Here is a 220,178-nt window from a genome sequence, read left to right on the forward strand (position 1 = left end):
CGGTACGGCGCCGACCCGAGAGAGATGGATTGATACGCCGGGGCGACCTACCGGCGGGCAATGGCCGACGAGGACGGCGACGACGGGACCGGGGCGGTCGAGGGGCCGCTGTGGACGGAGACGCACGCGCCGGCGCTTTCCGACCTGCCCCAGCCGGCGGTCCGCGACCACCTCGAGAGCGTCGTCTCCGAGCCGATGAACCTGCTGGTCCACGGGCCGAAAGGCGCCGGCAAGACCGCCGCGGTCCGCGCGCTGGCCGACGAACTCCACGACAACCCCGACGCCGACCTCGTGGAGATCAACGTCGCGGACTTCTTCGACATGACGAAAAAGGAGGTCAGCGAGGACGACCGCTTCTCGCAGTTCATCGACAGCAAACGCCGCCGGGAGTCCTCGAAGGCGGATCTGATCAACCACGTCCTCAAGGAGTCTGCGAGCTACCAGCCGGTGTCGGGCAACTACAAGACGGTCCTGCTGGACAACGCCGAGGGCGTCCGCGAGGACTTCCAGCAGGCGCTCCGTCGGGTGATGGAGCAGTACTACGAAGCGACGCAGTTCGTCATCGCGACGCGCCAGCCCTCCGCGCTGATCCCGCCGATCCGCTCGCGGTGTTTCCCCGTCGCCGTCCGCAAACCCACCCACGACGAGACCGTGGCCGTGCTGGAGGACATCGTCGAGAGCGAGGACGCCGACTACGACGACGAGGGCATCGAGTACGTCGCGGGGTACGCCGACGGTGACCTCCGGGAGGCGATCCTGGCCGCCCAGACCACCTACGAGCAGGAGGGCGAGATCACGATGAACACCGCCTACGAGGTGCTGGGGTCGCTCGGCGCCGACGAGCGCGTCCAAGAGATGATCACCGCCGCCGAGGCCGGCGAGTTCACCGACGCCCGGTCGACGCTGGACGACCTGCTCGTCGACGAGGGCCACAGCGGCGAGGAGGTGCTGGAGGACGTGCTCACGGTCGCCCGGTCGCGATATTCGGGCGCGGATCTGGCCCGAGTCCACAAACTGGCCGGCGAGATCGACGTGGACCTCCACGAGGGCACGAGCGACCGCATCCACATCTCGCACCTGCTCGCCGAACTCGGCGAGATGCGCACGTAGTCGCGCCGGCCCCGTGGCCGAGGCGGCTCACTCCGTCTCGACCTCGAAGCGCGCCCCGCCGTCGTCGCTCTCGATCACCGCGACCCCGGCTGGCCCCGCACGAGGTAGCTCCGTCCGTCGATCAGCCCGCCCTCGAGGCCGTCTGCCACGGTTTCCACGCGTGTGAGTGAGCCGCCGTCGGCAGTCATAGAAGCGACTTCGGTGAGATACGTATCAACGTACCGCGCACATTTCGGATCGTGATAGCGATCGCGGGCCGCGGTCGCGGCGCCGGCGGGCGGTCGCCACGGCCGACGGCCGTGCGAGCGGTCCTGACCGGTTCGAAATCCTTTTACGCGCTTCGGGGGGAGTATTGGGCAACGAACCATGGACATCGACATCATCGAGGAAGACGAGAACCCGATGTTGCATCGGACGGACGTGCGCTTCGAGATGACCCACGACGAGGCGACGCCCTCGCGGCTCTCCGTGCGCGACTCCCTCGCTGCGAAGCTCAACAAGGACGCCGAGGAAGTCGTCGTCCACGAGCTCGACACAAAGTTCGGCATGCGCAAGACCGTCGGCTACGCGAAGGTCTACGACGACGCCGAGTACGCCCGCGACGTCGAGCAGGACCACATGCTCGAGCGCAACAAGATCGTCGCCGACGACGGCGAGGGCGAACAGGCGGAGGAAGCGTAGATGCCCCGCCACGAGTTCTACGACGAGGACGGCTCGACCGACCGCGAGCAGTGCCCGCGCTGCGGCGACACCTTCCTCGCCGACCACGGCGACCGCCAGCACTGCGGGAAGTGCGGCTATACCGAGTGGGAGTAAGGCGCCCGTTCTCCGCGGCTTTCGCCGCTTCGCAGCGACTCGAACCCGTCGGGAAGCGGCTCGTGTCCCGACCGGTGGCCTCGCTATAGGACCCCTCTGGGGGCGATGCCGCTCCGCGTCCGTTGTCCTGAGTGACACATTCATACCGCCGCCGCTCGAACGTCGAACGGGGGAGACCCACTCATGCCAGAGTTCGACGACAAGACAGCGATCGTGACCGGAGCGAGCGGCGGTATCGGCGAGGCGGCGGCGAAACGGTTCGCCGCGGAAGGCGCCTCGGTGGTCGTCGCCGACCTGAAAGTAGAGGAGGGGGAGGCGACCGTCGCCGACATCGAGGACGCGGGCGGCGAGGCGACGTTCGTCGAGACGGACGTGAGCGACCCCGCCGACGCCGGTGCGATGGTCGACGTGGCCGTCGACACCTACGGCGGCCTCGACTTCGCGTTCAACAACGCCGGGATCGAGGGCGAACGCGCGGCGACGAGCGACCAGCCGGTCGACAACTTCGAGCGGGTGATCGGCGTGAACCTGAAGGGCGTGTTCCTCGGGATGCGCGCGGAGATCCCGGTGATGCTCGACGACGGCGGCGGCGCGGTCGTCAACACCTCGTCGATCGCCGGCCGGCTCGGGTTCCCGGAGATCAGCCCCTACGTCGCCAGCAAGTTCGGCGTGATCGGCCTGACGAAGACCGCGGCGCTGGAGTACAGCGGCGAGGGCGTCCGCGTCAACGCGGTGTGTCCCGGCGTCATCGACACGCCGATGGTCCAGCGCTCGCAGGACGACGACCCAGAGATGATGGAGCAGACCGCCGCCGCGACGCCGATCGGCCGGATCGGCGAGCCGGCGGAGATCGGCGACGCCGCCGTCTGGCTCTGCTCCGAGGACGCCTCGTTCGTCACCGGCGAGGCGATGACGATCGACGGGGGGTACACGAGTCAGTAAGTCGACGCGGCGGTTCGCCCGCTCGAACCGGCCGGCCGCGGCGGTTGGGCGGAGCCGCCCCAGACCGAAGTCGTCTTTTCGCTGGCCGGCCGACGCGGTAGCAAGCGAATGGCTCCGACCTCGTCACCGACCGACGCGTCCGACGATATCCGCCGAGTCCTCGGGATCGAGGGGACGGCGTGGGCGGCCAGCGCCGCCGTCTACGAGGTCGAGACCGACGGGGTCACGATCGAGAGCGACCCGTACCAACCGGAGAGCGGCGGCATCCACCCCCGCGAGGCCGCCGAACACATGAGCGAGGCCGTCCCGAGCGTCGTCGAGACGATGCTCGCCGAGGCCCGAGCACAGGCGGCCGACGACGTGGGTCGCGCCCCCGAGGAGCCGCCGATCGACGCCGTCGCGTTCTCGCGCGGCCCCGGCCTGGGTCCCTGCCTGCGGATCGTCGGGACGGCGGCCCGCGCGGTCGCCCAGCGGTTCGACGTGCCGCTGGTCGGCGTCAACCACATGGTCGCCCACCTGGAGGTCGGGCGCCACTACTCGGGCTTCGACGCGCCCGTCTGTCTCAACGCCAGCGGCGCCAACGCACACGTCCTCGCGTTCCGAAACGGCCGCTATCGCGTCCTCGGGGAGACGATGGACACCGGCGTCGGCAACGCGCTGGACAAGTTCACCCGCCACGTCGGCTGGTCCCACCCCGGCGGGCCGAAGGTCGAGGCCCACGCGAAGGAGGGAGAGTACGTCGACCTGCCCTACGTCGTCAAGGGGATGGACTTCTCGTTCTCGGGGATCATGAGCGCCGCCAAAGACGAGTACGACGCCGGGACGCCCGTCGAGGACGTCTGTCGCGGCCTGGAGGAGACGGTCTTCGCGATGCTGACGGAGGTCAGCGAGCGGGCGCTGTCGCTGACCGGCCGCGAGGAACTCGTCCTCGGCGGGGGCGTCGGGCAGAACGAGCGCCTCCAGGGGATGCTCCGGGAGATGTGCGAGCAGCGCGGCGCCGAGTTGCACGTCCCCGAGAACCGGTTCCTGCGGGACAACGCGGGGATGATCGCGGTGCTGGGCGCGAAGATGGCCGCGGCGGGCGACACGCTCGCTATCGAGGCGTCGGCCATCGACTCCGACTTCCGACCCGACGAGGTGGCGGTGAGCTGGCGGGCCGGCGATTCCGAGGCCGATCCGGCGCCGGCGGCGTCGACGCGCGTCGACGCGGGCGAGACGGCCGCACAGCAGGGCGCGGAGGCGACCGTCTCGGTCGAGGGCGACCGCGTCGTCAAGCGGCGGGTCCCCCGCTCCTATCGACACCCCGCGCTGGACGAGCGACTGCGCCGCGAGCGGACGCGCGTCGAGGCGCGACTCACCAGCGAGGCGCGCCGCTGTGGCGTCCCGACGCCGCTCGTGCTCGACGTGGACACCGCCGAGTCGACGATCGTCTTCCAGCGGGTCGGCGACCGCGACCTCGACGCCGGGCTGACCGCCGAGCGGGCGCGAGCGGTCGGGCGACATCTCGCGACGATCCACGACGCCGGCTTCGTCCACGGCGACCCGACGACGCGGAACGTTCGCGTGGGGTCGGCCGGCGGCGGAGCCGCGGGGGAGTCGTCCGCGGACGGGGACGACCGCGTCTTCCTCATCGACTTCGGGCTGGGCTATCACACCGGTCACGAGGAGGATCACGCGATGGATCTGCACGTCTTCGCCCAGAGCCTCGCCGGGACGGCCGACGACGCCGACCGACTGCAGGCCGCCGCCGAGGACGCCTACCGCGCGACCAGCGAGCGGGGCGAGACCGTCCTCGACCGCCTCCGGGCGGTCGAGGGGCGGGGCCGCTACCAGTGACCGACGGCGACCGACCCGGGTTCCGGGATCACGGCCGGTCCCGCGACCGCCGCGACCGCCCGGTCGACCCCGTTCCTGTCGGTCGTCACCAATGAGTTTTAAATAGCAGTCGGCGAACATACGAACACTATGGACCGACCGCTTGTGGTCTACGACGACGAGAACACGGAACTGCTCGAAGAGGCGGGGGAGATCGCCGCCGGCATCGACGCGGAGCTGATCGTCCTCTCGCTGATGACCGCCGACGAGTTCAGGGAGGCCCGCGAGGCGCTCGACGTGGTCGCCCAGGAGGAACACACCGCCTACGACGACAGCGTCGTCATCGACGCGGCGAAGAAACAGGCCCGCGAGGCGGCCAAAGACCTGTTCGACGACGACATCGACTACCGCGTCGTCGGTGCTCGGATCGGCGACGGCGAGAGCGAGGCCGACCGCATCCTCGAGGTCGCCGACGACAACGACGTCGACCACGTGTTCATCACCGGGCAGAAGCGCTCGCCGACGGGCAAAGCCGTCTTCGGCGACCGCGTCCAGTCGATCATCCTCAACTTCGACGGACCGGTGACGAGCCTGCTCGGCTGACGGACGGGAGCCCGCCCGGGTAACGGAAGACTTACTCCGTCCGGCCCGCTGGCCGGACACGATGGACGACCAGCAGCCCTGGCGACGACGAACCCTCCTCCGGCGCGCCGGGACGAGCGGACTCGCCCTGGCGACGCTCGGTGCCGCCGGGCCCGGTGCCGCATCGACAGTCCCCGAGAACGACGACGCCGGCGACCGGTCGGACCCCTCGGCCGCGCTCGACCTGCAGTCGACCGCTTCGGCGGGGCCGACGCGGTGGCCGCAGTTCCAGGCGGACGCGGTCAACAGCGGACTCACGGACGTTCCGGGGCCCGCAGAGGCGTCGACCGCCTGGACGTTCGACACCGGTTCGACCGGGCGGGCGACGGTCACGGCGACGGCGGCGGCGACCGGGACGCCCGCCGACGGCACCGCCGACGACCCGACCGACAACGTCGTCTCCTCGCCGGCCGTCGCCGACGGCACCGTCTACGTCGGCACCAACAGCGGGAGCCTCTACGCCGTCGACGCCGAGAGCGGCGGCGAGCAGTGGGCCTACGGGACCGGTTCGGGCCCCGACTCCAGGGAGGAAGTGATGTCCTCGCCGGCCGTCGTCGACGGCACCGTCTACGTCGGGAGTCACGACGGGCGACTCCACGCGGTCGACGCCGAGAGCGGCGACGGGCGGTGGACGTTCGAGACCGACGGCACCGTCTTCGCGTCGCCGACCTATCACGACGGGACGCTCTACGTCGGCAGCCAGGCCGGGACGATGTACGCGGTCGACATCGACGGCGAGGAGGTGTGGAGCACGTCGGTCGCCGACCGCGTCGACTCGACGGCCGCCGTCGTCGACGATACGGTGTACGTCGGCCGCTGGAACGACGACCGCACCGGCAGCGTGGTCGCGCTCGACGCCGCGAGCGGCGAGGAGACCCAGACGTACGCGGCCCGCGGCGAGGTCGCCTGCTCGCCGACCGTGACCGGCAGCGTCGTCTACTTCGGCGACTACACGGGCGTGATCTACGCCATCGACGCCGGCAGGGCCGAACTCGTCTGGGGCCGCCAGCTCGGCGGGCCGGTGCTCTCCTCGCCGGTCGTCGTCGACGGCACCGTCTACGTCGGGAGCTTCGGCAACAGCCTGTGGGCGCTCGACGCCGCCAACGGCGACATCGAGTGGTCGTACGAGACCGACGACCAGATCTTCAGCTCCCCCGCCGTCACCGGCGACACCGTCTACGTCGGGAGCGGGGACGCGAACCTCTACGCGATCGACCGCGCGACCGGCGACGAGCGGTTCAGCGTCGAGACGGACGGGCCGGTCCTCTCCTCGCCCGCCGTCACCGCGGGCGCGGTCTTCGTCGGCAGCAGCGACAGCTTCGTCTACGCCGTCGGCGACCCGACCGGCGGCGAGTCCGTGAGCGCGACGCCGCCCGGCGAGACGGACGAGTCGCCGACGGGGACATCCGACTCGGACGAACCGGGGGAGACCACCACCGGCGACGGCCCCGGCTTCGGCGCCGTCGGCGCGCTCGCCGGCCTCGGCCTCGGTGCCTGGCACCGGGCGCGGACCGCCGGGACCGGCGGACGCGATTCGGCGGGCGACGGCACCGGCGACGACGACTGACGGCCCGGTGACGGCCGGGATCCAAGCGCGGGCTGACAGGAACGGGGCGCGGTCGCGGCCGACCGCGCCGCGTTCCCGCCGATCGCGGTGGAAAACGACTTAACGGGCCCGCCCGTATCCTGGCACATGGTCGACAAGCCCACTTCGGGGTCGCTGTTCGGCATTCCGTACAACTTCGAGCAGCCGAGTCTCAAGCGGATGCTCTCGACGTACTGGCAGCCCGGCGAGGGGATGCTCGTCGAGAAACCGTTCGGCGTCGGCTACACGCTCAACCTCGCCTCCTGGCGCTCGTGGGTCGTCCTCGCGGTCGCCGGCGCCCTCTGGTGGCAGGGGAACCAGAGCGCCGGCGAGGCCGAGTTCGACGAGGACGAGGACGAACCCGTCGAAGTCGTCGTCGAGGACTGAGCGGAGCCGGCCGTTTTTTCGCGCGCAGCACCGAGGGACAGTGCCGCGACCCGATCGACGCGACTTTGGCCGCCCGAGCGCAGCCCTCGGGTATGACCGTCACGTTCGTCACCACGAATCCGGGAAAGGTCAACGAGGCCCGGGAGTACCTCGCCGAGCCCGTCGAACAGCTCGACTTCGACACGCCGGAGATCCAGAGCGCCGACCTGGGCGCCATCGCCGCCCACAAGGCCAGAGCGGCCTACGAGCACGCGGGCGAGCCGGTGTTCGTCGACGACGCCGGCCTGTTCGTCGAGGCCTTCGACGGCTTCCCCGGCCCGTTCTCCTCGTACGTCCACGACACCGTCGGCGTCGAGCGCGTCTGGCGGCTGACCGGCGAGGAGGACGACCGCGCCGCCAGCTTCCGCGGCGTCGTCGCCTACTGCGACGGCGACGACTTCGAAGCGACGCCCGAACCCGTCGACCGCGAGGACCGACGCGGGCAGGACCGCTCGGCCGACGAGCGCGCCGCGGCGACGACCGACGAGCGGGTCCGCACCGACGACGGCGACCTGTCGGTGAAGCTGTTCTACGGCGTGGTGCCGGGCGAGATCGTCGCACCCCGCGGCGACGGCGGGTTCGGCTACGACCCCATCTTCGAGTATGACGACCGCACGTTCGCCGAGATGGACCCCGACGAGAAGAACGCCGTCTCCCACCGCGGGCGCGCGCTGGCGAAGTTCGCCGACTGGCTCGCCGAGCGCGACACCGCCGAGTGAGTCCGCTGCGGCCGCGGCCGTTTTCACGCCGCGCGGCGAACGGGCGGCCGTGACGCTCGTCCGCCCCGCTCGCGAGGGGGATACGGCCCCGCTCCGCGAGACCCACGTCGCCGCGATCGAGGCGTTCGGTCCCGAGGCCTACGACGAACGCGCCGTCGCGGCCTGGGCCGACCGCGGAGACGACCCCTCGCTGGAGGGGCTCGACGACCCCGACACCTACTGGGTCGTCGCCGAGCGCGGCGAGGGGCCGCCGGTCGCCGGCTTCGGCCGACTCGACGCGGCCGCCGGCGAGGTGGTCGCCGTCTACGTCCACCCGGACTGCGCGCGGTCCGGCGTCGGCTCCGCGGTGCTGGCGAGCCTGGAGGGGTACGCTCGCGGCGCTGGGTTGAACGAACTCGCGCTCACCGCGTCGCTGAACGCCGTCGGGTTCTACGAACGCCACGGCTACCGAGCCGGCGAGGACGTGACGCTATCGATCGGCGACGGCGTCGAGATCGACTGCGTCGAGATGCGGAAATCGCTGTGAGCGCCGGCGCACCCGTCCACGGTCGCCGGCGAGGAGCCGTCCAGCGGTCACGCCCGCGGGTCCCGGTCGGGGCCCGGATACTCGCCGCCCTCGACGGCCTCGTACAGCGACTCGGCGTCGAAGACGGCCGCGAAGGCCCGCGGGGACCTGACGCTCGTCTCGACGCGCCCGCGGATCGCCGCGCCCGCGGCAGCCGACCCCAGGGACTCGTCGAAGCTGAGGACGTGCATCGCGCCGCCGTGCAGCGCCGAGGCCAGCGCCGGGTGGTCGCCCGGGGGGTGCTCGACCGGCGTCCGCAGCGCCTCGGCTCGCTCGCGCCAGTCGGCGGCCAGCTCGGCGTCGGCGAGGTCTGCGATCACCGCCTCGGCGTCGTCGAGCAGCGCGCCGCTGGCGACGAGGGTCACCCACGAGTGAGCGCGGACGTGGTCGAGCGCGTCGCGGGCGTCGCCGCCGACGAGGAGGTCGGCCGCCAGCACGTCGGCGTCCGCGACGATCCGAGCGGGACTCGGGTCCGGTCCGGTGCCGTCGCTCACGGTTCGGCGCTCCCGTCCCCGTCGTCGCGGTCGCGGCGCTCGGTCAGCGCCGCCCGCACCTCGTCGACGGTCGCACCGGCGTCGGCCGTCCGGTCGAACAGGTCGCCCCAGGACATGCGCGATTCGACGGGCCTCGGCCGGGTAAAACGTGCGGGTCGCCGCGCTCGGCGACCGTCGGCGAACGCGCCGGAACCGGTCGGATACGGCGTCAGCCGTCCGTCTGACGGGGATTTACCTCGGTCGGGGGCGGAGGGTCGCGTGGGCGCGCAGCGACGGCCTCATTTCCCATCCTCCCCACGGCGCGCCCCCTATCCACTCCAAGACGCCCGGCGACCGCGGACACGCGGTCGCATCGTTTCCGCGACGACGAGCCGCGGCGCTATCGAGCCGCGGCCGCGCCGCGTCTCGCGGCCGGCGGGGACGACCCTCAGGCGGCGGCCGCCTCGTCGCCGCGGAGGAACGCCCGGATCTCGGGCAAGTCGGCGGGCGCGGCCATCAGCGCCACGTCGTCGCCGGCCTCGATCTCCGTCTGGGGCAGCGGGATCTCCATCGAGGCGTCGCTCCGTCCGTGGGCGTAGATGTGGGCGTCGCCCTGCAGGTCGACTTCGACGACGCGGCGGCCGATAAGCGGCGACCCCTCCGGGATGGAGACCGTCGCGACCGAGAGCTCCTCGGTGAGGTCGGCGAGGACGTTGAAGTCGCCACCCAGCAGCGCGGTCTTCGCGCCGGCGGCGCCCAGCCGCTCGGGGTAGATGATCTCGTCGACGTCCTCGGCGTACTTCTCGTAGATCTCCTGACGGTAGTCCTCGTCGATGCGCAGAGCCGTCCGCAGCCCGTGGTGTTTGCCGAGCATACACGCCGAGAAGTTGGTGTTGAGATCGCCCGTCAACGCGCCGACGGCGTCGGCGTCGGCGATGCCGGCCGCCATCAGCGTGGACTCGTCGGCGCCGTCCCCCTCGACGACGGTGAACCCCTCCTCGCGGGCGCGTTCGACCTTGTCCGGGTCGTTGTCGACGATCACGAGGTCGTGGCCCTCGCTCTGGAGGATGCGAGCCGTTCGCATCCCGACGCGGCCGAAACCGACGATGACGAACTTCATGGGACACCGTACCACGCCCGCCCACAAAACTGTGTTCCCGATCGGCGACGGGCGGCGGGGGACGGCAAACGGGCACCGTCGGAGCGTGATCCCCGCGTTCGCGTGTCAGCGGGGGTCTGCGTCGTGGTCGACGGCGGTCGCGTCGGCACCGTCCCGACCCGTCGCGCCGGTACCGTCCCGGCCGACCGCACCCCGCCCATCGCCTTCGAAGCGCGCGACGCCGACGCCCGCGACCGCTGCCAGCGTCGCGACCGCGACCGTCGAGAGGAGCGAGGCCGGCACGGCGAGTAAGTAGGTCCCGAGGGTCGTCCCGACCCCGTCCACCACGACGATTGCCGTCGTCGGCAGCCAGGCGAGCCAGAAGCCGGCGAAGCCGCCGACGGCGACGACGGCGACGAACTGCCGGGAGAGCGTCTCGACGCCGAGGCGACGGACCGCGAGGTATCCCAGCGCGAGCCCGCCGCCGAGGAGGGCGAGATCCGAGGCGAGGCGCGTGAGCTGGATGTAGGTCACGAACGTCGATCCCAGCGACCAGGACCGCGGCAGGAACGCCGGGAGCCCGTCGACGCCGGTCACGGAGACCAGCACGGAGAAGGCGGACTCCAGCGCGACGCCGAGCCCGCACACCAGCGCCGCGGCCGCGCCGAGCGGGAGCAGCGTCCGGATCGAAGGGGCGTCCGCGGGGCCGGGACGAGGGAGCGACGCCAGAGCCACACCCGCGAGTGCGCTCACGGCGAAGACGCCCGGGACCGCGACCAGTTCCACCGCGATGGGCAGCACCAGCCCGAACGGGCCCGTGCCCATCGTCTCGCCGGCCGCGATCAGGGTCACGACCGTCAGGACGAGCGCCCCGGCGCCGCCGAGCAGGACCGCGCCCGCGTAGCGGCGGTACACTCCGGTCACGTCGCGGTGGCGAGCCTCCCGATAGCCGAGCGCGAGCGCGCCGGCCAGCACCGCGGCCGTTCCGAGGACGGTTCCGATCTGCAGGTAGAGCGTGAGGGTGAACTCGTGCGGTCCGACGCTGGGGAGCCAGTCGGGGACCTCGTCGCCGACCACGGTCGACGGCGCGTACAGCACGGCGAACGCGAGCGCCGTCAGGCCGGCGGGGAGGCCGACAGTGCGGAGGGTCTGTCGCATGGCCGCGCTTCGAGCGCGCGACGCAAAAAAGTAGCGTGCCCGACAGTTCCGGCCCGGCTCCGTGGCATCCAAGGGCGTCGCGGCCCGATAGTCGAGTATGGGACAACAGATCACCGTCACCGGGATGAGTTGCGGCGGCTGCGAACAGTCCGTCGAAGAAGCGCTCGAGGGCGTCGAGGGCGTCACCCATGCGACGGCCGACCGGGAAGCCGAGACGGCGACCGTCGAGGGCGACGCCGCCACCGACGCGCTCGTGGCCGCGGTCGAAGACGCCGGCTACGAGGCGTCGGCCTGAGGAGAGACGGGCTTTTTGCGACCGCTCAGTCGTCCAGTGCGACCGACGCGAGCAGCGCCTCCAGCTGGATGCGCTCGTTGGCGCCGGTCGTGATCCGGTATTCGGTCTCGCCGATGCGGTCGAGCAGGCGGACGGCCGCCTCGTCCTCCAGGTCGAACTCCCACACCGACCGGTGGAGCTGGTCTATCACGTCGCCGCCGGCGATGCCCTCCTCGGTCAGCAGTCGGTCGAGCGTCGACCGCGCGGCGGTGAAATCGCCCGCCAGCGCCTCGTCGACCATCCCCTTGATCTCCTCGGGCTTGGCGGTCGAGGTCAGCGCGTAGACGGCCTCCTCGTCGACCACGTCGCCCGTCACGGAGGCCGCCTGCAGGGCGTTGATCGCCTTGCGCATGTCGCCGTCGGCCGCGTAGACCAGGGCGTCGAGGCCGTCGTCGGTGAACTCGATCCCCTCCTCGCCCGCGATGTGGCGCATCTCCTCGGCGACCGCCTCGTCGGAAAGCGGCGCGAAGCGGAACACGGCACAGCGGGACTGGATCGGGTCGATGATCTGGCTGGAGTAGTTACACGAGAGGATGAAGCGGACGTTGTTCGAGAACTGCTCCATCGTCCGGCGGAGCGCTGACTGTGCGTCGGACGTGTTGTGAGTGAGAATCCCGTTGGCGAGCATGAAGTTCGGAGTGTCCTCCATGCTGATGTTGTACGCCTTCCCGCGGTGGCTGTACTCGATACTGCGCACTGTCGCGGTCTGAACCGACGCTCGTCCGCCGTCAGAGACCACTGCGGCGTCGAATTCGTCCCGGTCGTAGTGTTCGTGATGTGGGAGTTCGCCGTCACCGACGACGATAAATCTGTACTCGTCGCCGTACGTCTCGAGGAACTCCTTGACCTTCTCGGTCTGGCCCCACAGTTCGGCCACTCCTTTGACTTCGATGACCGTGTCGTCGACCAGGAAATCGGGATGGAACAGCGAGTCGGACAATTCGAACTCGGGTTCGTATTCGTACTCGATACCCGCATCCTGAAGCGTTTTCGCGACTTCGTACTCCCAGTTCGACCGGACGAGGTGGCCGAGCTCGTCGCTGTATCGAGTGTTACTTCCGCCCGTCGGCTTATGACCCTGGAGTGCTTCCGAAACTTTCTGCGCGACTTCCGGGTCGCGCATGGGGTTGTTGTCCCCGGTAATATCACAGACCGGGTAGTCGCAGTTCTCCGTGGCCCTCTGGATGGCTTCCTCCCTCCGATCTTCGTCTACGTTGGCCCACCACTCCGCCGAACTCTCTCCGATCCGTGCTTTGACCGCTTCCGCGTCGGCATCGACGACCCACTCGTCCCACGGGGTTCCGGAGCGCTGTTCGCTGATTCGCTCACAGAACTGCTCGATAGATTCTTCGTCCATCTCCCAGACGGACACACCGTGGAAATCACCGCCGTGGTTGGGATTGTTCTCGCCTTCGAGTCGCCCATCGGAGAGTGTCTCGACGATCTTCTCGCGACGTTCCGCTGACCACTCCGAGCCGTGCATCGGGTTTCCTTCGCCCTGCATATCGCGGCTGTGTCCCTCGTCCTTGCAGTCGACCGAACAGAACCGTCCGGCTGTCCAGTCCCCGCAGGCCTCGCACCGAGAGACGCCCATATCGTCTTTGAAATCGGCGATCTCGTCACCCGGTTCCAGTTCTCGTAGTTCCTTCTCGACGAGTTCGCCGTCATCGCCGACCACGAAGAACGGATGGCTGAGACTCGCGAGAACCGTCCGGTCGTCGTCCAGTTCGAGTTCGAAGAAGTCCGCCACACCGGAGTCGACGAGTTTCCCCTTGTCGGACTGGATCTCGTTCGTTTCGAAGTCGACGGACGGGATCGGTTCTCCCTGTTCGGCGACATCCTCTATCTGTTTCACCTCTGGTGACGAGGGATAGCCGGTGACAACTTCTGTACCCGGTGGGACACAGAGCGCGTCGGCCTCGTCGAGGAAGATGATTCGGTAGTTGTACCCGCCGAAGGAAGTCCGCGCGAAGTTCTTGATGCGGTCGCGCACCACGTCGATCCCGCGCTCGTCCGAGGCGTTGAGTTCGAGGAAGTTCTCCCCCCAGTCGTCGCCGTAGAGTTCGCGCGCGATGGCCGTCGCACTCGTCGTTTTTCCGATACCGGCCGGGCCTGAAAACAACATGTGGCTGAGGTCGTCGCGGTCGACGTAGCTCTGGAGGCGCTCGACGATGTCCTCCTGCCCGACGATCTCGTCGAGGGTCTGGGGGCGGTACTTCTCGATCCAGACCTCCTCCCGTCCCGCCCGCGACCCGGAGTCCTGATCGGCCTCGCTCATGCCCGGAGGGAGGCGACGACCGCCCGTAAACCTACCGAGTGGCCCCCGACCGGCGACCGCGCGAAACCGTCCAGCAATTACCTGGATGACACGTTTATCGGTGCGTCCGTCGTAGGTACGGGCGATGAGACGGATAGCAACGGTGTTGGTGGTACTGATCGTCGTCCTGTCGGTGTTGCCCGGGGTGGCGGCCGCGGCGACGCGAACGGGCGGGACCGTCGTCGTCGGGGCGGACGAGACCGTCGACGAGGACCTGGAGGCGTTCGGCGGGACCGTCGTCGTCCGCGGGACGGTGAACGGGGATCTCCAGGCGTTCGGCGGCTCCGTGGTCGTCGAGGGGACCGTGACCGGCGACGTGGAAGCCACCGCCGGGAGCGTCCAGATCCTCGGCGCCGTCGGCGGGGACCTGACCGCGGCGGGCGGTGCCGTCGACGTGGGCGACGGCGCGCAGATCGACGGGACCCTCGAAGCCGGCGCCGGCAGCGTCGCCGTCGCGGGGACCGTCCTCGGTGACGCCCGGATCGGCGCCGACAGCATCAGACTCGGCGAGGGCGCACAGATCGGCGGCGACCTCGTCTACGACGGCGACCTCGCGCGCGCCGACGGCGCCGTCGTCGACGGGGCGGTCACCCGCGACGAGGGGCTGAACGCCGGCGGCCAGACGGACTTCGCGATCCCCGGAGCGGTGTTCACCGTCTACGGCGTGTTCGTCGCGCTGCTGGTCGGCGCGCTGCTGTTGCTCGTGTTCCCCGGGACCGCCGCCGCGGTCGCCGACCGCGCGACGGGCGACCCGCTTCGGACCGGCGGGCTCGGTCTCCTGACGGCCGTCGCCGTCCCGGTCGTCCTCGCGGTGGTCGCGATCACCATCGTCGGCATCCCGCTGGCGCTGGCCGGGGGCCTCGCGTTCGGCCTGCTGGTCTGGTTGGGCACGATCTACGGCCGGTTCGTCCTCGGGACGTGGCTGCTCTCGCTGGCCGACGCCGAGAACCGCTGGGCCGCCCTGCTCGTCGGCGTCCTCGCGGTCGCGATCCTGCGGCTGGTCCCGGTCGTCGGCGCGCTCACCCGACTGGCCGTCTTCCTGCTGGGGTTCGGCGCGCTGGTGGCCGTCCTCGTCGACGGGTACCGCGACCGCCGCGACCGTCGCGAGCGGGCACCCCGCGCCAGCGACGTGGACGACACCGGCGCCGAACCCGCGGACTGACCCCGAGTTCGGGGTATCCCCCGTCGGAACGCGCCCGGCGGACGACACGCTCAAGCCCGCGGGGACGGATCTCCGGGTATGCGCGTCACCGTCGCCGTCGCCGGCGAGGACACCCACGAGGTCGAAGTCGACGCGGACGCGACCTACGGAGACCTGCTCGACCCGCTGCCCTACGGCGCACACGAGGTGTCCGTCCTCGTCGACGGCCGCCCCGTCCCCGAGGACGCCCCCGTCGAAGCCGAGACCGTGGAGGTGCTGCGGCTCGTCAAAGGGGGGTGATCGCGAGAGCGACGGGTGCGGCCCGCCGTCGTCCGCTTACGCAGTGTTCTTGAGGAAGCGGGGAGTATCGAGGTCCGATGAGTGGCACAGAGCCCGCACCGGCGTTCGAGCTACCCAACGTCGGGGCCGGCCCCGACCCGTGTTCGCTGGCGACGCTGGCGGGCACCGAGTCGTTCGTCGTCCTCCTCTTGCACCACGACGACGCTTGTCACGACTGCCGCGCCCAGGCGAAGAAGGCCGCCGACCGCTACGCCGCCCTGCGCGCCCGCGACGCCGTCGCCGTCTCCGTCCTTCCGCGGGGTCGCGAGCGGGCCGAGGACTGGCAGGACCGCTTCGACCTTCCCCACCCGCTGCTGGTCGACCCCGACGGGTCCACAGGAGCCGACTACGGCCAGCCCGTCCGTCTCCCGGTCTTCGCCGAACTCCCGATATTCGGACGCTTGCCGGCCGTCGTCGTCGTCGACACGCGCGGCGCCGAACCCGAGGTCGCCTGGACCTACCGCGGCAAGTCCACGTGGGACCACCCCTCGATGACGACCGTCCTCGACGGCCTCGACAGCGTCCGGAAGTGAGTCGCGATGCGGCCCCAGTTCTACCGATGCCCCGCGACGTGACCGTCCGCCCGGCGACGGCCGACGACCTGACCGGCGTCCTCGGCGTCCTCGATTCCGCCGCACTGGAAACCGAGGCCGACCGCGTCCGGGCGAGCGTCGACCGCGGCGACGCGTTCGTCGCCGTTCGGGAGGAAACGGAGACGTCCGCCGAGGGGGCGGTCCTCGGCGCGATCGTGCTGGTCCGGCCGGCCGATACGGACGGATCCGACGCCGCACACGTCGACGCCGTCGCGGTCCGGCGGCGCCGCCGCGGCCAGGGGATCGGCCGGGCGCTCGTCTCGGCGGCCGCCGGGCGGTACGACCGGCTGGTCGCCGAGTTCGGCGCGGGCGTCCGACCGTTCTACGAGTCGCTGGGGTTCGAGATCGAACCGCTCGACGGCGAGCGCGACCGCTACCGGGGCGTGTCGGACGGGCCAATCTCGCTGGACGACGACTGAAGGCGGGTCCGCGACTCAGACCAGCGGTTCGACCAGGTCGCGACCCGCCGCGAGCAGTTCGTCGACCCGTCCCTGAGAACTCCCCTCTGCGTAGACCCGTAGCTTCGGCTCCGTACCGCTGGGACGCATCAGCAGCCAGGTGCCGTCGGCGAGGAAGACTTTGAACCCGTCGACGGTCGAGACATCCTCGACCGCCGAACCGGCGAGTTCGTCGGGCAGGGCGTCCTCGAGGTCGGCAAGGACGGGCGCCTTGCGGTCGTCGGGGCAGTCGACGCTGACTCGGTCCTGGACGATGTCGCCGTGGCGCTCCAGCAGGGCGTCGACGCGGTCGTCGTAGGACTCCGCGGCGGCGACGGCGGCGGCGAGGACGGCGACGGCGACGCCGTCCTTGTTGCGGACGTGGGTCGTGATACCGAACCCGCCGCTCTCCTCGCCGCCCATCAGGGCGTCGCCCTCGGCCATCGCCTGCGCGACCCACTTGAACCCGACCGCCGTCTCGTGGACGGACTGGCCGTGGGCCTCGGCGACGCGGTCGACGATGCTGCTGGTCGAGACGGTTCGCACCACGTCGCCGCTGGTCTCCGTCTCGCTCGCCCAGAACTCGCCGTCGAGCAGCGCCCCGTAGGTCGCGGCGAAGAAGCAGTTCGGGTCGAGGACGCCCCGCTCGGGCGTGACGACGGCGATCCGGTCGGCGTCGCCGTCGTTGGCGACCCCGAGGTCGGCGCCCGATTCGGCCACGCGGTCGGCCAGCTCGCCGAGGTGGTCGGCGGTGGGTTCGGGCGAGTCGCCGCCGAACTCGGGGTCCCGGTCGCAGCGTAGCCGATCCACGTCGGCGCCGGCGCGTTCGAGGAGCAGGTCGGTGACGCCGCGGCCGCTGCCGTGCATCGCGTCGTACACCACGGAGAGGCCCGACAGGTCCGCGTCGACGGCGTCGAGCACGCGGTCGGTGTACGGGCCGACGAGGTCGGCCTCCGCGACGCTCCCCCACTCCGATTCGGGGAGCGGGTCGGGCTCGGCGAGGCGGTCGGCGAGCGCGTCCGTGACTTCGGGGAGCGCTGGCGCGCCGCCCGCGGGGAGGAACTTCACGCCGTTGTACTCCGGCGGGTTGTGCGAGGCGGTGACCATCAGGCCGCCAGCGAGCTCGCGCTCGCGGACGGTCCAAGCGACGGCGGGCGTCGGCAGGTCGCGGGGCGGGACCAGCACGTCGAAGCCGTTGGCGGCGAGCACGCGGGCGAGTTCCTCGGCGAAGCCTCGCGAGGTCTCGCGGGCGTCGTAGCCGACGGCGACGGTAGCGTTCCCGTCGTCGGTATCGGCGGCCGCGTCGGCCCCGTCGCTCTCCTCGCGGAGGTACGTCGCGACTGCCTGGCCGACCATGCGGACGCGCGGCTCGGTGAACTCGTCGAGCGTCGCGCGCCAGCCGTCGGTGCCGAACTCGATGGCGTCGGCGTCTGCGTCTGCGGTCATGCCCGTAGGCACCGCTCCCGGGCGGAAAAAGGTGTGTACGTGGCGTGCTACCACACTCACCGCGCCGGGGCGTCCGCTCCCGGTCACCGCCGCTCTCCGGCCCGCCGGAGCCGCTCACCGCCCGTCGTCGGCCAGCAGGGCGACCGGCAGGTCGACGAACTCGGGCACGCCGCCCCCGGCGACGATGCGTTCCTTCGCGGCCCGAGTACCGTCCTTGATCTCGTACTCGCGGGACATCGCGGCGGACTTCGAGTCGAAGCCCTCGACGTGGAGGAGTTCGACCGGCGTCCGGCCGCGGGTGTACTTGGCGCCCGCGCCCTCGTCGTGTTCGCGGACGCGGCGCTCCACGTCGGTGGTGTAACCCGTGTAGAAAGTGTCGTCGGCGCACCGCAGAAGGTAGACGAAGTGGTCGGGATCGGTGGTCCGCGGGTCGGTCATGAGGCTATGCGGGGACTACGCTTCGGGGGCGCGCTCTCTCGCGACCTCGGCGATACCCGCGTTCGCCGAGCAGCTCGGACAGGCGTGGACCGAACCGGTCTCGTCGGCGAAGACGCGGGCGAACTGGTCGGAGACGTGCGCACCGCAGTGATTACACGTTGGCATGCGTTTGGCCCGGCTGTCAACCGGTACCAGACCCTTGACGCGCCCCGGATATAACGGGTGTACCAACGCTGTTTGGTGTCGTCGGTGTAACCGGGTGAGAGCCGCCAGACCGACCGTCTCCGGCTCACCGGTCGGTCCGCGCGGCGTCGATCCGGCGGGCGATCAGCCCGGCCTGCGCGCCCGCCGTGAAGCCGGCGTCGACGTTGACGACCGAGAGGGCGGTACAGGACTGGATCATCCCCGAGAGCGCCGCTTCGCCCTCGCCCGCGTGGCCGTACCCCGTGGAGACGGGGAGGCCGATTATCGGTACGTCGACCAGCCCCGCCAGCACCGTCGGGAGCGCCCCCTCGCGGCCGGCGGCGACGACGAGCACGTCCTGTTCGCGCAGGACTTCGAGCGAGTCCACCACGCGCGCGAGCGACGCGACACCCACGTCGTCGACCCGCTCGACGGTCGCGCCCATCTCGCGGGCGATGGCGGCGGCCTCCCCCGCGGGGACCGCGTCGGACGTCCCGGCCGTCACGACCCCGACGGCGGCGTCCAGGTCCGACCGCTCGAAATCGGGCGTCGCGGCGACGACGACGCCCGAGCGGCCGTCGGCGTCGACGGTCGCCTCCGGATGGTCGGCGGCCAACACGTCGCGGACGGCGTCCTCGACGGCCTCGTCGGCCCGCGTCACGACCGCTCGGCCGGTCGTCTCGACGGACGTGGAGGCCAGCGCCGCGACCTCCGCCGGTGTCTTGCCCGCAGCCAGCACCGCCTCCGGGACGCCGCTCCGGGTCGCCCGGGCCGCGTCGAACCGCCCGGCGTCGCCGGTGGCGTAGCCCGCGAGTTCCGCCTCGGCCTCGGCAGGCGAAACGTCGCCCGCCGCGACCGCTTCGAGTAGTTCGCGCATACCCCCCATGAGCGTTCGATCCACTTGACCGTCCCTCTTTTCGGCCGTCACTCTCCCCCGCTTCGACCGGCGACGACATCCGGCCCTCAGCCGCGCCGGAGCGCGCGCGAGCGGCCCCACACCTCCGAACGGACCGATTTCCGCGCGCTCTGACATCGCCGTTCCCAAAAGATACTTAAACTCCCGTCGCTCGCAGGCCCCGACCACGCCGGAGCGGCGCTCAGACCCCCGACAAAGCCGGCGAGACTGCGCATATTTGGGAAAGTTTATAAACCATCCATTTGTTCACGTGACTTGTATGGCAGACCTCATTGTCAAGAACTCGGTCAAGGAAGCGCTCGAAGACATGAACGTCTCCCGCGACTTTTACGACGCCCTCGACGAGGAAGTCGAGGAGCTCCTCGACGAGGCGCAGCGACGCGCCGAGGCCAACGACCGGAAGACGGTTCAGCCGCGCGACCTGTAAGGTCGACTCGACAACGAATTTTTTCGAGGTGTGGCGTCAGGGCTCGAAGACGGTCACGTCAGTCTCCGTCCCGACGTACACCTCGTCGGCGAAGCCGACGAACAGCCCGTGCTCCACGACGCCCGGCAGCGCTGACAGGTCCGCCGCCAGCCCGACGGGGTCGGGCATCGCGCCGAAGTCGCAGTCGAGGATCAGGTTGCCGTTGTCCGAGACGACGGGGCCGCTCTTGCGGTCCGCCCGTCTGAGCTCGGGTCGGCCGCCGAGTCGCCCGACGGCGTCGGCGACGGGCGTCCGGGCGTCCGGCAGCACCTCGACCGGGACCGGGTCGTCGAGCACGTCGACCTCCTTGGTGGGGTCGACGACGACGAGCAACCGGTCGGCGGCGGCGTCGACGATCTTCTCGCGAGCGTGGGCGCCGCCGCCGCCCTTCACGAGGTCCGTCCCGGCGATCTGGTCGGCGCCGTCGATCGCCAGATCCACGTCGGCCTCGTCGAGCGTGGTCAGCGGGATCCCCTCGTCGACGGCGATCTCGCGGGCCTGGAAGGACGTGGGGACGCCCTGGACATCGAGCCCCGCATCGACCTCGCGGCCGAGTGCCCGGATGGCGTGGGCCGCCGTGCTCCCGCTCCCGAGACCGACGACGGTCCCGCCCTCGACCGCTTCGGCCGCGCGCTCGGCCGCGCGGCGCTTCGCCGCCTCGCGCTCGCTCTGGTTCATACCCGACCCATCGCCCGTGGCCCGCAAAAACGCTACCGACCGCGGACCGTCGCTCCCGGCGACGGATCGCCGCCGGTCGCGAAACGCCCGATGCGTCCGGCCCGCCGACCGCGGTCAGCCGCTCCAGCCGCCGCGCACGTCGCCGCCGATCCGGTCGCGCCAGGTCTCGAACTTCGCCTCGCAGTCCGGGTTCTCCGCCGTGTGGTCGACGAACCCCGCGCCCGGCGACGCGAGCGCCTCGCCGCAGAACGGACACCGCTCGGGGTCGTTCCAGGAGTCTGTCGCTGCCATACCTCGATCGACCGGCAGGATCGATATAAAGATTGTCGGCAAACAATATAGGCTACCAGTGTGTAAATAATACACCCTTATATTTATCGAGCCAGAACGATTATCTCGGATTCGAGTTCCAGAACTGCGCCAACAGTTCACAAAGACGTGATAGAGACACACAAGACGTTCGAACTACGACCTTATATTCTCAATTCAGAATAATAGGAAGGTTTATACCGGAGAAAAATCTGTAGTTCGGTAATGGCAACGCAGCAGCACACAGCCGTCGGGACCTATCGATGCCCCGACTGCGACGGTCGGATCACGTTCGAACACCAGTCCTGGGAGTGCGGCGACTGCGGTCACGCGCCGCGCCACGGCGCCGACTGACGCCCGGGACGACCGCGGACGCACAGCCACCCGCCCGCGCGGCGAGTCACCGGACGCTGTCAGGCATCCACCCATTTTCCCGTCGGCCGTCTCGCACCGACGGCCGAGTTTTTTGGTCCGACCCTGCGACGCGTCGAGTATGTTCGGTACCAGCGGCATCCGAGGACCGGTCGGCGAAGACGTGACGGCGGCGCTCGCCCTCTCGGTGGGGAGGGCCGTCGGCGTCGACGCCGACCGCGTCGTCGTGGGTCGCGACGCGCGCGAGAGCGGGCGGCTCCTGACCGACGCGCTGACCGCGGGTCTCCGCGAGTCGGGCGTCGACGTGGTCGACCTGGGACTGGCCGCGACGCCCACGGTCGGCCGGAGCGTCGCCCGCGAGGACGCCGACGCCGGCGTCGCGATCACCGCCTCGCACAACCCCGCGCCCGACAACGGTATCAAGCTCTGGCAGCCCTCCGGGCAGGCCTACGACGCCGACCTGCGCGCCGAGATCGAGGGGCGCCTCCGCGAGGACGCGACCGGCCTGAGAGCGTGGGACGAACTCGGCGACCGCGTCGACCGCGACACCGCGGACGAACGCCACGTCGACGCGCTCGTCGACGCCGTCGACGTCACCGAGCCCCTCTCGGTCGTCGTCGACGTGGGTAACGGCGCGGGGGGTGTGACGGTCGACGCCCTCCAGCGGCTGGGGTGCGCGGTCGAGACGCTCAACGCCCAGCCCGACGGGTCGTTCCCCGGTCGCCCGAGCGAGCCGACCGCCGAGAACTGCGAATCGCTGGCCGCGCTCGTCGCCGAGAGCGACGCCGACCTGGGGATCGCTCACGACGGCGACGCCGACCGGATGCGCTGTGTGGCCGCCGACGGGACCTACCTCTCGGGGGACGTGACCCTCGCGCTGCTGGCCCACGAAGCCGCGAGTCCCGGCGACCGCGTCGCCGCCCCCGTCGACACGAGCCTCGCCGTCGACGACCACCTCGCCGATATCGACGTGTCCGTCGAGCGCACGCGGGTCGGCGACGTGTACGTCGCCGAGCGGGCCAGCGAATCGGGCGTCGCCTTCGGCGGCGAGCCCAGCGGCGCCTGGATCTGGCCCGAGGAGACGCTCTGTCCCGACGGCCCCCTCGCGGCCTGCAAGGTGGCGGCGCTGGCCGCCGAGCGCCCGCTCGCCGAGCGGCTGGCCGAGGTCGAGACCTACCCGATCCGCCGGGACTCCGTCGAGACCGACCAGAAGGCGGCCGTGATGGAGCGGGTCGGCGACCGCGTCCGCGCCGAGTACGACGACGTGACCACGCTGGACGGCGTCCGCGTCGACCTGGGCGACGCGTGGTTCCTCCTGCGGGCCAGCGGCACGCAACCGCTCGTTCGGATCACCGCCGAGGCCCGCGACGCCGACCGCGCCGAGGCCGTCTTCGCCGAGGCGCGAGACCTGCTGGTCGACGCCGTCGAGGCGTGAGCGTCGCTAGACGGAACGCGGAACAGGAGAAGCGTCCTGGCAGCGTCCCGGGCGGGTCCCCCCGAACCCGCCAGGCCGCCTCCCCCCGATAGTTCACGACGATACAGGACCCTATCCGCGGCGGGTCGAGCGCGCCTCGCGGACGTCGGCCCCGTCGCGGATCTTGTCCTCGCACTGAGGACAGACGCGCGGCGACTCGACCCCGTTGGGCGTGAACACCCGTGCGTAGTCTGCCGTAACGAAGGAACCGCAGTTCTGGCATTCCGGCATACGGTATACCTCTTCGAGTACTGGACCTTAATGGTTGGTGATTTGGTAGTAGCACACACACCCCGCCGAATCCCGGTGTGACGGCGTCAGAATCGGATCCGTGCGGCGAGCCTTGCGGGATTTTCGATCGAGACATGCAGAACACATTACCCGGATACAGAACGGTGTCGTCGGTTCCGAGAACGCGCTTCACCGTCGCAACGCACCGTCGGACCTATCCGGACGCCGTCGACCCCCGCGACCGCACCAGAGCGGTACGGTTATTACCGAGAGACGGCTGGAATTCGACAACCGGACGGCATCTCCGGGGGTCGTCGTATGGATCTGGATTCACTCGAACTCACGCGCCCGCTGGTCGCCCGTCTCTGCGTAGTCGCCCTCGTCGCGGTACTGCTGATCCCGTCGGGGGTCTCCGCGCTCACGCACGAACCGGTCGAACTGCAGGCGGGGAACATCGACGAGCCCGCGAACGGGACCACGGTCATCGCCGTTCAGGGGTTCAAGGGACGCGGACAGAACAGCTCGAAGAAACCCGCCCGGCTCGTCGGCGTCGGCCCCGAGGGCGATCTGGAGTGGAACTACGAGCCCAAAGAGGACGTGACGTGGTTCTACGACGTGGACCCGCTCGACGACGGCACCTTGCTGGTGACCGGCGTCACCCGCGACGGGACGACGGTCTTCAAGTACGACCCCGCGACCAACAGCCGCGTCTGGACCGAACGGCTCGACGCCGACGACACCCACGACGTGGACCTGATCAACGGCGACGAGCTGCTCGTCGCCAACATGCGCAACTACAACGAGACGACCGAGACCAACGACGACCGCATCTTCGTCTACAACCGGACGACCGGCGAGACGGTCTGGGAGTACCGCTTCGAGCGGATCTACGACCGCGGCGACACCAGCGGCGGCAGCGGGAGCTACACCGGCGACTGGACCCACGTCAACGACATCGACAAAATCGACGACGGCCGGTACATGGCGTCGCCACGCAACATGGACGAGGTCGTCGTCATCAACCGCTCGACGAAGGAGGTCGACCTGTCGCTGGGCACACCCGGCAACCACAGCGTCATCTACGAGCAGCACAACCCCAACTACCTCGACAGCGAGGACGGCGCCCCGACGATCCTCGTCGCCGACAGCGAGAACGACCGCGTCGTCGAGTACGAGTACGCCGGCGGCGAGGGCCGTAACGCCTCCTGGGAGCGCATCTGGAACCTCGGCGTCGACGGCAACCTCAACTGGCCGCGCGACGCCGACCGGCTCCCGTCGGGCAACACCCTCGTCACCGACTCGCTCAACCACCGCGTCATGGAGGTCACCCCCGAGGGCGAGGTCGTCTGGGAGTACTACGCCCCGTGGGGCACCTACGAGGCCGAGCGCGTCCAGCTGGGCGACGAGCCCGGCGGTCCGACCATCGCCGACCAGAACGCCAGCGGCGCCTACGGCCTGAACGGCAGCGCCGCGCTCACCCCCGGCGCGACCGAACGGGCGACCTTCGCCTCGTGGCTCCACACCACGTTCGCCGGCACCCCCATCTCGGGCCAGGTCGACTGGGTCGCCGAGCGGTGGGCGCACATCGCGCCCTGGGTTCGTCCCGTCTGGATGAACCCCTGGGCGTTCGTCGCCTTCCTCGGCGCCGCGGCCGTCACCCTCGGCTGGGCCGGCGGCGAGGCGGTGTATCACCGCCGCTGGATCGGCGGCCGCCTCCGCGCCGGCTACGACCGCGTGCGCCCCTCGGGCGGCGGGTCCTCACGGCCGGACGACTGACGGCCCCGCGGCTCTCCGTTTTTCGAACGTGCCGACCGAACAGCGGCGCCGGCCTCAGAAGTCGGCGTCGACGGAGCCGTCCTCGGAGAGGTCGACGACGCCGTCGAACCGGGCGCGGAAGTCCGCCAGTTCGTCGTCGTCGTGGACCCCCTTCGCCAGGTGGAACAGCCCGACCGCGTCGTGTTCTTCGAGCAGTTCGAGGATGGCGTCGACGGCCTCGGCGGCCCGCTCGGCGTCGGAGTAGTACACCATCTCCGTCACCGAGTCGAGGCTGACCCGCCGCTTGCCCTCGGTCGATTCGAGGAACACCCGCGTCTCGTCGACGATCCCGTCCAGGTCGTCGGGTGCGGAGACGTACTTGACGTTCTCGGACTGACGGCGGGTGTAGCCCCGCTCGACCGACAGCGCGTCGAGGATCGTCGCCCGCTCCTCGTCGACCTCGTAGTGTTCGAGCTTCTGGCGCACTTCCCGAGCGGTCGTCCGCGTCGAGATGACCAGCATCTCGTCGGTGTCCGTGCTCAAGAAGTCCGTGTCGATCCGGTCTGTCTCACCCGTGCTCGGGTGGAGGAGGAGGACGCCCGTCCCACCGGGCACCGTGTCCGGCGTGTTCTCGATGGCGAGCTGGTAATCCATGTACAGGGGAGCGGCTGGAATCGCCTTAAGCGTGGCCTTCCGCCGCATCTTTGCTCGTCTCCCCGGCCGTCGGTCCCGTTACTATCCCCTTCGGGGAATCCTCGCCCGTTAGCGCGGGGAGGATGTCAAACGCCGAACTGGCACGCCCCAATCTCGAGGGGAGACGCGGAGACGGACTCCGCGTCGGTGAAATCGAAGAAGCGCCCGAGGCGGGACCGAGCGAGCGCGGCGCGTTCGCGAGGATCGAGAGACGCCGCCGGCGCCTCTCGGGATTTGAACCACGCCCGAGAACCTGCGCCGGAGGCGCAGAACCTCGGTCTATTTCGAATCCCGCGTGAGGTCGTTTCGTCGCTCACGGTGGCGAGCACACGCTAGGCGGTGCTCGCCGAGTTGTTCGCAACAGAAAGCGCCCGAGGCGGGATTTGAACCCGCGTCACGACCGTGACAGGGTCGTATGATGGGCCACTACACCACCCGGGCACGCATTCACTGGTTTGCCGGAGGTGAATTTAAGACTTTCCAAACGAACCCTCCGTGCCACGACAAGCCACGACGAGACCGACCCGCGACCGTTCTCACTGCTATCGACTCGGTTCCGGATCGGCGATACCGAGATCTGGCGCCTGGGAGCGGCGAAAAGTCAACTGTCGTGAACTACACAGACAGACGACATCTCAATACTGATAACACCAACGGAACTTACTTGCGTACCGAACACAGCTAGATCAGGTAGCGGAGTTACGTGGATGGCAACTCCGGGGATACCGCCATGAGTACGAATCCGGACGACAGTGGGAGTACAGAGACGCCGTTGAACGTGTTGCTGTTGGCGCCGTCGGTCGGCGGCCACGAGGACGAAGTGTGCAGGGAGTTGCTGCACGGCCCCGGCGAACCCGAGCGCGCGCTGCTGGTCACCTGTATGGAGTCGCCCGCCGAGCGGCTCGACGTCTGGACCGACCACGAGGACGGCCGACCCGAGAGCGCGACGGTCGTCGACGTGGAGGCGTCCGCCCGGTCGACGGCGGCGACCGCGGCGGGAGCCGACGGCGCGCCCAACACGCTCGTCGAGTCGGTCGGTCCGGGGACCGATCTCGCGGGGCTGGGCGACGTGATCGACCGCCACCTCGCCGAACTCGCATCGGAAGGCGAAGTGACCGTCTGCGTCCACTCGGTGTCGGACCTGCTCCAGCGCGCCGAGGAGCGAGCCGTGTTCAAGTTCCTCGAAGTGCTGACGAGCACGGTCGAGCGCACCGGTGCGGTGGCTCACTACCACATGAATCCGGACGTACACGACCGCGAGACGATCGAGACGTTCGAAGTGTTGTTCGACAGCGTCGTCGACCTCCGGACGGCCAATGTCGCCGGCGAGTGACCGGCCCACCCAGGTAGAATCGATGAATCCAGACGAAACGGCCGACTCCGAGCCCGTGAAGCGGGAGCGCTCGCGGGACGGTGGCCTCCAGAGGCGGGTAGTCCTCGTCGCCGACCGCGACCCGGCCGTCACCGACGAGCTGGCCGCCGTGCTCAGGGAGCGGTTCACCGTTCGGTCGGCCTACGACAGCGCCGACGCGCTGGCGAGTCTCGACCCCGACGTGAGCGTCGCCCTGCTCGACCCGTCGATCCCGGGGCTGTCGGCTCAGCGGGTCGTCGACCGGGTCCGGACCGACGACGCCGACTGTCAGGTCGCCGCGCTGGCCGACGAACCCCTCGATATCGGGTCGACTGCGTTCGACGACTACCTCGTCAAACCCGTCGACGACGACCACCTCACGGAGACCGTCGAGCAGCTCAGCCGGCGGGCGACCTACCGGACGACCCTCGAAGCGTTCTACCGGGTCGCCCGCGAACGCGCCGACGCGAGCGACGAGAGACGCGAGCGCCTGGACCGGCGACTCGCCGAGCTCGACGACTCCCTCGACGACATCTTCGGCTCGCTCGACGGCCCCGAGGCCTACGACGCCGCGCTCCGCGAACTCGACGCCGACCCCTGACGCTCCCGTCTCCGCGTCGCGTCCGACTCCCGATGGACCCGTACTCCGGGTCGCCTCCGACCGCGCTGGGCCATCGCGCCGCCCCTTCCATCGCAAGCCCGGCCGCTATGCGCCGTCCGCGCCTACCGCGAGCACGGTGCGACCGGCGCCGCTCGACCCATGAGCGTCCTACAACTCACAGAGGAGACGTGGCTCGATCTGACTGTCAACTTCATCCCCATCGGGATCCTGGCGGTCCTCGACATCATGTTCTGGGTCTACAACCCGTGGGGCTGGGACCTGTGGTTCGTCTTCTGGGGGCACGTACTCACGGTCGTCCCGCTGGTCCTCCTGACGGCCCTGACCTACGTCAGCGGTCGCGTCATCCAGCGCGACGAACGCGCCGGACCGCCCGAGGAGGAAGCCGACGCGGGCACGGAGGCCGCCGATGGCTGAGCGGCCGCGGTCGCCCGGTCGTCGACCGTTCGCACGGAGACTCAAATCCCGGTTTGAGCGTTCGCCGACTTTTGGGTGTCGGCCGTCGAAGGGGGAGTACGGATGAGCGCACCGCCCGCTACCCTCGCCCTCCGCCGCCTGGCCGCCGACGCCGCCGCTATCGGCGAGCGCCTGGCCTTCTGGGTCGGCGTCGCCCTCCCCTGTGTCCACCTCCCGCTCCTCGCGGTCTACGGCGTCACGGCCGAGACCGCTCCCGTCCTCCTCGCCTTCTGGACGGTCCACGCCGCGGCCCTGCTCGTCGGTCGACGCCACAGCCCCGGCGACGACCGCCACGAGCGCGACCGCCGCGAACGGACCCGACTGGACGCCGCGGACGACCACCGCGACCGTCGCGACCGCCCGACCGACTCGTAGACCGGAGTCGCCGCTCGAGCGAGAGCGGCGTCGCGGAGCGGTCGATTTATCCCACCACCCGGCCCACGTTCAGGTATGGACGTGAAGTCGCGCCACCACCTCCGCGCGGACGCGATCGCCGACATCGAGGACGCCGTCGCGGCCACCCTCGGCGTCGAGATCGACGCCGACAGCTACGAGAAAGTCGAGTTCGAGGACAGCGACTGGAACGTCGTCCTCGTCGACGGCGACCCGCTCGTCCTCTACGTCCAGGACGCGGACGGCGAGGACGAACCGTTCCTCACCGTGCAGGGAGCCAACGCCTTCCCGCCCCAGCGCAACGTCGTCACCGTCGACGCCGGCGCCGTCTCGTTCGTCTCCGACGGCGCCGACGTGATGCGCCCCGGCATCGTCGAGGCCGACGACTCCATCGAGAGCGGCGATCTCGTCGCCATCGCCGAGGAGAGCCACGGCAAGTTCCTCGCCGTCGGTCGCGCGAAGACCAGCGGCGACGACATGGTCGGCGACTCCGGCAAGGTCGTCGAGTCGATCCACCACGTGGGCGACGACCTGTTCGAGTTCACCGTCTGAGTGCGCGAGCGGAGCGAGCGCTTTTGGCCCAGGTTTTGCGCCCGGGGTGTGCGGTTTCCACCCCGGGCGCAAAAAGTGGTCGCGCGACGACCTGTTCGAGTTCACCGTCTGAGTGCGCGAGCGGAGCGAGCGCTTTTGGTCCAGGTTTTGCGCCCGGGGTGTGCGGTTTCCACCCCGGGCGCAAAAAGTGGTCGCGCGACGACCTGTTCGAGTTCACCGTCTGAGTACGCGGGCAGTCGTCGTCTGTTGTCGCGGTCCGCGGTTCACTCGCCGGCGTCCTCGTCGTCCTCGTACTCGTCTTCGTAGCGCTCCATCGCCATCTCGTAGCCCTCGGCGGCGAGTTCGTAGGTCTCGCGCAGGTCCTCGACGGGCGTCTCGGTCGCGTCGACGCGCAGGTCGTCGTAGTGTGGCGCCATCTCGCGGTCCTCGGTCGAGCGGACCAGTAGCGCCGCGCTCTGGACGTGCAACTCCTCGCGTTTGTCCCCGCCGAGTTCGTGCCCGGCGGCCAGCGCCTCGATCAGTCGCTTGGCCAGCGGCGTCTCGGGGTCGCTCTCGGGGTCGTCGGGCGCGCCGGCGGTAGTCTCCTCGTAGGTGTCGGCGACCGCCTCCACGACATCGCCGCCGGTCAGCAGGTTTCCGGCGACGGTGTAGTTGTCGCCGACGCGGTCGCCGTACCAGGGCCGACACTCCTCGCCGGAGAAAGCGAACTCGCCGTCGGCACCGACGCCGTGGAGCTGGCGCCCCGCGCGGCCGTCGTCGGCGTTGAGCAGGGCTTCCAGCGCGTCCTCGACCGCGAGTCCGTCGTCGAGGTACTCGATCCCTTTCCGTCCCAGGTCGACGTTGACCAGGCTCTGGGTGGCGACGGCGCCGTGCTCGCTCGCGAACGGACACAGCGTCCCCACGCCGGCCAGTCGCGTCGTCACCGCGACCCCGTAGCGGGTCCGTTCCCGGCCCGACCCGTCCGTGTAGGACTCCCGAACGCAGATGCTGAACGTCACGACCTCCACGTCGGTGGCGGCGACCGTCAGTGTTGGGTCGGTCGCCGCGTACCTGTAGTCCAATTGTTTCGAAGTCGTGACAAGTGATCGACTTGACCGGTACGTTTTAGTGGCTGGTTCCGGAACAACCGGGCGCCGCTGGGGGCCACCGGGGCCGGCGACGAGCCTGAACGGGGGAATCGTTCGACCGCTCGTCGCTCACGACGAACAGTCGAATCGCCCGGTTCGGACGTTTTGAACGACGGCTTTCGAAACGGGATCCCGGCGTTCGTCGAGACTGGACGTTCGAAAAACACAAACAGTTAATAGGTGCCGCCGTATCGACTCGTGTGGCTGCACGGGGGTTTACGCTTGAGGGAACGAACGGAGCGTCAACGGAGTGGTATCGACGCCCGAGCGGACGCGGACGCCGGCTCGGTGTGTACGGAGTGTGGTGGGCGAGTCCGAGAGGGCGAGACGGAGACGGTCTGCGAGGACTGCGGGCTGGTCGCGGCGGAGGACGCCGTCGAGCGGGGACCGGAGTGGCGGTCGCTCGACGGGGACACCGACCGTCGCCGGACCGGGGCGCCGCTGACGGAGTCCCGGCACGACCGCGGGCTCTCGACGGAGATCGGCTACGGGACCGGCTCGGAGGTCTCCGGCACGCGCCAGCGGCAGCTGGTGCGGATGCGCCGCCAGCACAACCGCGCCCGGGTCGACTCGAAGGCCGAGCGCAACAAGCTCTACGCCTACACGGAGATCAGACGGCTGGTCTCCGCGATGTCGCTACCCACGTCGGTGCGCGACCAGTCGTGTTCGCTGTTCTCTTCGGCCCAGTCCGAGGAGTTGCTCTGCGGGCGGTCGCTGGAGGGGTTCGCCGCCGCGGTCGTCTACGCCACCTGTCGGACCCAGTCCATCGCGCGGACGATAGACGAGGTCGTCGACGTGGCCCGCGCCGAGCGGAACGAACTCAAGGCGGCCTACGACGCGCTCAACCGGGAACTCGGCCTCCCGGTCGGGCCGGTCAGTCCGACGGAGTACCTGCCGCGGTACGCCTCGGAGCTCGACGTGGCGACCGACGTCGAGCGGCGGGCCCGCGAGTACGCCGTCGTGCTCGTCGAATCGGGCCGGATGGGCGGGAAGAACCCCAGCGGCGTCGCCGCGGCCTGTCTCTACAAGGCCGCCACCGAGGCCGGCGTCGACGTCAAACAGACCGAGGCCGCCGAGCTGGCCGACGTGTCGCGGATGACCATCGGCTCGACCGTCGGCGACCTCGACGACCTGGCGTAGGCGCGGTCGACGGACGCCACCGATCCGCGACCCGCGAGCCCGCCGCCTCGATCTGGCCGCTCGGTTTTCGGCAGGCCGCTCGGTTTTCGGCAGGCCGCTCGGTTTTCGGCAGGCCGCTCGGTTTTCGGCAGGCCGCTCGGTTTTCGGCAGACCGACCGGCGATCGCCCCCGGCGCGAAACGGGGGCGGTCGTGTGTACATTCAAAACGGAAGACGCGACCACTAGGGGCATGATAGCGATCGCGGGCGCGAAAGGAGGCTGTGGCAAGACGACGACGACGCTCGGGCTCGCGGCGGCCTTCGCCCGCTCGGGCGTCCAGACGCTGGCCGTCGACGCCGACCGCCAGCTACCGGATCTGCACGTCGTGGCGGGCGTCGAACGCGAGCCGACCGTCGCCGGGCTGGACCGCCAGACCGGCTGGCACGCCCTCGCGCAGGCGGCGCCCGAGGCCGACGGCGCACACGTACTGCCGGGACAGAAGCCGACGGAGAACGCCGAACTCGACGCCGCGCTGGAGTGGCTCGACGCCGGCGCGACCGAGGTCCTGCTGGACTGCCCCTCGGGGGCCGGCCCGGACGTGGTGGAGGCGCTCGCGGTCGCCGACGGCGTCGTCGTCGTCACGACCGGCAGCGACCAGAGCCTCGACGCCGCCGGGACGACCATCGACATCGCGCGCCGGCTCGACGTGCCCGTCGCCGGCGCGGTGTTCACCCACTGTTCGGCCGTCCCCGAGGCGTTCCACGCCCGCTTCGAGGTGCCGGTCCTCGCGGTCGTCCCCGAGTCGGCGTCGCCGCTGACCGACGACGAGGCCCGCGCCGAGTACGAGCGCGCCGCCGACGAACTCGCGGCCATGACCGCCGTCGCGCCCGCGGATGCCGGCGAACCGGACGATGCCGAGGTCGCTCCGGACCGCCCGCGCGGGGACGCCGCGACCGATCGACACGACGGTACCCGGGCGGACGACGGCGAGGGCCGACCGGATCGGCCGGCGGAGGAACCCTCGCGGTCGTCGACAGACGACCGCGAGGCGGGTGACGACGGTCAGCGAGTCGACGAGCGCGACCGAGCGACCGACGACACCGGTGGTGACGGGGACACGAGCCCGCCGGTGCGGGACGGGCCGGCAGGCGGGAACGGAGTGGCTACCGACGGGACCGGTGGGGCCGTCGAGGGGACCGCGACCGCCGAAGGGGCCGGAACGGGGTCGGCCACCGGTGGCGCGCCGGACGGCTGCGCCGGGCTGACCACCCGACGGGCGGATCTGAGCGGGCTGGCACCGGGGAGCGTCGCGGTCGTCGAGGCCGACCCCGCGAGCCAGTCCGAGCAGTTGCTGTACGGGCTGACCGCCGACCGCGGGACGCTGTACGTCTCGACCGAGCGCGGCGAGCGCGCGGTCCGCGACGCCCTCGACGCGACGGCGGTCCCCGTCGGCAGCCCGACCGTCCGGTACCTGACCGACGACGCCGTCGCCGAGACCGAGCGGCTGGTCGGCGAGCTGCCCAACGGGTCGAACGTCGTCGTCGACGCGACGGCCGCGCTCGAACGCGCCGACCGCGACACCTACCGCGAGTTCCTCAACGATCTGAAGGCGCGGATGCTGGAGACGAACAGCGTCGCCGTCCTGCACTGTCTGCGCCGTCCGGACACGCCCGAGAACCGCGCGACGACCGAACACGTCGCCGACGCGGTGTTCGACGTCGAGTCGACCGGCGCGGGCGCGGACCCCGTCACCGTGCGGAAGTTCCGCGGCGCCGGTGGTCGGGAAGCGCCCGCCGAAGCACTCGTCGCCGGCGAGTCGGGTGACGCGTCCGCCGGCGACGCCGGCCGCGGTGGTCGGGGCGACCGCGGTGTCGGTCGCCGACAGGACGGCGACGCGTCGCCGGTCGACCGGCGGGCCGCGCTCGACGCGGACGGGTCCGACGACGACTGAGCACGTCCGGTCGCGCTTCGGCGAGGGTCGTCTCCGGAGGCGGCCGCCCGCCGAAGAACCGCACTCCCGGTTCGCGGTGTCGGGCGTCTCGATATCGACGGGGACGAGAAGCGTCGGTCGTCGGGGGTCGCGGCTCAGACAGGTTCGGCGTCCCCGGCGATCTGTCGCTCGCTCTCCTCGATGCGCTCGGTCAGCGTCTCGAAGGCGGTCAGCGCGCCGGAGTCCGGATCGAAGTCCCGGAGGGGCGTCCCCGCCTGGAACGACTCGGCCAGCGGCTCGCGCCGCGGGACGAGCGTCGTCGGCGCGCCGAGTTCGTCCTCGGCGCGGGCGGCGATCGCGCGGTCCTCGTCGGCGGTCGCCCTGTTGACGACGACGCTCGCGACCGGCGTGTCGAGTTCGCCGGCGAGGTGGCGCGTGCGGAAGGCGTTGAGCAGCGCCGGTCGGTCGGGCGTCGTCACGAGGACGACCGCGTCGGCGCCGTGGATCTGATAGCCCACGTCGCGGGCCAGCCCCGCGGGGCAGTCGACGACCACGCGACCGAACTGGCGGTCGACCAGCTCCAGCGCCTTCGGGAGCTCCGTCAGGTCCGCCGCTCGCGCCCCGGCCAGCGTCCGGCCGCAGGGGAGTAGGTCGATCTCGTCGACCGCCTCGACGGCCTCCAGCGGCGCCGCGCGCCCGGCGAGCACGTCGTGGAGGTCGGGACCGCGCCCGCGGGGCAGGTCCGGCGTCGCCAGGTCGGCGTCGACGGCGACCGCGTCGAGTTCGCGGGCGAGGTTCAGCGAGACGGTGGACTTGCCGACGCCGCCCTTCCCGCCGCAGACCGCGAGGATCATCGGTCCAACGCGTCGCTCGGCGGCGACCAGTCGTCGAGCGACGCGAGCACCGCCTCGGGGTCGGCGCCGTCGGTCTCGCCCGCGCGGGTCACCGAGACGACCGACAGCGGCGCGCCGTCCTCGCGCGGCGGCGCCGGCGTCGCGTAGCCGACCCCCAGCGCCTGGTCGGGCCCGACGCGTGCCTCCCACGTCCCGTCGGTCCACGCCGGCGCCGTCTGGTCGCCGAGCCGCGGCGGCCACACCGGCCCGTCCAGCCGGTTTTCCAGCCGGACGACCTGCGCCGTCCCCCGGTCGTGGGACACGGTCGCCGTGACGAACGTCACCCCGTTTCGCTCGACCGTCTCTCCGATCGCCTCCGCTTCCTGCATACCGTCTTTGGCCGCCCGTTCCCGTATAAAGTTCAACACGAGGGGTCCCGAAGTCGGGCGGTGAAACGTCTCAACGGCCGGTTTTCACCGATCGAGCGGGCCGACCGGGGTCGACCCGTTCGGGGTGGACCGACGGAAGCGACCGGGGCCCGACTCAGTCGTCGGAGAACATCGACGCGAGGCCCCCGTCGTCGCCGCCCGCCTCCGCGGCCGCGTCGTCGCCGTCGGCCGCAGGTCGCTCCGCGTCGTCGGCGTCCGCGGGTCGGTCGCCCGGTTCGCGTTCGGGTTCGTACTCGGCGAGGCGGTGCAGGCCGGCCGGCGTCCCGAGGACGTAGACGGTGTCGCCGACGGCCAGCGTCTCGTTGTCGGCCGGGAAGGGGATCGGCTCGCCGTCGCGGACGACGGTGAGCACGGAGACGGGCAGCCAGTCGACGAACTCCCCCTGGAGGGGGTCGCCCTCGTCGACGGTGACGGCGGTGACGGTCTCGTCGGCCTCCCAGACGGTCGCGACGAGTTCGTTCACGTCCTCGGCGGTGTCCGGTCGCGTGACCAGCCGGTAGGAGTCGTCGGGGTCGAACGCGTCGGCGTCGTCGGCGCCGACCGCGACCGTCGCCACGTCGCCGACGCTGGCCCGGAACTTGCCCGTCGCGACGAGGTCCCCGCCGTCCTCGCCGCCGGTCCAGACCTCCACCGGGTCGCCCGTGCTGGCGTCGGGCGCGGGGTCGCCGGAGACGGCGACGGCGACGGTCCCCGGGGGGAGCGACGGCCCGATCCCCGACGGGCGGCGCCCGACCGCCAGCGACGAGACCGTCAGGTCCGGCTCGATCGCGGCGTGGACGTGACCCACGTCGAAGTCCCGCTCCAGTCGCGCCGCCAGCCGCGACTCCAGTTTCGACTCGGAGAGCCGCCGCGGGAACCGCATCCGTCGGCCGGCCAGCGCGCGCTCGGTCTCCTCGTCGACCGGCGGGTAGCCGTCGATGTCGTCGACGGTCTCCGGGAGTTCGAGTTCGACGACCAGCCCGGCCGACTGGACGAGCCGCGCCACCTGCCCGCCGGCGTCGACGCGGGTCACGTCGAACACGTTCGCGGCGAGGTGGTCGCCGATGCGGCGACCCGCGTCGGCGCCGACGGCGCCGACGGCGAACACGCCCAGCAGGTACGACGCGGTGGCGTAGTGAAGCTTCGCCGTGTCGCCGATGATCGACGCCCGCGCGACGGCGTCGATGTTCAGCGACATCGTGACGAAAGAGAGGCCGACGACGACGCCGACGCCGACCGGGAGCGGGCGCGTGCTGTAGCCGCGATAGAGGAAGGAGACGCCCATCGCGACCACGCTCGCGTACAGCGCGAACCCGAGGATCCGCAGCAGCGCCGTAGTCGTCCACTCGGAGGCCAACTGCAGCGGGACGGCGACGCTCACGGCTCCACCCCCGCCCCGGCCGCCCACTCGCTGGCGGCTCCGGTCGGTGGCGCCTCGTCCTCCGAGAGCGCCCGGATGCGTTCGCTCCCGTCGGCACCGACGACGAACGCCTCGTCGGCGTCCTCGACGGCCACCTCGTCGGGGTCGAACCGCCAGCCGCGGCCGTCTTCGCCGGCCCGCCGGACGCCGACGGCCGACAGGTCGGGGTCGTCGGTCAGCGCCTCCCGGTCCGCCTCGCTCAACCGGACGCGCCGGACGGCCTGGCCCGCGCGTTCGAGCTGCGAGAACGCCTCGAAGACGTGGCTCGTCCCCTGGGAGGTGACGCGGACCGCGGCCTCGTCCTCGCCGAGGACCGTCCGCGCGTCGCTCGTGCGTACCGCGACGGTCACGCGACCGCGACCGCCGGCCGTCTCCGAGCGCGCCCGCTTGCGCGTCGTCGCCTCGCCCGCCCCCTCGACCGTCGCCGTCGCGTCCGACGCGTCGGTGTCGGCGTCGGCGCTCCCGCGGTCGGTATCGGTGCGCACGCTGAGTACGTGCCCGTCGACGGCGGCGTCGCCCGCGTCGACGACGGCTTCGTCGCCTGGCGACAGCCCCGTGGGCAACAGCGCCGAGAACGACACCGCGCGCCAGCCGTCGGGGACTCGCTCGGCCAGGTTCCGGGCGGGCGGCGCGGCGGCGACCGAAGCCCGGCCGCGCGCGTCGATCGACACCGCCGCGTCGGCCAGGTCGTGGTCGCTCCGGAGCCGGTCCTCCAGACGGGTCTCCAGTTCCGCGAGCGGCAGGTCCGCCGGCAGCCGCCAGGCACCCGTCTCCAGGGTCGTTCGCAGCGCCGGCGACAGCGACGGGTACCCCTCGATGTCGCGGATCTCGCCGCTGGCGCGGACGGTCACCTGCCCCGACCCGTCGACGTCCTCAATCGCCGCGGCGGAGAGCGTCCGCCGAGCGCGCGTCGCCTGCGAGAGGTCCCGCGGCAGTTCGGCGGCGAGGGAACTCCCCTGGCTGTTGGCGTACAGCGCGAGCAGCAGCGCCACGAGCGCGGCGATCAGCAGCCGCGGCACCTGTTCGACCGTCGTCCCGACGAGGCCGACGGCGTAGCCGTTCGCACCGGCCAGCGGCAGGGCGACCAGCACGGCCGCCGCCCCCGGCGCGGTGTACCCACCGTAGTACTCGACCAGGAAACTCCCCAGCCCCACCGCGAACGCCGGGACGAGCCCGACGAGCAGACCGAAGGAGATCCCCAGTAGCACTTCAACTGGTAGCGAAGCCATCCGTATCTGTCATGTATCGTGTGTCCGTCGTGTTCGTTCGTGCGTGACTCCTCACGGCCGTCGCACCGCCAGCACCGCCAGCGCCGCGACGGCCACCAGGACGGCGACCGGGCCGAACCCGGGACCGACGGCGAACGCCCCGCCCGAGGACGTCGGCGTCGGCGAGGGCGTCGGCGCCGCGGTCGGCGTCTGCGTCGGCGTGGGCGGCGCCGCCGTCGGCGTCGGCACCTGCCACTGGTCGAGCGGGTCGACGGCCGGTCGCTCCCACTGGTGGACCGGGTACTCCTCGGTCGTCGTCCAGATGTTCGCCGCGTCGAAACCGTCGAGGCTCGACAGCGCGCCCTCGCCCGTCAGTTCGGCCGTCGACAGCGCCGTCCCGATGCCGGCGCCGTCGCCGGCGGAGTCGTTCACCTCGGCGACGCCCTCGTCCCAGTAGGTCTGGCCGACGATGCTGTTGCCGTTCGTCCCGGCGATGCCGCCGACGGTGGCGTTGCCGTCGACCTCGCTCGCCGCGAAGGAGGTCCGGATCGTCCCGGAGTTCGTCCCGACGAGGCCGCCGGCAACCTGGTCGACGTCGACCGTCGCGGTCGCGTAGGAGGCCGTCACGGCGTTGCTGTTGGCGCCGACGAGACCGCCGGCCGTCCGGGTCGCGCCGACGGTCCCCGTGGCGTACGAACCGCGGATCGGGCCGTTGCTCGCGCCGGCGAGCCCGCCGACGACCTCCGACCCCGCGACCGACGCGTCCGCGTACGAAGCGACGATCTGGCCGTCGTTGACGCCGACGAGGCCGCCGACGTTCGATCCCGTCGCCCGCAGGGTGCCGGTGGCCGACGACCCCGTGATCGACCCCGAGTTGACGCCGGCCAGTGCGCCGATGTTCTGGTTGCCGTTGACGGTCACGTCGCGCAAGGAGACGTTCTGAACCGTGCCCGTGGTCAGACCGAACAGCCCGACGTTGGCCGCCTGCGGCCGGACGATCGTCAGCTCCGAGAGCGCCCGTCCGTTGCCGTCGAACGAGCCGCGGAACGCGCCGTTCTCGCCACCGACCGGGTCGAACCCGTTCCCGGCGTTCCACGTCTCGGTCACGCTCGCGTCGATGTCGCTCCCGAGCGCGTAGTGGGCGGTCAGGTCCTCGTTCATCGCCTGTAGCTGTTCGACCGTCGTGATCACGTACGGGTCCCGGGGCGTCCCGCTTCCCTCCATCTCCGAGAGCGGCGACGACGTGGTCCGTTGCTGTTCGTTCGCGGCCGCGAGCCCGACCGTCGGGCCGACCACCGAGACGACCACCAGCGCGACGAGCGCGAGGCCCCGCGCCGCGCGCGTCCGATTCATCCGTTCCCACCGAACCCAGTTCGTGTCATCTGTGTCTGTGTCCGTGTCCTCGAGTCGCGTCACCGCGAGCGTCGTCGATACCGCGTCGCCGCGACGAGCGCGAGCAGTGCGACCACCGCGGCGCCGGCGCCGAAGCCGGGGCCGTCGCCGCTGGTCGCCGTGGCGTCGCCGCCGTCGTTCGAGCCACCGTCTGCGGCCTCGCCGTCACCGCCGTCACCGTTCGACCCCGCGGTCGCGGTCGGCGTGGGCGTCTCGACATCGACCGCGGACGAGCCGGTCCACTCGGCGTCGCCAGCGGTCACGCTGTGGTCGATCGATCCGCTGTCTTCCGGTGCGGTCGCCTCGAAGGAGACCGTCGCGCCGTCGGCGGGCACCTCGACGGCCTCGGTGCCGACCGCACTGCCGCCGACGCTGTAGGCCACGTCCGACGAGAGCGCCAGGCCGCCGGAGTTTGCCACCGTCACCGTCACCTCGTAGGACGCGCCGGCTTCGACCGAGTCGGGGACGGAGACGCTCTCGACCGAGACCGACCCCAGCTCGGCGACGGTCAGCGTCCCGGCGCTCGTGCCGCCGACGGCGAGGTCGTACTCGCCGACCGAGTCGCCGGTGTAGTTGAACCGCACCGTGGCGCCGTCGGCCGGGACGACGACGGTCTTCGTCGCGACCGTCTCGCCGTCAGCGGTCAGTTCGACCGTGTGACCGGCCGCGGCGTCGCCAGCGTTGTCGATGGTCGCCTCGACGGTCGTACTGTTCCCGACCGCCAGCGGGCTCTCCGAGACGGAGGCCGACGCGACGCTCGTCTCGGGTTCCTCGACGACGGTGAGGTCGCCCAGCGAACTCCCGTTGACCGCGACCGGGTGGGCCCCCATCGCGGGCGCGGAGTAGTTGAGCTGGACCGTCGTCGTCGAGTGCCCCGGAACCGTCACAGTTCGGGTCTCCTCGACGGTGCCGTTGATCGACAGCACCACGTCGAAGGTGCCGTCGGCGCCGCCGTCGTTGGTGAGCGTCACGTCGACCGGCGCCGCCGTCTCCGATCCGACGCGGTCGTAGCGCAGCGAGCGGCTCTCGACGGAGATGTCCGGCGGCGTGACCACGGAGACGACCGCGCTGTCGGAGTGATCCGCGACCGCGGCGGTCAGTTCGGCCGTCCCCGTGCCGGACGTTTCCAGAACGCCACGGCCGACCGAGAGGAACGACTGGTTGGTATCGTAGTCCGCCGTCTCGGTCGCGGTGACGGTTCGACCGGCGGCGAGCGAGACGCGGACGGTCGCGGTCGTCGTTCGGTCGGTGATCACCTGGTTCGGAACGGAGAGGTCGACGCTATCGACTTCCGTTCCGAGTATCGGATAGCCGTCGGTCGCGGTCCAGACCAGTCCGAACGCCAGTGAATCCGCGTTCGAGCGGGCGTCCACACCGCTCATCCGGTCCGTCGACAACCCGGTTCCCGAGCCGCTCCCCTCTCCGACCGCGACACTTGTTCCGGACGTGTCCCGGTCCCAGTACAGGTCGGCCGTCGTCGCCTCGCTGTAGCCGATCAGACCACCGACGGGTCCGTCACCGTCGACGGCGCCGGTTGCGAAGGACCTCGACAGCTCTCCGCCAGCGGCCGTCCCGACCAGTCCGCCGACGGTCGCATCGCCGCTGACGGATCCGGTCGCGTACGAGCGCTCCACCGTGTTCCCTTCGCCGTTGGTACCGACCAGGCCACCGACCTTCCGTGTCCCCGTGACGGGGCCACTGGCGGACGAGAGGCCGATCGACCCTTCAGCGCTGAAACCGACGAGACCCGCTACGAGTTCCGTCCCGCGCACTTCGACGTCGGCGTGGGACCGGCGGATCGCGGTCGATTCCGCCGCCCCGAGGAGTCCCCCGCTGGCCCGCGCCTCGGCGGAGACGGAGCCGCTGGCGCTGACGCCGGAGACGTCGGTCGCAAGCGCGCGACCGGCGAGCACTCCGACGGCCCGCCGACCGTTGCTGGTCGCCCCCTCGAATCGAACGTCCTCGACCGTCGCCTCGTCGGTGGTGGCGAAGAGCCCGACACCGTTGGTCGACGGTCTGTCGATCGTGAGACCGGTTATCGTGTGATTCCGTCCGTCGAACGTGCCTGTGAACGCGTTCCGTTCGTCGACCGTTCCGATCGGATCGAAGCCGTCGCCGAGATTCCAGTCGGCGGTCGCGCTCGCGTCGACGTCTTCGACGAGGACGTAATGCGCGCCCCGGTCTTCGTTCATCGCCTGTAGTTCCGTCGCGTTCGTGATCTGGTAGGGGTCGTCCTGCGTGCCGCTGCCGGCCATCTCGTCGAGGGCGCCCGTCGTAGACCCGGGGGCCAGCGCTGTCACCGGCCCGACGAAGCCGACGCAGACGGACACTGCGACGATGACGGCGATAGATCCCCCCGTGAGATGGTCCCGTATTCGGTTCGATCCCGTAGTCTGAATGTCTGACAACATGTATCTGAGAAGTTTTCGAGAGTCCCCCGTCGCTACGTCCCCGGTCCGGAGGAGTCGACGCTACGGACCTCCCGTTCGGAGTGGTCCGAGAGGCACGACGACGCGGACGGTGGGGAGTCGCTCATCTGGTTCGCTACTGCGTGATGACGACGGTCGGGTTGTCTTTCTTGTCCTTGTAGTTGCCGTCGCCCTGCGTGACGATGTCGAACTTGATCGTCCCCTTGTCCTGGTCGGAACGGAAGTCGACCTGGGTCCCGGAGCTGCAACTGCTCACCGCGCACGGGACCTCGTGTTCGAGCTCCCCGTCTTCACCGGTCGTCGCCGCGCCGCTCGACCCGTCGTTCATTGGAACGGGGTTGTCCTCCAGAGTCAGCGTGCCGGAGGTCATCAACACCTGAGCGTTCGGAACCGGATCGCCGTCCTCGGTGACGACCGTGACCTCGATGTCGCTCGGACTACTACTCCCGGCTTCGACCAGCGACCCCGTCCGGATCTCCAGGGTCACTTCCTGCTGGGCGTTGAACCCGAGCCCCCCGATCATCTGCATCATGATGGCGAGACTCGCCACACCCACCACGAGGGCGATGACGAGCCTGATGGGTAATCCTTCGATGGCCCGTTCGTCCTGCGACAGCGTCGTTGTGCGCCGCATGCCGGTCTTGGTCCCGTCCTGGTATTTAAACCTTGAAGCGAAGATACAAGTGGGCCCGCGAGACTATCCACTGGCGTGACTGGTTCACCGACGGCCGAGGCGGAGTTCGTCATCGGGCGCGGAAAGGTGGTGCAGGCCGACGACGACGCCCCGGCGGGCCGTCTGGGCACCTACCGGGCGCGGGACGGCTCCAGCGGCGCGCCGCTGCACGTCGATCTGGACGGCCCGCACGCGACGCTGATCGTCGGGAAGCGCGGCTACGGGAAGTCCTACACGCTGGGCGTCCTCGCCGAGGCGCTCGCGCGGGCCGACGGGGTCGCGCCCGTCGTCGCCGACCCGATGGGCGTGTTCCCGACGCTGGGCGAGCCCGCCGAGGGCGAGCCCGTCCCCGCCGAGGTGATCGACGACCCGCAGATCACGGCGACGACGCTCGACCCCCGGTCGTGGTGCGCACTGTTAGATCTCTCCCCCGAGAGCGGCGCGGGCGGGCTCGTCTGGCGGGCCGCCCAGGACGAGGCGACGCTCGCGGACATGCGTGCGGCGATCGAGGAGAGCGACGCTCCAGGCGTCGACAAGCGCGCGGCGGTCAACCACCTCGAGCTCGCCGACTCGTGGGGCATCTTCGACCCCGAGGGGATGGACGCCCGAGAGCTGGGCAGCGGCGCGGTGACGGTCGTCGACGTGTCGGGGCTGGACTCGGCGCCGATGAACGCCGTCGTCCGCGGTATCGGCGAGGCGCTGTACCGCGCCCGGGTGAACGAGGCGATCCCGCGGCTGCCGTGGTTCATGATCGACGAGGCCCACACCTTCTTCCAGGGGGTCGGCGAGGCCGCGCTCGAGACGATCCTCACGCGCGGGCGCGCACCCGGCGTGAGCCTCGTGCTCGCGACCCAGCGACCCAGCGCCGTCTCGGAGGTCGCGGTCTCCCAGTCCGACATCGTGGTCTCTCACCGGCTCACTTCCGAGGCGGACCTGGCGGCGCTGGAGGCCGCCCAGCCGACGTACATGCAGACCTCGCTGGCCGAGCGACTCCCCACGAGCCCCGGCGAGGTGATCGTGATCGACGACGCGACCGAGACGGTCCACTCGGCGAACGTCCGCCGCCGCGAGACGCCACACGGCGGGGACAGCCCCAACGCCAGCGACGTGGAGATCGACGAGGAACGGCCCGCCGACGCCGACCGACCCGCCGCCGACGACGACTGAGCGGCCCCGCCGACGACTGAGCGGCCCCGCACCGTCGACCACACCGTCCGGTTCGGGCCTCGCCCGGACCCGCCGACGAGAGGCACCGAGACCGCCGAGAGCGGCGTTGTGGTTTAAATACGATGAGGCGGGCAAGGGGAGTATGACCGACATCGAGCGCCTGGACGAGCGGCTGACGGCGGTCGAGCGGGCGGTCGTCGACGGCGACTACGAGCTGGACGAACTCGCCGATCTGGCGACTCTCGCGGACGATTTCGAGCGGCTCGAATCCCGTATCGACGAGATCGAGCAGCGGCTCGCCGACGTGGAGGCGCGCTCGGAGTCCGTCGAGGGGTTCGTCGGGCGGGTCCGCTCGGTCAACGAGGACGTGGAGCAACAGGCCGACGCCGCCATCGCGGCCGTCGACCGGCTCGAACGCCGCGTCGGCGACCTCGAAGCGATCACCGAGGGGGCGGCCGCGGGCGGGGGCGGTCGGGGCCGCGGCGCGGCCGGGAGCGAGAGCGGTCGCGCCCGCGCGGCCCCCGACGACCCCGAACGGTCCGTCGACCGAGTGGTGAGCGGTCGCGACCGGGCCGGCGGTGCGGCGGGCGGTCGTGGCGGCCGGAACGCTCGCGGCGCGTCCGCGGGCGCAGGTGGTGGCGCGGACGCCGCCGCCGGTTCGAAGGGCAACGCGGGCACCGGTGCGAGCGGAGCGGCCGCGGCCGGGCGCGCGGACGACGACGGTGCCGACCTCGACCTGGGGTCGAGCGACGACGCCGACGACGGGACGCTCGCCGACACGTTCGACCGGACCGACGGCGACGACGAGGACGACCTCCTGACGAGGATCCGCTCGAAGCTCCCGTGATCCGCGTCGTCCTGGCGGTCATCTTGACCGTCGTCCTGGTCGGTATCGCGATGCCGGCCATCGACCACGCCGCCGGCGTCAACAGCGACCGGCGGGTCGGGAGTATCGCCGAGCAGTTCGAGCAGACCGCCGTCGCGCTCAACGAGACGGAGGACCTCCCGCCGAAGGGCGTGCGCGGTCCCCAGCGGGTCCTCGAAGTCACGTTCCCGACGCCGTCGCTGACGGCCACCTCCGTGTTGCTGTTTCAGATCGAACGCGAGGGGACGCGCGGTCACAGCGTCCTCACCTACCGGGTCGGGGGACGACCGAACCGCACCGTCCACATCGACGCTCCGGTCGTCAGCGCCGATGGCACCGATCTGGAACTGGGCCGAGTCTCCGGCCATCGGACCTACATCTTCCGACTGGGACGGGTGTCGTCGACGCGCGACCCGATCGTCCGGGTCCACCGCGTCGGCGGGTGAGCGGCTCCCGAAGCGTCGCCGTCACGGGATCGGCCGGCGTGTAGAAGTTTAAGACCGAACACGCGGCCACTCCCGGCATGGCAACGGGACGGTCGGGGCTGTCGCTGGCGTCGGTCCTCGACGCGGTGGGCCTGGACGGGCTCGTCGAGGACGACGGGGACGAAGACGCCCCGTGTACGTGCGATCTGACCATCGACGAGGGGGTGTTGCTGGTCGACGCGTCGGGGTGTGACAACAGTGGCGACCTGCGGGCCTCGCCCCACTGCCGGGCGGCCGTCGTTCGGGAGCTCGCCGACCACACGGTCGACGGGCTGGTCGTCCGGGCCAGCGGGCTGGAGTACCGCTACGGCGACCGGGCGCTGGACCTGCTCGGCACCGCCGGCCGGTTCGTCGATCTGCTGGGCGACCGCGACGAGCGCCTCGCCCGCGCGGCCGCGACGGACCCGCTCTCGGTCGTCGACGAGGTCGACGAGCGCGTCGGGCCGGTCGCCGACATCGCGACCCAGTCCGGGCTGGTCGGGGCGGCCGCCGGGGTGGAGACGTACGACGACGCGCTCGCGCCGACGGTCGGGCTCACGGTCGGTCACTACTTCGTCGACCGCGCCGTCGACGACGGCGCGCGCCTGCGGGACGTGACCGAGCTCTCGACGGGGTCGACCGCGCGGGTCTACGGCCGCGAGGACTCCATCCCGCTGTACTCGCTGGACGTGGTGGACGTGTCGCTGTCGGTCGCCCAGCGCGAGCTCCTGCTGGAGGGGTACGAGGCCATCGCGAAGGGGCTGGTCGAGGGCGACCGCCGCGCTTCGCGAGCGATCGAGTACGTCAGCGACGGCGAGGTCGACCCGATCCTGACGGCGATCCTCGGCAAACACACCCAGGGCTACGGCGTGCTGGAGGACCTGTTCGCGGACCCGCGGGTGACGGACGTGTACGCCACGTCGCCGGTCGGTTCGAACCCGATCCGCGTCGAGGTCGACGGCCAGTCGATGTCGACGAACGTCCACCTCACCGCCGAGGGCGGCGGGGCGCTGGCCTCGCGCATCCGGCGGACGAGCGGGCGGGCGTTCTCGCGGGCGGCACCGACCGTCGACGCGACCGCCGACCTGGAGAACGGGACCGGCCTGCGCGTGGCCGGCGTCACCGACCCGGTCGCCGAGGGCGTGGCCTTCGCCTTCCGCGAGCAGGCCGAGGACACCTTCACGCTCCCGGAGCTGGTCCGCAACGGGACGATGCCCGCCGAGGCGGCGGGCTTTCTGTCGGTCGCCATCGAGCGCAACGCCGCGGCGCTCATCGCGGGCACCCGCGGCGCCGGGAAGACGACGCTGCTGGGCACGCTGCTGTACGAGGTCACGCCCGACACCCGGACGGTCGTCATCGAGGACACCCCGGAGCTCCCCGTCAACCGGCTCCAGCAGTGCGACCGGGACGTGCAGCCGCTCCGGACGGGCACCGGCGGCGGACCGGAGATCTCCGCCGCCGACGCGCTTCGGACGGCGCTGCGGCTGGGCGACGGGGCGCTCGTGGTCGGGGAGATCCGCGGCGAAGAGGCCAAGGTCCTCTACGAGGCGATGCGCGTCGGCGCCAACGCCAACGCGGTGCTGGGGACCATCCACGGCGACGGCGCCGACGAGGTGTTCGAGCGGGTCGTCTCGGACCTGGGCGTGCCGCCGTCGTCGTTCGGCGCGACCGATCTGGTCGTGACGGTCCAGGCTTACCGCACGCCCACGGGCCGCAAGCGCCGGCTGTCGGCCATCGAGGAGGTGATCGTCGGCGACGACGAGATCCGCTTCGCGCCGCTGTACGAGATCGAGGGCGACATCGCTCGCTCGACCGACCGGATCGACCGCGGTGAGAGCCGCTTTCTCGACCGGCTGACCGGGCCCGCCGAGTCCTACGCCGACGTGCGGGAGGCGGTCATCGAGCGGGGGGATCGACTGGAGACCATCGCCGGGGACGGGCGGACCTCGCCGACGGAGGTGGCCGCGGCCTACGCCGGTCGCGGCGTCGAGTGAGCATGGGCTGGAAAGTCGGGGCCGTCCGCGGACTCGCGCGGATCTACCCCTACGAGGTCGAGACCAGCGACGACCTCGTCGAGGCGGTCGCGTTCGTCGAGTCGCCGGTCACCCCCGAGACGGTCGTCCGGGCGGGGTTCGGCGCCGGCGTCGTCGCGGCGCTGCTGGTCGCTCTCGTCCTCCTCGCCGTCGGGAAGCTCCCCTATCTCGTCCTCTCGCTCCCGGTCGGGGTCGCGGTGATCCACGGCGTCCACACCGCGCCGACCGTGCTGGCGGGGTTCCGTCGGACGGAGGCGCTGGGCGACACGCCGAACCTGATCGGCCGGGCGGTCCTGCGGATGCAGATCCAGCCGGCGACCGAGACGGCCGTCGAGTTCGCCGCCCGGACGGGCCGCGGCCCGCTCGCCGCGAGCCTGGAGAGCCACATCGACCGCTCGATCGGCTCGCCCCAGACCGGACTGATCTCCTTCGCGGAGGACTGGGCCGAGGAGTTCCCGGCGCTACAGCGGGCGGCGCACCTGCTCGCCACGGCGGAGAACGCGCCGCCCGAGGAGCGCGAGCGGACGCTCGAACGCTCGCTGCGGGCGATCCTCGACGGCACCCGCGAGGAGATGGCCCAGTTCACCAGCGAGATCCGCGGCCCGACGACGGGGCTGTACGCCTTCGGCGTGATGCTCCCGCTCGCGCTGGTGGCGCTGGTGCCGGCGATCGGGCTCGCCGGCGGGGCCGACGGCGGGTTCTCCCTCCCCATCGAGTTCTTCGTCCTGATCTACGACGTGGCGCTGCCGGCGGGACTGGTCGCGGCGAGCGTCTGGCTGCTCCAGCGGCGGCCCGTCGCCTTCCCGCCGCCCCGGGTGACGACCGCTCACCCCGACGTGGACGACCAGCGGCTGGTGGGGATCGGCGGCGGTCTCGCGGTCGGGCTCGCCGCCGCCGGCGTGACGGCACTGCTCGGGTTCGGCTTCCTCGCCCCGATCGCCGGGCTCGGGCTCGGGCTGGGGACCGCTCTCCTCGCGATATTCGGCCCGATCAAGGCCGTTCGCGACCACGTCCGGGACATCGAGGAGGACCTCACCGACGCGCTGTATCTCGTCGGGCGGCAGGTCTCGGAGGGCCAGGCCGTCGAATCCGCCATCGCTCACGCCGGCGAGCGCGTCCCCGGCGAGACCGGCGCGGTGTTCGAGCGGGCCGCCGGCCTCCAGGAGCGCCTGCACGTCACCGTCGACGAGGCCTTCTTCGGCGAGTACGGCTCGCTGAGCGACGTGCCGAGCCCGCGCGCCCACGGCATGGCGTCGCTGCTGTCGATCGCCGCCCGCGAGGGGCGACCGGCGGGGAGCGCCGTCGTCGCCATGGCCGACCACCTCGAGGAGCTCCAGGAGGTCGAGGCCGAGGCCAGGCGGGAGCTGTCGTCGGTCACCGGGACGCTGGACTCGACGGCGGCGTACTTCGGGCCGCTGGTCGCCGGTGCGACGGTCGCGCTCGCGAAGCGGATCTCCGACAGCGAGGGCACACGGGCCGCCAGCGACCAGGTCGGACAGGCGCTGTCGGCCGACCAACTCGGCCTCGTCGTCGGCGTCTACGTCCTCCTGATGTCGGTGATCCTCACGACGCTCTCGATCGGGCTGCGCAACGGGCTCGACCGCTCGCTCGTGGGGTATCACGTCGGCCGTTCGCTCGTCTCGGCGACGCCGATCTACGTACTTGCGGTCATGGGAACCGTCTTCGTCGTCAACCTGTGACCGCCCCGGTCGGAGCCGGCCGCACCTCCCCGTGGGACCGGTCCGGGCCCAACCCCTCGCGTTGCTATTTAAATGCGATGACGGGACCAAACCGGGTATGGAGCTGGAGTCGCCGGCCGACGCGTGGTACGTGTGGTTCGGCGTCGCGCTGGTGAGCCTGGCGTTCGTCGGGGTGGTCGCGTCGTTCCCGTCGGAGCCGCCGCCGGACACCGCCGAGGCGGCCGACGCTATCGACCGCGTGACCGCCAGCGGCTACAACGCGACGGCCGAGTACGAGCACAACGCCGACCGCTGGTACGTCGCCAACAAGACGATCGTCATGAAAAACGACGGCGGCACCACGCGGGCCAGCCTCTCGTACGCTCGGGTGGTTCCCGTGTGGGCCGACCGGGGGAGCGAAGAGCTCAGGGCGGTCCTGGAGGGGGAGTCGGTCGCCAGTCAGTACCACGGGGAGCCCCCGTCCTCGTCGTCGGGTCCGCTGACGCCCAGAGAGGAGTTCAGGCGCGACGTCGCCAACGCCTCGGAGTTCGCCGAGCGGAGCGTCGACGACCCGTCGGTCCCGAAGTGGCGTATCGCGGACGGGCGGCTCGTCGTCAGACACGTCAAATGGGGTGAGTACCGTGCGACGCTGGTCGCGGCGTGACTCGGGCCAGACAGAGCCGCTGGGGGCGCTGATCGCCGTCGCCGCGATGGCGATCGCGCTCAGCCTCTACGCCGGGTACGCCACCGACGTGCTGCCGGGCAGTCAGGACCGCGAGGTGGCCGAGTCGGCCATCGACGACGTGTGGAACAAGCTCCAGGACTCGGGCGTCTATCCGTCGGAAAAGGAGCTGGAGACGCTGTACGGCCCCTCGTCGTCGCCCGGGCCCGGCCCGTCCGGGCTCCCGGAGGGGTACTACGTCTACATCAATATCACCAGGACCGAGGTCGGTGACGGGGAGAGACAGGCGCTGTTCGTCTACGACAACCCCGATCCGTCGGTCCCGCACGAGGAGAACGTCCGGCACATCGTCTACGGGCCCCAGGGCGACCACGACCACGAGGACGTTCGCAGCGAAGTCAGGGATTCAGGCATGGGTATTCCCGACAGCGCGAGCACGGCGAGCCGTCCGATCCCGATCCAGCGCGGTGCCGGCGACGTGGTCGCCGGCCGCCTGCATGTCGCGGCGTGGGAGCAGTGACGTGCGGCGGCGTTCGCTCGGACGGCTGGGTCCGACGAGTGTCCGGCCGGCGAGGGATGTCTGACGTAAAATACAAACCGACAGCGGCCGGGAGAGAGTGTATGGGACTTATGAGCAAGATCCTCGGCGAGTCCGGGGGTAGCCGGCAGAAAGAGGACTACGTCGAGATCGAGAGCGACGGCGTCGACGCGGGGGCGACGGCGGCCTCCCGACAGGTCCGGATCGCGAAGATCGGCGACAAACAGGACGTCATCGACATCAAGGACGCCGTCTACGACGGCGACGTGGTGATCGCCGACATCACGCGCCACACGACCCAAGACCGGACGATGGAACACATCACCGACGAACTCAAGCAGGTCGCAAACGAGGTCGGCGGCGACATCGCCCAGAAGGGCGACGACCAGCTCATCATCACGCCCCACGGCGTCGCCATCAACCGCGACCCGCTCGGGCAGTAACGCGCCGCCGCCCGGGAGTCGTCGACCGCCCGGTTCCCGCGGAACCACGCCGTGTCGGCCGCCGCGTTCGCGACCGGCGGGTCATCGGGGGCGACCCGCCGGTCGACCGGACGGTCTCTCTCGACGCTGTCAGGTGCCAGAAAGCATTTACCGGAACCGCCGGATTCCGAGTGTGACCGCCTCGCGTGAGGTGGTTCGGACAGGAACTGTGGAGTGGCCCTACCCATGGCCACAGTTCCAGCGGCTCAGGCCGGGATACTTCGTGCTCGCCTCCGGGCGGGCGATGTGTGACAGTACGTCACAGCCGTATTTATGTTTGCCGCGCGCGGTCGCAACGGCGAGAACCGGTTTAGACCTCGTCGGCTTCGTCGGGGCTGTCCTCGACGGAGCGTTTCATCGAGTCGCGCCGGCTCTTGGCGTCGCGGCCGGTGGCTTCGAGCAGGAAGTCGTTTTTCGCGTCGACGGCGTCGGCCGCGGCGTCGGCCTCGCCCGCCGCGATGACCTCCTCGGCGGGGCGCTCCTCGAAGTCGACCGCGAGCTTGTCCTTCTTGCCGCTGTATTCGACCGTGCCGGCGGTGATACGCGTGAACACCGGATTGTCGGGATCCTCGACCACGTGCAGGTCACTCCCCTTGAATTCCTCGGTGGTCGAGATGGTTCCGAAGTAGTCCTCGATCGTCGCCTCCATGTCTTCGATGCGATCTTCGAGGTGCTCTCCCCGTCGCATCTTGTACTCCCGCATGGGCGACCCTTTGCGAGCACCGTTCTTACCTTTTTCGAGCGCGCGGAGCCACGCTCCCGGCGACCCCGACTGGGGCCGGACGGCGCCGCCGCTCGGTACCGCGGTCGCGGTCCTGAGTCGACGGCTGGGCCGAGTTCGAACGGCGGTGGGCGCTCGGACGGCCGAGCCGTCACTCCTCGGCGACGGTGTCGGCGTGTTCGAGGAGCGTCCCGCGTCGACACTCCGGACAGAAGTCGCCGGCGCGCAGCGAGGTGGCGTCGGCCTCCGTGGAGAAATCGCACTCCGAGCACTTGAACGTCCCCTCGGGGATGGTGATCGACGGCGTCTCCTCGCCGTCGAGCGATGGCCCGGCGGCACCGGGGTCCGTCGGCTGGTCGCGCTTGGTCTCCTCGGGCCAGTCGCCCATCGACTCGCCGCCGGTCGATGGCCCCTCCTCCTCGGGCCAGGCGCCGACGGCGCCGTCGTCGTCCGCCGTCCCACCGCTCGCTTCGTCGCTCCTGTCGCTCGCGGTGTCCCGCGAGCCCGTCGCGGAGGCGTCGGCGGGGTCGGGACCCGCCGACCCACCGTCCGAGGGGGACCCGTCGGCGTCGGTTTCGGTGTCGTCGCCGCCGCCGAGGATCTCGACCTCGGAGGTCTCGCCGGCGCGTTCGGCCGGGTCCGACGGCTCGTCGGGCCACTCACCGGGGTCGCGGTCGTCGTCGGCCGCGTCCGACCGTCGCTCGTCGGCGGTCGCATCGCCGTCGTCGCCGGCGTCTCCCTCGTCACCGGCGGGTCGCTCGGCTTCGGGCTCCTCCTCGTCGGGCCACTCGCCGGGGTCGCGGTCGTCGCCCTCGTCGTCGCCGATGATGACCGCGTCGTCCTCGTCGGCGTCGACCTCGGCCTCGGCGGTCGCCCCGCCCTCGGCGTCGGGGATGGTCGTCTCGGCCCCGCGGGCCTCGGCCTGGGCCGACGACTCGTCGGTGGCGTCGTCGTCGAGGATGACCGCGTCCGTGGCGTCGCTCCCGCCGACTCCCCCGTCGTCGGCGCCGACCTCGTCAGCGCTCGCGTCCGACACCTCAGCGTCGGCCGACCCCCCCGCCTCGGCCACGTCGGCCGACTCCCCAGCGTCGACCACGTCGGCCGACTCCCCAGCGTCGACCACGTCGGCGGTGTCGTCGGCGCCCTCGCCGGGCGTGGCCTCGAACTCGTCGGCGCCGCCCTCGGGCGTCTCGAGGGTCGTCACTTCCTTGTTCTCCGAGACCACGCGGCTCTCGCCGCAGCGGGAACAGGTCTCCATCTCCGTGATGGTGATGACGACTTCCGTCCCCTCCTCTTCGCGCTCCCGCTCGACGGTCGTCTCGCCGAAGCTGTGTCCCAGGAGCGAACACTTGATACTCATTACCACGTGTTCGACCCCTCCGAACCATAAGCGTGCTGTTTGTCCGAACACCGAGCAGTCGTGCGGTCCGACACCCGCCGAGCGGGGGCGTCGCGACCGCCGTCGCGGGGGATACACGTAAGACCCGGCCAGCCGAAGGGAGTGGTATGCAGGCGAAACCGGAGTACCGCGACCGCGACGACGCCGAGGTCGCGGTCCTGGACGCGCTGGCCGACCGGCGCGAGGAGGGAATGACCGTCTTCGAGCTCCGGTCGCGGGTCGACGTCGACATCGACACCCTGGAGACCGCCCTCGCCGACCTGAAGGAGGACGGGCTCATCGAGGCCCACCAGGAGGACCACCGCACCGTGATCGTCCCCGAGGACGGCGTCGTCGGCCCCGTCGACCCCGACGACGACTCGTTCATCGGTCAGATCCGCGAGAAGCTCCCGTTCTGAGCGCCCCGCCCTCGCTCTCGCCGACCCCTCAGCCCCGGACCCTCGACGAGCCCTCGCCGGTCGGTCCGGACGACCCGTTGCCCGTCTCAGTCGTCCGCCGCCGCAGCCGCGCAGTTGTTCGGCCCGAGTTCCAACTCGAACGCCGCGGCGTTGTCGGCGGACTCCCGACCGAGGTTGACGGCGATTATCTCCCCGTGATTGGCCGGTCGCGGCGGCGTCCGCTCGGTCACCCGCTTGACGAACTCGGCCTCGTCGAGGCCGAATATCGGCAGCTCCCGACACTCGTCCAGCCGGGCGGTGACGGTCCCGCCGTCGTCGGGGGCGGCGTCCCCGCCGTGGTGGCCCGGCGCGACGAGCGTCTCGTCGGGAAACCGGGCGAAGCGCTCGGTGAGCGTCCGATAGAGTTCCCGCGCGAACGCGGGCTCCTCGTCGGATCCCTCCTCCAGATCCGGACGAGCGACGCCTGCGAGGCGGCTCCGCCGCCTCGATCCGTCGCGGTCGGCTTTGCCGACCGCGCTGTCGGTGAACAGGCTGTCGCCGGACAACAGCGCGTCGCCGACGGCGAAGGCGGTCATGCCGGTGGTGTGGCCGGGCGCGTGGACGGCCGCCAGAGACGCCTCGCCCACCGCGATGGCGTCCCCGTCGTCGACCGTCTCCACGTCGTAGGTCACGCCGCGCTCGACGGCCGGCGCGGGCATCACCGGGGTCGCCCCGGTCGCGTCGGCCAGCGCTCGCAGGCCGCTGACGTGGTCGGCGTGGACGTGCGTGTCGACGACGGTCGTTATCTCCGCTCCCCGGTCGCCCACGTCGGCGACGTACCGGTCGGTGAACGCCCGGAGCGGGTCGACGACCGCCGCCTCGCCGCCCGCGACGAGCGCGTACCCGAGACAGCCGCTGGAGGGGCGACGATACTGGACGAGCGTCGCCTCGGGGGCGTCGGGGAGCACCCCCTCGATCTCGACGGCGAGCAACAGTCGCGCCCACCCCTCCATCCCGCCGGCGAGGTTCCGGGCCTCGACGCCGGCGTCGGCCAGTTCCTGCGCGACCTCGCCGCTGGCCTCGCCGCGAGCGCAGACGACGGTGATCGGCCCCTCGCCGTCGACGTCGTCGGCGAACCCCGCCAGGTCGTCCGTGACTCTCGCCTGCAGGAAGCGGTTGTACGGCTTCTGCGTGAGGGTGACGCCCGGGCCGGAGAGACGCCACCGCTCGACCTCGTCGCGGTCGCGAACGTCGAGCACGCGGACGGACCCTCCGGCGTCGATCCGCGTCTGGAGATCCGACGGGCCGATCTCGCCCGTGTCGTCGGTCATGCCGTCGGGTAGGGGCGCCGGCGAGATAAGCCCGCGGCCGACCGCCGTCGGCGCCCGCAGTGGTCCGGCCGCGCGGACCCACGCGTCGTATCGCTTAACCGTCGGCGCCGCGAGCGACCGGTATGCACCTCTCGGCATCGACGTGGCCCGAGGCCGACGCCGTCGAGACGGACCTGGCCGTCCTCCCGGTCGGCAGCACCGAACAGCACGGCCCGCACGCGCCGCTGGGCACGGACGCGTTGACAGCCGAGGCCGTCGCCGAGGCCGGCGTCGAGGCCTCCGACGGCGAGGTCGTCGTCGCCCCGACGGTCCCGGTCGGGGTCGCCGAGGAACACCGCCAGTTCGCGGGGACGCTGTGGGTGAGCGAGGACACGTTCCGCGACTACGTCCGCGAGACCGTCGGGAGCCTCGCCCACCACGGGTGGGACCGCGTCGTCGTCGTCAACGGTCACGGCGGTAACGTCGCGCCGCTCCGGGAGGTCTGCGGGCGGATCGCGCGCCACGACGACGCCTACGCCGTCCCGTTCACCTGGTTCGACGCCGTCGACCTCGACCGCGATTGGACCGGCGACCCCGACGCCCCGCCCGTCGACCTCGACGCGGTCCGGATGGGCCACGGCGGCCCCGTCGAGACCGCGCTCGTGCGCGCGGTGGATCCCGACTCGATCCGCGAGGAGCGCCTCGACGACGCCGCGGCGGGGGCCGCCGACGGCTGGGGGGAGTGGGTGAGCGGGACGAACCTCGCCTACGACTCGGCGGAGTTCTCGGAGAACGGCACCGTGGGCGACCCCCGGGACGGGAGTGCGGCGCTCGGCGAGTGGCTGCGCGAGCGCGCCGCCGAGCGACTGGCGACGCTACTGGACGACGTTGCGACGCGGGACGTGTCGCGACCCGAACGACGCTGAGCGAGCGGGGCGACCGGCTACCGCGGCGACGGAGGCGCGACGGTCCTCGGGACGCGGCGACCGAGTGCCGCGGTGGCTCTCAGGCCTCGGCTTCCTCGGCGTCCGCGTCGGCTTCGGCCTCGGCCTCCTCCTCGTCGCTCTCCTCGGCTTCGTCGTCGGCCTCGAACTCCTCTAGAGCGCTGCGGAGCTGCGGGACGGTGCTGGCGAGGTCGCTGACCTCCTCGTGGGCCTCGGTCACGTCGTCGAGCAGGTCCTCGACGGCCTCGATCTCCTCGGCCAGGTCGTCGGCGTCCTCGAAGGCGTCGGCGCGCTCGCCCATCGTGTACCACTTCTTGGCGTCGACGAGGTGGTCCTCGGCGTCCTCGACGTCGAGCGCCGACCGGAGCGCGTTGAGCACGCCCAGCGTGTTGTCGGCGTCGACTTCCCAGACCGCGTCGGCTTCCGGGAGCGCCGCGCGGGCCTCGTCCAGGCTCGCTTCCACGTCCTCGCGCATCTCGCTGGCCGCGTCCTCGAACAGGTCGTCGTCGTCGAAGGTCGCTTGACTCATGTCTCGTCCTTCGGCCCCGTCCGGTTTAAAAACACGCCTGGAACCGAAAGTGAAAACCGAAGAGAGAGCGGACGAACGACGCCAGCACGCCGACCCGACCGATCAGTTACGGTCCGGCGGTATCGATCGCGGCGAACGCGACGGCGTCACCACCGGTCGCCGTCGTCGTCGCGGTCGCGGTCCTCGCGACCGACGTTCCAGTCGTCGTCTCCGCCGCTCTCGCGGTCGTTCGGGTCCGCGGCGTCGCCGTCACCCGGTCGGTCGGGACCGTCGTCGCCGCCCGCTGCGGTCCCGCCGGTCCCGTCGTCGTCTGCACCGCCGTCGGCGCGGATAGCCGCGCGGGCGTCGGGGACCACGTCGAAGTCCGGATTCGCGTCCCCGAGGACGAACAGGGCGTAGTAACGCAGGAACGTCTGGAACGGGACCTGGATCAGCAGCGCGCCGACGAACACGAGCAGGGCGTACAGGAGCACGAGCACCAGCGCCACCGCGGCGGCGGCGGTACCGGCGCCCGCCGTCACGAGAGCGAACCCGAGCGGCGCCCCGACGACCAGGAACGGGACGGCCAGGGCGATCAGCAACAGGACGAGCAGGAACCCCACGGCCATCGAGACACCGATGCCGAGGAGGAACGAGAGGAAGAGATACGCGAGAAACTCCAGCGGTTCGTCGGTCAGCGTCCCCCAGAAGCGCCGCCAGGCCGAGAGGACGCCCCGGTCTTCGGCGAGCATCACCGGCACGACGAACACGGTGGTGAATCCCAGCAGCGTCCCGAGGACCAGGGCGCCGACACCCACCACCGGGATCGCGAGGATCACGACGGTCAGGATCGTCCCGTCGCCCCAGACGGTCGGCGGCCACCCGCCCATCGACGCCCCGACCCCCAGCAGTATCGCCGCGGCCGTCGCGATCGCCACGACCCAGACCGCCAGCCGGAAGGCGAACAGCCGGAGCCCGCGCCGCCAGTACCGCCGGACCGACCGTCGCAGCCGGACCTCCTCGTCGCGCAGCGCGGCGACGAACGCGAACTCCATCGTCGCGCCGACCACCGAGTACAGCAGGAAGGCGGCGAGTCCGACGGCGGCGATCCCCAGTATCAGCGCCACCAGCTCGGGCGTCATCTCGGGCGTGATGTCGGGTCCGGCGGGGTCGCCGGGCGTCGGTTCGACGGGATCGGTGTCGCCACCGAAGCCCGTGGTCGGAGCGCCGGGGAAGGTGAGACCGGCACCCCCGACGAAGAACAGCACGACCGCGAGCCGGAACCACCGCACGCGGTCGACCGGCGTGAGGAACCGCTTGGTCGCCTTGATGGCGTCCTCGATGTCGTTCAGGGCGGCGAGGGACATACCGGGTCGGTTGTCCGCCCAGTCACATATCTCCCGTGGTCGGTTCGACGCCCGACAGACCGTCACGTCGACCGAGCCGCGCCGCGGTCAGGAGTCCGAGCGCACGTCAACGACGCGCATGAGCGGGTAGCCGTCCTGCATATCCATCCGCGTGTGCACCTCGTTGCCCTCGTAGTCGATCGTCATCTCGACCTCGACGAAGCGGCCGGTCAGCTCCGTGTAGTCGGCCGTCGACTCGGCCAGTTCCGCTTCGAGTTCGTCGACCAGCACGTCGACGGTGACCGACTCGCAGTACGGTTGGTTCTCGATGGCCTCCTCCATCGCGCGGGCGAGGCTGTCGGCGCTCGCGGGGCTGACCGGCGTCCCGGCGAACTGGTGGTACAGCGTTCCGAACTTGATGCCCGCCTCGAAACAGGCGGTCTGGGCGTCCGTGGGGTCCATGGCGGTCGGTCGGTCGCCCGGGAGTAATGCCCTTCGGAGCGGGGCACTGGCCCACGACACGCCTGTCGGATTCTTGACAGCCCCGCTGGGAACCGTACGTTACTTACTGGCCGGTCGCAAGGGTTCACCTGAATGGACGAGCCGGTCTTACTCACAGGTGCAGGGGGCCGCGTCGGGCAGGCCGTGCTGGAGGGGCTCGCCGACGAGTACGAGTGGCAGCTACTCCTCCACAGTCCGCCGGACGACGAGCCGGACCACGAGTACCTCGTCGGCGACGTGACCGACGAGGAGACGGTCGCCGACGCGATGGACGGCGTGGGAGCCGTCATCCACCTCGCGGGGGACCCGCGACCGAGCGCGCCGTGGCCCTCCGTGCTGTCGAACAACATCGACGGCACCGAGAAGATGTACGAGGCCGCCGTCGAAGCCGGCGTCGAGAAGTTCGTCTTCGCCTCCTCGAACCACGCCGTCGGCGCCTACGAGACCGACGAGCGCACCCCCGAGATGTACCGCGAAGGCGACGACTACCGCCTCGACGGCACCGAGTTCCCCCGCCCCGGCAACCACTACGGCGTCTCCAAGGCCGCCGGCGAAGTGCTGGGTCGGTACTACCACGACGAACACGGCATCTCCGTCTGCAACGTCCGCATCGGCAACCTCACGCGGGGCCACCCGCCGATCGACTACGAGCGCGGCCAGGCCATGTGGCTGTCCTACCCCGACTGCGCCCGTATCCACCGCTGCACGCTGGAAGCCGACTACGACTTCGAGATCGTCTACGGCATCTCCGACAACGACCGGAAGTACTACTCGCTGGAGCGGGCGAGAGAGGCGCTGGGCTACGACCCCCAGGACAACTCAGCCGAGTGGAACGCCGACGAGCACGTCGCCGACTACGAACGAGAGAGCGTTTGATCGAAGAGGTTCTTTCCTTCTGTCGGCAGCATCGGTCGCTTGCTACCGTCGTCATCCACTTCGAGGACGCCCCGTTTGGCGAGTTCTCCACCTCCGTAACTTCGAGATCGTCTACGGCATCCTCGCGAGCGAAGCGAGTGAGGGCTCGACAGACGAGCGGAGCGAGTCTGTCGGTGTCTCCGACAACGACCGGAAGTACTACTCGCTGGAGCGGGCGAGAGAGGCGCTGGGCTACGACCCCCAGGACAACTCAGCCGAGTGGGACGCCGACGAGCACGTCGCCGACTACGAACGAGAGGCGTAGCGACCGCCAACCGCCGACGCTCGATCGTTTCTTCGACGGCGGACCGGACGAACCCGCAACTTCGCTGAGTGTCTGAGAGAGAACTGACTGTTTCGGAAGCCTTTACATTCCGGATTTGAATGGTCGAACCGAATGAACAGACGCTGGCCTGTCGTCTTGTTGGTACTGTTGGTCGCCTGTACGCCGGCCGCGGTGCAGGCGGACGAGGACGAGATTCCGGACAACTGTGACTACACGCCGTACGATATCGAGGACACGGAGGACAAATACGACGCGAACGCGACCGGACTCGGCGGGGCGATCAACTCCCCCGACGACGTCGACGCGGTGCCGTTTCAGGCCGAGAGCGGCGATTACTTCGCCGTGACCGTCCATCACATGGACGTCGGGGACGAGGAACGGCAGCTCACCTTCGCCCTCCCGTTCGACACCTCGATGAGCGAATCGCAGAACATCGAGGAGTACAACGACAGACTGGACTACCTCACCGTCTCCGACGATTCGAAGAACGCGTCGTTCAAGTTCTACGCGGAATCGGACGGCCCGCTCTGTTTCGAAGTGTTCGAAAACGGCCGGTTCCAGAGCGAGTACAACTGGAGCGTCACGATCAGTCAGAACAACGAACACCAGTGGTACCCTGCGACCGACGACTCGACGCCGACGCCCACGGCGACGCCGACCGCAACCCCCACGCCGACCCCCACGCCGACCGCGACGCCCACGCCGACGGCCACTCCGGCACCGACGCCCACTGCGACCGCCACCCCGACCGCGACAGTCTCAGCGACGGCGACCGAGTCGGCGTCGGAGCCGAGCGCGACGACCGCCGTCGGAGGTGACGACATCCAGGACAGCGACGGAGATGGCGTGATCGATTCGGAGGACTACGCGCCGAACGACCCGGACGTACAGGAGAAAAGCGATCTGGTGGACACGACGGCCAGCGGGTCCGGACCCGGCTTCGGCCTCGGACTGGCGGTCACCGCACTCGCGCTCGCGGCGGCCGCAGCCAGACGGCGGTCCTGACCGCACGGTATCGCGCCCCGCCGCTCGGAGCGACCGTTCGACGGGAGACCGGTGGCTGTCCGGAGCAGTGAGAGTCCCGACGCCGGTCCTCGGTCAAGGACCGAAGCGCAGGCGTTCAGTTTCGTTTGGTTCGCACGTCGCCCTTGTCGCGGGTCTTGTCCTCGCAGTTCGGGCAGACGCGGGGCTGGTCCATCCCGTTCGGCGCGAACACGCGAACGTACGATTTCGTCACGACGGCGTCGCAGTTCCGGCAAGTGGGCACACCGATACGTGTGCGAACAGACGGATAACGCTTGTTTTCGATCACTCGCTCGTCGTGTCGATCCCCAGCGTCCGGTTCAGCCCGCAGAAACAGGTCACGGCGTTGAACCCCAGGCCGAGCGCGGCGACACCCAGCAGGACGCCACGGGAGCGCTTGCCGCTGGCGAGCGCCTTCATCGCTCCTCGAAGAGTCCGTCCACGTCCGACTTGCGGTGCTCCCGCCGGTCGACGTGTTCGGCGAGTCGCTGGGCGACGATCGCCCGGCTGTCGGGGTCCCGGACGAAGTCGAGGACGAACGTGACGAACTGGCTCCCCTCGTCGCCCGCTTCGAGGTCCGCTCGGGCGTACTCGACCGCCTGCTCGATCACCCCTTCGTCGTAGCCCAACTCCTCCGCGAGCACCTCCGCGGCGACGGCGCTCGACTCGAAATCGAGGTCCGCGAGCGCGAGCGCCTCGCCCTCGTGAGTGAGCGCGGGCGCGGGCGCTCGCTCGATCCGTTCGGGGTCGCGGCCGAGAGCGACGAGGTACTCGCGGACGCGACCGACGTTCACGCCGCGGTAGTCGGCGGGGAGGTCGGCGAGGTAGTCGCCGGCGCTGTCGGCGAGGCCGGTGGCGCCCGACCAGTTGCGGTTCCGGGCGTGGTGGACGGCGGCGGTGAACTGGATGAGCCCGTGGAGCAAGCGCTCGTCGTCGCCGTCGTCGAGCGCGAGCCAGCGCTCCTCCCAGGCGTCGTGGGCGGCGTGGTAGCGGCCGGCGTTGTAGACGGCGACGCCCGCGCGGAGCTGTGCGTCCATGGCGACGAGTGAGGGCGCCGGGGCGAAAACACCTACGGGCCGGCGCCGTCGTCGGGCGTCCCGTCGGTCGATGACCCGTCTTCGACCGCGGCCGCGTCGGCCTCGGTCGCGGCCTCGTAGTGGCGGACGAGGGCGTTGACGAACGCGAACTTCAGCGCCATCGAGAGGGCGGTCAACACGGCGGTCGATTTGGGCTTGCGGCGGTAGGCGGCGTACAGCGCGCCGACGGTCACCGGCAGCGTCGCGGCGTCGAGCGACCGGAGGACGGCACCGTGTTTCCCGTGGTCGACCCAGTAGCGCTCGGCCTGGATCACGTCGCTCGTCCAGGCCTGGGCGTCGTCGGGCTGGGGGAGCACGACAGGGTTGACCGCGATGGCGGCGATAGCCGCGACCAGCAGACGCTTGCGCCGCGTCAGGACGGCGTACACCAGCACCGGGAACGCGAACACGCGCGTCCACCCGCTCCAGGGGTTGGCGTGCCGTTCCCAGAGGAACTCTGCGAGTCGTTCCGATGGCACTGTGGTCGACACGCCAGTGACTTGGTAGCATGGGCCAATAAGCGTGGGGTACGATCCGACGGATGGCGAGCGGGTCCAGTCACTCCGCGACCGGGTCGGACGAGTGCGGCGGCGCCGCCGGCCACTCGATCTCGTCCTCGTAGCGCCGCACCAGCGCGTCCACGAACGCGAGTTTCAGCGTCATCGCGAGCGCGCCCGCGACGGTGGCGCCACCCACGTCGCGCCGAGAGGCGGCGTAGACGGCGTACAGCGTCGCCAGCCCGTTTCCGACGTTGAGCGCCTGGAGCGCGCCCAGCCGGTCGCCGCTCTCGCGCCAGCGCCGCTCGGCGAGGACCACCTTCGTCATCCACGCGTCGGCGTCGTCGGGCTTCGGGAAGAGGACCGGGTTGAACAGGGTGAACGCCACCGTCGCGGCGAGCAGTCGCCATCGTCGGTGATACACCGCATACAGCAGCGCCGGGAGCGTCACGGTTCGGGACCACCCGCTCCACGGGTTGGCGTGGCGCTCCCAGAACAGTCGCTTCGCGCGCGCTCGGACGGAGTCGTCCCTGCGTTCGCTGTCGTCTGTGCGATCACTCTCGTCCATGCGCTCGCTTCGACTGCAAGGGGCAAAAACGTCCCCTGCTCCGTCGGTTACAGGTCCTCGACGAGTTCGACGCCCCAGCCCTCCGGCGCGGTGATGAACGCCACGCGGGAGTCGAACTCCTCCATCGTGATGGGGCCGTCGTCGACGCGGTCGTCGTCGAGCGATTCGAGTGCGGCGTCCACGTCGTCGACGGTGACCGCGACGTGTTCGAAGTCGCCGGTGTCGACGGGGGCGTCGGCCTCGACCAGCTGGAGCGCGGCCGGGTCGTCGGTGTCCTCGTCGGCGGGGTCGCCGATGAAGACGTTCCGGGTGCCGTCGTCGGTCTCGAACTCCCGCAGGACCTCGTAGTCGACGAGGTCGGCGTAGAAGTCGACGGTCGTCTCGATGTCCGCGACGCGGATCGACGTGTGTCGGAGTGTCATCGGATAGCTGGTCGCAGAGTCGGGGCTTAAACGCACCGCGACGGCTCGCGCTCGCGGACGGCCGCCGGTCCCGCCGATCACTCCCGGTCGGTCCAGAAGTCGAAGGGTCTCCCGGGAACGAAGATATCCAGCCCGGTAGCGCTCTCCTCGCTCTCGTTTTCGACCCGGTGGGCCTCCCACGGGTCGAGCCACACCGAGTCGTAGCGTTCGAGGCGCTCGCTCTGCTCACGGCTTCGCCGTTCGCTTCGAGGCGCTTCCTCCGGGCGCGCCTCGCTCTCCGTGTGGACCGTCAGTTCGCCGTCGAGGACGAGACACACCTGGCCGTTCTCGTGGTCGTGCATCGGCGAGCTGTGGCCGGGCGGCTTCTCGAAGTACTCCAGGCTCACGTCGTCGTCGCCCGCCAGCGCGACGCGGCGCCACCCCTCCTCGGGTTCGTACGTCTCGGCGTCGTCGAAGCTGACTCGCTCCATACCGGGAAGTCGGCCGCTCGGGACAAATCTCTGGGGGCGATCCTCACCGGCCCGTCCCCGACTCCCCGAGTCGTCCGACGGAGCGACTTAAATCGTTCGCCCCGCTTCCGGTCCCGAAGCGCGGCTCGTGGATATACGTGGTTGGCGCTCCTCGTTGCAGGTATGACGGACGTAGATACCGTACACGACGCCGGCCGACCGGCGACCGACGGATCGACCGAGGGACGCGACCCCGTGCCGGCGGCGGTCGACTGGCTGCTGGGCATCGTGACCGGACTGATCGGACTCGCGCTGACGGCGGTCGGCGCCGCGATGTACGCCCGCGTCGACCGGGCGCTACTCACCGACTTCGTCACCAGCGAGGAGGTGGAGGTGAACGGGCTGACGCCCGCGGAGGCGGTCACCGCCGGAGTGCCGTTCGTCGACTGGTTCGCGGCCGGCCTCGCCGTGACCGGTCTCGTGCTGGTCGCCGTCGCCGCGGCGTTCGTCGTCGCGCGCCGGCGCACCCGCCGCCGGGTCGCCCGCGAGGGCGGCACGACCGCGACGTTCCGCGCCTGCGCCGTCTACGGTGCCGCCGTGACGGCGCTGGTCTCGTTCATCCCCGGCGCGGCGGTCGCGGGCGGCGGCGCCGCGGCGTACCTGCACGGCGAGGACGGCTCCGGCCTGCGTATCGGCGCCGTGGCCGGACTGGTCGGCTGGACGCTGTCGGTCCCGCTGCTCGTGGCCGTCGCGGGCGGGCTCCTCGCCGGCGCCGACGCGATCGGCCAGCTGGCCGGCGGCGCCGTCCTCGTCGGCGTTATCGTCGTCGCGGAACTGGTCGCACTGGCTATCAACGCCGGGCTCGGCGGGCTCGGCGGCGTCATAGTCGAGCGGTTCGTCTGAGGGCGTGCGCCCCGACGAAGGGGAGACGCGACGCTCGGCGAGTTACGACCGAAAGGAGACGTCCGAGCGGAGTCCAGCGCGAGCGGAGCGGGCGCTGGGCTCGTCGGTCGTGAACGAAGTGAACGTCCGAGCGGAGATTCGAACTGCCGATAGACGGTCGCTCCCGCCGGTCGCGCTGCGTCTATCGTGCTCGAATCTCCGCGGGACGGTCGCATTCCTCAGCGATGACGAGCACACGCTACGCGGTGCTCGCCGAGTTGCTTCGGAGAGAAGACGTCCGAGCGGAGTCCAGCGCGAGCGGAGCGAGCGCTGGGCTCGTCGGCCGTGAACGAAGTGAACGTCCGAGCGGAGATTCGAACTCCGGTCCCTGGCTCCGCAAGCCAAGAGGATAGTCCACTACCCTACCCGGACTCACTTCTACGTACCGCGGTTGATTGTAAAGGGGTTACGATCCGTCCGGGCAGTGTCAAAGGGTCGCTTGACCGTCGACAAGGCCCTTTATCGGAGCGCTCGTCCCTCGGGTCGTGAAGCGACGCACCCTCCTCCGCGGCCTCGGCGCCGCGGGCACGCTCGCCCTGACCGGCTGTCTGTCCGACGGATCGGGCGGAGAGCCGACCGACACGGATGGGCCCGCCGAAACCGACGAGCCGACCGACACCGAGACGCCGCCCGGCGACCCCGCGAACACCGACCGGTCGGCGGCGACGCCGACCGACCGGACCGGCGATACGGTGACGGAACCCGACCCCGACGGAACCGACGGCCCGAGTGCCACCCCGAGCGACTCGCCGGGCGACACCGTGAGCGAGACGCCCGACAGCGAGCCGTCGGCCACGCCCAGCGGGGTCGCGGACTCCTCGCTCGACGTCACCGACAGCGGATGCGGGACCGAGACCGACGACGCGTCGGTCGATTTCGACGCGGACGGTGGGTCTCTCTCGGTCACCGGGACGATCTGGGGCGCCGACACCTGCCACACGGCCGTCCTGTCGGACGTGCGCCTCGACGGTGGGGCGCTCACCGTCGTCGTCGACTCGGAGTCCGACGCCGGCACGGACACTGCCTGTGGACAGTGCATCACGGAGATCGACTACGAGGCGACGGTGGAACTCGACGGCGCCCTCCCGCGAGAAGTGACCGTCGTCCACCGCCACGACGGCGAGGACACGCGCGTCACCTCGACAGCGCGATGACCGCGCGCCGAGTAGGAGCGCCGCCGGAGACGACGGGCGTCGACAGCGCGCGCCACCGAACCGCTCACTGATTCGACCGTACCGAGCGGAGGCGACGAGTGCGCGAGGCTCGCGGGACACTGCGGACGACGAGAAGCGGAAAATCGTGTTCGGACGCGTTACGCAGGTGACCAACCGCATACCGAGCAGTCTGTGGCGGCCGAGTCGTGCAGTCCCCCGCAGTCGGGGCACTGCTTTTTGTTGTAGTTCTCTTCCCAGCCCGCCTCCTCGACGTCGTGTCCGCGGTCGGTCAGAAACTCGTCGAACATGTCGTCGGTGCTCGGTGCGGACGCCATACGTGCTACGCTATACCACACCAGCATATAGGTCTATTGGTATGCGAAACCTTTGCACACCAACTCGGGGCCGAGGGGAGCGAACCGGCCCGTCGGAGCGGGTACGCGCCGGGATTCGGCGACCGAACGAACCCAAGGACATATGCCACAGTTGTCCGATACACCGGCCATGGCACGGAAACGGGCGAGTCGTCGTCGATTCCTGGCGACCGTGCTGGGCGCGTCGACGGTCGGACTGAGCGGGTGCGGGTCCGACGGCGACGCGACGACGACACCGGGGGACGCGGGCACAGAGACGCCGAGGAACACGCCGACGCCGACCGCGGCTGCGACGCCGACCGACACACCGGAGCCGACCGACACGCCGACCCCGACCGACACGCAGACCCCGACCGACACGGCGGAGCCGACGGCCACCGCGACCGCGACGCCGGGCGCGTCGTCGTTCGCGTCGTGGCCGACGTTCATGCGCAACGACGAACACTGGGGTCACCACTCGGAGGCGGCGGGCCCCCACGAAAGCGTCACGGTCGACTGGCGGGCGGAGTTCGACCAGGACGCGGTGAACGCGACACCCGTGCTGGTCGACGGGACGCTGTACGTCGGCGCGGGCGGCTCCGGCGACGACGACGGCTCGTTCCACGCGCTGAACCCCGTGACCGGGGAGACGAAGTGGTCGAAGGACCTGGCTGCGCCGGTCACCAGCGCGGCGGCGATCGACAGCGGGTTCGCCTACTTCGGGACGACCGACGGCGTGTTCTACGCCCTGAACACCGACGACGGCTCGGTGTTCTGGGAGTGGGACCTGGGGTCGACGGAGGACTTCACGGCGCCCGTCGTCGTCGACCGGGGCATCTACGTCGGGTCGACTAGCAGCCGTCTCTACAAGTTCGACGCCCTCGACGGCGGTCTGGAGTGGAACCAGAACACCTACGGCGTTATCACGGCTCCGCCCGTCTACGTCGACGGGATGGTCTACGCCACGAGCGCGGACCACGAACTCTACGCGGTCACCGCCTCGGGAAGCCTCCAGTGGACGAAGGACCTCGGCGGGGCCGCCAACGGCGTCGCCCACCGGCGCCGGCGCCTGTTCGCCACCAGCGAGAACAACACGCTCACGCAGATCAACGTCCGCGGCAGCACCAGCTGGGAGACCTCCCGGGGCGAGGCGTTCGCGGCGACGCCGGCCGTCACCGAGGACCACGTCTTCGCCGGCACTCGCGACGGGACGCTGTTCGCCTTCGACGTCGGCGACGGCCGGGAACTGTGGCGAGTCACCGATCCGAGCGGCGGCGTCACCGCGCCGCCGGTCGTCGCCGACGGCACCGTCTACGTCGGCTCCCGCGACGGCAACGTCTACGCCGTCACCGCCGAGACCGGCGACCTGGAGTGGTCGTTCGCCACGAGCAACAACATCGAGGATGCCGCGCCGGTCGTCGCCGGCGGTCGCGTCTACATCGGCAGCCAGGACGGCACCTTCTACGCGCTCGGCGAGTAGGCGGGCGACTCGTCGAGCCGTTCACGTCCGTACACGCCTGTTTTCGCCGGTCACCACGTCGCCGCCGCGAGCGTCGCCCCGAGCCAGACGGCCGCGAGCGCGCCGACCAGGTTGACCACCGCGCTCGCCAGCGCGCGGCGGCGCTCGCCGGTCTCGAACAGCCGCACGGTCTCGAAGGCGAACGTCGAGAAGGTCGTGAACGCGCCGCAGAAGCCGGTCCCGAGCGCGAGCACCGCGGCGTCTCCCGCCGGCGCCGCCAGCATCGCCCCGAGCGCGAAGCTCCCGAGGACGTTCACCGCCAGCGTGTCGCCGGTGCGGGCGTCGATGCGCTCGCCGAGCAGGTGCCGGGAGAGCGCGCCCGCGACGCCGCCGAGGCCGACGAGGACGACCGGGTTCACGACGCCCACCTCGCGACCCGGCGGCCGCAGAGGACGCCGGCGATGCCGAGCGCGTAGTTCGCCGCGACGTTGGCGACCGCCAGCGTCGGTCCGGCCGACCCCGCCAGGACCGGACCAGACGATCCCGCCAGTCGCGTCGTCTCGACGGCGAACGTGCTGTATGTCGTAAACGAGGAGAGGAATCCGGTGGCGACGACCAGTCGCGTCTCCGCGCTGAGCGCGTCGGCGAAGTGACGTTCGTACAGGACGACACCGAGCGCGAAGCTGCCCAGGCCGTTGACCGCGAGCGTGGCCCAGGGGAACGCGCCCGGGAGCGCGAGCGCCACCACGTACCGCAGCGCCGCGCCCGCGAACCCGCCCACGGCGACGAGAACGAGCGGTTCCAGTCTGGTCAACGCGTGGTCGTCGGCCATGCGCCCGAACGGACCCACCGCTCCTACTCGTGTGTTTCCGTTCGACCCCGGCGGTCGGCTCCCCGTCGCCGCCGGCCGTAGAGATACCCGCCCGCTCCGCGGAAAACCTTCGCACGAGCGTTTATCCCCGAGAACGCGGCCAGGACCGCCCATGGAGCCACGAGCGCTCGCGGGAGACGAACGCGCCATCGAGGGACTGCCCATCAGACTCGTCATCGCCCTGGTCGTCGGGGTCGCCAGCCTGAGCGTGATGATGAACACGCTCGGGGGGATCCAGACGCTGGGCGTCACCGAACTCGACGTGAAACCGACGCCGGAGGTGATCGACGAGGCCAGCACCGACGTCACCGTCGAGGTGGTCAGTCCGAACGGCGACCGCATCGCCAACGCGACCGTCGTCGCCTCCGGCGGCACCGCGACCCTCGGGTCGGTGACGACCGCGCGGACGGACGCCAACGGGACCGCGACGCTGTCGCTGTCGCCGTCGCTCGGCCCCAATCAGCGGGAAGGGACGATACGGTTCGACGTGAAACCGCCCGCGGGCGGGCAGTACGCCGACGAGCGCGGGAACACGGAGGTACTGGTGGTCGCGGACGGATAGGGGTCGCCCGGTCGACTCAGCGCCGGACCGCGTCGTCCCAGTCGATCCACTCCTGCTCCCAGCCGGTGCGACCCTCGGCGTTGCGACGGGCGAACTCGCGGTCCTCGCGTCGGGTGCGGTTGCGCTCGACGGTGTCGGCCTGTTCGCCCTCGACGAGCATCGGCCGGAAGGCGACGCCGCCGAGTCGCTCGGCGACCTCCCCGCCCTCGACGACCGCGAGGTGTTGCTCGCCGGTGCCGTGGGGCATGACCAGCCGGCCGCCCTCGGCGAGCTGGTCGACCAGCGCCGCGGGCGGGCTGACCGCCGCCGCCTCCAGCAGGATGCGGTCGAACGGCGCGTACTCCGGGAGGCCCTCGGCGCCGTCGCGGCGGTCGACGAGCACGCCGCCGTAGCCCGCCTCGGCGAGGTTCTCCCTCGCCTCGATCACCAGCCGACGGGTGATGTCGATGGCGTGGACGTGTTCGGCGCCGGCGAGTTCGGCGGCGACGGCGGCGGTGTAGCCGACGCCCGCGCCGACGACGAGAGTGGAGTCGCCCTCGCGCACGTCGAGCGCTTCGAGCAGTCGCGCGACGGTGCTCGGGGCGAGGACGCGAGTCCCCAGCCGTTCGAACGGCCGGTCGGCGTAGGCGCCGCGGTCCTCCGCGACGAACGCCTCCCGGGGCACCTCGCGCATCGCGACGGAGAGCGCCTCGCTCCGGAGACAGCCCTTGCTCTCGTGTTCCAGGCTGTCGACCATGTCGTCGCGCAACACCGCGGGGTCCATGCTCGCCCGTCCGCTCTCGACGGTAATGAATGACGCGGACCGACCGCCGACCGGACCGCACCGAGCGGCGGCGTCCGGCGATCCGTCCGCTTACTGCAACTCGACGAAGCGGACGCCGCCGTGCTCCTCGCGCTCCAGCGATCCGTCGGCGCGGCGGCGGGCGCGGACGAGCGTCTGGCGCCGACTACCGATCGGCGCGAGCAAGGAGCCGCCGGGACGGACCTGCTCGACGACGGGCTCGGGGAACTCGGGGGCGGCGCAGGTGAGATACGCGCGGTCGTAGGGGGCGTGCTCGGGCCAGCCCCCCTTGCCGTCGCCCGCCCGTACCGAGACCTCGCCGTAGCCCAGCCGGTCGAGTCGCTCGCGAGCCGCCTCGGCCAGCGAGTCGTGGTATTCGACGGAGAACACGTGTTCGGCGCCGACGAGTTCGGCGGTGACGGCGGCGTGGTAGCCACAGCCGGTGCCGACCTCCAGCACGTCGTCGCCGGGGGACGGGTCGAGCAGGTCGGTCATGATCGCGACCATGTGCGGGGCGCTGATGGTCTGGCCCTCGCCGATGGGCAGCGGCGTGTCGCGGTAGGCGCCCTCGCGGCGCTCGTCGGGAACGAACTCGTGGCGCGGCACGGCGGCCATCGCATCGCGGACGCGGTCGCCGCCGAACCGGCCGTCCTCGGCGAGGCGCTCGACTAACCGCTCGCGGGCGGCCGCGAAGTCCACGCTACCACGCCGACCAGGCCGACGAGGACTCGTCGCGGGCGTACAGCCGGTTGATGTCCTTCGCGAACGCGCTGTCGCCGTCGAAGTCGAGCTTGTCGTACTCGTATCCGACGGCGTCGTCGCGGATGTGGATGCCCTCGACGGTGAACTCCTCGCCGCCGAGTTCGTCGGTCTCGCCGACGACGAACTCGTAGTCGCCGGGCACCTGGACGGTCATCGACTCCGTCTCGTCGTGCGTGCCGTCCTTGGGATGCAGGGTCAGGTTGACGCTGACGTTGCCGACCGCGCGGGTCCAGATGGTCCCGACCTCCTCGGCGGTCGTCTCCTCGACGCGCCGTTCGCCGTCGAGTTCGAGGCTGGTGATCCGGGCGGTCACGATCGCCTCCTCGGTGTCGAGGAGGAACTCCTCGCCGACGGCCAGTTGCTCGCCCTCGGGCACGTCGGCGGTCGCGGTGAAGGACTCGCCGTCCTGTGAGACGACCACGTCGCGTTCGTACTCGGTCGTCGACTCCAGTTGCTGCTTGTGGGTGTGGCCACAGTCGGTACAGCGGATCGTGGCGTGGCCGCCGCCGGTCGTGAGCACCTCGTGAACCGTCTCCAGCGAGGGCGAACACGACGGACAGGCGACGGCGACCCGCTCTGCGGACTCGGTCATACCTCCGTGTTGCCCCCCAGCGCGTAAAAGTCCGCTGAGTCGGCTCCCAGCAGCCCCGTGTCCGGATCCACCGTCGGCCCGGTCGAGGAAGGGAGCGTATTCGCCCTCGGCGATCCCGATACGGGGCGAATATTCACGGTGCCACGGATCGAACGAACGCGGCATGGTAACCGAATCGGGGGATCCGAGCGACGAGTGGCCGAGCGGGCTCGGGGACGGGGGACGACTGCAGCGACGCCGGGTCGGCGTCTTCCTCGGCGTCGCGTTCGGCGTCTCGTGGGCGACCGCCGCCGTCATCTACGCGTTGGGAGGTATCGGCGCCGGACCGACGCTGGCGCTCGGGATCCCGCTGTGGCTGGTCCTGCTCGCCGGCCCGTACATGTGGGGGCCGGCCGTCGCCCACCTGGCGACGCGGTGGCTCACCGACGAGGGATTCGACCGCGACGAGATGCTCCTGCGCGTGCGGACGCGCCCGCTCCCCTGGCTGCTGGGCTGGGTCGGCCCGCTGGTGCTGATCTTCGCCGGCGCGGCCCTGTACTTCCTCGTCTTTCCGGGTCGGTTCGGTGGGATGGGGGCGGTCGCGGACCTGCTGGCGACGCTGGAGGAACAGACGGGACAGGCGATCCCGCTGTCGCCGACGGCGTTTCTCGCGGTGCAGATCGTCCAGGCGCTCGTGGCCGCGCCGCTGCTGAACGGCGTCGCCACCTTCGGCGAGGAGTTCGGGTGGCGCGGCTACCTGCTGCCGAAGCTCGCGCCGCTGGGCTGGCGGCGGGCGCTCCTCGTCCACGGTGTCGTCTGGGGCGTCTGGCACTGGCCGGTCATCGCGATGGGGCACAACTACGGGCTGGCCTACACCGCCGCGCCGTGGCTCGGCCTGGCCGCCATGACCGTCGCGACCGTCGGACTCGGCGTGTTCCTCGGCTGGGTCACGCTCCGGAGTGGGAGCGTCTTCCCCGCCGTCGTCGGCCACGCGATGATAAACGGGAGCGCCGGTCTCGCGACGCTGTTCGCAACCGCCGTGCCGAACCGCGTGTTCGGCCCGACGCCCGTGGGCCTGATCGGCGTCGTCCCGTGGTTCGCCGTCGCCGTCGTCCTGTTCGTCCGGACCGACTGGCTCTATCCCGGCGAGTCGGGACGGGCGAACTCCGGGGCGGAAAGCGTCTGAAAGCGATCCGCTCGACCGACGGTATCGTAGAATTTGAAAGACATCGCCCGGATGACCGCACGCGGTCGTGCGGTCGACCGTGCAAACGCTTTCAAATTCTCCGATAGTTCGATCGGTTCGCCGTCGGCGGAGACACGGTCCGGTGGCACTCCCGTCGAGGTGGACCGGTGCCGTGGTGTCGCCGCCGAACCGGCGGTCCGCGGCGGCGGCCGGTAGGTACAACGGCTGTTTGAGTCTCGCGAAGGGGTTTATGAAGGGGGGTCGTACGACAGCACGCCTTCCGAACCCACCCCTTCCCGCTGTCGGCCCTCCACTCGCATCCCGTCCCCGTCTTCGCCCGCGGCCCCCACCCGGACCCGACCCGACCCCGTCGATCGCCGACTGTCTCGATGGCTGCTCGCGACCGCATCGGTTCCTGATGTTTTAGTGACCGGAGCGCGACCGCCGAGGTATGCGAGACCGCCGAGCCCTCCTCCGGCAGCTGGCTGCCGGGTCCGTCCTCCCGCTGGTCGGGTGCAGTCTCGGTCCCACCGAGGACGGAGTGGACGCCACGCCCGACGAACCGACCGCGAGCGACGCCCGAACCCCCTCCCGGACGCCGACCGCCACGCTCACGCCGACGATGCCGTCCGACACTCCGACGCCGACGCCCACCGCAACCCCGACGGCGACACCCACCGCAACCCCGACGCCGACGCCCACCGCAACCCCGACGCCGGAGCCGACGCCGACGCCACGGCTCGGCGAGCAGGTGGGGGAGTTCACCGGCGCCGACGCCGAGCAGTACGACGAGTTCGGGGCGGCGCTCGCGGCGGCCGACGACACCCTCCTCGTCGCGGCGCCGGGCGACGACACCTCCGCCTCCGAGTCGGCGGATGGGTCGGCGCTGGCGATCGGCTCGGCGTACGTCTTCGAGCGCGCGGACGGCGCGTGGACCCAGCGAACGAGACTCGTCGCCGACGCCGCCGCGCTCCCGTTCGATTACCGGTTCGCCGCCGACGTCGCCTTCGACGGGACGACGGCGGTCGTCGGCGCGCTGGAACTGGTCGGTCCGCACAGGATCCCGAAGGGGGGAGCGTTCGTCTTCGAGACGGTCGACGGCGAGTGGGAGCGGACGGCGACGCTCCGGGCCGACCGGGCGGGCGAGGACATCTACGACGGGTTCGGGCAGTCGGTCGCGCTCGACGGCGACACCGTCCTCGTCGGCGCGAACTGGGCCGACGACGACGCCGACGAGACGCCCGGGGCGACGTACGTCTTCACCCGTGGGGGAGGTTCGGACGCGAGCGAGAGCGGCGACGGAGCGACGGACGCGGACCGGTCGGTCGAGTGGACCCAGAGCGCGCGCCTCGTCCCCGAGGATGCAGTCAACAACAGCGACGTGGGCCGGGCGGTCGCACTCGAAGGCGACACCGCAGTGCTCGGTGCCCCCAACTACCAGACCCCCGACGGCGACAATATCGGGAAGGCATACGCGTACGAACGGAGCGGCGGCGAGTGGACCCATCGCGCGACGCTGACGCCGGCCGCCGACCACGACCACGAGGACTACGTCGGGAGTTCGGTCGCGCTCGACGGCGACCGGGTGCTGGTCGCCGCCTGGGGCGACGACGACCCGAACGGGTTCTACGCGGGGGCGGCGTACGTCTTCGAGCGGACTGACGGCGACTGGGAACTGGACGGGAAACTGGCCGCCGAGGACGGCGACCGGAAAGACGTGTTCGGCAGCGACGTGGCGCTGGCGGGCGATCACGCCCTGATCGGTGCCGAGCACGACCGCGCGGAGGCCGGGTCGGCGTACCTGTTCGACCGGTCCGAGGGCGAGTGGCGCCAGACGGCGAAACTCCTGCCGGACGACCACGACTCCTTCGACCTGTTCGGTACCTCTGTCGCGCTCTCGGGCTCCCAGGCCCTCGTCGGCGCCATCCACGAGGCGAGCGAGACGGCCGATCAGGTGGGTGCCGTGTCGGTCTTCTCGGTGTAGCTCAATCGCCCTCGATGTCGGCCGCCAGCCCGTCGAGGACGTACTCCGCGGTGGTCCGGGTCGTCGCCAGCGGCGTGTCGTGTACGTCGCAGATACGCAGGAGCGCGCTGATGTCCGGCTCGTGGGGCTGGGCGGTCAACGGGTCCCGGAGGAAGACGATCCCGTCGAGGCGGTCCTCGGCGACCTCGGCGGCGATCTGTGCGTCGCCGCCGATCGGTCCCGACTCCTTGCGTTCGACCGTCAGCCCCGTCTCCTCGGCGACTCGCTTGCCCGTCGTGCCGGTCCCGACCAGATCGAACGTCGAGAGCAGCGACTCGTAGCTCTCCGCGAGGTCGATCATCTCGGGCTTCTCGTCGTCGTGGGCGATGAGCGCCAGGCGCGTCATACCGACCGGTTCGCGCCCCGGGCGGTTAGGCCTGTCCCGCCGCTATCGACTCGGTCGAGTCGGACTCGGGTCGGCGGTCGGCTCGCTCCCGGCCGCTCACTCGGGGTCGACGGTGACGTGGCCGCCGCCGTCGATCGCGACCTCGTGGTCCTCGACCGCGAAGGTCAGCGACTCGTCCTCGCCGTCGCCGTCGAGCAGCGTCGCGATCTCGTCGAGGTCGACGTAGGACTCGGCGTCGTCTATCTCGTCGGGTTCGAGGTCCGTCGCGTCCGCCACGGCCGCCCGTACGGCCTCGTCGATCGGTCGTGGACTGACCCACCCGTCGCTCTCGTCCTCGCCCTCCCCTGGGGCGAGTACGTACAGATCCTCACTGGCTGGCATACCCCGTACGTCACCGTAGCGGTATATAGTACTACGACTGCGATTTCAGGCTCTGAAAGAACTGCCCCGCCGCGTCCGGCGACTCAGAGCGAGGACGCGCCCGTCGTCGGGGGCGTTTCCCACGTCCCGCTTCGGGGATCCGCGCCGTCCGTACCGGGACTGGACGGCCCTCTCGCGGACCGAGGAGTCACGGGCGAACGGGAGGGTCCGAGAGAAATCGGGGAATACCCCGATACGCCGGTGTTGGAGGCGTCGTCCGGAAGTTGGATGTCAGAGGCACGGTCCGGTTGGCTCCCCCCAACACCGTTCGTACCATTCTCCACAGCCTCGATTAATCTTTCGGCATGGTAGAACAAGCACGGTTAAATGCCGGACGGCGCCGACCGCCGTCGGTCGACGGTCTCGGAGCGGCGGCGAACGCCGGACTGCCGCCGGGTTCGACCCGGGCCGCACCGGTGAGGTCGGCCGAGCCTACTCGATGCCTTCGCGCTGATAGCTGCCGTCGTAGGTGTCGGCGTGGTTCGCCTCTGCGAGGACCAGCTGCGCGATCCGGGCGCCGGCTTCGAGTTCGACCGGGTGGTACACCTCCAGCAACCCCTCGCCGCGGCCCTCGTAGCCGGCGTCCCAGACGGCGGTGTCGAGCATGCAGGAGTTGCGCAGCAGCGACGACCGAGGGTAGAGGAAGCCGACGTGACCCTCCGGGATCCGGACGGTGTCGGCGTAGCCGGCGACGTAGCCGCCGGGGTCCAGCCGGTAGACCGCCGTCCCCTCGTCGCCGTCCCCGCCCTCGTCGGGGTCGAGTTCGCGGCGCTCGCCGACGGTCTTGCCGTCGGTCCCGATCCGGCCCGGCTCGACCTGTTCGTAGACGGCGCCGAGCCGCAGGTCGACGCCGTTGGGCTGTACCTGCTCGTCGTCCACGTCGCCGAGGGCGTCGGCGACGAACCGCCCGCTCCTGAACATACCGGCCGTGGACTCCTCGCGCGCATAGCCGTTTCGCTCCGGGTGGCGCCCGCCGCCGGGCGGTCCCGACGGCCGGACCACGCGACCGAGCGATGTCGATACCGTTCACCGAAGCCGAACGCCCGACGGCGACGTTAGTCGTGATAGCGAACGACGATGGTCGAAATCGCAAGACGGCGAAGCCGTGACATCTGACAACACTCGCGGCGACTCGCGGGTTTTATATCCGCTCGTGTGCCATTGTGGGACGTTATGGGACAGACACTCACCGAAAAGATCCTCGACGACCACCTCGTCGAAGGCGAACTCGAGCCCGGCGAGGAGATCGGGATCGAGATCGATCAGGTCCTCACACAGGACACCACGGGAACGCTCGTCTGGCTGCAGTTCGACGCGCTCGATCTGGACAACGTCCAGACCGAGGTCGCCGCGCAGTACTGCGACCACCAGACGTACCAGTTCGACTTCAAGAACACGGACGACCACCGCTTCCTGCGTTCGGCGGCGGGTAAGTTCGGCGCGCACTTCTCGCGGCCGGGCAACGGTATCTGCCACAACGTCCACAAGGAGAACTTCGCCGCGCCGGGCAAGACGATGCTCGGTTCGGACAGCCACACGCCGACCCCCGGCGGCATGGGCGAACTCGCCATCGGCGCCGGCGGCCTCGACGTCGCCGTCGCGATGGGCGGGGGCGCCTACTACATCGACATGCCGGAAGTCGTCAACGTCCGTCTGGAGGGCGAACTGCCCGAGTGGGCCACCGCCAAGGACGTCATCCTCGAGTTGCTCCGTCGCCTCTCGGTCAAGGGCGGCGTCGGCAAGATCTTCGAGTACACCGGCCCCGGCGTCGAGACCCTCTCCGTGCCCGAGCGCACGACCATCACGAACATGGGTACCGAGCTCGGCGCCACCTCCTCGATCTTCCCGACCGACGAGAAGACCGAGGAGTACCTCGAAGCGGTCGGTCGCCCCGAGGACTACGAGGCGGTCGCGCCCGACGAGGACGCCGAGTACCACGACGAGATCGTGGTCGACCTCTCCGACCTGGAACCGCTCATCGCCGAGCCGTCGATGCCCGACAACGTCGTGCCCGTCAGCGAGGTCGAAGGCACCGACGTCGACCAGGTCATGGTCGGCTCCTGTACGAACGGCGCCTACGAGGACATCCTCCCGGCCGCGAAGATGCTGGAGGACCGCGAGATCAACAAGACGACCGAGATGATCGTCGCGCCCGGCTCCAAGCAGGCTTCGGAGATGCTGGCCCGCGAGGGCTGGACCGCGGAGATGATGGCCGCCGGCGTCAACTTCTCCGAGGCGACCTGCGGCGCGTGTATCGGCAACGGTCACGTGCCCGCCTCCGATTCGGTCTCGCTGCGCACCTTCAACCGCAACTTCGAGGGTCGCTCCGGTATCGAGGACGACTCCGTCTACCTCTGCTCGCCGGAGGTCGCCACGGCGGCCGCCCTCAAGGGCGAGATCGTCGACCCGCGAGACCTCGCCGACGAGATGGGCGATCTGGAGGACCCCGGCTTCGAGCTCGGCGACAACTACGTCGGCGTCAGCAGTTCCGACCTCATCACGCCCGACGAGGCCGTCGACGACGAGCTCATCAAGGGCCCCAACATCGGCGACGTGCCGCTGAAGGACCCGCTCCCGGCCGACCTGGCCGGCGACGTGCTGCTGAAGATGCCCGACAACATCACGACCGACCACATCAGTCCCGCCAACGCGGACGTGCTGATGTACCGGTCGAACATCCCGAAGCTGTCGGAGTTCACGCTCACCCGCGTCGACGAGACGTTCCCCGAGCGCGCGCTCGAGAACGACGGCGGGCTCCTGCTCGCCGGTGAGAACTACGGTCAGGGCTCCTCCCGCGAGCACGCCGCGCTGTGTCCGATGTACCTCGGCATCGACGCCGTCCTCGCACAGAGCTTCGCCCGCATCCACAAGGCGAACCTCTTCAACTTCGGCATCGTGCCGCTGACGATCGACGAGGACACCTACGAGGACATCGATCAGGGCGACTCCGTCGAGATCGTCGACGACGTCGCCGAGGCCGTCCGCTCCGGTCAGGAGGAGTTCACCATCCGCGTCGACGACGACTGGGAGGCCACCGCCAACCTCGACGCCTCCGAGCGCGAACGCGAGATCCTCGCCGACGGCGGCAAGCTCACGCACGTCAAACAGCAGTACGAGTCCGACGACGGCGCCGCGACCGCCGACGACTGACCGGCTCGACACACCTCGAATTTTTTCGCGCGCCGTCCGGCGAGCGGTGGCGCTGCTCAACCGTCGAACCGCGGAAACGGAAAGAGAGTGGGTGGGGTGGGGAGGGTGGGGTGGCACCCATTTCGGGTGCGTTCCGTGCTGGGTGGGTGGCCGTTAAGAATTTTCCGGTCGTACCGGGGTCACGTGGTTTTTCGTGATGGACCGGTCGACGTCGGGTCGGCCACGTCCACCCCGCGTGCCGTCCCGTCCGTCCGGGATTCGCCCGCCGGCAGTAAACATTTGTAGGGTCACGACCTATCCCGCGACAGTGACGACCGTCCCAGCGGACGAGGAGTCGGGCTCGGACGTACACGTCCGCGAGGCCGAGCGGGCGGACCTGCTCGCCGTGTTCCACATCGAGCAGGAGGCGTTCCCCCAGCCGTGGCCCTTCTCGGCGTTCGAGCGGTTCCTCGACGAGCCGGGCTTTCTGGTCGCGCAGGTCCGCGACAACGCCGACTCCAGAGAGACGGCGACGGTCGGCGACGACGGCCGCGTCGTCGGCTACGTCGTCGCCGACGTGGTCCCCAACCACGGCGAATCCCTGGGTCACATCAAGGACATCGCCGTCGCCGAGGAGTGTCGCGGCCGGGGCGTCGGCCGCCGACTGCTCCAGCAGGCACTGACGGTCCTCGCGACCGAGAACGTCGGCTCGGTGAAACTCGAGGTCCGCGAGTCCAACGAGACCGCCAAACGGCTCTACCGCGGGTTCGGCTTCGAACACCACGGGACGCTCCCGCGGTACTACTCCAACGGCGAGGACGCCCTCGTGATGGTCCGGGAGTTCTGAACGGCGGGCGGCGCGGTGCTACTGTCCGTCGTCGTTCCGCAATTCCTCCGCGATCGCCTGCAGATCGGCTTTCCTGAAGCTGTCGCCGCTGCCCTCGCTCCCGCCGTCGAGCCCGTCGACCGCCGTGCGGATTGCGGTGCGCATCGCCGGTTTCGAGGGGCGACCGCCCGCGTCGACGTCTGCGTCGACGCCGTCGCAGATGGCCGCGAGCGCTTCTTTCGTGAACGAACTCGACACCTCGCGCTCGAACCGGCCGACCGAGACGCGGATCTCGTTGCGGAGCGCGTGGACTGTCGGTGACATGCTTCCCCAGTCGTCGGGGTCCGTGGTGTCTGTTGCGGTCGATGGACTGGAGTTGGTGGCTCGTGTGTCATGACTTCCGACGGTAGAGCCGCGACCGCAACGAGGCGCGCAACCGCGACGGGACTCCCGACCGGAAACAGCGTGAAATCCCCGACGCGTTCGACTCGGGAGGCTCGTTGCGCTCCTCGGTCGTTTCACTCCCTGCGGTGCTTACGTCGCCTGCCTTCGTCGAACGCGTCGCCCCTTTCATTCCCATCCGCACAGACGGATCACCAGCCGAAACCGGTGGGACTGAAAGGGGCCGACCGCTCGTCGCCGCCCCGACGAAGTAAGCACTGGAGCGAGCGTAGCGAGCGAAGTGCGCAACGAGTCGCGGCGGTACGAGCGGTCGGGGGCTTTCACGCTGTTTGCGGCGCCGATCGAGTCCGCTGTCGCGGTGACGGGCGCGCCGTTCCCCGTCTCAGAGTCGATTCAATTGCTACGTCAGACACGAACTCACCACGCAGCGAGCGCGTCGCGGCCGTGGTTGTACGAGAGAATTCCCAGAAACGCGAACACGCCGGTGAAGGCGAAGGCGCCGCCGAGGAAAAAGACCCAGTCGATGCCGACGTTGCTCGTCATCCAGCCGCCGACCAGCGGCGCGAGGACGGAGCCGGGCCGCCACACGAGGTCGCGGACGCCGAAACTGGAGGCGACGCCCTTGCCCTTGCCCTCGTCGGCGAACAGCGCCATGCTTGCGGGCTCGCGGATGGAGTCGGCGACGCCGAGCAGGGCGTTCAACGCGACGAGCGGGAGGAACGCCGCCGAGAGCGTCCCGAGGAACGGGAAGGTCGCGGGGAGCGCGAGCGCCTCGCCGATGGCGGGGGTGAACGGGACGATCACGGCGACGGTGCCGTAGAAGAGGCCGCCGATGAAGACGAAGCGGGCGCGGCCGAAGCGGTCGGAGAGCCCCCCCATGTAGGGTTGGCAGAGCATGTTGGTGAACTTCTCGGCGGCGAGGATGACGGAGACGGCGGTCGCGGCCTCGAATCCGAGGCCGCCGCGGGCGGCCTCCAGCCCCGCGTAGATGGGGACCCAGGTCCGGACGAGCGTCACCGCGACGGCGTACTGGGCGCGGAAGCTCGTCATCGTCAGGATGCGCTTGTTCAGCGCGAGATCGGTAAACGGGAAGCCGTGGACCCTGGTGTCGTCGGGCTCGACCCACAGCCAGACGACGACGAACGCCGCCGCGGCGATGACCATCAGGAGGGCGAAGACCGCCTCGAAGCCGAAGCTGTCGTAGAGGATGCCGGCCGAGAAAGTGCCGCCGATGGCCGCGGCGAACCGCCAGGCGTTCGACGTGCCGATGGTCGTCGCCCGCTCGGACTCCCTGGCCAGGTCGCCGACGAGCGCCAGCGCGATGAGCCCCGCCGCGGTCGCGGCGATGCCCTGGACCGCCCGGACGGCGATGAACTGCCAGCTCGTGCCGACGAACGCGAACCCGGCGTAGACGAACACGGAGAGGCCGAGGCCGCCGAGCAACACGGTGCGTTTGTCGTAGCGGTCGCCCGCCCACGAGATGGGGATAATACCGACCGCCTGGGCGAAGGTGAGTCCCGTAGCGAACAGGCCGAGCACGAACCCCTCGGCGCCGAGTTGGTTGATGAACGTCGGCAACAGCGTCAGGAGCGTCACCAGCCCGAACGAACTCGCGAAGCGCGTGAAGTAGAGCGCGCGCAACTGCTTCCCGGTGTCTGTCACTGCTCGGGCGTCTGCGATACGTGCCAAAAGCGGTTACGATAGTCGAAGGATTCGCTTCGATCTGGCCGGTTACGGCACCGGTGGGCGACGACCGCCCGCCTCACTCGGTGATCTCCCACCCGAGTCGCTCGCGGACGCGGCGGTCGCCGGCGACGAGACCGCCGAGACCGAGCAGGACGAGGAACGCCGCCGGCGCGAGGCGGTCAGTCCGACGCTTCGGCTGCCGCCAGGGCCTCGATGGCGATCTCGACGTCGATCCCCTCGACCTCCCAGGTCTTGCGGTGGCCGTCGGCCACGTCGCCGACCTCGGTCGCGCGCACCTCGTCGGCGATCAGGTCGGCGTGGTCGGCCACGAGGTCGGCCACGCGGTCGTCCTGCACGTCGTACTCCAGCCGGATGGACTCCTCCATGTCCAGGTCGAGTTCCTTGCGCATCTCCTGGACGCGGCGGACGACCTCGCGGGCGTAGCCCTCGCTCTCGATGTCCTCCGTCAGGGTGGTGTCGACGTAGACGACGCCCTCGCTATCCAGCGCATCGAACTCGGCGCCGGCGACGCCGTCGGGCGTGTGGCGGACGAACTCGACCATCTCCGCGTCGAGGTCGACGGGCTCCCCGAGCGCGTCGCCGACGGCCGATTCGAGCGCCTCGACGGTCGGCTCGCCGACGCGGGCGTCGTTGAGCGCGCCCATGACGCGGCCGGCGTCGTCGCCGAACGCCGGTCCCAAGAGGCTCATGTCGGCCTCGGCGGAGTAGGCGAGTTCGCCCCACTCGCCGTCGGGACCGACGACCTCGATGTCGCGGGCGTTGAGTCGGTCGGCCAGCAGTTCTGCGCGGCGTTCGACGGTGTCGGCCACGTCGGTCGCGTCGGCCTCGTCCGTGGGATCGGCGTCGACGACGACGCGCTGGACCGGCCAGCGGAGTTTGCGCTCGGCCTGCTGGCGGGCGTTCGAGCCGGCCTCTTCGACGGCACGGACGACCTCGATATCCTGTTCCAGACCCACGTCGCGGTACTCCTCGTCGGGTTCGGGCCAGTCGCACATGTGGACCGTCGGATGACCGGCGTCGCCGGTGAGCGAGCCGTAGACCTCCTCGGCGACGAAGGGAGTGAACGGCGCGAACAGGGCGGCGACCTCCTCGAGGACGGTGTAGAGGGTAGCGTAGGCCGCCTGCTTGCTGGGCGAATCCGCCTCGTCCCACATCCGTTCGCGGACGACCTGGATGTAGAAGCGCGACACGTCCTCGACGACGAAGTCGATCAGCGCGTTGGCGGCGCGGTCGTTCTCGAAGTCGTCCATCGCGTCGGTCATCTCTGCCTCGACGGTCTGGAGCCGGGAGAGGACCCACTCGTCGACGAGTTCGAGGTCCTCGGCCGCGTCCGCCAGGGTGGTCTCCTCGGGGTCGAAGTCGTCGGCGCGCATATAGGGGAGCGGGAACCGGGCGACGTTCCAGAGGATGTTGAGCCGGCGCTGCATCTCCTGGGTCTCGTCCCACGAGAAGTTCATGTCTTCGCCCTGGGCGGTCACCGACAGGAGGAACAGGCGCATCGGGTCGACGCCGTACTCGTCGATGACCTCGTGGGGGTCGACGAGGATGCCCTTGGACTTGGACATGCCGCGGCCGTCCGGCATGTTGGCGTAGCCGTGCATGAGCACCTGCTTGTACGGAATCTCGCCGGTCGCGGCGGTGGACATGCCGAGCTGGGACCAGAACCACCCGCGGGTCTGGTCGTGGGCCTCCATGATGAGGTCTGCCGGCCACAGCTCGTCGAAACGGCTCTGGTCTTCGGGGTAGTTCAGCGTGCCCCACGTCGCGACCGAGGAGTCGAGCCACACGTCGAACACGTCCGGGACGCGCTCGTAGGTGACGCCGCCCTCGGTGATCGTCAGGTCGTCGACGGTGTCCTTGTGCAGGTCGACGCTCTCGGGGTCGATCTCCTGGTCGACGCGCTCGGCGAGTTCCTGCCGGTCGCCGACGACGATGGCCTGCTCCATCGTGCCGTCCCACTCGTCGCTCGGAATCCAGATGGGGATCGGGATGCCCCAGTAGCGCTGGCGGGAGACGTTCCAGTCCGGCGCGTCCTCGACGAAGTCGCGGAAGCGGTTGTCGCGGGCCCACTGGGGGTACCACTCGCTGTCCTCGATGTTTTCGAGCAGTTCGTCTTTGATGTCGGTGACCGTGATGAACCACTGGTCGGTGACGATCTGGATGATCCCGGTGTCGCAGCGCCAGCAGTGGCCGTAGCTGTGAGACGTGGTCTCCTCGGCCAGCAGCGCGCCCGCCGCGTCGAGGTCGTCCATGATCGCCCGGTCGGCGTCCTTGACGAACTCGCCGGCGTACGCACCGGCCGACTCGTCGTAGACGCCGTCGGCGCCGACCGGACAGAAGATGTCCAGCCCGAGTTCGGCCCCCCGCTCGAAGTCCTCCTCACCGTGGCCCGGCGCGGAGTGGACGAGGCCGGTGCCGTCGCCCTCGGTGTCGACGTACTCGCCGGTGTACACTTCCAGCGCGCCCTCGCCGCCGGGCGCGTCGGGCACCTCCTCGCGGAGCGGGTGCTCGTAGCTCCATCCGACCAGGTCCTCGCCGGTCAGTTCCTCGACGACCTCGTAGTCGTCGTAGCGGCCGGCCGAGAGGACGCTGTCGACCTTCGCCGCGGCGACGTAGAGCCGCTCGGTCTCGCCGTCGCGCTCGGCGTCGACGCCGACGTACTCGCCCTCGCCGTCGACGGCGACGAACGTGTTGGCGGGGATGGTCCACGGCGTCGTCGTCCAGATGACGAGACTCCCCTCGCGGTCGTCGAGGTCGAACTTGACGTAGATCGACGGGTCCTCGACATCCTCGTACTCGACCTCGTTGTTGGCGATGGCGGTCTCACAGCGCGGGCACTGGGAGATTGAGCGCTGGCCCTGCTCGACGAGGCCGCGCTCGTGGGCCTGCTCGAAGCCCCACCACGCCGCCTCCATGTACTCCGGCGAGACCGTCTTGTAGGGGTCGTCCCAGTCCATCCAGACGCCGAACGACTGGAAGTCGCTCTGGAGTCCTTCGAGCTGTTCGTCGGCGTAGGCCTTGCACTCCTCGATGAAGGCGTCCTCGCCGAACTCCTGGATGTCCTTCTTGTTCTCGAAGTCCAGGCGCTCCTCGACGCGGGTCTCGATGGGCAGACCGTGCATGTCGTAGCCCGGTCGGTCGGTCACGTCGTACCCCTGCATGCGGAGATAGCGGATGTAGCAGTCCTTCAGGGTCTTGTTCCAGGTGGTGCCCATGTGGGCGGACCCGGAGGTGTAGGGGGGGCCGTCGACGAAGAAGTAGTCCTCGCCGTCGGCGCGGTGTTCCACTGTCTGCTCGTAGGCGTCGACGGCGTCCCAGTAGTCGAACACGCGGTCCTCGACCGCGTCGGGGTCGTACTGGTCGGGCACGTCCGCGAACCGCTCGTCGCGGGCCGCGGCGCCCTCTCCGTCGGCGTCGTCCGTGCTCATATCTCGATGGACCCGCCCGACGCTCTTGGAAACTTCGATTACGCGACCGCGGACACCGGCGGGGAAGCCCGAACCGATCCCGAGCGTATTTCACCGTCCTGCCCGTTCGGTGGCACGTGCGTCTCGTCCAGATCACGATCCCGACGGGCAAGCGCGAGGCCGTCACGCGGGCGCTCGACGACGAGGACGTCGACTACATCGTCACGGACGAGACCAGCGGCCGGGAGTACGCCGCCGTCGCGTACGTCCCGCTGCCCACGAACGCCGTCGAGCCGGTGCTGGACACGCTCCGGACCGCCGGCATCGACGAGAGCACCTACACGGTCGTCCTCGACGCGGAGACGGTCGTCTCCGACGAGTTCGAGGAGCTCGAGGAGCGCTTCGCCGAGGAGGAGAACGGCGACCGCATCGCCCGCGAGGAGCTGGTCGCGGCCGCCAAGGACCTGCTGCTCTCGACGCCGGCGTACCTCCTGATGACGGTCGTCAGCGCGGTCATCGCGACCGCCGGCCTCCTGCTGAACTCCCCGGCGGTCATCGTCGGGTCGATGGTGATCGCGCCGCTGATCGGCCCGGCGATGGCCGCCAGCGTCGGGACGGTCGTCGTCGACGACGAGCTGTTCGCCCGCGGGGTCAAACTGCAGGCCGTCGGCCTCGTCGTCGCGGTCGCGAGCGCCGCCGCCTTCGCGTGGCTCGTCAAGACCGTCCACCTGATCCCCCCCTTCACCGACGTGACCGCCATCCCGCAGGTCCGCAGCCGCCTCTACCCCGACTTCCTCTCGCTGGTCGTCGCGCTCGGCGCGGGCATCGCCGGCGCGGTCTCGCTGACGGCGGGGATCTCCTCGGCGATCGTCGGCGTGATGATCGCCGTCGCGCTCATCCCGCCGGCGGCGACGGTGGGCATCGGTCTCGCGTGGGCCAAACCCGTCGTCTCGCTCGGGTCGGGCGTGCTCGTGCTGGTGAACCTCCTCTCGATCAACCTCGCCGCGCTGGTCGTCCTGCGCTACAGCGGGTACCGCCCGACCAACTGGTTCCAACTGGAGGAGGCCCGCGGCGCCACCGTCCGACGGATCGGTATCCTCGTCGTCGCGATCGTCGCGCTGTCGGTGTTCCTCGGCGGCGTCACGTACGACTCGTTCCAGGGCGCCACGACCGAGGAACGGATCCAGGAGGCGACCAACGGCGCCCTCGACGAGTCCGGGACCTCCGCCGAGGTGCTCTCGATGGAGGTCAACCGCAGCGGCGGTCCGCTGCTGCGCCACCCCGTCGGGATCACGGTGACCGTCGGCGTCGACGACCACGACCACCCGGCGCTGGCCGAGCGGATCGACCGCCGCGTCGAGCGGGCCATCGACCGAGAGGTCCGGACGCAGGTCCGGTACGTCGTCACCGACTCGGCCTGACAGCGGGTTGGCGACGGTGGGGGACGAACGCCGGCGTCGCCCGTCCGACGCGCGTCAGACGCTCGATTTCGATCCTTCAAAGACGCGTTTGAGTTTACGTGGTTGGTATTTGAGCGGGGGTCGTTGGGACGAGTGCATGAACTCACGACACACACTCGCCGGCGTGGCGGTCGTCGCCGCGCTGTTGGCGACGGCGGGCGTCGGCGCCGCGTTCGCGGCCGGTGGCTCGCCGGTCGAGGCACAGCAGTCCGCACAGGCGGACGGGAGCGACACGATCACCGTCGGCGCCTCCGGACAGGTCCAGGCCGAGGCCGACCGCGCGGTCGTCCGCGTCGGCGTCGTCGCGACGGGCGACGACATCGAGACGGTCCGGTCGCACCTGTCGACCAACGCCAGCTCGATGCGCTCGGCGCTGAACGAGATGGGCATCGAGGACGGCCAGATCCGGACGGCCCACTACGACATCTCGACGAACCGCCGCTACGGCGGCGGCCAGACCGACGAGCCGACGTACCAGGCGGTCCACGCCTTCGCCATCACGACCGACGACCCCGACAGCGTCGGTCAGGTCGTCGACACCGCCGTGACCAACGGCGCCGACGAGGTCGACGGCATCGAGTTCACCCTCTCGGCGGACAAGCGCGAGGACCTCCGTCAGGAGGCGCTCACCGAGGCGATGAACTCCGCGCGCGGCGAGGCCAGCACCATCGCCGCCGCCGAGGACCTCTCGATCAACGGCGTCGACCGCGTCTCCACCACGGAGTACAGCGCCCGACCCTACGCCGTCGAGACGGCCGCGCTCTCCGCCGGCGGCGACGCCGGCACCTCCATCGACAGCGGCCCGGTCAGCGTCAGCGCCTCCGTCACCGTCGTCTACGAGACGGGCAACTGACGCGGTCGGCCCTCACCGATCCCCCTCTGACACCCACCGCCCGACGCCCCCTCGCTGATCCCACGGCCTCGGGCACCCATCCCACCCGCTGACGGTTCCGTTCTCCCGTCACCGGCCTCCCCGGTGACGTTCGTTCACTCCGAAGAGGTTCTACATTAGCTCACATACCCGTTCTTCGCTCCCTCGATTCGCTCAGTACAGCGACTCTATCCGACAGTTATCCGTCAACAACGAGTCACCATTGTGTTCTATCTACAGAGTTGATTAGGATTGGACAACTGAATGAAAAACGAGGGCGTTTTTATTGTCGAGTTGTTACCAGTTCGTAATGCAGCCCTTACCACTATTGAACGAGAACAAACTCGATCTCATGGTGTCCTACTCACTCAGTAGTGGAGAGGAGATGAGTGTGGCCGTAGTAAACGCCTTCCACGCGGCTAACGTCGATGTCTTCGAAAAACCGACACAGCTGAACGATTGGGTCAACGCTGACATGTTCAAGTCCGTCCAGTGGACCTCTGACCGCCCGCTGTATCTGAGTACACGGATCTGGGGCTATAGAGTCGTCATTACCTCCGAAGAGGTGCGAATCTACACCACCATGGATCTCAATCAGCGTCTGTGAGTTGAATCCGTTCTCTACTGTGGGTAATCGTCTTTGAGCTCGTAGACCGAGATTCGATTGTCTTGCCACATTCAGGACATTCGTAGTCGAGATAGGTGGGGTGGTCGTGAACAATCCAGTCCCCGTTAATACGATTGGTGTGGTCACAGTTTGGACAGTAGAGCGTTGCCTTGTGAGACGGCTGACGCTCGGCGTGGTTCTTGGAGGGAGTCATTTTCATGCCTACGACCCAGATATGGATAAGGGCGTCCCTCTCTATCTCTGTACACAATCAGTGATGTCCCTCCACAAAAGACGAATTCACCACCTTGGTTGGTCAAAGCGCGGTGCAAGATACGCACGCAGACGCAACGTTCAGTGCAGGGCATGAAGTTATCATTGCGACAGTGACCTCATCTATGCACCAGATTTAAAACCATGACTGTGGAACCTAGAGGTGACGTTTCGTCTTGGAGGGCCGAAGCGTCAGCGGGGACAAATTCAGAGCGGGAATTCGGCTGATATTTTCAGCCAATTCCTTTGTTCGACAACTCTTGTTGGAGAGAGCTGATTTTATCGATTCATTCGCAGACGCACTGAGGAGAAGAATCATCCGCGCCAGTCCCGAAAACAACGACCCAGCGAACAGTTCGATGGCACTTCTCACGCCGATAACCGCGGCTGGCGGTCTGCGAACGCCGAGACCAGCGACGCGGTCCCGGCGGCGGGAACCCGCGACGGGTAGCTCCGCCGTCAGGACCCGTCGTAGGGCAGTTCCGGCTCGTAGTCGATCGCGGCGATGACCGCGTCGAGGACGCCTTCGACGTTCTCGTCCTCGGTGACGCTCATGTACAGGTCGGCCTCCACGTCCCGCGAGCGGTCGGCCTTGTTGCAGACCGTGAGGACGGGCACGTCGAAGCGGGCTTCGAGGTCGTCGCGAAGCGCCAGCTGCGTGTCGAGGGGGTAGCCACACTCCCCGCTGGCGTCGACGAGCACGAGCACGCCGTCGGCGAGGTGTTCGAGCGCGCTGGCGGCCTGGGACTCCACGTCGTTGCGCTCCTCGGGCGCTCGGTCGAGCAGGCCCGGCGTGTCGACGATCTGGTAGCGGATGTGGCCGTGGCTGGCGGGCGTCGCCCGCTCGCTGTTGGCGGCCAGGTCCGCCCCGTCGAAGTGGCCCACGCGGATTTCCGTCGTCGTGAACGGATACGAGGCGGTCTCGTTGCGGGCGTTGGTGACCGCGTTGACGAAGGTGGACTTGCCGACGTTGGGGTAGCCGGCGACGACGACGGTCGGCTCGTCGGGGCGGATGTCGGGCAGGGTCTTCAGGTCGTCGCGGGCGGCGCCGACCGCGGCGAGGTCGTCCTCGACCTCCTCGACCACGTCCGCGATGCGGGCGAACGCCTGCTTGCGGATCTTCGTCGCGGTGTCGATGTCGCTGCTGGCGAGGCGCTCGGCGTACTCGCGGCGGATGTCGGCGGTCTTGCGGCTCGCCCAGCCGACCTCCGAGAGGTGCTGGCGGACGGCGTCGATGCCGCCGATATCGGGGGCGTCCTCGCCGGTGGTGTTCGACGCCATGATGGCGTCGGCGAGTTCGTAGTAAAACGGGTCGAGATCGTCGAAGTCGGGCCAGCCGGTGACGACGTTCTCCAGGTTGTCGGACGCGATATTCGAAGCGGTCTGGAGCATCGACTGCTGGGCGTCGAGGCCGTCCTTGGCCCGCCCCGCGCGTGCGGCCCGCGAGAACGCCTTGTCCACCAGCTCCTCGGCGGTCGGCGTCGTCTGCAGGTCCTCGAACGGTTGGCTCATTGGGGCTCGATACACGGCCGGCGCGTAAAAGGCCGTTTACTCGCGGACGCCCGTGCGAGTCCGCCACAGCCCGCGAGCGGACCGACGCCGTCGGTCGCGGTCCGCGGTCGCCCTCGGTCGCGGTCCCGCGGTCGTTGTCGTCGCTCGCCCTGCGAACCCCGGCGGATCGCATATCAACGCCGGCCCCCTACCTCACCTATGACCGACTGGAGCGCCGTCGTCTGGGGATTCGCAGCCGGTATCGTCGCGGGACTCGTCGCCTTCCTCGTCCCGGTGGTCGGCCACATCGGGGCCGGACTGATCGCGGGGTTCGTCGCCGGCTACCTCGCCGGCGGCGGCCTCGGTAACGGGCTCTGGCACGGCCTCCTCGCCGGCGCCTTCGGCGGGCTCGTGCTCGTCCTCGTCACCGCCCCCATCGCCGGCCTGCTCGGCGGCGTCCTCGGCGGCCCCATCGGCGGCCTGTTCGGCGGGCTCAGCGTCGTCGTCGTCGGCCTCGTCATCGCGTTCGTCTTCGCCCTCGACAGCGCCGTCGGCGGCGCCATCGGCGCGGTGCTGGCCGACTGAGCCGCCCGCGGAAGTCACCCTTTTGCCGATCCCGCCCCGAGGGTCGGCATGGCCGAGATCGACGCCGGCGAAGTCCTGCCCAACGAGCACGTCCAGAGCATGGCAGCCGCCGGCCGCGTCACCCAGATGCACCGCGGGCACAGGTACGCCGACGAGGGCGACACCTTCGAGATCGAGGGGACCACCTTCGAGGTGACCGACGTGACCCGCCGCACGCTCGGCGACCTCACCGACGAGGACGCCCAGCGGGAGGGGTCGGAGGACCTCGAAGCGTATCGGGAGCGACTGAACCGCGTCCACGACACCTTCGAGTGGGACGACGACAGCGAGGTCGTCCGCCATCGGTTCGAGCCGCGGGAGTAGTTTTCCGATCCCGGCACGCCGTCGATACGGAGTGGATCGGCGACACTCCTGCCGCGGGAACTACCGGCGAGAACAGCGTGAAAGCCCCGACCGTGTCTGCGGCCGCGGCGGGTGTGTTCGCGGTGGAAACGGTCGCAGTATCGGTGCCGTCGGCTGTGCGGGTAGTCGATCGGTGAACGACCGCGTTCGCGACTCCTATCTCCGTTCGGCCAGTTCGTCGCGCAGGTCGTCGAGATCCATGTCCTTCATGGCGAGCAGGACGAGCAGGTGGTAGACGATGTCGGCGGACTCGTGGGCGATCTCCTCGCGGTCGTCGTCCTTGGCCGCCAGCAGCAACTCCGTGGTCTCCTCGCCGAGCTTCTCCAGCACGGCGTTCTCGCCCTTCTCGTGGGTGAACAGCGAGGCGGTGTAGGAGTCGTCCGGTAGCTCGGCCTTCCGGTCCTCGATGACGGCGAACACCTCGTCGAGCACGTCGTCGGTCATTACCCGGGCTGTCGACGCGCTCCGGTAAGTCCCCTCGGGTTCGCGCTCGGGAGCGGTCGCGACTGACGACCGCGAGGCCGACGGCCGCTCACCGCCGGTCGCGCTCGGCGAGCCGGATCCGACGTTCTTCGAAGGCCTCGTCGTCGATCTCGCCGCGGGCGTAGCGCCGTTCGAGGGTCGTCATCGGGTCGACCCCGTCGGTCGCGTCGGCCGGTGCCGTCCCGACCGGGCCGTCGACCCGCGTCGCGAGCAGGTACACGGCGACGGCGAACAGCGCGACCGAGAGGACCACCCACAGCAGTCCCCAGGGGATCCCGAGTCCCATCCAGCCGCCGGCTCCCATCGCTCCGCCGTTCGGCCCGTGGTGCGGTCCGTGCTGGAGCAGGTGTGTCGTCGTATCGATCATCGTGTTACCCTCGTGTGAACGGAGGCGCTCCGGAGATAAACCACCGGCCGGGATTGTCACAACCTGAGAACGGTGACGTGGTCCCGCTCGCTTATCCGAGGTCGCTCCCTGTGGTCGCGACCGCGCTGCTCACGGCTCGCTTCGCTCACCGTTCGCCCTTCGAGGACTCCCTTCGGTCGTCCTCGCCCTGCTCGCGGGTCGTTACACTCCCCGCTCGCTTATCCGAGGTCGCTCCCTGTGGTCGCGACCTCGCTCTGAAAAAACGCCAGGTCGTGAATCCGCGCGTCGTCGGTCAACTCCGGATGGAACGAAGTCGCCACCACGGGGCCGTCGCGGACGGCGACGGCGCGGCCGTCCCACTCGGCCAGCACCTCCACGTCGCCGACCGAATCGATGACGGGCGCGCGGATGAACACGGCGGGGAACGGCTCGTCGAGGCCCGTCACGTCCAGCGGCGCCTCGAAGCTGTCGGCCTGGCGGCCGAAGGCGTTGCGCTCGACGGTCACGTCCACGAGGCCGAGCGAGTCCACGCGGTCGTCGTTGGGGTCGGTCGAGGCGACGATGAGGCCGGCACAGGTCGCCAACACGGGCTTGCCGTCGGCGACGTGGGCCTCGATTTCGGAGGCGATCCCCTCGCGGTGGAGGTGTCGGGAGATGGCCGTCGACTCGCCGCCCGGCAACAGGAGGATGTCGCAGTCGGGGACGACGCCGGAGTGACGGATCTCGACGACTTCGGCCTCGTCGCCGTGGCTGGCGGCGGCTCGTCGGATGGCGTCGGCGTGTTCGCTCACGTCGCCCTGCACGGCGACGACGCCCGCCCTGATGGTCATACCACCTCTATCGAACGTGCGGCGAAAAACCTCTCGCTCTCCGCAGGCGTTGCGCGCTGGCGATTCAGGTCGGGGCCGGACGGCGCGCCCGATTCAGTCGTCGGCCGACTCCTCGGCCGTCGGCTCTTCCTCTGTGTCCTCGCCCGGCGGGGCCGAGTAGAGCATCCCGCGGCTGGAACTGACTCGTGTCATCGCCTGCCACTCCCAGATTCGCACTGATAACCGTACCCCTCAATGGCGTATGGTGTGTTAGACTACACCTAGAGAATATAAGGTCGCAATGGGGCGAGGGGCACAGCGCCGGTTCACCGGTCGGTAGGGCCAAACTGTTAGGGGTAGCGAGGCCGACAGTCGACCCATGTCAGAGAGCCGGGACCCGGTCGAGGCGCGCGCCGACGGCGAGCGCGACCTATACGAGGTGTCGACGTGGGAGCCGCGGTCACTGCTGGACAAGCTGTCGGTGTTCGTGTACGGGACCGGCGTGTCGGCGCTGCGGCTGTTCGTCGTGGTGTTGGCGCTGGTCATCCTCGGTGCGCAGGTGGTCCTCGGCGGCCTCGGGGCGCTCGCGGACCCGATCGTCGGGACCTTCACGCTGCTGTCGGCGGTGCCGGCGCTGGGCCTGGCGGCGTACGTCTGGTACGCCGACGTGACCAGCTCCGAGCCGCTGGAGCTGCTCGTCGGGACGTTCCTGCTGGGCGTGCTGTTCGCCGGCTTCGCAGGCGTGGTGAACACGGTCGTCAGCGTCTCGCTGGAGAGCCTGGGGCTGCTGTTCTGGGGCACCCAGATCCTCTACTTCTTCCTCGTCGTCGGGCCGGTCGAAGAGACCGTCAAGCTGTTGGCTGTCCGGCTGTACGCCTACCGCAAACCCGAGTTCGACGCGGTCGTCGACGGCGCGGTCTACGGCGCGATGGCGGGGCTCGGCTTCGCGACCATCGAGAACGCCATCTACATCGCCGGCCAGACCGAGGGCATCGCCGACACCTTCAACCTCGTCGTGACCGGGACCGGCATCACGGCCGTCCGCGCACTCGCGGGGCCGGGCCACGTCATCTACTCCGCGTTCGCCGGCTACTACCTCGGCCTGGCGAAGTTCAACCGCGACCGGGCCGGCCCCATCGTCGTCAAGGGACTGCTGATCGCCACGCTCGTCCACGCGCTGTACAACACGCTGTCGGGCTTCCTCCCCGGCCTCGTCGCTGGCGTCACCGGGATCCCGTGGTTCGTCGCCTTCTTCGGGTTCATCATCCTCTACGACGGGATCTTCGGACTCCTGCTGATCCGGAAGATCTCCCGGTACCGGAAAGCCTACCACGAGGCCACCGACGAGGCGCCGGACGGCGAGCGGGCCGACATGACGGAATTCGACGGCTGAGTGTCACTCGCCGTCGGTCGTCGAGCGGCGACGCCCCAGCAGATACCCGGTCCCCGCCAGAGCGGCCAGTGCGCCGCCGGCGCCGAATCCCGGACCGACGACGGGGACCGCGCCCCCGTCGTCGCGCTCTATCGCTTCGGCCTGTTTGTTCGCCCACGAGTCGTGGTGGCCCAGCGTGCCCAGGCGCACCCGGGAGCCGTCGCTCGACCCGTCGACACCGGCGTCCAGCGCGTACACGTGGCCGTCGCTGCCCCCGACGAAGAGCGTGCCGTCGACCACCGTCGGCCCTCCCCGTATTTTGTCGTCGATTCTGAACCGCCAGGCCTCCTCGCCGGTCTCCGCGTCGACCGCGTACACGTGTTCGTCGTAACTTCCGAAGAAGACGGTGTCGTCCGCCACCGTCGGCGCCGAGTTGACGCTCTCCCCGGTTTCGAAGCTCCACGCTTTCTCGCCGGTCTCCGCGTCGATCGCGTAGAGGCTGTCGTCGCTACTCCCGACGTAGACGGTGCCGTCCGCGACCGTCGGCGACGAGAAGATCTCGTCCCCGGTGCCGTAGAACCACTCCGCTTCACCTGTCTCCGCGTCCACGGCGTGCAGGGCGGTATTCTGACTCCCGATGAAGACGGTGCCGTCCGCGACCGTCGGCGACGAGGCCGTGGTTTCCCCGAGGGTCTCGAAGGTCCACAGCTCCTCGCCGGTCTCCGCGTCCAGGGCGTACAGTCTACCGTCATCGTTGCCGACGAACAGCCGCCCGTCGACCACCGTCGGGGACGAACTACCGGATCTGTCGCCCGTCTCGACCTCCCACTCCTCCTCGCCCGTCGCCGCGTCCAGGGCGACGACGCGCTCGTGGCTGTTCGCGGCGAAGACGGTGCCGTCCGCGACCGTCGGCGCCGAGTCGAACGTCCACTCGACTTTGGTGCTCCACACCTCCTCGCCGGTCTCCGCGTCCAGCGCGGACACCTCGGCGTCGCCCGCTCCGACGAAGACGAGCCCACTGGCCACCGTCGGAGTGGACTGGAGTACGTTCCCGATCTTGTTCTTCCACTCCTGTTCGCCGGTCGCCGCGTCGATGGCGTACAGCCAGCCGTCGCCGTCGGTGACGAAGACGGTCCCGTCCACGATCGTCGGGCTCGTATAGATCGTGTCGCCGGTTTCGAAGTGCCAGACCAGTCGGTCGTCGGCCTGCTGCGCCGCGGCCGGCCGCCCCAGCGCGCCCGCCGCGGCCCCGGCGGCCGTCGTCTTCAGCAGGTGCCGGCGAGTGAGCGACGGTCCGGTCACGCGTCGCTCCCCGTCCGGTCTCTCCGTATCTCGCGACTATCGACCGCACAAGTGTTGACACACATGTTGTCCTGTCTGTAACTCCTGGGAGTCGATCCACCGGGAGCACAGGGAAGCGCCGGTAATGAAATCTTCGACAGGCAGACACGAACACCGGTTCACGCGGCGCTTTTCGGGAGTTCGGTGGGACCACAACGGGTTCGAGGGGGCGGCTCGCCACGCTCGGGACGGGCCGCCCGGCTACCGGTACTCCCCGAGGGCCTCGCGCACGGCAGCCACGTCGGCGCCGGCCTCGGCGTCCCGGTCGGCCATCCCGAGCATCCGCTCGACGTACTTGGCGAACACGTCCACCTCGACGTGGACGCGGTCGCCGGGTTCCTTCGCCGAGAGCGTCGTCTCGTGGTAGGTCGTCGGGATGATCGCCACCGAGAACGTCCCGCCGGCGTCGTCGAGCGTAGCGACGGTCAGGCTGATCCCGTCCAGCGCGACCGACCCTTTCTCGACGACGTACTGTTCGAGTCCTGCGGGGAGTTCGAAGGTGTACGCCCAGTCACCGTCGGACGACGCGTCGCCCGACGAGGTCCCACTCGCTCCGCTCGCGGGACCCTCGCCCACCCGCTCGATGTCGACGATCTCCGTGGTGCCGTCGACGTGGCCCTGGACGACGTGGCCGTCGAAGCGCTCGTCGGCGGCCAGCGCCCGTTCGAGGTTGACTTCCTGCCCCTCGCTCGCCGAGTCGAAGGTCGTCCGTTCGAGGGTCTCGGCGGCCAGGAACACCGAGAGCCACTCCCCGTCGGCGTGCTCCTCGACGGTGAGACACGCCCCGTCGACGCTGACGCTCTGGCCGCCCGTCAGGTCCTCGAACGTCGTCGCGATCCGGAGCCGCCGACCGGCGTCGCTGTCCTCTACCTCAACGATCTCGCCCGTCTCCTCGACGATACCGGTGAACATACCCGAGGCTTGGGACGATCGTCGCAAAAGAGTTACCGTTCCCGAATGTGTGATGTTCCACTCCGATTTCGCCTCGGGCGCTCGGAGACGGGGGGCTTTTGCCGGTCGGGGCGGTACCGGGGTGCATGGCGCGGAGTATCCTCGGGATGGTCGGGCTGGGGACGACGCTGGTGTTCGCGATCCCGGTCGCGCTGCTGGGACTGGAGTTCCTGCTGGCCCGGGGCCAGACGACCGTCGGCGGGGGCCTGCTCGTCGTCGCCGCGCTGATGGTCGCCATCGAGGAGTACGTCACGACGCCGGACGACCTGGCCGGCGAGGCCGTCGACAAGACGGTCGGCGCGGTCGCGAAGTCGTCCGACGACGACGAGGAGTGACCCGTTAGAGATCCAAGCGTTGAAATCGTGAGGGGGCGACACGGCGGACATGAGCCGCTCCGATCCCGAGTCCGACGCCGCCGGGTCCGGCGACACGGGGGAGTCCGCTGGACCCGAGACAGGCGTCGACGGTGACTCGGCCGACCCCGCCGACGAACCCACAGCGAGCGACCGAGACCCGCCGGACCCCACCGGATCGACCGGCCGGTTCGACGGCATCGACCGGACGACCCGCTGGGTCCTCGCCGTCGTCGCCGGCGGTCTGCTCGCTCGCCTCGCCCTCCTCGGCGCGCGCGTCGCCCACTACGACGAGGGGCGAGTGGCCTGGTGGTCGAGTTACTTCCTCGAGACCGGCCAGTTCGAGTACCGCTACATCATCCACGGCCCGCTCGTCCAGCACGTCAACAAGTTCCTCTTCGACGCGCTGGGCGCCAACGACTTCACCATGCGGCTGTTCGTGGCGCTCGTCGGTGCCTTCCTCCCGCTCGCGGCGCTCCTGTTCCGCGAGCACCTCGACGGCGACGAGGTGATCGGGACCGCCTTCTTCCTCGCCTTTAGCCCGCTGCTGCTGTACTACTCCCGTTTCTTCCGGAGCACGCTGCTGGCCACGGCGTTCGCGTTCGTCGCCTTCGGTCTGCTCGTGCGCGCTTACGACGAGTACTCGGTGTGGTACGTCTACGGGGCCGTCGTCTTCGTCGCGCTGGCGTTCACCGCAAAGGAGAACGCCGCGGTGTACCTGCTCGTGTGGCTCGGCGCGAGCGCCCTGCTGCTCGACCAGGCGCTGTTCCGGACCGGCGGCGACCGCTCGGGCTTCGAGTGGGCGCGCGAGCGTCTCGACGCTCGCACCCGACCGCTCGGGGACTACGTCGCCGACTTCCTGTGGCACGGCGCGGTCGCGGTCGTCCTGTTCCTGGCGGTCACGCTGTACTTCTACGCCCCGCGGTCGCCGGGCACCGAGGCCGTCGGCTTCTGGCAGGCGGTCACCAACCCGACGCTGTTCCCCGATCTCTTCGACCGGACGCTCGACGACGTGGTCGAGGGGTACAGCTACTGGTTCGGCGGGACGACCGACGCCGGCTGCCGCAAGGAGAACGTCGTCGACGCCTACCTCTGCTTCCTCGGGCAGGAGGTCCACGCGATGGCCCAGTCGGCGCTGGCGCTCACCCTGATGGCCGTCGTCGGCTTCCTCGCCGAGCGGTGGGGTCGCGTCCGCTCGCGCGGCGTCGTCCTCTTCTGTGCCTACTGGGGCTTCGTCTCCGTCGTCGGCTACCCGCTCGGGACCGACATCGCCAACGCCTGGATCGCCGTCAACGCGCTCGTCCCGCTGGCGATCCCCGCCGGCGTCGGCATCGCGCTGGTCGTCGACCGCGCCCGCGACTCCGTCCACACCGGTTCGGTCAGGTTCGGCATCACCGCGTTCGCCCTCGTGTTGATCGCCGGCTACATGGCCGGCTCCGCGGGCTGGTTCGTCTACATGAACGACACCAGCGACGGGAACGAACTCGTCCAGTACGCCCAGCCGGCCGACGACTTCCGCCCGTCGATGGCGGTGCTGGAGGACCACGCCGCCGACCACCAGGGTCCCGACGTGCTCTTCGTCGGAAACAGTTACGTCCGCAACACCCCGCGGGACGGCGGGATCGAACCACGCTGTTCCAGCATCAGCGAGACGCTCCCCTTACAGTGGTACGTCGACGCCTACGGCGCCACCGGCGACTGCATTCAGGACGAGGGAATCGCCGTTCAGCGACTCCAGGACGGCGATATCGATCCACTGGTCGTCATCGCGCCGAACTCCCTGGAAGAGGACCTGGCGCCCGGGCTGGAGGGGTACGACGCCGACACCTACCGTCTGCGGGTCTACGGCAGCGAGACGGTCTTCTTCAGCGACCGGACGCCCGACCAGTCGAGCGGGAACGCGAGCGCCGTCGAACCGCGGGCGCTCGCCGTCGGCAACTGACCGGCTCCCCGATCACCCCTCCTCGTCCTCCCGAAGGCCGCGCTCGCGCTCCCAGCCCCGGACCAGTGCCGTCAGCGTCTCGTTGGCCGGCACCGCCGCCTCGGCCCGGTCGACGACCGCGCCGTTGATCGCGTCGACCTCCGTCCGCCCGCCGGCGTCGACGTCCTGCAGCATCGACGACCGGTTTGCGCTCGTCGCCGCCGCCACGCGCTCGACCGCCTCGACCGCGGCGTCGTCGGACAGGTCGATCCCCCGCTCGCGCGCGACGCGCGCGGCTTCCCTCGCCGCGCGGCGAGCCGGCTCGCCCGCCGGCCCGTCGACCAGCGCGCCGTTCTCGACGCGCGCGAGCGCGGTCACCGCGTTGATCCCCGCGTTGACGGCCAGCTTCTCCCAGCACCGTCGGGGCATGTCGGCGGCGACGGTCGTCTCGACGCCGGCCGCGCGCATGGCCGGTCCCACGCGGTCGGCGACCGGCGACTCCCCACCGTCGGGCGGGCCCAGCGCCACCTCGCCGCGGCCGGTACACTCGACGGCGCCCGGTTCGGTCAGGCGCGCGCCGTAGGTGCAGGTGCCCGCGAGCACCGGCGCGTCGAGCGCCTCGGCCAGCACCGCCTCGTTGCCCAGCCCGTTCTGGACGGAGAGGACCGCGTCGAGGTCGGCGCCACCGAGCGCCTCGGCGGCGGCCGGCGTGTCGAAGGCCTTCACGGCGACGAGGGCCAGGTCGAACCGCTCGGCGGGTACCGTCGTCGTCGCCGCCGGCGCGACGCGCGCCGAGACCTCGCCGGCGATCCGGAGCCCCTCGGCGCGGACCCGCTCGACGTGGGGGTCGCGACCGACCAGCGTCACGTCGTGGGCGCGCGCGAGCAGTCCCCCGAGGAGGCTCCCGAGGCTACCGGCGCCGAAGACGAGGGCGCGCACGGCCGCCTCAGTCCTCGGCCCAGTAGTAGATGCTCTCGCGCTCGGCGCCGCAGGCGGGGCAGGTCTCGGGGATCTCCTCGATGTCGCCCATCTCACCGCAGTCCCAGCAGCGCCACATCAGCTCGGCCTCGCCGCTGTCGGCGGTGGTCGAGAGGTGTTGGCCCATGCCGGCGATCCCCTCCTCGGTCGTCACGTAGAAGCCGTGCTCGTCGAACCCGCGAACGGTCCCCAGTCGGTTCCCCTCGTCGTCGAAGACCGCCTGGCCGAATCCCAGATCGGTCTCTCTGTCTGGTTCGCTCACACGTGAACCGACGCCCGACCCGCGCATAAATGTGGGTGTCGACCTCGACGAGGGTACCCGGTTCGTTCCGCGAACCCGCCGTGCCGGCGGGGAGTCCCTCGCGGCCCTGGGGTCCGCCGCAGTCGCGCCGTCAGCCCGCCGCGGCGTCGAGGATCGCGCCGCGGTTGTCCACGTACGTCGAGTAGTGAGCGCCGTCGCCGAGGTAGAGGTCGGCGGCGGGGAGCAGGTCGCCGAACGTCCGCGCGAGGTCGGGACCGACCGTCGCGTCGGCACGACCGTGCCAGAGGTCAACCTCGTGGGGACAGCCGCGGGCGTCGAACCCCCAGTCGTCGCCCACCAGCGGCAGGTCGTGGGCCGGCCCCCGGGAGCCGTTGCGGAACGCCTCGGCGCCGTCGGCGAACAGCGTCTCGCCCGCCGGGCCGTCGAAGACCGCTCGGTCCTCGGGCGGTGACCCGACTTTCAGCGCCGTGCGGAACTGCGGCCAGGCGTTGTCGGCCAGCCACGCCGAGGAGGCGAACGCCGCCTGGGAGAAGCCCGGCACGAACCGCGTCGCCGACAGCACCGCCTCGTTGAACGGGTCCGCTCGGTCCCGCGTCTCTGGCGGCGTCACCGTACTCACCAGCGACACCCCCCGAACGCGCTCGGGCACCGCGTGGGCGCAGGCCATCGCGTGCGGGCCGCCGCCGGAGAAGCCCGTCACGCCGAAGCGGTCGACGCCCAGCGAGTCGGCCAGCGCGCACACGTCGGTCGGCCAGTCGAGCAGCCGGCGGTCGCGCTGGAACTCGGAGGCGCCGAAGCCCGGTCTATCGGGGGCGACGAGGCGGATCCCCCGTTCGGCGGCCGCGTCGTCGCACAGCGACCACATCAGCCGCGACCCGATGACGCCGTGGAAGGCGAAGACGGGCGTCCCCGCGGGGTCGCCGTACTCGGCGTAGGCGAGCGTTCGGCCGTCCGGAAGTTCCATCGTCGACGGCTCGTTCATGTGTTCGTACCTACGTCTCTGCGCACAAACGGATGTCGCTCCGAGATGTACCGGTTGTTACTGCGAATCCCCCGACCGCGAACTCGACCACGGCCGTGAACAGCGTGAAAGCCCCCGCTCGCTCAATGAAAGGGGCGACCCGTTCGACGACGGCCGACGAAGCAAGCACTGGAACGAGCGGAGCGAGTGAAGCGCACAGCGAGTCGCCCGAGTCGAACGGGTCGGGGCTTTCACGCTGTTCTGCGGTCCAGTTCGATCGGGCGTCGCAGTAGCGTGTGCCGTGTCGACTTCTCTCACATCCCCGATCGTCACGTATTCACATCGGACCGACACGCCTACTTCCCTCCATCGAGAACCGCCGACCATGCTAAGCAGGCAGTTCGTTCGGGAGAACCCCGAACGGGTCCGCGACGCCATCGAGCGCAAGGGCGTCACGGGCGTCGACCTGGACGAGATCCTCGAGATCGACGAGGAGTGGCGCGAACTCAAGTCCCGCGGCGACGGCCTCCGCCACGAGCGCAACGAGGTCTCCTCGACCATCGGCGAACTCAAACAGGAGGGCAACGAGGAGGAAGCCCAGGAAGCCATCGAGCGCTCCCAGGAGCTCAAAGACGAACTGCAGGAGGTCGAGGACCGGGCGGACGAGCTGCAGGCGGAACTGGAGGAGCGCCTTCTGGAGATCCCGAACGTCCCCCACGACTCGGTCCCCACGGGCGAAGACGAGAGCGACAATATCGAGCGCTACCGCGAGGGGTTCGACGACCTGCGGGTCGACCCGGACGACGTGACCCCGCACTACGACCTGGGCGAGGACCTCGACGTCCTCGACTTCGAGCGCGGCGCGAAGGTGTCGGGCGGCGGCTTCCAGTTCGTCAAGGGCGACGGCGCGAAACTGGAGCGGGCGCTGATCCAGTTCTTCCTCGACGTCCACGAGGAGCAGGACTACGTCGAGGTCGCGCCGCCGATCCCCGTCAACTCGGCGTCGATGCGCGGGACCGGCCAGCTCCCCAAGTTCGCCGAGGACGCCTACCGCGTGGAAGCCCGCCAGGAGGACGACTACGACGACGACGACCTGTGGCTGCTCCCCACCGCCGAGGTACCGGTCACGAACATGTACCGCGACGAGATCCTGCTCGACGACGACCTCCCGCTGAAGCACCAGGCCTTCTCCCCCAATTTCCGCCGCGAGGCCGGCGAGCACGGCACCGAGACGCGGGGCTACGTCCGCGTCCACCAGTTCAACAAGGTCGAACTCGTCAACTTCGTCCGCCCGGAGGAGAGCTACGACCGGCTGGAGGGGCTGCTCGGCGAAGCCGAGGAAGTCCTCCGGCGGCTCGGCCTTCCCTACCGGGTGCTGGACATGTGTACCGGCGACATGGGCTTCACCCAGGCCAAGAAGTACGACATCGAGGTGTGGGCGCCCGGCGACGACATGGAGGGCGGTCCCGACGTGGGCGGTCGCTGGCTCGAAGTATCGTCCGTCTCGAACTTCGAGGACTTCCAGGCCCGGCGTGCGGGCCTGCGGTATCGGCCCGAGCGCCACGAGTCGGCGGAGTACCTCCACACGCTCAACGGGAGCGGCGTGGCGGTCCCGCGAGTCATGGTCGCGATCATGGAGTACTACCAGAACGACGACGGCACCGTCACCGTCCCCGAGGCGCTACGGCCGTACATGAACGGCCAGGAACTCATCGAGGGCCACGAACCCGTCGGCGAGAGCGCCGTCGGGGCCGGCGAGAAGGAGTGACCGAGGGACGCCAGGAGTCCGTGACACCGGACGTCGCGCTCAGTCGGTGTACGTTTCGATCCGCTCGATCCCGGCCTCGCACACCGAGAACACGTCGACGAAGCCGGTGATCACCGAGTCGTCGGCGGCGAGCAGTCGCCCCTGGACGGCGACGCCCCCGTCGGCCTCGTCGTCGCCCTCTCGCCCGTCCCCATCGGTTCGACCCCCGAACACCGCTTCGACGCGGTGAGTAGTGTCGGTCTGCGGGCGCTCCTCGCGCATGAACTCGACGAAGCGGTCGCGACCGTCGATGGTCCGGTCCGGCCGGTCGTGGACGAACCCCTCGGCCAGCAGGTCGGCCAGCCGGTCGTAGTCGGCCTCGTCGAGCACCCGGTAGTACGCCCGCGCCCGCTCGGCGCCGTCGGTCATGCCTGCGCTTGGCGAGGCTCCGAAAAGAACGCGGCGGTCGCGGGTTCGCCGGATCCGCCGGACCCGCGACCCGCCACCTATCGCCCTGGAATGTCCCAGTTCGCCCGTTCGTCCTCGGCCTCGTCTTCGTCGTCGCCCTCGGTCGGGTCGGCCAGGTCGAGTTCCTCGACGGCCGCGTCGCCGTCTTCGCCTTCGGGGTCCGCAGCCGCCGCCTCCGGGTCGTCCGCCGAGTCGTCGCCGGCGGCGGGCGTGGTGTCCGCCGTCGCCCCCGCGGGTCCGTCCGTCGCACTCTCAGACCCGGCCTCGTCGGCGGCGTCGACGGCGTCCATGTCCATCTCCAGGTCGCCCTCGACGGTGTCGCCCTCGACGCTCGACTCCTCGGTGGCGGTGTCGTCGTCCGCTTCGTCGGCGGCGTCGACGGCGTCTAAGTCCATCTCCAGGTCGCCCTCGACGGTGTCGGGTTCGTCGGTCGGTTCGTAGTCGTCGGCCTCGCCGGCGACGGCGGCGTCCAGGTCGGCGTCGTCGACGGCCAGTCCGGTGTCGACGCCGCCGGCGTCGTCGGCCCGCCAGTCGTAGCCCTCCGCTTCCCCGTGGTCGACGACGACCGAGTCGCCGAGTTCGACGCCGTCGGCGGTCAGTCGGAAGGCGTCGGGTCCGGGCGGCTCGGAGAGGTCGGTGGCGGCGTCGAGCAGGCGCTGGGCGTCCTCGCGGTACTGCGCGCCCTGCTTGCCCCGGCCGCTGGCGAGCGCGTCGGCGGAGTCGGCCAGCCAGCTGGTCGCGTGGGCGAGCGTGTCGGCCTTCTCCTCGGTGCGGTCGACGACCGTCTCGAAGTCGGCGGTCTCGGCGAACCGCACGGCCGTGTCGAAGTGGTCGGCGGCGGCGGTGAACGCTGGTTCGGCCTCCTCGAACCCGCTGCGTGCGTCCATCCACTCGCGGTCCTCGTAGTCGGCCATCGCCGCCCGAAACGCCCGGCGACCCTCGGCGTAGTGGTCGTGGCCGACGCGGTAGCGCTCCAGCGCGGTGTCGTCGCCGCCGATACTTCCCACGGCCTCCTTGACGGGCGCCACGTCGAGCGGCGTCTCGAGGTCGTCGGCCGCCCGGGCGTACTCGACGGTGCCCCGGTGGTCGACGACGAAGACGGCCCGTCGGACGAGGCGCTCGCCGACCTCGTTCTCGGTGGCCACGCCGTAGGCCTCCGCGGCTTCGCCCTCGCGGTCGCTCAACAGCGGGACGTGCAGCCCGTAGCGCTCGGCGAACGCCTCGTGGCTGTAGGTGCTGTCCGGCGAGACCCCGAACACCGACACGTCCTTCTGCATCGTGAACAGATCCAGATCGCCCAGGTCCGACTCCTGCATCGTGCAGGCGGGGTTGAAATCCGCCGGGTAGAACGCGAGGACGACGATCCCCTCCCCCAGGTACTCGTCGAGATCGACCCGTCGGCGCTCGCCGTCGACGTACGCCGGCAGGTCGACCGCTGGCGCCGCCACACCCTCCGAAAGCATTGATACAGACAACTAAGTTATCGTATTTAGACCTTCCCAGCGTTTTCACGCGCTGTATACGCCGGATCGGCACGCGTTCGGGGCGGGTCCGCTCCGAGCGGCTTTTGTCACCGCGGGGAGTACCCCTGCCGTGGAGTTACACGTCCGCTACGAGGGCGACGACGACCCCGAGAAGTGCTCGGCCCGCCGGCTCGCGAAGTTCGACGACGCCGAGTTGCACCGCTCGACGCGGGCGACGCCGCCGGGGATCGTCCTCAACCCCTTCGCCGACCGGGCGCTCTCGCCCGCCGACCGCGAGGGGACGGGCGTCCTGCGGAGCGGAGCGACGCACGGCTCGGAAGACGAGCGCCGCTCGTCTTCCGGTGCGCGCCGCGACCGCCTCGTCGCGCTCGACTGCTCGTGGGAGACCGCCGAGCGCGAGGCCTTCGACCTGGAGGGCGTCCACCGCTCGCTGCCCTTCCTCGTCGCCGCCAATCCGGTCAACTATGGGACCGCCTTCCAGTTGAACACCGTCGAGGCGTTCGCCGGCGCCCTGTGCATCCTCGGCGAGCGCGAGCGGGCCGCGGAGATCCTCGACCGGTTCTCGTGGGGTCACACCTTCCTCGAACTCAACGAGGAACCCCTGCGCCGGTACGCCGACTGCACCGACTCGACGGAGGTACTCGCCGTGCAGGACGACTACCTCGCCGACGAGGACGAGGCGTAGAATCCGTCGAACCGGCCGTCCGGCGCCGCCGCTCGCGTGTAGCGGCGAGAACCCGGAGGACCGGGCGTCGGTTCAGTTCGACGCGGCGATCGGGCCCAGTACCGGCAGGCCGTAGCGCTCGCCCTGGTAGGCCTTGAAGACCAGCAACAGCCAGACGGCGAACGCGCCGAGGCCGACGAGGCCGTTCAGCGGCAACACCAGGAACGCGAAGATGTCGCCGACGACCGGTATCGCCGTGAGTATCCCCATGACGATGCCGACGGCGACCCACGCGGCGATGGCGACCGCGCCGAAGCCGATGCTCTGGATCGAGTGAAAGCGCACGAAGTCGTCCTCGTCGCCCTCGACCAGCAGCATGACGACCCCCGTCAGCGGCGCGAACAGGTACGCGATCGCCGCCGCGACGTTCGGCTCCAGGTCCGTCCCGCCCGCCGCGGGTCCGGTCATCTCGCCGCTCGGCTGCGTGCTCGCGGCTCGCCCGGCGGACTGTCCACCCGCCTGACCGCCCGTCCGTCCCCCGGATTGCCCGTCGGTCCGTCCGGTCCCGGCCTGTCCACCGGCCGACTGCCCGCCCGTGGACTGACCACCGGCCGACTGCCCGCCCGTGGACTGACCACCAGTCGACTGTCCGCCCGTGGACTGGCCACCGGCCGACTGCCCGCCCGTGGACTGACCACCAGTCGACTGCCCGCCCGTGGACTGACCACCAGTCGACTGCCCGGACGCCTCCTCGGTCGAGTCGCCGTCGGGAGACGTTCCGTTCGCGGACTGTTCTCCCGTGGACTGACCGCCCGTGGACTGGTCCGCGACGGACTGTCCGCCGGTGGACTGGCCCTCGATCGACTCCCCGTCGGTCGGTTCCTCGACCTGACCGCTCTCGTCGGACTCGCCCGCTTCGGCGGACCCGTCGTCCGTCATCGGTCCACCTCAGCGGCGCGCAGCCCCCGTCGATGCCCCGTTACCCTCGGTCGGTGGTTCCCAACCATGTCAGCACGGGCGAATGCCCCGCTTGTAATACTTTTCACTGTCGGATGATATTTGGAGGCTGCTCTCGGGGTCGTCCAGACGGAGTGAGCGCCCGGTTCGACGGCGGTACTCGACACTCGCGGCCGGTTCGAGAGCGAACCGCGCCAGCGCGAGGGGCAGCGGGGCGGCGTGGTCGATAGCGGACCCGTCCGGGCGTACGAGACCGTCTCGTCGAGCAAGCACCTCGCCGGCGCTCGGTCTCGGTCAACTCGTCGAGGCCGAGCGGCGGCCCCGCTCGCCGCGGGACCGCGCGGGGACGACCCGGACGCCAGGGCAACGCTTTACTCGGGCGGGGAGCACGGTTCGGCATGGAGACGGATCGACTCCGCGAGGCGCTGGAGCGCGCGGGCCTGACGGAGTACCAGTCGGCCGTGTACCTCGGACTGCTGGACCAGGGGACGGCGCCGGTCGTCGACGTGGCCGAGCGGGCCGGCGTGCCCACCTCGCAGGTGTACGACGTGGTGCGGACGCTGGAGGACCGCGGGTTCGTCGAGACCGTCGAGGGGGACCGCCTGCACGCCCGTGCGGACGAACCCGGCGACGTGCTCGACGAACTGCGCTCGACGGGGGAGCTGCTGGCCGACGCCGCCGACGAGATCGAGGACCGCTGGGAGCGGCCCGACCCCAGCGAACACCGCGTCAGCGTCGTCAAGCGCCGGCGGACCGTCGTCGAGAACGCCCGCGTCGCCATCGAGGACGCCGCGGTGTCCGTCGAGTTCGGCGGGAGCGCCGCGCAGTTCGCCGAACTCCGGCCCGCGCTGGCGGCCGCCGCCGAGCGCGGCGTCGTCGTCCACGCGTCGGTCAACGGCCCCATCTCCGACACCGACGTGTCCGCCGAGACGCTCGCCGACAGCCCCATCACCGAAGTCCGACACTCCCACTCGCCCGGCTCCTTCCTCACCGTCGTCGACCGCCGGCAGGGCTTCCTCTCGCCGAACGTCCACGCCGACGAGGAGTACGGCGTCCAGGTCGGCGACGACCTGCTGACCTTCCTCTTTCACTGGTCGTTTCTCACCTGCGGGTGGGTCCCCGCAGAGCAGGTACACGTCGCCGAGCCCGACGAGACGGCCTACATCAGCATCGAGGAGTTCGTCCGCCACGCCGCCGTCTGCTGGAGCGAGGGCGCGACCGTCACCGTCGTCGTCCGCGGGCGCGACACCGACACCGGAGACCCCGTTCAGATCCGCGGCGAGTTGGTCGACATTCGCTTCGGCCCCGACAACGGTACCGTCGCCGACCCCTCCTACGACGAACTCGGCGGCACCGTCTCTATCGTCCTCGATACCGTCGAAGGCGACGTCGAGGTCGGCGGCTGGGGCGCCGTCACCGAGGACGTAGAGGCCGAGGTCGTCCGCGTCGAAGGGGTCTCGGAGTAACCGGGCGAGCGGGCCGCCAGCGACCGTGCCCGCGGCTTCCCGCGCTCACGCCCTCACTCCCGCGACCACCGCAGCCCGACCGGCTCGGCGGGCGCGTCCAGCGGACTCGCCGGCACGTCCGCGTGCGGCTCGGGGCTGTGGTAGGCGCTGGGCGCGATGTCGTTCGGTCCATCGGGGTAGAACGCCGACGCGACGGCGTGGAGGTGTTCGCGGCCGACGCCGAGTTCGTACTGGCCGCCGCCGTACAGCGCGATGTCGCGCTCCAGGCAGTACTCGATCGTCTCCAGCAGGTCGGAAACGGTGCCGAACCGCGAGGGCTTGACGTTGAGCCACTCCGGCTCGATCGGCAGGGCCTCGACGCTTTCCACGTCGACGACCGGGTAGTCCCAGGAGAGTCGGTCGGCCACGCCGTCGAGGATCGCCCGGGTCTCGTCGGTGAACTTCGCGTCTTCCAGCACGGCGTCGGGGAACGCCTCGGCGACCTGCCGGTAGCGCTCGGGGTCGGCGTCGGTGTCGACCTCGGTCCCCTCGTAGTAGCTCTTCAGGTCGAGGATGCGCACGCGGTCGGTCGCCGCCAGGTCGTCCATCAGCTCGGGCGTCCACGCGTCGGTCGGGTCGAGCTTGAACTCCATGTCGGGGTCGACGTCGAGCCACTCGTGGATCCGCTCGGCCGAGGGGTCGCCGCCGGTGTCGAGTCGCGTCGAGACGACGAACCGAACCGGGTCGTAGCTCCGGTCGAGCGCCGCGGCGAAGGTGGTGTCGGCCTGTCGCAGTGCCAGGTCCAGCGCCGCGCTCTCGACGGCCCACCGGCGGTAGTGGCGCGACACCTCGCGCTCGGGCGGCTCGGGGAACAGATCTACGTCGTCCAGCGCCGTCGAGAACCCGTCGAAGGTGTACTCCCCCGCGAACGCCCAGTCGAGAGCGCCGCGCTCGTGGGCGTCGCGCAGGCGATCGTGGTCCTCGGTGTCGTAGGCCACGCCCTCGCCGCGGCCGACCGCGCCGTCGGGGCCGCGCAGTTCGACGACGGTCGTCACGCGCGTGAACCCGGCGGAGGTGTCCATCTCGTGGCGGTCGAGGTCGAACCCCTCGACCGCGAGGGGCAGATCCGCGATCCGGTCGTATAGGTCGCTCATACCGCCCCTTCGGACGGAACCCGGTTAACCCTGGTTCAACCGGCAGGGGGCCGCGACCGTCCGGACCCCGGTGGTCCGACCGGTCCGGAGAAGCAACGCTTAAACGCGGTGACGAGGAAGGGCGGGTATGCCCAAGTTCGAACCCGCGGAACGACGCGAGCTCGAGAAGCAGATCTGCATGCGCTGCAACGCCCGCAACTCCGTCGAGGCCGAGAGCTGCCGCAAGTGCGGCTACAAGAATCTCCGCCGCAAGAGCAAAGAGCGCCGCAACGCTTGACATCCTCCCCGCGCTGAAGCGCGAGGATTCCTCCGTTGGGGGTTCGGCTATGCCGATTCCACGGAGGCAACTTGCGGGTTTGTGCGCACTTCTTTGGGACTTTCGTGAGGGTGTGGTTTCCCCGACCAGTCGTGGTCGTCCCACTCGAATCGCACGGGCCGTGCCATCGGCCTGACTTCCGTATCACTGTGTTCTCGAAGGAACGTCTCTGACGCCGTGAGGTCGGCGTGCCCCTCGAAGCCACACGGACACGTCAGCGTATCCCCGTGGCGAACCGTCTCCTCGTGGTCGCCACATTTGGGACACGTCTGACTCGTCCACGCTTCTGACTCGGCTTCAAGGCTGATTCCGTACTCCTCACAGACACACGCGAGACGGTGGATGAACTTCTTGAACGCCCAGAAGTTGTGCGTCTTCTCGTTCACCCTGACCGACCAGTGCGTTTCCAGCACATCGGTCAAATCGCCCACGTACACCGTCGATACGCCCTCCTCGTACAGCCGTTCAACGAGGTCGCGCACTAGCGCGTTCTGTGCGTGGTCACGGCGTTTTGTCCGCTGTCGGTACAGCCGTCGAATCCGTTTGGAACTATAGCGTCTCTCACGTAGTTTCGACTGTAGGCGGGCGATTTCGTCAGTCGTTTCACGGAACCGTCCGAACAACTCCCGACCGTCGTAGAGGTACTGGGAACCAGTAGTCGTGGAACAGGCAACGAGATTGTTTGCGCCAACATCAAGGGCGGCTTCGTGAGAAGCCAGTGGTGAATCCAGTCGAGAATCAGGCACGGTGACTGGTTGAAAAGCCCTGAACGTGTCGCTCACCTCGTCGTACTCAAGTTCCAGACGACCTTGTTCGCCGTCCCACTTCGGGTTGCCTCGGACTCCGAGGCGGAGTCGTTCGTGGTAGCCGAGTCCGTATTCGTCTTTCAGTTCTTGCCCGACGGGGATTTCGAGACGCGACCGCTTGCCCCACTGAATCGTGTACTGGTTGCACCGAATATAGGTACGGAGTTCGTGTCCGTCCTCTTCGTTGCCCCAGTACGACGGTGGGTTAGCGCCCTCGCCTTTCTCTTTGAGGGCGAAGAACGACCGCCACGCTTCGCTGTTCTTGCGTGTGACCTGTTGGACGGTTGCGCTTCCGACGACGCCGTTGTAGCGTCCACGGTATTCGGAAGTGTCCCACACGTCGCCGTCACCGAAGTAGTTCTGACGGCGTTCGTAGGTCAGTTCGTTCCACAGAGAGGCGGACGCATCGAGTAGCCGTAGAAGGCACTCTTTGTCGTTTTCGGTCTGTGGCACCACCTCGAAGGTGTTGACTCGCTTCATTCGTCGCCACCTTCCTGTTCAGCGATGTATCGTTCAACAGCGTCTTTCGAGGTGCTTCCTGCTGTCCCGACATAGTAGGAACGAGTCCACTTCACGCGGTCGTCGTACCGCTGATTGTACTTCCGCGCCGAGATGCCCTTGACCCAGTTGACGATGAGTGAGGGGGCGTTCTTGGGTGGACTCCCGATGAATAGGTGTACGTGGTCAGGCATGACCTCGGACTCGGCCAGTTCGAGGTCTTTGTCCTCACAGATTTCCGCAAAGATGGTTTCGAGACGTTCCTTTGTCTTCCCCGTCAAGTGCGAACGCCGATATTTCGGCACGAACACTATGTGGTAGTAGAGTTCGTATTTCGCGTGACGGGTACTCTTTACCATCTATGTATACTATTGTGACCGAATGGCTTAACGATTGCGTTGGAACCCCGTCTATGCCGTAGTCGGTGGTTGAATACTATTGGTTGGCTTCATCCCCGCGCTGAAGCGCGAGGCTTTCGCCTTGAATTTCCGTAACTCGGCCGTTCTCTCTTTCGCTCTCTCCCTCTCGCCGCGTCAGCGACGCCACCGTTTCCGGTGGGGCGCGTTCGTACGATCGCTCGTCGAGCGGCCGGACCGTCACTCGTCGGGGTACTTCGGTTCGCGGCGTTCGGCCCGTCCGAGCGCCCGCTCGACGACCGCGCGCACGTCGCCCTCGAAGACGTCGCCGTGGCCGCTGTACATGTGCTTCACGCTCTCCGGCAGCCGCTCCAGGAGGTCCTCGATCGATTCGATGAGCCGTTCGCGGGACTGGCCGGCCATGTCGGTGCGGCCGAAGCTGCCGTCGTCGAAGGCGCCGTCGTCGTGGACGACCACGTCGCCGGAAAAGAGCGAGGCGTCCGAGACCAGCGAGACGTGGTCGTCGGCGTGGCCCGGCGTGAAGACGACCTCGCAGGTCTCCTCGCCGACGGTCACGGTGTCGCCGTCGGCGAGTTCGTCGGTGCGTCGCGGGTGGTCGGCGTAGGCGTACACCTCGGCGTCGAAGGCGTCGAGGACGGCGTCCAGTTGCGAGACGTGGTCGCCGTGCTGGTGGGTGAGGACCACGCGGTCGAGGTCGTCGGTGTACTCGGCGATCACGTCGACGACGCCGCTCATCGCGCCCGCGTCGACCAGCGTCGGCGACTCGCCGAGCGCGAGGTAGGCGTTGCTCGTGAACGTCTCGGCGTCGGCGGTGACGTTGACGACTTCCATGGTCGGTGTGTCGGTTGCCGTCCGCTTTAGTGTGGTGACGGACGAGGCGTCTCCGCTCGCCGCAGCCGCCCGCGGCGCTGCCGTTCTCGCCGCGGCTTCGACTCCCGAACCTCCGGAGAGGGTTTCGACCACCCACAGAGTCAAGCGGACGCCGCGTGCAAACGAGGCGCATGGGGCCCGAGTACGACTTCGACCTGGACGAGGAGCCGCGCACGCTCGACATCACAGATCTGGAACGCATCGAGCGGTACAAAGAGGCGGGCTACGGCGGCAGCGTCGCCGACGCGTTGTACAACGTCGGCGTCCGCCGGTTCGTCTTCGACCGGGACTTCTTCGGCGTCAACCGCGGCCAGACCCTCGCCGGGCGAGCGCTCCCGGTGAAACTGCACACCTACCCCAAGACCGACGAGGTCGAGGCGTACCTGGAGGAGAAGTGGGAGGAAGAGAACGACGGCGTCCACCCCCAGAAGGAACTGATGCGGACCGTCGAGGCGAAAGACGACGGGACGGTCCTCTGTTTCGACACGGGCGGGGACACCCAGCCGGCCCATTTCGGCGAGATGTCCTGCACGCTGGCGAAGGCCCACGGCGCCCGGGGGATGCTCTGTGCGGGGAACGTCCGCGACACCCGCTATATAAGCGAGATGGAGGAGTTCCCCGTCTACACGCGGGGGACGGTCCCGAACTGGCACGGCGGCTGGGAGATCATCGAGGTCGACCAGCCGATCCACGTCCCGGGCCACCTCTCCCATTACGTGACGATCCGGCCCGGCGACTTCGTGTTCGCCGACTTCGACGGCGCGCAGTTGATCCCCCGCGAAGTCGTCGACGAAGTGCTCCTCCGCGTCGAGGCGATCCACGAGTCGGAACAGGAGGAACGCCGGCAGATCGAGGAGGGGATGCCAATCGACGAGGTCTACGAGGAGTACGGCGTGCTCTGAGCGCGGTCGCTCGACGGGTCGGGGGCTGCCGACCGCCGAACGCGACCGGGGAACGAAGCGGATGATTTTTGATGGAGAGTGTCGTGGGCTGTGGTATGTCGACACAGAGCGCTCGCGACGGGGCGGCCGGGCGCGACGACGGCGGGCTCCCCGACGCCGTCCCCGTCTCGCTGGACCGGACGACGCGGCTCAGCTGGGAGCTGGGCGACCGCGTGACGAGCGGGGCCGACGCGACGCTGGCTGGCGAGTGGCGCTGTCACACGACACCGTGGGCGGTGGCCGTCTTCGACGTGACCGACCACACCGTCCTCGTCCGCGTCCGGACGCCGGTCGGCCGCGAACTGTTCTACGGCGCCGCCGACGCCGACCTGGCCGCGGCCCGCGACGCCCTCGCCGCGGCGCCAGACTGGGGTCGCCGGGACTGATACCGCGCCGCGGTCGACACCTCACAGCGGCCGCGCCGTCGCCGGCCTGTCGGCGACCGCTCGGCGACGTTCCGGGCGGAATCTCGCCGACTGCGCGCCTGCGCACACCTGCCCAAATCTTTTCGCCGCTTCGGCCGATATCGGGGTATGGAGTACGTCACGGCCGCAGGCGTCGACGTGCCGGCACTGGGATTCGGCACCGCCCGGATGGACGGCCACGAGGAGCGCCGCCGCGCCGTCTCGGCGGCGCTCGACGCGGGTTACCGGCACGTCGACACCGCCCAGATCTACGGGAGCGAGCCCGCGGTCGGCGAGGCCGTCCGCGAGTCGCCGGTCGACCGCGAGGAGCTGTTCGTCACGACGAAGCTCTCGCGGGACAACCGCGCGTACGACGACGCCGTCGCGTCGACCCGCGCGAGCCTCGACCGCCTCGACACCGACTACGTCGACTTGCTGCTCGTCCACTCGCCCAACGACGACGTGCCCCACGCCGAGACGCTGCGGGCGATGAACGACTGCCGGGACGACGGCCTCGTCCGCCACGTCGGCGTCTCGAACTTTTCGGTCGAACAGACCCGCGAGGCGATGGACGCCTCCGAGGCCCCGATCCTCACCAACCAGGTCGAGTACCACGTCCGGAAGCGCCGCGACGACCTCCTGCGCTTTTGCGTCGAGGAGGGCGTGATGCTGACCGCCTACAGCCCGCTCGACGTCGGCGGCCTCGCCGACGACGGCGCTCTCGCCGAGATCGGCGACCGCTACGGCAAGACCGCGAGTCAGGTCGCGCTCCGCTGGCTGGTCCAGCAGCCGATGGTCTCGGCGATCCCGATGTCCTCGAATCCCGAGCACGTCCGGGCGAACGTCGACGTCTTCGACTTCGAACTCACTGCCGACGAGATGGAACGACTGTTCGACCGGGGCGGCCCGATCGACGGGATCCGGTCGGCGCTCGGGCTGTAGGCGAGCGCTCGCTCCCCCTCCCGAGCGGTCGCCGGCCGAACGATTATCGCGTCGGCAGCGCAACCGGGAGCCATGGCCCGAGACCTCGACGACGTGGACCGGGGGATCCTCCACGCGCTGCAGGAGAACGCCAGGGAGGCGACGGCCGCCGAGATGGCGGACGCGGTGGGGGTCTCGGCCAGCACGGTCAGGAACCGGATCGAGCGCCTGGAGTCGACCGGCGTGGTCCGGGGGTATCATCCCGACATCGACTACGAGCGGGCGGGCTTCCAGCTGCACGTCTTCGTCGTCTGTCGCGCGGCGCCCCCCGACCGGTCGTCGCTGGCCGCGGAGCTACTGGAGCTGTCGGGCGTCGTCCGGGTTCGCGAGCTGTTGACCGGGACCGAGAACCTCCACGTCGAGGCGGTCGCCGCGGACTCCGCCGCCGTCGACGACCTCCTCGCGGCGATCACCGGCCTGGGGATCGAGATCGTCAGCTCCGACATCGTCAACACGACCCACGTCCAGCCGTTCGACCACTTCGGCGCCGACGCGGTCCCGGACGGCTGACGCCCACCGGTCGACGCGCGAACATGTCCGTGCGACGGCCAGTCGATCCCACGGGTCAGACCGGGGAGGGAACTGCGAATTCCGCAGATATATCGCCGCTCCCTACAGAATCTTGCGTACGCACCGCCACGGTTAAGCCGGTCGCTGTCGGACGGTCGCACGGTGATGGGTGATATGTTGAGCACCAAGGTAAGCACGGAGATCGCGGCGCGGGAAGGCGTCGACCCGCTGCAACTGGACGAGCCGCTCTACGACGTGATAGACGTCGGCGCGCTGGAACGGCTGGTCGAGACGGCCGGGCGACGGGGCGACGGGGAGTTCGAGGTCGAGTTCACGTACTACGGCTACGACGTGGCGGTCGACGGATCGGGCGAGGTTACCGTCACCGGCGGCCCGTCCGCCGCCGGCGACGCCGGCCGGGAATCGGCCGACCAGCCGGCCACCGGGCGATAGCCGCGAGCGCCTCGGTGGGTTGACCGCCGCGAGCGACTGCGCCGCCGTCGCGATGGGGGTGGCTCGGTGTCACGCGTCGGTCTCGACGCCGCGGATCTCGAAGCGCGCGCCGCCGGCCTCGCTCTCGACGATACCGACCGACCAGCCGTGGGCGTCGGCGATCTGTTCGACGATGGAGAGCCCGAAGCCGGTCCCCTCCGTCGCGGTCGAATAGCCGCTGGAGAACACGCGGTCGCGTTCGGCCTCGTCGATCCCCGGGCCGTCGTCGGCGACGAAGAAGCCCGACCCGTCGTCGAGTCGGCCGACCCGGACGGTCACGACCCCGGTCGAACCGTCGGTCGCCGGGTCGCCGGCCTCGGTCGCCTCGTCGGCGCGGGATCGGCCGCCGGTGGCCCCGTGCTCGACGGCGTCCTCGGGAGTTTGCGACCGAGGGCTCGTGGAACCGTGTTCCACGGCGTTCGCGAGCAGGTTCCCGAGCAGTTGCTGGAGGCGGCTCCGGTCGGCGCGGACGGCCGCGTCGGTCTCGATGACGAGGGTCGCCTCGGGGGTGCGGACGCTCCGCCAGCACGAGCGGGCGGCGTCGTCGAGGTCGACGGGCTCGATGTCGAGGACGGCCTTGCCCTCGCGGCCGAGCGTGAGCAGGTCCTCGATGAGCGCCTCCATGCGGTCGTGGGCGCGCTCGACGGCGTCGAGGTGGTCGCTGTCGCACTCCTCGCGGACGAAATCGAGCCGTGCCGTCGCGACCTGCAGGGGGTTGCGCAGGTCGTGAGAGACGATGCTCGCGAACTCGTCGAGGCGCTCGTTCTGCCGTTCGAGCTCCCGGCGGTGGCGCCGGGACTCGTCCTCGCGGGCGGCCCGGTCGAGGGCGGCCTCGACGGTGCTGGCGAAGACGTGCGCCAGCGACACGTCCACCTCGTCGAAGTCGGCGGGGTCGGTCGAGCCGACGACTGCGACGCCGTACTCGCCCAGCGGCAGGACGATCTCGCTCGACAGCGGCGTGTCGGGGTTGTAGCGGTCCGGCTCGTCGGTCAAGTCCTCGCAGACGACGATGTCGCCGGTCTCGAAGGCTTCCCAGGCGAGGCTCCCCTCGCCGTCGAAAGCGGGCATCTCGCCGAACAGCGCGTCGGCCGCCTCAGTCTGGACGACCGGGCGGAGCCGCTCGCCCGCGTCGTCGGCCAGCCAGACGCCGTTGACGTCGCGGCCGAGGACGGACCGGCCGATCTCGACGGCGTGTTCGGCGACGGTCTCGGGGTCCGGGGCGTCCATGAACCCCTCGGTCGCGTCCGTGAGCCCGGCGAGCGCGTCCTCGCGGCGCTTGCGCTCGGTGATATCCCGCGAGACGGCGAGATACCGGTCCGCACCGCGCAGGTCGACGCGGACCAGGTTGACCTCGACGGGGAACGTCGACCCGTCGGCCCGACGGTAGCGACCGTCGAACTTCCGCGACTCGCCGACGGCCATCCCGTCGAGCAGCGACCGCACGGCATCGGGGTCGGCCGTCTCGTCGACCTCCCAGACGGCCGTCCCGAGCAGGTCGTCCTCGTCGTAGCCCAGCGCGTCGCAGAGCCGCGGGTTCGCGTCGACGATCCGCCCCTCGGGGTCGAGCACGTCGATCATGTCCGGGAAGTTGTCGACCAGCGCCTCCAGGCGGGCGCCGGTCGCTTCGAGCTCCCGCTCGCGGCGCTCGGTCACGTCGCGGCCGATGGCGACGATGCCGTCGAACTCGCCGTCGATCTCCAGGCGGGCCAGCCGGTAGTCGACGATCGCCCGCCCGTGGCCGGGGAACCGCGCCTCGACCTCGCCGCCGACCGCCTCGCGCTCGCCCTCGACCAGCGCCCGGAACGGGTCGGCGTCGGCCCCGGCCCGGATCTCCTCGGCGAGCGCGCTCTTCGTCCCCTCCAGTTCCTCCGAGGTCGCCCCCATGAACTCCGCGAGGTGGTCGTTGACGACGGCGAAGCGGCCGTCGGCGTCGTAGATGCACGCGGAGTTCGGCATCGCGTTCACCATGCTCCGGTAGCGTTCGAGCGTCTGTTCGCGCTCGCGGCGCTCGGTCACGTCGGTGATGAACCCCTCGATGCGGTCGACGCCGCCACCGCCGCCGTCGGTAGTGATCGCCCGCCCGCGCTCCCACATCCACCGGGTCTCGCCGTCGGCGGTCCGGATCCGGTAGGTCACTTCGAAGGGGGCGCCCTCGCTCACCGCCGACTGGACCGACTCCCACATCTCCTCGCGGTCGTCCGGGTGGAGCACGTCCGTTCCCCAGTTCACGTCGCTCGACTCCAGCGTCGCGGCGGCGTAGCCGGTGATCTCGGCGCACTCGCCGGCGACGAACTCCATGGGCCACCCGGACTCGTTGCGACAGCGGTAGACGATCCCCGGGAGGTTGCTGATCAGCGTCTCCAGCCGGCGGTTGCGCTCCTCCAGCGCCCGCCGCGACCGGGCCGCCGAGACGGCGTTGTCGATCCGGTTGGCCAGCAGCGCGTACTGGTCGGCCCCGGTCCCCTTCTGGAGGTAGTCCGTCACCCCCGCCGAGACGGCGTCGCTCGCCACCTCCTCGCTCCCCTTGCCCGTGTAGAGGATAAAGGGGAGGTCGGGGCGGTCGGCGCGAACCCGTTCGAGGAACTCGATCCCGTTCGTCCCGGGCATGTCGTAGTCGCTGACGACGCAGTCGACCCGCTCGCCCGCGAGCCGTTCCAGCCCCTCGTCCGGGTTGGTCGCCGTCACCACCTCGAACCGGTCGTCCTCGCGTTCGAGCGCCGACGCGACCAGCGCCGACAGGTCCGGGTCGTCGTCGACGTGCAGGACGCGGATCGTCGTCGGTGTCGCGCTCATGGCTGGCCAGTCTACCCGTTGTTGGCGGACATCGACCATAAGCCTGTGACTTTCTTTCAGGTCGCTCGCCGGTCGATCACCCGTTGGCCTCGCTCGCTCCGTCGGCGGCGCCGTGAGCGCGCTCGACGGCCCCTCGGAGCCGCTCGCGCCCGGCGGCGCGGACGAGATGCGAGTCGCAGTCGCAGTCGGAGGCGCCGAACCCCGCGACGCGCTCGATGCCGTCCGCCCGGGCGAGCGTGCGACCGACCGCACACTCCACGTCGGCGTCGGCCGTCCGGACGACCGCCTCGACGGCGGCGTCGGGGTGGCCCAGCAGGTAGTCGATGTGCCAGTGGCGGGCGTCGCGCTCGCCGGCGGCCAGCTCGCGGTGGCGCTCGACGCGGGCGAACCCGCCCGGCCCGAACGCGCTCCCGGTGTAAGCGTAGGCGCCCGCCGCGAACGCGACCTCGCCCAGCGCCCCCACCTCGATCGTCGCCGGCGTCGCCAGTTCGACGAGCAGCGTGTACGTCCCCTCGGTCATCGCCGCCGGCTTGGGTCACCACCGGCAAGTGCCTGGCGGGTTCGGGCGAAGACACGGCTGCCGGGCCGACCTCGTCGCCGACTCATACGGATTAGTGCAAGACATTCCGGGATCGACCGCACGCGGTCGTGCGGTCGACCCGGTAAACGCTTGCACTAATCCATATCAGACCGCCGGACCGACCTCGTCGAGGGCGGCGTCGGCGAGCTTCGCCTCCGCCCTCCGGAGGTGTTCGCCGGCGGTCTGGGCCGAACAGCCCAGCACGGCGGCCACGTCGGCGTGTGTCGCCTCCCGCGGGTGCTCGTAGTAGCCCAGCTCCGTCGCGACGACCAGCGCCTCGCGCTGGCGGTCGCTCAGCGACCCGTCGGCGGACTCGCTCGCGGCCGGCGTCGAGGAGATCTCGTCGATCCGGACGTCGATATCGTCGCCCCGGCGCTCGAAGGCGGTCTGGAGCGGCCCGGGGTCGCCGACGATAGTCGCGTGGATCGCCCCCTCACGGAACACCACGGGCGTCCGAACGATCAGCCCGCCCGATTCGAGCGCGCCGGCGAGGCACCCGAAGATCGGGACCGCCGACCGTTCGACGCGGAGGAGGACGCGAGGGGCCGCGCCGTCGGCGTCGTCGCCGGCTCCACCGGCTCCCTGGCCGGTCGTCTCACAGCGCTCGACCCCGGAGGTGTCGAGGGCGGCGTCGACCAGGGGCGCGGGGTCACCGTCCACGGCGAGGAGGATCATCGCCTCGTCGGCGACGAGGTTCCAGTCGATCACGCGGGCGCGGTCGACGGCGGCCGCGTTCGCCAGCCGGTCGAACAGCGGCGGCGCCCGCGAGCCGTCAACGCTTGCGGTGACGCGGACGTGTTTCACGGTCGGACCGTCCGGCCAGGGGGTAATAAATCCCGGTTCTATACCGCCCGGAACGCCCTCCCGGGGGGCGCCACACTGACGGAGTACATGTCCGACGAGACATCGCGACCGACGCGGCGACCGGACCGAGACGACGGCAGCGACCGCCCGCTCGCCGTCGATACCGAGGGACTGGCGCTCACCTACGCCGACGGGACCGAGGCGGTCGAGGACGTGACGCTGTCGGTCCCTTCGGGGGAGTGTTTCGGCTTCCTCGGGGCCAACGGCGCGGGGAAGACGACGACGATCAAGGTGCTCTCGACGCTGCTCGAACCGACCACCGGGCGCGTCCGGGTCGTCGGCCGCGACGTGACGGCCGAGCGCGCGAACGTCCGAGCGTCGATCGGCTACATGGCCCAGGAGACCAGCGTCGACGAGGAGCTCACCGCCCGCGAGAACCTCGCGTTCGCCTGCGACGCCTACGGCGTCCCGACGGACGAGCGGACCGACCGCATCGCGGAGCTGCTGGACCTGGTCGACCTGGCCGACGTGGCCGACACGCCCGCCGGGAACTTCTCCGGCGGGATGAAAAAACGGCTGGACGCGGCGACGGCGCTGGTCCACGACCCCGAACTCGTCTTCCTCGACGAGCCGACGACCGGGCTGGACCCGACGGCCCGCGAGCGTCTGTGGGCGTACTTCCGGCGGATCAACGACCGGGGGACGACCGTCTTCCTCACCACGCAGTACCTCGAAGAGGCCGACCGGCTCTGCGACCGGGTCGCGGTCGTCCGGGACGGCCGCATCGTCGCCGACGACTCGCCCGAGCGGCTCAAGCGCCGCGTCGGCGGCGAGACGGTCGCGCTGGAGATCGATGGTGGCCCCGACGCCGTCGAGTCGGCCGCGGCGGTCGTCCGCGAGTCGGCAGCGCTCGACGCCGCTGCGACCGGCGACGCGGGGCGGCCGTCCGACGCCGGACCGACAGTCGAGACGACCGACGACGCCGTCCGCGTCACGGCACGGGACGCCAGCGACCTGGGGCCGGACCTGCTGCTCGCGCTCCGCGACGCCGGCGTCGCCGTGACGGGCTTCGCCGTCGCGGAGCCGACGCTGGACGACGTGTTCTTCGCCGTCGCCGACGAGTCGGTCGACGACCTCTCGGAGCGCGAGACGGGACGATTCGACCGCGATCGCGGGACGGGCCAGTCCGGCGACGACGGCCCCGAGCCGACCGCCTCGACGGGGGTGGACGCGTGAGCCCGTCCGATGCGGCGGGGGCGGACGCTCCCGACGCCGCGGAGGCGGCGGCCAGCCGGTCGACGCGGACCGCGACAGGGACCGGGAACACGTTCCTCGGCGACGTGTGTGTCAACGCGAAGCGATGGACGCGGAAGGCGGTCCACAGCCCGACCGCCTTCCTGCTGGAGATCGTCGTCGCGACGCTCTCGCTGGTCCTCTTCACGGCGGTCTTCGGCGACGTGGGCGGTGCGGCGATCGAACGCGCCGGGTTCGCCGAGGTGGACTACGTCACCTACCTCTTCCCGGCGGTGCTCATGCAGGCGACGATGGGGTCGGCGTTCTCCTCGGGGATGGGGCTCGTGAGCGACCTGGAGAGCGGGATGTTCGAGAAGACCGTCGTGACGCCGATGTCGTGGACCGCCGTCTTCGCCGGGAAGGCCGTCGCCGAACTCGCCCGCGTCGTCGTCCAGGTGCTGGTCGTGGTCGGTCTGGCCGTCGTGCTGGGCGCGCGCGTCGAGACCGGCGCCGTCGGCGTCGCGGGTGTCCTCGCGGTCTGTCTGCTCGTCGCCCTGCTGTTCATGGCCGTCTCGAACGTCGTCGGCCTGCTGGCTCGCGACGACGAGGTGGTCAACGCCGCCTCGATGCTGTTCATGTTCCCGCTGCTCTTCCTCTCGCCCGCGTTCGTCCCGCTCTCGGACGATATCGAGTTCGTCGCGACGTTCAACCCAATCACATACGGCGTCGACGCGGTCCGGGCGCTGGTCCTCGGGCGGGACGTGTCGACGGTGCTGTCGGTCTCGCGGTTCGGCGGGGTCGCCGACACGCTCGTGCCCGCGGTCGTCGTCCTGTCGGTGCTGAACCTCGTCGCCGGCGCGGTCGCGGTCGGACTGCTGGCGCGAGCGAGCAGCGCCGAGGCGGCCTGAACGGTCGAGTGCGGGGGTGGGGACGACCCCCCGGGGGGCGAACTCAGACCTCGGGCCCGAACTCGTCCATCGCGGCGTCGACGAGCTTCGACTCAGCGGCCTGGAGGTGGCGGCTCGCGGTCGAGGGCGCGCAGTCGAGAACGGCCGCCACGTCCGCGTGGGACGCCTCGCGCGGGCGCTCGTAGTACCCGAGGTCCTGCGCGACGGCGAGCGCCTCGCGCTGGCGGTCGCTCAACCGCGAGGCGGGGTGGTCGAGCGCGCCGCGGAACGCGCCGACCGCCTCGACGATCACGTCCATCGCCGCGGGCGCCGCCGCGAGCGCGGCCCGGAGCGCGTCGGCGTCCCCGACGACGCGAAACCGCATGTCGCCGTCGCGGTAGACGATCGGCTTGCGGACGACGAGCCCGGACTGGGCCCGCGCCTCGCGGACGGCGGCGAACATGGCGCTCGTCTTCGGCCGGAGTTCGACCAGCGCGTAGGTCCACGGCCCCCCGGCCGCCGAGAGCCTAACCGACTCGATCCCCTCCAGGTCCGGCGCGGCCGCGGCGAACGGTTCGGCGTCGCCGCGGACGGCGAACAGGACCGTCTCGACGGCGTCGGGCGTCGTATTCCACTCCAGCAGCTGCGTCTCGACGATCCCCGGCGCGTCGGCCAGCATCGTGTAAAACGCCGGCGCGCGCTCGCCGTCGACCGCCGCGGTGACCCGGAGACGTTTCATCGTCGGTCGGTGCCGATGCTCGTAGTTAAACGTATGCCACATACTGCACCGAACGCCGACGGGTCCGGCGACCGACGGTCGAACCATGACCGAGACGACGCGGACCGCGGGCGTCCTGACGACCGGTCGACCGCTCGACGACGACGGCCGAGTGAGCGAAGGACCGACGCTCGAACTCGACCGCGACGACCCGGCGGCGGCGCTTCTGGACGAGTCGCCGCGGGCGCTCGCCGCCAGCCCCGGCGCCGACCTCTGGGCGACGCTGCTCGAACGTCCCGGTGACGGCGAGACCGAGCGGCCGGTCCTCGCGCAGTGGCTCGGGGCCGACGCGCCGGCGCCGCCCGCTCATTACCATCCGAGCAGCGAGACCTTCGCGGTGGTCTCTGGGACGCTGACGGTCGCGGTGGCGGACGAGACCCGACGGCTCGGTCCCGGCGAGTCGGTGACGGTCGAAGCGGGCGTCGAACACGCGTTTCGCAACGAGACCGACGGGGTCGTCGCGTTCCGGGCGGAGCTGCCGTCGATGCGAACCGTCGCGTCGCTGTACACGGCGTGGGGGCTGGACACCGAGGCCGCCGTCGGCGACGGCGAGGCGGACGGCCAGCCGGATCCGCTGGACGCGCTCGCACTCAGCGCGGACGCGTATCCCGACACCGTGACGACGGTCGCGCCCGTCGCAATCCAGCGGGCGCTGTGGGGGACGGTCGGTCGAGCGGCGCGCGCGCTCGGCCGCGGTATCGACGACCGCTACCTCGACGACGCGTTCTGGGAGCGACGCGTCGAGCAGCCCAGCGGCGCGAGCGAGCCCGAAGGGCACAACGAGTGAGGCGCCGGCGGAACCAGCGAAGCGCCTACCCGAGCGCGTACGCGAGCACGTAGACCACCGCGGAGCCGATCATCAGGAACACCATGACGAGCGCCATGACCTGCTGGCGGTCCAGTTCGAGGGGGTTCATATCCGGTCGTTGTCGCCGTCACGGTTAGGGTTTTCGCGCCCGAGACGAGTGCGGTGCCGACGGTCGAAGCCGGTCGCGCGGCCCGAATCGGTCCGGCCGGTGACAACGTTCATTACTGACCCGTCCGAAACGACAGTATGGACCGATCGAACGGTCGCGAGCGACTCGCCTCGGTCGGCGGGACGCTGCTCGGCTACGGGCTGCTCGCGCTGGGCGTCGCGATGGTCGGCCTCACCGCGTACCAACTGCTGTTCGCCTCGGGGACGACGCTCGAAACGCCGGTCAGCGTCGGTCCGCGCGCCGGTGTCGGCCTGGCGTTCGGCGCCGCGGGGTATCTCCTGCTCAGGCAGACACTCGACGGGGACGCCGACTCGAACGAACCGACCGTCGAGCCCTCGGAGGCCCGCGCGGCCGACGCCTACGCGTTCGACACGTGACGGGCGGACCGGCCCGGGGTCGGCGGGTCGCCTCTCTCTGCTGGACGGTCGCCGGGCTCGTCCTGACGGTCGCCGGCGTCGCAGTGACGACCGAGACCGCGCTCAAACGACTACTGCTCGCCTCCGGGCGGTCGCTCGCGGTCCCGACGCCGAGCGCCTGGCACGGGGCCGTCGGCGCCGCTAGCGCCGTCGTCGGCTACGCGATCCTCTCGGCGGTTGGCGAGCGGGGCGGTCCCGATGCGGCCGCGGACGGCGGCGACGCGGCGCCGGGGGCAACACACGCCCGGGACGAGTAACTCGCCGGGCGTGGTGATCGGGTCGAGGTGCGACGGTCCAGTTTCGTCGGTCCGCGCCCGGCGAGGAACCGACGCGAGACGGGCGGAACCGGCCCACGGTGGCGGTTCCCAAACACGTTCGAACCCAAAAGGTCCTTTAGAGATTACTCGCAAGGTGCCGGCCACCATGACCCGTTCACCGGCGGTCGACCGTCCCGCGAGCCAGATCCGCTTCAACCCGACAACCGGAGGCATCACCTGAATGCGGGACCCGTTCGCCGGCTCGCCCGATCCGGTCGTCTCGGCGTCGAATCGCGCGGCTTCGCGGGGTGGCCTCGCGTGAGTTCCTCCTACAGCTCCGTCCAGAAGTCGTTTCTCAAGTACCAGCACGTCTTCGTGTTCGCGGCGCCCGTGGTCTTCGTCGCCGCCGTCCTCGCGTTCGCGCCGACCGACGGCGCCAGCGGGACGAGCTACTGGCTGGAGTACTGGTGGCTGTTCCCGGCGTTCCTGACCGGCGCGACGATCGTCAACACGGTCGGGATCAGCGGTTCGGCGCTGTTCGTGCCGTTCCTGATCTTCATCTTCCCCCTGTTCGCCCAGCCGCTGTCGCCGCAGACGATCGTCAAGGTGGGGCTGATCAGCGAGGCGTTCGGCCTGTCGAGTTCGTCGGTCGCGTTCATCCAGTACGGGCTGGTCGACCGCCGGCTGGCGCTGACCATCGTCGGCGGCGCCGTCCCGTTCGTGATCGCCGGCGCCATCCTCTCGTTCGTCGTTCCGGAACCCGTCTTCCACGCCCTGCTCGGGCTGGCGCTGATCGCGGCCTCGATACTCCTGTTCAAGGCCGACCTCGACCACGAGGGGGCCGAGTCGGACGCCGACGGCGGTCAGGAGGTGGCGGCCGACGGCGGACACGGAGCCGCGGCCGACGGGACCGCCGAGCTGCCCGACGACGCCGGCAAGCTCGGTCCCGCCGGCGTGCGCACCGACGACGACGGCACCGTGACGCGGGTCGACCGCGACGGCGACGACTACACCTACACCCGCGGCGGCTACCTCAGGCGGTTCGGCAACTACAGCATCGGCGGCACGTTCCAGGGACTGGCGGGCTTCGGCGCCGGCGAACTGGGCATCATCTCGATGCTCTCGACGAAGGTGCCCGTCCGCGTCGCCATCGGCACCAACCACATCATCGTCGCGGTGACGGCCGTGCTGGCCTCGCTCGTCCACGTCTTCGGCGGGAGCGTCCTCTCGGCGGTGGGCATCCACATCCCCGGCGTCCACGGCCTCTCGCTGGCCTCGACGCCGTGGAACATGGTCGTGTTCACCGTCCCCGCGACCGTGACCGGCGGCCAGATCGCCCCCTACGTCTCAAACGCCCTGGAGACCGACACGATCAAGACCTTCGTCGGCGGCCTGTTCGCCGTCATCGCCGTCGCGCTGTTCGGCATGGCGGTGGGGGGGATCTGATGTACGACGATATCCTGCTGCCGACCGACGGCAGCGAGGCGACCACCGCCGCCGTCGACCACGCCGGAGGCCTGGCCGAGGTCCACGGCGCGACCGTCCACGTCCTCTCGGTGGTCGACACGCGCAACCGCTTCGAGAGCCCCTCCAGCGGCCTCGCCCCCGACGCCTGGCTCGCGTCCGAGCGCGAGCGGGCCCGCCAGGCCGTCGACGAGGCCGTCGAGACGCTCCCCGAAGACGTGCCCGCCGAGCGCGTCGTCGAAGAGGGCGTCCCGAAGTCCGCGATCCTGGGGTACGTCGAGGAGAACGGCCCCGATCTGGTCGTCATGGGCACCCACGGCCGCACCGGGCTCGACCACTACCTCATCGGCAGCGTCGCCGAGAACGTCGTCCGCGAGTCGCCCGTCCCCGTGACGACCGTCCGCGTCGACGGGTAGCGACTCCCGCGGTCGGCGATGCACGACCGCCCCCCGTCAGTCGTTCGGCATCGATCGACGCGAGAGAAGGTTGATATGTCGAACGATCGAAGCGTCAGTATGGCATCTCGATCCCCGTCGAGCGGTCGACTCGTCTCGGCCGCGGGGACGGTCCTCGCGCTCGCGCTGCTCCTGGTGGGCGGCGCCGTGACAGCCGAGGTCGCCCTCGAACTCGTGATCGTCGATGGACCGGTGCTGGGGGATCCGGGCGTCGGTGTCCAGCGCGGGGCGGTCGGCCTCGTCGCCTTCCTCGCCGGCTGTCTCGTCCTCCGGAGCGTCGCCAGCCGGGACGCCTCCCCGCCCTCTGACGACGAGGACCAGGACTCCGACACGCCGAACAGGCTCGTCGGCGACTGGTAGCACCCCGATACTGCCGCCGCTCGCGTCGCCCGACCCGGACGGCCGCCGGCTCACTACGTGACTCCGGTTCGCGGTCCCGCCTCCCCTTCGAAGTAGTTCTCCCTCGCCCGATCCGTCCGGTAGCGACCGCTATCCCGGCGACGATCGGCCGGATCACCAACGCTTATTACTTGGTAGTATAACCTAGTAATTATGCCGACGCAACTACAGCGCGCCAGGGAGGGAACGGTCACCGCGGCGATAGAGCGGGTCGCCGAGCGGGAGAACCGCGACCCCGAGTTCGTCCGCGAGCAGGTCGCCGAGGGGCAGGCGGTGATCCCCGCAAATCACGGTCACGAGTCGCTGGACCCGATGATAATCGGTCGGGAGTTCGCGACGAAGGTCAACGCCAACATCGGCGCCAGCGAGACGACCAGCGACCTGGAGGAGGAACTGGAGAAACTCCACAGCGCCGTCCACTACGGCGCGGACACGGTGATGGACCTGTCGACCGGTGGCGAACTCGACCGGATCCGGGAGACCAACGTCGAGCACTCGCCGGTGCCGGTCGGGACCGTTCCCATCTACGAGGCCGTCATGCAGGTCGACGACGTGGCCGACTTGACTCACGAACTGCTGCTCGACGTGATCGAGAAGCAGGCCGAGCAGGGCGTCGACTACATGACCATCCACGCCGGCGTCCGGATGGAGCACCTCCCGCTGACCGACGGCCGCAAGACCGGTATCGTCTCCCGGGGCGGGTCGATCCTCGCCCAGTGGATCGAGGAGAACGGCATGGAGAACCCCCTCTACACGAAGTTCGAGGAGATCTGCGAGATATTCGCCGAGCACGACGTGACGTTCTCGCTGGGCGACGGGCTTCGGCCGGGGAGCCTCGCCGACGCCAGCGACGAGGCGCAGTTTGCCGAACTCGACACGCTCGGGGAACTCACCCGCACCGCCTGGGACCACGGCGTGCAAGTGATGGTCGAGGGACCGGGCCACGTCCCGATGGACGAAGTGGCCGACAACGTCGAGCGCCAGCAAGAGGTCTGCGACGGCGCGCCCTTCTACGTGCTCGGCCCGCTCGTGACCGACGTGGCGCCGGGCTACGACCACATCACCAGCGCCATCGGGGCGACAGAGGCCGCCCGCGCCGGCGCCGCGATGCTGTGTTACGTCACCCCGAAGGAACACCTCGGCCTGCCCGACGCCGAGGACGTGCGCGACGGCCTGGCCGCCTACCGCATCGCCGCCCACGCCGGCGACGTGGCCAACGGCCTTCCCGGGGCACGGGACTGGGACGACGCCCTCTCGGAGGCCAGGTACGAGTTCGACTGGCGCCGGCAGTTCGACCTCGCGCTGGACCCCGAGCGCGCTCGCGAGTACCACGACCAGACCCTGCCCGGCGACAACTACAAGGAAGCCCGCTTCTGTTCGATGTGCGGCGTCGACTTCTGCTCGATGCGCATCGACCAGGACGCCCGCGACGCCGACGGCGAGATGGAGACCATCGACGACGAGACCGACCTCGAATCCTCGCCTGCCGCCGAAGTGAACCGCCCGCCGGTCGGCGAACACGACGCCTCGGACGTGCCCGACCTCCCCGAGTTCGTCGAGTACCCCCACCCCGACCACGAGGAACCTGCGGACGACTAGCGAGGCGCGAGCGGAGCGAGCGCCTCGAAACAGCGAGCGGGGAGGAACGACCCGCGAGCAGCGTGAGCGGAGCGGAGCGAATCCCCCGCAGCAAACGCCCGACCCGTTTCCCGGCGTGCTACGCACCTTTTTGCGCCTCCGGCCCCCCACTAGAGGTATGGTACCTACCCGCGCGCCGGAGGCCGAGACGACCGACGGACCCACACGCCGGAGGCCGAGATGACCGACGGACCCACCCGCGACGCCTTCCTACCCGTCGCCGCCCAGCCGTCGGTCGACACCCTCGTGGCGTACGCACAGGAGGCCGAGGAGTTGGGCTACGACCGGGCCTGGATCCCCGAGACCTGGGGCCGGGACGCCGTGACGACGCTGACGGCCATCGCCGAGCGCACCGACTCGATCGGTATCGGCACCTCGATCGCCAACGTCTACTCCCGCTCGCCCGCGCTGATCGGCCAGACCGCCGCGACCCTGCAGGAGGTCTCCGAGGGCCGACTCCGCGTCGGTCTCGGCCCGAGCGGTCCCGCCGTCGTCGAGGGGTGGCACGGCGCCGACTACGACCGCCCGCTCCGGCGTACCCGCGAGACTATCGATATCGCCCGCCTCGTGCTCTCGGGCGAGCGCGTCGAGTACGACGGCGACATCTTCCAGCTCTCGGGACTGCGTCTACGCTGTGATCCACCGGATACGCTCCCGGGGATCGACGCCGCCGGGATGGGACCCAAATCCGTCGAGCTGGCGGGGCGGTTCGCAGACGGCTGGCACGCGCTCATGCTGACTCGGGAAGGACTGCGCGACCGGCTCGCGGACCTGAAACGGGGGGCGGACCTGGGCGACCGCTCGGTCTCGGACCTGCGCGTGACGCTCTCGCTGCCCTGCATCGCGCTGGACGACCGCGAGCGCGCCCGACAGTTGGCCCGCAACCACCTGGCGTTCTACGTCGGGGCGATGGGCACCTTCTATCGGGAGGCGCTCGAGCGACAGGGCTACGAAGACGAGGCCGTCGAGATAGCAAGCGAGTGGGCCAACGGCGACCACGAAGCGTCGATGGCGGCCGTCTCCGACGAACTGCTCGATGACCTGGGTATCGCCGGGACGCCCGCGGAGTGTCGCGAGCGCTACGCCGAGTGGGAAGCCATCGACGGCGTCGACGCCGTCTCCGTCTCCGTCCCCCGCGGCGCCGACCCCGACGAGATATCGGCGACGATGCGCGCGCTGGCGCCGGAGTAGGGACCGAGCAGGCGGCCTCGGGATCTGCGGGACCTGGCGGTATCAGATAGCGAAACAGGTCGGGCAAATTTATGTAATCTGACGGCAACCAACGAACAGCGATGGCCGCCGAGTCGAAATCGGAGACGGACGGAACCACCGACCGGGCCACGGCCTCAGTCCTGTCGGTCCTCCTGCTGGTCGCGGTGACGCTCGTGGTTTCGATGGTGCTCGTCGTGGGGACGCTGACGTTCCTGCCGAGCGAGGGCGAGGAGTCGGTCCGCCCCCAGGCCGACTTCGGCGTCGAGCGCGACGACGGGACCGTCGTCGTCGACCCGCAGTACATGGAGGAAGGCGTCCCGTTCACGCTCCTCATCAACGGCCGCGAAGCGTACTCGTGGGAGGGGGCCCACACCGAGGAGGTGCGGCGACTGCGCTGTCTGAACGAGGGCGACACCGTTCGGGTCCGCGCCGAGGCGGGCGACGACCGCACGTATCTGATCGAGGACTTCGACGTGCGGACACGGACCGAGTGCGACCTCTCCGGGTCGGCCGCCCGGTTCACTTACGCGCAGGTGGGGAGTCGACAGGTTCCGCTCGCCGACGCCGACCACGAGTTCACGCTCGCGATCGACCCCGACGGTCCGAACAGCGTCAACGGCGACACCGACTTCCCGACGACGAACCCGTGGGTGTACGTCGAGCGCTACGACCGGGCCCTCGAAGGGCTCGGGTCGCCAGTCTACCTCGTCGTCTTCGCGGACAACGTCGGGAGCGTCGCCGACTGGCGCTCGCCCCCATCGGACGACGAACGCGACGAGATGGCCGACGCCTTCGAGGTCGACGGCGACAGCGTGCGGGTGACCGCGGGCGGGGTCGAACCGACCGACGACGTGTACATGCTGTTCGAACCCGGCTGTTCGGAGAGCCGGTTCAAGTTCCTCCGGATGCAGGGCGGGTACAACAACCAGATCCTGATCGACGGCACCGAACTGTTCCGCACCGACGACGCCACTACCGGCCAGGTCTACACCGGCCCCGGCGTCGACTGTGCGTGACCCGGCGCCGCGTACTCGCGACGACCAGGTCCCGGGTCACTCCCCCTCGTCGGGGAAGACCTTCCCGGGATTCAGAATGCCCTCGGGGTCCAGCGCGTCCTTGAGAGAGCGCATGGCGGCGACCGACTCGGCGCCGTGCTCGCGCTCCATGAACTGGCGCTTGCCGCGGCCGACGCCGTGCTCGCCGGTCGCGGTCCCGCCCAGATCGATAGCGGCCTCGACGACGGCCGCGTAGGCCGCCTCGCCGCGCTCGACCATCGCCGGGTCGTCGGGGTCGGCGAGGATCTCGTAGTGGAGGTTGCCGTCGCCGGCGTGGCCGTAGCAGGCCATCGGGAGGTCCCGTTCGTCGGCCTCTCGGCGAGCCGCGCGGACGATCTCGGGGAACGACCCGATCGGGACGGTCACGTCGCCGGGGTGGAGCGGCCGGAGGTCCTCGCGGTACTCGTCGAGCGCGTAGGCCATCTCGCGGCGCAGTTCCCACAGCTGGGCCATCTCCTCGTCGGCGGCGATCTCGAAGGAGACGGGGTGGTAGTCGGCGAAGACGGTGCGACAGAAGTCGATCTCCTCGTCGATCCCGTGGTCGGCGTGGAACTCGACGAACACCATCGGCGCGTCCGGGAGGTCGGTGCCGACGTACTCGTTGGCGACCGCGGCGGCGAACCCGCCCATCAGCTCGATCTTCGCCACGTCGACGCCCGACTGGACGGCGTCGGCGATGGCGCCCGCCGCGTCGTCGAACGTCTCGAACACCGCGCGGCCGCCCCGGACCTGCTGGGGCCGACCGGCCAACTGGAGCGTCGCCCGCGTGACGACCGCCAGCGTTCCCTCGCTGCCGACGAGCAGGTCCGTCAGGTTGTAGCCCGCCGAGGACTTGGCGGCCTCACTCCCGGCCGTCACGACCGTCCCGTCGGCCAGTACCGCTTCGAGCGCGAGCACCCAGTCGCCGACGACGCCGTACTTCACGGCCTGCATCCCGCTGGCGTCGGTGGCGATCATCCCGCCGACCGTCGAGATGTCGCCCGACGACGGCAACGGCGGGAACGTCAGCCCGTGCTCGGCGGCCGCTTCGTCGACCGCGCTCCCCAGCACGCCCGGCTCGACATCGACCTGCAGGTCGTCCGGCCGAACCTCTAGGATCCGGTCCATCCGAGTCAGGTCCATGCTGATGCCTTCGTGGGCAGGAACGCTTCCCCCCTCCAGGCCGGTGCCGGCGGCGTAGGGCGTGACGGGGATCCCGCGCTCGTGGGCGCCGGCGAGGACGGCCGACACTTCCTCGGTACTCGTCGGCCAGACGACGGCGTCGGGGCGGACCTCGTCCTCAGGGTGGGTGCCCCAGTCGCCGGCGTGCTCGTCGCGGGCGTACTCGTCCGTCGAGACCCGGTCGGGGCCGACGGCGTCGCGCAGAAAGTCGAGGTCGGACATGGGCGAGATGCGGGGCCGCGGGGGCTTAGCTCCGTCGGCGTCCGTCGGGAGCGGCTCGCAGGCACCCGGTCCACGATCGACACGACTCGCCCAAGAGTTACGGGCGGACGGAGCGAACCGGCGGTCGAGACGATGGACGCGACCCGAGTTCTCGTCGGACGGGACACGGCGTGCAGGCGACGCTGGCTCGTCGCCGGCGTCGCGGCCGGCGCCGGCTGTTCCGCGCTACTCGGGGCGGCGCTACCGGTTCCCGGGGTGCCGTGGTACGTCGGCGTTCCCGCGCAGGCCCTCTTGATCGCGGCCTCGGTCGCGCTACTGGCGCTGGGCTTCGGCGTCGGCGTCGTCCTCCTCGCCGACTTCGCGCTGCTGTTGCCGGCGTACTACGTCCGGGCTCAGGAGGTCGGGGTCGGTTTCAGGACACCGATGGAGCACGCGCTCCCGCAGGCGGTCGCGGACGCGGCCGTACTCGGGATCGTCGGGGTCGGCCTCTGGCTCGTCGTGCGGCGAGTCGCCGATCCCGCGGATCTCGACCGACTGGTCGTGCGGGTACGCTCCGAGTAGGAACCGGGTCCACGGGGCCGCTTTGCCGCGCCGCTGTCGGCCGCCTCAGGAGTCCACACCCGGCACGCGTTCGGCGAGAAACGTCCGGTGTTCGGCCGCCCGTTCGTCGCGCTCGGCGGGCGTCGCGTCCTCGTACCACAGCGGCAGACAGGCCATCGCGTCGAGTCGGTCGGTCAGCCGGTAGACCGCCATCCGCTCCAGCGTCGGCTCGTCGAACGCCCAGCTCTCGCGACCCTCGGCGTAGGCCGAACGGAAGGTCTCCCGCAGTTCGGCCGTCCGCTCGGGGTCGTCGCGGACGGGCTTCAACAGCGAGAACTCGACCTTCGCGAGATTGTAAGCGGGGTCGGCCGACGAGAGGTTCGCCCAGTCGAGCACCGCGTTCGTCTCGCCGGTCTCGGGGTCGAGCAGGAGGTTGCCGTAGCGGTAGTCCCAGTGGTTGTACGTCGGTGGGTCGGGTTCGGACAGTTCGGGGATCGCGTCGCGCAGGCGCTCGCGGACGGGTTCGACGAGGTCGGCGAACCGCTCGGGGTCGTCGGCCAGGTCCGGGAAGTAGCCGCCCTCGGTGAGCACGTCCAGCGTCCGCTCGGCGTCCGCCAGCAGCCGCTCGCGGAAGTCGTCGGCCCGCGGGTGGTCGTCGGTGTCGAGCACCGTCAGCTCGCCGCGGGCGACGCCGACGCTCCCGACCGCCGGGAGCGGGCCGAGCTCGTGCAACTCGACGAGGTTCCGGCCGGCGTCGCGAACCACTCGCTCGCGGGCCGGCGGAGAGAGCGACTCCGGGTCGTCCTCCAGATTTACCCCGTCGACGTGCTCGACGAGGTAGAACGGAGCGGGAAAATCGTCGTGAGCGTCGCGGTACCCGAACACCTCGGGGACCGGGATCGTCGTCTCCCGCCCGACGAGTTCGAACAGCCGCGGTTCCGAGCGGGCGATCGGCGGGTCGACCAGATCGGCGGTGGTCGCCTTCAGGACGACGGTACGCGGGCCGTCGGGCGTCCGCACGTCGAGCGTCGCCACGAAGTCGGTCCCGTGCGGACTCCGCTCGATCGATTCGACCGACCACGCGGGTTCGAGCGCGGCGACCATCCCGCGGACCGCCTCGTCGGACACCTCGCTGTCGGTCGGCGAGCCGGGTTCGGGGGTCATGGATCCACTCGCGCGAGGAGCGACAGAAGGCTTGCGGTCGACCGACCTGCGTCGACGCGGACGACGGCTCGGTCGGCCGCACGCGGCCGACGACCGCGCCATCGCGACGCCGTCACACCGGCAACGCCGACTCGTCGATGCCGTCGCGACGGCCGTCCAGCACGGCGAAGCGGTCGCCGCGGCGGATCTCCAGCCACCTGAGCAGCCGCTCGGCCCAGGCGAGCTTGCGCGCTTTCAGCGGGTCCACGTCCGGGTCGTCGAAGTCCCAGCCAGCGAAGACGAGTTCGCCGGCGCCGCAGTGGTCGGCGAGGAACGCCGCGCGGTCGCCGTCGGTGAACCCACCCGTGTTGACCACCGGGCCGGCGGGCGCGGCCTGGGTGGTCGGCAGCACCCACTCGACCGCGAGGCGAGGGACCCGCTCGCGCAGCGCCGGGCGGTTGTCGCCGTGGGCGTGGACCGCCACGGGCGTCCCCTCGGCGGTCAGTTCGCGGGCCACGTCCCCCTGTTCGTCCAGATCGGTGACCATGCAGTCGACGGGCAGGCCGGCCGCCCGCACCACCGTCGCCGCGTCGGAGGCCGCGACGACGTTGTCGGCCGCTCGAACGACACCCAGTTCGTCACTGAGCGACGGTCCCGCGCCGACGACGGCGACCGTCTCGCCGCCGAAGTCGAGGTCCGCGAGCGCGAGCGGGGGCGCGTCCTCGCCGGTGCGTCTCGACGGATCGCCGTCGCCGTCTGACGCGGGCGCGCCTCGCCCGGGGTCGCCCTCTCCCCCGCCGGCGCCGTCGCTGACGAGGTCGGCGAGCAGGTCGCGAGCCCGTTCGTCGCCGCCCCGGTCGAACCCCATATCGGCCAGGATCGCGCCGTAGACGGGTTCCCAGTCGTGAAAATCCATAGCAGTGACTACCCGAGTTGCGCCCCAATAAACCGGATTAGCCGAAATGGCACGTACAAGGTACCCCTACCCAGGTGCCCTTTCGGCCTTCACCCACCCGTTTTGGCGCATCCGGTATAAGTTTTCTCACCTGTCACCCCAGCCGCCGCCCGGCAGCGTCCGGGCGAGCGCCCGTGGCACGTCGGTTCTGGTCGCCAGGTCGGCCAGCGCGCCGGCCGATCCCCACAAAAACCCCTCCTCGTCGCCGGCGACGAACCGGCAGTCCGTCGCGGCCGCGGCCGACCGCAGCGCCTCGCGAGCGGGCTCGTCGAGCCCACCGACCGCGTAGAGGCGGCCGACGGCCGCGGCGGGGTCGGCCGCGACGCCCGCTCGCTCGAAGTGCCGCGCCGCCTCTCCCGGCGTCGTCACGTCGAGTTCCGCCGCGCTGAGTTCACCGTCCTCACCGGTGCTGCGACCTCGTTCCGGGGCGAACGCGTCGCCGACGAGCGCGGCGTCGCGCGTCTCGCTCACGTCGTGAGTGCGGATGACGTGGGCGCCGCGCTCGACGGCCATCGACGTGGCCGCGAGGCTGACCGGCAACGCCTCCTCCGTCGAGCGGTCGGCAAGCGATCTGAGGAACGTCTTGCGGTTGATCGAGACGAGCGTCGGCGCGCCGAGCCCGCGGAACTCCCGCAGCCGGCGGAAGGTCTCGCGGTCGTCCGCGACGGTCTGGTTCTCGGACCAGCGGCCGAAGGCGGGGTCGACGATGGTCTTGTCCGTCAGCCCGTTCTGTTTGAGCGCCTCGTACACCTGGTCGACGTAGTCGGCCGACTCGGCCCACGACTCGGACGTGCGCTCGGCCCACGGCGTCGCCCGCACGGCCCCCGGTTTCGTGATGTCCGGCGGGCTGGCCATCTTCGCGACGGCCACGTCGTACTCGCGACACACCTCGGGCATCTCCGGGTCGGCGAAGCCCGCGATGTCGTTGACCATGTCGAACCCCCGATCGAGGGCGGCCTCGGCCACCTCGGCGTAGCGCGTCTCGATGCTCCAGACGGCGTCGCCGGACGTCGATTCGAGCGTCTCGACCGCCGTGTCGAGCCGGTCGATCTCCTGGGCCGCCGAGAGCACGTCGAACTTCTTGTTGGCCGACTCGAGGCCCACGTCGACGATATCGCATCCCTCGTCGATCAGCTCGTCGTCGACGTACGCCGCGGCCTCGCCGGGGTCGTCGAAGACGCTCGGGTCGTAGGGCGACTCCTCGCTGACGTTGAGCACGCCCATGATGCGCGGCGGGTGGTCGTCCCCGATCCCGAGGCCCGCGGCGTCGACGTTCTGCATGCGCGGGGGTGAGGACTACGGGTCCAAAAGCGGTGCGGTGCGTCCGCGGCCGGCGGCGCGGCGACCCGGCCGCCGGTCCATCGAGCCGATCCGGTCGCGGCCTCCGCGGCGACGCCCGCGCTACTGCTCGTCGAAGAGCGTGTTGACGGTCCGCGTGTCCCGTTCGTAGCGGGAGTCGGGGAGCTTCGCCGAGCAGTTCCGGCAGACGGTGTAGTCTGGGTCGTTGTTCGTCTCGCACTCCGGGCAGTAGCCCGGGTACTTCGACGGCGTCGTGTGGACGAGCGTCGAGTAGTGCGACGGCATCGACGCCTCCTTCCGCGGCGACAGCGACGCCAACCGGCCGAGCGCCGTCGCCCCCACGAACGCGACCAGTCCCAGCGCCAGCGACGCCAGCGCCGCGAACACGATGACCGCCACGAAACTGACCATGTGTGACAGTCTGAACCACACCGTCATAAATCGTCGGATCAGCTGGCTGACCGGACCGCGCCCGGCGGGTGTCGGTCCCAACACGGGCGCTTTTTGTCGACCGACCGTCTACGACCGGCCATGGGAAAGGTCTCGATCGGGCTCCGCGGCTGGCGGTTCGACGAGGAGGCGGTGTTCGCCGCCGACGGGACGATCCGTCCGCTGGCGAACATGGACGCCGAGACGCGCGAGCGGATCGTCCGCCTCTCGGCGATGATGGGCGAGCCCTGCGACTGCTGTTACCTGGTCCACGGCGATGAGGAGATCCAGCGGTGCAACCCCGCACAGGCCATCTACGGGGAGGCGCTCGGCGAGGTCCTCCTCTGTGACGACCACGAGGCCGACTTCGTCTACTGGTTCCAGGAGGCGGGCGGCAAGCGCCACGCCGGCGAGCGCGACCTGAAAGACCGCTTTCACCAGTGGTTCGTCGACGGCGGCCGCGCCCCCGAGGGGTTCGAACTCGAACACGTCGAGGAGGACCCCGACGACGTGCCCGAGGCGCCCGACCCCGACGAGGAGCTACCCGGGCTCGAGGAGGAGATCGAGGAGATGGACGACGACGAACTCGACGCGCTCGACATGGACCTGTCGGACATCGACTTCGACTGATGAGCGAGCATGACCACTCCGTCTCGGTCGCGGTCGTCGACGCCGAGACTTCGGGCAACGTCGGCACGATCGCCCGCTCGATGAAGAACTTCGGTCTCTCGGACCTCCTGCTGGTCGACCCGCCCGACATCGGCCCGGACAGCGAGGCCTACGGCTTCGCCGGCCAGGCCCGCGAGGACATCCTGCCGTCGGCTCGGGAGGTCTCCTTCGACTACCTGGTCGAGAACTTTCACACCGTCGGCTGCACGGCGGTCACCAACGAGGACGAGCGCAGCCACACCCGCTACCCCTTCAGGACGCCCGCCGGTCTGGCCGACAGCCTCCGCGGCGTCGACGCCGACACCTGCGTCGTCTTCGGCCGCGAACGGGTCGGGCTCACCAACGAGGAGCTCGCCCGCCTCGACGAGGTGTGTTCGATCCCCGCCTCCGGGGAGTACCCCGTCCTCAACCTCGGTCAGGCCGCCACTGTCGTGCTGTACGAACTCCGCGATCTGACCGTCGAGGAGACCCAGCACCCAGACAGTCGCCACCAGCGCGCAGACGAGCGCGCCGTCGAGGGGCTGCACGAGCAGTTCGGCGAGTTCCTCGACGCCGTCGACCACCCCGAGGAGAAGCGTGCGAAGGCCCGGCGGCTCTGGCGACGGTTCGTCGGGCGCGCCCATCCCACCGGCCGCGAGGCCAAGACCCTGCGGGGGATCTTCAGGCGGGCCGGGCAGAAGATCGACCGGAGCGAAGGCGACGACGGGGACCGGCGCTGACTCGGCGGTCGCCGGCCCGATACGGGCGGGAGTCGGCGCGGTCGGTCACCGCTCGCGGTCGACGGCCGACCGCTCGACCACGACGCCCGCCCGCGTCGTCGAGACGAGGTCGGCGAGGACGTGCGCGTACAGGGCTGCGGCGACCAGGCCGGCGACGTACGGCGACCGCAGCCACAGCAGCGGGACGGCGACGCCGCCGGCGAGCACGTGGCTCAGCAACCGATTCAGCGCGCCGACGGACCCCTCGTCGAAGATCTCGTCCTGTGCGACGAAGACGATCCGCGGGTCGCGGAGACAGCGCCGGACCGGGTCCAGGCTCCCGGTGTTGTACCACGCAAGCAGGAAGTGGTCGACGTCGATGCCGACGCCGACGACGAGCGCGACGGCGACGACCGCCCACGCGGGGATCGGCGGTGTCGTGACGAGGAGGGCGGCGACGGCGACGGCCAGCGAGACGGCGGCGTGGCTGGCCGATTTCATCGCGTCGAGCGAGAGTCGTCGACCGGCGCGTCGCGCCCGCGAGCGCCGGGTTCGGACTCGGGGACGGTCCGCTGGACGACCGAGAGCCCGACCGCGCCGGCGAGGAAGGCGCCGGTCGCGAGCAGTTGCGTCCACGAGTCCGGCGCGGGCCACAGGCCCATCCCGGCGGCCTCGACGGCGCCCATCGGCGTCACCGTCGCGCCGACGAGCGCCACGCCGAGCGCCGCGCTCAGGACCGCGACCGCGATGCCGCCGACGACGAGGACCAGCCAGACGACGGCCGTCCCGCCGACGACCGTCCGGATGTCCGCCCCGTCGACGGCGAGGACGAGGAACGCGACGGCCAGGATCCCGTAGTCGACGGCGCCGCCCAGCGCCGCGACGGTCGCGTCGGCGGCCGCCAGCCAGACGTACGGGACGCCCAGCGACAACTGCGTCGCGAGTTCGACGCCGAGCCACAGCGCCGCGACGACGCCCAGCACCCGCGCGACCCGGACCACCGCTCGGGGTTCGACCCGCGGGAGCCGGCGCTCGCTCGGCGCTATCGGCAGCCCCGCCCGGGCTTCGTCGCCGAGCGCCTCGCGGAGCGCCGCGCCGCCCGCCGCCGTCGCGGCGACGAGCCCGGCCGCGAACAGCCCGCTCTGGACCGCCTCGGCGCCCCCCTCCACGAGCGCCGTCGTCGCGACGGGGTCGGACTCGACGACGAGCCGCGCGAGCGGCGACGCCTCGATGGCGGCCGCGCCGACGAACACCGCGAGGGTCAGCCGGCGGACGCTCGCCCGCGTCACCGACCCGTCGCCGGTGGCGACGCGCTCGGCCAGCGCGAGCAGCGCGACGACGGCCAGCCAGTCGGTCGCGACCCGCAGCCCCAGCGAGCCGACGAGCGTCACGACGCTCCGGAGCGGCCGCGGCGGCACCGACGCCAGCGCCAGCGTCGCCGCCGCCAGCGCCAGCGTCGCGACGAGCGCGGCCAGCCCCCGGCGGCGGGTCGCCTCCATGTTACGCTCGCTCCTGGATCTCCTCGCGGAGGACGCTGCTGACCGTGTCCCCGTCGGCCTTCCCGCGCAGTTCGCCCATGCACTCGCCCATCAGGCCCGAGAAGGCGCCCATGCCCTCCGCCTCGACCTGCTCGGCGTTGCGCTCGACGACGCGCACGACCGCCTCGCGCACCTCGGCCTCGCCGACGCCGCCCAGGTCCTCCTGCTCGACGGCCGCCTCGGCGGTGAGTTCGGGGTCGGCCGCCAGCGCGCGCAGCAGGTCGTCGAGCCCCTCCTGGGGCACCTCGCCGGTGTCGACGAGCCCGAGCGCCTCGGCGAGGTGGTCGTCGGTCAGCCGGTCGACCGCCACGTCGTCGCGGCGCAGTTCGGTCAGCGTCGACTCGAACGTCGTCGCCGCCAACGTCGGGTCGACCCCTTCGCCGACGACCCGCTCGAACAGCGGCATGTACTCGCCGTAGGCGACCTGCTCGGCCAGTCCCGAATCGAGGTCGTACTCGGCCTCGTAGCGTTCGACCTTCTCGGTCAGCAGTTCCGGCCGGTCGACCTCGCTGGGGTCGGGTTCGACGGGGGGAACGTCCGTCTCGGGGTACATCCGCGCCGCGCCGGGCAGGGGCCGCAGGTAGCGGGTCGTCCCCTCCTCGGTGGCGTCGCGGGTCTCCTCGGGCACTTCCGCCATCGCCGCCTCGGCCCGCTCGACGACGGCGTCGATAGCCAGTTCGGTCGTCTCCGCGTCGTCGGCGACCAGCGCGACCGCGTCCTCGGGCCCGGCGTCGACGGCCTCGCGCAGATCCGCGACCTCCGCCTCGGTGACGCCGTAGGCCGGCAGTTCGTCGGTGTGGAAGATGCCGCCGGCGCCGTGGCGCTTGGCGTGGTCGGAGAACTCCGTGCCCAGTCGGCGGTCGGGCTGGATCTCCCGGCCGACGAGCCCGTCGAAGCCCTCTAATCGGACCGCCATGACGTTGCCCCCACTGGAGAGCGCGCCGCCGATGACTCCCGAGTCCGTGTCCTCGAACACGTCGGTCACGTCCGCGGGCTCGCCGACGCTCGCGTCTCGATCGCCGAGCTCCTCGGCGATGTCGAGCAGTTCGACCTGCCGGCGGACCTCGTTGCGGACGATGTCGTCGATGTCGTCGAGGCTCTGGACGCCCTTGATCTCGACGCGGGCGCCCTCGGCGATGGAGACGTTCACGTCCTGGCGAATAGTACCTAAGCCGCGCTTGACCTGCCCCGTCGAGCGCAGGAGCATCCCGATGCGCTCGGCGGCGTCGCGGGCCTGCTCGGGCGAACGGATGTCCGGCTTCGTCCCGATCTCCACGAGCGGGATGCCCAGCCGATCCAGGGAGAATCGGACGCCCGAATCGGTCTCCGCGACGCGCTGGGCGGACTCCTCCTCGAGCATGAGGTCCTCGATCCTGACCTGCCCCTCGTCGGTGCGAATCGCGCCCTCGCCGGCGACGCGCATCGTCCGCTGGAAGCCCGTCGTGTTCGAGCCGTCGACGACGATCTTCCGCATGACGTGGACCTGGTCGGCGACGCTCGCGTCGAGCAGCTGGGCGATCTCCATGGTCACGTCCATCGCCTCCCGATCCACGCGGTGGGGTGGCTCGTCGTCCTCTTCGACGAGGCAGGTGGTGTCGTAGGAGAGGTACTCGAACTCGCGGTCGACCATGCTCTCCTCCAGCGCCGCCTCGTCGATCTCGCCGAGTTCGCTCTTGGTCGGGTGGAGATAGCGAGTGAACGTCCGCTGGGCGTCCTCCGGCTCCCGGAGTTCGGTCGGACACGGGCAGAACAGCTTGGTCGCCGTGTCCAGCTGCTGGTGGATCTCCAGCCCTGCCACCAGCCCCAGGTCCTCGTAGTCGTAGTCGGCGTCGCTCATTGGGCGTGTCTGCGACCGGGTGGACAAAAAGGACTCCGTCTCGGCGCCTCGCCGCGGTCGCGGGACCGGAGCCCCCGGGACGCCCGTGTCCAGGACGTGCGACACGCGACAGAGCCATCGACAAGTCAGCGGAACTGATTTACGCGCTCGAGATCACTTCCGACGCATCCACACGATGTCGGAATCGGCGAAACAGCGGCTGATCACGTTCGTCGCCTCGGTGTGGGGGATACTGACCGCGTACATATCTACGTGGTGCTGGGGTATCCCGCCGAGTTCCCTCAGATAATGATACTCTTCAACCTAGTCGTCGTCTGCCAGCTCGCGACGTTGCTCCCGATCTATCGGTACGTCGGGTGGGAGTTCAGATGAGCGAACGAGACTACGACGGGACGGCCGGCGCGGTCGGGGGTGCGGCCGGCGCAGTGGTCGGAACCGTCTTCACCAACCTGACCTCGTTCACGCCCGGACACCTGCTCGCGGCCGCGATCGTCGGCGGAGCGACCGCCTACCTCGGCTATCGTCTCGTCCGCGCAGTCCGCTGAGTGTGGCCCGGCCACGCGACGACCGCCGCCGAGGTGTTTTGCCGGTCCGGGCCGTACCCGAGACCATGGACGGGCGTGCGCTGGTCGTCGTCGGCCTCGTCGTGCTGGCGGGCTGCTCGATCGTCGCCGACGGCGGCGAGTCCGAGGACCCCGTCGAGACGCTGACGCCCGCACCGGTGCCGACGACCGCGCCGACAGACACCGCCTCGCCCTCGCCGCTCCCGCCGGGCGTGACGACCGGCGGGACGATCAGCCCGAGTGCGCTCGCGTCCGCGCACGTGCGAGAAGTGACGGGCCGCTCGTACGTCTGGGCGGAGCGCCGGCGGACGCTGACCGCGACCGGCGACGGCAACTGGACCGAAGCGCGCAACCGCACTCGAACCGTGCGGCTCGAAGAGGGCGACACCTACCGCTGGAGCCGCTCGCGGCGGGTCGTCTGGACCGGTCTCACGCTCGGGTACCAGCCCGCGATCGAACGGTACGCCGACGGCGACACCCGCTACGTCCGCGAACAGGACGTGGACGGCCCCCTCTATCGCACCCGGCCTGCGACCAACGACAGTCAGGTCGTCGCGCTCGTCGCCGCCAACCGGATCCAGTCGTACCTGTCGCTCAGGAACGTCTCCGTCTCGGTCGGTCGGATCGACGGCGAGCGGCGCTACTGGGTCGAGAGCCGCGGCGGCGGCGTCGTCGACGGCGAGTACGCCGCCAACTACTCCGTCGGCGCCGTCGTCACCTCCGAGGGGTTCGTCCGCCGGCTCTCGGTCAGCTACACCACCGAACGCCATGGGACCGCGACCCGCATCGAGTACGAGTTCGCCTACCGGCAGGTTGGGACCGTCTCGGTCTCGCCGCCCGACTGGCTGCCCGAAGCCCGCGCGACCGTCGGGGAGGAGAACGGTTCCGCAGCGACCGCAAACGCGACCGCTCGGACCCCCTGATAGCTCGGGAGTTCGCCGCTCGCTATAACGTGGCCCTCACTCCGTTCGGGCCACGCTACTCGCGGTTCCCTGCGGTCACCGCTCGTGTTGACGAGGTCTCCCTACGGTCGACCTCGCTACTCGTCCCCGAGAATCACTCGCTCGGTCATCTTCGCCGGGTCGAGCACCTCGTCGGCTTCGTCCTCGCTCAGGTAGCCCTCGGCGACGACGACCTCCTTGATGGTCTTGCCCTCGGCCATCGCCTGCTTGGCGACCTTGCTGGCCTTGTCGTAGCCGATGGCGGGGTTCAGCGCGGTCGCCAGCGCCATCGACTGCTGGACGCGCTCCGCGCAGTGCTCGCGGTCGGCTTCGAGCTTCGCGACGAACTTCTCGGCGAAGACCTCGCTGCCATTCGAGATCAGCCGCGCCGACTGGAGGAAGTCGTTCGCCAGGACCGGCTTGTAGAGATTGAGGTCGATCTGGCCCTCCGCGGCGCCCGCCGAGACTGCGGCGTCGTTGCCGACGACCTGCTTGTGGACCTGGTTGACGGCTTCGGCGACCACGGGGTTGATCTTCCCGGGCATGATGGAGGAGCCGGGCTGGTTCTCCGGCTGGTCGATCTCGCCGAGCCCGTTCCGGGGACCCGAGGCGAGCAGCCGCAGGTCGTTGGCGATCTTGTTGAGGCTGCCCGCCACCGTCCGCAGCGCGCCGTGGGCCTCGCTCATCGCGTCGTGGGCGGCCTGGGCCTCGAAGTGGTTGTCGGCCTCGCGGAACTCGACGCCGGTCTCCTCGCTGATGTACTCGGCGGCCTTCGCGGGGAACTCGGGGTGAGTGTTGAGGCCGGTCCCGACCGCCGTCCCGCCGAGCGCCAGTTCGCTCAGGTGCGGGCGGACGTTCTCGACGCGCTCGATGCCCTTCTCGATCTGGGTGCGGTAGCCCGAGAACTCCTGGCCGAGGGTAATGGGGGTGGCGTCCTGCAGGTGGGTGCGACCGGTCTTGACCACGTCGTCGAACTCGTCCGCTTTCTCGCCGAGCGCGTCGGCGAGCGTCTCGAGAGCCGGGAGCACGTCCTTCTCGACGGCTTCGAGGCTCGCGACGTGCATCGCCGTCGGGATCACGTCGTTGGACGACTGGCCGTAGTTGACGTGGTCGTTGGGGTGGATGGTTCGAGAGCCGACCTCGGCGCCGTAGATCTCGCTGGCGCGGTTGGCGATGACCTCGTTGGCGTTCATGTTCGAGGAGGTGCCCGAGCCGGTCTGGAACACGTCGACGGGGAACTGGTCGTCGTGTTCGCCGGCGATGACCTCGTCGGCCGCCTCGACGATGGCCTCGACTTTCTCCGACTCGACGAGGTCGAGATCGTCGTTGGCCAGCGCCGCCGACTTCTTGACGACGCCGAGCGCGCGGACGAAGCGCCGTCCGAACGTCTCCTCGCTGATCGGGAAGTTCTCGACGGCGCGCTGTGTCTGGGCGCCCCAGTAGGCGTCGGCCGGGACCCGCATCTCGCCGAGGCTGTCCTCCTCCGTTCGGAACTCGTCGTCTGACATACCCGGAACGTCGCGGCGAGAGGCGTAAAAGCCACCGAAGACACTTGACGCCGGCCGCCCACCGCCCCGCCATGGATCGGCCCGCCCTCCACCTCGCGATCGCCGCCTGCCTCGTCCTCGCAGGCTGTTCCGCGCTCGGTCCGGACCACACCCGCGACGACCGCGCCGAGTCCGCGCTCGCCGACGCCCGCGACGCCGTCAACGCGACCGACACCTACCGCTTCGACGGCGACCTGCGCGTCGTCGCGACCGCCGACCGTCGGACCGAACGCGTCGCGATAGACGTGAACGGCAGCGTCGACGCCGCCGAGCACCGGATGCACTCGACGGCCGTCCGCGACGGCGAGGCCTACGAGTCCTACGTGATCGACCGGACGGCCTACCGCCAGTGCGGCGGCCCGATGGGGATGGACCTGTGGGGCGTCGAGAACGTGACCGCCGACGACTGGACGACGCAGACGCCCGCCGCGCGCCAGCTGGCGCTGCTGGAGTCCGGGTCGATCTACTACAACGGCACTCGCACACTCGACGGGCGGGAGGCGGTCCTGCTCGTCGGCCGACCGACCACCGAAGCGCTCACGAAGTACCAGGAACGGCGCGACCGGTCGCTGCTGAGCGGCCCGATCGTCGAGAACGCCACGGTCCGCGTCTGGCTCGACCCCAAGACGAGCCGCCCGCTGCGGTCGGCGGTCCGGTTCGAGGTGAGCCAGGGCGACAACGCCGCGAGCGCGACCGTCGACGTACGGTTCGACGACTACGATTCCGGTCTGTCGGTCGACGTGCCCGTGATCCCTTCCGAGAAGCGGTCGGACCTGGGCTGCCCAGGGTGAGACCGTGGGGCCGCCGCGGCGGGGCCGCCCCGTCAGGTCCAGCGGTCGAGGCCGGTCTGGACGACCGACTGCTCGATGCGCTCGAAGCCGCGTTCGACCTCCTCGGCGGCGACCTCCCACTCCTCGCAGACGAAGGCTCGCGCCGCTTCGAGGTCGGGTTCGACCTCGCGGTCGAGGTCGTAGTCGTCGGTGACGGCGGGGTTCAGGAACAGGTCACGGATGCGGTCGGCGTTCTCGACGTACACGTCCTCGGCCTCGAAGACCGTCCAGATGTCGCCGTGTTCGCGGACCGCCGTGACGGCGGTCTTGGGCCCGTACCCCGAGACGCCCTCGTTGAAGTCGGTCCCCATCAGGATCGCGGCGTCGACCAGTTGCTCCCAGGTGATCCCGTGGTCGTCGAGGGTGGCCTCGAAGTCCATCAGCTCCGGGTCGCCCTTGCTGGTGAGCTGGCGCAGCGTCAGCGGCGCCCCCAGCAGGAGCGCGTCGTAGTCCTCCGTGCCGACGTAGTCGACCGCACCCTCGCGAGCCATGTGCGTCGCCTGGGCCTCCCCCTCCGCAGGCGCCTCGATAACCGGCACGTCGAGCAGTTCGAGCACCTCGCGGGTGGTCGAGAGGATCGTCTCGGTGAGCCGCTGAGTCTGGGACTCCAGTCGCGCGACGGCGATCGCGTCCCCCTCCTCGCGGGCCTGTTCCAGCTGTTCCTCCCGCTTCTCGCGTTCCTCCCGGCGCTGCTCGACCTCGTCGTCCTTGAGCGAGACGACGCTCCCGTCGAAGACGAACACGGGCGTGATGTCGTGTTCGAAGAACTTCGGGAGCCCCTGGACGACGCCGACGAGGTTCGCGACCTCCTCGCCGTCGGCGGTCGTGTATATCGAGTCGTTCGTCCAGCGGACGGTCGTCGTCAGGTACCGGTAGAGCCAGTTGTGCGCGTCGACGGCGACGACCGACCCCGACAGGTCGTCGAACGGCACCTCGTCGATGGCGGCCAGGTCCCGGAGGTCTGCGTTTCCCATCACGCCCCGTTAGGTCGACCCCCGATTTGAATCCCCCGACCGCCCCCGTCCGCCGGCGGTCGTGATCGCGCGAGAACCGATCACCCGTTTATCACGATCGTGTTTTCAGCCGTCCGTCACATTCAATTCGGTCGGGCGTGAACGGGGAGGTATGCTGGGGTCACTCGTGACGCGGCTGCGCCGCCCGGAGTACACGGGCGAGAACCGCTGTCTGCCGTGTACAGTACTCAACGTCGGGATCGCGTCGGCCGGGGCGACGCTGCTGGGGGCCTGGCTCGTCGCCGCCGGCTACGAGACGGCCGCCGCCGGGGTCGCGACGGCCGTCCTCGTCGTCTCGCTGGCGACGATCTGGCTACGGGGGTACCTCGTCCCCGGGACGCCGACGCTGACGAAACGGCACCTGCCCGCCCCGGTGCTGGCGGCCTTCGGGAAGACGCCGGACGGGTCGCCCGAGGGGATCGCGGCGGGCGTCGACGCCGGCGGAGAGACGGGCTCGGCCGCGGGCGGCGAGACAGCCGGTCCGAGTGACCCGGCCGAAGCGACCGAGGGGGGCGCCGCAGGGGCCGCCGAGGCCGAGCCCGAGCGGCTCGATCCGGAGGCGCTGCTCGAACGCGCCGGCGCGATCGAGCCGTGTCGCGGCGACGACCGCTGCCTGACCGACGACTTCGAGCGGGCGTGGCGCGAAGAGGTCGACGCGGTCCGGGACGGCGACGACCTCGGCGCCTGGCTCGAACGGTTCGGCCTGGACGACGGCGAGGTGACGACGAAAGCGGTGGGCAACTCCTTCGCGGTCAGCGTCGACGGCGGGCGGGTCGGCTCCTGGGAGTCCCGGGCGGCGTTCCACGCCGACCTCGCGGGGGCGGCACTGCTCGGTGACCGGCTCCCAGACTGGGAATCGCTGTCGGCCCGGGACCGCGGGCAGGTCTGCAACGGCCTGCGGATCTTCCTCGAGACCTGCCCCGACTGCGACAGTCCGGTGTCGTTCGGCACCGAGACCGTCGAGTCGTGCTGTACCAGTCGCACCGTCGCCGCGGTCACCTGCGACGACTGCGGCGCCCGCGTCTTCGAGTCGCCCGTCGACGACGGGGAAGTCGCCGCCTGACGCGGGACCGACCCGCGACTCGTCAGCCCCGGGAGTCGACGGGCACGGGCGGATCGGACCCCGCTTTCTCCGCCAGGAACTCGCGTTCGTCCGCCGAGAGACTCGGGCCGTCGTCGGCGTCGGCGCGCTCGCGGTAGATATCGAGACCGGTCTGGTACGTCTCGCGCGCGCGATCGCTCGTCTGCTCCTCGGCGCCGCTCCCCTCGCCCAGCGGTCGGTCGAGGACGAGTTCTGCGACCCCGGTCTCCTCCCCGGTGAACCGGAAGCCGGCCCGGTACAGCGCCTGGTAGGCGAAGGGGTTGTTGACGGCGATGCGAGCGCGGTCGTATCCCCGGTCGCGGGCGCGAGCGGCGACGAACGCCGCCAGGTCCGGACCGATCCCCTCGCCGCGTCGGTCCTCGCGGACGGTGATATAGCGGATCCAGCAGACCGACGAGTCGGTGCGGTCCTCGTTGAACGCCGCCGCGGCGACGATATCGGCGGCCGCCGCCCCGTCGTCGCCCACCGGCGGTCCCGTCGCCTCGCCGGTCCGGACGAGGGCCTTCCCCGTGTTCGACATCACGAACTTGCCGGCGTAGCTGAACGACCGCCAGTCCAGCGTCAGCGTCGGCCCCGCCTCGGGCCACCCCAGCAGGACGTGTTCCATCGGTCGCGACTACCGGACGCGCCCTCTTGTAGGACGCGGTGGACGGACGGCGACCGTCGTTCCCCCGGCGCTCATCGTTATCCCGCGGGCGACCGTAGTCGCCGGTATGGCACTCGGCGACGTGGGCGTCTTCCACCGGTTCGCCCGTTTGTACGACCGGGCGATGTACGCGGCCGAGCCCGAGACGCTGACGGCGGGGCTGGATCTGGCCGAGCGGCCGGTCGAGCGGCTGCTGGACGCGGGCGGCGGGACCGGTCGCGCCTCGCGCGCGCTGGACGTACCGCGACCGGTCGTCGTCGACGCGGCCCGGGGGATGCTCCGGGAGGCGCGCGGTCACGGTCTGGAAACCGTGCAGGGCGACGCCGCTCGGCTCCCGGTCGCCGAGGAGTCCGTCGACGCGGTGGTGGTCGTCGACGCGCTCCACCACATGGCCGATGTCGACGGCGTGATCGAGGCGGCCCACCGCGTGCTTCGGCCGGGCGGCGCGCTCGTGGTCCGGGAGTTCGACCCGACGACGCTCCGGGGGCGAGGGCTGGTCGCGGCCGAACACCTCGTCGGCTTCGACTCGCGCTTTCTCGCCGCCGACGCGCTGGCCGAGCGCGTGACCGCCGGCGGGTTCCGCGCGTCGATCCCCGACCGCGGGTTCGGCTACACCGTGGCGGGCGTCAAACCCGCGGTCGGTGAGGGAACCGCCGGCTCACCGAACCAGTGAAGGGGCGGCGACGCCTCCGTCCGAGTGATGACATCCGTCCGCACGGCGCTCGGCCATCGCGTGGACCCGGCGCCGTTCACGGCGCTGGTCGCGCTCGGTGACCTGGCGTGTATCGCCGCGTTCGTCCTGCTGGGCGTGACGGTCGGCCACGAGAGCATCGACCCGACGGCGAACCCGGGCCGCGTCGCGGCCGTGGTACTCACGTTCGCCGCGGGTTGGGCGGTCACCGCCCTGCTCGGCGGACTCTACGCGGCCGAGACCTACAGCTCCGCGAGACGCGCGGTCGCGCTGACGGTGCCCGCCTGGATCGGCGCGGCGCTGATCGCGCAGGCGCTCCGGGCGACCGCGGTCGTCCCGGGCGGTGCCGCGGTCACCTTCTTCGTCGTCTCGGTCCTCGTCACGCTCGCGCTGCTGGTCCCGTGGCGCGTCGCGGTGAGCGTCCTCGCGCCGGACGGCTGACCGCGTCGCGTCACCGGACGCGTGCAGCGTCACTGAAGCGACGGGAAAAGCGGCGCGGCGAACGGCCGCGCCCGACAGTACCGCACAGGGGTGGAAAACGCAGGGGGTAGACCGCAGGGGTGGGGGTGGATGTGGGGGGTCAGTTTGCCTCGCGATACCGGAGGGTGACGCCCGCGCCGGGGGCGGCCCCGTCGGGATCCGTCGTCACTGCGACTCCTCGACCGGAACGGCGACTGTCGACTGGATCCACGCCTCGTGGTTCTCGCGGTCGTAGATGACGAACTCCTCGTCGCCGATGTTGAGCTCGGCGTAACGTCGCCGTTCCTCGTCCGATTCGGTCCGTCCGTCGGGGTCGTCCGTTGCGTCTGGCGTCATTGTATCGTAGTCGGCGCACGCCGACTCTCCCTCCACCCCCACCTTGCCGGTACCCCACCATAAGCACATGTGCCAGAGTATCACATAGAATAACGAGCGTCCAAGCGACGCTACGGCGGACACGGGACGTTTAATCCGCCGAGAGGACCGGTTCACGAACCGGTCCCGAACGCAGTCACTTTCGATGGCGATAACGGATGTGCGGGGCGCGCGACGCCGCCGGCCGGCGACGGCGTCGCGCCGACGGTCGACAGTCGAGCGCTCGGTCGACTCGGTGACACCGCACCTCGATCCCTCGCGGCCGAGAGGTCGACATCCGCGGACACGCGGCCGCCGATCTCGCGGTCCTCGTGGGGTTCGCACCGCCGATATCGCTTTATAAGTTATTAAAATATTTTGAGTTAGTTACGAGGGGGCGACAGAACAAATATACAGGGGTAATATAGAATGGTATCCACGCATTTTGGGAAATGCTTATGTATTACTACCCTGTATTTTCTCGTAAATTATGACTGGATACTACGACCTCGTTCTCGGCCTGATCCCGCTCGCGCTCGGTGGCATCACGACCCTGCTCACCGTCTTCGGCTTCGCGCTCACGACGGCCATCCCGGTCGCGTCCGTCGTGGCCGTCGGCCTCATCGGTCACGCGATGTTCGTCAACGGCCCCGTCGACTCGACCCCGCGCTCGGCCGCGGCCGACGACGGCGGCTTCCAGGCCGCCGACTGAGCCGTTCGGACCGCCGTCTTCTTCGCTCCTTCTCGACTCTCCCTTCTCTCACCGTCTTCGCGTTCCCACACCCATAAGCCGCCGCTGGTCCTATCGGGCGATATGACGGACGACGGGACGCTGTTCCTGACCAGCGACGATGTGCGCGGACTCGCGACGCCCGGAGAGTACGTCGACGCGGTCCGCGAGGGGTACCGCGAACGCGGCGAGGGCGCGCCGGCACGCCCGCGCACGCGCCTCACCGGCGGCGACCCGCCGGGGATGCTCACCGGCTACACGGCGATGCTCCCCGAGACGGGCGCCATGGGCGGCTACATGTACACCGGCGGCTTCGGCTCCGGCGACGCCCACTTCGTCCTCCCGCTGTTCGACGCCGACACCGGCGCGCCGCTGGCCGTGTTCGACGGCGCGAGCCTCAACCCGTTCAAGACGGGCGCGACCGGCGCGGTCGGGATCGACGCCCTCGCCCGCGACGACGCGACCGATCTCGCGGTGATCGGGAGCGGCTCGCAGGCCCGCGGTCAGCTGCGGGCGGCCGTCACCGTCCGCGAGTTCGACACCGTTCGCGTCTTCTCGCCCACGCCGGAGAGCCGCGAGTCGTTCGCCGCGGCGATGGACGCGGAACTCGATCCCGCGGTTCGGGCCGTCGACGCCAGCGCGGACGCGGTCGCCGACGCCGACGTGGTCGTCACCGCCACGACCGCCGCCGAGCCCGTGTTCGACGGCGAGGATCTGGCCGACGGCGCCCACGTCACCTGCATGGGACAGTACGACCCGGAGAAGCGAGAGGTCGACGGCGAGACGGTCGCCCGGGCGACGTACGTCCCGGACCTGCGCGAGCGCGTCGAGCGCGACGCCGGCGCGTTCCTGCTGGCGCGCGCCGAGGGCGCGATCGGCGACGACCACGTCCACGCGGAACTCGGCGAGGTCGTCGCCGGCGTCGAACCCGGCCGGACCCGCGACGACGAGGTGACACTGTTCGACAGCGGCGGCACCGCCATCGAGACGGTCGCCGCCGCCCACATGCTCTACGAGCGAGCCGTCGACGCCGGGCTGGGTCGCGAGATCGAGTTCCTGCCCGCGAGCCGGGCGTTCGAGGAGTGAGCGGGTCGGAACGGCCGAGTCGGTCGCCGACACGCTCGGGGGCCGACCGCCGATAGTCGTGCTGTGTCCCTCTGTCAGGCCGCTTCGCCGCAACTCCGACAGCGGGCGCGGTCCGCACTCGGGTCGAACGCCAGCGCCACGTCGCCGCAGTGGGGACAGCCGCGGTCGCTCCCGGCACGGAAACTGAGTCGCGGCGCGGCCGAGCGCTCCGGACCGCTCGCAGTCGATAGTTCGCTCTTGCTCATCGTGTCTGTCGCGGGGTCTCACACCCCCTAAAGCGTTGTGTGCATACGTCACCGAACTCCCTAATATTCTGTATATTCGTATTCAGCTGTCGCAGAGACCGGGAGGATCGATCCGTTTCGACCGTCGAAACCGACCGACGGGGTCCGGCGGGCAGGCCTACAGATACGGGGCGATCCCGGTCGCCTGGGCGAGCGAGAGCCCGCTGGCGACGGCGCCGAGGAGGTAGCCGGCGATGGTCCCGCCGTTGAGCAGGGGGAGCCCGGCGTGGGCGCGACCTTTGAGGACCATCCACAGCAGGACGACCAGCCCGGCGGTCGTCCCGACCATCGCGGTCAGCGCCGGGACGGTCGCGGGGATCCCCAGCAGGTCGACCGTCGGAACGCCATCCGGCGCGAAGAAAGCCGCGCTCGCGACCAGCACCGTCGGGATGACGGCGTCGCCGAGGCCGATGAACAGCGCCTCGCGGTCGAGTTCGAGGTCGGCGTCCTCGGCGTCCGCGTCCGTCTCGGAGCGGTCGGCGGCGCCGCCGTTGGCAGCGGCCGCCGTGTCCGCGCCGCCCTCGTCGCCGTCGACCGACCGTCGCTCGGCGTCGCCCTCGTCGCCGACAGCGGCGGGCGTCCCGGAGTCGAGGTAGGAGTACGACAGCGACAGCGGGACGACGAGGACGATCGGGACCTTGAGTTCCATCACGCCGGAGGCCAGCGTCAGCATGTGCTCGGTGCCGTAGACGCTGATGGCGTCGTAGACGGCGAGGACGACCAGGAGGACGAGCGCCGGGAGGACACCGAAGCTGATGCCGAACAGACCCGCCGCCCCGGCGCCCATCACGATCCCCGCGGCGTCGATGACGTACCACTCGGGGTGGACCCACAGCGCGACGCCGAGGAGCAGTCCCCCGCCCCAGGCGATCGCGTTGAGCGAGAATCCACCGACGGGGACCGTCAGGACGGGCGGGACGAGCACCCGGAGGACGAACAGACCGATGTACGCGCCGGTCCCGACGAGCAGGAGCCGGAGCAGCCAGTCCACGTCGAAGCGGATGATCGCCAGCATCACCCCGGTCATCACGAGGATGAAGGCGACGTAGACGAGGCTGTTCGTCGGGTCCTGGGGGTCGGCGGTGGCCTGGTAGCCCGCCGACTGGAACGGGCCGACCAGCGCGAGCGCCCCGAGCTGGACGAGCAGGAAGATGCCGACGATGGCCCCCGAAGCGACGTACGCGCGCGACCGCTGGTCCATGCCGATACCTCGGCCACGACGCGTTTGAGGGTTACGTTGCGCTCACACCGCGCGCTCGCCCAGCAGCGGCGCACCGACGGCACCGCCGACGGCGACCGCGGCCCCGGCGAACACGAGCGCCAGCGACGGCTCGAACGCTTCGAGCGCGGCGAACAGGAGCCCAGCACCCGCGAGGACGGCGAACCCCGCGAGGACCTCGCCGCGGTTCGTCGGACGGGCCGGGGTCGAGTCGGCGACCGCCCGCCAGACGACCCAGCCGCCGAGAGCGCCGCCGATCGCCGCCACGCTGTCGAACGTGAGCCCGTTGAACAGTCCGAGGACGCCCACCCCGACCGCGACCCCGAGGACGCGACTGGGGTCGGTCCCCGACTCCGAAAACCGGTAGAGCGCGCCGAGCAGGACCACGCCGACCGCGCTCCCGACGACGACGTCGACGAGGTAGTGGACGCCCAGGACGAGCCGCGAGAGCGAGACGAGCCCGATAACTCCGGCGACGCCGACGGCCCGCTGGCGGGCGGTCCCCCAGTCGACGACCAGCGCCAGCCCGCCCCAGACCATCGTCGTCCCGAGCGCGTGGCCGCTCGGGAACCCGGGGCCGTCGGCCGTCGTGGCGCTCTCCAGCAGCGGCGCCAGCGCTGCCGGGACCCAGGCCAGGTCCAGTGGCTCCATCGCCCCCGGCGGCCGACCGAGCCCGAAGAAACCCTTGAGCGCGCCGATGACCGCCACGTAGGTGAGCGCGAGGCCGAAGACGAACAGCGCGCGACGGCGATCGATACCCAGGACGGGGAACTCCTCGCCGGCGACGAACAGCGCGCCGCCGAGGACGAACAGGAACCAGCCGTCGCCGAGCTGGGTGACCAGCCCGAACAGCAGTATCGCGGGCCACTCCGCCAGCCCGTGGAGCGCTTCCGTGACGCCGACGCTACGCCCGTTCGGGAAGGGTCGCATCCGCCCCGGCGTTGGGCCCGGAGCCGTGTAAGCCGTGTGGCGTCAGACGCAGGGGAGCGCGGCGCTCGAACGGGCGCGATCGGTCGTCGCGACTCCCGGCGGACCGCCACGCGGGACGGACCGTTCAGCGGGCGTACAGCGCCGACCCGACCAGCGCCGGCAGATGCACCTCGTCGTCGGTCGTGACGGCCAGATAGGGCCGCTCGACCGGACCGAACACGTCGACGACCCGACCCAGATCGTCGAGGTCCTCGTCGACGACGGGCGTGCCGATGTCGACGTGGTCGGCGTCGGGCGCGCGGACGACCGCGAGGTGCTGGGCGATCCGGACGACCTCGCCGACGCGTTTCACCGCGATCCCTCCACCGCGGTCACTCCCGGATGACGCCGAGGTAGGCGGCGACGGCCCCCAGCAGGTCGGTCTTGCTCGCGTCGTCGGCGTCCTTGACGAGGACGCGTCCGCGGGGTTCGTACTCCCGAGGATACGTCTTCTCGCGCTCGATGACGGCGTCGTAGCCCACCTGCTGGACGGCCTGTGCGATCTCGTCGACCGTCGGCTCCGGGACCGCGAGGTCCGACGCCACCCGACGCCCCTCGCTGCGCGTGCAGGAGGCGTCGAGCGCCGCCGGCCAGATGACGTTCTCGACCATACCCGACGGTGAGCACCCGGCTACGTAAGGGTCTTTCCGGTCGCCGCGATGGAACGTACGGGTTCGATCGCTCGGCGTGGATTCGGACGTGGTGCAACAGGCCGCAACGAACGGGGTCCAGCCACCGCGAACGGCGTCGATCCTGCAACCGCGAACCGCGACGATCCTGCAACCGCGAACCGCGACGATCCTGCAACCGCGAACGGCGTGAAAGCCCCGACGCGTTCACCTCCCGCGGCTCGTTGCGCTCCTCGGGCTTCGCCCTGCGGTGCTTACGTCGCCGGGGTTCGGCGAACGCGTCGCCCCTTTCGTTCCCACCCGGTTCGGCTGGGCGGGCAGTCTGTGCGGGCGGGAATGAAAGCGGCCGGAGGCTTTCACGCTGTCTGCGGTCGCGGTCACTCGTGATTCGTCGCGGTACTCGCGCGCTCCGGTCGAAAAAATCGCAGTTCGGTCGCGTTCTTACCGACGGTGTCGAGCGACGAGCGCGCCCGCGAGCAGTGCGACGAGCGCGGTCATCGGGCCGAAGCCGGGGCCGTCGCCGCTGGTGGTCGTCCCGACGGGCGAAGCCGCGCCGTCCTCGGACTCGGCGGTCGGCGTCGCGGTCCCGTCGGCGTCCATCATCGTCGCCGTCACGGTCCCGTCGGCGTCCATCCCGGCCGTCGCGGTCGGCGTCACGTCCTCGGTTCCGCCGGGCGTGGGCGTCGCGGTCGGCGTCGGCGTCGAACACGTCGCTGGCTGGGGCGTCTCGACCGCCGAGAAGTCGACCGCCTCGTAGGCCTCGGGGTGGAGCGCCTGGGCGATGGTCTTCAGCGCCTCGACGTTCTTCGGCCCGTTCTGGGTCATGAAGTTCCGGTTCACCCGGACGACGTTCCCCTCCCGAACCGCGGTCGTCTCGTTGAACGTCGGGGTCTTCGGGACCGACCCGAACTGGCCGTTCTGGACGATCCACTCGGGGTCCTTCTGGGTGATTATCTCGTTGCTGAGCGTGCCGTAGTTGTTGCTGGTGTTGATCTCGCCGGCGGCGATGTTGTCCCCGCCCGCCGCGGCGACGATCTGGCCGACGAACGTGTCCTCGGCGGCGGTCCAGCCGCCGCCGAGGTGGAAGAACACGCGTGGGTTGTTCTCGTCGCCCACGGCGTCGCGGATCGCCTGCACCTGGCCCCGCATCTCGGCGCTCGTCTGTCCCGCGGCGTCGTAGTTACCGGTCAGCCGGCCGTACAGCTCGATCTTGGCGGCCACGTCTTCGAGGTTCGACGCCGCCTCGAACTTGTAGACCGTCAGACCGCTGTTGCGCAGGGCCTGGACGGTCTCGTTGGGGACGACGTTCGGCGCGAGCACCAGGTCGGGCTGGGCGCCGACGACCGCTTCGGTGACGACCGAACCGTCGTCGTTGACCACGTCGGTCTTGCCCTCCGTGTCGTTCAGATAGTCGAGGTAGTAGTCCTGGGGCATCGCGACCGTCTCGTCGTCCGCGCCGATGCTCCAGAGGATCTGGGCCGCACTGGGAGCCAGCGCGGCGAGCCGGTCGGGGTCCTCGTCGATCGTTACCTCCGTTCCCGTCGCGTCGGTGACGGTCATCTCGTACGTGCAGTGGGTGTCCGCGAGCGTACCCGCGTCCGCGCTCGCCGCACTCGCACCCGATGAACCCGTCGCCGCGCCGGCGCCGGCCGCGGCGGGCACCGCGCCCACCGCCGCCAGCACGACCAGCGCGGCACCGACGACTGCCGTCGCGTCTCTCATGGCGTCTGTGGCTGTGCCCCTTTGCAATAAATATTTACCTACTGCAACCAGACTTGATGTCAGCATGGCAGTCCGGACGCGGACCGTGGGGTGGTCGACGGGACTGACCGGCCTGCTGGTGGCCGTCGCGCTCGTCAGCGCCACGGTCGGCCCGGTCAGCGTCCCCCTGTCGACGGTCGCGAGAGCGGCGCTCAACGCCGTCGGCGTCCCGACGGGCGTCTCCGTCGGCAGCGGGACCGTCGCGCTGTTCGGCGCCTCGGCGACCGTGCCGGTCCCGGACCTCTCCTACACCTACCTGTTCTCGTTCCCGGTCGACGCGACGAGCGAGACGATCGTCCGGCGGATCCGCTTGCCACGGATCGCGCTGGCGGCGACGGTCGGCTTCGCCCTGGCCGCCGCCGGCACCGTGATGCAGGGGTTCTTCCGCAACCCGATGGCCGACCCCTCCATCATCGGCGTCTCCTCGGGCGCCGCCGTCGGCGCCGTCGCGACCATCGCCCTCTCCTTCTCGGGACCGTACGCCCTCCAGACGGCCGCGTTCGTCGGCGCCGTCGTCAGCGCGTTCGCCGTCTACCTGATCGCCACCGAGGGCGGGCGAACGCCCACCGCGACGCTGCTGCTGGCGGGCGTCGCGATCCAGACCTTGCTCGGTGCGGTCGTCTCCTACCTGCTCCTTCGGGCCGGCGAGAGCCTCGAACAGGCGCTGTACTGGCTGATGGGCGGGCTGCTCCGCAACGCCGTCTGGACGGACGTGGCCGTCACCGTCCCCGTCGCGGCGGTCTGCTTCGGCGTCCTGCTGGCCTACGGTCGCGATCTGAACGTCCTCCTGCTCGGCGAAGCAGACGCCCACACGCTCGGCATCGAGGTCGAGCGCACCAAACGAATCTTGCTGGCGGTCTCCAGCGTCGTCACCGCGGCGGCCGTCGCCGTCGCCGGCTCGATCGGGTTCGTCGGCCTCGTCGTCCCCCACGTGATGCGGCTGCTCGTCGGCCCCGACCACCGGATCTTGCTGCCGACGAGCGCCGTCGCCGGCGGCGCCTTCCTCGTCGCGACCGACACCGTCGCCCGCTCGGGGGGCGTCGAGGTCCCCGTCGGCATCGTCACCGCCGCCCTGGGCGCGCCCTTCTTTCTCTATCTCCTCCGCACCCGGGAGGTGCATTCGCTGTGACACCCGACCTCGCGACCGACGCTCTGGACGCGCTCGGCGGACTCGTCGGCGACGACGAGGACCGCCCGACGGACGGTACGGCGGCGACCGGGAACGGGGCGACCGGTGCCGACCCGACGGCGACCGCCGCCGGCCCCCTGATCGAGGTCGAGGACCTGTCGCTGTCTTACGGTGACCTGTCGGTCCTCGCCGAGGTGTCGCTGTCGGTGGAGTCGGGGGAGTTCGTCGGCCTCGTCGGGCCGAACGGCGCCGGGAAGACGACGCTGTTGGGGGCGATCAACGGCGTCCTCGAACCCGGTTCGGGGCGCGTCCGCGTCGGCGGGGAGCGGGTCGCGGACCTGTCCTCGCGGGCGGCGAGCCGCCTGGTCGCGACGGTGCCCCAGGACACGACGGTCGCGTTCGACTTTTCGGTCGAGGATATCGTCGAGATGGGCCGGACGCCGTACCACCGACGGTTCGGCGGCGACCCCGACGCCGCGGCGGCGGTCGACCGCGCGCTCGAACGGACCGAGACCGAGCGCTTCCGCGACCGGTCGGTCGCCTCGCTCAGCGGCGGCGAGCGCCAGCGGGTCGTGCTCGCCCGCGCGCTCGCTCAGGAGACGCCGGCGCTCGTCCTCGACGAGCCGACGGCCAGCCTCGACGTGAACCACCAGGTCCGGACGCTCGAACTCGTCGCCGACCTGGTCGACGCCGAGGGGAAGGCGGCGCTGGCGGCGATCCACGACCTGGACCTCGCGGCTCGCTTCTGCGACCGGCTGGCCGTCCTCGCCGACGGCGAACTGCTCGCGGTCGGCCCGCCCGCCGAGGTGCTGACCGCCGAGACCGTCGGGACCGCCTTCGACACCGACGCCGCCGTCCTCCCGAACCCGGTGACCGGGACGCCGGCCGTGACGCCCCTGCCGGCGCCCGGCGAACTGGACCTGCGGGTCCACGTCGTCGGCACCGGCACGGCCGCCGCCCGGGTCGTCTCGACACTGGTGGCCGCGGGCGCGACGGTGACCGTCGGCGCGCTCCCCGACGGGGACGTGGCCGCCGAGACGGCCCGGGAACTCGCCGCGGAGGTCGTGACCGCGCCCGCGTTCGGCGGGCTCGACGGCGAACCCGAGGCGGCCGCTCGCGACTGCCTGGCGGCGGCCGACGCGGTCGTCGTCGTCGACCCGCTCGCCCCCTCGCTCCGGGCGCTCGTCCGCGACCAGGAGCCGGTCGTCCGCGTCGCGGCCGACGACGCCGCGAGTGCGGCGGCCGAACTCGGCGGCGGGACCGCGGACGACCGCGGGCGCGACCGGTCGCCCGGCCCCGGTACGGGACGAGGCGCCGAGCGCGACTCAGCGACGGTCGACGCCGCCGCGCGAGCGACGCCGGAGACGGTCGCGCTCGGGGTGCGACGGGCGCTCGACCGGCCGGCCTCGGCCGACGACTGAGGCGACCCGGACGCCGAGTCGAGCGTCGCGGGGACACTCCCGAGCGCCGGCCGTTCTCGTTCGTCCCGTGGACACAACAGTTATTGGCGGCCGTACAGACTCCCGACTATGGTGGACGTGAACGTGAACAAACCGACGCTGCTGGTCGCGGGGGGCGGCGCGGTCGCGCTGGTCGTCGTCGCGGTACTCGTCGGTGCCGCCTTGAGCCAGCCGAACGCGCCGGTGACGGGGGACCCGTCGACGGCGACGGCGGTCGACGCGACCGACTTGCCGACGCTGGCGCCGACGACGACGGGGACGGCGGCGGGGACGGCGGCCGCGACGACCGGGACATCGACTACGACGCCGACGCCGTACCCGACGCTCACACCGACGCCGACGCCGACACCCACGCCGACCGCGACGCCGGCGCTGACGGACCTGCCGGCCGACGCGTTCGACGAACGGGAGATCGAACGCCTGGTCGGCGAGTACATCAACGACCGGCGGGCGAGCGAGGGGCTCGACCCGCTGACAGTCGAGGGCCAGGGGGTCGACCGCCTCACCGAGATGGCCAGGGGCCACAGCGTCCAGATGGCCGATCAGGGCGAAGCGATCCACAGGATCGACGGCGTGACCAGCGCCGAGCGCTACCGCGACCACCAGCTCTACGACCGCTGCAAGTGGTCGTCGCCGGACGGTAACACGCTCCGGACCGCCGACGACAACGCCTTCGAAGCCGTCGGGCGGACGGTCGCCGGTGACCCGGACCATCGGGTCAACGGGAGCCGTCAGTTCAACGGCGACGAGAGCGCCGTGGCCCGCGCGGTCGTCGAGTCGTGGTGGAACACCTCGACCTACCCGCCGCGGCTGACCTACCCGAACGCCGACGAGGTCGGCGTCGGCGTCGAGATCACCCGCCGCAACGACGTGTTCGTCACCGCCAACGTCTGTTGAACGGCCGCTCACTCGGCGTGGCGGCTGATCTCGTTGAACGCGGCCTGGAAGTCGTCGAACTCGGCGAGCGCCTCGTCCATCTCGGTCTGGATCGACGCGGCGCGGTCGCGCAGCCGGGCGACCTCGTCGCTGTCGTCGAGTTCGGCCTCGGTCTTCTCGGCCTCCAGGAGGGCGATCTTGGAGGTGATCTCCAGATACTCGGTGAGTCGGTCGTCGTAGCGGCTGGCGGTGAGCTGCTGTTCGATGGCGGCGACCAGGTCCGCTTTCTGGACGGGCTTGCAGAGGTAGTCGTCGAACGGCATGTCGACGATGTCGAAGTCCGGGTCGACCGCAGTGATCATGATGACCCGCGTGTCGAGTCCGCGCTCGCGGATCGTCGACAGCACGTCGTCGCCCGACACCTGGGGCATCCGGCGGTCGAGCAGGACCACGTCGACGGCCTCGTCGACCGCTTCGAGCGCCTCCTCTCCACCGTACGCCGTCTCCGTGTCGTACTCGTCGCGGAGGCGCAGCGCGTACACGTCGGCGACCTCCGCCTCGTCGTCGACGATGAGGACCCGCGGCTCGGTGCTCGTCTCGTTCACGCCGTGATCTGACGCAGTGGTCCTATGTAAGTGCGTGGGTGCCGGCCAACGGTCACCGGTTTTCAGGCGTTCTACGGGCTGTCCGCGCGGGGCGGGCGGCCCCAGAGGGACGAACAGGTTCGTCACGGCGCCGCGCGCCCGGCTGGCCGGGCCGGCCCGATCGGCAGCGTCGCGAGGGCGAAGCGGGGTCTGGCCGCCAGTAGGGTGATCCAAACACAATCCCTTTGCCCGTACCCTTCCAAGACCGGGTAATGTCGAGGTGCGACGAGTGCGGCAAGCAGGAGAACATGCCGTACCAGTGTCGCCACTGCGGCGGCACGTTCTGTGCGGAACATCGGCTCCCGGAGAACCACGGCTGTCCGGGGTTGGACAGCTGGGACGACCCCGGCGGCGTCTTCGAGAGCGGCTTCGACGACAGCGTCGCCGACGACTCCGGCGGCGGTGGCCTGAGCGACCGCCTCGGGATCGACACCGGCCCCGGCGGCCCGCTGGGCTACTTCCGCGGCAACATGACCTACGCCTTCCTCGGGCTCATGTGGATCACCTTCTTCCTGCAGCTGGTGACCCAGGTGGTCGCGCCCGGCCTGGTCGAGCCCATCTTCGTGCTCTCGCCGGCCCACCCCGAGTACGTCTGGACCTGGTTCACCTCCATCTTCGCCCACGGCGGCTTCGGGCACATCGCCATCAACAGCATCGTGATATTCTTCTTCGGCCGTCTGGTCGAGGACTACGTCGGCTCGCGCGATTTCACCGTCCTCTTCCTCGCCAGCGGGGCGCTCGCCGGCCTCGGCCAGGTCGGCTTCCAGATCTACCAGTACGGCGGGATCCCGGCGCCGGGCCCCGGTGTCGCCGGCGTCATCGGCGCCAGCGGCGCGGGCCTGGCCATCATGGCCGTGCTCACCGTCCTCAACCCCAACCTCACGGTGTACCTGTACTTCCTGCTCCCGGTGCCGCTGTGGCTGCTGACCGTCGGCTACACCGGCTACACCGCCTTCCTGATCCTCTCGACCGGCATCGGCGCCGGCGGCACCGCACAGCTCGCCCACCTCCTCGGGCTCGGGATCGGCCTGTTGTACGGTCAACACGTCAAGGGTCGCCGTCGCGTCCCCGACCAGTTGCAGTTCGGCGCCGGCGGTCGCGGTCCGGGCGGCCCCGGTGGCCCGGGCGGCCCCGGCGGTCGCGGCCCGTTCTGATGGAGGTCCGCTGATGGAGGTCGTCCGCCCCGAGTTCGTCCCCGACGCCTCGCTCTCCCACGAGGACATGGAAGCGCTCCAGCGCGGGATCGCCGAGACCGCCGTCTTCGAGGACGACCTCCCCGTCGACCCCGCACGAGTCTGCGGTGGGAGCGGCGGGGCCAGCGAGCCCGCGACCGACGACGCACAGACCAGCCTCGCCGACGCGACCGACAGCGGGGACGCGGCGACCGCGACCGACAGCGGAGTGCCGGCCGAGGCCCCGCCGCTGGTCGCTGGCGTCGACCAGGCGTTCGTCGACGACCACGCCGTCAGCGCTGTCGTCCTCCTGCGCGGCGGCGAAGTGATCGAGCGCGTCTACGCCGTCGAACCCGTCGAGATCCCCTACATCCCGGGCCTGCTGAGCTTCCGGGAGGGGACCGCGATCCTCTCGGCGTTCGACGCGCTCTCTCGCGATCCCGATCTCGCCCTCGTCGACGGCAGCGGCCGCATCCACTTCCGGGAGGCCGGCATCGCGACTCACGTCGGCGTCACGCTCGACCTGCCGACGGTGGGCGTCGCCAAGAGCCTGCTCTGTGGCGCCCCACGGGAGTCGCTCGACCGGAAACTCCCCCAGGGCGCACGCGTCGCCATCGAGGCCGACGGGGACGTGGCGACCGCCGAGCCCGGGACCCGGATCGGCGACGCCGTCCAGACCCGACAGTTCGAGAACTCGGATCGATACGTGAATCCCCTGATCGTCAGCCCCGGCCACCGCGTCGGCGCCGACACCGCCGCCGACGCGGTGCTGGCCTGTGCGGCGGGCTACAAGCTCCCCGAACCCACCCGACTGGCCGACCAGTACGCCGACGAGGTCAAAGCCGAGGTCCGCGAGGAGCTGGACTGACCCGTCTGACCCGTTCGGTCAGTCCCCGTCGAGCGTCGCGACGAACAGGAACGTCTCCGAGCGAGTCGCTCGAAACGCCACGGAGAAGCCGGCCGCCTCGAACGCCGCGGCGGCGTGGTCGGCGTCGTAGCGCTCGTCGGCCGGCGGCCCGCGCTCGCCCGGCCCCTCGGCGGTCCAGTCGACGACCGCGACCCGCCCGCCCGGTCGCAGGACGCGAGCGAGTTCGTCGACGGTTTCGGCGGGGAGTTCGTGGTAGGTCATCGTCGCGAACGCGCCGTCCAGCGCGTCGTCGTCGAACGGCAACTCGTCGGCGCCGCTCGTGACGAGTTCGACGTTCTCGGGGACGCCCTTCTCGCGGTAGCGGTCGTGCATCGCCGCCTGCACATCGAGGGCGTAGACCGTGCCGGCGTGCGGTGCCACGTCGTCGGTGAAAAAGCCCGTACCGCTGCCCACGTCGACGACCGCGTCGTCGGGAGCGGGGTCGAACGCCCAGAGCAGTTCTTCCGCCGAGCAGCTGCGATAGCGGCGCGCGGCGTCCTCCAGTCGGTCGGCGTCCGCGGCGGGGAAGGTGTGGTGGCCCATCGCTTCGAGGTTGCGGTCGCCCGGGGAAATAGGTCCGGTCCCGGCCGGCGACGGGCTCGGTCGTTCGCGTAGCGGGTGCGATCCGGGCCGGTCCCGCTCAGAACTCCCCGTCGACGATGTCCGCGACCACCCCGCGGTCGAACAGCCGTTCCTCGGCGGGGATGTCGGGATAGGCTTCACCGTCGACGTAGCCCGGCCACTCGCCGAACCGCTCCGGATAGAACTGCTTGGCGGTCATCTCTAGCTGGAAGAGGTTCATCAGCGGGCCCTGCCGCGGGTTGCCGGACGCGTAGAGGCGGTCGTTCCGGACGGCCGCCAGTTCCGATCCCACGCCGTGGTCGCGGATGGACGCTTTCGCGTCGGCGACGTCGTAGTACGACGAGATCCCGTGGTTCATGATGACGACGTCCGGGTCCGCATCGAGCATCGCCTCGTAGTCGACGAGCTTGCCGCCGTACTCGCCCGTCTCGATGTCCGCGAAGACGTCGACGGCGTCCAGCGGGCGAGTGTGCGCGAAGAAGTACCCCGGCTGGTTGAGCTTGTGGACGTAGAACGCGTCCTCCGAGAGCCGGGGGTACACCATCCCGACCGTGGGCCGGTCGTCCGGCGACGGGAGCTTCGATCGCACGTGGCGCAGGAGCCCCTCTTTGACCTCGTGCAGTCGCTCGAATCGGTCCCGTTCCCGCAACACCGCGGCGTACTTCTCGGTGAGCTCCCACAGCGTGTAGTACCGATACGAATCGCGCCAGGACTCGGGCGGTCGGCGGTGTTTTCGACTGTACATGTTACCGAAGAACGGTCCGACGGTCCCCGCGACCTCGTCGATGTCGGATCCGCTCCACCCGTCGAGCGAACTGACGTACGCCGGATCGAGGAAGTGGACGTCACTGTCCAGTTCGTACAGCGTCTCCTTGCTGAAATTGCCCGCCTCCCGGAAGTCGATCCAGTCGTTCGAGGTGTCCAGCGCGGAGTAGTAGAACTCCAGCGAGGGGACGGACGACGACGGACGCGACGTCGATTTCACCGCAGCGCCGTGGCCGAGAGCCGCCGCGATATCGATTTCGACCGTCGAACTCGCCAACACGTCCCGCGGAACGGCCTCGAACGTCACCGTTCCCATCGGCGCCATCGTCACCGAATACGAGCCGTCGTCGGGCGCGTCCGTCTCGGTGGTCGCCGGCGTCTCGGTGGTCGTCGCAGTCCCGGTGGCCGCCGCCGTCTCAGCCTCCGTGTCGTTCGAAGTTGACGCCGATCCGCGGGCGTCACTCGGACACCCCGCGAACAGGCCACCGCCGATGACCGCGCCGCCGTATTTCACGTACTCCCGCCGCGTCGGTGCTTCGTGACCGCTGTCGTCGTCTGCCATGCGAATTAGGCTCGCCTAAAGACTGATAATGGCTTCGATTCTTAGGCAGGCCTAAAACGTGTGAACGGTCGAACGTTCGCCCGCCCCGAACGGGGGGACCGGGCGGTGACCGGCCGCGCGGTCGACCCCCACCCTTAACCCTCCCTCCGGCGAACCCGCAGTCATGGCCGACCTGCTCGTCTACGGTTCGTACGGCTACACCGGGCGACTCGTCGTCGACGAGGCGACCGACCGCGGGCTCGACGTGGTCGTCGCCGGTCGCGACCGCGACGCCGTCGAGAACCAGGCGATCCGGCAGGGCTGCGAGGAGCGCGTGTTCGCGCTCGACGAGCCGCGACTGCTCGACCTGGCGCTGGAGGAGGTCGAAGCCGTCCTCAACTGCGCGGGTCCGTTCGCCCGGACGGCCGAACCGGTGGTCGAGGGGTGTCTGCGGACCGGCACGCACTACCTCGATATCACCGGGGAGATCGAGGTGTTCGAGCGCCTCGCCGCCGAGGACGAGCGGGCCGAGAAGGCGGGGATCACGGTCCTCCCCGGCGTCGGTTTCGACGTGGTCCCGACGGACTGCCTGGCGGCCCACCTCGCAGAGCGACTCCCCGAGGCCGACCGGCTCGCGCTCGGGTTCGAGGCGTCGGGCGGGATCTCACCGGGCACCGCGAAGACGGCCGTCCGCGGGCTCGGCGGCGGCGGCGCCGTCCGGCGCGACGGGCGCATCGAATCGGCACCCATTGGCGGAGACACCCGCCGGATCGACTTCGGCCGGGGCGAGCGGACCGCGATGGCGGTCCCCTGGGGCGACGTGTCGACGGCGTACCACACCACCGGGATCGGCGACGTCGCGGTCTACACCGCCGTCCCCTCGTGGGCGCCGCGCGCGGCTCGCGTCGCCGGGATCGTCGGTCCGCTCGCCGGTTCCGGCCCGGTCCAGTCGCTGCTCGAATCGCTGATCGACGCCCGCGTCGACGGCCCCGACGAGCGCGTGCGCCGCGAGGGCGAGAGCTACGTGTGGGGCGAGGCGCGACGACTGGACGCGCCTCGAAGCGAGCGGCAGGGCCGCGAGCAGGTCGAGACCGACGACGGCGAGCGGGCGGTCTCCCGGCTCGTCGCTCCCGAGACCTACCGGCTGACGAGACTCGCCGCGGTCGAGATCGCCGAGCGCGTCGTCGCCGGCGACGCGCCGACCGGCTTCCGGACGCCGGCGGGCGCGTTCGGCCCCGACCTGGTCCTCGATATCGAGGGCGTCGAGCGGACGGACGAGCCCGTCGAGACGGGACCGTAGCCGAACTACTCCTCGGTGGGCGCGTCGCCGTCGGTGGCTCCGCCACCGTAGTGTTCGCGCTCGACGCGCTCGTCGAACAGCCGCGAGAGCAGTCGCGTCATCGGGCCGACGCTCACGTCGATGCCGTCGACGCTCGTGACCGGGCGGATCTCCCACGTCGAGTTCGTGAGAAACACCTCGTCGGCGTCGCGCAGGTCGTCGAGCGTGTATCTCCCCGTCCGGACGGAGAACCCCTCCGATTCGGCCAGTTCGATCGCGGCCGACCGGGTCACGCCGGGGAGGATCGGCAGGTCGTCACTGGGGGTCTTCAGCGTCCCGCCGTCGACGAAGAAGAGATTGCTCGTCGCGCCCTCGGCGAGGTCGTCGTCGGTCGTCCGCATCACGGCCTCGTCGGCGGCGAAGTCGTCGGTGGCGGCCCGCCGGAGTTCGAGGCGAGCGAGGATCCCCGGGAGGTAGTTGTGCGTCTTGGCGTCGGCCGGCAGCGACTCGGCGGGCGGGCGCCGGGTTCGGACGGTCTGGACCGTCGCCGGCCCGTCCCACACGGGGTCGCCGTCGACGCCGCCGCGACCGAGCGGCGCGACGTAGACGACGACCGTCGGGTCCACGTCGGAGTCGGGCGTGAGTTTCCCCGGCTGGACGCCGCGGGTCACCGACACCTTGCAGTAGGCCTCGTCGAGGTCGTTGGCCGCGAGCGTGGCGTCGACACGCTCGCGCAGATCGTCGGGGACCGCCTCGCCGAACCCCAGCGTCTCGGCGGTCCGCCGGAGTCGGTCGCGGTGGGCCGCCCACTCGAAGGGGTCGCCGCCGTACACGCGCAGGGTCTCGAAGGCGCCGTCGCCGTACATGAATCCGCGGTCGCGGACGGAGACGGTCGCCACGTCGGCGGGGACGAGGTCTCCGTTCACGTGGTAGGTGAGGGGGTCGTCGCCGCGGTCGGCCGCGCCCGTTCCGTCGTCGCCGTCGCCCGGCTCGTCGCTCTCCGGGGTCGCGTCGTCGCTCACAGCGACCCCTCCAGCGCCATCCGGCAGAACGTCTCGACCATCTGTTTGCCGTGTTCGGTGAGGATGCTCTCGGGGTGGAACTGGACGCCGACGTGGGGCCGTTCGCGGTGGCGCACACCCATGAGGACGCCCGCTTCACCGTCGAACTCGCTTCGCTCGTCAGACGAGCCTCCGGTCGCTTCGCTCCCGGAGACGCCGCCGGTGTGGGCCGTCTCGATCAGGGAGTCGGGCAGGTCCGCACGCTCGACGGCCAGGGAGTGATAGCGCCCGACCTCGAAGCGGTCGGGGAGCGCCCGGAAGAGCCCGCGGCCGTCGTGGCCGATCGTCGAGGGCTTGCCGTGGACGACCGCCTCGGCGTGGCCGACCGGCGCACCGGCGACCGCACACAGCGCCTGGTGGCCGAGACAGACCCCGAGCGTCGGATAGTCGAGTTCGCGGAAGATCGGCATCGAGACGCCCGCCTCCTGCGGGGTCCCCGGGCCGGGCGAGACGACGATCGCGTCGGGGTCGATCTCGCGGACGCCCGCTACGTCGACCGCGTCGTTCCGGCGGACGAGTACCTCGCCGTCGACGACCTCGGGGAGCCAGTCGGTCGTCGTGACGACTTCCCCCACGTACTGGACGAGGTTGTAGGCGAAGGAGTCGTAGTTGTCGACGACGAGCACGGTCAGCCCCCCGGTGCGGTCGACCGCGGTCGCGTCGGCGGCGAGGCGGTCGTCGTCGGTGGCGGAGCCGGCGTCGGGATCGACCGACGGGACGCTCCCGACGCCGGGCGCGGAGGGCTCAGTCATGGTCCCCCACGGTGAAGGCGGCGCGGTCGCCGAGCGCCGCGTCGACGGCGGTCACGAGCGCCCGCCCCTTGTCGAGCGTCTCCTCGAACTCCCGGTCGGGGACGGAATCGTGGACGATCCCTGCCCCCACGCGGAGGTGGTACTCCTCGCCGTCGCGCACGAGCGTCCGGATGACGATGTTCAGCGTCGCCCGGCCGTCGAACCCGAATATCCCGACGCTCCCGGTGTAGGGCCCCCGCCGTGTCGATTCGACCTCGTCGATGATCTCCATCGTCCGGGGCTTGGGCGCGCCGGTGATGGTGCCGCCGGGGAAGACCGCCGCGATAGCGTCGCCGAGGTCGTGTTCCGGCCGCAGGCGGCCCTCGACGAGCGAGACGAGGTGCATCACCTCCGAGTAGCGGTCGACGCGGCGGTACTCGCTCACTTCGACGGAGCCGTACTCGCTGACCTTCCCCAGGTCGTTGCGTTCGAGGTCGACCAGCATCGCGTGCTCGGCGCGTTCCTTCTCGTCGCTGGTGAGGTCCTCGGCCAGAAAGTCGTCTTCCTCCGGCGTGTCCCCGCGCGGGCGCGTGCCGGCGATGGGTTCGGTCAGGAGTCGGTCGCCCTCGCCGCTCGCGGCCGTGTCGCTCGTTCCATCCGAGGCCTCACTTCGTTCGACCTCGCGCTCCAGCAGGAGTTCGGGGCTCGCGCTCACCAGGTCGACGCCGGGGAACTCCAACAGGGCGGAGTAGGGAGCGGGGTTGACGGCCCGGAGCGCGTCGAAGGCGGCGACCGGGTGGACCGCGGCGGGTGCGGTGAGCCGCTGGGAGACGTTCGCCTGGAACGTGTCGCCGTCGCGGACGTACTCCTTGACCCGGCGCACGCGGTCGGCGAACGCTTCGCGGCCGCAGTCGCTCTCGAAGCGGGCCTCGTCGGTCTCGACCGGCGGGTCCCCGACCGCGGGGTCGCCCTCGACGGCCGCGCGGGCGAGTTCGAGCGCCCGCTCGCGGCCGCGCTCGTAGGCGTCCGCGGGGGTATCGCCGACCGCGCCGGCGGCGCCGTCGGCCGCGGCGCCGTCCGCGCCGACGCGCGGACAGGCCGTGATCCGCAGCGTCGTCTCGTCGCTCTCGCGTGGTTCCTCCCACGCCGCGATCCGGTCGTAGACGCCGAGCTGGAGGCGCGGCAGCTCGCGGTCGCGGTCGGCCGAGTCGGGCAGGCGCTCCAGTTCGCGGGCGACGTCGTAGGAGAGCCAGCCGACGGCGCCACAGGGGTAGGGCACGTCGCAGCCGCCGCGGACCAGCGACTCGTCGGCGAGTCGGTCGACGAGCGCGTCGATGCTCGGCGATTCGCCGACGGGAGCGCCGGCGGTCTCGTCGGCGGCGACGGTGAGGCGGTCGATCGGGTCGACGCCGAAGTAGCCCCAGCCGGACTGGCCGCCGGTGGTTTCGAGGTGGAACCCGCCGGGGCCGTCGCGGGCGCGCCGGTAGGCGTCGAAGGGGTCGACGACGGGCACGCGGACCTCGACGGGGACGCGGGCGCCGGCCGGCGCGTCCGCCGCGGTCCGCTCGAAGGCGACCCGGTCGGTCGCGACCCTGGGCGTCGTCATTACGTCGGGACAGGCGCGGGGAGGGTAACCGGTTTTCGGTCCCCGCAAAGGGAGTCGTCAGTAGAGCTTCGCCTGTTCGACCCAGTTCTCGACGCGCGACTCGGCGATGTCGGTCTCCTCGGCCAGCGCCGCGGGGTCGGCCTCGGCCAGGTCGCCGACGCCGTCGACGCCCGCCTCGCGCAGGCGCTCGGCGTAGGTCGGCCCGATCCCCTTGATGTCTTCCAGCTCCGCGTCCGGCGCCGGGTCGGTCGGCGCGTCCGCCGAGGAGTCGTCGGCCTCCGCGTCGGCACCCCCCGCGTCGCCGGCCTCGGCGTCTCCCGGCTCTCCGGCCTCCGCGTCGTCCGTCTCCTCGGCTCCGGCCCCGTCGGCTCCCGCGTCGTCGGTTCCGGTGTCGACGCCGACGTCGGTCGAGTCCGTCGGTTCGGTCGCGGTCGTCGACCCGCCCTCGGTCGCGGTGTCGGTGCCCTTGACCGCGTCTTCGCTGGCGGTCGCGGGTTCGTGCTCGACGGTCACGTCGACGCCGTCGTCGGACGCGCCGTCGCCGGTCGCCCCCGGATCGTCGCCCGGGGACGGACCGTCGGTGGAGGACGCCGCGGGCTGAGAAGTCGAAGAGGACGCGCCCAGCCCGAGTGCAGACTTGATACGCTCGATGAGCCCCATAGGGAGCAATAGCGGACCCCATCACTTAACGTCTTTCTGCGCTCCGGACGGCGACGAGACCGGTCGTTCTCGCCGACGGCTCGCCCGTCGGCCGGGCGTCGGCCGCCGGAGCCACCCCTCCGGACGGGCCGGGGGAGCCCACGCCGCGGTTCGGAGCCGCTCGCGTCCCGACTCAGAGCCGCCCGCGGAGCGCCTCGTCCATCGCGTCGACCGGCGCCTCGCGGCCGGTCCAGCGCTCGAACGCCGCGACGCCCTGGTAGAGCAGCATCCAGGCGCCGTCGACGGTCGTCGCGCCCGCGGCGGCGGCGTCACGCAGGAGGCGCGTCTCCAGGGGCCGATACACCGCGTCGAGCACGCCCAGGTCGCCGTGGAGCGCGTCGGCCGGGACCGGCGTCTCCTCGGACTCCATCCCGACGCTGGTGGCGTTGACCAGCACGTCCGCGTCGGCCAGCAACTCGGGTACGGCGTCGAGTCCGTGGCCCGTCGCGTCGGCGCTCGCCTCGCCCGATTCGCGCCCGTCGCCGCGCACGTCCGCGGCGAGGGCGTTCGCTTTCGACTGGGTGCGGTTGGCGATCCGGACGGCCATCCCCTCGTCGGCGAGGCCGAACGCGACCGCGCGGCCGGCGCCGCCGGCGCCGACGACGACGGCCGTCCCCGACAGGTCCACGTCGTGTGCCCGGAGCGCTCGCGTGGCGCCGACGGCGTCGGTGTTGTGCCCCGTCGGCCGCTCCCCCGAGAAGTCGACCGTGTTGACCGCGCCGATGCGGCGCGCGAGCGGGTCCGGGTCGACGGCCGCAAGCACGTCCTGCTTGAACGGGATCGTGACGTTGAGCCCCGCGACCCCCAGGTCGGCGGCGCCCTCGACCGCCGTGGCGGCGCCGTCTTTCGGCGGTTCGAACGTGACGTAGCGGGCGTCGAGGCCCAGCGCCTCGTAACCCGCCTCGTGCATCGGCGGCGACAGCGAGTGGCCCACCGGGTTGCCGATGAGTCCGTAGATGTCCATACCGACTCCAGCGCTCGGGGGGACATAAACGGCCGCGCTCCGGGCCGGCGGGCCGTTCCGCAACTGTTTCAAACGGACGTGGTGAGTGTTGAGCTAGTGAGCCGACTCAGTCACCCACTGGCGCAGGTCGCGGGGGCGCTGGCGCTGACCCTCGGCTGGGTCCTCGTCTTCTTCGGCGGCGCCGCGCTCCCGGTCGTCCCGACCTACGAGCAACTGGGCGTGGTCCTGACGGTCGGCGTCAGCGGCGTCGCGGTGCTGGGCGCCTCCTTCCTGCTCGCGTGGGGCGCAGAGACCGCCGAGAAGGACGTGCCGCGGGCGTTCGCCATCGCCGTGCTGGCGGTGCTGGCCGTCGCCCCCGAGTACGCCGTCGACGCGCTGTACGCCTGGAACGCCGGGGCCGGCGGCGCGACGACCGCCGCCTGTGGCGACCTCTCGACCGCGGCCGTCCAGGCCGGCGAAACCGAACTCGCCCGCGCCTGCCACGACGCCAACCTCGCCGTCGCGAACATGACCGGCGCCAACCGCATCCTCATCGGCATCGGCTGGGCCGGCATCGCCGTCTTCACCGTCTACCGGGCCGCCAAGACCCAGGACGCGGCCGTCAGGGATCGCGAGGGCTGGCTGGCCGACGCGGTCACGCTCGACCGGGACATCGCCACGGAGATCACCTTCCTGTTCATGGCGACCGTCTGGGCGTTCCTGGTGCCGCTGGGCGGCGGCATCGACATCCTCGACACGCTCGTCCTCGTCGGGATCTACGTCCTCTACATCGGGATCATCATCCGCGGCGACGTGGAGGCCACGGAGGATCAGGTGGGCGTCCCCCACTACTTCCAGCAGTGGTCGCTGCCCTGGCGGCCGCTGGTCGTCCTCGGCCTGTTCGCCTACTCCGGCGTGATGATCTTCACCGCCGTCGAGCCGTTCGCCCACGGCCTCGAGACCATCGGCCTCAACAACGGCATCCCCGAGTTCTTCATGATCCAGTGGATCGCGCCGCTGGCCAGCGAGTCGCCCGAACTCATCGTCGTCGTCGTCCTCGTCAACAAGGCCCGCTCGACCGCGGGGTTCAACGCGCTGATCTCCTCGAAACTCAACCAGTGGACGCTGCTGATCGGGACGCTGTCGGTCGTCTTCTCGCTGGCTTACGGTCAGTACGGCGTCCTCCCCTTCGACTCCAAGCAGGCCGCCGAGATCTGGATCACCGCCGCCCAGTCCTATTTCGCGCTGGCCATCCTGGTCGACTTCGAGATCAGCGTCCGCGAGGCCATCTCCATCTTCGCCCTGTTCATCTCGCAGGTGATTCTGGAGTTCCTGCTCATCCGCGAGGCCATCGCGCTGCCGGTCGACAGCGAGGAGTTACTGCTCGTCTACACGGCCGTCTACGTCGTCATCGGGACCGCGCTGTTCGTCAAGCGCCGGGCGGCCCTGCGTGAGATGATCGGCCTCGCCGCCGACGCGGGCCGCACCGCCATCGGCCGCGACCCCGTCCACACGGAGTTCGCCGACTGAGATGCTCGCGATCGCCGTCTCCCGCGACGACTCCGCGTCGGTCCACATCGGCGAGCGCCTCCGCGATATCGCCGACTGGACGGAACACACCGACGGCTCCCGCCCCGGCGCCGACGGCGGCGGGACCGTCTACCGGACCGACTCGGTCGAACTCCGCGAGTTCGACGACCTGCACCTCGAACTCGACGGCGTGGCCGACGCGTTCGGCCGCGTCGACGGGGTCGAGGGGCGGACCGACCCGACCCTGCTCGTCTTCGCCTCCCGGCACGCCGGCGAGACCGGGCCGCTGCTGACCGCCCACCACACCGGCAACGTCGGCCCCGCCGAGTACGGCGGGGAACCCGGCGCGTTCGCCCGGGCCTGTCCGAACGCCCACCGGCGCGTCCTCGCGGCTCTGCGCGAACACTCGCCCGACGGCTACGAGGTGGGGATGGAGGCCACCCACCACGGACCGACCGACGTGGGCGTCCCCTCGATGTTCGTCGAGGTCGGCAGCGACGAGCCGCAGTGGGACGACCCCGACGCGGCCGGCGCGGTCGCGCGCGCCGTCCTCGCGCTCGCCGACACCGACCCCGACGCCCCCGACGAGAACGGGACGCGACGGCACCTCGTCGGGTTCGGCGGCGGCCACTACGCGCCGCGGTTCGAGCGGATCGTCACCGAGACCGACTGGGCGGTCGGCCACGTCGCTCCCGACTGGGGGCTCGACGCGATGGGCGACCCCGACGCGAATCGCGACGTGATCCGCCGCGCCCTCGAGGCGAGCGCCGCCGACTACGCCGTCGTCGAGGGCGACCGTCCCGACCTGAAGCGCGTCGTCGACGACCTGGGCTACCGCGCGGTGAGCGAGACGTGGGTCCGCGAGACGACCGGCGTTCCCCTGCACCTCGTGGAGACCGTCGAGGACCGACTGGGGAGCGTCGACGACGGCGTCCGCTTCGGCGAGCGCGCGAGCGAGTACGGGAGCGGTGCGGACGGTGACGGCGGCGCCCTCGGGGTCGTCGCACTCCCCGACGACCTCCTCGCCGAGGCCCAGGGGATCGACGGCGAGGCGGCCCGCGCGGCGGTCGAGCGGGCGACGGTCGCCTTCGAGACGAGCGAGAGTGGGACTCGCGCCGGGGGTCGGGCGCTCGTCGCCGCCGATGAAGACGGGGCGGCGTCCGTCGCCGCCGATGAAGACGGGGCGGCGTCCGTCGCCGCCGGTGAAGACGGGGCGGCGTCCGTCGCCGCCGGTGAAGACGGGGCGGCGCTCGTCGACGACCTCGCGGCCGTGCTCGACGCGAAGTACGAGACCGTCGAGCGGACCGACGGAGCGGTCGTTGCCCGCGAATCGGCGTTCGACCCGGAACGCGCCCGCACGCTCGGCGTCTCCGACGGCCCGAAGCTCGGCAGACTCGCCGAGGGCGAACCGGTCACCGTCGGCGGCGACGAGATCGACCCCGCCGTCGTCCGCGTCGAACGCGAACACCGCTTCCCCGTCGACGACCCGACGGGGTGAGACCCGGCGGTCGACGCCCACCGTTCGGCGGTCGACCGGCCACCGCTCGCGACCGCGCCCCGTCGCTATCCGATGGCGATCCGGTACGTACTCGAAACGCACCCGAAACGCACTCCGCGAGTACCCCGGCGAGCCATCGTTTCACCTGGAGATCGGCCGAGACAGCCACTCGCGGGAGTAAGGGGCGCTTACGCGGGTGAACGGCGGAGTACGGGCGTGCTACCGTGCGTCAGTCAGGCGTCTGACGCGCGGGAGAAGCTTAATAAATGTTGGCCAGCAACGGAAACTTAAAATATGGACTCTATAATCGATGACGCGATCGACGAGGCCGAGGCCGAGCGGGAGGAGACGGCCCAGCAGGACGTACAGGGGGGACAGGACGCGGCGGGGTCGACGGGGACAGACGAGATGTCCACCTCGGGGCAGATGTCCGACGAGGAACTGGCCGACGTCGTCAAAGACCTGGAGACGAAGATCACCGTCGTCGGCTGCGGGGGCGCCGGCGGCAACACCGTCACGCGGATGATGGAAGAGGGGATCCACGGGGCGAAGCTCGTCGCCGCCAACACGGACGCCCAGCACCTCGCCGACGAGGTGAAAGCCGACACGAAGATCCTCATCGGGCGCAAGCGCACCGGCGGCCGCGGCGCCGGGTCGGTCCCGAAGATCGGCGAGGAGGCCGCCCAGGAGAACATCGAGGACATCCAGCAGTCCATCGACGGCTCGGACATGGTGTTCGTCACCGCCGGCCTCGGCGGCGGGACCGGCACCGGTTCGGCCCCCGTGGTCGCCCAGGCCGCCCAGGACCAGGGCGCGCTGACCATCTCGATCGTCACCATCCCCTTCACCGCGGAGGGCGAGCGCCGGCGGGCCAACGCCGACGCCGGCCTCGAACGCCTGCGTGCGGTCTCGGACACCGTCATCGTCGTCCCGAACGACCGCCTGCTCGACTACGCGCCGTCGATGCCCCTGCAGGACGCGTTCAAGATCTGCGACCGCGTCCTGATGCGCTCGGTCAAGGGCATGACCGAACTGATCACCAAGCCCGGCCTCGTCAACGTCGACTTCGCCGACGTTCGGACCATCATGGAGAACGGCGGCGTCGCCATGATCGGTCTCGGCGAGTCCGACAGCGAGAACAAGGCCCAGGACTCCATCCGCTCGGCGCTTCGCTCGCCGCTGCTGGACGTGGAGTTCGACGGCGCCAACTCCGCACTCGTCAACGTCGTCGGCGGCCCCGACATGTCCATCGAGGAGGCCGAGGGCGTCGTCGAGGAGATCTACGACCGCATCGATCCCGACGCCCGCATCATCTGGGGCGCCAGCGTCAACCAGCAGTTCGAGGGCAAGATGGAGACGATGATCGTGGTGACGGGCGTCGAGAGCCCCCAGATCTACGGCAAGAGCGAGGCGGAGCAGGAACGGGCTGCCAAGGAACTCGGCGACGACATCGACTACGTCGAGTAATCGCTCCCGGGATTCTCCGCGGTTTCTTTTCCTGAGCGTCTGCTCACGTCTTCCAGCCCCGTAGCCTCGCGAGCGGCGGACTGACTAATCAGCCACAAGACACTTCCCGGGTGGTAGTGAACGCGGGGCTATGGTTGCCGCTCGTTCGCCCTCTCGTCGCGGAGTCGTTGCGACGCTGTTCGCCGCCCTCACGGTGCTCGCGGTCACCGCCGGCGGTACCGCGGCGACCGGCTCGCACGTCGCCATCGAGGAGGACGCGGTCGAACAGGCCCACGGGGACGTGGCGGAGTTCACGGTGTCTGTCCCGCGAGGGGAGTCGGCCACGCTGGTCGTCGGGAACGGTTCGGACCGCCACCGACTGACGCTCACCGACAGGATCGCGGACGGCGAGGTCTCGGTGTCGGCGAACACCCACCTCGCCGGACCCAACGCAACCGCGAGCGAGGTCTACGCCGCCGACGGTCGGGACACGGTGACGGCCGTCTCGAACGGGACGGCGGCGCTCGGGCCGGGCACCCATCGAGTCGCGGTCTACGCCAACGAGACCGACGAGGAGCCGGCCGACACCGCGACGCTGCGGCTGACGGATCCGGGGCCGGTGAACGCCAGCGTGTTGGTCGCGCCGGGCGAGGCGGCCGACCGCCTCGATTCGCTGTCCGCCGTCGAACGGGGTCGCGAGGGCGGCTGGGTGACCCCGGCCGACCGGGTCGCCGAGACCGACACGGTCGTGCTCGCGCTGACGGTCCCGGGCATCGCCGGCGCGGTGGCGAACGAGACGGGCATCACCACCGAGATGCGGTTCCGGAGCTTCCTCGACCGGCCGAACGTCTCACTGACGGCCGTCCAGCGCACGCACGGCCCCGAGCGCAACCCCCAGCACTTCCTGTTCGACGGGACGAACGTGAGCGCGGTCGCCGCCGACCCCGACGACGACACCTACTACGTGTCGGCGCGACTGGTCGACCTGCCGTACTTCTACGCGGACTCGGACCGGTGGACCGACGACGGGGACCTGCGGACCGACCAGCCGAACCTCTACGACGACGTGCTGGTCCCCCGGTTGACGGTCGACGGGATCCACCGCCTCAACCCCGGGGACCTCTACGAGGGGAACCACACGGCCGCGTTCGCCGCCACCTGGCCGGAGGCGACGCTCTCCCGGTCGAAGGATCACCTGCTCGAACCCGGCTACGCCGCGGGACCGAACCAGACCGTCGTCGGCTACACGAACGTCGCGCCCGGGACCGAAGTGACCGTCAGCGTCACCGGCGCCGTGGGCATCGAGACCCCCCGGAACGCCACCGGCGTCGTGACCCGCGAGCGCGTTCCGATGGTCGCCGACTACGAGCCACCGCGGTACGTCGTCCGCGCGTCGCTAAACCTCAGCGGCGTCGAACCCGGTACGGAGATCGACCTCGCGCTGGCGCCGGCCGACCGCGACCGCGCCGGCGAGTACCGGTTCGACGAGCACCGCGCGCCGGTCGACTCCCCGCTCGCCGGCCTGTCGCTGGCCGACGACCCCCTGGCCAACGGGACGGTCCGCGTCGCCAACGCGACCCTCCCGAGCGGCGGGTTCGTGGTCGTCGAGCGGGCCGACGACGGCGTCGTCCTTGCCAGCAGCGACCGCATCGATCCGGGAACTCACGAGAATATCGCCGTGAACGTGAGCGGACAGGTCTCGGGGTCGCTCCGTGTCTCGCTCGCCCACGACTCCGACGGGAACGGTCGCTACACCCGCGAGGCCGACCGATCCTACGCCGACGGGATGGAGTCCGTCGGCGTCACCGTCCCCGACCCGACGAGTGCGACGCCCACACCGAGTTCGGCGTCCACGTCGACCGAGCTACCGACGGCCACCTCCTCGCCCACCCCGTCGTCGACGGTGGCGGACCCCACCGTGCCGCCGACGTCGACGGTCACCGTTCACTCCGATCCACCGCTCACGGCCACACCCACGCAGGCGACCGGCACGGGTAGCCCCGACGGGACGACCGCGAGCGACGGCCCTGGGTTCGGCGCGGTCGCGGCGCTGGCCGCCGTCGCCCTCGCTGGAACGTTGCTCCTCGCCCGCCGAGGGAGAGTGACCGATGACTGACCGACGCTCCCGGCGAACCGTCGCGGTCGCGGCGGTGGTCGTGCTCTGTCTCACCGCCGTCGCGCTCGCCGCTGGCGGTACCGCGGCCGCGGACTCACACGTCACCATCCAGGAGGACGCGGTCGAACAGGCCCACGGCGACGTCGCCGAGTTCACGCTCTCGGTCCCCCGCGGCGAATCGGCGACGGTCGTCTTCGAAGGCGCCGGAACCGGTCGCACACGGCTGGGCCTCACCGACGCCAGCACCGACGGCAGCGTCACACTGGCCATCAACACCTACCTCGCCGCGCGGAACGCCAGCGCGGGCGAGGTGTACCGCGTCGCCGGCGAGGACGAACTCTCGATCGGCGACGACGCCACGAGTCGACTCCCGTTCGGATCCTACCGCGTCGCGGCGTACGCGAACGGGACCGACGGCGAAGCCGCCGACACCGCCGGGCTCACGATCACCGACCCCGGCCTCGGCAACGCCACGGTGATGGTCGCGCCGAATGGATCGCGAGAACGGCTCGACTCGCGGGCGGCGGTCCGCCGGGCGCAGGAACGGGGCTGGCTTACTCGGACGAACGAGGTCGCTGTCGGCGACACGTTCGTCCTCCGACTCGACGTGCCCGGGATCGCCGGCGCCGTGGCGAACCGGTCGGGCGAGACCGACGAGGCGCGCTTCCAGCGGCTGCTCGGAACGCCGAACGCGTCGCTCCTGGTGAGCGAGCGGATGCCCGGTCCCTCGCGTCCGCGCCAGCACCTCTCGCTCGACTGGGCGAACACGACGACGGTCGTCGCCGACCCCGACAACGACACCTACTACGTCGCGGCCGACCTGCGGGCGCTCCCGTGGGGGTACGGTCACGACCGCGAGGTCGACGAGTGGTCGTTCGGCGAGTTCGGCTTGATCGACGGGACCGACTACGTCCCCCGGTTCGTCGTCGGCGACCAGCGGCTGAACCCGGGTGACATCTCCGAGGGGGGTCGGACCGGGGGGTTCGTCGCGGTCGAACCGGACGCGGTCGTCACGTACCCTCCCAAGCGGAGTGGGACGCTTCGGGTGGCGCCGGCGTCCGACCAGGTCGTCGCCGGATGGACGACCGTCGCGCCGGGGTCGACGGTGACGGTCGAACTGTCGAACGGCGAGGGCGAGCCGTTCCCGGCGACCCGGACCGTCCAGGTCGTACGAGAGCGGCCACCCAGCGCGGAGGGGGCCGTCTACCGCTATCGGGCCGAGTTCGACCTCCGCGAGGCCGCTCCGGGGACCACGTTCGACGTCGACATCCGGTCGAACGGGACGCAACTCAATCCGCGAGACTCCTGGGACGAGGGGGACAGGGGCCTCGTCGACCCCGGACTCGCGCCGACGGCAACCGAGACGCCGACGACGACTCACTCCCAGACCGCGGCTCTGACTCCGACCGATCCGTCCGCACAGGCGCCGACAGCGACGAAAACACCGACGGCGACGCCCCACGTGGACCCGCCCGTGACGCCGGACTCGACGGAGAGTCCGACCGCGACCGAGACGACCGCCGGTGACGGTCCCGGATTCGGAGCGCTCGCCGCGCTGGTCGGACTCCTGGCGTTCGCCGCGGTCGGCGCGCGACGACCCGACCGTCGGCGTCGGTGACCGACGGTTCCAGCGGCCGTCCGACCTCGGCCGCTCGCGTCGGAAGGTTTACCCGCCCACCACGGGACCGGTCGCGCATGCACGCTCACAGTGAGACCGACGCCGCCGGCCGGAGGATCCGATGACGATCACCAGCGACTGGGGCGAGTGGTGGGCCCGCGAGGAGCTGTTCGGCCCGGACGTAGAGGGCGTGTCGCTGTGGTTCCTGGGCGTGACCGGGTGGGCGATCCGGACGCCCGAGACCACCCTCTTTATCGACCCCTACTTCAGCACCGAGCGCGACCGCGAGTACATCGCGCGGATGCCGCCGGTGCCGATGGAACCGGCGTGGGCCGAGGCCTGCGACGCCGTCTTCTGCACGCACGACCACCGCGACCACTTCTGGCCGCCCTCGTTCGGCCCGCTGCTCGACCACGACGGGGCCGCGGTCCACGCGCCCGCGGCGTGTTACGAGAACCACGACGTGAGCGACATGCCCGACGACAGTCAGGAAGTCGTCGAACCCGGCGACAGCTACGAGGTCGGCGACCTGACGATCCACGTCCGGGGCGGGCGCGATCCCGACGCGGACGGCAGCGTCACCTACGTCCTCGAACACGAGGCGGGGACGATCTTCCACGGCGGCGACAACCGCCCCTGCGACGCCTTCGAGGCGGTCGGCGAGGAGTTCGACGTGGACATGGGGATGCTCTCCTACGGGACGAGCGCGCGCCTCTACCAGGACGGCGAGGTCGTCCGGCGGAAGCTGTACAACGACGCCCAGGACGTGATCGACGCCGCGAACATGGTCGGGATCGAGCGGCTCGTCCCGACCCACTGGCGGCGCTGGCGGGCGATCCAGGCCGACCCCGGCGCGCTCGCGAAGGCCGCGACGACCTTCGAGTACCCGCGGATCATCGAGGAGATAGAGGTCGGCGACCGCCTGCGACTGGACCGGCCGGGGGTCGTCACGCCGACGCGTCTCGACGGCGAGTGACCGACCGGATGCGGCCGGTCGGGCGGTGCGACCGCCGCGGGGTGGCACTCACCCGAACACTTCGGTGAACCGATTGGTGGCCTCGTCGGGGCCGGCGACGACGAGTTCGTCGCCCTCGCGGACGCGGAAGTCGGGGCCCAGGTCCGTCACCACGTCGCCGTCGCGCTCGACGGCGACGACGGTGACGCCGGTGCGGGCGCGCACGTCGGCGTCGCCGAGCGAGGTGCCGACGAGTCCGGACGCGCGCGTGCGGACGACCTCGACCTGCGTATCGAGCGAGATCACGTCCTCGTCCTCCAGCACGGCGGAGGCGACCATGCGACCGGTGACGGTCCCGAGCGCGAGGACGTAGTCGGCGCCGGCGCGGTACATCTTCTGGACGGCCTCGGCCTCCTCGGCGCGGGCGACGATCTCGACCCGCCGACTCTCGTCGCGGACCACGAGGGTGGCGAACTCCGCGGCGGTGTCGTCGGGGATAGCGAGGATGACCGACCGCGCCGACGCCAGTCCGGCCCGCTCCAGCACCTCGGGGTCGGTGGCGTCGCCGACCACGTCGACCCCCGGCGCCTCGTCCCTGTCGACGACGGTGTAGGGCAGGCCGGCGTCGTCGAGCACGTCGGTGACCGTGCGGCCGACCTCGCCGTAGCCGACGACGATGGTCTCCCCGGACGTGTGGCGGCGCACCTCCGAGCGCGTGCGGTCGGCCAGCGCCTCCAGTCGGTCGTCGCGGCCGGTCATCAGCAGGACCGTCCCGGGTTCGATGACCGAGTCCGGTTCGGGCGGGCTCTCGAACTCGCCGTCGAACCAGGCGCCGATGACGTTGACGCCGGCCCGCTCGCGGAGGCCGCTCTCGGCGAGGGTGCGCCCGGCCACGTCGGCGCCCCGGTGGACCGGGAGTTCCGCGATGTCGAAGTCTTCGCCGACCTCGACCGTGCTTCCCAGGTCGGTCGAGACGCTGGCGGTGATCTTCCGGGCGAGACTCTCGCCGAGCAGCGGGCGGGGGGAGAGCACCGCGTCGGCGCCGGCCAGTTCGTGGTAGCGCGACCGGTCGGGCTCCTCGACGACGCTGACGACGCGGACAGACTCGTCGATCTCCTTGGCGGTGAGGACGATGCTGGCGTCGACCTGGTCGGACACGTCGGCCACGAGCGCCCGCGCGTCGGTGAAGTTCGCGGCGCGGAGCCCGTCGGCGGAGTCGGGGTCGTTGTGGATCACGTCGTACCCGTCCTCGTAGAGGTCCGTCGCGCGGTCGCGGTCCGGTTCGACGATGACCCAGTCCACCCCCCGAGAGTCGAGTTCGCCGATGAGCGTCTCGACGCGGGGCGTGTAGGTGGCGACGATCACGTGGTCCTCGTGGCCGTTCTCGACCGCCGTGGGGACCGTCGTCGACAGCGCCTCCTCGAAGGCGGGGAACGCCACCACCGGCAGCGCCAGGAAGATCATCACGGTCCCGGTGACGTCCATGACGATGACGAGCACGAGCATCGCGGCCGAGTCCCACCCCGCCTGGGAGCCGTAGCCGGTCGTCGTGAACGTCTCGACGACGAACTGCAGCGCCTCCAGGAACGTCTTGGGGTCGCCCTCGAAGGCCGCCATCCCGTACTGGTAGACGACCGTGAACGCGTACATCGAGAGGGCGAGCACGCCGGTGTAGACGACCGACCGGCGCTGCCACGTGTTCATACCCGCTTGGTTACCGCTTGCCCGTAAAACGGTTCTGGGAGGCGGGTCCGGACCCGCCGGCGACGCCGTCCGGCGGCCGACCCGATCGCCATCAATAGATAGAAAAGCCCGCGGGGGCAACTGCCGGTCATGAACGTTCCCTACGACCTGAACTCCTACGTCCGCGTGCTGAAACTGGCCAGCACGCCGTCGTGGGAAGAGTTCTCGCAAGTCGCGAAGATCGCCGGGGCCGGCATCATCCTCGTCGGCATCCTCGGCTTCCTGATCTTCGTGATCATGAACTTCGTGCCGGGGGGGCCCTGAGATGGGCATCTTCGCCGTCAAGACCACGGCCAGCCAGGAGCGTACCGTCGCCGACATGATCATGAACCGCGAGGAAGAGTCGATCCACGCCGCGCTCGCCCCGGACTCGCTGACCTCCTACGTCATGGTCGAGGCCGACGAGTCGGCCGTCTTCGAGCGCATCTCCGACGAGATCCCTCACATGCGCGGCGTCGTCCCCGGGAAGTCGGGCATCGCCGAAGTCGAGCACTTCCTCTCGCCCAAGCCCGACGTGGAGGGTATCGCCGAGGGGGACATCGTCGAACTCATCGCCGGCCCGTTCAAGGGCGAGAAGGCCCAGGTCCAGCGCATCGACGAGGGCAAAGACCAGGTCACCGTCGAGCTGTACGAGGCAACCGTCCCGATCCCGGTCACCGTCCGCGGCGACCAGATCCGCGTGCTGGACTCCGAAGAGCGGTAGACCCGCTCTTCGTGCTCTCGTTCGCTTCGCTCACGAGAATAGCGAGGAACGCTGAGCGCAGCGAAGCGTTCCTCGGACCACGTGAACGGGCGCACCGCGCCCGTGAACTGACTCCGAAGAGCGGTAGACCCGCTCTTCGTGCTCTCGTTCGCTTCGTCTTCGCGCGGCAGTACCGCGCGAATGGCCCGAGAGACCGACGGTCTCTCGCGACTCACGAGGACGCAGCGAGTCGCGCTTTTGCGCTTTTTGCCCCATCTTTTTCGAGGCGAGTACCCGCGGTGAGTGCGGGGCCGACCGAAGGGAGGCTCCGAGGCGAACGGCGAACGGAGTGAGCCGTGAGCGGCGCGCCCGCTTCACCGTCGGATCCACGCGGCGACGCGGTCGGTCCAGCGCGCGTCCGGGCCGCCGGACGCCGAGCGCGACTCGTCGGCGGCGCCGGCGACGAGACCGCCGACCGCGACCGCGACCGCCGCGAGCACGGCGCCGGCGACCACGTCGGTCGCCCAGTGGATGCCGAGGTACATCGTCGAGACGGCGATCGACGCGGCGAGGGCGGCGGCGACGGGGTACCAGCGCGGGAAGCTGTCGCGGTAGCGAGCGGCGACGAGCGCGACCGTCACCGACAGCGAGGTGTGCAGCGACGGGAAGACGTTCGTGTTCCGGTTGACGCGACCGGTCAGCAGCTGCGCCTGGGGCCAGTTCGCGTACAGCAGCGACTCGACGGCCTCGGGCGTGACGTTTCGGGGCCCGTAGGAGATGAAGAGGACGTAACAGACGAGCCCGAGCGCGTAGTTGACCGCGTAGGCGACCAGCAGCGTCCGGACGGGGCGGTCGTCCTCGCAGGCGAGGTAGGCGACGACGGGGAACGTCAGCAGGAAGGCGTAGCCGAAGACGTAGACGGCGCTGAAGTAGGCGGTCAGCGGCGGCGAGGCGAACGACTGGAGCCAGGCGACGAACCCGCCTTCCAGCGCGTAGATCGCCCCGGTGATGTTCACGCCGATGAGCCAGGAGAGCTCGACGCCCACGTCGCGGACGACGCCGTTGACGGCGAGGACGACGACCAGCAGGCCGAGCGTCGGCGCGACCGACCGGAAGTTCGCCCGAACCCGTGCGGGGGCGCCGAACAGGCCGTCGCGGCCGACGACCGCGACGAGTCCGAGCAGGTGCAGCGCGACGACGACGGCGGCGACCTGCGCGAGGACGGTGACCAGCCCCATCAGTCCCGCTCCACGAGGGTGCCGTCGTCGTACTCGTAGCCGGCGTCGCGGAACGCCGCCCGCGCGGCGTCGGCGTCCACCGTGCCGTCCGATCCGAAGAAGGGCGTCACCGGGTGTTCGCCGTCGAACTGGAGGTCCGAGGGGACCAGCCCGGACCCGACCAGCGCGCTCGCCGCGGGCCAGGCGTAGCCGTCGAACACGTCCTCGACCAGCGCCCGCCGGTCGATCAGGTGCCCGAGCGTGTGCCGGAACCGGGGGTTCGTCAGCGGCGGCCGGCGCGTGTTGTAGCCGACGACGTACGGCGAGGGGGACCGCCCGACGACCAGGTCGACTCCCTCCGAGCGGCCGATCCGCGGGATCGTCTCGGCGCCGACGGCGGTCCCGGTCACGTCCGCGTCGCCGCTCGTGACCATCGAGACGGCCGTCTCGTCGGCGCCGACGACGGTCACGTCGATCCGCTCGTACGGTGGAAACCCGTCCACGCCGCCGGGGAGGTCGGCGGGCGGATCGGTCGCGAGGAAGTGGTCGTCGAAGCGCTCGAACACGAGGCGGTCGCCGGGGACGTTGCGTTCGAAGGCGAACGGGCCGCTCCCGACGGGCGGGACGTTGTTGGTCACGAGCGCCTCCGAGGTGGCGCCGAAGTCGACGCCGCCGACCGAGGCCGGACCGGTCCGCTCGCGCCAGACGTGCTCGGGCAACACCGGGACCGTGAACGCGCCCGCCGCGACCGCGGCGGTGCAGTCGGCGAACCGGACCTCGACGGTCCGCCGGTCGAGCACCTCGGCGTCGGCGACGAGACTGCTCCGGCCCCGGAAGCGGGGGGCTGCCACGGCCGCGTCGCTGTCGGTCGCGGTGTCGGTCCCCTCGGTGGTCCGACCGAGCGTCACGTCAGAGAGCAGCGCGTAGGTGAGCGCCACGTCCGCTGCCGTCACCGGTTCGCCGTCGTGCCAGGTGAGCCCCTCGCGGAGCCGCACCCGCGCCCGGGGTCGCCCGTCGACGGTCTCGAACTCCCAGCCGTCGGCCAGCCACGGCTCGACCCCGCCGGACTCCGTCTCGTACCCCAGCGGGTCGTACAGCAGCCCGGTGAGGACGCCGGCCCACCGGAACTCCGCGGCCAGCGGGTTGAGGTTCTCGGTGGGTCGCCGGTCGGTGATAACCGTCCGGAGCGTCGCGGGGTCGGCGGGGGTGGCCGTGGCGGTCGCGGTGGCGCCCTCGCCGGCGGACTCCCGCCAGCCCTCGTCGAGGGAGAGATACCCCAGCGGCGAGCCGTAGTCGCTCCGGTGCCACCCGGTGAACCGCTCGCCGCGGACGGCCCGGATCTCGTCGGGGAACGCGACCAGCGAGAACGGCTGGGTCCGGGCGACGCTCCGCTGGATATCCGCCAGCGCCTCGCGCCGCGTCTCGCCGGTCGCGGTGCGCTGGTCGGCCAGCCGGTCGTCGACGTCGAGGTTCGCGTAGCCGAAGGGGTTCTGCCAGCCCGGCTCGGAGCCAAAGCGCGAGTGCAACAGCGCGTAGAGGCCGTCGCCGTCGCGGAGGCGAGCGGGGACCCGCCCGACGAACGCGTCGAAGTCGTTCCGGAGGAGCACCTGCCGGTACAGCTCCTCGGGGGCGACGGGCGTGACCGTCGATTCGAGGCCGCCAGCCCGGAACCACTCGGCGACCGACTGGGCGACCCGGAGCGCGTAGGGGTCGGCGTCGGCCGGGAGCGTCTTGATCCCGACCGACACCGGCGCCACCGACTCCCAGCCGGTGGCCGCGCGCAGCCGGCGCATGCACCCGGCGGTCCCGAGGGTCGCCCCGGCGGCCAGCGACCGGAGCAGACGGCGACGGCGGCTCGAGGTCGGTTCGGATGACTCCCCCATCTCCCCGCGGGTTCGGGAGCGACGGCTAAGTTCCTTCGGTCTGCACACGACGAGCGACGCCGTACGCCGGCCGCAGCCGCCAGCGATCCATCTTAGTAGCCCGGCGTCGTCCAACCGAGCATGTCCGACCGACGGACCGTCCGACTGTCGCTGGCCGCGGTCGTACTCCTCGCAGCGGGGACCGTCGCGGTCGGATACGTCGCGGCCGAGCGGTCGAGCGACCGGGTGACCGGCGACCCGTCGGTCGAGCAGGCGCTGCGGTCGGGAGACAACTCGCCGGTCGTCGGCCCCCGCGACAACCGCACCGTGGTCGCGACCGACTCGAACGCCTTCGTCAGCGACGAGAACGACGGCCCGCGCGCCCAGGCCGAACTCGTCGCGTTCGACCGCGACGGGAGCGTCTACTACCACGAGAACGACCACACCCGCTACTGGGACGTCGACCCCGTCGCCGGGACGAACTCGACGGTCGAGTTCGTCTACGCCGACCACCTCGACGCCGAGGAGTGCGACGGCTCCGTCTGCACGCGCAACGGCGTCGAGCGCGTCAACCTCACCACCGGCGAGTCGACCGACGTATTCAGCCGCGTCACGCCCGGCAAGCACTCGACCCGCTGGCACGACGTCGACCGGATCGACGACGAGCGCCTGCTCGTCGCCGACATCGACCGCGACCGCGTCTTCGTCGTCAACACGACGACGGAGCTGATCACCTGGGAGTGGGGCGCCCAGGCCGCCTTCGACGTCGACAGCGGCGGCCCCTTCCCCGCCGACTGGACGCACCTCAACGACGTGGAACACGTCGAGATAGCGGGTCGCGACGCCGCGATGGTCAGCCTCCGCAACCACGACCAGGTCGCCTTCGTCGACTTCGAGCGGGGGCTGATGGAGAACTGGACGCTCGGCGAGGACGGCGACCACGACACCCTCTACGAGCAGCACAACCCCGATTACGTCCCGCCCGAGCGGGGCGGCCCCGCCCTCCTCGTGGCCGACTCCGAGAACGGCCGCGTCGTCGAGTACCAGCGCGAGGACGGGGAGTGGAACCGGTCGTGGACCTGGAGCGACGCGCGCATGCAGTGGCCGCGGGACGCCGACCGCCTGCCGAACGGCCACACGCTGGTCACCGACTCCAACGGCGACCGGGCCTTCGAGGTGGACCGGTCGGGCGAGGTGGTGTGGACCGCCACGATCGGGTTCCCCTACGAGGCCGAACGGCTGGGGACCGGCGCGGAGAGCGCGGGCGGCCGGAGCGCGGCCACGCTCGACCTGCCGAGTCGGGAGCCGGACCGGGCGAACCTGTCGCTGTCCGGCCGCGCCATGGCGTCGCTGCCGCCGTCGGTCGAAAACGGGATCGCCTACGTCTTCCCGCGCTGGGTCGGCCCCCTCGAAGGGGTCGCCGTCGTCGCGCTCGTCGCCGCCGTCCTCCTCTGGGCCCGCCTGGAGTACCGCTGGTCGAACGCGTCGGTCGGGATCCGGAACCCGCTCCGGATCGAACGGAGATGACGGCGGCCGACACCATCGACCGCGACCGGTCGCTCGCGCTGGCCGCTCGACTGCGCCACGCGACACCGCTGGACGGGCGCGACGCGCGGTGGCTGGGACTGGCGCTGCTCCCGGGCGTCGTCGTCGTCGCCGTCTACCTGACGACCAACCCCTATCCGGCCTACGGCGGCGGGCTGTACGCGCGGATCGCCGCCGCGATCGCCGCGAACGGGTACGCCCCGCCCGCGACGGTCGACGGCTACGCGGTCACCGTCCCCTTCGCGTACCCGCCGCTGGGGTTCTACGTCTTCGCGCTCGCCCTCGACCTGGGGTTCGACCCCGTCACCGTCACCCGGTTTCTGCCCTCCCTCGCCGTCGTCGCGGCGCTGGTGCCGGCGTACCTGCTCGGACGGGACCACACCGACTCGCGTCCGGCCGGGACCGCGACCGCGGCGCTGATAGCGCTGAACCCGCAGGTGCTGGAGTGGCACGTCTCCGCGGGCGGCGTCGTCCGCGGGTTCGCCTTCCTGTACGCCCTGACCGCGGTCTACGCCGGGTATCACGTCTTCACCGGCGGCGGTCGGCGAGCGCTGCTGGGGGGCGCCGTCGCGGTCGCGCTAACGGGGCTCACCCACCCGACCTACACCCTGTTCGTCGTCGCGAGCTATCTCGTGTTCTGGGGCGGGCTCGACCGGACGCTCGGGGGACTCGCCCGGGGGACGGCCGTCGGCGTCGGCGCGCTCGCGCTGGCGAGCCCCTGGCTCGGCTGGGTCGTCGCGACCCACGGCCCCGGCGTCTTCACCGCGGCCGCCGGGACCCACGGCGGGCTCGGCGGCGGCCTCGACGCCCTCCTCGCCGGTCCCTCGTGGGTCAGGCTCGTTCCGCTCGCGCTCGCCGGCGGGGCGCTGGCGCTCCGCCGCGACGCGACGGTGGCGGCCTGGGTCGTCGTCGCGACGCTGCTGTTCTTCCAGGTCCGGTTCGCCTACGCCGTCGGCGCCCTGGCGGTAGCGGTCGCGGGCGTCGGCGTCGCCGAGCGCCTCGCCCGGCGGGAGGGGAGCGCGTTCGCCTCGCCGGACCGCCGCGCCGCCGCTGCCGCGGCGCTCGTCGCCCTCGCGACCGTCGCCGGCGGGGCGTCCTTCGCCGCGGCGACGACGTCGACGACCGACGCGACCACGCCCTCGTTCCTGGACGACGAGTCGGTCGCGGCCGCCGAGTGGGCGGCCGCCGAGACGCACGCTGGCGCGCGATTCCTCGTGCTCGGCGACGCCGCCGAGTGGTTCCCCGCGCTGTCGGACCGGTCGATCGCCGTCGGCCCGTGGGGCGTCGAGTGGGTCAGCGCGACCGCCTACGACCGCCAGTTGGCCGCGTTCAGGGCCGCCTCGACGTGCGACAGCGCCGCCTGCGTCGCGTCGGCGGTCGCGACCGTCGACGCCGACCCCGACTACGTCGTCGTCCCGAAGGGCCGCTACACCGTCCGCGGCGTCGGTGTCGTTCAGTTCGGCACGCTCGACCGCTCGTTCGCGGTCGCCGACGGGTGGACGCGCGTCCACGGGAACGACGGGGTCGCGATCTATCGAGCGACTCCCGACGCCGACGAGTGACGGATCGGTACGGCGCCGCCCAATCGCGTCGGCGCTCGCCCAACGAAAAAACACTTACATCGGCCCCGTGTTCCGGGTGACGAGTACGACACATGCCCTCCATCCAGACGAACGGACTGACGAAGACCTTCGGCGAGGACGTGGTCGCCGTCGACGACCTCGACCTCACTATCGAGGAAGGCGAGATCTTCGGCTTCCTCGGGCCCAACGGCGCGGGGAAGTCGACGACGATCAACATGCTGCTCGACTTCATCCGGCCGACCGCGGGGTCGGCCCAGGTGTTCGGCATGGACGCCCAGCGCGAGTGCGCCGCCATCCGCGAGCGCATCGGCGTCCTCCCCGAAGGGTACGGCTTCGACGACTACCTCACCGGCCGCGAGTACATGGAGTGGGCCGTCGAGACCAAGGACGCCGACGACGACCCCGAACGGCTGCTCGACCTCGTGGGCATCCGCGACGACGCGGGCCGCGTGGCCGCCGGCTACTCGAAGGGGATGCAACAGCGCCTCGCGTTCGGGATGGCGCTGGCCGACGACCCCGATCTGTTGATCCTCGACGAGCCCTCGACGGGGCTGGACCCCAACGGCATCCAGCACATGCGGTCGGTCATCCGCGACCGCGCCAGTGAGGGGACGACCGTCTTCTTCTCCAGTCACATCCTCTCGGAGGTCGAGGCGGTCTGTGACCGCGTCGGCGTGATGAACGAGGGGGAACTGGTCGCCATCGACTCCATCGAGGGGCTGCGCGAGAGCGCGACCGGCCAGGCCACCATCGAACTGGAGTGCGCCGAGGCGCCGCGAGCCGACGGGGTCGCCGACATCCCGGGCGTCTCGGCGGTCGACGTGGCCGACACGACGCTGACCGCCGAGTGTTCCGACCCGAGCGCGAAGGTCGAGGTGGTCAAGCGAGTCGACGAGCGGGTCGAGGTCGTCGACATCCTCGCGGACAACACCTCGCTGGAGGAGCTGTTCAACCAGTTCACCGGCGGCGGCCGCGACGGCGACGGCTCGGTCGGCGAGGGGATCGACCTCGAAGACGCCCAGGGGGCCTCGGCATGAGTACGGTCACGGTCGCCAAGAAGGACTTCAAGGCCGCCCGCCGGTCGAAGCTGCTCTGGGCGGCGGCGATCGTCCTCGGCCTGATCGCGGCGTTCGTCGGCTACGTCTCCGGGAACGCGTCCGGCGGCGACGCCGCGCAGGTCCGGGCGCTCTTTCGCGTCCTGACGCTGCTGCTCGCCGTCCTCCTGCCGATCGTCGCGCTGGTGGCGAGCTATCTCGCCATCGCGGGCGAGCGCGAGGGCGGCGGGATCAAGTTCCTGCTCTCCCTGCCGAACACCCGCCGGAGCGTCTTCGTCGGGAAGCTGCTGAGCCGCAACGGCATCGTCGCCGGCGGCGTCGCGTTCATGTACGTCGCGGCGATCAGCACGGCGCTGACCCGCCACGGGGCGTTCCCGGCCGCCGTCGTCTTCGGGACGCTGCTGATAACGCTCGCCTACGGGTCGACGTTCGTCAGCATCGCGCTGGCGATGTCCTCGGCGGCCGCCTCCCGCAGCCGCGCCATCGCCGGCGCCTTCGGGACGTACTTCCTGCTGGTCATCCTCTACGTCTTCCCGGTCGCGTCGGTCGGCGACATCGCCCGCTGGCTCCACACGACCCTGCTCGGCGCCAGTCCGAACCCCGACCTGTACAACGCCGTCCAGTACACCAGCCCGTATCTGGCCTACCGCAAGGCCGTCAACCTCGTGATGCCGGCCGAGATGCGCCAGATCGTCTTCTATTCGAGCCTGCCCGACGACATCAGCTACGGGTCGCCGGCGGCCAACGAGGTGTTGCCGCTGTACCTGCAGGACCAGGCCTCGCTGGTCGTCCTCGCCTTCTGGCTGGTGGTACCGCTCGCGATCGGCTACGCGCTGTTCGAGAGGGCTGATCTCGAATGAACCGGCGAAGCCAACTCGGCACGGGGCTGGCGGTCCTGGCGGTCGTGCTGTTCGCCGTCCCCGCCTTCTTCCCGGTCCAGCCGATGCTGACCCACGACACCGGGGAGACCGCGCCGGCCCCGCCGGACGAACTGCGACAGCAGGGCTACGAGATCGTCGCCTACGAGAACCTCTCCGAGCGCGGCCAGGAGCTGTACGTGACGACCCTGGAGAACGACGGCGAGTACCGCGTCGCCCTCGGCGAGGGCGCCGACGACTTCGGCTACCCGACCGACGGGGAAGTCCGCGCGATGTACGACAACGGGACCGAGCCGGGGATCGTCGTCGAACGCCCCGAGGACGCGGAGTCGCTGCCGCCCTCGGACGAGCGGTTCTACGGCTACCCGAGCGACGACGAGGGGCTGAACGAGTCCCAGGCCGAACAGCGCAGACAGCAGATCGAGCGCTACGACGCGATGAGCACCCGGACCGCGGAGCCGCCGCTGGGCGCGACCCCGCAGCTGATCCGCCTCGTCTCGGTCCTGCTGGCGGTGCTGTCGCTCGGCGTCGGCGGCTACCTGCTCTCCTCGAAGTAGGCGTCGCCGACTCCGCCTGTTTTCGGTCCGATCCGGTACCAGGACACGGTCGACCCCAAGGGATTTCACCGGCGGACGCGAGTCGGCTATCGACTCAGAGATGTCCACCGAACGAAACGAAGACGGCAAACGGAACTCGCGGATACTGCTGGCGATCTACGTCGTTCTGTGCGGAGAGTTACTGTTCGGCGACGGGTGGCCCGTCGTCTACTCGCTGTTGGTCCTCTCGGTGAGCCTAGTGATTCTGGTCACGGCCTACTTCGACTGACCCGGTCGCGGGTCTCAGATAGCGCCGCTACCGCCTTCGAGTCGGTCGATGACCTCGCGGATGTCGGCTTCGTCCTCGATGGTCTCCTTGGCGTTTTCGCGGCGGCGGACCTCCTTGGCGGTGGCGTCGTAGGCCCGGACGTACTCCGCGCGGCTGTGCTCGTCGAAGGCGTGACGGATCGCGAAGTAGCCGTCCGGGAGGACGGTCCCGCAGACCTTGCACTCGATGCGCTCGTGTGCCGTCGACTGATGGACGATCAGGTCCTCGACCCGCTCGAACTGTTCGTCGTCGCCGTCGATCGCACACTCCCAGGAGGCCATGATACCCGAGTGATGCCCGCCGCTCAGTAAAAGCGTTCCCCCTCCTAGTCGATAGACGCTCTCGAATACTCCCAACTCGCTCTCTAGGAGGAACCGTGACTGCAGTCGACAGCAAGCGCTGAAAGCCCTCGACCCGCTCGCTAGGAGTTGGATCTGCCGCCGAGAACAACAGGCGTTGAAAGCCCTCGACCCGCTCGCGGTCGCTGACCGGGATATCCGCGCTCTCCGCACCGCCCGCGCGGATAGTGCCCGCTCAGACGACTAAACTGTACGCGAGCGCGCCTCGCCCTTTCAGTCCACCAGGGACAGCACCGCCCCGCACGGCACCGCAACCGGCCACGATCCTCCCCAGCCGATTGCGTTGCTCGTCGCTTCGCTCCTGTGCTACTCATCCCTCGCACGGCTATTTCGAGCGGCCCGCCAGGAGGCGGGCACGCTCGACAGCGCGCGCCATAGTATTCGATCGATAGCTGTCGTGACCCGAAGATGGAGTCCGAAAAGCGCGAGAAGGGTCAAAACGGCAGCGCGACGCCCTCGGGGAGGTAGGCGGGGAGGACGTGGACGAGGCCGGCGGCGACGACGAGTTCGAAGGCGGTGACGGCGAGCATCATCGCGCTGGAGTAGTCGCTGCTGACGGGGACGCCGACGGGCGCGCCGAACTCCTCGTCCCAGAAGGGGTAGAAGAGGGCGAGCCCGCGGGTCGTCCCGAGCGCGTCCAGCACGTAGTGAGAGAGCACGCCGAGCCACACCCAGTGGAGGTTCCCGAAGTAGATCGGGTAGGCGGCGACGATCGCCAGCACCGGGAGGTTGTGCAGCGTCTTGCGGTGTTTCCCGAAGTGGGTGTCCACGTCGGGGAACAGCGCGCCGAGCACCAGCGGGACGAACACCGCGGCGATCGTCCGGAACGTCGCCACGTCGCCCGCCGGTTCGAGGATGAACCCCAGCCCCACGGCGAGAAAGACCGCGTTCAACACGTGTCCGCGCTTGTCCATGGAGCGATTCGATGGACCCGCGGGTCACAAGTGTTGTCCTTCGGTGGGCGACGAGTCGATGCACCGACTGGTCGGTCCACGGGGGGTCCGGGGCGAGGGGCCGCTACCGGTCGTCAGTCGGCGCGCGAACTGACCGCGGTCTCGAGGTCCCGCAGCGCGCGGCGGGCCAGGCGCTCGCGGACGGCCGTCCGACCGCCGTCGAACTCGTAGCGGGAGACCCTGGCGGTCGAGTCGCCCGATTCCCAGGGGGCGGCGTACGCGACGCCGACGAACCCGGTGCCGACCGGTTTGGCTTCGGTGCCGCCGTCGGGGCCGGCGACGCCCGCGGTGGCGACGCCCCAGGTGGCGTCGGCGGTGTCCCTGGCCGCCCGCGCCAGGTCGCGGGTGACCGGCTCGCTGACGGCGCCGTGGTCGTCGAGCGTCTCGCGGGGGATAGCGAGCGTCGCCCGGAGCGCGTCGTAGTCGTAGGGGACGACGACGCGGTCGAGGAAGTCGCTCGCGCCCGGTGGGCTCGTCAGCAGCGCTCCGACGAGCCCCCCGGTGGCCGTCTCGGCGACCGCGACGGTTTCGGCGCGCTCGGCCAACAGGTCGCCGACCCGCCGCTCGACCGGCGGGTCCTCGGCGAACTCGCGCATACCGTCACCTCGGGCGGCCCCCGGAAAAGCGCAGGGGACGGGTCGACTCGCGGGAGCGTCGGGCGACGGGGTGACCGAGTCCCGAACCGGCGACGTGACACCCACGTTCTTGAGGCGCGGGGTTCGAGATGGGGGTAGATGACGCCGCGACTCGTCGTGCAGTGCGGGCTGCCGGGGGTCGGGAAGTCGACCGTGGCGAGGGAGATCGCCGACCGGCTCGGCGGCGAGCGGATCCGCAGCGACGCCGTCCGCCGGGAACTGGTCGACGACCCCACCTACAGCCGCGCCGAGAAAGAGTGCGTCTACGGCGCGATGCTGGAGCGGGCGCGCGAGGCGCTCGCCGACGGTCGCCCCGTCGTCCTCGACGCGACCTTCGAGCGCCGCGTCCGCCGCGACGACGCGGCCGCGCTGGCCGAGGAGGCCGGCGCGAACCTGACGCTCGTCCGCGTGGTCTGTGCGGACGAGGTCGCGCGGCGGCGTATCCGCGAGCGGGAGGACGACCCGAGCGAGGCGGACGTGGCCGTCTACGAGAACGCCCGCGACCGGTTCGAGCCGCCCGAGCGCGACCACGTCACCGTCGACAACTCCGGGGACCTGGCGACGACCCGCCGACAGGTCGAGGTGCTGTTCTGAGCGGACGGGGGCGTCCGGTCGCGTGTCGGCCCGCCCCGCGGCCGCCGCCGAGCGCCAGGGTTTACGTCGCGGGCGGCTAACGGCCGGTGATCGATGGACTACGAGACACCCCAGTTCTTCCGGGTGATGCAGTACGCGGCCGGCGCCGACCGCGACGTGGTGGACATGGTGAGCGGCAACCCCGACTGGGAGCCCCCCGAGGCGCTCCGCGAGGGGCTGCGCGACTACGCCGACGGCGACGTGAGCGAGTTCCAGTACCCCCCGAGCGTCGGCCTCGCGGAGCTACGGACGGAGATCGCCGAGCGCCGCGGCGTCGACCGCTCGCGCGTCGTCGTCACCAACGGCGCCGGCGAGGCCAACCACCTCGCGACGACGGGCGCGCTGGACCGGGACGAGGGGTCGGAGCTGATCATGACCGACCCGGTCTACCCCTACTACGCCGGGCGGGCGAACCTGCTCGACGCCGACGCCACCTACGTCCCGGCCGACGAGACGGGCCAGCTCGACCCCGCCGACGTGCGTGCGGCCGCGAGCGACGACACGGCCGCCATCGTCGTCAACTCACCCAACAACCCCACCGGCGCGGTCTACCCGCCGGAGACGATCGAGGCCCTCGTCGCGGTCGCCGAGGAACACGACGCCGTGCTCGTCGCCGACGAGGTGTACGACCACTACGACTTCACCGGCGCCTTCGAGAGCGCGCTGGCGACCGGTTCGGACCGCGTCGTCGCCACGAACTCCTTCTCGAAGACGCTCGCGATCACGGGGCTGCGGGTCGGATACACCGTCTTCCCGCCGGCGGAGGGGCCGCTCGGCGACCTGGTCGAGCGCGCTCGCACCAGACACATGATCCAGAACGTGACGGGCAGCCGGCCGGCCCAGGCGGCGGTGCTGCGGGCGCTCCGGGCGACGCCGCCCGAGTACTACGAGCGCAACCGCGAGCGGCTCCGCGAGCGCATCGACCGGTTCACCGACGCGCTCGATCGGGCCGGCGCCGAGTACACGACGCCCGGCGGCTCGTTCTACGTGATGGCTCGCTTCGACGGCTTCCCGGGGACGATGGAAAACGTCGAGCGGCTGATCGACGAGGCGGGCGTCGCGGGGATGCCCGGCGAGGCCTTCGGCGAGTCCCGCGCCGACTGGATACGGTTCGCGCTGGTCACCCCCCGCGTCGAGGAGGCCGCCGAGCGGTTGGCCGACTACCTCGGTTGATCACTCGACAGCCACGGGTTCGCCCCGCTCGGCCGACTCGTAGATCGCCTCGACGATGGCGACGGCCTTCCGGGCCTCGGGGCCGTCGAGCATGAACGGCTCGCCGCTCGCGCGGGCGTCGAGGAACTCGCGGACGTTGGGGAGTTCGAGCGGGTTCGGCTCGTCGGCGCCCGCGTCCGGCCCGGAGAAGCGCTCGCGCGTCGCCTCGTCGGTCTCGCGCTCCTCGCGGAACGTCCACGTCGTCAGCTCCTCGCCGCGGATCTCCGCGGAGCCGTCCCTCCCGCCGAGTTCGTACCGTATCTCGCCGCCGGGGTAGGTCGCCGTCGTCGCGAGCAGTTGGCCGAGCGTCCCGTCGCGGTAGCGCAGCGTCGCGACGGCGGCGTCCTCCACGGCGAGGTCGGCGTCGTGGCCGCGGACGCCGGTGAACGCCGACACCTCGGCGACGGGGTTCTCGTCGGGGTCTATATCCATCCCGGCGCCGGCGATCCACTGGATCGCGTCGACGCTGTGGATGGCCTGGCTCATGACCGCGCCGCCGCCCGCGACCGCGGGGTCGGCCTGCCAGGTCCCGTCGTAGTAGCCGTCGTCGCGCCACCACGGGAGCGCGGCGCTGGCGACCGCCAGCGACCCGAACCGCCCCTCGGCGACGGCCTCGCGGACGGTCCGGACCACCGGTTTGTACCGCCGCTGGAAGACGCCGCCGAGCCGGATCCCCGCCGCCTCGGCCGCGTCGATCAGCCGGTCGATCCGTTCGGTCGTGGTCTCCAGGGGCTTCTCGCAGAACACGTCGACGCCGCGGTCGGCCGCCGCGAGCGCCGGGTCGAGGTGCGCCCCGCTCGGGGTGCAGACGTCGAGTACGTCGGGCTCGACCGAGTCGAGCATCGCCGACACGTCGAGATACGGGTCGCAGTCGTGTTCGTCGGCGAACGACCGCACGCGCTCGTCGTCGCGGCTCGCGGTTTCACCGCTCGCTCCGTTCGGGGACTCGCTTCGCTCGTCTCCGCGGCCCGCGCAGGCGACGACCGCGGCGTCGTCTAGCTGTTCGTAGGCGCGCATGTGGGTCTCGGCGGCGCTACCGACGCCGACGACGGCGATCCGGTGGGTGGGCATGGGCGAACGGACGGGCAACGGCGGGAAAAAGGCGCGGGTCGGGGGAACCGGGACCGACGAGTTCGACCGCGGCGAATCAGCTCACGTCGTCGGCGTCGCCGGCGTCGAGGCGGACGGTGACGGTCGTCCCGTCGTCGCCGGTGTCGAAGTCCAGCTCGCCGCCCGAGCGCTCGACGACCCACGACACGAGCCAGAGGCCGACACCGGTGCCGTGCTTGAGCGGCGTCTCCTCGCGGTCGGCGAGCACGTCGAGTTCCGACTGGGAGATGCCGGGGCCGTCGTCGGTGATCCGGAGTTCGACGGCTCCCTCGTCGACGGCCGCCGTGATCGTCACCGACGGAGTGCCGTCGCCGTGGGAGACCGCGTTTTCGACGAGGTTCTCGACCGCGTAGGGGAGCGCGCGGTGGGCGCGGACGGGTACCTGCTCGGTGATGCGCACGTCGTACTCCGCGTCGCCGTGGGCTGCCGCGACGTTGGCGACGCTGCGGTTGACCACGGACCTGAGATCGAGCGTGACCCGCCCCTCGTCGCTGTCGATGACCCGCTCGATGGCGCGGGCCTTCTCGGTCGTCTCGACGAGCTGCTCGCTGCGGTCGACGATGGTCTCGGCCATTCGCTGCTGCTCGCCGTCCGTGCGCTCGGCCAGCACCTCCGCCTGTCCGCGGACGACGGTCAGTCCCGTGCGCACGTCGTGTCTGAGCACGCGCGTCAGCACCTGCTTGAGCAGGTCGAGCTCGCTCTCGCGGCGCTCGCGGGCGGTCACCTCGTGGAGGATCCCGACCGACCCGTCGGCCTCGTCGGCCGGGCTGAGATCCGCGACGGTGGCCTCGAACCGCCTGACCTCGCCCGTCGGGGTCGGGAGGTCGAACCCGCGGGTGACGCTCTCGTCGGCCGCGCTCGCCCGGGCGAGCGCCTCGTCGATGCGCTCGGCGGCCGCCTCGGGGAGCAGTTCCGACAGAGCGGTGCCGACCAGCGACTCGCGGTCGCCGTCGAACAGTTCGACCAGCGCGTCGTTGCAGATCTCGACGCGCCCGTCGTCGTCGACGACGTACATCGGGTCGCCCGCGCTCTCGACGAGCCGGCGGTACTGTTCGAGCGTCCGCTCGCGGTCGCGGCGCTCGGTCACGTCGCGGGCGACGTTGACCAGCCCCTCGTAGCCGTTTTCGCCGTCGCGGACCGAGAAGTGGACGGCCAGTGTCCGTTCCTCGCCGTCGGCCGTCTCGAAGGTCATGTCGATGACGGCGCTGTCGCGGTCGGCCGTCCGCAGCTGCTGGAGCGTCCGCTGGCCCGACTGGAGTTCGCCCTCGGCCATGTAGGTCGCCGTGTGCTCGCCGACCATGTCGTCGTAGCCCAGCAGGCCGGCGAACGACTCGTTGTGGTACTCGACGCGGCCGTTGGCGTCGACGACCGAAATGCCGTCCTGGACGTGCCGGTCGAGCAGGTCGAGCAGTTCCAGCCGGGCGCTCGACCGGGCCGACCAGGTCACGTCCTCGACGATGACCAGCCGGAGGGGCCCGACCGTGTCGGGGAACTCGTGTTCGGTGTAGCGAAATCGGGCCCGCCCCTCGGCGGTCGGGACGGAGAACTCCGTCGGTTCGGCGGGCACGTCCGGCCCGCGGATCGTCCGGATCGCGTCGGGGTCGTGAGAGAGCGCGGCGGTGAGCTGCCGGTAGAAGTTCGGCGTCTCCGGGACCGCCACGGTGACGCCGCGGCGGTCGAAGTACTCGTCTAAGGGCGTCGACTCCCAGATGACGGTGCCGTCCTCGTAGACGAGGGAGGAACACGACGACTGTGTGTCCGGGTCGACCCGGTCGAACGCGCGGGAGAACCGCGAGGCGACCTCCTGCGTGCGTGCCGCCCGCAGCAGTTTCTCGACGACGAAGTCCAGCCCCTCCTCGGCCGTCCACTTCTCGACGAGCGTGTCGACCGCGTCGAACACCGCCGGGTCCACGTCGCCCGGATCGACCCGCGTGTAGAGAGCGACGGCCGCCCCGGCCGCCCCGGCGTCCTCGACCAGCGACGCCACGTCCGCCGGCGCGTCCGGCTCGACCACGAACACGTCCACGTCGTCCGCTTCGATCCGGTCGCGGACGCGGTCGGGCTCGCTCGTCCCATCGTAGTCGATGCGCTCCGCGCCGTCGGTCTCCGCCGTCAGCCGCGAGATCACCGTCTCGTCGGGGTCGAGGTGTACGATTCGGACGCCCGCGTCGTCGGTGTCGTCCGGCGCCGCGGACGGGTCGCCTCCCGGGTCGCCGTCGGCGCCCTCGTCAGTTCCGCCGGCCGGGTCGCCGTCGTCGGCCGGGTCGCCGTCGTCGTCGGAAGCCGTCATCTCTCCGTCCCTCGTAGACCCTGCCGTCGAGATCGCGTGCCAACCCGTGTCATCGGCCGTAGTGACGGAATTGCAGTCTCCACCAACTTAAGTCTCCCGTGGGGACGGGCGAGCGATCGCCCGACAGCGGACGGAAGCACCGCGGCGGGCGGGTCGGGAACGGGCGCGGGCGGTCCCGCCGTCGGCGGTCGACCCACCGCGGCATCCGTGCGTTCATACGCGAGGGCGACACAGGGATCCACGATGGCCGACGACCGGGTCGCGAGCGAGGGCGAGGCGACCGAAGCCGGGACGGGGAGTGCCGACGCCGCGAGCGCCGCCGGGAGCGGCGACGAGTCGGCAGACAGCGACGGTGCTGGCGCCGGTCCCGAGGGGTGGTCGAGCGGCGACCCCGCCGAGGCCTGGCGCGACGTGTTCGGGTTCGACGAGCCCTACGAGAGCCAGACCGACGCGATCGAGACGGCGGTCGAAGTGGGCCAGCGCGGCGGCTACTTCGCGATGGAGGGGCCCTGTGGGACCGGCAAGACGATGGCCGCGCTCACCGCGGGCGCGACGCTCGTCCGGACGACCCGCAAGTACGACCGCGTGGTGGTCGTCACGCCGGTCAAACAGCAGCGCAACCAGTTTGTCGAGGACCTGCGGGCGATGAACGCCCGCCTCGCCGCCGACCCCGACCGACCGGAGCCGCTGGACGGCGTCGCCCTGGTCGGGAAACGAGACCTCTGTCCGTACGGCCGCGAGGGCGCGTTCCCCGACGACGCCTCGACGCACGACCGCTGCGAAGACCTCCGCGAGAACACCGCTGATCTGGTCGAGGCCGACCGCCGGTCCGGCGACGAACCCGCCGCCGACGCCGCGCTCGCTTCCGACCCCGAGGACATCTGGTGGGACCCGAGCCTCGCGAGCGAGCTGGTCCGGGAGGCCCGCATGGACGCCGACACCTACCGCACCTTCGACAGCGCACTCGAAACGGGGGGCGCCGAGTCGCCGTACCCGCGGAGCCAGCCCAGCGCGCCCGAGTCGATGACCGCCGGCGACGACGAGCCGCTGTACTGCCCCTTCGAGGCCGACTGGTTCGCCCGCAACAAGGGCTCGCCCGTCGACTTCTCGGTGGGCGAGTCCCAAGTCGTCACCGCCGACGACTACCTCCCAGCCAGCGTCGAGCGGGGCACCTGTCCCCACCGGGCGATGGGCGTCATGCTCGAACACGCCGACGTGATAATCGGCAACTACAACCACGTCTTCGACCCCGGGTCGCGCCCGCTCGTCGCGGCCGCGCTCGACTCCTCGACGTTCCTCGTCGTCGACGAGGCCCACCGGCTGGAGGAACGGGTCCGCGACCTGCTCTCCGACCGGGTGGGACGCTCGACTGTCAAGCGGGCGCGCAACGACTGCAATCACCTCCTCTCGCGCGCCCGCGAGAGTCGGGACAAGAAACAGCAGGTCCGCGACCGGCTCGCGAGCCACGACGTGCCCCTCTCGGCGCTCGACCAAGCGCGGGAGTTCTACGACGACCTGCTCGGGTGGCTCGACGAGCGGGTCGAGCGCTACCTCGACGAGGAGGTCGAACGCGACTGGCGCGTGGGCGACCCGACCGAGAGCGTCCCCGAGCGGGACGTGGAGGTCCCGCTCCGGGACCCCGACGAGCCCGAACCCGACGAACTCACGAGGTGGGCCGAGCGGCAGGGCTACGACGGCGAGCTCTGGCGGACGCTCGCCACGGTCGGCGCCGCCGTCGAGGACGCCATCGACGGCCTCGGACTGACGCGCCAGCCGGTCTGCGCCGCCGTCGGCGCCGTGATGGGTCACTGGTGGGAGCGCGGCCACGACCGCTATCTCCGGGAGATCGAACTGGAGTACGCCCCCAAGACCGGGCAGGCCGCCGACGCCGTCGACGAGGACTACCTACGCGTGTACACACCCGGGCTCGTCCTGTTCGACTGCATGCCCGCCGAGTCGCTCAAGGAGATCTTCGATTCACTTGGCGGCGGGGTGCTGATGAGCGCCACCCTCTCGCCGCTTTCCGTGTTCACCGAGGTCTCGGGGCTGGAATCCCTGCGAGAGGGCGACCCGAATCCCGGGCCGACGCCGGACGACGGCGACCCTGGCCGCCCGGTCGAGGCGACGAGCTACCCGCTGCGGTTCCCCGAAGACAACCGCGCGAGCTGGACGGTCGACGCCGAGCCGTTCACCGCCCGGAACCGGGGCGACCCCTCCGAGATGGACCCGCTGGGCGACGGCTGGAACCGGACCCGCGACGAGTACGCCCACGTCCTCCGGTCGGTCGCGCGCTCGCCGGGGAACGTCCTCGTCGCGATGCCCAACTACCGGGAGGCCGAGTGGGCCGGCGCCTACCTCGACGAAACTATCGACAAACCCGTCCTGGTCGACGAGAGTTCGAGCAACGAGGCGACAGAGGAGCTGAAAGCCGACTTCTTCCGCGGCGACGGGAAGGTGCTCGTGACGAGCACCCGCGGGACGCTGACGGAGGGCGTCGACTACGACGGCGAGAAGCTGGCGGCGGCGCTGGTGATCGGCGTCCCCCTCGTGAACGTCGGGTCGCCGCGGGTCCAGGCGGTCCGGCGGGCCTACGCCGACGAGTTCGGCGAGGACAACGCCTTCGCCTACGCGCTGACGGTCCCGGCGGTCCGCCGGGCGCGCCAGGCCATCGGTCGCGTCATCCGCGGCACCGACGAGGTGGGCGTCCGCGTGTTCGCCGACCGCCGCTACACGGCGGGCGCCCCCCGCTCGGTCCACGAGTACCTCTCGCCCGCCGAGCGCGAGGAGTTCGTCCGCATGACCGCCGAGTTCCTCGACGGCCAGCTCGACCGGTTCTGGACCGACCGGTCGCAGTGACCGGCGGCGTCCGCGCTCGGCGACCGTGACTCTCCCGCGACCGATATCGGGCCCACCGAAAGCTGTGGTCCCGCCGTCACGCGGTCGCCCGCTCGTATCAACCCGGTTACCGGTAGCGCGGTGGTACCCTCGGGAAGTGGGGTCCTGCCGGTTCGAGAGGGGGTGTTAATCGGTCTATACCGCCGTCCACGGCCGGAAAGCATATGCCGGAGGATTACAGTTAGTCAAGGGATGCCAGAGTGTCAGAACTGTGGGTCGTTCGTGACAGAGGCGTACGTACGCGTATTCACGCCCGACGGTCACACCGGCCCCCGCGTCTGTCCGTTCTGCGAAGACAAACTCCGCGACGGCGCCGAGGTGCGCGAGGCTCGGTCGTCGCGGTCATAGGCATCTCGCCTGTCCACCGCTCGTGCCGGCCGTCCGGGGGGACGGCCGATCGTACTGTTTCGTGCGGACTCCGTTCCCCAGTCGCCGCGCTCGTCGACGAGTGAGTCTAACTCGGGCGCGGAGCGAGAACGGGAACGCGGCGAGAAAGGGCGTCAGTCGGCGGCGACGGCGTCGCCGAGTTCCTGCGCGTTGGCGAGCACGTCCTCGATGGAGTCGCCGGTCGGCTCGTTGTTGAGCAACACGTCGATGGGCAGCGTCGGCGCGCCGTCGACGAGATTCTCCATGATGACGAGTCGCTCGCGGGCGCGGGACATCCCGACGTAGAAGACGCGGCGCTCGTTGTCGGTGAGCGTCGGGACGGGCGAGGTGCGCTTGGTGAACTCCTCGTCGCCCGGCACGTCGCGGTCGGACTGGTCGACGGTCGCGGCCATCTGCTCGACGACCTTCTCCGTGAGGTCGGTGGCGACGAAGACGTGGTCGGCCTCGCGACCCTTCGCGCTGTGGATGGTACCCAGGCGCACGCGATCGGTCTCCATGCCCTCGTACTGGCCCGAAAAGTACGCCTCGACGCTGCGTTCCTGGAAGCTGGTGACCTTCCGGAGCATGTCGGCGGCCGCCTGGGGGTCGGGAGCGAACGGCGCGTAGTCGCGGATCGTCTCCGGTTCGACCGACAGCTCTTCGAGGTCCTCGACGTCGGCGGCCTCCTCCATCTCGTCGAGTTCGTCGAACAGGTCGTCGCGCTCGCTCGTCCCGAACGCCGAGTCGGCGAGCATGTCCGCGAGGCGGCGGGCCTCCAGCCCGGTGACGGACTCGTCCTCGTCGAGTTTCTCGATGGCGCGGACGTACTGGGTGAGCCGGTCGGTCCACATCCGCTGGTCGGTCAGGCAGGTGAAGGGGATCCCCTCGCCGATGAACTCGTCGATGAACTGGAACATCTGGTAGCGCGCGCGGAAGAGGATCATCGCCGTCCCCTCCTCGTCCTGTTCGATCGTGGTGCGGACGTTGCGAACGAGGTCGATCATCGAGGGGTTCTGGACGCCCTCGACGCGACCGCCCTCCTTGCGCGGGTTGAGGTCCTTCTCCTGTCGTTTCTCGATGTGGCTGACCTCGCGGTTGACGACGTTGAGGATCCGAGAGGGGAGCCGGTAGGAGTTGGGGAGGATGTTGTCGTCGGTGACCTGCTCCTCCAGCAGCAGGTCGGGGTCGGCGCCCTGCCAGGCGTAGACGACCTGGTCGTCGTCGCCGGCGATCAGCACCGTCTCCATGTGCGGGCGCCACTCGCGATACACGTCGTACTGCAGGGTCGTGATGTCCTGGAACTCGTCGATGACGAGGTACTCGACGTTGGGCATGAGCGAGCGCTGGGCGACGCGTTCGAGCATGTCGGCGAAGCCGACCACGTCGTTCTCGCCCTTGAACTGGCGCCAGGCCCGGATCGTCTCGGGGACGCTGATGCGGTCGTCGTCGCTGGGCCAGGTCGGCGTGTACTTGTTGCCGGTCTGGGCGTTGTCGTCGATCTCCGGCGGGAGGCGGACGACCTCGTCGTCCCACTTGAAGGGGACGTCGTACCAGTCGGCCACGTCACGGCGGGTCCGCTGGAGCCACTGGCTCGTGGCGATGATCTTGTTGCCGATCGTGGTCGAGCGGGCGGTCCGGCGTCGCGACCCCTCGTACTCGTCCTCGTACTCGACGCCGTACTCCTCGCAGAAGTCCTCCTTGTCGGACTCGCCGACCACGTCCCCCCGCGAGAGGTCGAGGAGTTCGTACGCCTTCGCGTGCATCGTGCAGACGTTCCCCTTGAGCGCGCGCGGGGACTCGCCGAGTCGCTCGGCGAGGCGGTCGCGGATCTCCGCCGCGGCCGCGCGGGTGTAGGACACCACCAGCACGTCCCGGAACTCCAGATCGTCGTTCTCTTCGAGCAGGGTCTCGACCCTGTCGAGCAGTGCCGTCGTCTTCCCGCTCCCGGGACCACCAAACAGGCGCGTCACCTGGGTGGACGGTTCAGTCATTGGACCACTAGTGGGACCCGTGGGTCATAAACGGCGTGGCTTGGAGCCGCACCCGCGACCCGGGCGCCGCCCGCCCGCTCAGTCCCGATACAGCGAGATGTACAGCATCGTGAACCCGATGATGAAGGGGATGGACTCGGTCATCCGGAAGAACAGCCGGACGGTTTCGGTCGCTTCGCGCACGCCGATCTGGGCGATGACGGTACTGGCGACGCCCATACTGATGAAGGCGAAACCCATGAAGGCGTACTGCAGGCGCTCGGAGGGGCGCTGTCGGTACGCCTGGAAGCTGATCAACGTGATCCCGAGCGAGAGCCCGAACACCGCCATCCGCATCAACGCCAGGACCCCCCGCATGACCGCGACGACTTCTACCATTCGTCGTCTGTCCGGGAGGACGCTCCGACATATAATTTCGCCGGTCCGACGCGCGCGGTCGGTCGAGCGGGCGCTCGCGTCGCGGTGGTATCCGGTGCCGTGCCGCCGCGCTCACTCGGGGTTGAGGTCGTCCCAGAGCTGGCTGAACCGGTCCGGGAGGTTCTCCTCGCGGTAGATGCGCACCTTGTACTCGTCGTCCTCCAGCGAGATGACCGTCGACTCGAAGTTCGACTCGTAGACCTTGTAGTGGTTGCCGTCGTCGGCCACCAGTGTCTGGTCTTTGATGAGGTCGTACTGGGTGAGCATCTCGATGCGGCGGTAGACGGTCGGCAGCGACAGGTCGCACTCTTCGCTCAGGTCCTTCGCCGATCGGGGCTCGCGGCTGATCGCGGCGAGCACCCGGCGGGCGTGTTCGTCTCCGATGGTATCGAGGATCTCCTCGATTGCCCGTTCGTCGTCCACTACCAGTGTGATCTCTTGAGGTCTTACAAAGACCTTTCGAGCGGGCGGCTCTTTCAGGCTCAGAAAACGCGCCTCCCCCCTTATGGGAATCCCCCCACAACGCTGGAATACGGACCAAGTGCGAGCCCGAACGGCCCATCGCACCGTGCGCATCCGTGTGTGCCTGGTGGGGTGTGGGTTCGACCGGCCCCCGGCGGGAGCCCGACCGCGCCATCCGGCGCGCGGCGTTCCCTCGCGGGCCGGCTCGGGTCGCCCGGGCTCGCATGCGGTCCTCGCCGGTACGAGCGCGCTGCCGGAGGTCGTTCCCGGCGCATCCCCCCAACGCGTCTCCCCCGACGCAGCCCGGGAACGAACGGGTCTCCCGACCCGCCGGCTCTCCCCCCCTGCCGGCCTCCGTTGCCCGCCTTCCGGTGGACTTCCCCCCCTACTTTCCCCCCAACGTTCCCCCTTTTCGACCGGCCGGTCAGCACCGCGAGCCGACCGAGCCCCCGCGGCCGCCCGGGTCCGTGGCCTGCGACCGCAAGGGCGGTTTACAGGTGGTCGAGAGCGCTACGTCCGGTCGCTATGGCGACTGATACCGAAATCACCGACTCGGACGAGGGCAAGAAAGTAATCGGCCAGGACGGCGACGAGATCGGCCGCGTCGTCGAGGTGAGCCACGGCACGGCGCACGTCGAGCCCGACCCGGACATCTCGGACACGATCATGACCAAACTCGGCTGGGGGAGCCGGGGCGAAGACACGTACCCGCTCCAGGAGGAGAAGGTCGAATCCGTCACAGACGACGAGATCCGACTCGGCGCCATCTGAGAGGGGTCTCGGAGTCCGTTTCTGCCGGCTCGTCCCGCCGAGCGACGGCGGCGGGCCGACCGCGCGACGCGAACCCGCGAACAGCGCCCCGCTCGCCGACGGCCCCGCTCCCCCAGTCAGGAGCGCGAAACCACGTACAGCGCGGCGACCCCGCCGGCCAGCACGGCGAAGACGTAGCTCGCCAGGCGGTAGACGATGGCGATGGAGAGCCCGGTCGCGAAGGAGAACCCACCCAGCGTCCCGAGCAGGCCCGCCAGCGCCGCCTCGACGCCCGCGAGGCCGCCGGGCGAGGGGGTCAGCCCGGCGAGCGTGCTCGCGGGGACGATGAAGAAGACGAGGAAGATGGAGATGGACTCGCCGATGGCCTCGACGGCGGCGTACAGCGGCAGGGCGAAAAAGAGCCAGCCGACGAAGGAGTAGACGAGCGCGTGGGCCAGCGCCGTCCGGTCGGCGGCGATGCGCTCGAAGGCCGTGTTGAGTTCGCGCAGTCGCTCGCGCAGCCCCTCGACGCTGAGAAAGCGGGTCCGTCGGACGACCGGTGCGGCGACGCGCAGCGCGAACGACCCGACGCGGCGGCGCGAGCGCCAGCCCACGACCGCGGCGACCGGCACCCCCACGGCGAAGACGACGAGGATACCAGCGACGCCGCGGACCTGCTCCGAGAGCGTCGTCCGCACGACGAGGACGACCGTTCCGATGGCGGCGAAGGTGAAGAAAGGCAGGAGGTTCAAAAGGTCCGCCGTCACCACGGAGGCCAGCGAGTCCTCGTAGGACGCCTCGGTGTCCCGCGAGAGGACGTAGGCGATGAACGGTTCGCCGCCGGCCTGGCCCAGCGGGGTGACGTAGTTGGCGAACGTCGCGGCGTAGTAGGTGACGACGAGCTTCCGGAACGGGATCCGGTAGCCGACCACCCGGAGCACTATCTGCCAGGCCTTCGCCCAGGCGACGAGGCCGACGGCCGTCGAGAGACAGCCGAGGGCCAGCCACGCCGGGTCGGCGCGGGCGAGTTCCGCCCGGATCTTCTCGATGCCGATACCGTACGCGATGAGGCCGAGCGCGACGAAGGCGATGGCGAACCCGCCGACGATCTTGACGGCCGTCCGACGGTCGACGAAGTCGAAGAGGTCCCGTCCGGTGTCGGCCACGGTTACTCGATGTACCCCAGGTCAGACAGGCGGTCTTTGGCCTCCTCGCCCATGTCGTCCAACACGTCCTCGTCGGTGACGTCGTCCCACTCGCCGTCCATCTCCGACTCGAAGGTGACGAGGGCGTCCTCCGTCGCGGCGATCACCTCGTCGTCCGACTCGGCGAGGTCCTCCAGTTCGTCGGGGTCGGTGTCGAGCCGGTAGGCCTCGTCGGGGATGCGCTCGTTGCGGATGTACTTCCCGTCGACCCGTCGGCCGGCGCGCATCCGCGAGTAGAACCGCGAGTCGGGGTCGAGTTCGATCCCGGCCGCGCTGGCCTTGCTCTCCAGTTGGTTCAGCTCGACGACCGGCCGGTGGTAGTCGACGAACGCGTAGTCGTCCAGTTCGCCCTCGTCGTGGGCGGCGAAGCGGGATTCGGCGCCCCGAGGCGCGTCGACGCTCGCGAACTCGCGGTAGTCGGCGTCGAGCAGCGAGCGGGCGCGGTCGAACGGCTCCCCGCCCGCGTCGGCCGCGACGCCCGCGTGGTCGAGGACCGTGTGATAGAGGTCCTGTAGTTCGACCTGGGTCTCGGTGTCGCGCTCGGCCTCGACGTCGGGATGTTTGACCATGAGCGGGACGTTGACGAGCGGGTCGTAGATGCCGAACTCGTGGCCGTAGAGGCCGTGTTCGCCGAACAGCTCGCCGTGGTCGGCACAGACGACGACGAGGGTGTCCTCCCAGCGGTCGGTCTCCTGCAACCAGTCGAACAGCCGCCCGAGGTGGTGGTCGATGTGGGCGATCTCGGCGTCGTAGAGCCCCTGAATCGCTTCCCACTCGTCGTCGTCGATGTCGCGGGCACCGGAGTTGTACTCCTTGGAGTTCTGGCAGACCTCGGTGGAGTCGACGCCGGGGGCGAACTCCTCGGCGAACGCCTCGGGCGGGTGGTAGGGCAGGTGGGCGTCCATCAGGTTGACGAAGGAGAACCACTCGTCACCGCGCTCCTCGCTCTCCTCGACGAAGTCCTGAACGCGGTCGACGATCTCGGGGGTCTTGGTGTCGCTGCCGCCGCTCTCGGCGAAGTACTCGTGGGCGGTGTTGCCGAGTTCGACGAGGCGGTCGGCGAGGCCCCGGAGCGTGTCGTTGTCGTTCATCGTCTTCCAGATCTTCGACAGGGGGCCCGACAGCAGGTCGCCGGGCATGACCTGGAAGAAGTTGTCCTGGTCGTCGAAGCCGTCGGCGAGGTTGGTGTAGGGGGTGATCCAGGCGTTCGAGGAGTAGCAGGCGGTGGCGTAACCCGCGGCCGACAGCGACTCGGCGAGCGTGGTGGCGCCCTCCAGATAGGGGTTCTCCTGGGTGGCGCCGTGTTGGGTGGGGTACAGGCCCGTGAACAGCGAGGCGTGGACGGGGAGGGTCCAGGGCGCCGGCGCGACGGCCTCCTCGAAGACCCGCGCGTCGTCGGCGAAGTCCGCCAGGTTCGGCGTCGTCGGCCGGTCGTAGCCGTACACCGAGAGGTGGCTCTGGCGGACCGTGTCCATGACGACGAACAGGACGTTCCCCGGACCGTCTGTCTCGCTCATGGCTGGGGAAGCGACTCGCACGGAATTAAACTCCGTGATTCCGCGACCGCTCCGCGCCCGGTCGCGGACCGCCGCCCGCGCCGGCGAGTCCGGGAGGTATTTGCCGGCGGTAGCCGTCCGACCCGAACATGCACCGGCTGGCAGCCCACGGGGAACCGACGACCGACGGGGGGACCGGCGGATGAGCGAACGGACCGCCGACGGGACCGAGGACGCGGGCGCCGCCGGCGACACCGACGCGGCCGAGTCGACGACCGGCATTCCGTCGGGCACCTACGCCTACGCGGGGATCGTCGCGTGCTATACGGCGACGATCGTCCTCGGCCTCTCGCTGACCGACGAGATAGCCGCGATGGGTCTGGCTATGTTTCAGGACCCCGGAAACGTCGGGAACGTCGGCGTCTTCGCGGTACTGTTGCTGGTGGCCACCGGGGGGATGGTCGCCGCCTTCCGTTACGGGTACGGCGAGGCGCTCGTCCGCGTGTTCCTGCTGGGGTCGGCGAGCACGCTCACCGCCGTGGCGTTCGTCGCCCTGACCGGGGTCGGGTCGATCGCCGCCAGCGGGAGCGTCCTGATGGGGCTACCCGACAGCCCCGCCTCGATAGCGGTCGCCGCCGTCGCCTTCGCCGTCCTCTGGGGCTACCCCGAGTGGTACGTCAACGACCTGGCGGCGGTGGTCTTCGGCGCCGCGGCCATCCCGATGCTCGGGCTCGGGTTCGGGCCGCTCCCGGTGGTCGTCCTGCTGGTGGCCTGGGCCGGCTACGACGCCTACGCCGTCTACGTCTCCGGCCACATGCAGGAACTCGCCGCGGGCCTGGGCGACCTGAGAGCCCCCATCGTCTTCGTCGTCCCCCACTCGCTCGATTTCTCGATGCGCGACCCCGAGTTCGACCTGATCGGCGACGACGAGGAGACCGACGCCGAACCGGCGGACGAACGCGGCGACGACGCCGGGTCGCCCGCCCGCTCCGAGATCGCCCTACTCGGGCTCGGCGACGCGATCATCCCGGGGATGCTCGCGGTCAGCGCGGGCCAGTTCCTCGACGCGCCCGCCGTCGTCCCGGCGCTCAACGCCAACGCGCCCGCCCTCGGGGCCCTCGTCGGCGGCCTCGTCGGTATGGGCGGCCTGCTGTATCTCGTCCACCGCGTCGAGGGCGCCCACGCGGGCCTCCCGCCGCTGAACGCCGGCGTGCTGGGCGGGTACCTCCTCGGCGCCGTCGCGGCCGGGATCCCGGTCACGACGGCGCTCGGGCTGTAGACGGTTCTCGCGGCCGCTCGTCGACCGCGTCCGTCCGCTCGGCTGCCGGCGTCGCGACTGGACGACGGGAAAAACACGAGAAGGTGAACCGAGGGGACGGCCTCAGAAGGGCGCTTCGGGGCCTTCGTCGTCGTCGCCGCCGATGTCGCCGCCGCGGGAGTCGCCGGGCATCGAAGGGCCGGTGTCGCCGCCCATCATGCCTTCGCCGCCGCCCATGCCGCCGCCCGTGCGGGCGTTGACCGTCTCGATCTCGGGGATCTCCTTGGTCATACGGGTCTTGATGGCCTGGATGGTCATCGGGGAGATGCCACAGCCCGAACACGCGCCGCCGAGCTGGATCGTTACGGTGCCGTTCTCGCGGTCGATCTCCTCGATGGCCGCGCTGCCCCCGTGCATCTGGATCTGCGGGAAGTTCCGCCGCAGGAAGTTCGAGATGCGCTCGCGCAGGTCGTCGCCGTCCTCGGTTTCGGTGCTCATAGTAGTTCGTGGTTGGCGACGACGGTGCTTAGACCTTTGGACTCACTGGTTCGCTTCGGCGAGACCGCGTCGGCCGGCGGCGACCCGGTCAGTCCATCCAGTCCGGGTTCGCCCGCGGCGGCGCGAACACGTCGATGCCGTCCAGCGGCTCGTCGCCGGTCGCCTCGACGCTGTGGGGCTCCCCGCTCGCGAGGTGGTAGGAGTCGCCCGAACTCACCGGGAACTCCTCGCCGTCGACGACGAACACGCCCGACCCGCTCGTGATGTAGCCGACCTGCTCGTGCTCGTGGCTGTGTTCCGGGACCACCGCGCCCGGCTCGATATGGACGTGTTGCATGCTCGTCCGCTCGCCGACCGCCAGCTGTGTGAGGTGGACGCCGTCGGTGACCTCGACCGTCTCGTTCGCCGAATGTGCTTCGACCTGCATGGATCGGCTGTGGGCGTCCCCGCACCTAAGCGTGTGTGATACTCGGGACGATACCGGTCAGTACGTGGTGTTCGTTTGTCGGTGGTTTCTGTTCGATTCGGTGTGGAAGGAAGTGAGTCAGGAGTGGCCGAAGGAGACAGCAAGCGCCGAAAGCCCTCGGCTCGCTCGCGGGCGCTGTGCGACATATCCTCGCTTCGCTCGGATAGGGGTCGCGCAGCGCCCGCCACCGCGCCTCGCCTTTTCAATCCACCAGGAGACAGCACAGCACCCCGGGCAGCCACACACCTCCCCAGCCGACTGCGGTGTCTGCGGGCGGCCCGCGAGCCGCCCGCATGGCCCGAGGGAGCTTCGCTCCCTCGCTGCTCGCTAGCGCTGCGCACCTCGTCCACTGTCAGAGCACGCTCTGACAGGCCTTCGTTCACACGTTCACAAAGACCTCGCACGGTGCTGTCGCGCGGCCCTCACCGTGTTCGGGCACGCTCGACAGCGCGCGCCACGGTGGATCGATCAGTCCATCACCTGTACCGAACGTGACCGACACGTCAGTCGACTCACTCGCCGGTCGGGAGTCGTCCGGCGCGGGCGAGAACCAGCATCCCGACGGCGACGACGCCCACCAGCACCGCGTACCCGCGGAAGACGCCGTCGTAGGGGATCCCGAGCTGGTAGAACGCGCCGACGGCGACGCCGCCAGGGGCCTGCATGAGCATCATGACGGCGCTGTAGCCCGAGTAGGCGCTCGCGCGGTTCTCGTCGGGCAGCGAATCGAGCAGGTAGGCGTCCGCGACGGGGAACAGGCCGTGGACGACCAGACTCATCGCGATCGAGACGGCGGCGACCGCGGCCCAGGAGCCGACGAGCGTGAGGGCGAACAGGGTGACGACGAACCCGCCGAGGATGGCGAGCAGGACCGAGAGGTACGAGAAGCGGTCGGCCAGCCGGCCGGCGACGACGAACGACGGGACGCCGGCGGCGAAAGTGATCGTCAGGAGGGTGTTGGCCGGCCCCGCGTCGAATCCCTTCGCGCCGAGGTAGGTGACGTAGAAGTTGAACACGCCCTGCCAGACGAACCCGGTGACGCCGACGAAGACGACGCCGGCGGCGACGAGGCGCCACTGGGCGCGGATCGCCCCCAGCAGGTCGCGGTCGTCGACGCCCGCATCGGGGAGGTCGGCCCGTCGGACCGCGAAGACGAACAGGACAGTGACGACGACGGCGAGGACGGCCAGCGCGCGAAACGAGAGCCGCCAGGAGCCGCGGGCGATGGCGACCGAGACGAGGAACGGGGCGGTGACGGCGGCGATCTGCGAGGCCATCCCGCGGAGGCCGACCGCCAGGCCCACCCGGTCGGGATAGAGTTCGCTCACGAGGGGGTTGGCGGCGATGAAGAACACGCCCGAGGCGAGGCCGACGAACAGCGCGCCGGCGACGGTGACACGGATGTTCGGCGAGAACGCGGTGAACGCGGCCGCGGCGGCGAGGCCGACGCCCATCCCGGTGACGACGCGGTGGCGCGAGACGAGCGTGAGGAGATAGCCCGTCGGCAGTCGCGGGAGCGCGCTGCCGACCCAGACGGCGGTGGCGGCCAGGCCGGCCGTCGCGGGGCTGACCCCCGTGCGGATGAAGTAGTCGACCAGCGGCGCGAACGCGATCCGGCCGAAGTTCACGAGAAAGGAGAAGGCGCAGATGGAGACGAACACGCCGGCGCGGCCGCGGGGCTTCGCTGCGGTCGTCGCGGTCGCGCCCGAGCCCTCGCTGGCGGTCACGGTCTCCGGTCGCGGCCGCTGTCGGTTTAACCCCCCGCTCGCGGCCAAAGGTTCCCGTTTGCGGTGCGGTCACAGTGGACGGGGCGAGGGCGAACCGGCGGGGAGCGGAGCCGATCCGAGGCGCCGACGGTCACCGCAGACAGCGCGTCCGGAGGTCGCGGACCCGTCCGAGGCAGTCGGCGACGGCGGCCAGCCCGGGACACCGCCGCTCGCGGTCGCCGTAGAGGAAGTTGATCAGGCTCACGCCGTCGACGCCGGAGAGGGGGACCGCGGGGCGCCCGTGGACGAGTCGCTGGCGCTCGTCGGCCAGGTCGGCGCAGCTCGCCTCGGCGTCGGCCAGCCGTTCGTCGAGGCGGCCCAGTCGCTCGGGGTCGGCGCCGTCGAGTTCGGCGTCGATCTCGTCGAGCCGCCGCTCGCAGGCCGCGAGGCCGTCCCCGACGGTCGTCAGCGAGTCGCGCTCGCGTTCGAGGGAGCGACGGAACCGCGACCGTTCGTCGACGGCCCGGTCGGCGGCGGCGGCGAGTGCGCGGTACAGCGGCGGCGTCAGCCGCGTGCCCTCGACGACCTGCGCGGCCACGTCGGCGCCGCACTCGGCGGCGAGGTTGGCCCGGAGCGTGTCGTCGTACTCGGCCTCGAAGTGCGGCACCGCCATCACGGTCTCGCGGTAGGCCCTCCGGACGGTCCGGAGTCCGGTACCGACGGGCGGCTCGGACCGCGCCGCGGCGAGCGCCGGGGCGGAACCGGTGGCCGCCGAACCCGCGCCGATGCCCGCGGCGTCGGTCGCGGGTCCGTCGGCCGTCGCGGGGGTCCACGGTTCGACCTTCGAGAGACGGGCGCGGAAGCGGTCGAACGCCGCCCGCTCGTCGGTGATGTACTCGATCTCCCTGTCGACGGTCTCGACGGCGTCGGCGACCCGGTCGTGCAGTGTCTCCGTCATGTGTCTCAGGCGTGGTGGTATCTGTCCGCCAACCCGTGTAACCGGTTGCTATGTGGGGCACGTAGCGCTCCCGACGGCTATGTAGCGGCGTCGCCCCGCGGGGCGCGGGCGGACGGCGCCGGAGCTATCGCTGGGGCGACCGAAGAGACGTTCAGCGAACCTTTATTCGGTCGGTGCGTCGATCCGAGTACATGACCCGCCCCGACGTGGTCGCCGTCTGCGGCAGTCGCCGCGAGGGCAGTTACACCCGCCGGGCCCTCCGGACCGCGCTCGACGCGGCCGCCGAGGCCGGCGCCGACACCGAGTTGCTCGACCTGCGAACGATCGACCTGCCGCCGTTCGACCCCGACGCCGAGGAGGGAGAGGCGGTGACCGAGTTCAAGCGGCGCGTCCGCGAGGCCGACGCCGTGATCCTGGGCTCGCCCGTCTACCACGGCTCCTACTCGGCGACGCTGAAGGACGCGCTGGACTACTGCGGCAAAGACGAGTTCACCGACGCGACCGTCGGCCTGCTCGCGACCGCCGGCGGCGGCAGCTACGCGAGCACGTTCGACCACCTCCGAACCGTGGTCCGGTCGGTCCACGGCTGGACGATACCCACCCAGGTCGGCATCCGCGGCGCCTACGACAAGTTCGACGGGTCCGAAGTCGTCGAGCCGGGCCTGGAAGACCGGATCCGAAAACTCGGCCGCGAGGTCGCCGCCAACGCGGACGTGGCGCCGGCCGCCCGCCGCGAGCGAGGCGTCGTGGCCGCCGTCGACTGCGACGACTGAGCAGCGGGCTGTCGGGCGGAGACGACGAGCGACGCCCGCGGCGCTCAGATCAGGTCGAGCGTCCGCAGCGTCCGTTCCAGTTGCACTTCCTCCTCCTCGCTCATCCGCTGGAGCGGCCGTCGCATCGGGCCGGGGTCGAAGTCGACCTCGGGATGGAGGTCGAGGGCGGACTTGACGCCGCCGAGGTAGGGTCCCTGGTCGATGGCCTTCCACACGTCGAACACGCGGCTCTGGAGCTCGCGGGCGCGGGTCTCGTCGCCGTCGACGTAGGACTCGTACAGCTCGACCGCCATCTCCGGGAAGACGTTCGAGACGGCGCTCACCAGGCCGGTACAGCCGATCTCCAGTTCGGCGAACAGCAGCGAGTCCAGCCCGGCGAGATACGTGAGTTCGGGGTGGCGGTCGATGGCCTGGCCGAGCCACGCCACGTCGCCGCTGGAGTCCTTGACGCCGACGATCCCGTCGATGGCCGCGAGCCGGTCGAGGGTGTCCAGATCGAGCTTGTTGCCCATCCGCGCGGGGAAGTGATAGATGTACACCGGGACGTCGACGGCGTCGGTGACCTCCTCGTAGTGTTCGACGACGGCGTCGTTGTCGATCGGGTAGTAGTAGGGGACTCCCACGACGACGGCGTCCGCGCCCGCCTCCGCGGCGTCGCGCGAGTAGGAGACGGTGTTTCGGGTGCTCGGTGCGCTGACACCGGCGATCACGGGCACCTCCTCGCCCACTTCGTCGACGACGGCCTCGACGACCGCGGCCCGCTCGTCGGGCTTGAGCATCGGGAACTCCCCGTTGGTCCCCAGCGGGAACACGCCGTGGACTCCCCTGTCCACCACGAACCGCGCGTGAGCCGCCGTCGCGTCGAGCGCCAGCTCCTCCTCGTCGGTGAAGGCGGTGATCGTCGGCGGGATCACCCCGTGTATCGATACGTCGTGCGTCGGGCCAGTGTTCGCCATCTGTCGATCACTGCACGACCCGCGAATATGAAGCTGTCGCCACAGGTCAGTTCTGACACCGTTCGAGAGCGGCGAACGGGCGGTCTACACGACGGAATCGGAGTTCGGGAGGTCGGCCATCCCGCCGGCGCGGGTGGTCGCCGCGGCGGCGACGGCGTTCCCGCGTTCGAGGACCGCCGAGAGGTCGCGTCCACCGCCGGCCAGCGCGTCGACGACGCCGGCGGTGAAGGCGTCGCCGGCCCCCGTGGTGTCGACCGCGTCGACGGCGTAGCCGCCGTGGCTCGCCGCGGCGGGGCCCCAGGGCGCGTCGTCGGTCGCCCGGGCCGCCGCGCCGCCCTCGCCCAGCGTCAGGAAGACGGTGTGTGGACCGCGCTCGTGGATTCGGGGCGCGACGGCGTCGATGTCGTCGGTATCGCCCTCGATCCCGGCCGGTCCCAAGTCCTCAGGAGAAGCCTTGACGGCGTCGACGGCCGGGAGTATCCGGTCGGCCTGTCGGGCGAAATCGGCGTCGCCCCACAGCTCCGGCCGGGCGTTGAGGTCGAAGACGACGGTGCAGTCGCGGGCGTTCGCGCGGTCGACGAGGTCGTGGACGGCGCTGCGGGCGGGGTCGCTGGCCAGCGGGACGCTACCGACGACGACCCACTCGACGGCGTCGAGGGCGTCGGCGGGGACGCGGCCCGGCTGGAGGCGGGTGTCGGCGGTGCGGTCGCGGTAGAAGGTGAACCGTGGGCCGCTCGTCGGGTCGCCGCTGACGAACGCGAGGGTGGTCTTCGCTTCGGGGTCCCGCTCGACGAAGCGGTCGGGGACGCCGCGGTCGGCGAGCGTCTCGGCCAGGAAGTCGCCGAACGGGTCGTCCCCGACGCGGGTCCAGAACCAGGCGGGGCGGTCGAGTTGGGCGAGGCGGACGGCGACGTTAGCGGGGGCCCCGCCCGGCCGGCGGGCGAACGCGTCGGTGGTCGCGAGGGGCGAGTCTCCCTCCGGCAGGAAGTCGACGAGCGTCTCGCCGGCGACGAGAACGTCGGGCATACGCCGGGCTACCGGGCCGACAAGGAAAAGTCGCGAGGGTCGACGGCGAGCGGGTGCCGTCGCGGTCGGGCGGGTCGGTGCGCGGTGGGCGGTCACCCGGAGAGCACGCCCCGGTCGGTGCTCACTCCGGCGGTTCGAACTCCTCGTCGGTGCTTGCCTGCGTGAGTCCGGTCAGGGTGGTCCCGATCGGCATGTTGACGTTGCGCGCGTAGTCGAGGGCGCGGGCGCCGTCGTCCGGCCACTCGAAGTCCCGGACGTTGCCCCACGTCCCGGACAGCGACTGGGCGAACACGAAGTCGGGGAGGTAGTAGTTGTAGTACTGCGCGCAGGTGCGGTACAGCTCGAGAACCTCCTCCTGGGAGGCGCCGGGCTCGCGGATCGCCTGGACGACGTCGAACATGTCGACCTCGCGGCCGTTGTCCAGGTCGGGGTTGATGCCGGCCTCGTCGGGCGCCTCGATGGAGCCGACCTCCTCGGGCAACTGGACGTGGACGGGCTTGTTCTGGGTGTCGCGGTCGTCCTCCTCGGTGAGTTCGAAGACGCTGCCGGCGGTGGGGCTGCCGCCGAGCAGGGCCTCGCCCCACCAGGCGCCGCGGTCGTTGTACTTGCCGAAGATGGTGGCGGTGTCCGACCAGAAGATCGACGTGTCGTAGTTCAGCCCGCTGCCTTCCGGGTTGAGGCTGTCCGACCACGTCGAGAAGCCGGGCGTCGAGAAGTTGACGCCGAAGCCCCAGTTGGCGAGGTTCGCCCGGATGGTCTGGGCGGCCTGGACGTAGCTGCTGTTGCCCGACTGGGCCGTGAGGTCGATCGTGGCCTGGTTGCCGTTGGGGTCGACCCACTGGCCGCCCTGCCTGCTGTACCCCGCGTTCTGCATGTACTGGTTCGCGGTCTCGACGTTCTGCTCGCGGGAGTAAGTGTGGAGGCTGTTCAGGAACTCCTCGGAGAAGGTGGACTCGTTCTCCGAGTCCATCAGGAACGTGTCGTAGGAGGTGGTCTGGCCGGTCTCCTGGCCGAAGCCGTTGGCGACGACGGCGTTCCAGTCGACCGCCTCGACCAGGGCCCGGCGCACCCACAGCCGCTGGAGGTGCGGGTTGTGCCAGTTCATCAGCCACTGGGTGCCCAGCGTGGAGTTGAGCCACCGCGTCAGCTCCTGCATGTGGTCGGGGAGCATCTCGCGGTTGAAGTCGGAACTCGGCGTGACGGCGCCGCCGTTGAAGTCGATCGAGCCGTTGCTCGCGAGCGTCTGGCGCCGGCTCGCGTCCGCCCAGAAGATCTCGACGTTCTCGACGTTCGTGTGGCCGGCGTTGGGGTGGTCGTCGTTCTTCCGGAGGACCATCGACTCCGAGCCCACGTCGTCCATGTTCTCGAGGACGTACATCCCCGACCCCCAGCCCTCGCCCTCCTCCATGGCGATGCGCTGCAGGGAGACGCGGTCGCTCGCCAGTTCGTCGCTGACCGACGAGACCTCGTCGGCCGAGGAGGCGTCCTGGAACTGCTCGTGGTACGGGTCCGTGAAGTCGGTGTGCAGCGGCGGGTTGAAGAGTAGGCCCTTCGCCTGGGCTTCGATGATCGGCTTGGCGACGGGGTTGGGGTCCTGCGCCGGGATCGTCCCTTTGTCGAACCAGCCGTGGCGGGTCCACTGGTCCTCGGCCTCCTCGTTGAACGTCGCGCCCTCGGTGTACTTGTTGCCGTTGAAGAACCAGGCGGTGTGGTTGTGCTGGACCAGCGTCGGCGCGTCGTAGGGGTCGCCGTTCCAGAACGACGCCCGGTCGTCGAGGTGGTGGCGCCAGTCGTAGGGCTCGTTGACCGACCAGTCCTCGATCCACGTCATCAGCTCGACCTCCTCGTGGTCGGGTTTGTGCGGGGTCGGCACCGTCGTCCCGCTGTAGGCGTTGGTCTTCGTGTGGACGTTGTTGAGCCCGTTCAGCTCCGACATCCAGTTGTCGCCGTAGGTGTTGTCCTGGGGCGTCCAGGGGTTCCAGTTGAACACGTCCGGGGAGTTGTTGACCGCGACGCGGACGGTGTCGGTGACCGCCGGGCGGTCGGTGGCGGTCTCGCTCCCGCCGTCGTCCGACTCCGTCGGCGTGTCACCGCCGTCTCCCCCCGCGTCGGTCTGGGTGTCCTCGCCGCCACCGCCACCGTCGGTCGGCGTGTCGCCGCCACCGCTGCCGCTGGGACACCCCGCCAGGCCCGCCGCACCCAGGCCCGCGAGTATCTGTGCGTACTGTCGACGTGACAGGTCCGAACCACTGCCATTGGGATCGCGTGGCATACCACACAGGTCCAGCGACTCGTATATAATGGTTATCCACGTTATCGTAACAGATTCCGGCTCGCTAAATCCGAACGGGCCAGAATACGCCGGAAACGCGCTATCGACGCCTCGAAGGCACACACTTATATCAAGATATCGCGGTCGATTTTGTTTGACAATAAAGAACATGCAACACGCAGCGAGTCGGACCGCCGCGTCGAGAGGACAGTGTTGCTGGTTCCCGGCGACGGGGTCCGCGTCGGTTCGAGCGGGACCGATAGCGAGACGCGCTGACCCTCGGTGACGGGCGTACGATCCCGCTTCCAGTGGTCGGATCGGGGTTCCCCTCCACGGAACGCGATGGGATCCTTCCAACATGGCTGGAATGCATTGGCCGCCGAAACGCACCGCAGGTCCGTCCCGAGCGGGAGTGGCGTGGGGTTCTACCCGCGATCGACGTGTCCAACAGTAGTGGATCGCTTCGACGTGACAGCGAACCGGTGACTGTCCGACGGACACACCCATGTCGGTCGGGACGGAACGGCGGGTCATGGGAACGACCGACTTCGACTTCGCGGGCGAGACGGCCCTGGTCACCGGCGGGGGTTCCGGCATCGGGCGGGCGCTCGCGCTGGCGTTCGCCGACGCCGGCGCGGCCGTCGTCGTCGCCGACAGGCGCGAGCGGCCGCGGGGCGACGACGCGGCGGTCCCGACGCACGGGGCCATCGAACGCGACGGCGGCCGCGCCGAGTTCGTCGAGACGGACGTGTCCGACCCGGTGCAGGTCGAGACCGCCGTCGAAGCGGCGCGGGCGCTGGGCGGCGTCGACGTGATGGTCAACAACGCCGGCGTCCACCTGACCGAGTCGGTGCTCGACATCACTCCCGAACAGTTCGACCGTCTCCACGCCGTCAACGTCCGGGGCTGTCTGTTCGGCTGTCAGGCCGCCGCCCGGGACATGCGCGAGCGCGGCGTCGAGGGCGCGATCCTCAACATGTCCTCGATCTCCGCGACGATGGCCAAACCCGGACAGATCGGCTACGAGTCGACGAAGGGAGCGATCCGGATGATCACCCGGAGCGCTGCGCTGGAACTCGCCCCCGACGTCCGGGTCAACGCCGTCGCGCCCGGGCGGACGGCGACGGGATTCGGCGACTCCTCGGCCGCCGAGAAGCGTCGTTCGGTCGAGACGGGCGACCTGCTGAAACCGATCCCGATGGGTCGAGCCGGGACTGTCGACGACGTGACCGGCGCCGCGCTGTTCCTCGCCAGCGACGCCGCCGGCTACGTCACCGGCGAGACCGTCCACGTCGACGGCGGCTACCAGGTGGTCTGAGCGTCGGTCGGGACGGTCGCGCGGTCGGAGACGGCTAGGACTCGTCGTCCGTCGCTGGCGCGTCCTCGGGGCCGGTGACGCCGTCGAGGTACGCGAAGAAGGCCTTCTTGCGGGGCGTGTTGGCGTCCCAGCGGACCGGCGGCGACTGGTAGCCGTGCCAGTAGTCGTTCTCGCCGGGGTCGAAGTAGCCCCAGGAGGCGCCGGCCTCGACCGCGGCATCGAGGTTCGACGCCGAGCCGAACGCGAAGTGGTCGTCCTCGTTGAAGACGACCGGCATCGGCTCGTAGGACGGGCGTTCGCGGACTTCGGCGACCATCTCGCGGATGCGGTCGGGGTCGTCGACGCCGTTGCCGTGCAGCAGGGCGAAGTCGGAGGCCCCGACCACGTCGTCCGGCGGGACGACGCCGCCGCTGGTACTGACGCCGACGGGGTAGCCGAACCCGTCGCGTTCGATCCCTCGCACGCGCTCGACCAGCTCCGTCACCCGCTCGACGTCGATGATGTCGTGGTCGTAGTTGATGTCGCACTCGTTGGCGACCTCGACCAAGACGTTCGTGTACTCCCGGTCGAGCAGCCACCCGACGGCCTCGTCCACGGCCCGCTTCACCGCCGCCTCGTCTTCGAGGACCCCGTCCTGACCGAAGTAGAACAGGCCGAGGACGACGACCATCCCGAGGTCGTCGGCGCGGTCGAGGACGCGCTCGACGCGGGCCATCCAGTCGGGTTTCAGCGAGCCGTCCGGGCGAAAGGCCGAGACGGTCCACGGCTGGGTCTCCGAGTAGCCCTCCGGGCTACCGCACTGGAGGTTCGCGGCGATCGCGCGCAGACCGCGGTCGCGGTAGGCGGGCAGCGCCGCGCAGAACTCGGCGACGTTGCGCTCGGGGTCCCACTCCCCGGTGTCGGGGTAGGCCCACTCGTCGCGGGTCTCGGGGTTGTCGTCGTCGAACCACGCGTGGACGAGGCGGGCGTTGAACAGCCGCCCCTCGATCGAGACTCCCTCGTGGCTGGCCCCCTCGTAAGTCGGGCGCCCGTCGATCGTGAACCGGTCGCCGTCGATACCGACGCGAGTCGACCGGTCGCTGCCGAACATGCCCCCACTGGCGCGACCCGCCGACAAACCGTTTCGGGTGGGGATCGATTCCGCCCCGACCCGGGGGATCCGTCCGGACGGACCGACCCCGCCCGACTCACTCGTCGTCGAGCACCGAGAGGTACGCGGGCGGCACGCGCTCGGTCGTGTAGGTCGTCCGGCCGCGGCGGGCGATCTCGCGGCCGTCGTCGAGCATCCGGGCGGCGCCGATCTCGAACACGACCGGCTCGGTGGCGTGGCGAGCGCCGACGCGCCGCGCTTCCGCGACCGTCCCGGAGAGGTGGACCAGCTGGCGCGACATCGGCTGGAGTCCCTCCTCGCGGATCGCGTCGACGGTCCCGGGCGCGGTACCGTGATAGAGGGTATCGGGGACCGAGTCGTCGCCCGAGTCGAGGTCCACGTCGACCGAGTGGCCGTAGGCCGCGCGGACGCGGTCACCCGCCCCCTCGACGCGTGAACTGCCGCCCGCTCGGGACCCGCCGGTGCGCTCGAAACGGCCGTTCGGGTCGGTCGCGACGACGGCGGCGACGGCCTCGCGGTCGGCCCAGTCGTACTGTCGTTCGACCGCGGCGACCAAGTCGTCGAAGGCGGTCCAGCCCGCGCCGTCCAGCGTCAACCCGGCGTCGTCGGGGAAGTGCCGCAGCGCCCCCGACAGGAACTTCGAGAGCCGGCGGCGACGCCCGCCGGCGAGGACTGCGTCCCCCTCGCGGTCGCAGACGGGACAGGTCCCGCCCTCGAAGTAGCCGTGGTCGTCACAAGCGCCAAGGTCGGTCATCGGGCGGGCGTTCGTCCGGGCGGGTGAAAACACGTTCGCGGTGGCGGGCCGAAACCGGTCGACGGGACGCCACCGGGCGGACGTGCGAAGCGGTGACACGTCCCGGAACGGCTCCCGACCGCACGGTTTTTCACTCCGATCCCGCTAGGGTGGTCCACAATGGGCTTCGGGAGCTACGACGAATCCGAACAGGAGAACCAGAGCGGGGACGCCGACTACGACGAGGACGACGCCGTCAACGTCCACGAACACGACCACGAGGGGGAGGTCTCCGTCGAGGGCGCCGACGAGGCCGACGAGCTCGTCGACCGGCTGCAGGACATGAAATAGCGCGGCGACCGACCCCATCCGACCGCGCGGAGCGCTCCGGTCGTCCCTACCGCCCCGCTCAGTGCGCGGGCGCGTAGGCGTCCGAGAACGCGTTCAACACGGCGACGCCGGCGACGACGAGGGCCATCCCGACGACTCCGGCCGCGTCGAGATTCTCTTCGAAGACGACCACGCCGACCAGCGCCGTCGCCACGATGCCGACGCCGGCCCACGTCGCGTAGACCAGCCCGACGGGGAGTTCGTCGAGCGTCAGCCCGAGCAGGTAGAACGAACCGACGTAGCCGACGACGACGGCGGCGGTCGGGAGGGGGTTCGAGAACCCCTCGCTGGCCTTCAGCGCGGTCGTCCCGGTCACCTCCGCGGCGATAGCGAGCGCGAGCGTCAGGTACGGTCGCATGGGCGGGGCGACCCGCGCGACCGGAAAAGCCGTTGTCGAACCCGCCGCCACTTCCTGTCCGTTCCCGAGTACTTTAGTCGCGGCCGCGCCCACCGCCGGGTATGTCTGACCTGGGGGAGCTGGGGCTGTCGAGCTACGAGGAGAAGGTCTACCGGACGCTGCTGTCGCTCGGATCGGCGACGGCCCAGGAGGCCTCCGACGCCAGCGGCGTCCCGATGGGGCGGATCTACGACGTGCTGAACGGGCTCGACGCTCGCGACGTGGTACGGAGCCAGTCGACCGAGCCGACGCGGTACGCGGCGGTCGACCCGGAGACGGCGGTCGATCGGTTGCTCGCCGAGTGCCGTCGGGAGCTCGACGCCCGCGAGGCGCGCTACGAGGCGATCGCCGAGGGGATCGGACCGGAACTGGCGGCGACGACGCCCGCGGAGAGCCGGTTCTGGACGGCCCCGTTGGGCAGCGACGCGGCCGTCTCGCTGGAGCGGGATCTGTTCGCTTCGGCGGGCGAGGCGGTCCGGTCGGCGATGAGCTACCCCTACGCAGGGGCGCCGTGGGACCGGTACGAACCCGAGGTCGACCCCTTCTACGAGGCGGTCGGTGACGGCGTCGAGGTGCGACTACTCGGTCACGCGGCGATGCTCGACGCGGCGCCACCCGGGGCAGCCGAGCGGGTGGCCGACGCACCGGCGAACGTCTCCGTGCGCGTCACGACCGACCTGGGGACGACCTTCGATATCGTCGACGGGAACGAACTGACGCTCCACGTCCCCCACCCGACCGAGCGCGGCGAGCGACTGGGCGTGATCCACGTCCGCGACGAGTCGATGGCCGGCCGGCTGGTCGAGGTGTTCGACCGCGCGTGGGAGGCGGCGACGCCGCTGTCCGCCGTCGCCGAGGGCGAAGTCCCGGTCGGGGAGTGAGCGCTCGGGGGGATTCGACCGTCGCTACTCGTCCCACTCGTCGCTGGACCAGGCGTCCTCGTGGTCTTCGACGGACGACTCGCCCGCCCGCGGGAGGACGCGCGAGAGGACCACGTACTCCGCCATCGCCAGCGTGAGCGCGACCGCGACCGGGAGGAGGAGGCTCTCGAAGACGAACAGCAGCGCGAGGACGACGACGCCGGCCCCCGACAGCGCGTAGCCCGCGGCGCCGGGGTGGAAGCTCCGCGCGAGGTTCCGGTGGGCGTCGCGCACGTAGTCCTCGTCGGCCCGGCGGATCGTGTAGGGGACCGTGTAGAAGATGCCGACGCCCGAGAGCGCGCCGACGAGGACCGCCACGGCGATCCGGTCGAACAGGAGGACGGTCACGGAGGCGAGCATGCCGAAGGTGACGACCCCCGCGGCGCCGCCGACCAGCCCGGGCGATATCGGGGCGTCGTCCATCGCCGTCTCTGACATGTCCGGGTCGTCGCGGCCGCGGGGGATAAACGGTGGGGGCGGCGAGTCGCTCCGCGACTCCGTCACCCCGTCCGGAAGGACAGATCGAGCGTCGGCGCCGAGTGCGTCAAACTTCCCATCGAGATCACGTCGACGCCGGTCGCGGCGTAGTCGGGCACGGTCTCGACGGTGATCCCACCCGAGGCCTCGGCCAGCACCTCCCGACCCAGGTCGTCGGCCGCCGTCCGCAACAGGTCGACCGCCTCGGCGGTCGTCTCGGGGTCCATGTTGTCCAGCAGGACGATGTCGGCGCCGGCTTCGGCGGCGCGGGGGGCCTGCTCGACCGTCTCGACCTCGACCTCGACCTTCGTGGCGAACGACGCCCGTTCGCGGAAGTGCTCGACGGCCGGTTCGAGGCCCATCTCGGCGACGTGGTTGTCCTTGACCATCACCATGTGCGACAGATCGAGGCGGTGGGTGTCGCCGCCACCGGCGACGACGGCCCGCTTCTCGACGCCCCGCAGTCCGGGCGTCGTCTTGCGGGTGCCGGCGACGCGTACGTCGTCGCTCTCGCGGCTCGCGGTTTCACCGCTCGCATCGCCCGAGGTCTCCCATCGGTCGATCTCGCGAGCGGCGTCCACTGCGCGTCGCGTCTTCGTCGCGACACCGGAGGCGTGGCCCGCGATATTGACGGCCACCCGCTCGCCGCGCAGCACCTCGCGAGCGGAGCCCTCGACTTCGAGGACGGTGTCGCCGGCGTCGATGCGGTCGCCGGCGG

The 220,178-nt window shown here is 70.6% G+C and carries 231 protein-coding genes, 2 tRNA genes and 4 pseudogenes (1 of these 237 running past the window's edge); 117 read left to right on the forward strand and 120 right to left on the reverse strand.

Annotated features, from left to right (window positions below; genetic code table 11):
• Nucleotides 1–60: 60 nt before the first annotated feature.
• The 10 genes from HZS55_RS00005 to HZS55_RS00050 all read left to right on the forward strand — a co-directional run bounded on the left by HZS55_RS00005 (nt 61) and on the right by HZS55_RS00050 (nt 8,581).
• Entirely contained in the window at nt 61–1,110 is a 1,050-nt protein-coding gene (locus HZS55_RS00005) for an AAA family ATPase (protein ID WP_179909732.1), read from the forward strand.
• Between the two features lie 366 nt (nt 1,111–1,476).
• Entirely contained in the window at nt 1,477–1,791 is a 315-nt protein-coding gene (locus HZS55_RS00010; RefSeq protein WP_179909733.1) for a 30S ribosomal protein S24e, read from the forward strand.
• Nucleotides 1,792–1,926, forward strand: coding sequence for a 30S ribosomal protein S27ae (locus HZS55_RS00015; protein WP_135365666.1), 135 nt, complete (start codon nt 1,792–1,794; stop codon nt 1,924–1,926).
• Nucleotides 1,927–2,109: 183 nt separating this feature from the next.
• Nucleotides 2,110–2,868: a glucose 1-dehydrogenase gene (locus HZS55_RS00020; RefSeq protein ID WP_179909734.1), complete on the forward strand. Its 759-nt coding sequence runs from the start codon at nt 2,110–2,112 to the stop codon at nt 2,866–2,868.
• A 108-nt stretch (nt 2,869–2,976) separates the two neighbouring features.
• Entirely contained in the window at nt 2,977–4,704 is a 1,728-nt protein-coding gene (locus HZS55_RS00025) for a bifunctional N(6)-L-threonylcarbamoyladenine synthase/serine/threonine protein kinase (protein ID WP_179909735.1), read from the forward strand.
• Between the two features lie 129 nt (nt 4,705–4,833).
• On the forward strand, nt 4,834–5,286 hold the full coding sequence (locus tag HZS55_RS00030) for a universal stress protein (RefSeq protein ID WP_179909736.1): 453 nt from the start codon (nt 4,834–4,836) through the stop codon (nt 5,284–5,286).
• 61 nt (nt 5,287–5,347) lie between these two features.
• A complete protein-coding gene (locus HZS55_RS22365; protein ID WP_218927258.1) occupies nt 5,348–6,892 on the forward strand; it encodes a beta-alanine-activating enzyme beta-propeller domain-containing protein in 1,545 nt (514 codons plus the stop codon).
• Nucleotides 6,893–7,018: 126 nt separating this feature from the next.
• Entirely contained in the window at nt 7,019–7,297 is a 279-nt protein-coding gene (locus HZS55_RS00040; protein WP_179909737.1) for a DUF5808 domain-containing protein, read from the forward strand.
• Nucleotides 7,298–7,389: 92 nt separating this feature from the next.
• Nucleotides 7,390–8,055, forward strand: a complete 666-nt coding sequence (locus tag HZS55_RS00045; protein WP_179909738.1) for a non-canonical purine NTP pyrophosphatase — start codon at nt 7,390–7,392, stop codon at nt 8,053–8,055.
• Between the two features lie 49 nt (nt 8,056–8,104).
• A complete protein-coding gene (locus HZS55_RS00050) occupies nt 8,105–8,581 on the forward strand; it encodes a GNAT family N-acetyltransferase (RefSeq protein ID WP_246308325.1) in 477 nt (158 codons plus the stop codon).
• Nucleotides 8,582–8,628: 47 nt separating this feature from the next.
• Here the strand turns inward: HZS55_RS00050 and HZS55_RS00055 are convergent, their stop codons facing one another.
• The 3 genes from HZS55_RS00055 to HZS55_RS00065 form a co-directional block, all read right to left on the reverse strand.
• Nucleotides 8,629–9,114, reverse strand: a complete 486-nt coding sequence (locus tag HZS55_RS00055; protein ID WP_179909740.1) for a DUF7384 family protein — start codon at nt 9,112–9,114, stop codon at nt 8,629–8,631.
• 427 nt (nt 9,115–9,541) lie between these two features.
• The gene (locus HZS55_RS00060; RefSeq protein WP_179909741.1) at nt 9,542–10,213 is read right to left on the reverse strand and encodes a potassium channel family protein; all 672 of its coding nucleotides are present in this window, start codon (nt 10,211–10,213) and stop codon (nt 9,542–9,544) included.
• Between the two features lie 105 nt (nt 10,214–10,318).
• The gene (locus tag HZS55_RS00065; protein ID WP_179909742.1) at nt 10,319–11,350 is read right to left on the reverse strand and encodes a hypothetical protein; all 1,032 of its coding nucleotides are present in this window, start codon (nt 11,348–11,350) and stop codon (nt 10,319–10,321) included.
• 97 nt (nt 11,351–11,447) lie between these two features.
• Between HZS55_RS00065 and HZS55_RS00070 the strand changes: the two genes are divergently transcribed.
• Nucleotides 11,448–11,645 (forward strand): heavy-metal-associated domain-containing protein, encoded by a 198-nt coding sequence (locus HZS55_RS00070; RefSeq protein ID WP_179909743.1) that lies wholly within the window; start codon nt 11,448–11,450, stop codon nt 11,643–11,645.
• Nucleotides 11,646–11,670: 25 nt separating this feature from the next.
• On the opposite strand, the pseudogene HZS55_RS22500 reads toward HZS55_RS00070, so the two are convergent.
• The 3 pseudogenes from HZS55_RS22500 to HZS55_RS22510 form a co-directional block, all read right to left on the reverse strand.
• Nucleotides 11,671–12,282: pseudogene (locus tag HZS55_RS22500) on the reverse strand (replication factor C small subunit); the annotation flags it as partial.
• 3 nt (nt 12,283–12,285) lie between these two features.
• Nucleotides 12,286–13,539: pseudogene (locus HZS55_RS22505) on the reverse strand (replication factor C small subunit); the annotation flags it as partial.
• 51 nt (nt 13,540–13,590) lie between these two features.
• Nucleotides 13,591–13,962: pseudogene (locus HZS55_RS22510) on the reverse strand (AAA family ATPase); the annotation flags it as partial.
• A 124-nt stretch (nt 13,963–14,086) separates the two neighbouring features.
• On the opposite strand from HZS55_RS22510, the gene HZS55_RS00080 reads away from it, so the two are divergent.
• From HZS55_RS00080 to HZS55_RS00095, 4 genes are all read left to right on the forward strand, one after another.
• Complete coding sequence (locus HZS55_RS00080; protein ID WP_179909745.1) at nt 14,087–15,163, forward strand: bactofilin family protein; 1,077 nt, start codon at nt 14,087–14,089, stop codon at nt 15,161–15,163.
• Nucleotides 15,164–15,241: 78 nt separating this feature from the next.
• Nucleotides 15,242–15,442 carry a ubiquitin-like small modifier protein SAMP2 gene (samp2, locus tag HZS55_RS00085; protein ID WP_179909746.1) on the forward strand — a complete coding sequence of 67 codons (201 nt, stop codon included), beginning with the start codon at nt 15,242–15,244 and terminating at the stop codon, nt 15,440–15,442.
• A gap of 77 nt (nt 15,443–15,519) precedes the next feature.
• Nucleotides 15,520–16,014, forward strand: coding sequence for a peroxiredoxin family protein (locus HZS55_RS00090; RefSeq protein WP_179909747.1), 495 nt, complete (start codon nt 15,520–15,522; stop codon nt 16,012–16,014).
• A gap of 26 nt (nt 16,015–16,040) precedes the next feature.
• A complete protein-coding gene (locus HZS55_RS00095) occupies nt 16,041–16,493 on the forward strand; it encodes a GNAT family N-acetyltransferase (protein ID WP_246308326.1) in 453 nt (150 codons plus the stop codon).
• 15 nt (nt 16,494–16,508) lie between these two features.
• On the opposite strand, the gene HZS55_RS00100 is transcribed toward HZS55_RS00095, so the two are convergent.
• The 4 genes from HZS55_RS00100 to larB all read right to left on the reverse strand — a co-directional run bounded on the left by HZS55_RS00100 (nt 16,509) and on the right by larB (nt 19,455).
• Nucleotides 16,509–17,957, reverse strand: a complete 1,449-nt coding sequence (locus HZS55_RS00100; RefSeq protein WP_179909748.1) for a phosphoglucomutase/phosphomannomutase family protein — start codon at nt 17,955–17,957, stop codon at nt 16,509–16,511.
• Between the two features lie 114 nt (nt 17,958–18,071).
• Nucleotides 18,072–18,395, reverse strand: coding sequence for a GIY-YIG nuclease family protein (locus tag HZS55_RS00105; protein ID WP_179909749.1), 324 nt, complete (start codon nt 18,393–18,395; stop codon nt 18,072–18,074).
• 15 nt (nt 18,396–18,410) lie between these two features.
• Nucleotides 18,411–18,560 (reverse strand): DUF7563 family protein, encoded by a 150-nt coding sequence (locus tag HZS55_RS00110; RefSeq protein ID WP_179909750.1) that lies wholly within the window; start codon nt 18,558–18,560, stop codon nt 18,411–18,413.
• 124 nt (nt 18,561–18,684) lie between these two features.
• Nucleotides 18,685–19,455, reverse strand: coding sequence for a nickel pincer cofactor biosynthesis protein LarB (gene larB, locus HZS55_RS00115; protein ID WP_179909751.1), 771 nt, complete (start codon nt 19,453–19,455; stop codon nt 18,685–18,687).
• 298 nt (nt 19,456–19,753) lie between these two features.
• Between larB and HZS55_RS00120 the strand changes: the two genes are divergently transcribed.
• On the forward strand, nt 19,754–19,921 hold the full coding sequence (locus HZS55_RS00120) for a DUF1931 family protein (protein ID WP_006883199.1): 168 nt from the start codon (nt 19,754–19,756) through the stop codon (nt 19,919–19,921).
• A gap of 36 nt (nt 19,922–19,957) precedes the next feature.
• Here HZS55_RS00120 and rpiA read toward each other — a convergent pair whose 3' ends face one another.
• On the reverse strand, nt 19,958–20,638 hold the full coding sequence (gene rpiA / locus HZS55_RS00125; RefSeq protein ID WP_179909752.1) for a ribose-5-phosphate isomerase RpiA: 681 nt from the start codon (nt 20,636–20,638) through the stop codon (nt 19,958–19,960).
• Between the two features lie 114 nt (nt 20,639–20,752).
• Entirely contained in the window at nt 20,753–20,929 is a 177-nt protein-coding gene (locus tag HZS55_RS00130; RefSeq protein ID WP_179909753.1) for a DUF7501 family protein, read from the reverse strand.
• A gap of 243 nt (nt 20,930–21,172) precedes the next feature.
• Between HZS55_RS00130 and HZS55_RS22740 the strand changes: the two genes are divergently transcribed.
• Both HZS55_RS22740 and glmM read left to right on the forward strand, forming a co-directional pair.
• A complete protein-coding gene (locus tag HZS55_RS22740; RefSeq protein ID WP_281372824.1) occupies nt 21,173–21,301 on the forward strand; it encodes a hypothetical protein in 129 nt (42 codons plus the stop codon).
• Nucleotides 21,302–21,440: 139 nt separating this feature from the next.
• Nucleotides 21,441–22,754, forward strand: coding sequence for a phosphoglucosamine mutase (gene glmM, locus HZS55_RS00135; protein WP_179909754.1), 1,314 nt, complete (start codon nt 21,441–21,443; stop codon nt 22,752–22,754).
• 111 nt (nt 22,755–22,865) lie between these two features.
• On the opposite strand, the gene HZS55_RS23095 is transcribed toward glmM, so the two are convergent.
• Nucleotides 22,866–23,024 carry a DUF7563 family protein gene (locus HZS55_RS23095; protein ID WP_006883194.1) on the reverse strand — a complete coding sequence of 53 codons (159 nt, stop codon included), beginning with the start codon at nt 23,022–23,024 and terminating at the stop codon, nt 22,866–22,868.
• 318 nt (nt 23,025–23,342) lie between these two features.
• Between HZS55_RS23095 and HZS55_RS00140 the strand changes: the two genes are divergently transcribed.
• On the forward strand, nt 23,343–24,800 hold the full coding sequence (locus HZS55_RS00140; protein ID WP_179909755.1) for an aryl-sulfate sulfotransferase: 1,458 nt from the start codon (nt 23,343–23,345) through the stop codon (nt 24,798–24,800).
• A gap of 54 nt (nt 24,801–24,854) precedes the next feature.
• On the opposite strand, the gene HZS55_RS00145 is transcribed toward HZS55_RS00140, so the two are convergent.
• A complete protein-coding gene (locus HZS55_RS00145) occupies nt 24,855–25,433 on the reverse strand; it encodes a DUF7090 family protein (protein WP_179909756.1) in 579 nt (192 codons plus the stop codon).
• A gap of 407 nt (nt 25,434–25,840) precedes the next feature.
• Nucleotides 25,841–25,913: transfer RNA gene (locus HZS55_RS00150), tRNA-Asp, on the reverse strand.
• Nucleotides 25,914–26,202: 289 nt separating this feature from the next.
• Here HZS55_RS00150 and HZS55_RS00155 point away from each other — a divergent pair.
• The 5 genes from HZS55_RS00155 to HZS55_RS00175 all read left to right on the forward strand — a co-directional run bounded on the left by HZS55_RS00155 (nt 26,203) and on the right by HZS55_RS00175 (nt 28,843).
• Nucleotides 26,203–26,805 (forward strand): DUF7504 family protein, encoded by a 603-nt coding sequence (locus HZS55_RS00155; RefSeq protein ID WP_179909757.1) that lies wholly within the window; start codon nt 26,203–26,205, stop codon nt 26,803–26,805.
• A 22-nt stretch (nt 26,806–26,827) separates the two neighbouring features.
• A complete protein-coding gene (locus HZS55_RS00160; protein WP_179909758.1) occupies nt 26,828–27,424 on the forward strand; it encodes a response regulator in 597 nt (198 codons plus the stop codon).
• Between the two features lie 159 nt (nt 27,425–27,583).
• Nucleotides 27,584–27,859 carry a DUF6684 family protein gene (locus HZS55_RS00165; protein ID WP_179909759.1) on the forward strand — a complete coding sequence of 92 codons (276 nt, stop codon included), beginning with the start codon at nt 27,584–27,586 and terminating at the stop codon, nt 27,857–27,859.
• 102 nt (nt 27,860–27,961) lie between these two features.
• Nucleotides 27,962–28,273 (forward strand): hypothetical protein, encoded by a 312-nt coding sequence (locus HZS55_RS00170; RefSeq protein WP_179909760.1) that lies wholly within the window; start codon nt 27,962–27,964, stop codon nt 28,271–28,273.
• A gap of 75 nt (nt 28,274–28,348) precedes the next feature.
• A complete protein-coding gene (locus HZS55_RS00175; protein WP_179909761.1) occupies nt 28,349–28,843 on the forward strand; it encodes an RNA-binding protein in 495 nt (164 codons plus the stop codon).
• A gap of 263 nt (nt 28,844–29,106) precedes the next feature.
• Here HZS55_RS00175 and HZS55_RS00180 read toward each other — a convergent pair whose 3' ends face one another.
• Nucleotides 29,107–29,841: a DUF1028 domain-containing protein gene (locus tag HZS55_RS00180; RefSeq protein ID WP_179911742.1), complete on the reverse strand. Its 735-nt coding sequence runs from the start codon at nt 29,839–29,841 to the stop codon at nt 29,107–29,109.
• 384 nt (nt 29,842–30,225) lie between these two features.
• On the opposite strand from HZS55_RS00180, the gene HZS55_RS00185 reads away from it, so the two are divergent.
• Nucleotides 30,226–31,110 carry a transcription initiation factor IIB gene (locus HZS55_RS00185; RefSeq protein ID WP_179911743.1) on the forward strand — a complete coding sequence of 295 codons (885 nt, stop codon included), beginning with the start codon at nt 30,226–30,228 and terminating at the stop codon, nt 31,108–31,110.
• A gap of 229 nt (nt 31,111–31,339) precedes the next feature.
• The gene (locus HZS55_RS00190; protein ID WP_179909762.1) at nt 31,340–33,040 is read left to right on the forward strand and encodes a DUF7125 family protein; all 1,701 of its coding nucleotides are present in this window, start codon (nt 31,340–31,342) and stop codon (nt 33,038–33,040) included.
• A gap of 134 nt (nt 33,041–33,174) precedes the next feature.
• On the opposite strand, the gene HZS55_RS00195 is transcribed toward HZS55_RS00190, so the two are convergent.
• The 7 genes from HZS55_RS00195 to HZS55_RS00225 form a co-directional block, all read right to left on the reverse strand.
• Complete coding sequence (locus HZS55_RS00195) at nt 33,175–33,873, reverse strand: MinD/ParA family ATP-binding protein (protein ID WP_179909763.1); 699 nt, start codon at nt 33,871–33,873, stop codon at nt 33,175–33,177.
• On the reverse strand, nt 33,870–34,241 hold the full coding sequence (locus HZS55_RS00200; protein WP_179909764.1) for a DUF7857 domain-containing protein: 372 nt from the start codon (nt 34,239–34,241) through the stop codon (nt 33,870–33,872). The genes HZS55_RS00195 and HZS55_RS00200 overlap by 4 nt, the downstream gene beginning before the upstream one ends.
• Before the next feature lie 154 nt (nt 34,242–34,395).
• On the reverse strand, nt 34,396–35,661 hold the full coding sequence (locus tag HZS55_RS00205) for a cation:proton antiporter regulatory subunit (protein ID WP_179909765.1): 1,266 nt from the start codon (nt 35,659–35,661) through the stop codon (nt 34,396–34,398).
• Nucleotides 35,658–36,929, reverse strand: a complete 1,272-nt coding sequence (locus HZS55_RS00210) for a potassium transporter TrkA (RefSeq protein ID WP_218927259.1) — start codon at nt 36,927–36,929, stop codon at nt 35,658–35,660. Before HZS55_RS00210 ends, HZS55_RS00205 begins: the two co-directional genes overlap by 4 nt.
• A gap of 51 nt (nt 36,930–36,980) precedes the next feature.
• On the reverse strand, nt 36,981–38,261 hold the full coding sequence (locus HZS55_RS00215) for a M26 family metallopeptidase (protein ID WP_179909766.1): 1,281 nt from the start codon (nt 38,259–38,261) through the stop codon (nt 36,981–36,983).
• A gap of 59 nt (nt 38,262–38,320) precedes the next feature.
• Nucleotides 38,321–40,630 (reverse strand): CARDB domain-containing protein, encoded by a 2,310-nt coding sequence (locus HZS55_RS00220; RefSeq protein ID WP_179909767.1) that lies wholly within the window; start codon nt 40,628–40,630, stop codon nt 38,321–38,323.
• A 214-nt stretch (nt 40,631–40,844) separates the two neighbouring features.
• Nucleotides 40,845–41,363, reverse strand: coding sequence for a hypothetical protein (locus tag HZS55_RS00225; RefSeq protein WP_179909768.1), 519 nt, complete (start codon nt 41,361–41,363; stop codon nt 40,845–40,847).
• 75 nt (nt 41,364–41,438) lie between these two features.
• Here HZS55_RS00225 and HZS55_RS00230 point away from each other — a divergent pair, with 75 nt between their 5' ends.
• The 8 genes from HZS55_RS00230 (at nt 41,439) to HZS55_RS00265 (ending at nt 49,273) form a co-directional block, all read left to right on the forward strand.
• Nucleotides 41,439–42,569 (forward strand): ATP-binding protein, encoded by a 1,131-nt coding sequence (locus HZS55_RS00230; protein ID WP_394353545.1) that lies wholly within the window; start codon nt 41,439–41,441, stop codon nt 42,567–42,569.
• Between the two features lie 142 nt (nt 42,570–42,711).
• Complete coding sequence (locus HZS55_RS00235) at nt 42,712–43,416, forward strand: DUF7310 family coiled-coil domain-containing protein (protein WP_179909769.1); 705 nt, start codon at nt 42,712–42,714, stop codon at nt 43,414–43,416.
• Nucleotides 43,413–43,880: a DUF7311 family protein gene (locus HZS55_RS00240; protein ID WP_179909770.1), complete on the forward strand. Its 468-nt coding sequence runs from the start codon at nt 43,413–43,415 to the stop codon at nt 43,878–43,880. Before HZS55_RS00235 ends, HZS55_RS00240 begins: the two co-directional genes overlap by 4 nt.
• Nucleotides 43,881–43,957: 77 nt before the next feature.
• Nucleotides 43,958–45,892: a type II/IV secretion system ATPase subunit gene (locus tag HZS55_RS00245; RefSeq protein ID WP_179909771.1), complete on the forward strand. Its 1,935-nt coding sequence runs from the start codon at nt 43,958–43,960 to the stop codon at nt 45,890–45,892.
• 2 nt (nt 45,893–45,894) lie between these two features.
• Nucleotides 45,895–47,631, forward strand: a complete 1,737-nt coding sequence (locus tag HZS55_RS00250; RefSeq protein WP_179909772.1) for a type II secretion system F family protein — start codon at nt 45,895–45,897, stop codon at nt 47,629–47,631.
• Nucleotides 47,632–47,728: 97 nt separating this feature from the next.
• Nucleotides 47,729–48,274 carry a DUF7283 family protein gene (locus HZS55_RS00255; RefSeq protein WP_179909773.1) on the forward strand — a complete coding sequence of 182 codons (546 nt, stop codon included), beginning with the start codon at nt 47,729–47,731 and terminating at the stop codon, nt 48,272–48,274.
• Entirely contained in the window at nt 48,252–48,812 is a 561-nt protein-coding gene (locus HZS55_RS00260) for a DUF7285 family protein (RefSeq protein WP_179909774.1), read from the forward strand. The genes HZS55_RS00255 and HZS55_RS00260 overlap by 23 nt, the downstream gene beginning before the upstream one ends.
• 101 nt (nt 48,813–48,913) lie before the next feature.
• The gene (locus HZS55_RS00265) at nt 48,914–49,273 is read left to right on the forward strand and encodes a cell division protein SepF (RefSeq protein ID WP_179909775.1); all 360 of its coding nucleotides are present in this window, start codon (nt 48,914–48,916) and stop codon (nt 49,271–49,273) included.
• Between the two features lie 349 nt (nt 49,274–49,622).
• Here the strand turns inward: HZS55_RS00265 and HZS55_RS00270 are convergent, their stop codons facing one another.
• Entirely contained in the window at nt 49,623–50,015 is a 393-nt protein-coding gene (locus HZS55_RS00270; protein ID WP_179909776.1) for a DUF5611 family protein, read from the reverse strand.
• A 169-nt stretch (nt 50,016–50,184) separates the two neighbouring features.
• Nucleotides 50,185–51,393, reverse strand: coding sequence for a DUF7093 family protein (locus HZS55_RS00275; RefSeq protein WP_179909777.1), 1,209 nt, complete (start codon nt 51,391–51,393; stop codon nt 50,185–50,187).
• 146 nt (nt 51,394–51,539) lie between these two features.
• Between HZS55_RS00275 and HZS55_RS00280 the strand changes: the two genes are divergently transcribed.
• On the forward strand, nt 51,540–51,830 hold the full coding sequence (locus tag HZS55_RS00280) for a DUF6432 family protein (RefSeq protein ID WP_179909778.1): 291 nt from the start codon (nt 51,540–51,542) through the stop codon (nt 51,828–51,830).
• An 86-nt stretch (nt 51,831–51,916) separates the two neighbouring features.
• Here the strand turns inward: HZS55_RS00280 and HZS55_RS00285 are convergent, their stop codons facing one another.
• Nucleotides 51,917–53,140, reverse strand: coding sequence for an MBL fold metallo-hydrolase (locus HZS55_RS00285; protein ID WP_179909779.1), 1,224 nt, complete (start codon nt 53,138–53,140; stop codon nt 51,917–51,919).
• A gap of 122 nt (nt 53,141–53,262) precedes the next feature.
• Here HZS55_RS00285 and HZS55_RS00290 point away from each other — a divergent pair, with 122 nt between their 5' ends.
• Nucleotides 53,263–54,045, forward strand: a complete 783-nt coding sequence (locus tag HZS55_RS00290) for a creatininase family protein (protein WP_179909780.1) — start codon at nt 53,263–53,265, stop codon at nt 54,043–54,045.
• A gap of 79 nt (nt 54,046–54,124) precedes the next feature.
• Here the strand turns inward: HZS55_RS00290 and HZS55_RS00295 are convergent, their stop codons facing one another.
• The 3 genes from HZS55_RS00295 to HZS55_RS00305 all read right to left on the reverse strand — a co-directional run bounded on the left by HZS55_RS00295 (nt 54,125) and on the right by HZS55_RS00305 (nt 56,379).
• Nucleotides 54,125–54,592 carry a DUF5790 family protein gene (locus tag HZS55_RS00295; protein ID WP_179909781.1) on the reverse strand — a complete coding sequence of 156 codons (468 nt, stop codon included), beginning with the start codon at nt 54,590–54,592 and terminating at the stop codon, nt 54,125–54,127.
• Nucleotides 54,593–54,738: 146 nt separating this feature from the next.
• On the reverse strand, nt 54,739–55,938 hold the full coding sequence (locus tag HZS55_RS00300; protein ID WP_179909782.1) for a DUF7544 domain-containing protein: 1,200 nt from the start codon (nt 55,936–55,938) through the stop codon (nt 54,739–54,741).
• 87 nt (nt 55,939–56,025) lie between these two features.
• Nucleotides 56,026–56,379 carry a dihydroneopterin aldolase family protein gene (locus tag HZS55_RS00305; RefSeq protein WP_179909783.1) on the reverse strand — a complete coding sequence of 118 codons (354 nt, stop codon included), beginning with the start codon at nt 56,377–56,379 and terminating at the stop codon, nt 56,026–56,028.
• A 132-nt stretch (nt 56,380–56,511) separates the two neighbouring features.
• Here HZS55_RS00305 and azf point away from each other — a divergent pair, with 132 nt between their 5' ends.
• The 3 genes and pseudogenes from azf to HZS55_RS00315 all read left to right on the forward strand — a co-directional run bounded on the left by azf (nt 56,512) and on the right by HZS55_RS00315 (nt 58,624).
• Entirely contained in the window at nt 56,512–57,294 is a 783-nt protein-coding gene (gene azf / locus HZS55_RS00310; RefSeq protein ID WP_179909784.1) for an NAD-dependent glucose-6-phosphate dehydrogenase Azf, read from the forward strand.
• 172 nt (nt 57,295–57,466) lie between these two features.
• Nucleotides 57,467–57,598, forward strand: a pseudogene (locus HZS55_RS22515) (NAD(P)-dependent oxidoreductase); the annotation flags it as partial.
• 132 nt (nt 57,599–57,730) lie between these two features.
• Nucleotides 57,731–58,624 carry a hypothetical protein gene (locus HZS55_RS00315; protein WP_179909785.1) on the forward strand — a complete coding sequence of 298 codons (894 nt, stop codon included), beginning with the start codon at nt 57,731–57,733 and terminating at the stop codon, nt 58,622–58,624.
• Between the two features lie 115 nt (nt 58,625–58,739).
• Here HZS55_RS00315 and HZS55_RS00320 read toward each other — a convergent pair whose 3' ends face one another.
• From HZS55_RS00320 to HZS55_RS00350, 7 genes are all read right to left on the reverse strand, one after another.
• Nucleotides 58,740–58,886: a DUF7563 family protein gene (locus HZS55_RS00320; RefSeq protein WP_167837492.1), complete on the reverse strand. Its 147-nt coding sequence runs from the start codon at nt 58,884–58,886 to the stop codon at nt 58,740–58,742.
• Between the two features lie 41 nt (nt 58,887–58,927).
• Nucleotides 58,928–59,062, reverse strand: a complete 135-nt coding sequence (locus tag HZS55_RS22745; protein WP_281372828.1) for a hypothetical protein — start codon at nt 59,060–59,062, stop codon at nt 58,928–58,930.
• Nucleotides 59,059–59,679 carry a DUF309 domain-containing protein gene (locus HZS55_RS00330; protein ID WP_179909786.1) on the reverse strand — a complete coding sequence of 207 codons (621 nt, stop codon included), beginning with the start codon at nt 59,677–59,679 and terminating at the stop codon, nt 59,059–59,061. The genes HZS55_RS22745 and HZS55_RS00330 overlap by 4 nt, the downstream gene beginning before the upstream one ends.
• A gap of 32 nt (nt 59,680–59,711) precedes the next feature.
• Nucleotides 59,712–60,209, reverse strand: a complete 498-nt coding sequence (locus HZS55_RS00335) for a DUF6653 family protein (protein ID WP_179909787.1) — start codon at nt 60,207–60,209, stop codon at nt 59,712–59,714.
• Between the two features lie 67 nt (nt 60,210–60,276).
• Nucleotides 60,277–60,783 carry a DUF6653 family protein gene (locus tag HZS55_RS00340; protein WP_246308327.1) on the reverse strand — a complete coding sequence of 169 codons (507 nt, stop codon included), beginning with the start codon at nt 60,781–60,783 and terminating at the stop codon, nt 60,277–60,279.
• A gap of 47 nt (nt 60,784–60,830) precedes the next feature.
• Entirely contained in the window at nt 60,831–61,205 is a 375-nt protein-coding gene (locus HZS55_RS00345; RefSeq protein WP_179909788.1) for a VOC family protein, read from the reverse strand.
• Nucleotides 61,206–61,282: 77 nt separating this feature from the next.
• Nucleotides 61,283–61,675: a cupin domain-containing protein gene (locus HZS55_RS00350; RefSeq protein ID WP_179909789.1), complete on the reverse strand. Its 393-nt coding sequence runs from the start codon at nt 61,673–61,675 to the stop codon at nt 61,283–61,285.
• Between the two features lie 162 nt (nt 61,676–61,837).
• Between HZS55_RS00350 and HZS55_RS00355 the strand changes: the two genes are divergently transcribed.
• Entirely contained in the window at nt 61,838–62,557 is a 720-nt protein-coding gene (locus tag HZS55_RS00355) for a hypothetical protein (protein WP_179909790.1), read from the forward strand.
• A 338-nt stretch (nt 62,558–62,895) separates the two neighbouring features.
• Here the strand turns inward: HZS55_RS00355 and HZS55_RS00360 are convergent.
• Nucleotides 62,896–62,968, reverse strand: a tRNA-Arg gene (locus HZS55_RS00360).
• A gap of 113 nt (nt 62,969–63,081) precedes the next feature.
• Between HZS55_RS00360 and HZS55_RS00365 the strand changes: the two genes are divergently transcribed.
• A complete protein-coding gene (locus tag HZS55_RS00365; RefSeq protein ID WP_179909791.1) occupies nt 63,082–63,750 on the forward strand; it encodes a hypothetical protein in 669 nt (222 codons plus the stop codon).
• A 158-nt stretch (nt 63,751–63,908) separates the two neighbouring features.
• Here the strand turns inward: HZS55_RS00365 and HZS55_RS00370 are convergent, their stop codons facing one another.
• On the reverse strand, nt 63,909–64,085 hold the full coding sequence (locus tag HZS55_RS00370) for an HVO_0416 family zinc finger protein (RefSeq protein ID WP_006883231.1): 177 nt from the start codon (nt 64,083–64,085) through the stop codon (nt 63,909–63,911).
• A 169-nt stretch (nt 64,086–64,254) separates the two neighbouring features.
• Here HZS55_RS00370 and HZS55_RS00375 point away from each other — a divergent pair, with 169 nt between their 5' ends.
• Nucleotides 64,255–65,583 (forward strand): outer membrane protein assembly factor BamB family protein, encoded by a 1,329-nt coding sequence (locus HZS55_RS00375; RefSeq protein WP_179909792.1) that lies wholly within the window; start codon nt 64,255–64,257, stop codon nt 65,581–65,583.
• 50 nt (nt 65,584–65,633) lie between these two features.
• On the opposite strand, the gene crcB is transcribed toward HZS55_RS00375, so the two are convergent.
• Nucleotides 65,634–65,990: a fluoride efflux transporter CrcB gene (crcB, locus tag HZS55_RS00380; RefSeq protein ID WP_179909793.1), complete on the reverse strand. Its 357-nt coding sequence runs from the start codon at nt 65,988–65,990 to the stop codon at nt 65,634–65,636.
• Nucleotides 65,978–66,394, reverse strand: a complete 417-nt coding sequence (locus HZS55_RS00385) for a fluoride efflux transporter FluC (RefSeq protein ID WP_179909794.1) — start codon at nt 66,392–66,394, stop codon at nt 65,978–65,980. Before HZS55_RS00385 ends, crcB begins: the two co-directional genes overlap by 13 nt.
• Before the next feature lie 151 nt (nt 66,395–66,545).
• Here HZS55_RS00385 and HZS55_RS00390 point away from each other — a divergent pair, with 151 nt between their 5' ends.
• A complete protein-coding gene (locus HZS55_RS00390) occupies nt 66,546–66,995 on the forward strand; it encodes a DUF7382 domain-containing protein (RefSeq protein WP_179909795.1) in 450 nt (149 codons plus the stop codon).
• 16 nt (nt 66,996–67,011) lie between these two features.
• Here HZS55_RS00390 and HZS55_RS00395 read toward each other — a convergent pair whose 3' ends face one another.
• The 3 genes from HZS55_RS00395 to HZS55_RS00405 all read right to left on the reverse strand — a co-directional run bounded on the left by HZS55_RS00395 (nt 67,012) and on the right by HZS55_RS00405 (nt 69,130).
• The gene (locus tag HZS55_RS00395) at nt 67,012–67,758 is read right to left on the reverse strand and encodes a protein-L-isoaspartate O-methyltransferase family protein (RefSeq protein WP_179909796.1); all 747 of its coding nucleotides are present in this window, start codon (nt 67,756–67,758) and stop codon (nt 67,012–67,014) included.
• A 90-nt stretch (nt 67,759–67,848) separates the two neighbouring features.
• Entirely contained in the window at nt 67,849–68,475 is a 627-nt protein-coding gene (locus HZS55_RS00400; protein WP_179909797.1) for a protein-L-isoaspartate(D-aspartate) O-methyltransferase, read from the reverse strand.
• Between the two features lies 1 nt (nt 68,476).
• Nucleotides 68,477–69,130: an HVO_0476 family zinc finger protein gene (locus tag HZS55_RS00405; RefSeq protein ID WP_179909798.1), complete on the reverse strand. Its 654-nt coding sequence runs from the start codon at nt 69,128–69,130 to the stop codon at nt 68,477–68,479.
• Between the two features lie 163 nt (nt 69,131–69,293).
• On the opposite strand from HZS55_RS00405, the gene HZS55_RS00410 reads away from it, so the two are divergent.
• Both HZS55_RS00410 and HZS55_RS00415 read left to right on the forward strand, forming a co-directional pair.
• Complete coding sequence (locus HZS55_RS00410; protein ID WP_179909799.1) at nt 69,294–70,295, forward strand: CPBP family intramembrane glutamic endopeptidase; 1,002 nt, start codon at nt 69,294–69,296, stop codon at nt 70,293–70,295.
• A 451-nt stretch (nt 70,296–70,746) separates the two neighbouring features.
• On the forward strand, nt 70,747–72,279 hold the full coding sequence (locus HZS55_RS00415) for an FG-GAP repeat protein (protein ID WP_179909800.1): 1,533 nt from the start codon (nt 70,747–70,749) through the stop codon (nt 72,277–72,279).
• A 1-nt stretch (nt 72,280) separates the two neighbouring features.
• Here HZS55_RS00415 and HZS55_RS00420 read toward each other — a convergent pair whose 3' ends face one another.
• The 3 genes from HZS55_RS00420 to HZS55_RS00430 all read right to left on the reverse strand — a co-directional run bounded on the left by HZS55_RS00420 (nt 72,281) and on the right by HZS55_RS00430 (nt 74,086).
• On the reverse strand, nt 72,281–72,664 hold the full coding sequence (locus HZS55_RS00420; RefSeq protein WP_179909801.1) for a methylglyoxal synthase: 384 nt from the start codon (nt 72,662–72,664) through the stop codon (nt 72,281–72,283).
• Nucleotides 72,665–72,760: 96 nt separating this feature from the next.
• Complete coding sequence (locus tag HZS55_RS00425) at nt 72,761–73,045, reverse strand: HalOD1 output domain-containing protein (protein WP_179909802.1); 285 nt, start codon at nt 73,043–73,045, stop codon at nt 72,761–72,763.
• Between the two features lie 471 nt (nt 73,046–73,516).
• A complete protein-coding gene (locus HZS55_RS00430) occupies nt 73,517–74,086 on the reverse strand; it encodes a deoxyuridine 5'-triphosphate nucleotidohydrolase (protein ID WP_281372834.1) in 570 nt (189 codons plus the stop codon).
• 171 nt (nt 74,087–74,257) lie between these two features.
• Here HZS55_RS00430 and HZS55_RS00435 point away from each other — a divergent pair, with 171 nt between their 5' ends.
• Both HZS55_RS00435 and rimI read left to right on the forward strand, forming a co-directional pair.
• Complete coding sequence (locus tag HZS55_RS00435; protein ID WP_179909804.1) at nt 74,258–76,234, forward strand: aconitate hydratase; 1,977 nt, start codon at nt 74,258–74,260, stop codon at nt 76,232–76,234.
• 307 nt (nt 76,235–76,541) lie between these two features.
• A complete protein-coding gene (rimI, locus tag HZS55_RS00440) occupies nt 76,542–77,060 on the forward strand; it encodes a ribosomal protein S18-alanine N-acetyltransferase (protein WP_179909805.1) in 519 nt (172 codons plus the stop codon).
• 18 nt (nt 77,061–77,078) lie between these two features.
• Here rimI and HZS55_RS00445 read toward each other — a convergent pair whose 3' ends face one another.
• The 3 genes from HZS55_RS00445 to ileS all read right to left on the reverse strand — a co-directional run bounded on the left by HZS55_RS00445 (nt 77,079) and on the right by ileS (nt 82,576).
• On the reverse strand, nt 77,079–77,363 hold the full coding sequence (locus HZS55_RS00445; RefSeq protein ID WP_179909806.1) for a hypothetical protein: 285 nt from the start codon (nt 77,361–77,363) through the stop codon (nt 77,079–77,081).
• Nucleotides 77,364–77,858: 495 nt separating this feature from the next.
• Nucleotides 77,859–79,103 carry an MFS transporter gene (locus tag HZS55_RS00450; RefSeq protein ID WP_179909807.1) on the reverse strand — a complete coding sequence of 415 codons (1,245 nt, stop codon included), beginning with the start codon at nt 79,101–79,103 and terminating at the stop codon, nt 77,859–77,861.
• Between the two features lie 203 nt (nt 79,104–79,306).
• The gene (ileS, locus tag HZS55_RS00455; protein ID WP_179909808.1) at nt 79,307–82,576 is read right to left on the reverse strand and encodes an isoleucine--tRNA ligase; all 3,270 of its coding nucleotides are present in this window, start codon (nt 82,574–82,576) and stop codon (nt 79,307–79,309) included.
• 116 nt (nt 82,577–82,692) lie between these two features.
• Here ileS and HZS55_RS00460 point away from each other — a divergent pair, with 116 nt between their 5' ends.
• The 3 genes from HZS55_RS00460 (at nt 82,693) to HZS55_RS00470 (ending at nt 85,493) form a co-directional block, all read left to right on the forward strand.
• Nucleotides 82,693–83,976 (forward strand): TIGR00341 family protein, encoded by a 1,284-nt coding sequence (locus HZS55_RS00460; protein WP_179909809.1) that lies wholly within the window; start codon nt 82,693–82,695, stop codon nt 83,974–83,976.
• A 136-nt stretch (nt 83,977–84,112) separates the two neighbouring features.
• The gene (locus HZS55_RS00465; RefSeq protein ID WP_179909810.1) at nt 84,113–84,868 is read left to right on the forward strand and encodes an SIMPL domain-containing protein; all 756 of its coding nucleotides are present in this window, start codon (nt 84,113–84,115) and stop codon (nt 84,866–84,868) included.
• A gap of 328 nt (nt 84,869–85,196) precedes the next feature.
• Entirely contained in the window at nt 85,197–85,493 is a 297-nt protein-coding gene (locus HZS55_RS00470; protein WP_179909811.1) for a hypothetical protein, read from the forward strand.
• Nucleotides 85,494–86,225: 732 nt separating this feature from the next.
• Here the strand turns inward: HZS55_RS00470 and HZS55_RS00475 are convergent.
• Complete coding sequence (locus HZS55_RS00475; RefSeq protein WP_179909812.1) at nt 86,226–87,278, reverse strand: NOG1 family protein; 1,053 nt, start codon at nt 87,276–87,278, stop codon at nt 86,226–86,228.
• A gap of 198 nt (nt 87,279–87,476) precedes the next feature.
• On the opposite strand from HZS55_RS00475, the gene HZS55_RS00480 reads away from it, so the two are divergent.
• Entirely contained in the window at nt 87,477–87,842 is a 366-nt protein-coding gene (locus HZS55_RS00480) for a DUF5518 domain-containing protein (protein ID WP_179909813.1), read from the forward strand.
• 48 nt (nt 87,843–87,890) lie between these two features.
• The gene (locus HZS55_RS00485) at nt 87,891–88,205 is read left to right on the forward strand and encodes an ASCH domain-containing protein (RefSeq protein WP_179909814.1); all 315 of its coding nucleotides are present in this window, start codon (nt 87,891–87,893) and stop codon (nt 88,203–88,205) included.
• Nucleotides 88,206–88,400: 195 nt separating this feature from the next.
• On the opposite strand, the gene hisE is transcribed toward HZS55_RS00485, so the two are convergent.
• From hisE to pdxT, 3 genes are all read right to left on the reverse strand, one after another.
• On the reverse strand, nt 88,401–88,688 hold the full coding sequence (gene hisE / locus HZS55_RS00490; protein ID WP_179909815.1) for a phosphoribosyl-ATP diphosphatase: 288 nt from the start codon (nt 88,686–88,688) through the stop codon (nt 88,401–88,403).
• Between the two features lie 88 nt (nt 88,689–88,776).
• Entirely contained in the window at nt 88,777–89,094 is a 318-nt protein-coding gene (locus HZS55_RS00495; protein WP_179909816.1) for an SHOCT domain-containing protein, read from the reverse strand.
• 218 nt (nt 89,095–89,312) lie between these two features.
• The gene (gene pdxT, locus HZS55_RS00500; RefSeq protein ID WP_179909817.1) at nt 89,313–89,924 is read right to left on the reverse strand and encodes a pyridoxal 5'-phosphate synthase glutaminase subunit PdxT; all 612 of its coding nucleotides are present in this window, start codon (nt 89,922–89,924) and stop codon (nt 89,313–89,315) included.
• Nucleotides 89,925–90,282: 358 nt separating this feature from the next.
• Here pdxT and HZS55_RS00505 point away from each other — a divergent pair, with 358 nt between their 5' ends.
• A complete protein-coding gene (locus HZS55_RS00505) occupies nt 90,283–91,296 on the forward strand; it encodes a PrsW family intramembrane metalloprotease (protein WP_179909818.1) in 1,014 nt (337 codons plus the stop codon).
• Nucleotides 91,297–91,299: 3 nt separating this feature from the next.
• Here the strand turns inward: HZS55_RS00505 and HZS55_RS00510 are convergent, their stop codons facing one another.
• Complete coding sequence (locus HZS55_RS00510; protein ID WP_179909819.1) at nt 91,300–92,577, reverse strand: outer membrane protein assembly factor BamB family protein; 1,278 nt, start codon at nt 92,575–92,577, stop codon at nt 91,300–91,302.
• 240 nt (nt 92,578–92,817) lie between these two features.
• Nucleotides 92,818–93,528: a riboflavin synthase gene (locus tag HZS55_RS00515; RefSeq protein WP_179909820.1), complete on the reverse strand. Its 711-nt coding sequence runs from the start codon at nt 93,526–93,528 to the stop codon at nt 92,818–92,820.
• Nucleotides 93,529–93,653: 125 nt separating this feature from the next.
• Here HZS55_RS00515 and HZS55_RS00520 point away from each other — a divergent pair, with 125 nt between their 5' ends.
• Both HZS55_RS00520 and HZS55_RS00525 read left to right on the forward strand, forming a co-directional pair.
• Nucleotides 93,654–93,902: a DUF7533 family protein gene (locus HZS55_RS00520; RefSeq protein WP_179909821.1), complete on the forward strand. Its 249-nt coding sequence runs from the start codon at nt 93,654–93,656 to the stop codon at nt 93,900–93,902.
• A gap of 49 nt (nt 93,903–93,951) precedes the next feature.
• Nucleotides 93,952–95,862, forward strand: a complete 1,911-nt coding sequence (locus tag HZS55_RS00525; RefSeq protein WP_179909822.1) for a flippase activity-associated protein Agl23 — start codon at nt 93,952–93,954, stop codon at nt 95,860–95,862.
• Between the two features lie 12 nt (nt 95,863–95,874).
• On the opposite strand, the gene HZS55_RS00530 is transcribed toward HZS55_RS00525, so the two are convergent.
• From HZS55_RS00530 to HZS55_RS00540, 3 genes are all read right to left on the reverse strand, one after another.
• A complete protein-coding gene (locus HZS55_RS00530) occupies nt 95,875–96,780 on the reverse strand; it encodes a ketopantoate reductase family protein (RefSeq protein WP_179909823.1) in 906 nt (301 codons plus the stop codon).
• Between the two features lie 7 nt (nt 96,781–96,787).
• The gene (locus HZS55_RS00535; protein ID WP_179909824.1) at nt 96,788–97,108 is read right to left on the reverse strand and encodes a DUF7130 family rubredoxin-like protein; all 321 of its coding nucleotides are present in this window, start codon (nt 97,106–97,108) and stop codon (nt 96,788–96,790) included.
• A 103-nt stretch (nt 97,109–97,211) separates the two neighbouring features.
• On the reverse strand, nt 97,212–98,063 hold the full coding sequence (locus tag HZS55_RS00540) for an alpha/beta fold hydrolase (protein WP_179909825.1): 852 nt from the start codon (nt 98,061–98,063) through the stop codon (nt 97,212–97,214).
• 364 nt (nt 98,064–98,427) lie between these two features.
• Between HZS55_RS00540 and serS the strand changes: the two genes are divergently transcribed.
• Nucleotides 98,428–99,810 carry a serine--tRNA ligase gene (gene serS / locus HZS55_RS00545; protein WP_179909826.1) on the forward strand — a complete coding sequence of 461 codons (1,383 nt, stop codon included), beginning with the start codon at nt 98,428–98,430 and terminating at the stop codon, nt 99,808–99,810.
• A 39-nt stretch (nt 99,811–99,849) separates the two neighbouring features.
• On the opposite strand, the gene HZS55_RS00550 is transcribed toward serS, so the two are convergent.
• A complete protein-coding gene (locus tag HZS55_RS00550) occupies nt 99,850–100,218 on the reverse strand; it encodes a nuclear transport factor 2 family protein (protein ID WP_179909827.1) in 369 nt (122 codons plus the stop codon).
• Between the two features lie 77 nt (nt 100,219–100,295).
• The gene (locus HZS55_RS00555; protein ID WP_179909828.1) at nt 100,296–101,720 is read right to left on the reverse strand and encodes a redoxin domain-containing protein; all 1,425 of its coding nucleotides are present in this window, start codon (nt 101,718–101,720) and stop codon (nt 100,296–100,298) included.
• A gap of 130 nt (nt 101,721–101,850) precedes the next feature.
• On the opposite strand from HZS55_RS00555, the gene HZS55_RS00560 reads away from it, so the two are divergent.
• Nucleotides 101,851–102,426, forward strand: a complete 576-nt coding sequence (locus HZS55_RS00560) for a DUF367 family protein (RefSeq protein ID WP_179909829.1) — start codon at nt 101,851–101,853, stop codon at nt 102,424–102,426.
• A gap of 72 nt (nt 102,427–102,498) precedes the next feature.
• Here HZS55_RS00560 and HZS55_RS00565 read toward each other — a convergent pair whose 3' ends face one another.
• On the reverse strand, nt 102,499–103,344 hold the full coding sequence (locus tag HZS55_RS00565) for a DUF4870 domain-containing protein (protein ID WP_179909830.1): 846 nt from the start codon (nt 103,342–103,344) through the stop codon (nt 102,499–102,501).
• 416 nt (nt 103,345–103,760) lie between these two features.
• Between HZS55_RS00565 and HZS55_RS00570 the strand changes: the two genes are divergently transcribed.
• Complete coding sequence (locus HZS55_RS00570; protein ID WP_179909831.1) at nt 103,761–104,828, forward strand: TrmB family transcriptional regulator; 1,068 nt, start codon at nt 103,761–103,763, stop codon at nt 104,826–104,828.
• A 53-nt stretch (nt 104,829–104,881) separates the two neighbouring features.
• Here HZS55_RS00570 and HZS55_RS00575 read toward each other — a convergent pair whose 3' ends face one another.
• A complete protein-coding gene (locus HZS55_RS00575) occupies nt 104,882–105,961 on the reverse strand; it encodes an enolase-like domain-containing protein (protein WP_179909832.1) in 1,080 nt (359 codons plus the stop codon).
• A 127-nt stretch (nt 105,962–106,088) separates the two neighbouring features.
• Between HZS55_RS00575 and HZS55_RS00580 the strand changes: the two genes are divergently transcribed.
• The gene (locus tag HZS55_RS00580) at nt 106,089–106,238 is read left to right on the forward strand and encodes a 50S ribosomal protein L40e (RefSeq protein ID WP_179909833.1); all 150 of its coding nucleotides are present in this window, start codon (nt 106,089–106,091) and stop codon (nt 106,236–106,238) included.
• Nucleotides 106,239–106,285: 47 nt separating this feature from the next.
• Here the strand turns inward: HZS55_RS00580 and HZS55_RS00585 are convergent, their stop codons facing one another.
• The 3 genes from HZS55_RS00585 to HZS55_RS00595 form a co-directional block, all read right to left on the reverse strand.
• Entirely contained in the window at nt 106,286–107,563 is a 1,278-nt protein-coding gene (locus tag HZS55_RS00585; RefSeq protein WP_179909834.1) for an RNA-guided endonuclease InsQ/TnpB family protein, read from the reverse strand.
• Nucleotides 107,560–107,940: an IS200/IS605 family transposase gene (gene tnpA, locus HZS55_RS00590; protein ID WP_179909835.1), complete on the reverse strand. Its 381-nt coding sequence runs from the start codon at nt 107,938–107,940 to the stop codon at nt 107,560–107,562. Before tnpA ends, HZS55_RS00585 begins: the two co-directional genes overlap by 4 nt.
• A gap of 237 nt (nt 107,941–108,177) precedes the next feature.
• On the reverse strand, nt 108,178–108,789 hold the full coding sequence (locus tag HZS55_RS00595; RefSeq protein ID WP_179909836.1) for an MBL fold metallo-hydrolase: 612 nt from the start codon (nt 108,787–108,789) through the stop codon (nt 108,178–108,180).
• Between the two features lie 170 nt (nt 108,790–108,959).
• Between HZS55_RS00595 and HZS55_RS00600 the strand changes: the two genes are divergently transcribed.
• From HZS55_RS00600 to HZS55_RS00620, 5 genes are all read left to right on the forward strand, one after another.
• A complete protein-coding gene (locus HZS55_RS00600; protein WP_179909837.1) occupies nt 108,960–109,730 on the forward strand; it encodes an RraA family protein in 771 nt (256 codons plus the stop codon).
• Nucleotides 109,731–109,825: 95 nt separating this feature from the next.
• A complete protein-coding gene (locus HZS55_RS00605; protein WP_179909838.1) occupies nt 109,826–110,155 on the forward strand; it encodes a hypothetical protein in 330 nt (109 codons plus the stop codon).
• 147 nt (nt 110,156–110,302) lie between these two features.
• Nucleotides 110,303–111,115: an aldo/keto reductase gene (locus tag HZS55_RS00610; RefSeq protein ID WP_179909839.1), complete on the forward strand. Its 813-nt coding sequence runs from the start codon at nt 110,303–110,305 to the stop codon at nt 111,113–111,115.
• 72 nt (nt 111,116–111,187) lie between these two features.
• Nucleotides 111,188–111,664: an Lrp/AsnC family transcriptional regulator gene (locus tag HZS55_RS00615; protein ID WP_179909840.1), complete on the forward strand. Its 477-nt coding sequence runs from the start codon at nt 111,188–111,190 to the stop codon at nt 111,662–111,664.
• A 165-nt stretch (nt 111,665–111,829) separates the two neighbouring features.
• On the forward strand, nt 111,830–112,117 hold the full coding sequence (locus HZS55_RS00620) for a HalOD1 output domain-containing protein (protein WP_179909841.1): 288 nt from the start codon (nt 111,830–111,832) through the stop codon (nt 112,115–112,117).
• Nucleotides 112,118–112,186: 69 nt separating this feature from the next.
• Here the strand turns inward: HZS55_RS00620 and HZS55_RS00625 are convergent, their stop codons facing one another.
• From HZS55_RS00625 to HZS55_RS00635, 3 genes are all read right to left on the reverse strand, one after another.
• A complete protein-coding gene (locus tag HZS55_RS00625; RefSeq protein WP_179909842.1) occupies nt 112,187–114,949 on the reverse strand; it encodes a PAS domain S-box protein in 2,763 nt (920 codons plus the stop codon).
• Nucleotides 114,950–115,025: 76 nt separating this feature from the next.
• Nucleotides 115,026–115,469 carry a GIY-YIG nuclease family protein gene (locus HZS55_RS00630; RefSeq protein ID WP_179909843.1) on the reverse strand — a complete coding sequence of 148 codons (444 nt, stop codon included), beginning with the start codon at nt 115,467–115,469 and terminating at the stop codon, nt 115,026–115,028.
• A gap of 165 nt (nt 115,470–115,634) precedes the next feature.
• Nucleotides 115,635–116,333 carry a helix-turn-helix domain-containing protein gene (locus HZS55_RS00635; protein WP_179909844.1) on the reverse strand — a complete coding sequence of 233 codons (699 nt, stop codon included), beginning with the start codon at nt 116,331–116,333 and terminating at the stop codon, nt 115,635–115,637.
• A gap of 87 nt (nt 116,334–116,420) precedes the next feature.
• Here HZS55_RS00635 and HZS55_RS00640 point away from each other — a divergent pair, with 87 nt between their 5' ends.
• Both HZS55_RS00640 and HZS55_RS00645 read left to right on the forward strand, forming a co-directional pair.
• Nucleotides 116,421–117,569 carry an ABC transporter ATP-binding protein gene (locus tag HZS55_RS00640; protein WP_179909845.1) on the forward strand — a complete coding sequence of 383 codons (1,149 nt, stop codon included), beginning with the start codon at nt 116,421–116,423 and terminating at the stop codon, nt 117,567–117,569.
• On the forward strand, nt 117,566–118,474 hold the full coding sequence (locus HZS55_RS00645) for an ABC transporter permease (RefSeq protein WP_179909846.1): 909 nt from the start codon (nt 117,566–117,568) through the stop codon (nt 118,472–118,474). The genes HZS55_RS00640 and HZS55_RS00645 overlap by 4 nt, the downstream gene beginning before the upstream one ends.
• A gap of 43 nt (nt 118,475–118,517) precedes the next feature.
• On the opposite strand, the gene HZS55_RS00650 is transcribed toward HZS55_RS00645, so the two are convergent.
• Nucleotides 118,518–119,192 (reverse strand): helix-turn-helix domain-containing protein, encoded by a 675-nt coding sequence (locus HZS55_RS00650; RefSeq protein WP_179909847.1) that lies wholly within the window; start codon nt 119,190–119,192, stop codon nt 118,518–118,520.
• Between the two features lie 85 nt (nt 119,193–119,277).
• On the opposite strand from HZS55_RS00650, the gene HZS55_RS00655 reads away from it, so the two are divergent.
• From HZS55_RS00655 to HZS55_RS00695, 9 genes are all read left to right on the forward strand, one after another.
• Nucleotides 119,278–120,018, forward strand: a complete 741-nt coding sequence (locus tag HZS55_RS00655; protein WP_179909848.1) for a cupin domain-containing protein — start codon at nt 119,278–119,280, stop codon at nt 120,016–120,018.
• Between the two features lie 267 nt (nt 120,019–120,285).
• Nucleotides 120,286–120,585: a hypothetical protein gene (locus tag HZS55_RS00660; RefSeq protein WP_179909849.1), complete on the forward strand. Its 300-nt coding sequence runs from the start codon at nt 120,286–120,288 to the stop codon at nt 120,583–120,585.
• The gene (locus HZS55_RS00665) at nt 120,582–120,881 is read left to right on the forward strand and encodes a hypothetical protein (protein WP_179909850.1); all 300 of its coding nucleotides are present in this window, start codon (nt 120,582–120,584) and stop codon (nt 120,879–120,881) included. Before HZS55_RS00660 ends, HZS55_RS00665 begins: the two co-directional genes overlap by 4 nt.
• A 318-nt stretch (nt 120,882–121,199) precedes the next feature.
• Nucleotides 121,200–122,327, forward strand: coding sequence for a sulfite exporter TauE/SafE family protein (locus HZS55_RS00670; RefSeq protein WP_179909851.1), 1,128 nt, complete (start codon nt 121,200–121,202; stop codon nt 122,325–122,327).
• Nucleotides 122,327–122,761 carry a universal stress protein gene (locus HZS55_RS00675; RefSeq protein WP_179909852.1) on the forward strand — a complete coding sequence of 145 codons (435 nt, stop codon included), beginning with the start codon at nt 122,327–122,329 and terminating at the stop codon, nt 122,759–122,761. Before HZS55_RS00670 ends, HZS55_RS00675 begins: the two co-directional genes overlap by 1 nt.
• 99 nt (nt 122,762–122,860) lie before the next feature.
• Nucleotides 122,861–123,160, forward strand: coding sequence for a hypothetical protein (locus tag HZS55_RS00680; RefSeq protein WP_179909853.1), 300 nt, complete (start codon nt 122,861–122,863; stop codon nt 123,158–123,160).
• Between the two features lie 189 nt (nt 123,161–123,349).
• Complete coding sequence (gene thiC, locus HZS55_RS00685) at nt 123,350–124,798, forward strand: phosphomethylpyrimidine synthase ThiC (protein ID WP_179911746.1); 1,449 nt, start codon at nt 123,350–123,352, stop codon at nt 124,796–124,798.
• Nucleotides 124,799–125,017: 219 nt separating this feature from the next.
• Entirely contained in the window at nt 125,018–126,028 is a 1,011-nt protein-coding gene (locus HZS55_RS00690) for a TIGR04024 family LLM class F420-dependent oxidoreductase (protein ID WP_179909854.1), read from the forward strand.
• A gap of 101 nt (nt 126,029–126,129) precedes the next feature.
• On the forward strand, nt 126,130–127,065 hold the full coding sequence (locus HZS55_RS00695) for a hypothetical protein (RefSeq protein WP_179909855.1): 936 nt from the start codon (nt 126,130–126,132) through the stop codon (nt 127,063–127,065).
• Between the two features lie 36 nt (nt 127,066–127,101).
• Here the strand turns inward: HZS55_RS00695 and HZS55_RS00700 are convergent, their stop codons facing one another.
• Nucleotides 127,102–128,487, reverse strand: coding sequence for an FAD-binding oxidoreductase (locus tag HZS55_RS00700; RefSeq protein ID WP_179909856.1), 1,386 nt, complete (start codon nt 128,485–128,487; stop codon nt 127,102–127,104).
• A 132-nt stretch (nt 128,488–128,619) separates the two neighbouring features.
• Between HZS55_RS00700 and HZS55_RS00705 the strand changes: the two genes are divergently transcribed.
• Nucleotides 128,620–129,048, forward strand: coding sequence for a hypothetical protein (locus tag HZS55_RS00705; protein WP_179909857.1), 429 nt, complete (start codon nt 128,620–128,622; stop codon nt 129,046–129,048).
• Between the two features lie 45 nt (nt 129,049–129,093).
• Here the strand turns inward: HZS55_RS00705 and HZS55_RS00710 are convergent, their stop codons facing one another.
• The 4 genes from HZS55_RS00710 to HZS55_RS00725 form a co-directional block, all read right to left on the reverse strand.
• Entirely contained in the window at nt 129,094–130,191 is a 1,098-nt protein-coding gene (locus tag HZS55_RS00710) for a phosphotransferase family protein (protein ID WP_179909858.1), read from the reverse strand.
• Between the two features lie 112 nt (nt 130,192–130,303).
• Entirely contained in the window at nt 130,304–131,086 is a 783-nt protein-coding gene (locus HZS55_RS00715) for a 6-hydroxymethylpterin diphosphokinase MptE-like protein (RefSeq protein ID WP_218927261.1), read from the reverse strand.
• A 126-nt stretch (nt 131,087–131,212) separates the two neighbouring features.
• Nucleotides 131,213–132,406, reverse strand: a complete 1,194-nt coding sequence (folP, locus tag HZS55_RS00720) for a dihydropteroate synthase (protein ID WP_179909859.1) — start codon at nt 132,404–132,406, stop codon at nt 131,213–131,215.
• Nucleotides 132,407–132,526: 120 nt separating this feature from the next.
• Entirely contained in the window at nt 132,527–132,835 is a 309-nt protein-coding gene (locus HZS55_RS00725) for a hypothetical protein (RefSeq protein WP_179909860.1), read from the reverse strand.
• A gap of 120 nt (nt 132,836–132,955) precedes the next feature.
• On the opposite strand from HZS55_RS00725, the gene HZS55_RS00730 reads away from it, so the two are divergent.
• Both HZS55_RS00730 and HZS55_RS00735 read left to right on the forward strand, forming a co-directional pair.
• The gene (locus tag HZS55_RS00730; protein WP_179909861.1) at nt 132,956–133,483 is read left to right on the forward strand and encodes a hypothetical protein; all 528 of its coding nucleotides are present in this window, start codon (nt 132,956–132,958) and stop codon (nt 133,481–133,483) included.
• Nucleotides 133,483–134,241, forward strand: a complete 759-nt coding sequence (locus HZS55_RS00735) for an RNA methyltransferase (protein ID WP_179909862.1) — start codon at nt 133,483–133,485, stop codon at nt 134,239–134,241. The genes HZS55_RS00730 and HZS55_RS00735 overlap by 1 nt, the downstream gene beginning before the upstream one ends.
• 45 nt (nt 134,242–134,286) lie before the next feature.
• Here HZS55_RS00735 and HZS55_RS00740 read toward each other — a convergent pair whose 3' ends face one another.
• Genes HZS55_RS00740 through gatE form a run of 3 tightly spaced genes read right to left on the reverse strand, consistent with a single transcriptional unit; the run spans nt 134,287 to nt 137,595 of the window.
• A complete protein-coding gene (locus tag HZS55_RS00740) occupies nt 134,287–134,721 on the reverse strand; it encodes a hypothetical protein (RefSeq protein WP_179909863.1) in 435 nt (144 codons plus the stop codon).
• Nucleotides 134,718–135,719, reverse strand: a complete 1,002-nt coding sequence (locus HZS55_RS00745; RefSeq protein ID WP_179909864.1) for a hypothetical protein — start codon at nt 135,717–135,719, stop codon at nt 134,718–134,720. Before HZS55_RS00745 ends, HZS55_RS00740 begins: the two co-directional genes overlap by 4 nt.
• A 1-nt stretch (nt 135,720) precedes the next feature.
• The gene (gene gatE / locus HZS55_RS00750; protein ID WP_179909865.1) at nt 135,721–137,595 is read right to left on the reverse strand and encodes a Glu-tRNA(Gln) amidotransferase subunit GatE; all 1,875 of its coding nucleotides are present in this window, start codon (nt 137,593–137,595) and stop codon (nt 135,721–135,723) included.
• 222 nt (nt 137,596–137,817) lie between these two features.
• On the opposite strand from gatE, the gene HZS55_RS00755 reads away from it, so the two are divergent.
• From HZS55_RS00755 to HZS55_RS00765, 3 genes are all read left to right on the forward strand, one after another.
• Nucleotides 137,818–137,967: a hypothetical protein gene (locus tag HZS55_RS00755; RefSeq protein WP_179909866.1), complete on the forward strand. Its 150-nt coding sequence runs from the start codon at nt 137,818–137,820 to the stop codon at nt 137,965–137,967.
• Entirely contained in the window at nt 137,964–138,140 is a 177-nt protein-coding gene (locus tag HZS55_RS00760; RefSeq protein WP_179909867.1) for a hypothetical protein, read from the forward strand. Before HZS55_RS00755 ends, HZS55_RS00760 begins: the two co-directional genes overlap by 4 nt.
• 65 nt (nt 138,141–138,205) lie before the next feature.
• Nucleotides 138,206–139,081, forward strand: a complete 876-nt coding sequence (locus HZS55_RS00765; protein ID WP_179909868.1) for a DUF7537 family lipoprotein — start codon at nt 138,206–138,208, stop codon at nt 139,079–139,081.
• A gap of 116 nt (nt 139,082–139,197) precedes the next feature.
• Here the strand turns inward: HZS55_RS00765 and HZS55_RS00770 are convergent, their stop codons facing one another.
• On the reverse strand, nt 139,198–140,607 hold the full coding sequence (locus HZS55_RS00770; RefSeq protein ID WP_179909869.1) for a class II fumarate hydratase: 1,410 nt from the start codon (nt 140,605–140,607) through the stop codon (nt 139,198–139,200).
• Between the two features lie 71 nt (nt 140,608–140,678).
• Between HZS55_RS00770 and HZS55_RS00775 the strand changes: the two genes are divergently transcribed.
• Nucleotides 140,679–141,437 (forward strand): hypothetical protein, encoded by a 759-nt coding sequence (locus HZS55_RS00775; protein WP_179909870.1) that lies wholly within the window; start codon nt 140,679–140,681, stop codon nt 141,435–141,437.
• 32 nt (nt 141,438–141,469) lie between these two features.
• On the opposite strand, the gene fen is transcribed toward HZS55_RS00775, so the two are convergent.
• Nucleotides 141,470–142,450, reverse strand: coding sequence for a flap endonuclease-1 (gene fen, locus HZS55_RS00780; protein WP_179909871.1), 981 nt, complete (start codon nt 142,448–142,450; stop codon nt 141,470–141,472).
• 151 nt (nt 142,451–142,601) lie between these two features.
• Here fen and HZS55_RS00785 point away from each other — a divergent pair, with 151 nt between their 5' ends.
• Nucleotides 142,602–143,552 (forward strand): hypothetical protein, encoded by a 951-nt coding sequence (locus HZS55_RS00785; RefSeq protein WP_179909872.1) that lies wholly within the window; start codon nt 142,602–142,604, stop codon nt 143,550–143,552.
• A gap of 22 nt (nt 143,553–143,574) precedes the next feature.
• On the opposite strand, the gene HZS55_RS00790 is transcribed toward HZS55_RS00785, so the two are convergent.
• Nucleotides 143,575–144,198, reverse strand: coding sequence for a GNAT family N-acetyltransferase (locus HZS55_RS00790; RefSeq protein WP_179909873.1), 624 nt, complete (start codon nt 144,196–144,198; stop codon nt 143,575–143,577).
• Between the two features lie 106 nt (nt 144,199–144,304).
• On the opposite strand from HZS55_RS00790, the gene HZS55_RS00795 reads away from it, so the two are divergent.
• Together HZS55_RS00795 and HZS55_RS00800 are read left to right on the forward strand one after the other, a co-directional pair.
• A complete protein-coding gene (locus HZS55_RS00795) occupies nt 144,305–144,910 on the forward strand; it encodes a class I SAM-dependent methyltransferase (protein WP_179909874.1) in 606 nt (201 codons plus the stop codon).
• Between the two features lie 27 nt (nt 144,911–144,937).
• On the forward strand, nt 144,938–145,369 hold the full coding sequence (locus HZS55_RS00800; protein WP_179909875.1) for a DUF3054 domain-containing protein: 432 nt from the start codon (nt 144,938–144,940) through the stop codon (nt 145,367–145,369).
• 204 nt (nt 145,370–145,573) lie between these two features.
• Here HZS55_RS00800 and HZS55_RS00805 read toward each other — a convergent pair whose 3' ends face one another.
• Complete coding sequence (locus tag HZS55_RS00805) at nt 145,574–145,744, reverse strand: DUF7331 family protein (protein ID WP_179909876.1); 171 nt, start codon at nt 145,742–145,744, stop codon at nt 145,574–145,576.
• A gap of 508 nt (nt 145,745–146,252) precedes the next feature.
• Here HZS55_RS00805 and HZS55_RS00810 point away from each other — a divergent pair.
• Nucleotides 146,253–146,474: a hypothetical protein gene (locus HZS55_RS00810; protein WP_179909877.1), complete on the forward strand. Its 222-nt coding sequence runs from the start codon at nt 146,253–146,255 to the stop codon at nt 146,472–146,474.
• A 102-nt stretch (nt 146,475–146,576) separates the two neighbouring features.
• A complete protein-coding gene (locus HZS55_RS00815; RefSeq protein WP_179909878.1) occupies nt 146,577–147,578 on the forward strand; it encodes an ornithine cyclodeaminase family protein in 1,002 nt (333 codons plus the stop codon).
• Nucleotides 147,579–147,652: 74 nt separating this feature from the next.
• Here the strand turns inward: HZS55_RS00815 and HZS55_RS00820 are convergent, their stop codons facing one another.
• The 6 genes from HZS55_RS00820 to HZS55_RS00845 form a co-directional block, all read right to left on the reverse strand.
• The gene (locus tag HZS55_RS00820) at nt 147,653–147,823 is read right to left on the reverse strand and encodes a hypothetical protein (RefSeq protein ID WP_179909879.1); all 171 of its coding nucleotides are present in this window, start codon (nt 147,821–147,823) and stop codon (nt 147,653–147,655) included.
• A gap of 157 nt (nt 147,824–147,980) precedes the next feature.
• On the reverse strand, nt 147,981–149,063 hold the full coding sequence (locus HZS55_RS00825; RefSeq protein ID WP_179909880.1) for a presenilin family intramembrane aspartyl protease PSH: 1,083 nt from the start codon (nt 149,061–149,063) through the stop codon (nt 147,981–147,983).
• Nucleotides 149,064–149,105: 42 nt separating this feature from the next.
• Entirely contained in the window at nt 149,106–150,011 is a 906-nt protein-coding gene (locus HZS55_RS00830) for a phosphatase PAP2 family protein (RefSeq protein WP_179909881.1), read from the reverse strand.
• Nucleotides 150,012–150,135: 124 nt separating this feature from the next.
• Nucleotides 150,136–150,363, reverse strand: a complete 228-nt coding sequence (locus HZS55_RS00835; RefSeq protein WP_179909882.1) for an H/ACA ribonucleoprotein complex subunit GAR1 — start codon at nt 150,361–150,363, stop codon at nt 150,136–150,138.
• 19 nt (nt 150,364–150,382) lie between these two features.
• Nucleotides 150,383–150,661 (reverse strand): signal recognition particle subunit SRP19, encoded by a 279-nt coding sequence (gene srp19, locus HZS55_RS00840; protein WP_179909883.1) that lies wholly within the window; start codon nt 150,659–150,661, stop codon nt 150,383–150,385.
• Nucleotides 150,662–151,120: 459 nt separating this feature from the next.
• Nucleotides 151,121–152,401: an ABC transporter substrate-binding protein gene (locus HZS55_RS00845; RefSeq protein ID WP_179909884.1), complete on the reverse strand. Its 1,281-nt coding sequence runs from the start codon at nt 152,399–152,401 to the stop codon at nt 151,121–151,123.
• A gap of 64 nt (nt 152,402–152,465) precedes the next feature.
• Between HZS55_RS00845 and btuC the strand changes: the two genes are divergently transcribed.
• The 3 genes from btuC (at nt 152,466) to HZS55_RS00860 (ending at nt 155,926) form a co-directional block, all read left to right on the forward strand.
• Complete coding sequence (gene btuC, locus HZS55_RS00850) at nt 152,466–153,569, forward strand: vitamin B12 ABC transporter permease BtuC (RefSeq protein WP_179909885.1); 1,104 nt, start codon at nt 152,466–152,468, stop codon at nt 153,567–153,569.
• On the forward strand, nt 153,566–154,990 hold the full coding sequence (locus tag HZS55_RS00855) for an ATP-binding cassette domain-containing protein (RefSeq protein ID WP_179909886.1): 1,425 nt from the start codon (nt 153,566–153,568) through the stop codon (nt 154,988–154,990). The genes btuC and HZS55_RS00855 overlap by 4 nt, the downstream gene beginning before the upstream one ends.
• 108 nt (nt 154,991–155,098) lie before the next feature.
• Entirely contained in the window at nt 155,099–155,926 is an 828-nt protein-coding gene (locus HZS55_RS00860) for a CAP domain-containing protein (protein ID WP_179909887.1), read from the forward strand.
• Nucleotides 155,927–155,934: 8 nt separating this feature from the next.
• Here the strand turns inward: HZS55_RS00860 and HZS55_RS00865 are convergent, their stop codons facing one another.
• Entirely contained in the window at nt 155,935–156,510 is a 576-nt protein-coding gene (locus tag HZS55_RS00865) for a response regulator (RefSeq protein WP_179909888.1), read from the reverse strand.
• A gap of 251 nt (nt 156,511–156,761) precedes the next feature.
• Between HZS55_RS00865 and HZS55_RS00870 the strand changes: the two genes are divergently transcribed.
• Nucleotides 156,762–157,703, forward strand: coding sequence for a rhomboid family intramembrane serine protease (locus tag HZS55_RS00870; RefSeq protein WP_179909889.1), 942 nt, complete (start codon nt 156,762–156,764; stop codon nt 157,701–157,703).
• 13 nt (nt 157,704–157,716) lie between these two features.
• Nucleotides 157,717–158,589 carry an endonuclease V gene (locus HZS55_RS00875; RefSeq protein ID WP_179909890.1) on the forward strand — a complete coding sequence of 291 codons (873 nt, stop codon included), beginning with the start codon at nt 157,717–157,719 and terminating at the stop codon, nt 158,587–158,589.
• 18 nt (nt 158,590–158,607) lie between these two features.
• Here HZS55_RS00875 and HZS55_RS00880 read toward each other — a convergent pair whose 3' ends face one another.
• Together HZS55_RS00880 and HZS55_RS00885 are read right to left on the reverse strand one after the other, a co-directional pair.
• Nucleotides 158,608–159,171 carry a class I SAM-dependent methyltransferase gene (locus HZS55_RS00880; protein ID WP_179909891.1) on the reverse strand — a complete coding sequence of 188 codons (564 nt, stop codon included), beginning with the start codon at nt 159,169–159,171 and terminating at the stop codon, nt 158,608–158,610.
• Nucleotides 159,172–159,268: 97 nt separating this feature from the next.
• The gene (locus HZS55_RS00885) at nt 159,269–160,537 is read right to left on the reverse strand and encodes an ABC transporter substrate-binding protein (RefSeq protein WP_179909892.1); all 1,269 of its coding nucleotides are present in this window, start codon (nt 160,535–160,537) and stop codon (nt 159,269–159,271) included.
• 163 nt (nt 160,538–160,700) lie between these two features.
• Between HZS55_RS00885 and HZS55_RS00890 the strand changes: the two genes are divergently transcribed.
• Nucleotides 160,701–161,816, forward strand: coding sequence for a saccharopine dehydrogenase family protein (locus tag HZS55_RS00890; protein WP_179909893.1), 1,116 nt, complete (start codon nt 160,701–160,703; stop codon nt 161,814–161,816).
• A gap of 5 nt (nt 161,817–161,821) precedes the next feature.
• Here the strand turns inward: HZS55_RS00890 and HZS55_RS00895 are convergent, their stop codons facing one another.
• The 5 genes from HZS55_RS00895 to HZS55_RS00915 all read right to left on the reverse strand — a co-directional run bounded on the left by HZS55_RS00895 (nt 161,822) and on the right by HZS55_RS00915 (nt 166,856).
• Nucleotides 161,822–162,721: an aminotransferase class IV gene (locus HZS55_RS00895; RefSeq protein WP_179911748.1), complete on the reverse strand. Its 900-nt coding sequence runs from the start codon at nt 162,719–162,721 to the stop codon at nt 161,822–161,824.
• A 92-nt stretch (nt 162,722–162,813) separates the two neighbouring features.
• Complete coding sequence (locus HZS55_RS00900; RefSeq protein WP_246308328.1) at nt 162,814–163,608, reverse strand: anthranilate synthase component II; 795 nt, start codon at nt 163,606–163,608, stop codon at nt 162,814–162,816.
• Nucleotides 163,601–165,193, reverse strand: a complete 1,593-nt coding sequence (locus HZS55_RS00905) for an anthranilate synthase component I family protein (RefSeq protein ID WP_179909894.1) — start codon at nt 165,191–165,193, stop codon at nt 163,601–163,603. The genes HZS55_RS00900 and HZS55_RS00905 overlap by 8 nt, the downstream gene beginning before the upstream one ends.
• A 57-nt stretch (nt 165,194–165,250) precedes the next feature.
• Entirely contained in the window at nt 165,251–165,853 is a 603-nt protein-coding gene (locus HZS55_RS00910; protein ID WP_179909895.1) for a helix-hairpin-helix domain-containing protein, read from the reverse strand.
• A gap of 172 nt (nt 165,854–166,025) precedes the next feature.
• Nucleotides 166,026–166,856, reverse strand: coding sequence for a shikimate dehydrogenase (locus HZS55_RS00915; RefSeq protein WP_179909896.1), 831 nt, complete (start codon nt 166,854–166,856; stop codon nt 166,026–166,028).
• 96 nt (nt 166,857–166,952) lie between these two features.
• On the opposite strand from HZS55_RS00915, the gene HZS55_RS00920 reads away from it, so the two are divergent.
• The 6 genes from HZS55_RS00920 to HZS55_RS00945 all read left to right on the forward strand — a co-directional run bounded on the left by HZS55_RS00920 (nt 166,953) and on the right by HZS55_RS00945 (nt 176,019).
• Nucleotides 166,953–168,365, forward strand: coding sequence for a sodium:calcium antiporter (locus tag HZS55_RS00920; RefSeq protein ID WP_179909897.1), 1,413 nt, complete (start codon nt 166,953–166,955; stop codon nt 168,363–168,365).
• A gap of 1 nt (nt 168,366) precedes the next feature.
• The gene (locus tag HZS55_RS00925) at nt 168,367–169,863 is read left to right on the forward strand and encodes a D-aminoacyl-tRNA deacylase (protein ID WP_179909898.1); all 1,497 of its coding nucleotides are present in this window, start codon (nt 168,367–168,369) and stop codon (nt 169,861–169,863) included.
• A gap of 294 nt (nt 169,864–170,157) precedes the next feature.
• The gene (ftsZ, locus tag HZS55_RS00930) at nt 170,158–171,330 is read left to right on the forward strand and encodes a cell division protein FtsZ (protein ID WP_179909899.1); all 1,173 of its coding nucleotides are present in this window, start codon (nt 170,158–170,160) and stop codon (nt 171,328–171,330) included.
• Between the two features lie 130 nt (nt 171,331–171,460).
• Nucleotides 171,461–173,425 carry a DUF7282 domain-containing protein gene (locus tag HZS55_RS00935; RefSeq protein ID WP_179909900.1) on the forward strand — a complete coding sequence of 655 codons (1,965 nt, stop codon included), beginning with the start codon at nt 171,461–171,463 and terminating at the stop codon, nt 173,423–173,425.
• Nucleotides 173,418–175,043 (forward strand): DUF7827 domain-containing protein, encoded by a 1,626-nt coding sequence (locus tag HZS55_RS00940; protein ID WP_179909901.1) that lies wholly within the window; start codon nt 173,418–173,420, stop codon nt 175,041–175,043. Before HZS55_RS00935 ends, HZS55_RS00940 begins: the two co-directional genes overlap by 8 nt.
• Before the next feature lie 121 nt (nt 175,044–175,164).
• On the forward strand, nt 175,165–176,019 hold the full coding sequence (locus tag HZS55_RS00945) for an MBL fold metallo-hydrolase (RefSeq protein WP_179909902.1): 855 nt from the start codon (nt 175,165–175,167) through the stop codon (nt 176,017–176,019).
• A gap of 48 nt (nt 176,020–176,067) precedes the next feature.
• Here the strand turns inward: HZS55_RS00945 and HZS55_RS00950 are convergent, their stop codons facing one another.
• Nucleotides 176,068–177,702 (reverse strand): potassium channel family protein, encoded by a 1,635-nt coding sequence (locus tag HZS55_RS00950; RefSeq protein WP_179909903.1) that lies wholly within the window; start codon nt 177,700–177,702, stop codon nt 176,068–176,070.
• Between the two features lie 129 nt (nt 177,703–177,831).
• Here HZS55_RS00950 and HZS55_RS00955 point away from each other — a divergent pair, with 129 nt between their 5' ends.
• On the forward strand, nt 177,832–178,005 hold the full coding sequence (locus HZS55_RS00955; protein ID WP_179909904.1) for a protein translocase SEC61 complex subunit gamma: 174 nt from the start codon (nt 177,832–177,834) through the stop codon (nt 178,003–178,005).
• 1 nt (nt 178,006) lies between these two features.
• A complete protein-coding gene (locus tag HZS55_RS00960; protein ID WP_006882825.1) occupies nt 178,007–178,444 on the forward strand; it encodes a transcription elongation factor Spt5 in 438 nt (145 codons plus the stop codon).
• Between the two features lie 353 nt (nt 178,445–178,797).
• Here the strand turns inward: HZS55_RS00960 and HZS55_RS00965 are convergent, their stop codons facing one another.
• Together HZS55_RS00965 and HZS55_RS00970 are read right to left on the reverse strand one after the other, a co-directional pair.
• A complete protein-coding gene (locus tag HZS55_RS00965) occupies nt 178,798–179,661 on the reverse strand; it encodes a phosphatase PAP2 family protein (RefSeq protein WP_179909905.1) in 864 nt (287 codons plus the stop codon).
• Nucleotides 179,661–181,523: an ABC transporter substrate-binding protein gene (locus tag HZS55_RS00970; RefSeq protein ID WP_179909906.1), complete on the reverse strand. Its 1,863-nt coding sequence runs from the start codon at nt 181,521–181,523 to the stop codon at nt 179,661–179,663. The genes HZS55_RS00965 and HZS55_RS00970 overlap by 1 nt, the downstream gene beginning before the upstream one ends.
• Before the next feature lie 120 nt (nt 181,524–181,643).
• On the opposite strand from HZS55_RS00970, the gene HZS55_RS00975 reads away from it, so the two are divergent.
• From HZS55_RS00975 to HZS55_RS01000, 6 genes are all read left to right on the forward strand, one after another.
• Complete coding sequence (locus HZS55_RS00975) at nt 181,644–183,029, forward strand: aryl-sulfate sulfotransferase (RefSeq protein WP_179909907.1); 1,386 nt, start codon at nt 181,644–181,646, stop codon at nt 183,027–183,029.
• A complete protein-coding gene (locus tag HZS55_RS00980; RefSeq protein ID WP_179909908.1) occupies nt 183,026–184,609 on the forward strand; it encodes a glycosyltransferase family 39 protein in 1,584 nt (527 codons plus the stop codon). The genes HZS55_RS00975 and HZS55_RS00980 overlap by 4 nt, the downstream gene beginning before the upstream one ends.
• A 92-nt stretch (nt 184,610–184,701) precedes the next feature.
• A complete protein-coding gene (locus HZS55_RS00985) occupies nt 184,702–185,667 on the forward strand; it encodes an ABC transporter ATP-binding protein (RefSeq protein WP_179909909.1) in 966 nt (321 codons plus the stop codon).
• Nucleotides 185,664–186,545 (forward strand): ABC transporter permease subunit, encoded by an 882-nt coding sequence (locus tag HZS55_RS00990; RefSeq protein WP_179909910.1) that lies wholly within the window; start codon nt 185,664–185,666, stop codon nt 186,543–186,545. The genes HZS55_RS00985 and HZS55_RS00990 overlap by 4 nt, the downstream gene beginning before the upstream one ends.
• Entirely contained in the window at nt 186,542–187,120 is a 579-nt protein-coding gene (locus tag HZS55_RS00995; protein WP_179909911.1) for a hypothetical protein, read from the forward strand. The genes HZS55_RS00990 and HZS55_RS00995 overlap by 4 nt, the downstream gene beginning before the upstream one ends.
• A gap of 100 nt (nt 187,121–187,220) precedes the next feature.
• On the forward strand, nt 187,221–187,388 hold the full coding sequence (locus HZS55_RS01000; RefSeq protein ID WP_179909912.1) for a hypothetical protein: 168 nt from the start codon (nt 187,221–187,223) through the stop codon (nt 187,386–187,388).
• Nucleotides 187,389–187,402: 14 nt separating this feature from the next.
• Here the strand turns inward: HZS55_RS01000 and HZS55_RS01005 are convergent, their stop codons facing one another.
• The 3 genes from HZS55_RS01005 to HZS55_RS01015 all read right to left on the reverse strand — a co-directional run bounded on the left by HZS55_RS01005 (nt 187,403) and on the right by HZS55_RS01015 (nt 189,335).
• Complete coding sequence (locus tag HZS55_RS01005; protein WP_179909913.1) at nt 187,403–187,708, reverse strand: DUF7565 family protein; 306 nt, start codon at nt 187,706–187,708, stop codon at nt 187,403–187,405.
• A 512-nt stretch (nt 187,709–188,220) separates the two neighbouring features.
• Nucleotides 188,221–188,700, reverse strand: a complete 480-nt coding sequence (locus HZS55_RS01010) for a metal-dependent hydrolase (RefSeq protein WP_179909914.1) — start codon at nt 188,698–188,700, stop codon at nt 188,221–188,223.
• A 113-nt stretch (nt 188,701–188,813) separates the two neighbouring features.
• Entirely contained in the window at nt 188,814–189,335 is a 522-nt protein-coding gene (locus HZS55_RS01015) for a CinA family protein (protein WP_179909915.1), read from the reverse strand.
• 138 nt (nt 189,336–189,473) lie between these two features.
• Between HZS55_RS01015 and HZS55_RS01020 the strand changes: the two genes are divergently transcribed.
• On the forward strand, nt 189,474–189,968 hold the full coding sequence (locus HZS55_RS01020) for an AAA family ATPase (protein ID WP_179909916.1): 495 nt from the start codon (nt 189,474–189,476) through the stop codon (nt 189,966–189,968).
• 93 nt (nt 189,969–190,061) lie between these two features.
• The gene (locus tag HZS55_RS01025) at nt 190,062–191,180 is read left to right on the forward strand and encodes a pyridoxal phosphate-dependent aminotransferase (RefSeq protein WP_179909917.1); all 1,119 of its coding nucleotides are present in this window, start codon (nt 190,062–190,064) and stop codon (nt 191,178–191,180) included.
• On the opposite strand, the gene HZS55_RS01030 is transcribed toward HZS55_RS01025, so the two are convergent.
• Both HZS55_RS01030 and HZS55_RS01035 read right to left on the reverse strand, forming a co-directional pair.
• Complete coding sequence (locus HZS55_RS01030; RefSeq protein ID WP_179909918.1) at nt 191,181–192,290, reverse strand: Gfo/Idh/MocA family protein; 1,110 nt, start codon at nt 192,288–192,290, stop codon at nt 191,181–191,183. It abuts the gene before it with no gap.
• A gap of 76 nt (nt 192,291–192,366) precedes the next feature.
• Entirely contained in the window at nt 192,367–194,619 is a 2,253-nt protein-coding gene (locus HZS55_RS01035) for a PAS domain-containing sensor histidine kinase (protein WP_179909919.1), read from the reverse strand.
• A 243-nt stretch (nt 194,620–194,862) separates the two neighbouring features.
• Between HZS55_RS01035 and HZS55_RS01040 the strand changes: the two genes are divergently transcribed.
• Nucleotides 194,863–197,475, forward strand: coding sequence for an ATP-dependent DNA helicase (locus HZS55_RS01040; RefSeq protein WP_246308329.1), 2,613 nt, complete (start codon nt 194,863–194,865; stop codon nt 197,473–197,475).
• A 231-nt stretch (nt 197,476–197,706) separates the two neighbouring features.
• The gene (locus HZS55_RS23100; RefSeq protein WP_425484368.1) at nt 197,707–197,862 is read left to right on the forward strand and encodes a DUF7563 family protein; all 156 of its coding nucleotides are present in this window, start codon (nt 197,707–197,709) and stop codon (nt 197,860–197,862) included.
• 152 nt (nt 197,863–198,014) lie between these two features.
• Here the strand turns inward: HZS55_RS23100 and HZS55_RS01045 are convergent, their stop codons facing one another.
• The 3 genes from HZS55_RS01045 to HZS55_RS01055 all read right to left on the reverse strand — a co-directional run bounded on the left by HZS55_RS01045 (nt 198,015) and on the right by HZS55_RS01055 (nt 200,711).
• Entirely contained in the window at nt 198,015–199,871 is a 1,857-nt protein-coding gene (locus HZS55_RS01045) for a UvrD-helicase domain-containing protein (protein WP_179909920.1), read from the reverse strand.
• A 78-nt stretch (nt 199,872–199,949) separates the two neighbouring features.
• Nucleotides 199,950–200,249 (reverse strand): DUF7521 family protein, encoded by a 300-nt coding sequence (locus HZS55_RS01050; protein WP_179909921.1) that lies wholly within the window; start codon nt 200,247–200,249, stop codon nt 199,950–199,952.
• Between the two features lie 111 nt (nt 200,250–200,360).
• On the reverse strand, nt 200,361–200,711 hold the full coding sequence (locus tag HZS55_RS01055; RefSeq protein ID WP_179909922.1) for a winged helix-turn-helix domain-containing protein: 351 nt from the start codon (nt 200,709–200,711) through the stop codon (nt 200,361–200,363).
• A 564-nt stretch (nt 200,712–201,275) separates the two neighbouring features.
• Here HZS55_RS01055 and HZS55_RS01060 point away from each other — a divergent pair.
• Complete coding sequence (locus HZS55_RS01060; RefSeq protein ID WP_179909923.1) at nt 201,276–201,521, forward strand: PRC-barrel domain containing protein; 246 nt, start codon at nt 201,276–201,278, stop codon at nt 201,519–201,521.
• Nucleotides 201,522–201,637: 116 nt separating this feature from the next.
• On the opposite strand, the gene HZS55_RS01065 is transcribed toward HZS55_RS01060, so the two are convergent.
• Together HZS55_RS01065 and HZS55_RS01070 are read right to left on the reverse strand one after the other, a co-directional pair.
• Nucleotides 201,638–202,666, reverse strand: a complete 1,029-nt coding sequence (locus HZS55_RS01065; RefSeq protein ID WP_179909924.1) for a lysylphosphatidylglycerol synthase transmembrane domain-containing protein — start codon at nt 202,664–202,666, stop codon at nt 201,638–201,640.
• 2 nt (nt 202,667–202,668) lie between these two features.
• Nucleotides 202,669–204,222 carry a sulfatase gene (locus tag HZS55_RS01070; protein ID WP_179909925.1) on the reverse strand — a complete coding sequence of 518 codons (1,554 nt, stop codon included), beginning with the start codon at nt 204,220–204,222 and terminating at the stop codon, nt 202,669–202,671.
• A gap of 181 nt (nt 204,223–204,403) precedes the next feature.
• Between HZS55_RS01070 and HZS55_RS01075 the strand changes: the two genes are divergently transcribed.
• The gene (locus HZS55_RS01075; protein WP_179909926.1) at nt 204,404–205,480 is read left to right on the forward strand and encodes a presenilin family intramembrane aspartyl protease PSH; all 1,077 of its coding nucleotides are present in this window, start codon (nt 204,404–204,406) and stop codon (nt 205,478–205,480) included.
• Nucleotides 205,481–205,582: 102 nt separating this feature from the next.
• Here HZS55_RS01075 and HZS55_RS01080 read toward each other — a convergent pair whose 3' ends face one another.
• The 4 genes from HZS55_RS01080 to HZS55_RS01095 form a co-directional block, all read right to left on the reverse strand.
• The gene (locus HZS55_RS01080) at nt 205,583–205,957 is read right to left on the reverse strand and encodes a NifU family protein (protein ID WP_179909927.1); all 375 of its coding nucleotides are present in this window, start codon (nt 205,955–205,957) and stop codon (nt 205,583–205,585) included.
• An 88-nt stretch (nt 205,958–206,045) separates the two neighbouring features.
• Nucleotides 206,046–206,384, reverse strand: a complete 339-nt coding sequence (locus HZS55_RS01085; protein ID WP_179909928.1) for a cupin domain-containing protein — start codon at nt 206,382–206,384, stop codon at nt 206,046–206,048.
• 551 nt (nt 206,385–206,935) lie between these two features.
• Entirely contained in the window at nt 206,936–208,150 is a 1,215-nt protein-coding gene (locus HZS55_RS01090) for an MFS transporter (RefSeq protein ID WP_179909929.1), read from the reverse strand.
• Nucleotides 208,151–208,280: 130 nt separating this feature from the next.
• Nucleotides 208,281–209,087: a DUF7260 family protein gene (locus HZS55_RS01095; protein ID WP_179909930.1), complete on the reverse strand. Its 807-nt coding sequence runs from the start codon at nt 209,085–209,087 to the stop codon at nt 208,281–208,283.
• Between the two features lie 191 nt (nt 209,088–209,278).
• On the opposite strand from HZS55_RS01095, the gene HZS55_RS01100 reads away from it, so the two are divergent.
• The gene (locus HZS55_RS01100; RefSeq protein ID WP_179909931.1) at nt 209,279–209,860 is read left to right on the forward strand and encodes an NADPH-dependent FMN reductase; all 582 of its coding nucleotides are present in this window, start codon (nt 209,279–209,281) and stop codon (nt 209,858–209,860) included.
• 44 nt (nt 209,861–209,904) lie between these two features.
• Here the strand turns inward: HZS55_RS01100 and HZS55_RS01105 are convergent, their stop codons facing one another.
• From HZS55_RS01105 to HZS55_RS01115, 3 genes are all read right to left on the reverse strand, one after another.
• Complete coding sequence (locus tag HZS55_RS01105; protein ID WP_179909932.1) at nt 209,905–210,816, reverse strand: dihydrodipicolinate synthase family protein; 912 nt, start codon at nt 210,814–210,816, stop codon at nt 209,905–209,907.
• An 84-nt stretch (nt 210,817–210,900) separates the two neighbouring features.
• The gene (locus tag HZS55_RS01110) at nt 210,901–211,842 is read right to left on the reverse strand and encodes a carbohydrate kinase family protein (protein ID WP_179909933.1); all 942 of its coding nucleotides are present in this window, start codon (nt 211,840–211,842) and stop codon (nt 210,901–210,903) included.
• A 121-nt stretch (nt 211,843–211,963) separates the two neighbouring features.
• Nucleotides 211,964–214,114 (reverse strand): ABC transporter substrate-binding protein, encoded by a 2,151-nt coding sequence (locus tag HZS55_RS01115; protein WP_179909934.1) that lies wholly within the window; start codon nt 214,112–214,114, stop codon nt 211,964–211,966.
• A gap of 532 nt (nt 214,115–214,646) precedes the next feature.
• Between HZS55_RS01115 and HZS55_RS01120 the strand changes: the two genes are divergently transcribed.
• Nucleotides 214,647–215,432 carry an SDR family NAD(P)-dependent oxidoreductase gene (locus tag HZS55_RS01120; RefSeq protein ID WP_179909935.1) on the forward strand — a complete coding sequence of 262 codons (786 nt, stop codon included), beginning with the start codon at nt 214,647–214,649 and terminating at the stop codon, nt 215,430–215,432.
• A gap of 34 nt (nt 215,433–215,466) precedes the next feature.
• Here the strand turns inward: HZS55_RS01120 and HZS55_RS01125 are convergent, their stop codons facing one another.
• The gene (locus tag HZS55_RS01125) at nt 215,467–216,522 is read right to left on the reverse strand and encodes a beta/alpha barrel domain-containing protein (protein WP_179909936.1); all 1,056 of its coding nucleotides are present in this window, start codon (nt 216,520–216,522) and stop codon (nt 215,467–215,469) included.
• 97 nt (nt 216,523–216,619) lie between these two features.
• Complete coding sequence (locus tag HZS55_RS01130; protein ID WP_179909937.1) at nt 216,620–217,297, reverse strand: RNA 2'-phosphotransferase; 678 nt, start codon at nt 217,295–217,297, stop codon at nt 216,620–216,622.
• Between the two features lie 159 nt (nt 217,298–217,456).
• Here HZS55_RS01130 and HZS55_RS01135 point away from each other — a divergent pair, with 159 nt between their 5' ends.
• Nucleotides 217,457–217,627, forward strand: coding sequence for a DUF5786 family protein (locus HZS55_RS01135; RefSeq protein ID WP_006883006.1), 171 nt, complete (start codon nt 217,457–217,459; stop codon nt 217,625–217,627).
• A 58-nt stretch (nt 217,628–217,685) separates the two neighbouring features.
• Here HZS55_RS01135 and HZS55_RS01140 read toward each other — a convergent pair whose 3' ends face one another.
• Nucleotides 217,686–218,024 (reverse strand): DMT family transporter, encoded by a 339-nt coding sequence (locus HZS55_RS01140; RefSeq protein WP_179909938.1) that lies wholly within the window; start codon nt 218,022–218,024, stop codon nt 217,686–217,688.
• A gap of 101 nt (nt 218,025–218,125) precedes the next feature.
• On the opposite strand from HZS55_RS01140, the gene HZS55_RS01145 reads away from it, so the two are divergent.
• The gene (locus HZS55_RS01145) at nt 218,126–218,944 is read left to right on the forward strand and encodes a TrmB family transcriptional regulator (RefSeq protein ID WP_179909939.1); all 819 of its coding nucleotides are present in this window, start codon (nt 218,126–218,128) and stop codon (nt 218,942–218,944) included.
• A gap of 24 nt (nt 218,945–218,968) precedes the next feature.
• Here HZS55_RS01145 and HZS55_RS01150 read toward each other — a convergent pair whose 3' ends face one another.
• Together HZS55_RS01150 and nadC are read right to left on the reverse strand one after the other, a co-directional pair.
• Complete coding sequence (locus tag HZS55_RS01150; RefSeq protein WP_179909940.1) at nt 218,969–219,421, reverse strand: hypothetical protein; 453 nt, start codon at nt 219,419–219,421, stop codon at nt 218,969–218,971.
• A gap of 62 nt (nt 219,422–219,483) precedes the next feature.
• On the reverse strand, nt 219,484–220,178 hold the 3' portion of the coding sequence (gene nadC / locus HZS55_RS01155) for a carboxylating nicotinate-nucleotide diphosphorylase (protein WP_179909941.1). It continues 184 nt past the right edge of the window; 695 of the gene's 879 nt are visible here — the last part of the coding sequence; its start codon lies off the right edge, out of view; its stop codon occupies nt 219,484–219,486.

The sequence above is a fragment of the Halosimplex rubrum genome (genome assembly GCF_013415885.1).
In the GTDB taxonomy this organism is placed as follows: Archaea; Halobacteriota; Halobacteria; order Halobacteriales; family Haloarculaceae; genus Halosimplex; species Halosimplex rubrum.

Coding starts and splice junctions, on each gene's coding strand:
- HZS55_RS00740 (WP_179909863.1), bottom strand. CDS start 134,721: ATGAAATCGGCCAGCCACGCCGCCGTCTCGCTGGCCGTCGCCGTCGCC.
- HZS55_RS00905 (WP_179909894.1), bottom strand. CDS start 165,193: ATGACGACGCCCAGGGTCGCGACCGACCGGGTCGCCTTCGAGCGGACC.
- HZS55_RS01080 (WP_179909927.1), bottom strand. CDS start 205,957: ATGAGCACCGAAACCGAGGACGGCGACGACCTGCGCGAGCGCATCTCG.
- HZS55_RS01050 (WP_179909921.1), bottom strand. CDS start 200,249: ATGGTAGAAGTCGTCGCGGTCATGCGGGGGGTCCTGGCGTTGATGCGG.
- HZS55_RS00505 (WP_179909818.1), top strand. CDS start 90,283: ATGTCAGAGAGCCGGGACCCGGTCGAGGCGCGCGCCGACGGCGAGCGC.
- HZS55_RS00285 (WP_179909779.1), bottom strand. CDS start 53,140: ATGACCGACGACACGGGCGAGATCGGCCCGTCGGATCTCCAGACGCGG.
- gatE (WP_179909865.1), bottom strand. CDS start 137,595: ATGAGCGACGCCGACTACGACTACGAGGACCTGGGGCTGGTGGCAGGG.
- HZS55_RS00595 (WP_179909836.1), bottom strand. CDS start 108,789: ATGGAAGTCGTCAACGTCACCGCCGACGCCGAGACGTTCACGAGCAAC.
- HZS55_RS01060 (WP_179909923.1), top strand. CDS start 201,276: ATGGCGACTGATACCGAAATCACCGACTCGGACGAGGGCAAGAAAGTA.
- HZS55_RS00655 (WP_179909848.1), top strand. CDS start 119,278: ATGACCGAGACGACGCGGACCGCGGGCGTCCTGACGACCGGTCGACCG.
- HZS55_RS00810 (WP_179909877.1), top strand. CDS start 146,253: ATGACTGGATACTACGACCTCGTTCTCGGCCTGATCCCGCTCGCGCTC.
- HZS55_RS00565 (WP_179909830.1), bottom strand. CDS start 103,344: ATGACGGACGACGGGTCCGCCGAAGCGGGCGAGTCCGACGAGAGCGGT.
- HZS55_RS00410 (WP_179909799.1), top strand. CDS start 69,294: ATGGTAACCGAATCGGGGGATCCGAGCGACGAGTGGCCGAGCGGGCTC.
- HZS55_RS00870 (WP_179909889.1), top strand. CDS start 156,762: ATGTCGAGGTGCGACGAGTGCGGCAAGCAGGAGAACATGCCGTACCAG.
- HZS55_RS01120 (WP_179909935.1), top strand. CDS start 214,647: ATGGGAACGACCGACTTCGACTTCGCGGGCGAGACGGCCCTGGTCACC.
- HZS55_RS00290 (WP_179909780.1), top strand. CDS start 53,263: ATGCACCTCTCGGCATCGACGTGGCCCGAGGCCGACGCCGTCGAGACG.
- ileS (WP_179909808.1), bottom strand. CDS start 82,576: ATGAGCACGGACGACGCCGACGGAGAGGGCGCCGCGGCCCGCGACGAG.
- HZS55_RS01025 (WP_179909917.1), top strand. CDS start 190,062: ATGGACTACGAGACACCCCAGTTCTTCCGGGTGATGCAGTACGCGGCC.
- HZS55_RS01040 (WP_246308329.1), top strand. CDS start 194,863: ATGGCCGACGACCGGGTCGCGAGCGAGGGCGAGGCGACCGAAGCCGGG.
- HZS55_RS00165 (WP_179909759.1), top strand. CDS start 27,584: ATGAGCGTCCTACAACTCACAGAGGAGACGTGGCTCGATCTGACTGTC.
- HZS55_RS00480 (WP_179909813.1), top strand. CDS start 87,477: ATGACCGACTGGAGCGCCGTCGTCTGGGGATTCGCAGCCGGTATCGTC.
- HZS55_RS00435 (WP_179909804.1), top strand. CDS start 74,258: ATGGGACAGACACTCACCGAAAAGATCCTCGACGACCACCTCGTCGAA.
- HZS55_RS22365 (WP_218927258.1), top strand. CDS start 5,348: ATGGACGACCAGCAGCCCTGGCGACGACGAACCCTCCTCCGGCGCGCC.
- HZS55_RS00200 (WP_179909764.1), bottom strand. CDS start 34,241: ATGCAGGAAGCGGAGGCGATCGGAGAGACGGTCGAGCGAAACGGGGTG.
- HZS55_RS00570 (WP_179909831.1), top strand. CDS start 103,761: ATGGAGACGGATCGACTCCGCGAGGCGCTGGAGCGCGCGGGCCTGACG.
- folP (WP_179909859.1), bottom strand. CDS start 132,406: ATGCAGAACGTCGACGCCGCGGGCCTCGGGATCGGGGACGACCACCCG.
- HZS55_RS00710 (WP_179909858.1), bottom strand. CDS start 130,191: ATGACCCCCGAACCCGGCTCGCCGACCGACAGCGAGGTGTCCGACGAG.
- larB (WP_179909751.1), bottom strand. CDS start 19,455: ATGCGCGAACTACTCGAAGCGGTCGCGGCGGGCGACGTTTCGCCTGCC.
- HZS55_RS00675 (WP_179909852.1), top strand. CDS start 122,327: ATGTACGACGATATCCTGCTGCCGACCGACGGCAGCGAGGCGACCACC.
- HZS55_RS22740 (WP_281372824.1), top strand. CDS start 21,173: ATGGCAACGCAGCAGCACACAGCCGTCGGGACCTATCGATGCCCCGAC.
- HZS55_RS00100 (WP_179909748.1), bottom strand. CDS start 17,957: ATGACCGCAGACGCAGACGCCGACGCCATCGAGTTCGGCACCGACGGC.
- HZS55_RS00175 (WP_179909761.1), top strand. CDS start 28,349: ATGGACGTGAAGTCGCGCCACCACCTCCGCGCGGACGCGATCGCCGAC.
- HZS55_RS00210 (WP_218927259.1), bottom strand. CDS start 36,929: ATGGCTTCGCTACCAGTTGAAGTGCTACTGGGGATCTCCTTCGGTCTG.
- HZS55_RS00370 (WP_006883231.1), bottom strand. CDS start 64,085: ATGGCGTCCGCACCGAGCACCGACGACATGTTCGACGAGTTTCTGACC.
- HZS55_RS00785 (WP_179909872.1), top strand. CDS start 142,602: ATGCTGGGGTCACTCGTGACGCGGCTGCGCCGCCCGGAGTACACGGGC.
- HZS55_RS00760 (WP_179909867.1), top strand. CDS start 137,964: ATGAGCGAACGAGACTACGACGGGACGGCCGGCGCGGTCGGGGGTGCG.
- HZS55_RS00605 (WP_179909838.1), top strand. CDS start 109,826: ATGTCGACACAGAGCGCTCGCGACGGGGCGGCCGGGCGCGACGACGGC.
- HZS55_RS01000 (WP_179909912.1), top strand. CDS start 187,221: ATGTCCACCGAACGAAACGAAGACGGCAAACGGAACTCGCGGATACTG.
- HZS55_RS00790 (WP_179909873.1), bottom strand. CDS start 144,198: ATGGAACACGTCCTGCTGGGGTGGCCCGAGGCGGGGCCGACGCTGACG.
- HZS55_RS00010 (WP_179909733.1), top strand. CDS start 1,477: ATGGACATCGACATCATCGAGGAAGACGAGAACCCGATGTTGCATCGG.
- HZS55_RS00470 (WP_179909811.1), top strand. CDS start 85,197: ATGCAGCCCTTACCACTATTGAACGAGAACAAACTCGATCTCATGGTG.
- HZS55_RS01100 (WP_179909931.1), top strand. CDS start 209,279: ATGACCCGCCCCGACGTGGTCGCCGTCTGCGGCAGTCGCCGCGAGGGC.
- HZS55_RS01035 (WP_179909919.1), bottom strand. CDS start 194,619: ATGACGGCTTCCGACGACGACGGCGACCCGGCCGACGACGGCGACCCG.
- HZS55_RS00915 (WP_179909896.1), bottom strand. CDS start 166,856: ATGGACATCTACGGACTCATCGGCAACCCGGTGGGCCACTCGCTGTCG.
- rpiA (WP_179909752.1), bottom strand. CDS start 20,638: ATGAACCAGAGCGAGCGCGAGGCGGCGAAGCGCCGCGCGGCCGAGCGC.
- HZS55_RS00130 (WP_179909753.1), bottom strand. CDS start 20,929: ATGGCAGCGACAGACTCCTGGAACGACCCCGAGCGGTGTCCGTTCTGC.
- HZS55_RS23095 (WP_006883194.1), bottom strand. CDS start 23,024: ATGCCGGAATGCCAGAACTGCGGTTCCTTCGTTACGGCAGACTACGCA.
- HZS55_RS00465 (WP_179909810.1), top strand. CDS start 84,113: ATGAACTCACGACACACACTCGCCGGCGTGGCGGTCGTCGCCGCGCTG.
- HZS55_RS00415 (WP_179909800.1), top strand. CDS start 70,747: ATGCGAGACCGCCGAGCCCTCCTCCGGCAGCTGGCTGCCGGGTCCGTC.
- HZS55_RS00825 (WP_179909880.1), bottom strand. CDS start 149,063: ATGGACCAGCGGTCGCGCGCGTACGTCGCTTCGGGGGCCATCGTCGGC.
- HZS55_RS00235 (WP_179909769.1), top strand. CDS start 42,712: ATGACCGACATCGAGCGCCTGGACGAGCGGCTGACGGCGGTCGAGCGG.
- HZS55_RS00520 (WP_179909821.1), top strand. CDS start 93,654: ATGGCGCGGAGTATCCTCGGGATGGTCGGGCTGGGGACGACGCTGGTG.
- HZS55_RS00270 (WP_179909776.1), bottom strand. CDS start 50,015: ATGCGGGAGTACAAGATGCGACGGGGAGAGCACCTCGAAGATCGCATC.
- HZS55_RS00345 (WP_179909788.1), bottom strand. CDS start 61,205: ATGACACTCCGACACACGTCGATCCGCGTCGCGGACATCGAGACGACC.
- HZS55_RS00990 (WP_179909910.1), top strand. CDS start 185,664: ATGAGTACGGTCACGGTCGCCAAGAAGGACTTCAAGGCCGCCCGCCGG.
- HZS55_RS00375 (WP_179909792.1), top strand. CDS start 64,255: ATGGCACGGAAACGGGCGAGTCGTCGTCGATTCCTGGCGACCGTGCTG.
- HZS55_RS00110 (WP_179909750.1), bottom strand. CDS start 18,560: ATGCCAACGTGTAATCACTGCGGTGCGCACGTCTCCGACCAGTTCGCC.
- HZS55_RS00910 (WP_179909895.1), bottom strand. CDS start 165,853: ATGGGGCTCATCGAGCGTATCAAGTCTGCACTCGGGCTGGGCGCGTCC.
- HZS55_RS00925 (WP_179909898.1), top strand. CDS start 168,367: ATGCTCGCGATCGCCGTCTCCCGCGACGACTCCGCGTCGGTCCACATC.
- HZS55_RS22745 (WP_281372828.1), bottom strand. CDS start 59,062: ATGAAGGCGCTCGCCAGCGGCAAGCGCTCCCGTGGCGTCCTGCTGGGT.
- HZS55_RS00680 (WP_179909853.1), top strand. CDS start 122,861: ATGGCATCTCGATCCCCGTCGAGCGGTCGACTCGTCTCGGCCGCGGGG.
- HZS55_RS00715 (WP_218927261.1), bottom strand. CDS start 131,086: ATGGATTTTCACGACTGGGAACCCGTCTACGGCGCGATCCTGGCCGAT.
- HZS55_RS01135 (WP_006883006.1), top strand. CDS start 217,457: ATGGGCTTCGGGAGCTACGACGAATCCGAACAGGAGAACCAGAGCGGG.
- HZS55_RS00660 (WP_179909849.1), top strand. CDS start 120,286: ATGGACCGATCGAACGGTCGCGAGCGACTCGCCTCGGTCGGCGGGACG.
- HZS55_RS00095 (WP_246308326.1), top strand. CDS start 16,041: ATGCCCCGCGACGTGACCGTCCGCCCGGCGACGGCCGACGACCTGACC.
- HZS55_RS00420 (WP_179909801.1), bottom strand. CDS start 72,664: ATGACGCGCCTGGCGCTCATCGCCCACGACGACGAGAAGCCCGAGATG.
- HZS55_RS01150 (WP_179909940.1), bottom strand. CDS start 219,421: ATGTCAGAGACGGCGATGGACGACGCCCCGATATCGCCCGGGCTGGTC.
- HZS55_RS00975 (WP_179909907.1), top strand. CDS start 181,644: ATGTCCGACCGACGGACCGTCCGACTGTCGCTGGCCGCGGTCGTACTC.
- HZS55_RS00160 (WP_179909758.1), top strand. CDS start 26,828: ATGAATCCAGACGAAACGGCCGACTCCGAGCCCGTGAAGCGGGAGCGC.
- HZS55_RS00805 (WP_179909876.1), bottom strand. CDS start 145,744: ATGACGCCAGACGCAACGGACGACCCCGACGGACGGACCGAATCGGAC.
- HZS55_RS00070 (WP_179909743.1), top strand. CDS start 11,448: ATGGGACAACAGATCACCGTCACCGGGATGAGTTGCGGCGGCTGCGAA.
- ftsZ (WP_179909899.1), top strand. CDS start 170,158: ATGGACTCTATAATCGATGACGCGATCGACGAGGCCGAGGCCGAGCGG.
- HZS55_RS00300 (WP_179909782.1), bottom strand. CDS start 55,938: ATGTCCCTCGCCGCCCTGAACGACATCGAGGACGCCATCAAGGCGACC.
- HZS55_RS00745 (WP_179909864.1), bottom strand. CDS start 135,719: ATGGAGGCGACCCGCCGCCGGGGGCTGGCCGCGCTCGTCGCGACGCTG.
- HZS55_RS00690 (WP_179909854.1), top strand. CDS start 125,018: ATGACCGACGGACCCACCCGCGACGCCTTCCTACCCGTCGCCGCCCAG.
- HZS55_RS00060 (WP_179909741.1), bottom strand. CDS start 10,213: ATGAAGTTCGTCATCGTCGGTTTCGGCCGCGTCGGGATGCGAACGGCT.
- HZS55_RS00250 (WP_179909772.1), top strand. CDS start 45,895: ATGGGCTGGAAAGTCGGGGCCGTCCGCGGACTCGCGCGGATCTACCCC.
- HZS55_RS00155 (WP_179909757.1), top strand. CDS start 26,203: ATGAGTACGAATCCGGACGACAGTGGGAGTACAGAGACGCCGTTGAAC.
- HZS55_RS00105 (WP_179909749.1), bottom strand. CDS start 18,395: ATGACCGACCCGCGGACCACCGATCCCGACCACTTCGTCTACCTTCTG.
- HZS55_RS00610 (WP_179909839.1), top strand. CDS start 110,303: ATGGAGTACGTCACGGCCGCAGGCGTCGACGTGCCGGCACTGGGATTC.
- samp2 (WP_179909746.1), top strand. CDS start 15,242: ATGCGCGTCACCGTCGCCGTCGCCGGCGAGGACACCCACGAGGTCGAA.
- HZS55_RS00020 (WP_179909734.1), top strand. CDS start 2,110: ATGCCAGAGTTCGACGACAAGACAGCGATCGTGACCGGAGCGAGCGGC.
- HZS55_RS00890 (WP_179909893.1), top strand. CDS start 160,701: ATGGCCGACCTGCTCGTCTACGGTTCGTACGGCTACACCGGGCGACTC.
- HZS55_RS00945 (WP_179909902.1), top strand. CDS start 175,165: ATGACGATCACCAGCGACTGGGGCGAGTGGTGGGCCCGCGAGGAGCTG.
- HZS55_RS01105 (WP_179909932.1), bottom strand. CDS start 210,816: ATGGCGAACACTGGCCCGACGCACGACGTATCGATACACGGGGTGATC.
- HZS55_RS00620 (WP_179909841.1), top strand. CDS start 111,830: ATGGGTGATATGTTGAGCACCAAGGTAAGCACGGAGATCGCGGCGCGG.
- HZS55_RS00800 (WP_179909875.1), top strand. CDS start 144,938: ATGACATCCGTCCGCACGGCGCTCGGCCATCGCGTGGACCCGGCGCCG.
- HZS55_RS00295 (WP_179909781.1), bottom strand. CDS start 54,592: ATGAGTCAAGCGACCTTCGACGACGACGACCTGTTCGAGGACGCGGCC.
- HZS55_RS00120 (WP_006883199.1), top strand. CDS start 19,754: ATGGCAGACCTCATTGTCAAGAACTCGGTCAAGGAAGCGCTCGAAGAC.
- HZS55_RS00630 (WP_179909843.1), bottom strand. CDS start 115,469: ATGACCGAGGGGACGTACACGCTGCTCGTCGAACTGGCGACGCCGGCG.
- HZS55_RS00820 (WP_179909879.1), bottom strand. CDS start 147,823: ATGAGCAAGAGCGAACTATCGACTGCGAGCGGTCCGGAGCGCTCGGCC.
- HZS55_RS00815 (WP_179909878.1), top strand. CDS start 146,577: ATGACGGACGACGGGACGCTGTTCCTGACCAGCGACGATGTGCGCGGA.
- HZS55_RS00830 (WP_179909881.1), bottom strand. CDS start 150,011: ATGCGACCCTTCCCGAACGGGCGTAGCGTCGGCGTCACGGAAGCGCTC.
- HZS55_RS00940 (WP_179909901.1), top strand. CDS start 173,418: ATGACTGACCGACGCTCCCGGCGAACCGTCGCGGTCGCGGCGGTGGTC.
- HZS55_RS00585 (WP_179909834.1), bottom strand. CDS start 107,563: ATGAAGCGAGTCAACACCTTCGAGGTGGTGCCACAGACCGAAAACGAC.
- HZS55_RS00065 (WP_179909742.1), bottom strand. CDS start 11,350: ATGCGACAGACCCTCCGCACTGTCGGCCTCCCCGCCGGCCTGACGGCG.
- HZS55_RS00935 (WP_179909900.1), top strand. CDS start 171,461: ATGGTTGCCGCTCGTTCGCCCTCTCGTCGCGGAGTCGTTGCGACGCTG.
- HZS55_RS00145 (WP_179909756.1), bottom strand. CDS start 25,433: ATGGATTACCAGCTCGCCATCGAGAACACGCCGGACACGGTGCCCGGT.
- HZS55_RS01005 (WP_179909913.1), bottom strand. CDS start 187,708: ATGGCCTCCTGGGAGTGTGCGATCGACGGCGACGACGAACAGTTCGAG.
- HZS55_RS00765 (WP_179909868.1), top strand. CDS start 138,206: ATGGACGGGCGTGCGCTGGTCGTCGTCGGCCTCGTCGTGCTGGCGGGC.
- HZS55_RS01015 (WP_179909915.1), bottom strand. CDS start 189,335: ATGCGCGAGTTCGCCGAGGACCCGCCGGTCGAGCGGCGGGTCGGCGAC.
- HZS55_RS01125 (WP_179909936.1), bottom strand. CDS start 216,522: ATGTTCGGCAGCGACCGGTCGACTCGCGTCGGTATCGACGGCGACCGG.
- HZS55_RS00575 (WP_179909832.1), bottom strand. CDS start 105,961: ATGAGCGACCTATACGACCGGATCGCGGATCTGCCCCTCGCGGTCGAG.
- HZS55_RS00695 (WP_179909855.1), top strand. CDS start 126,130: ATGGCCGCCGAGTCGAAATCGGAGACGGACGGAACCACCGACCGGGCC.
- HZS55_RS00275 (WP_179909777.1), bottom strand. CDS start 51,393: ATGAGTATCAAGTGTTCGCTCCTGGGACACAGCTTCGGCGAGACGACC.
- HZS55_RS00040 (WP_179909737.1), top strand. CDS start 7,019: ATGGTCGACAAGCCCACTTCGGGGTCGCTGTTCGGCATTCCGTACAAC.
- HZS55_RS00330 (WP_179909786.1), bottom strand. CDS start 59,679: ATGGACGCACAGCTCCGCGCGGGCGTCGCCGTCTACAACGCCGGCCGC.
- tnpA (WP_179909835.1), bottom strand. CDS start 107,940: ATGGTAAAGAGTACCCGTCACGCGAAATACGAACTCTACTACCACATA.
- srp19 (WP_179909883.1), bottom strand. CDS start 150,661: ATGGTCGAGAACGTCATCTGGCCGGCGGCGCTCGACGCCTCCTGCACG.
- HZS55_RS00280 (WP_179909778.1), top strand. CDS start 51,540: ATGCAGGCGAAACCGGAGTACCGCGACCGCGACGACGCCGAGGTCGCG.
- azf (WP_179909784.1), top strand. CDS start 56,512: ATGGACGAGCCGGTCTTACTCACAGGTGCAGGGGGCCGCGTCGGGCAG.
- HZS55_RS01115 (WP_179909934.1), bottom strand. CDS start 214,114: ATGCCACGCGATCCCAATGGCAGTGGTTCGGACCTGTCACGTCGACAG.
- HZS55_RS00005 (WP_179909732.1), top strand. CDS start 61: ATGGCCGACGAGGACGGCGACGACGGGACCGGGGCGGTCGAGGGGCCG.
- HZS55_RS00475 (WP_179909812.1), bottom strand. CDS start 87,278: ATGAGCCAACCGTTCGAGGACCTGCAGACGACGCCGACCGCCGAGGAG.
- HZS55_RS00030 (WP_179909736.1), top strand. CDS start 4,834: ATGGACCGACCGCTTGTGGTCTACGACGACGAGAACACGGAACTGCTC.
- HZS55_RS00215 (WP_179909766.1), bottom strand. CDS start 38,261: ATGAATCGGACGCGCGCGGCGCGGGGCCTCGCGCTCGTCGCGCTGGTG.
- hisE (WP_179909815.1), bottom strand. CDS start 88,688: ATGACCGACGACGTGCTCGACGAGGTGTTCGCCGTCATCGAGGACCGG.
- HZS55_RS00970 (WP_179909906.1), bottom strand. CDS start 181,523: ATGGGGGAGTCATCCGAACCGACCTCGAGCCGCCGTCGCCGTCTGCTC.
- HZS55_RS01095 (WP_179909930.1), bottom strand. CDS start 209,087: ATGACGGAGACACTGCACGACCGGGTCGCCGACGCCGTCGAGACCGTC.
- HZS55_RS00315 (WP_179909785.1), top strand. CDS start 57,731: ATGAACAGACGCTGGCCTGTCGTCTTGTTGGTACTGTTGGTCGCCTGT.
- HZS55_RS00725 (WP_179909860.1), bottom strand. CDS start 132,835: ATGGTCAGTTTCGTGGCGGTCATCGTGTTCGCGGCGCTGGCGTCGCTG.
- HZS55_RS01145 (WP_179909939.1), top strand. CDS start 218,126: ATGTCTGACCTGGGGGAGCTGGGGCTGTCGAGCTACGAGGAGAAGGTC.
- HZS55_RS00875 (WP_179909890.1), top strand. CDS start 157,717: ATGGAGGTCGTCCGCCCCGAGTTCGTCCCCGACGCCTCGCTCTCCCAC.
- HZS55_RS00170 (WP_179909760.1), top strand. CDS start 27,962: ATGAGCGCACCGCCCGCTACCCTCGCCCTCCGCCGCCTGGCCGCCGAC.
- HZS55_RS01020 (WP_179909916.1), top strand. CDS start 189,474: ATGACGCCGCGACTCGTCGTGCAGTGCGGGCTGCCGGGGGTCGGGAAG.
- HZS55_RS00535 (WP_179909824.1), bottom strand. CDS start 97,108: ATGCGCGGGTCGGGCGTCGGTTCACGTGTGAGCGAACCAGACAGAGAG.
- HZS55_RS01010 (WP_179909914.1), bottom strand. CDS start 188,700: ATGGACAAGCGCGGACACGTGTTGAACGCGGTCTTTCTCGCCGTGGGG.
- HZS55_RS01030 (WP_179909918.1), bottom strand. CDS start 192,290: ATGCCCACCCACCGGATCGCCGTCGTCGGCGTCGGTAGCGCCGCCGAG.
- HZS55_RS00960 (WP_006882825.1), top strand. CDS start 178,007: ATGGGCATCTTCGCCGTCAAGACCACGGCCAGCCAGGAGCGTACCGTC.
- HZS55_RS00405 (WP_179909798.1), bottom strand. CDS start 69,130: ATGACCGAGTCCGCAGAGCGGGTCGCCGTCGCCTGTCCGTCGTGTTCG.
- HZS55_RS00255 (WP_179909773.1), top strand. CDS start 47,729: ATGGAGCTGGAGTCGCCGGCCGACGCGTGGTACGTGTGGTTCGGCGTC.
- HZS55_RS00735 (WP_179909862.1), top strand. CDS start 133,483: ATGAGCGAGCATGACCACTCCGTCTCGGTCGCGGTCGTCGACGCCGAG.
- HZS55_RS00195 (WP_179909763.1), bottom strand. CDS start 33,873: ATGATCCTCGCGGTCTGCGGCGGGAAGGGCGGCGTCGGCAAGTCCACC.
- HZS55_RS00555 (WP_179909828.1), bottom strand. CDS start 101,720: ATGCTTTCGGAGGGTGTGGCGGCGCCAGCGGTCGACCTGCCGGCGTAC.
- HZS55_RS01070 (WP_179909925.1), bottom strand. CDS start 204,222: ATGAGCGAGACAGACGGTCCGGGGAACGTCCTGTTCGTCGTCATGGAC.
- HZS55_RS00795 (WP_179909874.1), top strand. CDS start 144,305: ATGGCACTCGGCGACGTGGGCGTCTTCCACCGGTTCGCCCGTTTGTAC.
- HZS55_RS00950 (WP_179909903.1), bottom strand. CDS start 177,702: ATGAACACGTGGCAGCGCCGGTCGGTCGTCTACACCGGCGTGCTCGCC.
- HZS55_RS00515 (WP_179909820.1), bottom strand. CDS start 93,528: ATGTTCACCGGTATCGTCGAGGAGACGGGCGAGATCGTTGAGGTAGAG.
- HZS55_RS00225 (WP_179909768.1), bottom strand. CDS start 41,363: ATGCGGCGCACAACGACGCTGTCGCAGGACGAACGGGCCATCGAAGGA.
- HZS55_RS00615 (WP_179909840.1), top strand. CDS start 111,188: ATGGCCCGAGACCTCGACGACGTGGACCGGGGGATCCTCCACGCGCTG.
- HZS55_RS00770 (WP_179909869.1), bottom strand. CDS start 140,607: ATGTCAGACGACGAGTTCCGAACGGAGGAGGACAGCCTCGGCGAGATG.
- HZS55_RS23100 (WP_425484368.1), top strand. CDS start 197,707: ATGCCAGAGTGTCAGAACTGTGGGTCGTTCGTGACAGAGGCGTACGTA.
- HZS55_RS00600 (WP_179909837.1), top strand. CDS start 108,960: ATGGGGCCCGAGTACGACTTCGACCTGGACGAGGAGCCGCGCACGCTC.
- HZS55_RS00730 (WP_179909861.1), top strand. CDS start 132,956: ATGGGAAAGGTCTCGATCGGGCTCCGCGGCTGGCGGTTCGACGAGGAG.
- HZS55_RS00625 (WP_179909842.1), bottom strand. CDS start 114,949: ATGAGCGCGACACCGACGACGATCCGCGTCCTGCACGTCGACGACGAC.
- HZS55_RS01085 (WP_179909928.1), bottom strand. CDS start 206,384: ATGCAGGTCGAAGCACATTCGGCGAACGAGACGGTCGAGGTCACCGAC.
- HZS55_RS00080 (WP_179909745.1), top strand. CDS start 14,087: ATGAGACGGATAGCAACGGTGTTGGTGGTACTGATCGTCGTCCTGTCG.
- HZS55_RS00140 (WP_179909755.1), top strand. CDS start 23,343: ATGGATCTGGATTCACTCGAACTCACGCGCCCGCTGGTCGCCCGTCTC.
- HZS55_RS00495 (WP_179909816.1), bottom strand. CDS start 89,094: ATGATCGATACGACGACACACCTGCTCCAGCACGGACCGCACCACGGG.
- HZS55_RS00350 (WP_179909789.1), bottom strand. CDS start 61,675: ATGGAGCGAGTCAGCTTCGACGACGCCGAGACGTACGAACCCGAGGAG.
- HZS55_RS01075 (WP_179909926.1), top strand. CDS start 204,404: ATGAGCGAACGGACCGCCGACGGGACCGAGGACGCGGGCGCCGCCGGC.
- HZS55_RS01140 (WP_179909938.1), bottom strand. CDS start 218,024: ATGCGACCGTACCTGACGCTCGCGCTCGCTATCGCCGCGGAGGTGACC.
- HZS55_RS01110 (WP_179909933.1), bottom strand. CDS start 211,842: ATGCCCGACGTTCTCGTCGCCGGCGAGACGCTCGTCGACTTCCTGCCG.
- HZS55_RS00265 (WP_179909775.1), top strand. CDS start 48,914: ATGGGACTTATGAGCAAGATCCTCGGCGAGTCCGGGGGTAGCCGGCAG.
- HZS55_RS00025 (WP_179909735.1), top strand. CDS start 2,977: ATGGCTCCGACCTCGTCACCGACCGACGCGTCCGACGATATCCGCCGA.
- fen (WP_179909871.1), bottom strand. CDS start 142,450: ATGGGAAACGCAGACCTCCGGGACCTGGCCGCCATCGACGAGGTGCCG.
- HZS55_RS00355 (WP_179909790.1), top strand. CDS start 61,838: ATGACGGACGTAGATACCGTACACGACGCCGGCCGACCGGCGACCGAC.
- HZS55_RS01130 (WP_179909937.1), bottom strand. CDS start 217,297: ATGACCGACCTTGGCGCTTGTGACGACCACGGCTACTTCGAGGGCGGG.
- HZS55_RS00980 (WP_179909908.1), top strand. CDS start 183,026: ATGACGGCGGCCGACACCATCGACCGCGACCGGTCGCTCGCGCTGGCC.
- HZS55_RS00965 (WP_179909905.1), bottom strand. CDS start 179,661: ATGGGGCTGGTCACCGTCCTCGCGCAGGTCGCCGCCGTCGTCGTCGCG.
- HZS55_RS00340 (WP_246308327.1), bottom strand. CDS start 60,783: ATGGACGAGAGTGATCGCACAGACGACAGCGAACGCAGGGACGACTCC.
- HZS55_RS00385 (WP_179909794.1), bottom strand. CDS start 66,394: ATGGCCGACGACCACGCGTTGACCAGACTGGAACCGCTCGTTCTCGTC.
- HZS55_RS00900 (WP_246308328.1), bottom strand. CDS start 163,608: ATGACTGAGCCCTCCGCGCCCGGCGTCGGGAGCGTCCCGTCGGTCGAT.
- HZS55_RS00190 (WP_179909762.1), top strand. CDS start 31,340: ATGATAGCGATCGCGGGCGCGAAAGGAGGCTGTGGCAAGACGACGACG.
- HZS55_RS00305 (WP_179909783.1), bottom strand. CDS start 56,379: ATGGACCCCACGGACGCCCAGACCGCCTGTTTCGAGGCGGGCATCAAG.
- HZS55_RS00580 (WP_179909833.1), top strand. CDS start 106,089: ATGCCCAAGTTCGAACCCGCGGAACGACGCGAGCTCGAGAAGCAGATC.
- HZS55_RS00485 (WP_179909814.1), top strand. CDS start 87,891: ATGGCCGAGATCGACGCCGGCGAAGTCCTGCCCAACGAGCACGTCCAG.
- serS (WP_179909826.1), top strand. CDS start 98,428: ATGCTAAGCAGGCAGTTCGTTCGGGAGAACCCCGAACGGGTCCGCGAC.
- HZS55_RS00525 (WP_179909822.1), top strand. CDS start 93,952: ATGAGCCGCTCCGATCCCGAGTCCGACGCCGCCGGGTCCGGCGACACG.
- HZS55_RS00845 (WP_179909884.1), bottom strand. CDS start 152,401: ATGAGAGACGCGACGGCAGTCGTCGGTGCCGCGCTGGTCGTGCTGGCG.
- HZS55_RS00550 (WP_179909827.1), bottom strand. CDS start 100,218: ATGACCGACGGCGCCGAGCGGGCGCGGGCGTACTACCGGGTGCTCGAC.
- HZS55_RS00425 (WP_179909802.1), bottom strand. CDS start 73,045: ATGCCAGCCAGTGAGGATCTGTACGTACTCGCCCCAGGGGAGGGCGAG.
- btuC (WP_179909885.1), top strand. CDS start 152,466: ATGGCAGTCCGGACGCGGACCGTGGGGTGGTCGACGGGACTGACCGGC.
- pdxT (WP_179909817.1), bottom strand. CDS start 89,924: ATGACCATCAGGGCGGGCGTCGTCGCCGTGCAGGGCGACGTGAGCGAA.
- glmM (WP_179909754.1), top strand. CDS start 21,441: ATGTTCGGTACCAGCGGCATCCGAGGACCGGTCGGCGAAGACGTGACG.
- HZS55_RS00955 (WP_179909904.1), top strand. CDS start 177,832: ATGAACGTTCCCTACGACCTGAACTCCTACGTCCGCGTGCTGAAACTG.
- HZS55_RS00705 (WP_179909857.1), top strand. CDS start 128,620: ATGGACGCGACCCGAGTTCTCGTCGGACGGGACACGGCGTGCAGGCGA.
- HZS55_RS00995 (WP_179909911.1), top strand. CDS start 186,542: ATGAACCGGCGAAGCCAACTCGGCACGGGGCTGGCGGTCCTGGCGGTC.
- HZS55_RS00015 (WP_135365666.1), top strand. CDS start 1,792: ATGCCCCGCCACGAGTTCTACGACGAGGACGGCTCGACCGACCGCGAG.
- HZS55_RS00540 (WP_179909825.1), bottom strand. CDS start 98,063: ATGAACGAGCCGTCGACGATGGAACTTCCGGACGGCCGAACGCTCGCC.
- HZS55_RS00775 (WP_179909870.1), top strand. CDS start 140,679: ATGGATCGGCCCGCCCTCCACCTCGCGATCGCCGCCTGCCTCGTCCTC.
- HZS55_RS00885 (WP_179909892.1), bottom strand. CDS start 160,537: ATGGCAGACGACGACAGCGGTCACGAAGCACCGACGCGGCGGGAGTAC.
- HZS55_RS00860 (WP_179909887.1), top strand. CDS start 155,099: ATGGTGGACGTGAACGTGAACAAACCGACGCTGCTGGTCGCGGGGGGC.
- HZS55_RS00445 (WP_179909806.1), bottom strand. CDS start 77,363: ATGTCACCGACAGTCCACGCGCTCCGCAACGAGATCCGCGTCTCGGTC.
- HZS55_RS00985 (WP_179909909.1), top strand. CDS start 184,702: ATGCCCTCCATCCAGACGAACGGACTGACGAAGACCTTCGGCGAGGAC.
- HZS55_RS00640 (WP_179909845.1), top strand. CDS start 116,421: ATGTCCGACGAGACATCGCGACCGACGCGGCGACCGGACCGAGACGAC.
- HZS55_RS00650 (WP_179909847.1), bottom strand. CDS start 119,192: ATGAAACGTCTCCGGGTCACCGCGGCGGTCGACGGCGAGCGCGCGCCG.
- HZS55_RS00880 (WP_179909891.1), bottom strand. CDS start 159,171: ATGGGCCACCACACCTTCCCCGCCGCGGACGCCGACCGACTGGAGGAC.
- HZS55_RS00700 (WP_179909856.1), bottom strand. CDS start 128,487: ATGTCCGACCTCGACTTTCTGCGCGACGCCGTCGGCCCCGACCGGGTC.
- HZS55_RS01045 (WP_179909920.1), bottom strand. CDS start 199,871: ATGACTGAACCGTCCACCCAGGTGACGCGCCTGTTTGGTGGTCCCGGG.
- HZS55_RS00245 (WP_179909771.1), top strand. CDS start 43,958: ATGGCAACGGGACGGTCGGGGCTGTCGCTGGCGTCGGTCCTCGACGCG.
- HZS55_RS00045 (WP_179909738.1), top strand. CDS start 7,390: ATGACCGTCACGTTCGTCACCACGAATCCGGGAAAGGTCAACGAGGCC.
- HZS55_RS00395 (WP_179909796.1), bottom strand. CDS start 67,758: ATGGACCCCGCGGTGTTGCGCGACGACATGGTCGACAGCCTGGAACAC.
- HZS55_RS00390 (WP_179909795.1), top strand. CDS start 66,546: ATGGAGCCACGAGCGCTCGCGGGAGACGAACGCGCCATCGAGGGACTG.
- HZS55_RS00090 (WP_179909747.1), top strand. CDS start 15,520: ATGAGTGGCACAGAGCCCGCACCGGCGTTCGAGCTACCCAACGTCGGG.